At 47.7% G+C, this 230,686-nt stretch carries 174 protein-coding genes (2 of these 174 cut by a window edge); 81 read left to right on the top strand and 93 right to left on the bottom strand.

Going from position 1 to position 230,686, the window contains the following annotated elements:
• The 4 genes from NFI80_RS08325 to NFI80_RS08310 all read right to left on the bottom strand — a co-directional run.
• On the bottom strand, positions 1 to 761 hold the 5' portion of the coding sequence (locus NFI80_RS08325) for a SusD/RagB family nutrient-binding outer membrane lipoprotein (protein WP_235163466.1). The gene continues 718 nt to the left of window position 1, outside the view; only the first 761 of its 1,479 coding nucleotides appear in the window; its start codon is at positions 759 to 761; its stop codon lies off the left edge, out of view.
• A gap of 12 nt (positions 762 to 773) precedes the next feature.
• Positions 774 to 3,929, bottom strand: a complete 3,156-nt coding sequence (locus tag NFI80_RS08320; RefSeq protein ID WP_235163467.1) for a SusC/RagA family TonB-linked outer membrane protein — start codon at positions 3,927 to 3,929, stop codon at positions 774 to 776.
• Positions 3,930 to 4,119: 190 nt separating this feature from the next.
• The gene (locus tag NFI80_RS08315) at positions 4,120 to 5,193 is read right to left on the bottom strand and encodes a hypothetical protein (protein ID WP_235163468.1); all 1,074 of its coding nucleotides are present in this window, start codon (positions 5,191 to 5,193) and stop codon (positions 4,120 to 4,122) included.
• Positions 5,190 to 5,828 (bottom strand): ABC transporter ATP-binding protein, encoded by a 639-nt coding sequence (locus NFI80_RS08310; protein ID WP_233798730.1) that lies wholly within the window; start codon positions 5,826 to 5,828, stop codon positions 5,190 to 5,192. Before NFI80_RS08310 ends, NFI80_RS08315 begins: the two co-directional genes overlap by 4 nt.
• A 138-nt stretch (positions 5,829 to 5,966) precedes the next feature.
• Between NFI80_RS08310 and NFI80_RS08305 the strand changes: the two genes are divergently transcribed.
• The 4 genes from NFI80_RS08305 (at position 5,967) to kdpB (ending at position 11,519) form a co-directional block, all read left to right on the top strand.
• On the top strand, positions 5,967 to 7,316 hold the full coding sequence (locus tag NFI80_RS08305; RefSeq protein WP_235163469.1) for a sigma-54-dependent transcriptional regulator: 1,350 nt from the start codon (positions 5,967 to 5,969) through the stop codon (positions 7,314 to 7,316).
• A gap of 304 nt (positions 7,317 to 7,620) precedes the next feature.
• Entirely contained in the window at positions 7,621 to 7,698 is a 78-nt protein-coding gene (kdpF, locus tag NFI80_RS25685) for a K(+)-transporting ATPase subunit F (RefSeq protein ID WP_084439444.1), read from the top strand.
• 27 nt (positions 7,699 to 7,725) lie between these two features.
• A complete protein-coding gene (gene kdpA / locus NFI80_RS08300; RefSeq protein ID WP_235163470.1) occupies positions 7,726 to 9,411 on the top strand; it encodes a potassium-transporting ATPase subunit KdpA in 1,686 nt (561 codons plus the stop codon).
• A gap of 68 nt (positions 9,412 to 9,479) precedes the next feature.
• Complete coding sequence (kdpB, locus tag NFI80_RS08295) at positions 9,480 to 11,519, top strand: potassium-transporting ATPase subunit KdpB (RefSeq protein ID WP_235163471.1); 2,040 nt, start codon at positions 9,480 to 9,482, stop codon at positions 11,517 to 11,519.
• A 1-nt stretch (position 11,520) separates the two neighbouring features.
• On the opposite strand, the gene NFI80_RS08290 is transcribed toward kdpB, so the two are convergent.
• Both NFI80_RS08290 and NFI80_RS08285 read right to left on the bottom strand, forming a co-directional pair.
• Positions 11,521 to 11,787, bottom strand: a complete 267-nt coding sequence (locus tag NFI80_RS08290; protein ID WP_275978148.1) for a Txe/YoeB family addiction module toxin — start codon at positions 11,785 to 11,787, stop codon at positions 11,521 to 11,523.
• Complete coding sequence (locus NFI80_RS08285; RefSeq protein WP_233798725.1) at positions 11,784 to 12,047, bottom strand: hypothetical protein; 264 nt, start codon at positions 12,045 to 12,047, stop codon at positions 11,784 to 11,786. The genes NFI80_RS08290 and NFI80_RS08285 overlap by 4 nt, the downstream gene beginning before the upstream one ends.
• Positions 12,048 to 12,084: 37 nt before the next feature.
• On the opposite strand from NFI80_RS08285, the gene NFI80_RS08280 reads away from it, so the two are divergent.
• The 4 genes from NFI80_RS08280 (at position 12,085) to NFI80_RS08265 (ending at position 16,916) form a co-directional block, all read left to right on the top strand.
• Positions 12,085 to 12,642, top strand: coding sequence for a K(+)-transporting ATPase subunit C (locus tag NFI80_RS08280; protein ID WP_235163472.1), 558 nt, complete (start codon positions 12,085 to 12,087; stop codon positions 12,640 to 12,642).
• Between the two features lie 135 nt (positions 12,643 to 12,777).
• The gene (locus NFI80_RS08275; RefSeq protein WP_252172107.1) at positions 12,778 to 13,827 is read left to right on the top strand and encodes a porin; all 1,050 of its coding nucleotides are present in this window, start codon (positions 12,778 to 12,780) and stop codon (positions 13,825 to 13,827) included.
• 208 nt (positions 13,828 to 14,035) lie between these two features.
• Positions 14,036 to 15,160: a universal stress protein gene (locus NFI80_RS08270; protein ID WP_235163474.1), complete on the top strand. Its 1,125-nt coding sequence runs from the start codon at positions 14,036 to 14,038 to the stop codon at positions 15,158 to 15,160.
• Positions 15,161 to 15,182: 22 nt separating this feature from the next.
• Complete coding sequence (locus NFI80_RS08265; protein WP_235163475.1) at positions 15,183 to 16,916, top strand: HAMP domain-containing sensor histidine kinase; 1,734 nt, start codon at positions 15,183 to 15,185, stop codon at positions 16,914 to 16,916.
• Between the two features lie 18 nt (positions 16,917 to 16,934).
• On the opposite strand, the gene NFI80_RS08260 is transcribed toward NFI80_RS08265, so the two are convergent.
• Together NFI80_RS08260 and NFI80_RS08255 are read right to left on the bottom strand one after the other, a co-directional pair.
• Positions 16,935 to 17,615 carry a VTT domain-containing protein gene (locus tag NFI80_RS08260; RefSeq protein ID WP_235159045.1) on the bottom strand — a complete coding sequence of 227 codons (681 nt, stop codon included), beginning with the start codon at positions 17,613 to 17,615 and terminating at the stop codon, positions 16,935 to 16,937.
• Between the two features lie 158 nt (positions 17,616 to 17,773).
• Entirely contained in the window at positions 17,774 to 18,508 is a 735-nt protein-coding gene (locus NFI80_RS08255; RefSeq protein ID WP_235159044.1) for a FadR/GntR family transcriptional regulator, read from the bottom strand.
• Positions 18,509 to 18,662: 154 nt separating this feature from the next.
• Here NFI80_RS08255 and NFI80_RS08250 point away from each other — a divergent pair, with 154 nt between their 5' ends.
• The 7 genes from NFI80_RS08250 to NFI80_RS08220 are packed head-to-tail and all read left to right on the top strand — an operon-like array spanning position 18,663 to position 31,172.
• Positions 18,663 to 22,049, top strand: a complete 3,387-nt coding sequence (locus NFI80_RS08250) for a SusC/RagA family TonB-linked outer membrane protein (protein ID WP_235163476.1) — start codon at positions 18,663 to 18,665, stop codon at positions 22,047 to 22,049.
• A gap of 4 nt (positions 22,050 to 22,053) precedes the next feature.
• Positions 22,054 to 23,631: a RagB/SusD family nutrient uptake outer membrane protein gene (locus tag NFI80_RS08245; RefSeq protein WP_235163477.1), complete on the top strand. Its 1,578-nt coding sequence runs from the start codon at positions 22,054 to 22,056 to the stop codon at positions 23,629 to 23,631.
• A 24-nt stretch (positions 23,632 to 23,655) separates the two neighbouring features.
• Entirely contained in the window at positions 23,656 to 24,597 is a 942-nt protein-coding gene (locus NFI80_RS08240; RefSeq protein ID WP_235163478.1) for a dihydrodipicolinate synthase family protein, read from the top strand.
• A gap of 47 nt (positions 24,598 to 24,644) precedes the next feature.
• Positions 24,645 to 27,248, top strand: a complete 2,604-nt coding sequence (locus NFI80_RS08235) for a sodium:solute symporter family protein (RefSeq protein ID WP_235163479.1) — start codon at positions 24,645 to 24,647, stop codon at positions 27,246 to 27,248.
• Complete coding sequence (locus tag NFI80_RS08230; RefSeq protein ID WP_235163480.1) at positions 27,245 to 28,777, top strand: sialate O-acetylesterase; 1,533 nt, start codon at positions 27,245 to 27,247, stop codon at positions 28,775 to 28,777. The genes NFI80_RS08235 and NFI80_RS08230 overlap by 4 nt, the downstream gene beginning before the upstream one ends.
• A 6-nt stretch (positions 28,778 to 28,783) precedes the next feature.
• Positions 28,784 to 30,010 carry an AGE family epimerase/isomerase gene (locus tag NFI80_RS08225; RefSeq protein ID WP_235163481.1) on the top strand — a complete coding sequence of 409 codons (1,227 nt, stop codon included), beginning with the start codon at positions 28,784 to 28,786 and terminating at the stop codon, positions 30,008 to 30,010.
• A 1-nt stretch (position 30,011) separates the two neighbouring features.
• Positions 30,012 to 31,172, top strand: coding sequence for a sialidase family protein (locus tag NFI80_RS08220; RefSeq protein WP_235163482.1), 1,161 nt, complete (start codon positions 30,012 to 30,014; stop codon positions 31,170 to 31,172).
• Between the two features lie 126 nt (positions 31,173 to 31,298).
• Here the strand turns inward: NFI80_RS08220 and NFI80_RS08215 are convergent, their stop codons facing one another.
• Complete coding sequence (locus tag NFI80_RS08215) at positions 31,299 to 31,817, bottom strand: DUF4142 domain-containing protein (protein WP_233798711.1); 519 nt, start codon at positions 31,815 to 31,817, stop codon at positions 31,299 to 31,301.
• A 263-nt stretch (positions 31,818 to 32,080) separates the two neighbouring features.
• Between NFI80_RS08215 and NFI80_RS08210 the strand changes: the two genes are divergently transcribed.
• The 6 genes from NFI80_RS08210 (at position 32,081) to NFI80_RS08185 (ending at position 43,382) form a co-directional block, all read left to right on the top strand.
• Entirely contained in the window at positions 32,081 to 32,758 is a 678-nt protein-coding gene (locus tag NFI80_RS08210; protein ID WP_235163483.1) for a response regulator transcription factor, read from the top strand.
• Positions 32,758 to 34,110: a sensor histidine kinase gene (locus NFI80_RS08205; RefSeq protein WP_235163484.1), complete on the top strand. Its 1,353-nt coding sequence runs from the start codon at positions 32,758 to 32,760 to the stop codon at positions 34,108 to 34,110. Before NFI80_RS08210 ends, NFI80_RS08205 begins: the two co-directional genes overlap by 1 nt.
• A 109-nt stretch (positions 34,111 to 34,219) precedes the next feature.
• On the top strand, positions 34,220 to 35,518 hold the full coding sequence (locus NFI80_RS08200) for a TolC family protein (protein WP_235163485.1): 1,299 nt from the start codon (positions 34,220 to 34,222) through the stop codon (positions 35,516 to 35,518).
• 38 nt (positions 35,519 to 35,556) lie between these two features.
• Entirely contained in the window at positions 35,557 to 36,657 is a 1,101-nt protein-coding gene (locus tag NFI80_RS08195) for an efflux RND transporter periplasmic adaptor subunit (protein ID WP_235163486.1), read from the top strand.
• Positions 36,658 to 36,666: 9 nt separating this feature from the next.
• Positions 36,667 to 39,759 carry an efflux RND transporter permease subunit gene (locus NFI80_RS08190; protein ID WP_235163487.1) on the top strand — a complete coding sequence of 1,031 codons (3,093 nt, stop codon included), beginning with the start codon at positions 36,667 to 36,669 and terminating at the stop codon, positions 39,757 to 39,759.
• Between the two features lie 77 nt (positions 39,760 to 39,836).
• Positions 39,837 to 43,382, top strand: coding sequence for a carboxypeptidase-like regulatory domain-containing protein (locus tag NFI80_RS08185; protein WP_235163488.1), 3,546 nt, complete (start codon positions 39,837 to 39,839; stop codon positions 43,380 to 43,382).
• 48 nt (positions 43,383 to 43,430) lie between these two features.
• On the opposite strand, the gene NFI80_RS08180 is transcribed toward NFI80_RS08185, so the two are convergent.
• The 8 genes from NFI80_RS08180 to NFI80_RS08145 form a co-directional block, all read right to left on the bottom strand.
• Positions 43,431 to 45,779: a protein kinase domain-containing protein gene (locus tag NFI80_RS08180; protein ID WP_235163489.1), complete on the bottom strand. Its 2,349-nt coding sequence runs from the start codon at positions 45,777 to 45,779 to the stop codon at positions 43,431 to 43,433.
• Between the two features lie 12 nt (positions 45,780 to 45,791).
• Positions 45,792 to 46,949 carry a hypothetical protein gene (locus tag NFI80_RS08175; protein ID WP_235163490.1) on the bottom strand — a complete coding sequence of 386 codons (1,158 nt, stop codon included), beginning with the start codon at positions 46,947 to 46,949 and terminating at the stop codon, positions 45,792 to 45,794.
• A 12-nt stretch (positions 46,950 to 46,961) separates the two neighbouring features.
• Positions 46,962 to 47,393 carry a hypothetical protein gene (locus NFI80_RS08170; protein WP_235163491.1) on the bottom strand — a complete coding sequence of 144 codons (432 nt, stop codon included), beginning with the start codon at positions 47,391 to 47,393 and terminating at the stop codon, positions 46,962 to 46,964.
• 437 nt (positions 47,394 to 47,830) lie between these two features.
• On the bottom strand, positions 47,831 to 48,142 hold the full coding sequence (locus NFI80_RS08165; protein ID WP_235163492.1) for a helix-turn-helix domain-containing protein: 312 nt from the start codon (positions 48,140 to 48,142) through the stop codon (positions 47,831 to 47,833).
• Positions 48,120 to 48,476, bottom strand: a complete 357-nt coding sequence (locus tag NFI80_RS08160; protein ID WP_235163493.1) for a type II toxin-antitoxin system RelE/ParE family toxin — start codon at positions 48,474 to 48,476, stop codon at positions 48,120 to 48,122. Before NFI80_RS08160 ends, NFI80_RS08165 begins: the two co-directional genes overlap by 23 nt.
• Before the next feature lie 140 nt (positions 48,477 to 48,616).
• On the bottom strand, positions 48,617 to 49,564 hold the full coding sequence (locus NFI80_RS08155) for a helix-turn-helix domain-containing protein (protein ID WP_235163494.1): 948 nt from the start codon (positions 49,562 to 49,564) through the stop codon (positions 48,617 to 48,619).
• The gene (locus NFI80_RS08150) at positions 49,565 to 50,536 is read right to left on the bottom strand and encodes an aldo/keto reductase (RefSeq protein WP_235163495.1); all 972 of its coding nucleotides are present in this window, start codon (positions 50,534 to 50,536) and stop codon (positions 49,565 to 49,567) included.
• Positions 50,537 to 50,693: 157 nt separating this feature from the next.
• On the bottom strand, positions 50,694 to 52,184 hold the full coding sequence (locus tag NFI80_RS08145) for a choice-of-anchor I family protein (RefSeq protein ID WP_235163496.1): 1,491 nt from the start codon (positions 52,182 to 52,184) through the stop codon (positions 50,694 to 50,696).
• Positions 52,185 to 52,415: 231 nt separating this feature from the next.
• On the opposite strand from NFI80_RS08145, the gene NFI80_RS08140 reads away from it, so the two are divergent.
• From NFI80_RS08140 to NFI80_RS08125, 4 genes are all read left to right on the top strand, one after another.
• Positions 52,416 to 53,000, top strand: coding sequence for a DUF4142 domain-containing protein (locus NFI80_RS08140; protein ID WP_235163497.1), 585 nt, complete (start codon positions 52,416 to 52,418; stop codon positions 52,998 to 53,000).
• Between the two features lie 129 nt (positions 53,001 to 53,129).
• Positions 53,130 to 53,507, top strand: a complete 378-nt coding sequence (locus tag NFI80_RS08135) for an SPW repeat domain-containing protein (RefSeq protein WP_233798691.1) — start codon at positions 53,130 to 53,132, stop codon at positions 53,505 to 53,507.
• 18 nt (positions 53,508 to 53,525) lie between these two features.
• The gene (locus NFI80_RS08130; protein ID WP_235163498.1) at positions 53,526 to 53,933 is read left to right on the top strand and encodes a DUF4345 domain-containing protein; all 408 of its coding nucleotides are present in this window, start codon (positions 53,526 to 53,528) and stop codon (positions 53,931 to 53,933) included.
• A gap of 34 nt (positions 53,934 to 53,967) precedes the next feature.
• The gene (locus NFI80_RS08125) at positions 53,968 to 54,717 is read left to right on the top strand and encodes an OBAP family protein (protein ID WP_235163499.1); all 750 of its coding nucleotides are present in this window, start codon (positions 53,968 to 53,970) and stop codon (positions 54,715 to 54,717) included.
• 86 nt (positions 54,718 to 54,803) lie between these two features.
• Here the strand turns inward: NFI80_RS08125 and NFI80_RS08120 are convergent, their stop codons facing one another.
• From NFI80_RS08120 to NFI80_RS08080, 9 genes are all read right to left on the bottom strand, one after another.
• A complete protein-coding gene (locus NFI80_RS08120) occupies positions 54,804 to 55,160 on the bottom strand; it encodes a hypothetical protein (protein ID WP_233798688.1) in 357 nt (118 codons plus the stop codon).
• Positions 55,161 to 55,440: 280 nt separating this feature from the next.
• Positions 55,441 to 60,393 (bottom strand): Ig-like domain-containing protein, encoded by a 4,953-nt coding sequence (locus NFI80_RS08115; protein WP_235163500.1) that lies wholly within the window; start codon positions 60,391 to 60,393, stop codon positions 55,441 to 55,443.
• Between the two features lie 58 nt (positions 60,394 to 60,451).
• Positions 60,452 to 60,760 carry a DUF6916 family protein gene (locus NFI80_RS08110; protein ID WP_235163501.1) on the bottom strand — a complete coding sequence of 103 codons (309 nt, stop codon included), beginning with the start codon at positions 60,758 to 60,760 and terminating at the stop codon, positions 60,452 to 60,454.
• Positions 60,742 to 61,245 carry a GNAT family N-acetyltransferase gene (locus tag NFI80_RS08105; RefSeq protein WP_235163502.1) on the bottom strand — a complete coding sequence of 168 codons (504 nt, stop codon included), beginning with the start codon at positions 61,243 to 61,245 and terminating at the stop codon, positions 60,742 to 60,744. The genes NFI80_RS08110 and NFI80_RS08105 overlap by 19 nt, the downstream gene beginning before the upstream one ends.
• Positions 61,246 to 61,293: 48 nt before the next feature.
• Positions 61,294 to 61,812, bottom strand: coding sequence for a phage tail protein (locus NFI80_RS08100; protein WP_233798684.1), 519 nt, complete (start codon positions 61,810 to 61,812; stop codon positions 61,294 to 61,296).
• Between the two features lie 43 nt (positions 61,813 to 61,855).
• A complete protein-coding gene (locus NFI80_RS08095) occupies positions 61,856 to 62,362 on the bottom strand; it encodes a phage tail protein (protein ID WP_235163503.1) in 507 nt (168 codons plus the stop codon).
• A 43-nt stretch (positions 62,363 to 62,405) separates the two neighbouring features.
• Positions 62,406 to 62,921 (bottom strand): phage tail protein, encoded by a 516-nt coding sequence (locus tag NFI80_RS08090; RefSeq protein ID WP_235163504.1) that lies wholly within the window; start codon positions 62,919 to 62,921, stop codon positions 62,406 to 62,408.
• Between the two features lie 274 nt (positions 62,922 to 63,195).
• Complete coding sequence (locus tag NFI80_RS08085; protein WP_235163505.1) at positions 63,196 to 64,098, bottom strand: AraC family transcriptional regulator; 903 nt, start codon at positions 64,096 to 64,098, stop codon at positions 63,196 to 63,198.
• A 12-nt stretch (positions 64,099 to 64,110) separates the two neighbouring features.
• Positions 64,111 to 64,806, bottom strand: coding sequence for a ferredoxin reductase domain-containing protein (locus tag NFI80_RS08080; RefSeq protein ID WP_235163506.1), 696 nt, complete (start codon positions 64,804 to 64,806; stop codon positions 64,111 to 64,113).
• 274 nt (positions 64,807 to 65,080) lie between these two features.
• On the opposite strand from NFI80_RS08080, the gene NFI80_RS08075 reads away from it, so the two are divergent.
• The gene (locus NFI80_RS08075; protein ID WP_235163507.1) at positions 65,081 to 67,585 is read left to right on the top strand and encodes a phosphocholine-specific phospholipase C; all 2,505 of its coding nucleotides are present in this window, start codon (positions 65,081 to 65,083) and stop codon (positions 67,583 to 67,585) included.
• 31 nt (positions 67,586 to 67,616) lie between these two features.
• Here the strand turns inward: NFI80_RS08075 and NFI80_RS08070 are convergent, their stop codons facing one another.
• The gene (locus tag NFI80_RS08070; RefSeq protein ID WP_235163508.1) at positions 67,617 to 68,846 is read right to left on the bottom strand and encodes an exo-beta-N-acetylmuramidase NamZ family protein; all 1,230 of its coding nucleotides are present in this window, start codon (positions 68,844 to 68,846) and stop codon (positions 67,617 to 67,619) included.
• Between the two features lie 183 nt (positions 68,847 to 69,029).
• On the opposite strand from NFI80_RS08070, the gene NFI80_RS08065 reads away from it, so the two are divergent.
• From NFI80_RS08065 to NFI80_RS08050, 4 genes are all read left to right on the top strand, one after another.
• Positions 69,030 to 69,389, top strand: a complete 360-nt coding sequence (locus tag NFI80_RS08065; protein ID WP_235163509.1) for a DUF4174 domain-containing protein — start codon at positions 69,030 to 69,032, stop codon at positions 69,387 to 69,389.
• A 119-nt stretch (positions 69,390 to 69,508) separates the two neighbouring features.
• Positions 69,509 to 69,943 (top strand): Xre family toxin-antitoxin system antitoxin, encoded by a 435-nt coding sequence (locus tag NFI80_RS08060; protein WP_235163510.1) that lies wholly within the window; start codon positions 69,509 to 69,511, stop codon positions 69,941 to 69,943.
• Between the two features lie 2 nt (positions 69,944 to 69,945).
• Positions 69,946 to 70,413 carry an RES family NAD+ phosphorylase gene (locus NFI80_RS08055; RefSeq protein ID WP_235163511.1) on the top strand — a complete coding sequence of 156 codons (468 nt, stop codon included), beginning with the start codon at positions 69,946 to 69,948 and terminating at the stop codon, positions 70,411 to 70,413.
• Between the two features lie 13 nt (positions 70,414 to 70,426).
• On the top strand, positions 70,427 to 71,845 hold the full coding sequence (locus NFI80_RS08050) for a hypothetical protein (protein ID WP_235163512.1): 1,419 nt from the start codon (positions 70,427 to 70,429) through the stop codon (positions 71,843 to 71,845).
• 29 nt (positions 71,846 to 71,874) lie between these two features.
• Here the strand turns inward: NFI80_RS08050 and NFI80_RS08045 are convergent, their stop codons facing one another.
• The 3 genes from NFI80_RS08045 to NFI80_RS08035 form a co-directional block, all read right to left on the bottom strand.
• Positions 71,875 to 72,723, bottom strand: a complete 849-nt coding sequence (locus NFI80_RS08045; protein ID WP_233798673.1) for a helix-turn-helix domain-containing protein — start codon at positions 72,721 to 72,723, stop codon at positions 71,875 to 71,877.
• 97 nt (positions 72,724 to 72,820) lie between these two features.
• Positions 72,821 to 73,726, bottom strand: a complete 906-nt coding sequence (locus NFI80_RS08040; protein ID WP_235163513.1) for an alpha/beta fold hydrolase — start codon at positions 73,724 to 73,726, stop codon at positions 72,821 to 72,823.
• Positions 73,727 to 73,920: 194 nt separating this feature from the next.
• Complete coding sequence (locus NFI80_RS08035) at positions 73,921 to 75,165, bottom strand: phthiocerol/phthiodiolone dimycocerosyl transferase family protein (protein WP_235163514.1); 1,245 nt, start codon at positions 75,163 to 75,165, stop codon at positions 73,921 to 73,923.
• 263 nt (positions 75,166 to 75,428) lie between these two features.
• Here NFI80_RS08035 and NFI80_RS08030 point away from each other — a divergent pair, with 263 nt between their 5' ends.
• Positions 75,429 to 76,361: a D-2-hydroxyacid dehydrogenase gene (locus NFI80_RS08030; protein WP_235163515.1), complete on the top strand. Its 933-nt coding sequence runs from the start codon at positions 75,429 to 75,431 to the stop codon at positions 76,359 to 76,361.
• Positions 76,362 to 76,471: 110 nt separating this feature from the next.
• Positions 76,472 to 80,206 (top strand): DUF4347 domain-containing protein, encoded by a 3,735-nt coding sequence (locus NFI80_RS08025; RefSeq protein WP_235163516.1) that lies wholly within the window; start codon positions 76,472 to 76,474, stop codon positions 80,204 to 80,206.
• Positions 80,207 to 80,294: 88 nt separating this feature from the next.
• Here NFI80_RS08025 and NFI80_RS08020 read toward each other — a convergent pair whose 3' ends face one another.
• The 3 genes from NFI80_RS08020 to NFI80_RS08010 are packed head-to-tail and all read right to left on the bottom strand — an operon-like array spanning position 80,295 to position 88,099.
• The gene (locus tag NFI80_RS08020; RefSeq protein WP_235163517.1) at positions 80,295 to 83,324 is read right to left on the bottom strand and encodes a PA14 domain-containing protein; all 3,030 of its coding nucleotides are present in this window, start codon (positions 83,322 to 83,324) and stop codon (positions 80,295 to 80,297) included.
• A gap of 11 nt (positions 83,325 to 83,335) precedes the next feature.
• Entirely contained in the window at positions 83,336 to 85,063 is a 1,728-nt protein-coding gene (locus NFI80_RS08015) for a RagB/SusD family nutrient uptake outer membrane protein (protein ID WP_035360396.1), read from the bottom strand.
• A gap of 21 nt (positions 85,064 to 85,084) precedes the next feature.
• On the bottom strand, positions 85,085 to 88,099 hold the full coding sequence (locus NFI80_RS08010; RefSeq protein WP_235163518.1) for a SusC/RagA family TonB-linked outer membrane protein: 3,015 nt from the start codon (positions 88,097 to 88,099) through the stop codon (positions 85,085 to 85,087).
• A gap of 251 nt (positions 88,100 to 88,350) precedes the next feature.
• Here NFI80_RS08010 and NFI80_RS08005 point away from each other — a divergent pair, with 251 nt between their 5' ends.
• Positions 88,351 to 92,322, top strand: coding sequence for a hybrid sensor histidine kinase/response regulator transcription factor (locus tag NFI80_RS08005; RefSeq protein WP_235163519.1), 3,972 nt, complete (start codon positions 88,351 to 88,353; stop codon positions 92,320 to 92,322).
• Positions 92,323 to 92,350: 28 nt separating this feature from the next.
• Here the strand turns inward: NFI80_RS08005 and NFI80_RS08000 are convergent, their stop codons facing one another.
• The 3 genes from NFI80_RS08000 to NFI80_RS07990 are packed head-to-tail and all read right to left on the bottom strand — an operon-like array spanning position 92,351 to position 95,584.
• The gene (locus tag NFI80_RS08000; protein ID WP_235163520.1) at positions 92,351 to 92,941 is read right to left on the bottom strand and encodes an HD domain-containing protein; all 591 of its coding nucleotides are present in this window, start codon (positions 92,939 to 92,941) and stop codon (positions 92,351 to 92,353) included.
• A 41-nt stretch (positions 92,942 to 92,982) separates the two neighbouring features.
• Positions 92,983 to 94,224, bottom strand: coding sequence for a dipeptidase (locus NFI80_RS07995; RefSeq protein ID WP_235163521.1), 1,242 nt, complete (start codon positions 94,222 to 94,224; stop codon positions 92,983 to 92,985).
• Positions 94,225 to 94,279: 55 nt separating this feature from the next.
• On the bottom strand, positions 94,280 to 95,584 hold the full coding sequence (locus NFI80_RS07990; protein ID WP_235163522.1) for a hypothetical protein: 1,305 nt from the start codon (positions 95,582 to 95,584) through the stop codon (positions 94,280 to 94,282).
• 497 nt (positions 95,585 to 96,081) lie between these two features.
• Here NFI80_RS07990 and NFI80_RS07985 point away from each other — a divergent pair, with 497 nt between their 5' ends.
• The 6 genes from NFI80_RS07985 to soxC are packed head-to-tail and all read left to right on the top strand — an operon-like array spanning position 96,082 to position 105,343.
• The gene (locus NFI80_RS07985) at positions 96,082 to 99,060 is read left to right on the top strand and encodes a SusC/RagA family TonB-linked outer membrane protein (protein WP_374759645.1); all 2,979 of its coding nucleotides are present in this window, start codon (positions 96,082 to 96,084) and stop codon (positions 99,058 to 99,060) included.
• Between the two features lie 11 nt (positions 99,061 to 99,071).
• Positions 99,072 to 100,406, top strand: coding sequence for a RagB/SusD family nutrient uptake outer membrane protein (locus NFI80_RS07980; RefSeq protein WP_235158996.1), 1,335 nt, complete (start codon positions 99,072 to 99,074; stop codon positions 100,404 to 100,406).
• 17 nt (positions 100,407 to 100,423) lie between these two features.
• The gene (locus tag NFI80_RS07975; RefSeq protein ID WP_235163524.1) at positions 100,424 to 101,800 is read left to right on the top strand and encodes a DoxX family protein; all 1,377 of its coding nucleotides are present in this window, start codon (positions 100,424 to 100,426) and stop codon (positions 101,798 to 101,800) included.
• Positions 101,801 to 101,824: 24 nt separating this feature from the next.
• Positions 101,825 to 103,477 (top strand): hypothetical protein, encoded by a 1,653-nt coding sequence (locus NFI80_RS07970; RefSeq protein ID WP_235163525.1) that lies wholly within the window; start codon positions 101,825 to 101,827, stop codon positions 103,475 to 103,477.
• The gene (locus NFI80_RS07965) at positions 103,458 to 104,096 is read left to right on the top strand and encodes a c-type cytochrome (protein ID WP_235163526.1); all 639 of its coding nucleotides are present in this window, start codon (positions 103,458 to 103,460) and stop codon (positions 104,094 to 104,096) included. Before NFI80_RS07970 ends, NFI80_RS07965 begins: the two co-directional genes overlap by 20 nt.
• 2 nt (positions 104,097 to 104,098) lie before the next feature.
• The gene (gene soxC, locus NFI80_RS07960; RefSeq protein ID WP_235163527.1) at positions 104,099 to 105,343 is read left to right on the top strand and encodes a sulfite dehydrogenase; all 1,245 of its coding nucleotides are present in this window, start codon (positions 104,099 to 104,101) and stop codon (positions 105,341 to 105,343) included.
• Between the two features lie 50 nt (positions 105,344 to 105,393).
• Here the strand turns inward: soxC and NFI80_RS07955 are convergent, their stop codons facing one another.
• The gene (locus NFI80_RS07955; RefSeq protein ID WP_235163528.1) at positions 105,394 to 106,863 is read right to left on the bottom strand and encodes a serine hydrolase domain-containing protein; all 1,470 of its coding nucleotides are present in this window, start codon (positions 106,861 to 106,863) and stop codon (positions 105,394 to 105,396) included.
• Between the two features lie 126 nt (positions 106,864 to 106,989).
• Here NFI80_RS07955 and NFI80_RS07950 point away from each other — a divergent pair, with 126 nt between their 5' ends.
• Positions 106,990 to 107,385 (top strand): response regulator, encoded by a 396-nt coding sequence (locus NFI80_RS07950; protein WP_235158990.1) that lies wholly within the window; start codon positions 106,990 to 106,992, stop codon positions 107,383 to 107,385.
• Positions 107,386 to 107,441: 56 nt separating this feature from the next.
• On the opposite strand, the gene NFI80_RS07945 is transcribed toward NFI80_RS07950, so the two are convergent.
• Both NFI80_RS07945 and nhaA read right to left on the bottom strand, forming a co-directional pair.
• Complete coding sequence (locus NFI80_RS07945; protein WP_235163529.1) at positions 107,442 to 107,834, bottom strand: response regulator; 393 nt, start codon at positions 107,832 to 107,834, stop codon at positions 107,442 to 107,444.
• 75 nt (positions 107,835 to 107,909) lie between these two features.
• Positions 107,910 to 109,115: a Na+/H+ antiporter NhaA gene (nhaA, locus tag NFI80_RS07940; RefSeq protein WP_235163530.1), complete on the bottom strand. Its 1,206-nt coding sequence runs from the start codon at positions 109,113 to 109,115 to the stop codon at positions 107,910 to 107,912.
• Between the two features lie 267 nt (positions 109,116 to 109,382).
• Between nhaA and gdhA the strand changes: the two genes are divergently transcribed.
• Positions 109,383 to 110,720: an NADP-specific glutamate dehydrogenase gene (gene gdhA / locus NFI80_RS07935; RefSeq protein ID WP_256565288.1), complete on the top strand. Its 1,338-nt coding sequence runs from the start codon at positions 109,383 to 109,385 to the stop codon at positions 110,718 to 110,720.
• Between the two features lie 81 nt (positions 110,721 to 110,801).
• Here the strand turns inward: gdhA and NFI80_RS07930 are convergent, their stop codons facing one another.
• The gene (locus NFI80_RS07930) at positions 110,802 to 111,248 is read right to left on the bottom strand and encodes an SRPBCC family protein (RefSeq protein WP_235163531.1); all 447 of its coding nucleotides are present in this window, start codon (positions 111,246 to 111,248) and stop codon (positions 110,802 to 110,804) included.
• A gap of 150 nt (positions 111,249 to 111,398) precedes the next feature.
• Here NFI80_RS07930 and NFI80_RS07925 point away from each other — a divergent pair, with 150 nt between their 5' ends.
• From NFI80_RS07925 to NFI80_RS07915, 3 genes are all read left to right on the top strand, one after another.
• Complete coding sequence (locus NFI80_RS07925) at positions 111,399 to 112,406, top strand: GlxA family transcriptional regulator (protein WP_235163532.1); 1,008 nt, start codon at positions 111,399 to 111,401, stop codon at positions 112,404 to 112,406.
• A complete protein-coding gene (locus NFI80_RS07920; RefSeq protein ID WP_235163533.1) occupies positions 112,403 to 113,521 on the top strand; it encodes an AraC family transcriptional regulator in 1,119 nt (372 codons plus the stop codon). Before NFI80_RS07925 ends, NFI80_RS07920 begins: the two co-directional genes overlap by 4 nt.
• A gap of 121 nt (positions 113,522 to 113,642) precedes the next feature.
• Positions 113,643 to 115,511, top strand: a complete 1,869-nt coding sequence (locus NFI80_RS07915; RefSeq protein ID WP_235163534.1) for a serine hydrolase domain-containing protein — start codon at positions 113,643 to 113,645, stop codon at positions 115,509 to 115,511.
• 82 nt (positions 115,512 to 115,593) lie between these two features.
• Here NFI80_RS07915 and NFI80_RS07910 read toward each other — a convergent pair whose 3' ends face one another.
• Positions 115,594 to 116,283 carry a hypothetical protein gene (locus NFI80_RS07910; RefSeq protein ID WP_235163535.1) on the bottom strand — a complete coding sequence of 230 codons (690 nt, stop codon included), beginning with the start codon at positions 116,281 to 116,283 and terminating at the stop codon, positions 115,594 to 115,596.
• A 217-nt stretch (positions 116,284 to 116,500) separates the two neighbouring features.
• On the opposite strand from NFI80_RS07910, the gene NFI80_RS07905 reads away from it, so the two are divergent.
• From NFI80_RS07905 to NFI80_RS07895, 3 genes are all read left to right on the top strand, one after another.
• Positions 116,501 to 117,313 (top strand): class I SAM-dependent methyltransferase, encoded by an 813-nt coding sequence (locus NFI80_RS07905; RefSeq protein WP_235163536.1) that lies wholly within the window; start codon positions 116,501 to 116,503, stop codon positions 117,311 to 117,313.
• A 100-nt stretch (positions 117,314 to 117,413) separates the two neighbouring features.
• Positions 117,414 to 118,208, top strand: coding sequence for an alpha/beta fold hydrolase (locus tag NFI80_RS07900; RefSeq protein ID WP_235163537.1), 795 nt, complete (start codon positions 117,414 to 117,416; stop codon positions 118,206 to 118,208).
• Positions 118,209 to 118,218: 10 nt separating this feature from the next.
• Positions 118,219 to 119,436 carry a PAS domain-containing sensor histidine kinase gene (locus NFI80_RS07895; protein ID WP_235163538.1) on the top strand — a complete coding sequence of 406 codons (1,218 nt, stop codon included), beginning with the start codon at positions 118,219 to 118,221 and terminating at the stop codon, positions 119,434 to 119,436.
• 81 nt (positions 119,437 to 119,517) lie between these two features.
• On the opposite strand, the gene NFI80_RS07890 is transcribed toward NFI80_RS07895, so the two are convergent.
• From NFI80_RS07890 to NFI80_RS07865, 6 genes are all read right to left on the bottom strand, one after another.
• Positions 119,518 to 121,008: a PQQ-dependent sugar dehydrogenase gene (locus tag NFI80_RS07890; RefSeq protein ID WP_235163539.1), complete on the bottom strand. Its 1,491-nt coding sequence runs from the start codon at positions 121,006 to 121,008 to the stop codon at positions 119,518 to 119,520.
• 22 nt (positions 121,009 to 121,030) lie between these two features.
• The gene (locus NFI80_RS07885) at positions 121,031 to 122,266 is read right to left on the bottom strand and encodes a M14-type cytosolic carboxypeptidase (RefSeq protein WP_235163540.1); all 1,236 of its coding nucleotides are present in this window, start codon (positions 122,264 to 122,266) and stop codon (positions 121,031 to 121,033) included.
• Between the two features lie 12 nt (positions 122,267 to 122,278).
• Positions 122,279 to 123,721 carry a RagB/SusD family nutrient uptake outer membrane protein gene (locus tag NFI80_RS07880; RefSeq protein ID WP_235163541.1) on the bottom strand — a complete coding sequence of 481 codons (1,443 nt, stop codon included), beginning with the start codon at positions 123,719 to 123,721 and terminating at the stop codon, positions 122,279 to 122,281.
• Between the two features lie 26 nt (positions 123,722 to 123,747).
• Complete coding sequence (locus NFI80_RS07875) at positions 123,748 to 127,284, bottom strand: TonB-dependent receptor (protein ID WP_235163542.1); 3,537 nt, start codon at positions 127,282 to 127,284, stop codon at positions 123,748 to 123,750.
• Between the two features lie 198 nt (positions 127,285 to 127,482).
• Positions 127,483 to 128,667: a FecR family protein gene (locus NFI80_RS07870; protein ID WP_235163543.1), complete on the bottom strand. Its 1,185-nt coding sequence runs from the start codon at positions 128,665 to 128,667 to the stop codon at positions 127,483 to 127,485.
• A 78-nt stretch (positions 128,668 to 128,745) separates the two neighbouring features.
• Positions 128,746 to 129,315, bottom strand: a complete 570-nt coding sequence (locus NFI80_RS07865) for an RNA polymerase sigma factor (protein ID WP_235163544.1) — start codon at positions 129,313 to 129,315, stop codon at positions 128,746 to 128,748.
• Between the two features lie 285 nt (positions 129,316 to 129,600).
• Between NFI80_RS07865 and NFI80_RS07860 the strand changes: the two genes are divergently transcribed.
• From NFI80_RS07860 to NFI80_RS07830, 7 genes are all read left to right on the top strand, one after another.
• Positions 129,601 to 130,623 (top strand): hypothetical protein, encoded by a 1,023-nt coding sequence (locus NFI80_RS07860; RefSeq protein WP_233798640.1) that lies wholly within the window; start codon positions 129,601 to 129,603, stop codon positions 130,621 to 130,623.
• The gene (locus NFI80_RS07855) at positions 130,623 to 131,576 is read left to right on the top strand and encodes a hypothetical protein (RefSeq protein WP_235163545.1); all 954 of its coding nucleotides are present in this window, start codon (positions 130,623 to 130,625) and stop codon (positions 131,574 to 131,576) included. Before NFI80_RS07860 ends, NFI80_RS07855 begins: the two co-directional genes overlap by 1 nt.
• Before the next feature lie 23 nt (positions 131,577 to 131,599).
• On the top strand, positions 131,600 to 133,063 hold the full coding sequence (locus tag NFI80_RS07850; RefSeq protein ID WP_235163546.1) for an MBOAT family O-acyltransferase: 1,464 nt from the start codon (positions 131,600 to 131,602) through the stop codon (positions 133,061 to 133,063).
• A 10-nt stretch (positions 133,064 to 133,073) separates the two neighbouring features.
• On the top strand, positions 133,074 to 134,729 hold the full coding sequence (locus NFI80_RS07845) for a hypothetical protein (protein ID WP_235163547.1): 1,656 nt from the start codon (positions 133,074 to 133,076) through the stop codon (positions 134,727 to 134,729).
• Between the two features lie 55 nt (positions 134,730 to 134,784).
• Positions 134,785 to 136,554 (top strand): TrkH family potassium uptake protein, encoded by a 1,770-nt coding sequence (locus NFI80_RS07840; protein WP_235163548.1) that lies wholly within the window; start codon positions 134,785 to 134,787, stop codon positions 136,552 to 136,554.
• Positions 136,555 to 136,565: 11 nt separating this feature from the next.
• Complete coding sequence (locus NFI80_RS07835; RefSeq protein WP_233798635.1) at positions 136,566 to 137,243, top strand: potassium channel family protein; 678 nt, start codon at positions 136,566 to 136,568, stop codon at positions 137,241 to 137,243.
• 143 nt (positions 137,244 to 137,386) lie between these two features.
• Positions 137,387 to 137,941 (top strand): YceI family protein, encoded by a 555-nt coding sequence (locus NFI80_RS07830; RefSeq protein ID WP_235163549.1) that lies wholly within the window; start codon positions 137,387 to 137,389, stop codon positions 137,939 to 137,941.
• A gap of 175 nt (positions 137,942 to 138,116) precedes the next feature.
• Here the strand turns inward: NFI80_RS07830 and NFI80_RS07825 are convergent, their stop codons facing one another.
• The gene (locus NFI80_RS07825) at positions 138,117 to 138,428 is read right to left on the bottom strand and encodes a hypothetical protein (protein WP_233798633.1); all 312 of its coding nucleotides are present in this window, start codon (positions 138,426 to 138,428) and stop codon (positions 138,117 to 138,119) included.
• A 128-nt stretch (positions 138,429 to 138,556) separates the two neighbouring features.
• Between NFI80_RS07825 and NFI80_RS07820 the strand changes: the two genes are divergently transcribed.
• Positions 138,557 to 139,081 (top strand): DUF4142 domain-containing protein, encoded by a 525-nt coding sequence (locus NFI80_RS07820; RefSeq protein WP_235158968.1) that lies wholly within the window; start codon positions 138,557 to 138,559, stop codon positions 139,079 to 139,081.
• A gap of 88 nt (positions 139,082 to 139,169) precedes the next feature.
• Here NFI80_RS07820 and NFI80_RS07815 read toward each other — a convergent pair whose 3' ends face one another.
• Positions 139,170 to 139,958: a hypothetical protein gene (locus NFI80_RS07815; protein WP_235163550.1), complete on the bottom strand. Its 789-nt coding sequence runs from the start codon at positions 139,956 to 139,958 to the stop codon at positions 139,170 to 139,172.
• Between the two features lie 150 nt (positions 139,959 to 140,108).
• Between NFI80_RS07815 and NFI80_RS07810 the strand changes: the two genes are divergently transcribed.
• Both NFI80_RS07810 and NFI80_RS07805 read left to right on the top strand, forming a co-directional pair.
• On the top strand, positions 140,109 to 141,617 hold the full coding sequence (locus tag NFI80_RS07810) for a hypothetical protein (protein ID WP_235163551.1): 1,509 nt from the start codon (positions 140,109 to 140,111) through the stop codon (positions 141,615 to 141,617).
• Positions 141,614 to 142,996: a bifunctional class I SAM-dependent methyltransferase/glycosyltransferase family 2 protein gene (locus tag NFI80_RS07805; protein ID WP_235163552.1), complete on the top strand. Its 1,383-nt coding sequence runs from the start codon at positions 141,614 to 141,616 to the stop codon at positions 142,994 to 142,996. Before NFI80_RS07810 ends, NFI80_RS07805 begins: the two co-directional genes overlap by 4 nt.
• 14 nt (positions 142,997 to 143,010) lie before the next feature.
• Here NFI80_RS07805 and NFI80_RS07800 read toward each other — a convergent pair whose 3' ends face one another.
• Entirely contained in the window at positions 143,011 to 143,847 is an 837-nt protein-coding gene (locus NFI80_RS07800; RefSeq protein WP_235163553.1) for an AraC family transcriptional regulator, read from the bottom strand.
• 119 nt (positions 143,848 to 143,966) lie between these two features.
• On the opposite strand from NFI80_RS07800, the gene NFI80_RS07795 reads away from it, so the two are divergent.
• Positions 143,967 to 144,836: a 3-keto-disaccharide hydrolase gene (locus tag NFI80_RS07795; protein WP_235163554.1), complete on the top strand. Its 870-nt coding sequence runs from the start codon at positions 143,967 to 143,969 to the stop codon at positions 144,834 to 144,836.
• 74 nt (positions 144,837 to 144,910) lie between these two features.
• Here NFI80_RS07795 and NFI80_RS07790 read toward each other — a convergent pair whose 3' ends face one another.
• Genes NFI80_RS07790 through NFI80_RS07775 form a run of 4 tightly spaced genes read right to left on the bottom strand, consistent with a single transcriptional unit; the run spans position 144,911 to position 149,940 of the window.
• Complete coding sequence (locus tag NFI80_RS07790; protein WP_035360465.1) at positions 144,911 to 145,111, bottom strand: hypothetical protein; 201 nt, start codon at positions 145,109 to 145,111, stop codon at positions 144,911 to 144,913.
• An 18-nt stretch (positions 145,112 to 145,129) separates the two neighbouring features.
• A complete protein-coding gene (locus NFI80_RS07785; protein ID WP_235163555.1) occupies positions 145,130 to 146,305 on the bottom strand; it encodes a PepSY-associated TM helix domain-containing protein in 1,176 nt (391 codons plus the stop codon).
• Positions 146,306 to 146,333: 28 nt separating this feature from the next.
• Positions 146,334 to 147,572, bottom strand: coding sequence for a DUF4374 domain-containing protein (locus NFI80_RS07780; RefSeq protein ID WP_235163556.1), 1,239 nt, complete (start codon positions 147,570 to 147,572; stop codon positions 146,334 to 146,336).
• Positions 147,573 to 147,600: 28 nt separating this feature from the next.
• Positions 147,601 to 149,940, bottom strand: coding sequence for a TonB-dependent receptor (locus NFI80_RS07775; RefSeq protein ID WP_235163557.1), 2,340 nt, complete (start codon positions 149,938 to 149,940; stop codon positions 147,601 to 147,603).
• A gap of 168 nt (positions 149,941 to 150,108) precedes the next feature.
• Between NFI80_RS07775 and NFI80_RS07770 the strand changes: the two genes are divergently transcribed.
• On the top strand, positions 150,109 to 150,870 hold the full coding sequence (locus tag NFI80_RS07770; RefSeq protein WP_235163558.1) for a helix-turn-helix transcriptional regulator: 762 nt from the start codon (positions 150,109 to 150,111) through the stop codon (positions 150,868 to 150,870).
• A gap of 87 nt (positions 150,871 to 150,957) precedes the next feature.
• Entirely contained in the window at positions 150,958 to 151,119 is a 162-nt protein-coding gene (locus NFI80_RS07765) for a hypothetical protein (protein ID WP_235163559.1), read from the top strand.
• Between the two features lie 32 nt (positions 151,120 to 151,151).
• Here NFI80_RS07765 and NFI80_RS07760 read toward each other — a convergent pair whose 3' ends face one another.
• The 3 genes from NFI80_RS07760 to NFI80_RS07750 form a co-directional block, all read right to left on the bottom strand.
• Positions 151,152 to 151,613, bottom strand: a complete 462-nt coding sequence (locus NFI80_RS07760; protein WP_235163560.1) for a hypothetical protein — start codon at positions 151,611 to 151,613, stop codon at positions 151,152 to 151,154.
• Positions 151,614 to 151,697: 84 nt separating this feature from the next.
• A complete protein-coding gene (locus tag NFI80_RS07755) occupies positions 151,698 to 152,120 on the bottom strand; it encodes an SRPBCC family protein (RefSeq protein WP_235163561.1) in 423 nt (140 codons plus the stop codon).
• Between the two features lie 128 nt (positions 152,121 to 152,248).
• Complete coding sequence (locus NFI80_RS07750; RefSeq protein ID WP_235163562.1) at positions 152,249 to 153,079, bottom strand: carcinine hydrolase/isopenicillin-N N-acyltransferase family protein; 831 nt, start codon at positions 153,077 to 153,079, stop codon at positions 152,249 to 152,251.
• A gap of 37 nt (positions 153,080 to 153,116) precedes the next feature.
• On the opposite strand from NFI80_RS07750, the gene NFI80_RS07745 reads away from it, so the two are divergent.
• The 6 genes from NFI80_RS07745 to NFI80_RS07720 all read left to right on the top strand — a co-directional run bounded on the left by NFI80_RS07745 (position 153,117) and on the right by NFI80_RS07720 (position 159,884).
• The gene (locus tag NFI80_RS07745) at positions 153,117 to 154,085 is read left to right on the top strand and encodes a sensor histidine kinase (protein WP_235163563.1); all 969 of its coding nucleotides are present in this window, start codon (positions 153,117 to 153,119) and stop codon (positions 154,083 to 154,085) included.
• Between the two features lie 27 nt (positions 154,086 to 154,112).
• Positions 154,113 to 154,844, top strand: coding sequence for a LytR/AlgR family response regulator transcription factor (locus NFI80_RS07740; protein WP_235163564.1), 732 nt, complete (start codon positions 154,113 to 154,115; stop codon positions 154,842 to 154,844).
• 176 nt (positions 154,845 to 155,020) lie between these two features.
• Positions 155,021 to 155,359 carry a PadR family transcriptional regulator gene (locus tag NFI80_RS07735; RefSeq protein WP_235163565.1) on the top strand — a complete coding sequence of 113 codons (339 nt, stop codon included), beginning with the start codon at positions 155,021 to 155,023 and terminating at the stop codon, positions 155,357 to 155,359.
• Positions 155,356 to 157,974, top strand: a complete 2,619-nt coding sequence (locus NFI80_RS07730; protein WP_235163566.1) for an ABC transporter permease — start codon at positions 155,356 to 155,358, stop codon at positions 157,972 to 157,974. The genes NFI80_RS07735 and NFI80_RS07730 overlap by 4 nt, the downstream gene beginning before the upstream one ends.
• A 184-nt stretch (positions 157,975 to 158,158) precedes the next feature.
• Entirely contained in the window at positions 158,159 to 159,340 is a 1,182-nt protein-coding gene (locus NFI80_RS07725) for a PQQ-dependent sugar dehydrogenase (RefSeq protein ID WP_235163567.1), read from the top strand.
• 70 nt (positions 159,341 to 159,410) lie between these two features.
• A complete protein-coding gene (locus NFI80_RS07720) occupies positions 159,411 to 159,884 on the top strand; it encodes a hypothetical protein (RefSeq protein ID WP_235163568.1) in 474 nt (157 codons plus the stop codon).
• 79 nt (positions 159,885 to 159,963) lie between these two features.
• Here NFI80_RS07720 and msrA read toward each other — a convergent pair whose 3' ends face one another.
• The 3 genes from msrA to NFI80_RS07705 form a co-directional block, all read right to left on the bottom strand.
• Positions 159,964 to 160,455, bottom strand: a complete 492-nt coding sequence (gene msrA, locus NFI80_RS07715) for a peptide-methionine (S)-S-oxide reductase MsrA (protein WP_235163569.1) — start codon at positions 160,453 to 160,455, stop codon at positions 159,964 to 159,966.
• Between the two features lie 80 nt (positions 160,456 to 160,535).
• Positions 160,536 to 161,153 carry an SRPBCC family protein gene (locus NFI80_RS07710; RefSeq protein WP_235163570.1) on the bottom strand — a complete coding sequence of 206 codons (618 nt, stop codon included), beginning with the start codon at positions 161,151 to 161,153 and terminating at the stop codon, positions 160,536 to 160,538.
• Between the two features lie 89 nt (positions 161,154 to 161,242).
• Positions 161,243 to 163,690: a PAS domain-containing sensor histidine kinase gene (locus NFI80_RS07705; RefSeq protein ID WP_235163571.1), complete on the bottom strand. Its 2,448-nt coding sequence runs from the start codon at positions 163,688 to 163,690 to the stop codon at positions 161,243 to 161,245.
• Between the two features lie 232 nt (positions 163,691 to 163,922).
• Here NFI80_RS07705 and NFI80_RS07700 point away from each other — a divergent pair, with 232 nt between their 5' ends.
• Positions 163,923 to 165,167, top strand: coding sequence for a hypothetical protein (locus tag NFI80_RS07700; RefSeq protein WP_235163572.1), 1,245 nt, complete (start codon positions 163,923 to 163,925; stop codon positions 165,165 to 165,167).
• A 78-nt stretch (positions 165,168 to 165,245) separates the two neighbouring features.
• Here the strand turns inward: NFI80_RS07700 and NFI80_RS07695 are convergent, their stop codons facing one another.
• Both NFI80_RS07695 and NFI80_RS07690 read right to left on the bottom strand, forming a co-directional pair.
• Positions 165,246 to 165,836, bottom strand: a complete 591-nt coding sequence (locus NFI80_RS07695; protein WP_235163573.1) for a pentapeptide repeat-containing protein — start codon at positions 165,834 to 165,836, stop codon at positions 165,246 to 165,248.
• A 101-nt stretch (positions 165,837 to 165,937) separates the two neighbouring features.
• Positions 165,938 to 167,191: a cation:proton antiporter gene (locus tag NFI80_RS07690; protein WP_233798608.1), complete on the bottom strand. Its 1,254-nt coding sequence runs from the start codon at positions 167,189 to 167,191 to the stop codon at positions 165,938 to 165,940.
• 170 nt (positions 167,192 to 167,361) lie between these two features.
• On the opposite strand from NFI80_RS07690, the gene NFI80_RS07685 reads away from it, so the two are divergent.
• Positions 167,362 to 168,855 carry an FG-GAP repeat domain-containing protein gene (locus NFI80_RS07685; protein ID WP_235163574.1) on the top strand — a complete coding sequence of 498 codons (1,494 nt, stop codon included), beginning with the start codon at positions 167,362 to 167,364 and terminating at the stop codon, positions 168,853 to 168,855.
• A 31-nt stretch (positions 168,856 to 168,886) separates the two neighbouring features.
• Here the strand turns inward: NFI80_RS07685 and NFI80_RS07680 are convergent, their stop codons facing one another.
• From NFI80_RS07680 to NFI80_RS07670, 3 genes are all read right to left on the bottom strand, one after another.
• A complete protein-coding gene (locus tag NFI80_RS07680; RefSeq protein WP_235163879.1) occupies positions 168,887 to 170,263 on the bottom strand; it encodes a sulfatase family protein in 1,377 nt (458 codons plus the stop codon).
• 76 nt (positions 170,264 to 170,339) lie between these two features.
• Complete coding sequence (locus NFI80_RS07675; RefSeq protein WP_235163575.1) at positions 170,340 to 171,932, bottom strand: RagB/SusD family nutrient uptake outer membrane protein; 1,593 nt, start codon at positions 171,930 to 171,932, stop codon at positions 170,340 to 170,342.
• Positions 171,933 to 171,952: 20 nt separating this feature from the next.
• Positions 171,953 to 175,060: a SusC/RagA family TonB-linked outer membrane protein gene (locus tag NFI80_RS07670; RefSeq protein ID WP_235163576.1), complete on the bottom strand. Its 3,108-nt coding sequence runs from the start codon at positions 175,058 to 175,060 to the stop codon at positions 171,953 to 171,955.
• Positions 175,061 to 175,224: 164 nt separating this feature from the next.
• Between NFI80_RS07670 and NFI80_RS07665 the strand changes: the two genes are divergently transcribed.
• The 5 genes from NFI80_RS07665 to NFI80_RS07645 all read left to right on the top strand — a co-directional run bounded on the left by NFI80_RS07665 (position 175,225) and on the right by NFI80_RS07645 (position 181,508).
• Entirely contained in the window at positions 175,225 to 175,581 is a 357-nt protein-coding gene (locus NFI80_RS07665) for a VOC family protein (RefSeq protein WP_235163577.1), read from the top strand.
• 215 nt (positions 175,582 to 175,796) lie between these two features.
• Positions 175,797 to 178,166: a TonB-dependent receptor gene (locus NFI80_RS07660; RefSeq protein WP_235163578.1), complete on the top strand. Its 2,370-nt coding sequence runs from the start codon at positions 175,797 to 175,799 to the stop codon at positions 178,164 to 178,166.
• Positions 178,167 to 178,201: 35 nt separating this feature from the next.
• The gene (locus tag NFI80_RS07655) at positions 178,202 to 179,449 is read left to right on the top strand and encodes a DUF4374 domain-containing protein (RefSeq protein ID WP_235163579.1); all 1,248 of its coding nucleotides are present in this window, start codon (positions 178,202 to 178,204) and stop codon (positions 179,447 to 179,449) included.
• Positions 179,450 to 179,495: 46 nt separating this feature from the next.
• On the top strand, positions 179,496 to 180,758 hold the full coding sequence (locus tag NFI80_RS07650) for a PepSY-associated TM helix domain-containing protein (protein ID WP_235163580.1): 1,263 nt from the start codon (positions 179,496 to 179,498) through the stop codon (positions 180,756 to 180,758).
• 33 nt (positions 180,759 to 180,791) lie between these two features.
• Complete coding sequence (locus NFI80_RS07645) at positions 180,792 to 181,508, top strand: DUF4198 domain-containing protein (protein WP_235163581.1); 717 nt, start codon at positions 180,792 to 180,794, stop codon at positions 181,506 to 181,508.
• Between the two features lie 804 nt (positions 181,509 to 182,312).
• On the opposite strand, the gene NFI80_RS07640 is transcribed toward NFI80_RS07645, so the two are convergent.
• The 5 genes from NFI80_RS07640 to NFI80_RS07620 all read right to left on the bottom strand — a co-directional run bounded on the left by NFI80_RS07640 (position 182,313) and on the right by NFI80_RS07620 (position 190,916).
• Entirely contained in the window at positions 182,313 to 183,752 is a 1,440-nt protein-coding gene (locus NFI80_RS07640) for a TolC family protein (RefSeq protein WP_235163881.1), read from the bottom strand.
• Positions 183,742 to 186,948 (bottom strand): efflux RND transporter permease subunit, encoded by a 3,207-nt coding sequence (locus NFI80_RS07635; RefSeq protein WP_215232200.1) that lies wholly within the window; start codon positions 186,946 to 186,948, stop codon positions 183,742 to 183,744. The genes NFI80_RS07640 and NFI80_RS07635 overlap by 11 nt, the downstream gene beginning before the upstream one ends.
• 28 nt (positions 186,949 to 186,976) lie before the next feature.
• The gene (locus tag NFI80_RS07630) at positions 186,977 to 188,059 is read right to left on the bottom strand and encodes an efflux RND transporter periplasmic adaptor subunit (RefSeq protein WP_233798600.1); all 1,083 of its coding nucleotides are present in this window, start codon (positions 188,057 to 188,059) and stop codon (positions 186,977 to 186,979) included.
• 318 nt (positions 188,060 to 188,377) lie between these two features.
• Positions 188,378 to 189,505 carry an AI-2E family transporter gene (locus NFI80_RS07625; RefSeq protein ID WP_233798599.1) on the bottom strand — a complete coding sequence of 376 codons (1,128 nt, stop codon included), beginning with the start codon at positions 189,503 to 189,505 and terminating at the stop codon, positions 188,378 to 188,380.
• 169 nt (positions 189,506 to 189,674) lie between these two features.
• Positions 189,675 to 190,916, bottom strand: coding sequence for a PQQ-dependent sugar dehydrogenase (locus NFI80_RS07620; RefSeq protein WP_233798598.1), 1,242 nt, complete (start codon positions 190,914 to 190,916; stop codon positions 189,675 to 189,677).
• Positions 190,917 to 191,047: 131 nt separating this feature from the next.
• Here NFI80_RS07620 and NFI80_RS07615 point away from each other — a divergent pair, with 131 nt between their 5' ends.
• Together NFI80_RS07615 and NFI80_RS07610 are read left to right on the top strand one after the other, a co-directional pair.
• On the top strand, positions 191,048 to 192,016 hold the full coding sequence (locus NFI80_RS07615; RefSeq protein WP_235163582.1) for a tyrosine-protein phosphatase: 969 nt from the start codon (positions 191,048 to 191,050) through the stop codon (positions 192,014 to 192,016).
• Between the two features lie 111 nt (positions 192,017 to 192,127).
• Positions 192,128 to 192,751 (top strand): DUF4468 domain-containing protein, encoded by a 624-nt coding sequence (locus NFI80_RS07610; protein ID WP_235163583.1) that lies wholly within the window; start codon positions 192,128 to 192,130, stop codon positions 192,749 to 192,751.
• A gap of 383 nt (positions 192,752 to 193,134) precedes the next feature.
• Here the strand turns inward: NFI80_RS07610 and NFI80_RS07605 are convergent, their stop codons facing one another.
• Positions 193,135 to 194,214, bottom strand: coding sequence for a calcium:cation antiporter (locus NFI80_RS07605; protein WP_235163584.1), 1,080 nt, complete (start codon positions 194,212 to 194,214; stop codon positions 193,135 to 193,137).
• A gap of 331 nt (positions 194,215 to 194,545) precedes the next feature.
• Between NFI80_RS07605 and NFI80_RS07600 the strand changes: the two genes are divergently transcribed.
• A complete protein-coding gene (locus NFI80_RS07600) occupies positions 194,546 to 196,069 on the top strand; it encodes an FAD/NAD(P)-binding protein (protein WP_235163585.1) in 1,524 nt (507 codons plus the stop codon).
• Positions 196,053 to 196,967 carry an AEC family transporter gene (locus NFI80_RS07595; RefSeq protein WP_235163586.1) on the top strand — a complete coding sequence of 305 codons (915 nt, stop codon included), beginning with the start codon at positions 196,053 to 196,055 and terminating at the stop codon, positions 196,965 to 196,967. Before NFI80_RS07600 ends, NFI80_RS07595 begins: the two co-directional genes overlap by 17 nt.
• A gap of 127 nt (positions 196,968 to 197,094) precedes the next feature.
• On the opposite strand, the gene NFI80_RS07590 is transcribed toward NFI80_RS07595, so the two are convergent.
• From NFI80_RS07590 to NFI80_RS07580, 3 genes are all read right to left on the bottom strand, one after another.
• Entirely contained in the window at positions 197,095 to 198,375 is a 1,281-nt protein-coding gene (locus tag NFI80_RS07590) for a sensor histidine kinase (RefSeq protein ID WP_235163587.1), read from the bottom strand.
• 312 nt (positions 198,376 to 198,687) lie between these two features.
• Positions 198,688 to 199,074 (bottom strand): GreA/GreB family elongation factor, encoded by a 387-nt coding sequence (locus tag NFI80_RS07585; protein WP_235158935.1) that lies wholly within the window; start codon positions 199,072 to 199,074, stop codon positions 198,688 to 198,690.
• A 53-nt stretch (positions 199,075 to 199,127) separates the two neighbouring features.
• Entirely contained in the window at positions 199,128 to 200,078 is a 951-nt protein-coding gene (locus NFI80_RS07580) for a hypothetical protein (RefSeq protein WP_235163588.1), read from the bottom strand.
• A gap of 282 nt (positions 200,079 to 200,360) precedes the next feature.
• Between NFI80_RS07580 and NFI80_RS07575 the strand changes: the two genes are divergently transcribed.
• A complete protein-coding gene (locus NFI80_RS07575; RefSeq protein WP_235163589.1) occupies positions 200,361 to 201,848 on the top strand; it encodes an alpha-amylase in 1,488 nt (495 codons plus the stop codon).
• A 105-nt stretch (positions 201,849 to 201,953) separates the two neighbouring features.
• On the top strand, positions 201,954 to 204,314 hold the full coding sequence (locus NFI80_RS07570) for an ABC transporter permease (RefSeq protein ID WP_235163590.1): 2,361 nt from the start codon (positions 201,954 to 201,956) through the stop codon (positions 204,312 to 204,314).
• Between the two features lie 50 nt (positions 204,315 to 204,364).
• Here the strand turns inward: NFI80_RS07570 and NFI80_RS07565 are convergent, their stop codons facing one another.
• The 6 genes from NFI80_RS07565 to NFI80_RS07540 form a co-directional block, all read right to left on the bottom strand.
• The gene (locus tag NFI80_RS07565) at positions 204,365 to 204,619 is read right to left on the bottom strand and encodes a hypothetical protein (RefSeq protein ID WP_235163591.1); all 255 of its coding nucleotides are present in this window, start codon (positions 204,617 to 204,619) and stop codon (positions 204,365 to 204,367) included.
• 119 nt (positions 204,620 to 204,738) lie between these two features.
• Entirely contained in the window at positions 204,739 to 205,041 is a 303-nt protein-coding gene (locus tag NFI80_RS07560; protein ID WP_235163592.1) for a DUF1330 domain-containing protein, read from the bottom strand.
• Between the two features lie 26 nt (positions 205,042 to 205,067).
• Positions 205,068 to 205,955, bottom strand: coding sequence for a dienelactone hydrolase family protein (locus NFI80_RS07555; protein ID WP_233798584.1), 888 nt, complete (start codon positions 205,953 to 205,955; stop codon positions 205,068 to 205,070).
• Between the two features lie 153 nt (positions 205,956 to 206,108).
• Positions 206,109 to 206,600, bottom strand: coding sequence for an ankyrin repeat domain-containing protein (locus tag NFI80_RS07550; RefSeq protein WP_235163593.1), 492 nt, complete (start codon positions 206,598 to 206,600; stop codon positions 206,109 to 206,111).
• Positions 206,601 to 206,792, bottom strand: coding sequence for a hypothetical protein (locus tag NFI80_RS07545; RefSeq protein ID WP_233798582.1), 192 nt, complete (start codon positions 206,790 to 206,792; stop codon positions 206,601 to 206,603).
• Positions 206,793 to 206,864: 72 nt separating this feature from the next.
• Positions 206,865 to 209,270 (bottom strand): TonB-dependent receptor, encoded by a 2,406-nt coding sequence (locus tag NFI80_RS07540; RefSeq protein WP_235163594.1) that lies wholly within the window; start codon positions 209,268 to 209,270, stop codon positions 206,865 to 206,867.
• A 681-nt stretch (positions 209,271 to 209,951) separates the two neighbouring features.
• On the opposite strand from NFI80_RS07540, the gene dgoD reads away from it, so the two are divergent.
• Positions 209,952 to 211,100: a galactonate dehydratase gene (gene dgoD, locus NFI80_RS07535; RefSeq protein WP_026628953.1), complete on the top strand. Its 1,149-nt coding sequence runs from the start codon at positions 209,952 to 209,954 to the stop codon at positions 211,098 to 211,100.
• Positions 211,101 to 211,138: 38 nt separating this feature from the next.
• Here dgoD and NFI80_RS07530 read toward each other — a convergent pair whose 3' ends face one another.
• From NFI80_RS07530 to NFI80_RS07490, 9 genes are all read right to left on the bottom strand, one after another.
• Positions 211,139 to 212,986, bottom strand: coding sequence for an outer membrane protein assembly factor BamB family protein (locus NFI80_RS07530; protein WP_235163595.1), 1,848 nt, complete (start codon positions 212,984 to 212,986; stop codon positions 211,139 to 211,141).
• A gap of 10 nt (positions 212,987 to 212,996) precedes the next feature.
• Complete coding sequence (locus NFI80_RS07525) at positions 212,997 to 214,685, bottom strand: RagB/SusD family nutrient uptake outer membrane protein (RefSeq protein WP_235163596.1); 1,689 nt, start codon at positions 214,683 to 214,685, stop codon at positions 212,997 to 212,999.
• 18 nt (positions 214,686 to 214,703) lie between these two features.
• Positions 214,704 to 218,312 carry a TonB-dependent receptor gene (locus NFI80_RS07520; protein ID WP_235163597.1) on the bottom strand — a complete coding sequence of 1,203 codons (3,609 nt, stop codon included), beginning with the start codon at positions 218,310 to 218,312 and terminating at the stop codon, positions 214,704 to 214,706.
• Between the two features lie 127 nt (positions 218,313 to 218,439).
• Positions 218,440 to 219,327 carry a FecR family protein gene (locus NFI80_RS07515; RefSeq protein ID WP_235163598.1) on the bottom strand — a complete coding sequence of 296 codons (888 nt, stop codon included), beginning with the start codon at positions 219,325 to 219,327 and terminating at the stop codon, positions 218,440 to 218,442.
• A 314-nt stretch (positions 219,328 to 219,641) separates the two neighbouring features.
• Positions 219,642 to 220,160, bottom strand: a complete 519-nt coding sequence (locus NFI80_RS07510; RefSeq protein ID WP_235163599.1) for an RNA polymerase sigma factor — start codon at positions 220,158 to 220,160, stop codon at positions 219,642 to 219,644.
• A gap of 278 nt (positions 220,161 to 220,438) precedes the next feature.
• On the bottom strand, positions 220,439 to 221,014 hold the full coding sequence (locus tag NFI80_RS07505) for an alginate O-acetyltransferase AlgX-related protein (RefSeq protein WP_235163600.1): 576 nt from the start codon (positions 221,012 to 221,014) through the stop codon (positions 220,439 to 220,441).
• Positions 221,015 to 222,046, bottom strand: a complete 1,032-nt coding sequence (locus NFI80_RS07500; protein ID WP_235163601.1) for an MBOAT family O-acyltransferase — start codon at positions 222,044 to 222,046, stop codon at positions 221,015 to 221,017. It abuts the gene before it with no gap.
• The gene (locus NFI80_RS07495) at positions 221,938 to 222,846 is read right to left on the bottom strand and encodes a YdeI/OmpD-associated family protein (RefSeq protein ID WP_235163602.1); all 909 of its coding nucleotides are present in this window, start codon (positions 222,844 to 222,846) and stop codon (positions 221,938 to 221,940) included. The genes NFI80_RS07500 and NFI80_RS07495 overlap by 109 nt, the downstream gene beginning before the upstream one ends.
• A gap of 209 nt (positions 222,847 to 223,055) precedes the next feature.
• Complete coding sequence (locus NFI80_RS07490) at positions 223,056 to 223,823, bottom strand: phytanoyl-CoA dioxygenase family protein (RefSeq protein ID WP_235163603.1); 768 nt, start codon at positions 223,821 to 223,823, stop codon at positions 223,056 to 223,058.
• Between the two features lie 273 nt (positions 223,824 to 224,096).
• Between NFI80_RS07490 and NFI80_RS07485 the strand changes: the two genes are divergently transcribed.
• On the top strand, positions 224,097 to 224,768 hold the full coding sequence (locus NFI80_RS07485) for a Rossmann-fold NAD(P)-binding domain-containing protein (protein ID WP_235163604.1): 672 nt from the start codon (positions 224,097 to 224,099) through the stop codon (positions 224,766 to 224,768).
• Positions 224,769 to 225,579: 811 nt separating this feature from the next.
• Here the strand turns inward: NFI80_RS07485 and NFI80_RS07480 are convergent.
• From NFI80_RS07480 to NFI80_RS07465, 4 genes are all read right to left on the bottom strand, one after another.
• Positions 225,580 to 226,020: a nuclear transport factor 2 family protein gene (locus tag NFI80_RS07480; protein WP_235158914.1), complete on the bottom strand. Its 441-nt coding sequence runs from the start codon at positions 226,018 to 226,020 to the stop codon at positions 225,580 to 225,582.
• Positions 226,021 to 226,071: 51 nt separating this feature from the next.
• On the bottom strand, positions 226,072 to 226,623 hold the full coding sequence (locus NFI80_RS07475; RefSeq protein WP_235163882.1) for an HPP family protein: 552 nt from the start codon (positions 226,621 to 226,623) through the stop codon (positions 226,072 to 226,074).
• Between the two features lie 199 nt (positions 226,624 to 226,822).
• Positions 226,823 to 228,655, bottom strand: coding sequence for a RagB/SusD family nutrient uptake outer membrane protein (locus NFI80_RS07470; RefSeq protein ID WP_235163605.1), 1,833 nt, complete (start codon positions 228,653 to 228,655; stop codon positions 226,823 to 226,825).
• A gap of 24 nt (positions 228,656 to 228,679) precedes the next feature.
• Positions 228,680 to 230,686, bottom strand: the 3' portion of a protein-coding gene (locus NFI80_RS07465) for a SusC/RagA family TonB-linked outer membrane protein (RefSeq protein WP_235163606.1). It continues 1,179 nt past the right edge of the window; the window shows 2,007 of its 3,186 coding nt (coding positions 1,180-3,186); the start codon falls outside the window, past its right edge; it ends in the stop codon at positions 228,680 to 228,682.

Here is a 230,686-nt window from a genome sequence, read left to right as displayed (position 1 = left end):
GCTTCCTCCGAATTGGCCGTAAATACAGGGTTTGCAGTCGGATCAGCAAGAATAGCAGTAAGCTGTTCCTTTACATTCACTTCGCCCTCACGCTTGGAAATCCGGAGCAGTAACCTTAATCTGAGCGAGTTGCAGAACTTCTTCCATTTAACGATCCCCGGATTTTTTCCACCAGACAATGCATTGGTATTATAAAGCATGTCACCACCATAAGTAAGCGCTTTCGTGTCGTCCAGCAGCGTGTTAGCCGTTTCCAGGTTCTTTAATAGCTGAATGTAAATGTCCTTTTGCTTATCAAAGGTCGGCTTAAAATTGCCTTCAATGGCTTTGGTGGCCTGCGAATAAGGTACGTCCCCGTAAAGATCGGTCAGGATGGAATAGGCCCAGCTTTTGTAAATCAGCGAAATGGCCTTGTAATTATTTTCATTCAAACGATCCGCGATCAGGTAAATGTCTTCAATATCATTCAGATACGTGTAAAAGTTGTTCCAAACGCCGCTTCCGGGATTTACAATGTAGCGGTGCAAACCTCCGCCGCCGGCACTGGCCCGCGGCGCGTCTACCTGCATGAGCTCATGCGTAAAATTGCGGCTGGCATTCACCGTGCTGTTCACGATCTGGTATTGCAATTGTCCCAGCATCACGCCCGGGGTTATTTCTTTGGGGCGGTTGGGGTCCGTATTGAGCTCTTCGAAATTGTTGGTGCAGGATCCAAGTAGCGTTAGGACTAGCAAAAAGGGAATATATGCTTTTTTAAACATGATTTCTTTGGGTTAGAATTTCAGGGTAAGGTTCATTCCCATGGTCCGGGTGGAAGGGAATTGGGCCAGTTCTACGCCCGGCGTCAGGGTGCCGTTGTTCAGGTTTCCGCCCTCCGGGTCGAAGCCGGGAAATTTGGTAAAATTGAAAAGGTCCCTCCCGAAAACAGCCAGACTGGTCTGGCGTACGCCGATTTTAGAAAGAAGTGCCTGCGGCAGATTAAACTCAACCCTTAGCTCGCGGATTTTCAGGAAAGAAGCGTCGAAAATGTTGGTTTCGGCATTTGCGATCTGGTAATAGTTGTCGTAATAGGAGCTGGCGGGCACTTTTACGGTGTTAGGCGTAAAACTTCCGTCCGGCTGCTTCACCACACCCTGGCCAATGATCCCGTCTTCGCGGCCCGGTAATGTGACCTTTGTTTTGCCTAGTGTATTGTTTTTGTGGGAAGTTTGCGAGAACATGTCTCCGCCCATTTGTCCGTCGAGCAGCAGGCTTACACGCACGTTGCGGATCGTAAATTCATTGGAAAAACTCGCTTTCCAGTCTGCAAATGCATTCCCCCATTTTTTGGCCGTTGGGTCCAGGGCGGCGGGAAGCCCTACCGAAGAATAAATGATCTGGCCATCCGGTGCGCGCTGAAAGCCGCGGCCATACATATCGCCCATCAAACCGCCCACGCGCGCTTCAATGCTCACATTGGTGTTATGCGCGTAAATGACCTGATTGGTAATGCCCGATGCAAGTTCTTTTACATAACTTCTGTTTCTTGACCAAAGTAATGTCGTGTTCCAGCTGAAATTCCGGGATGTAACTGGTTTGCCCGTCAGCTTGATCTCCACGCCGCGGCTGTTGATAAGCCCTGCATTGATCAATGCATTGTTATATCCTGAAACCGGGTCCAACGGAATAGCCAGAATCTGGTTGCGGCTGTTGTTATTATAGTAAGCCACATCCAGGCCCACCAGGTTTTTAAGCAGGCGGATATCCAGGCCAAACTCATAACTGGCCGTGATCTCAGGTTTCAGGTCAGCGTTGAAAAGGGTGTTGGAATTGGTAAAGCTGTTTCCGTAGATCCGGTCGTAATAGCGGGCCGTCTGATACGGACGTGTATCATTTCCAACCTGTGCCCATGAAGCCCGGAACTTGGCAAACGAGATCGCACGCGGCAATGCAAAAAGCTCATTCAGCAAAAAGCTGGAACTCACGGAAGGATAAAAGAACGAGTTGTTGCCATAAGGCAATGTGCTCGACCAGTCATTGCGGCCCGTTACGTCCAAAAAGACTTTTTCGTCCCACGAAAACTGTGTCGCGGCGTAAATGCTGTTGATGGCTTTTTTGGTTTTCAAAGGATCGGCCACCGCCTGGTCCAGGCTGTTGGAAATCTGGTAAATGCCGGGCTGTGCAAGCTGGTCGGCATACATGCCGGCAAAGTCGTACGACTGCCGCATGGCGTTGCCTCCCGCCGAAGCCGTAACGTCGATAAGATTGGCTATTTTGTCTTTATAATTTAATAAAAAGTCCGTATTGGACTCGTAGGTAAATACATTCTGCTCGCGATACATGCCACGCGGGTAGCGCGTCATGCTGAACGGGCGCTGCTGTGAACGGAATTCAAAGGCCATATCCAGGCCCGTGCGCACCATAAGGTCCAGTTTTGGAGAGATCTCGTAATTGGCGGACACATTGCCGATGAACCCGTGTTTGTTCATCTTGTTCAGCATTTCATACATGCCCAGGTAAGGGTTATCAGGCGTAGGGTTGAACGGGCTTCTTTGTTTCACATTTTCCAAACCTGGCTCCCAGTAAGGCTTAAACCATTCGGGCTTAATGTTCGGCGTCGTTCCCAGGATCAGGAAATACATGAGCGACTGGTTGTTATAGCCGGCCATAGGCAGATTGCCGCTTTTCTTGTTGGTGTAGTTTGCCTTCCCGTTAATTTTCAGCCTGTTTGAAACTTTCTGGTTGACAGAAAGTGCCGCATTAATCCTCTCAAAGCCTGTGTTGGGGATAATCCATTTATTTTTCAAATGCGTCAAAGACAAGCGCGCAGAGCCGTTTTCTCCACCGCCTTCAACAGAAATACTGTTTGAAAATGTAGTCCCTGTCTGGAAAAATCCGGAAATGTAGTCTTTGTTGGCAACCCACGGCGTGCGGACCGTCGGGCGGCCGTCCGGTGCATCGGGGTTATACTGGTAATACATCTGGCCGTTGAACTTGGGGCCCCAGGCCCGGCCGGCTGCCACTGTGGTTGCGGTGTTAGGGCCGTCTTCGCTGTCGAGATAGGAAAAATAAGCGCCGCTTCTTCCTTCTCCATATTCAAACTGATAGTCGGGATAGCGATTGATTTGTTCAAAACTGAAATTGGAATTCACCGTTACCCCAATGCCCCTGTCCTGACGAACGCCGGACTTGGTAGTGATAATGATGGCCCCGCCCGCGGCGCGGCTTCCGTACAATGCCGTAGCGCCCGGACCTTTCAGCACGGTTACTTTTTCGATATCATCGGGATTAATGTCCGACAAGCTCGACCCGTAATCCACCGGACTGTCGGCAGAAAGGTGCGAATTAAAGCCTGTTCCTGTAATGCGGCTGCTGACCGGCACACCATCCACAACGATCAAAGCCTGGTTGTTGTCCAGGTTGAGCGAGGATTCTCCCCGCAATGTTATGCGTGCAGAGCCCATAGGTCCCGCGCCTGCACCCTGAATGTTCAGCCCGGCCACTTTTCCGGACAATGTATTGACCCAATTGTTGGATTTGGCATCTTTCACTGCGTTTTCATTGATAGTCTGCGCGGCAAAACCGAGTGATTTTTCTTCACGTTTGATGCCCAAAGCCGTAACAACCACCTCATTAAGCAGTTTGTTGTCCTCTTTCAATGTAATGTTCAGCACGCTGCGGTTGCCGATTGTATGTTCCTCCGAAAGAAAACCAATGGCAGAAAAAATAAAGGTGGCGCTGATCGAAGGCGCTGAGAGCGTATAGGCACCATTGCCATCAGTTGTCGTTCCCGAATTGCTGCCTTTGATAAGAATGCTTACACCTGGAAGAGCTTCACCCGTAGCGGCGGTTACCTTACCGGTGACGGTTACAGCCTGTGCGGATGTTTGCAGCGACATGCCGCAGCCGACCAGCAATGCAAAGATTGCGTGTAGTAAATGTTGTTTCATTCGTAATAGGGGTTAAGTGAGCGCCGGAAGCGGGGTTTGCGCCGGTCGTTTTTTAAAACCCCAAAGGTATTTCTGTCAGGTGCAGCAGGTTGTTAAGCGCAGGTTATGGATTTGTTATGAAAAAGTTGGCTGGTGATCTCGTTTCCAAACTTTTAAATCATGTCTCTGTATAACCCGGCATCGCAGAACGTCACATTTTACACCACTTGCGAAAAGCCAGGAGCGAGAACAGCAAACCGCAGGCGTAGATCAGCAGGAGAGGTATTTTGTATAAAACCAATAAGGTAAGCGCTATAAATCCAAAGAGAAACACCTGGAATGCGTTTTCAGGCAATCCGGATCTTTTGTAAATATATAAATGCGAAACGATGACGATAGCAGCACCCAGCATGTACAACTGCAACACCGCTGAAAAGCCAAGGCCTCCGTGGCGGAGCATGACGATCGTCTCCGGCAAGATCAGCACCAAATGCGGAATGACTATACTGACCCAGCGTTTTGAGAGCGAAGCGGGCAACGATCTTCCCCAAAGCCAGATTTCACTTTCCCATTTATACAATTCCAGCGAAATGCCCAGATTGAGCAGATAGGCAAGCGACATGCCCACAGCCGGCATTCTTATGTCGTATTCGCCAGAGCTGTAATAAAGCATCGTTCCCGCTGCTACCAGCATTGCTCCCAGCTTTCCCACCAGGAGGGTGATGCTGCGCTCCCGCAAAAGCCACTCCATGGACCAGTATAGCGCTGATGCAGGCCTTGGGAAAGGCCATTGTATGATTTGCTTTCCTTTGACCGGCACATATAAAACCGGCTTTCTGATGCGCCACTCCGCCGCGATAACCAGCATGACTATCAGAACAATGTAAAATGGAATCACCGGCCAAAGTCGGGTTGTCAGCTTGTCCTGAATGGCAATGACGAGCAGGTAAGTACCGTAGTAAAGAATGGGTTGCAGTAAGCCCAAAGCCTGTATGGTGAACCTCCGAGTGCGAACGAAGGCAGGCCACGTGCGGACGTGATAAATGAACTTGTACTCAGGTAATTTCCAGGTGCTGATCAAAAATTGAATGCATATCAGGCTATAAATGAGCCAGATCGTAAAAAGTGCAAGCATTCCGTATATGCCGCCTGTCAGGAAGAAAACGGCGAAAGCGTGGTGTTCATTGGCACTTAAAAAGCCAAATAGCAAGCCTAACAGTACCAGGAACGTTCCGGCGCGTTGCCTGAAAAATACTGAGACCGTGGAGACCAGCAGCATTTTCATAATGCAGTGGTCGCGATGAGTGTTTTGTCTTTTAACCGAAAACTTTGGGAAACATGCAAGCCTTCCTGCTCGAACAGCTGATGCGATGACAGCAGGAAAGTGACGCCGTTGCGATCATATTCCTTAATCAGTTCAAAAAGCACTTTCCGTGCTTCCCGGTCGATGGTGATCAGCGGCTCGTCGAGAATGATAACGGCGGGGTTTCCCAGAAATGCGAGCAGTAAGGACACCTTTTTCGCCATCCCGCTGGAACAGCTCCCGAATGGATTTTGCAGGTAATTAATCCCGAATGCTTCAATGAGCTTTTCACTTTGCCCCCGCGGAGCTCGCTGCGCTTCGGCAACGAAAGCGATCAGGTCTGCGGGTGTAAGAAACGAAGGATAAAGCGGCTCTGCTTCACCGAGATTCAGGCGGAGTCGGTATTCTACGGGATCTTTTTTTTGATCGTAAGTGCCGTCGAGTATGATGCTTCCGTCAAACGGCAACATACCGGCCAGCGTCCTGAAAAGCGTTGACTTTCCTGCGCCGTTCTCACCTTGTATCCAATAAATTCCCTTTTCAATTGAAAATGACGGGATCGAAAGAATTTCGCGCTCGCCATAACGCTGCCTGAGCTGCCTGATTTCTAAAACCATTGTAAAACAAATTTAAGGAATTCTAACTTTGCATTGCTCAAATGGTTGTTTTGGGCAGGCAAATTAAGAAAGGATCCTTTTGTAGTCCATCATCAGCGGAGCATCCGGCTGGAAATAAAGAATATTAAATTGACAAATGTGAAGACGGTACTGATTATTGATGATGAAGAAAAGCTCCGTTCACTGCTGGCCAGGATCATCCGGGCGGAAGGCTTTGAAGTGTTGGAAGCAGGCGATTGTAAATCAGGGCTGGCGAAGATAGATAACCCTTTGATTGATGCCGTGCTCTGCGACGTAAGGCTGCCCGATGGCAATGGCGTTGAACTCGTTCCCATTTTAAAAAGCCGTAACCCGCAGGCCGAGATTATTTTGCTGACCGCCAACGGCAACATTGCCGACGGAGTTCAGGCCATGAAAAACGGGGCGATGGATTACATTGTGAAAGGCGATGATAATGACAAGATCCTGCCGCTGCTGGACAAAGCAATTGAAAAGGCGCAGCTTAAAAAGAAAGTGAAAACGCTGGAAGCGATTGTTTCCAATAAATTTTCATTTGACAAAGTCATAGGAACGTCGCAGCCCATCAATGACGCGATCAGCCTGGCTAAAAAAGTGGCCGCAACCGACACGGCGGTGCTGCTCACCGGGGAGACGGGAACGGGAAAGGAAGTGTTCGCGCAAGCCATCCATTACAACAGCCCGCGTGCCGATAAAAACTTCGTTGCACTCAATTGCAGCGCTTTTGGAAGGGACATGATCGAAAGCGAGCTTTTCGGTTACAAGCAAGGCGCATTTACCGGCGCGCAAAAAGACAAACGCGGACTTTTGGAAGAAGCCCATAACGGGACGTTATTCCTGGATGAGATCGGGGAGCTGCCGCTTGAATTGCAGGCCAAATTATTGCGCGTGCTAGAAACGCACGAGTTCATTAAATTGGGTGATACTAAAACAATTAAATCAAATTTCAGATTGATCGCCGCCACCAACCGTGATTTGAAGACCGAGTCGGAGCAGCACAGGTTCAGGGCAGACCTTTATTTCAGATTAAATGTATTTCAGATCCAGCTGCCGCCACTCAGGGACCGGGTAAAGGATATCCCTTTGCTGCTGGATTTTTTTCTTGATTATTTCTGCAAACAGTCCAATAAGCCGAACCTGGGCTATTCGAAAGATTTTCTTAAACACCTGGAAAGCTACGAATGGAATGGCAATATCCGAGAACTGAAAAATGTGGTTGAAAGGGCAGTGATCATCAGCGACGGTGAACTGGAAATTGCCAGCCTGCCATCCAATGTCCAGGAGTCGGCGCCATTGAAGAGTCAGCAGCTCTCCGCTTTTTCGATGGCAAGCATTGAAAAATTACACATTCAGAAAGTACTCAATTACTGCAAAGGCAACAAGGCAGAAACGGCCCGTTTGCTCGAAATAGGAATAGCAACGCTGTATCGTAAAATCGAAGAGTACGGCCTTCAAAGTTCCGGTCAATAGCCGGCCCAACTGCTAAGGCACCCTATATTTTTGATAGGGTGCCCTATCAAAATGATAAGGTTCCAGAATATTAAAAATTCCCCCAAAAAGCATTAAATGGCTGATATATAGCTATTTAAATACGCAATGAAAAGTTTGGTATGCCTTTGGAATGTTTGGTATCAATGATCGCTCTTTTCGGGCATCAGCGAACAGGCATTCACTTAAACATTACATATCATGCTTACAATCCTCTTAGTTGCCGCAGGCTGTTTATGCTTCGCGCTTTTTTACCAATCCGTCCACTTTTTTGAAAAGATCTGACATGGCAGCACTACTTGTTGTATCCATCGGTGTGTTTGTCTACATGTGCTATGTGCTCATCAAACCAGAGAAATTTTAACGGGCCCGCTATCAATTTTTAAATAAAATGAACTCAGAAATTTTAGGCGTCATTGCCATGTATGGAGTTACTATCCTGTTGGCCATCCCATTCGGAAAGTACATTGCCAAAGTCTACGCAGGAGAAAAGACGCTGCTCGATCCCGTATTCAATCCCCTGGAAAATATTTTCTTCCGCATCAGCGGCATCGACCGCAAAGCAGAAATGAACTGGAAACAACACCTGGTGGCCATGCTGACCATTAATTTTGTGTGGTTCCTGCTCGGCATGTTTGTGTTGATGAACCAGGGCTGGCTGCCGCTGAACCCGGACGGAAATCCCGGACAAACGGCGGATCTGGCATTCAACACCAGCATATCCTTTGTGGTCAACTGCAACCTGCAGCATTATTCGGGCGAAAGCGGGGTAAGTTATCTTTCGCAGCTCTTCTTAATGTTTCTACAATTTGTAAGTGCAGCCACGGGGATGGCCGCAGCGGTTGTTTTATTTATTGCATTAAAACAAAAAGCGACCGACAAGCTCGGTAACTTTTACAATCTAATGCTGATCTCCTGCACGAGAATTTTATTGCCCGCGTCCATTGTCGTAGCCAGCATCCTCGCATTCAACGGCACGCCGATGACCTTTGAAGGAAAAGACAGCATGATCGGCATGCAGGGCGACACGGTGGCAGTCTCCACAGGTCCGGTGGCGGCTTTTGTGGCGATCAAACATTTGGGAACAAACGGCGGCGGGTTTTACGGGACCAACTCGGCCCACCCGCTCGAAAACCCGAATTACCTCACCAACATGGTTGAAATGTTCTCGCAAATGATTATTCCGCTGGCCATGATTTTTGCGCTGGGATTCTTTTTGAAAAGAAAGAAAATGGCCTGGATGATCTTCGGCGTCATGACCATTGGGTTCTTGCTGCTTTGCTTGCCAACGATCATGTGGGAAACAAAAGGTAACCCGGCCATTGCGCAAATGGGCATAGACATGAGCACCGGCGCGATGGAAGGTAAGGAATCCAGGATCGGCAGTGCGGCTTCGGGATTTTGGAGTATAGCCACCACCGTTATATCCACAGGCTCGGTAAACTCCATGCACGACAGTGCCACGCCGCTATCCGGAATGATGCAGCTCCTGGCGATGATGACCAATGCATTTTACGGCGGCTGCGGGGTCGGGATCCTGAATTTCTTCATCTTCATCATTCTGGCTGTATTTATCAGCGGACTTATGGTAGGGCGTACGCCTGAGTTTTTAGGTAAAAAAATTGAAGGACGTGAAATGAAGATCGCCATGATCGTAGCCCTTCTGCACCCATTATTGATATTGGCCGGGACGGCGCTGGCAGCAGCATTCCCCGCAATCACCTCTGCTAATCTGAACAATCCCGGTTTTCACGGATTCAGCGAGATGCTGTATGAATACACTTCTTCGGCAGCCAATAATGGGAGCGGGTTTGAAGGGTTGGGCGATAATAATCCGTGGTGGAACATTACAACAGGCTTTATACTAATCCTTTCGCGCTTCATCCCCATCATCGGGCCCGTCGCGATTGCAGGACTTTTAGCCAATAAAAAATATATCCCCGAAAGTGCCGGCACGCTGCGGACAGATTCAGCCACATTCGGGATGATGGTCATGGCCGTCATCGCAATCATCACGGCCCTTTCATTCTTCCCAGCATTAACCCTAGGCCCAATCGCCGAGTATTTCAGCCTGTAATCAGCACAAGTTAACTGACTAACAACATAAAACGGGCACCGGAATTGAAGCCGCGCTCCTAACATCCAATGAAAAATCAAAATGCATCCTTGTTCCAAAAGGATCTGGTGAATCAGGCTTTAAGACAGTCTTTTACCAAATTGAACCCCAAAATCATGTTTCGTAATCCGGTCATGTTTACCGTTGAAATAGGCACATTCGTCATGTTTGTGGTGTGTTTGTGGATCTTATCGGGAAACACTTCCCAGGGCAGTTTTGGCTATAATTTTGTGATCTTTCTGATCCTGCTGCTCACATTATTGTTTGCCAATTTCGCCGAAGCCATCGCCGAAGCACGGGGAAAAGCGCAAGCCGACAGCTTACGGAAGACACGCGAAGAAACACCCGCCAAACTGGTCGTCGACAACAAACCCGGCTTCTCAGTATCGACCCAAAGTGTGATGTCGGCCCGGATGAAAAAAGGGGATATTTTTATCTGTGAAGCCGGCGACAACATTGCCACCGACGGCGAGATCATCGAAGGGCTCGCCACCATCGACGAGAGCGCCATCACAGGTGAATCTGCGCCAGTGATCCGCGAAGCAGGCGGCGACAAAAGCAGCGTCACGGGTGGCACGAAAGTGCTTTCCGACAAGATAAAAGTCATGGTAACGACTGCGCCGGGCGAGAGTTTTCTGGATAAAATGATTGCCTTGGTAGAAGGAGCGAGCCGCCAGAAAACGCCCAATGAAATCGCATTGACTATCCTGCTGGCCGGGTTTACACTTGTGTTTGTGATCGTATGTGTGACGCTGAAACCCTTCGCCGATTATTCGAATACGCCCATTACCATTGCGGCATTCATCTCCCTCTTCGTATGCCTGATCCCGACTACGATCGGCGGCTTGCTTTCTGCAATAGGCATTGCGGGCATGGACCGTGCGTTGCGTGCCAATGTGATTACTAAGTCGGGCAAGGCTGTGGAAACAGCCGGCGACATAGATGTGCTTTTGCTGGACAAAACGGGAACGATCACCATTGGAAACAGAAAGGCCACGCGCTTTCACGCTGCCAAAGGCATTGCCGACAATCACTTCAGCAAAGCCGCCGTACTCAGCTCAATCGCCGATGAAACGCCGGAAGGAAAATCCATCCTGGAACTGGCCAATGCCACGCCGACATCTTATCAGATTTCCAATCCCACATTCATCAAGTTTACCGCAGAAACACGCAGCTCCGGCGTCGACTTCGAAGGCACGCGAATCCGCAAAGGCGCATTTGACTCGATCCGCACCCTGGTTACCAGCGCTGGAAATGCATTTCCCGCTGAGATTGAAGAAAGTGTAAAAGCCATTTCCAACAATGGCGGCACACCGCTCGTGGTTTCGGAAAATGAGCGTGTGCTGGGCGTGGTGGAGTTGCAGGACATTATAAAGCCCGGCATCAGCGAGCGCTTTGAAAGACTTCGTAAAATGGGTGTCAAAACGGTAATGGTTACCGGCGATAACCCGCTTACCGCCAAGTTTATTGCTGAAAAAGCCGGTGTGGACGATTTCATCGCCGAAGCCAAGCCCGAGGACAAGATGAACTACATCAAAAAAGAGCAGGAAGGCGGTAAGCTTGTGGCCATGATGGGGGACGGAACCAATGACGCACCCGCCCTCGCACAAGCTGATGTAGGCGTGGCTATGAACAGCGGCACGCAGGCAGCTAAGGAAGCCGGTAACATGGTGGATCTGGACAATGATCCGACGAAACTGATCGAAATCGTCGAAATTGGAAAGCAGCTGTTAATGACCCGCGGAACGCTGACCACATTCTCGATTGCGAATGACGTCGCTAAATATTTCGCCATCATTCCAGCCCTTTTCATCGCCAGCATACCAGCCTTGCAAGGCCTGAATATCATGCGCCTCAACAGTCCCGAAAGCGCCATCCTGTCCGCCGTGATCTTCAACGCCGTCATCATCCCGTTCCTCATCCCGCTGGCACTAAAAGGCGTGGCCTACAAACCCATAGGCGCCAGCGCCCTGCTAAGAAGAAACCTCTTCATCTACGGCCTGGGAGGCATATTGGTGCCATTTGCAGGGATAAAGGTCATTGACCTGGTAGTAAGTATCTGGATTTAAATTATTGATCGTAATGACCATAAACACTCAACACAAAAATGTCACCGTCGGAAAGGACCTTATAGATCAGCCGATGTTCATCCGTAATGCGCCTGCTCCAGCATCCCTTATACTGATGTTTAAGACCCTCGGGTTTTCCGATTCCGTCGAAGGGGTGCTTTTGAATGTCGGTGATGAGTTCGAAGACTTTTTTTACAAGTCGGGGTTCGCTTTTAGACCATTGGGTCAGGTCTTCAATGACGTTAATATCAAAGATAATCCGGCTCACGAATTTCCCAGATGTTTCGCAAACTGGTCAAACGCATCTCCGTTAAAGGTGATGACATTGCCCTTCTCGAAATTTTCAAGTGACTTATCCAGCCGTGAGAAATACTCTTCCCGGGTTTCAAGGCGAAGTGTGCCTGATGAAGGCTTCTCCGTAATGCTGATCGTGATTTCAGAGTCTTGAGAACCACTTAATAATGTTCTGATTTTGTCAATCAGTTCGTCCGTGAATTCAGAGGATCGAACGCGCAGCAATGCTTCCATAGATTCCAATTTTTTTTAAAGTTAAAAATTTAAGCAAATGAAAACGAACATATTTCCCGCAATCAGATTAACGATTGTAACGCTGCTGTTTTTCTGTGTGGTTTACCCGGCTGTGGTTTGGGCAATTGCGCAAATGACGCCCGACGGTGGTCGGGGTGAGACGGTTAGTGCTGATGGTAAACGTTACTATGCCAACATTGGTCAGAAATTTACAGCAGACCGGTTTTTCAATAGTCGCCCTTCCGCTGTGGAGTATAATGCGGCTGGAAGCGGCGGGAGCAATAAGGGACCTTCCAATCCGGAATATCTGGCTGTGGTGCAGGCCAGGATCGATACATTTTTGATGCATAATCCGGGCGTTGACAAGAAAGATATTCCCGTCGAGCTGGTGACTGCGAGCGGCTCCGGACTTGATCCGGATATTTCGCCTAAGGCTGCGTTGATCCAGGTAAAAAGGGTGGCTGCTGCGCGGAAAGTTTCCGAACAAAGAGTTGCACAGCTTGTCAGCGAGCATACGGAAAAACCATTATTAGGCATGTTCGGACCAGAAAAAGTGAATGTGCTGAGCCTGAATATAGCTTTGGAAAAATTATAAAAACATGCCCTGATCCTTACCGGCAGCGACGCGGGGAGCGAGGTTTTCAACAGCGCCGCTACATTCATTTACAGTACATTTTCAATGAAAAGTTTATTATTAGCTGCATTCGGTTTAGTGATTTTAAAACCGTCTATGGCACAGGATTCCACGAAAACTTCGAACCCTGTGACAATCAGCGGATATGCAGAGGCTTATTACAATTACGATTTCAACAGGCCGCTCAACAACACGGCTCCGGGCTTTCTTTACAATTTCAACCGCATTGGCGAAGTGAATCTGAACCTCGGCTTTATCAAAGCAAACTACACAACCGACCGCGTGAGAGGTAACCTGGCCCTGGCAGCCGGAACCTACGTGAATGCGAACTATGCGGCCGAGCCGGGCGTGCTCAAAAATGTCTTTGAAGCCAACATTGGGCTGAAAATTTCAAAAAATGCGAACCTATGGCTGGATGCCGGGATTATGCCGTCGCACATTGGTTTCGAGAGTGCTGTCGGCAAGGATAACTGGGCGATGACCAGGAGTTTGGTGGCTGAAAATACGCCTTACTTTGAGTCGGGCTTGAAGCTGGGTTTTACAACAAAAGATGAAAAGCTTTATGTGTCCGCCATGTATCTCAATGGTTGGCAACGCATGCAGCGCGTGGATGGAAACACTACGCCCGCCTTCGGGACGCAGGTTACCTACAAGCCGGCCGCTAATGTCACATTGAATTACAGCACATTCATAGGATCAGACAAGCCGGATAGTGCCAGGCTCATGCGTTATTATCACAACTTTTATGGTGTTTTTCAGCTTGCCGAAAAGTTCGGGATCACGGCCGGTTTGGACTACGGAACGGAGCAAAAAGCAAAGGGAAGCAGCGAATACAACAACTGGGTGGTGCCCACATTAATCGTACGCTATTCACCATCTTCAAAGGTTAACATTGCAGCGAGGGGTGAATATTTTCAGGATCAAAACGGCGTTATCATTGCGACGGGCACGGAGAATGGTTTCAAAACTTTCGGCCTGTCCGCCAACATTGACTATGCCGTTTTCCCGGGCGTGCTCTGGCGCATGGAAGCCAGAAACCTGAGCAGCAAAGACCGGATATTCCTTGAAAGAAATCAGGCAGGCGCGGAAGCAATGTCCAGGAAGGATAATTTTTTTCTGACTACTTCGATTTCAGTTGCTTTTTAATATTTAGTCAAGTCAGTTAGATAACATATTTATTGATATTGTCTCTCATAAGGACAGTTGTCAGCCTGAGCGGAGTCGAAGGCACGTTACCAAGAAGTAGCGCGCCTTCGACTGCCCGGCGGACCGGTCCGCTCAGGCTGACAATAACACTGGCATCATTCACTGAATATTCAATTTCAAAACAAAATCAACCCTACACCTAAACCCAATGTCCGAAACCAACCCCAGCGCGCAGCATTTTCTGGATCTGATCAAAAAATCGAGGCGTGGAAAATTCAAGATTTACATTGGCATGAGTGCTGGTGTTGGCAAGACATTCAGGATGTTGCAGGAAGCGCACGCCCTGCTGCGCAATGGCATCGATGTCAAAATCGGCTACATTGAAACGCATAACCGGAAAGAAACGCACGATCTGCTCGACGGACTGCCGGTGATCCCGCGCCGCAAACTTTTTTACAAAGGAAAAGAACTCGACGAGCTCGATGTGCAAGCCGTGATTAGCCTCAGGCCGGAGGTTGTGGTGGTGGACGAGCTGGCGCATACCAACATTGAAGGCAGCAAGAATGACAAGCGCTGGCAGGACGTGCTCGAAATCCTCGAAGCAGGCATCAATGTCATCAGCGCAGTGAACATTCAGCACATTGAATCGTTGAATGAAGAAGTAAAAGGCATTACGGGCGTGGAGGTGAAAGAGCGCATTCCGGACAGCGTGCTGGGCGCAGCGGACGAGGTTGTCAACATTGATTTAACTGCCGACGAGCTCATTACGCGACTGAAAGAGGGTAAAATTTACAAGCCTGAAAAAATCCAGACAGCACTTAATAACTTTTTCAAACCCGACCATATCCTGCAACTCCGCGAGCTTGCATTGAAAGAAGTGGCGAGCCAGGTGGAGCGTAAGGTGGAAACGGAAATTCCCAAGCTGGTTGCCTCGAAAAGGGAGAAATTTCTGGCCTGTATCAGCAGCAACGAAAGCACGGCCCGGCATGTGATCCGCAAAACGGCGCGGCTGGCCAGCTATTATAACAGCAAATGGTTTGTCCTTTACGTGCAGACCCCGAACGAAAGCCAGGACAAGATTGCATTGGACAAGCAGCGGCATTTGATCAATAATTTCAAACTGGCCACCGAAATGGGCGCAGAGATCATACGGGTCCAGGATACCAATGTGTCTGAGGCGATTATACAGGTGGCCGAGCAGCGTGAAATCACTACGATTTGTCTGGGTAAGCCGCATATAAACCTGCTGCGGGTGATCCTGGCAACCAACGTTTTTAATAATCTTTTGAAAAAACTTTCATCTTCTGATATCGACCTGGTTATCTTGTCTTAGCGTAACCACTTCGCCTTTTTCTATGAAAATAAAAACCAAACTGCGACTCGGACTGGGCGTGCTGTTTCTGATGATCCTGGCATTGTCCGTGATTGCCGCGGGCTACATTTATACGCTCAAAGAAGACACTGAAAACATCTTGCAGGACAACTATAAGACGCTGGATTACAGTCGCAGCATGTTCCTGGCCCTCGATCAGATCCACCAGGGCCCCGAAGCAGGAGCCAGATTTGAGCAAAACCTGAAAGAACAGCGGTCAAATGTGACCGAGCGGGGAGAAGGGGAGGTGACCAATAAAATTGCGGGTCATTATGATTCTCTGAAAAAAGATTTGAATAACCCACAAATGCCGGTCTTGATCAGAAATGATCTGGCTGAGCTGACGCGCATTAACATGGAAGCGATACGGGCGAAGAGTGACAAGGCGCTGGATACGGTGCATTCGGCGTTTATCTGGATCGCGCTGACGGGAACCGTTTGCTTTCTGATCGCTTTGACGCTGCTGGTCAATTTGCCGGGTAATGTTGGCAACCCGATCCGCGAGCTGACGGAAAGTATCCGCGCTATTGCAGAGAAGAATTATGCCGAGCGGCTGCATTTTTCGGGTAAGGATGAGTTTGGAGAGCTGGCGAGTTCATTTAATACGATGGCCGAGAAACTCGAAGAATATGATAACAGCAATCTTTCGCAGATCCTGGTGGAAAAGAAGCGCATTGAAGCCCTTATCAACAATATGCACGAGCCGGTTATCGGTCTGGATGAAAACAAAAAAGTGCTGTTTGCCAATGAAGAAGCCGTCAAGATTACCGGCATTGCCGTGAGTGATTTATTGGGAAAATCGGCCATTGAGCTGGCAGAGCAGAATGATCTGATCCGTGCGTTGATCGAGGAAAAAGAAGGGCTGCATGCCAATAGCGCGAACGCCGCAGTGCCGTCGCTGAAAATTTATGCAGACAACAAAGAAAGCTATTTTGAAAAAGAAATCGTCGATATCACGATTGTTCCGACGGGTGAGCGACTGAAAAAATTCATCGGTCAGGTGATCCTATTGAAGAACATTACGCCTTTCAAAGAGCTTGATTTTGCCAAAACCAATTTCATCGCCACCGTTTCCCACGAACTGAAAACACCCATCGCTTCCATCAAAATGAGCCTGCAACTGCTGGAAAGCCAGCATACCGGGGATCTGAACGAGGAGCAAAAACAATTGATGTCCAGCATTAAAGAAGACAGCGACCGGCTGCTGAAAATCACCGGCGAGCTGCTGAATATGTCGCAGGTTGAAACGGGGAATATTCAGTTGAACATTCAGTCGAGCAGCCCGTATGCAATCCTGAAATACGCCGTGGATGCTGTAAAAACACCGATTGAGCAAAAACGCATCGAGCTCGTGGTGCAGGCAGAAAATCAGCTCGCCGACGTAAAGGCGGATATGGAAAAAACGGCCTGGGTACTGATCAATTTCTTGACTAACGCAGTCCGTTATTCACAGGAAGACAGCAAAATTCACATTCAACTCACACCCACACAGCAAGGCGTCAAATTCCTGGTTCGGGATGAGGGTAAAGGCATCGACAGCCGTTACCGGACCAAAATTTTCGACCGCTATTTCCAAGTTCCCGGCAGCTCAAAAACCGGCACCGGCCTCGGGCTGGCGATCAGTAAAGAGTTCATCGAGGCGCAGGGCGGCAGCATTGGCGTAACAAGCGAAATCGGGATGGGCAGCAGTTTTTACTTTGAGCTTGCCAGCGCCTGATTGCTTGAATACATCCTGTTAAATAGATTCAGACGCTTTTGGCACCTCGGAGGAAACGAATTTTGCCTTAACGAACTGCCATACGATCGGCAACACCGATAATGCAATGATGGCTAAAACCACTTTTTCAAAATTGTCTCTCACCATCGGGATGTTTCCAAGAAAGTAGCCACCAATCGTCAGACTAACTACCCATAGGATGGCTCCGATAATGTTGAATTTGAAAAACACACTATAATTCATTGTTGCAATACCCGCTACAAACGGGGCCAGCGTCCTGACTATCGGCACAAACCGGGCAATAATGATCGTTGAAGGACCGTATTTCTCATAAAATCCCTGCGTCCGCGCAAGATGCTCGGGTTTGATCAGCGCGGTTCCCATGACTTTGATTCCCAATACTTTATGTCCAAAATATCTGCCAAACAGATAATTGCAGGTGTCTCCCAGTATTGCTGCTATCAGGAGCAAAATCACAACCAGCCATATATTCAGGGATTCCGGATACTTGGCCGCCATCATGCCAGCTGCAAAAAGCAATGAGTCACCCGGCAAAAAAGGCATGAAAACAACACCGGTTTCAATAAAAATAATCATAAAAAGAATGACATAGGCCCATGCCCCGTAGTCCTGAATGATTTGTCCGAGATGCTTGTCCAGGTGAACAAACAGGTCGATGAATTGGTCAAAAACCTCCACTGTGAATGTAATTTAAACTTGACTTCAAAAACCAAAATAGATGCTGGCGTCATTAAAACGCCGCATTTTTATTTTTGCAGTTGTAAAATTACAGGTATAATGGTGATTAACCTAATGTTGGATCAAATGATCAGCCATGTTCGTATTGTTAATGAGCCTTACTTCATAAAAAGCCGTGCAAAATGATTTTCCAAATGGCTCCGCATGGCATTGCGCAACTGCTCGGAATTCCCGTTTTCAATAATTTCCACCAGTCCTTTGTGCGAGACGAAATTTGCATTCGATGAATATTTGCGCAGCAAACCGCTTTTGTGCACATAATCGAACACGGGTAAAAGCAACCGCTGGAATTTTTTCATGGTCTCATTGCGCGTGATCTCATAGAGTTTTCCATGAAATGCGATCTCATGCTCGATCTGGAAAAGCATCCGGTCCGAGGATGAGGGCTCGGTTTCCACGAGAACTTTCAAAGCAACGATATCATCGGGCGTAACGCGCTCCATAATAAAGTCGGCCATCCCGATTTCCAGCGACAGGCGCATTTCAAAGATCTCTTTCAATGTATTGCCATCCAGGATCTTCGGGTTCATGCTTTTTTCCAAAATTGAAACCAGGTCGGGGCTGGTGATCACAGCGCCGCGGTGCTTTTTGGATTCCACCAATCCCATCAGCCGCAAGCGCAGCATGGCCTCCCGCACCACCGTCCGGCTTACCCCAAGCGACTGCGCCAATTCCAATTCTTTGGGGATGGAGTCGCCCACTTTGAAATTCTTTTCAATAAATAAAGCAATCAGGTTACTCTCAACTTTGTCTACCAGCGAGCTGGTGTCAATGCTCTTGATGTTGTGAAAAATGTCGTCCATTTGAAGCGTAAGGCGTATTATGTATGACAAATGTGCGGGTTTTCTTCCAATCCGCAAGTGGATTTTTTTATTATCAATTTACCATCATAAAAAATAATTTTCACAAGATGCTTGGAATCAACACCGTTAACCCTTTACCTTTATTATGTCATACATAATACAAATCCTAAAACTTAACCTTTTTATGAAATTCAACATTACGCGCCTGAAAGTGCTTTTGAGCCTTGCCGGGGTTTGCCTGGCAATGGCTCTGCAAGCGCAGTCGGGGAGGTTACTCACCGGCAAGGTGATTTCCGAGGACGACAAGCAACCGCTTCCGAACGTCACGGTTTTGCTCAAAGGAAAAAGCGTTGCCACAGAAACTTCGGTGGACGGCGATTATTCGATCCAGGTGAGCGGCGGCGATGTGGTGCAGTTCAGAATGGTGGGTTACGTGATCCAGGAAGTGCCTGCGGGCGCGGCTGCGACGCTGGATATAGTCCTTAAACCGGATGTTTCCTCGTTGAATGAAGTCGTGGTAACCGGTTATGGATCAGCCAGTCGGACCAAGATCACTTCGTCCATTGCCAAGCTGGACGCCAAGGTTTTGGAAACGGGTATGCGGTCCAATCCGGCCCAGGCGCTTGCCGGGACCATTGCCGGTGTGCGCGTATCGACGGCAACGGGCCGCCCCGGCTCAGTAGCAACCATCACGTTGCGCGGCGGGACCAATTTCGACGGCAGCGGAAGTCCGCTTATCGTAGTGGATGGACAGGTGCGCGGCTCGCTGAGCGACATTAACCCGGATGACATTGAGAGCATGGAAGTGTTAAAAGATGCTTCTGCCACAGCTATTTACGGAGCGCGCGCCAGCAACGGTGTGGTGCTGATCACTTCCAAAAGAGGGAAGGCCGGTTCTTCTTCTATTACATTTAAATCCAAAACCGGGATCAACTTCCTGAATGTGCCTTACGACTATCTCAACGCGGAAGATTACATCAAATGGACGCGGATGGGCGTGGTGGAAGCCATTAAGAACGGCGTTACCACTTCATCGCTGCTAAGCGGCGTTGGTCCGCGCGGCACAGGCAACTTATATAAAGATGCAAACGGCAACATTCTGGACGGAAACTACGATTCCCGCGCGATATGGAGCACGATGCGTCTCACCGACCAGAACCGCGAATTGCTGAGTGCTAACGACGGCTGGAAAACGATGAAAGATCCTATTAAAACCAATGAAGCAGGCGCTTACGATCCCAACGGGACGAATGCGGATCTGATCTACAAAGGCTTCAATTACGGAGATTATGCATTCAAATCGCCCGCTATTTCTCAGGATTATAACATTGGGATGAATGGCGGAAATGAAAAAGGCGGTTACTATGCTAATCTGGGCTATTACAATGAAGACGGACTGTCGCTTGGCACATTCTATCGCCGGTTAACCTTTACATTGAATGGTGATTACAAGATCAAAAGCTGGCTGAAATCAGAGAGTAGTCTGGCATTTGCACGTGCTAACTGGCGGGACCAGTCGCTGCAAAACGGCGAGGCAAACTACTGGGGCAGAATGCTTTCCGCGCCGCCTACGATGCGCGGGACGAATGCTAACGGAGAGCTGATCCTCGGCCGCGATGCCAACGACGGCAATCCCAGCCTGAACCTGGACAAGTACAAAAGAAGAAACCAGTCCGACAAATTCACGCTCGGGCAAGCATTTAAAGTTGATTTCAGGAATGACTTGTTTTTGCGCGTGGGCGGGATATTAATGTACGACGAAGCCGAAGCCGAATCCTTCAACCGCGACTTCCGGATCGGGATCATGAGCGCGACGAATCCGAACACAGGCTGGAACAGGGACAGGGCTTCATCCGCAGGCTTCGACCGCACCATCCGTCAGACTTACAATGCCATTTTGAACTATAAGAAATCATTCCTTGGCAAAAGCTACATCGACGCCATGGCCGGATTTGAATATTACGACGAAGCCACACGTGGTTTCTCCGCAGCCGGCAGACTGGCGCCCACAGACGATTTTCAGGATCTCGGCCTGACGATCAACGACGCCAACACGCGCAGCATCGATTCCTACCATACCCAGGAACGCATTATCTCGGGTTTTGCCAGATTGAATTATGACTACGACGGCAAATATCTGGCTTCGTTTACAGTTAGACGTGATGGTTATTCGAGGCTGATTGGCGATAATCAATTTGGCACTTTCCCGGCATTCTCCGCGGGGTGGCTTGTGCATAAGGAGGAATTTATGGCCTCTACCCAGCAATGGCTTTCTTTCCTGAAACTGCGTGCGAGTTATGGAAAAAATGGCAACATCGGCATTGGTACCAACAACGGAATCGGTGTTTATGAGTTGCAGGGCGCTTATAATTCGCAAATTCCCTACAATGGGAGCATTGGATTTTTGCAAACCGGCGTAGCCAATCCGAACCTGAAATGGGAGAAAAGCAATACGGTGGAAGCAGGCGTGGAAATGGGATTCTTTAATAACCGCATTACAACCAACATTGCCGTTTACAACCGCGTGACTACGGACAAAATTGCCAGCGTATTGCTGCCGACATCCGCAGGTGTGACGAGCATTCGTACCAATAACGGGAGCATGCGCAACCGCGGCGTGGAGCTGGAAGGAATTTTCAAGGCGGTCCAAAAACAGGATTTCACGGTGCAGATCGGAGCGAATGCGGCTTATAACAAGAATCTGGTGCTGAAATTGCCTTTCAATGGCAATGCCAATAACCGCCAGGGCGGGCAGCGCATTTACGATCCGCGGTCAGGCAATGTGATCTGGGCGGGCGGCTTGCAGGAAGGGCAGGAGCCGGGGGAAATTTTTGGTTACGTGAGCGATGGCATCATCCGCACGGGCGAAGATCTTGACAAATACAACAAAATAGACATCGCCGCCGGCGAAGTGCAATATGGCGCGTCGGCCGGAAAACGGGTGGCAAGCAATGCATTGATCAATTCTAAAAATCTGAACAGGGCCACTTACATTTCGACGCAATTGGGCGATATGATGTGGAAAGATCTGGATCAGAACGACACGATTGATACGCGGGACATGGTTTCACTGGGCCGGACGATTCCAAGATGGACGGGCGGTTTCAACACGACGATCCGCTGGAAAAACCTCTCGCTTTTCGCGCGGATGGACTTTGCACTGGGACACAAACAAATGGATTTCCAGCAAATGTGGTCGCTGGGCAGCTTCCAGGGTGAATTCAATGCAACCGAAATGGTAAAAGAAACCTGGACGCCCGACAACCCGGATGCAAAATATCCGCGCTACACCTGGGCCGATCAGCTGAATTCCAAGAATTTCGACCGCCCGAGCAGCATGTTCTGGGTGAACTCGTCTTACCTCGCATTCCGCGAAGTTTCCCTGAGCTACACTGTTCCCTCATCGCTGTTGCAGCGGGCTAAAATTGCCGGGTTAACATTCACCGCGACGGGCCAGAACCTGGGCTATGTGACCAACAAAATGCTGAGCCTGCCCGAGCGCACCGGCTCGCAAAACAGCGCTTATACTATTCCTACAACCCTTATTCTCGGAGCCAACTTCACTTTTTGACATGATGAAAAAAATCAGAATTTACATCTGCTGGGCACTGCTTTCGGTGCTGGGCAGCTCCTGCCAGGATGCGCTTGAACTCGTTCCGCAGGATTATTTCGGGGACAGCAACTTTTGGCAGAACGAGTCGCAGGTAAGCAATTTTATGGTGGGTTTGCACAAGCAATTCCGTGATAATCAGTTTCAGTTTCTGCGCCTGGGCGAAATGCGCGGTGGAAATTACAGCACGGTCGACCGCCAGGCGACGTCCCTGAACGAGTTGCCCGTGATCGAACAGCGGCTTGAAGAAACGTCCTCAGGCGTGAACAACTGGGCCGGATTCTACGGGCCTATTTTGCAGCTCAACTTATTTATACAAAAAGTAGAAGCCATCACATTCCTGTCCGAAACGCGCAAAAGTTACCTTTTGGCCCAGGCTTATGCCATGCGCGCTTACTATTATTTCCACTTGCTGAGAACTTACGGCGGCGTGCCGCTTGTGCTGGAAGCGGATGTTTTGAATGGGACCACCGATGCGGTGATTTTGCGGAAAGCACGTGCAGCCGAGGCGGATGTGCTGGCGGCGGTGAAGGCGGATGTGAACAAGTCGATCTCGCTTTTTGGCGTGCAGGCTGCGGTTACTGATAAAAGTCAATGGTCGCCCAATGCAGCTTTGATGCTGAAAGGAGAGGTTTTTCTGTGGTCTGCCAAAGTGTATGGCGCAACAGCCGATCTGGCGGAAGCTAAAAAAGCATTGAATGCAGTGACCGGCGCGGCATTACTTCCAAATTTTGCCAATGTATTCGCCTATAATCAAAAAAATAACAACGAGATCATCTTCGCGATCCGTTTCCGGGTGGGCGAGGCTGAAATGAGCGGCGTGGCGGCTTACACTTACTCGACTTTCAACTTCAACGGGCTGCATTATAAAGACTCGACGGTGAGCGCAGGCGTAGGAAATTTCCTCGTGGACCCGCTCGTACTGGCCGCGCCTAATTCGCAGCAGGTGATCCAGCGGTATGCTTATACGTTCGAGCTTTTCCAATCTTATGATGTGGCCGACAGCAGGCGCAACGCGACTTTTTACGATTATTACAAAGTAAATACAGACGTGAAACCCAATGTGACCACGATCAAGAATACAGCATTGGTCAAATTCCTGGGAACAATTGATGCCAACAAGCGCTATTTCTCCGACGACTGGCCCGTTTACCGCGAAGCAGATCGTCTCCTAATGCTGGCCGAAATCACGAATGCAGAGGGCGGCGATCCCACACAATTCATTCAGCCCGTGCGTGACCGCGCGTTTGCGCCTGCGAAAGATCCGAAGCCATTTAAGAATGCAGGGAAAGATGCCAACGAGCTGGCGATTTTCGAGGAGCGTACCAAAGAATTTGTACACGAAGGAAAGCGCTGGTACGACCTGCGCCGGATGAAGTATGCCGCTGAACCTCTTATATTTAAGAGTACAAACCATCCTTACGGAGTCCTGGACAAAACCACCCAGGCGTACCGGATTTTGTGGCCTATCGAGGCTGCCATCTGGACCAACGATCCGCTTGTGGCGCAGACGCCGGGTTACACCACTGCAAGACCTAATTAAGCATCAGATTTTCACTAATATATTATGAATTTACATTTGAAAGGCCTCATTGCCGCTCCGTTTACACCCATGCGCGCCGACGGCAGCCTTAACCTGGATTTGATCCCGGCTTATTATCAATTTTTAAAACAAAACGGCATCAAAGGCGCATTCATCTGCGGCTCCACGGGTGAAGGTGTTTCCATGACCGTTTCCGAGAAAAAGCAGGTGGCCGAAGCATGGGCAGATTGCGCCGGCGACGACATTGATTTTACCATTATGCCGCTGCTCGGCGGAACCTGCCTTGCCGATTGCATTGAGCTGGCCAAACATGCCCAGGAGATTGGATTGGACGCGGTTTCGTTCACGAGCCCGTTTTATTTCAAACCCGCCAATGTGGAAATGCTGGCGGAATGCATTATCGCCATTGCCGAACGGGTGCCGGACATGCCGTTCTACTATTATCACATTCCGGTGCTGACCGGCGTCGGTTTTGCCATGTTCGATTTGCTGAAAGCCATTGACGGGCGAATTCCCAATTTTGCGGGCATCAAGTATACGCATGAAGATTTTATGGATTTTCAATCTTGCCTGAATTTTCAGAACGGCAAATATGATATGCTCTGGGGACGTGATGAAAATATGCTTTCTGCGCTGGCTGTGGGCGCGAAAGGCGCAGTAGGAAGCACATTTAACTATGCCGCGCCACTGTATCATGCACTGATCGAGGCATTTGAACAAAATGATATGGCCAAAGCGGGCGCGTTGCAGCAGCAGTCGATTGATATGATCCGCCTTTTGGGCAAATACGGTGGAATTTCCGTTGGTAAGGCTTATATGAAGGTTGTTGGGATGGATTGTGGTACATTTCGCCTGCCGGTAAAAAACATGAGCGAGGCGCAGTTTGACGCATTCCAATCGGACGTTGCCGCGCTGGATTTTGATACATTTAAATCAGGCCAGGCGATGGCCAAAACCACTCATTGATGCAGCGCCAGATTCCTTTTCTCTGTTTTCTACTTTGCTTACATTTTATGTGGTCACCAACCCTGCATGCCCAGGATCAAAAGGCGAATGAGATCGTGTGGACGGAATTAACCAACCTGCCGCCCGCATCCGACGGCCAAAAACAGCTGGGCGTAGCCGGTGCATTCACTGGCGTGCACAATGGTGTGCTCATCGTGGGCGGCGGCGCTAATTTCCCCAATGGTATGCCCTGGGAAGGCGGCAAAAAGGTGTACCGTGATGAGATTTATGTCTTGCAGAAAAAGCAGGATGTATACGAATGGATCGCTGCCAACACAGCTCATTTGCCCGTTAAAACGGCTTACGGAGCCAGCGCGACTGTCGCGGACGGCATTGTTTGTCTCGGCGGAGAGCAGGAGAATGGCGTGAGCAACAAGGCATTTTTAATGCAGTGGAATGCTGCAAAAAAAGAAATAATTTCTAAACCCTTACCGGATATGCCGGTTGCGCTGGCCAATGCCGGCGCGACCAGCATTGGTAACGTCATTTATGTGGCAGGCGGGGAAAATAATGGCAAGCCGTCCAGCCAGTTTTTTGCATTAAACCTCTCGGATGCTGCGCCGAAGTGGGAAATCCTGCCCGCATTGCCGGTTGCCATGTCGCATTCGGTGGTGGTGACGCAGCACAATGGCAAGCAGCCGCAAGTGTATGTGCTGGGCGGAAGAAGCGCGACGGCGAGTGGGATCAGTGATTTGCATAGCAGCAATTTTACGTATGATCCGGCCAAAAAAACGTGGCGGAAACTGGCCGATATCAGTGATGGAAAGCAGGTTACCACCTGGTCGGCGGGGACGGGCGTGGCCAGCGGCGCCTCCTACATCCTGCTCATCGGCGGGGACAAAGGCAATGTGTTTCACCAGATCGAAACATTCAATGCGCAGATTGCAAAAGCAGAAACCGCAGCATTGAAACAAAAACTGCAAGCCGAAAAAGTAGCGCTGCTGACTTCCCATGCAGGTTTCAGCAAAGACATTTATTTATACAACACCATTACTAACGCCTGGACTACCCTCGACGCGCTGCCCGGCCCGGCGCAGGTCACGACCACTGCCGTGAAATGGGACAACGACATTTTCATCCCCAGCGGCGAAATCCGCCCCGGCACGCGCACACCCATCATTACCAAAGGCAGCATTCAGCACAAGCCATTCTTTTCCTGGATCGACTCGGCCGTTTTGGGCATTTGTTTCCTGTTGATGACGGCCGGACGATTCCTTTTTACCGGCAAGACCAGCAACACCGACGACTATTTCAAAGGTGGCGAGCGCATTCCGCAATGGGCTGCGGGCATCAGCATTTTCGGAGCGAAACTCAGCGCGATCACATTCATGGGCATTCCAGCGAAAACGTACGGGACCGACTGGACGTACTTTTTCCTGCTTATGACTATCATTATGGTGATGCCGCTGGTGGCCCGTTATTTCATCCCGTTTTACAGAAGGCTGCACGTGACGTCGGCATATGAATACCTGGGTAAGCGCTTCAATTACGGTTCGCGCGTGATGGCGTCCTCACTTTACGTGCTGCTCCAAATCGGCCGGATGGGCATCGTGGTGCTGCTTCCGAGCATTGCGCTCACGTTGGTAACGGGCATCGACATCAACATCTGCATCATTATGATCGGGGCGATCAGCATTTTCTTTACCGTCAAAGGCGGCATTGAAGCCGTGATCTGGGTGGAAGTGATCCAGGTTCTGATCCTGGCGACCGGTGCGTTGTTCTGTCTGTTTTACCTGCCGTTTCACATCACCGACTGGGATGCAGGCTTCAAGGCATTGGACAACGCCGATAAATTAAAGGTCTTTGATTTCCGTTTCGATTTCACCGAACCCACATTCTGGGTGGTGGTTATCGGCGGGCTGGCTATCAACTTACTGACTTACGGGACAGACCAAACCACCGTACAGCGTTACCTGACGACCAAATCCGAAAAAGAATCGATTAAAAGTCTGAAACTCGGCGCGTGGCTCACATTGCCTTCGACATTGGTTTTCTTCTCGATCGGGACTTTGCTGTTTTTGTTTTTCCGCGAGCATCCGCAGGAGGTTAATATGGCTTTGAATGATCAGGACAACATATTTCCGTGGTATATCGTGAGCCAGCTTCCGGCAGGATTGTCGGGGTTGCTTATTGCAGGCATTTTCGCCGCAGCGATGAGCAGCACAGAGGCGAGCATGAACTCCACGGCAACCTTGCTGACCACCGATTTTTACCAAAAATTCAAACCCGAAGTCACACCGAAACAAACGCTGTTCTTTGCCAGAACCACAACATTGTTACTCGGCATTTTCGTAACCTGCATCGCGCTCTACATGGCGCATAAGGGCGTTTCTTCGCTTTGGGATAAGTTTAACACCATTCTTGGCTTGTTCACAGGCTGTATCGGAGGCGCATTTATTCTCGGCATTTTCACCAAAAAAGCCAGCGGAAACGGTGTGATGATCGGTATGGCGATCAGCTGCTTCACGCAGATCCTGATCCAGCATTACACCAGCGTTCATTTGCTGATGTACGCCTTCACCGGCCTGGTAAGCTGCGTCGTTTTCGGTTATTTATTTAGTTTAATGATGCCCGCAGATCGTGATTTAAAGGGGTTAACAATGTACGAATGATGGTCAGATTCCTGTTTTTGCTGCTGCTGAATGTGCTCGCTTTTGATTTTTCCAAAGCCCAAAATGGCGTGGATAGCAAGCTTACATTGGCCCCGGTTTTCTCGGATCACATGGTTTTGCAAAGAAACAAGCCTGTTAAAATCTATGGAAAAGCGGCAAGCGGGAGCAATGTTACAGTTCAGTTTCTGGATCAGACAATGCGGGCAAAAGCGGATCAATCCGGGAAATGGGATGTGGTTTTTCCGGCTGCGAAAGAGGGTGGTCCGTATGTAATTTCCGTTGCGGCTAATGACCAGAAAATCAATGTTAATGATGTGCTGATCGGGGATGTGTGGCTTTGTTCGGGACAGTCGAACATGGATTTTGCATTGCGGGATGCGCAAACGGGCCCCGACGAATTGCAGGCGGGTCCGTTAGATCCGGATATGCGATTGCTGAAAATGGCGGGCGCTGTTTCGACGGGTGACGTAGCCTGGGATTCCGCATCATTGGAGAAGGTTAATAGATATGAATTTTTCTCAGGCAAATGGAAATCGCCCGATAAAGCATCCGTCGCCTCGTTTTCAGCGATCGCTTATTATTTTGGTAAACAAATAAAAAAGGAAACCAATGTGCCCATCGGCCTCATCCAGGTCGCATTGGGCGGCTCTCCGACGGAATCCTGGATCGACCGCGCACTTTTGGAAAAAGATCCGCAATTCGCCGGCATGCTCGGTGACTGGTCGCATTCCGACCTGGTTATGGACTGGTGCCGCGAACGCGCTGCCAAAAACATTACTAATGCCCGATCCAAAGATCAAAAGCACCCTTACCAGCCTGGTTACAGTTTCCAGGCAGGCATCGCGCCGCTCACCGGTTTCCCGATTACGGGCGTGATCTGGTATCAGGGCGAAAGCAATGTGTTCAATGTGCCGCTGCACGAGCAGCTTTTTACTATGCTGGTGAAAAGCTGGCGCGAAAAGTGGAATGATACATTTCCATTTTATTATGTCCAATTATCCAGCATAGAACGACCCTACTGGCCCGAATTCCGGGATTCGCAACGAAGGCTGCTGACTAAAATTCCAAATTCCGGCATGGCGGTCAGCTTCGACTTTGGTGACTCACTAAATGTGCATCCGACCCGTAAAAAGGAAGTAGGGGAGCGGCTGGCATTGCTGGCGCTCCGGGATCATTATCAAAAGTCAGTTATGGCCAATGGTCCGGTTCCTGAAAAAGCAACGTTAAAAAACGGAGCGATCCGGATTCAGTTTTTAAATAAAAAAACAACATTAGATCATAACAAGGCTTTGCCAAAACAAAAGCTTTTAACCAAAAACAATGCGCCGCTGACCGGCTTTGAATTGGTAACCGAGAGCGGCAAACGACTCGTGGCCAATGCCAGAATTGAAGGTGACGAAGTGATCATTCATGTTCCTGCTGGCGAGCGGATCAGGACTGTTTTATACGCCTATCAGCCATTTACACGTGCAAATCTTTATAATGAGGCGGGTTTGCCTGCTTCGACTTTTTCAATAGCAGTAAAATAAAAAGCAATGCATTACACAAAATCAGAACTGGAAAACCTGGGGGATTTTTACAAAAATCAGCTGCTGAACGACACGTTGCCGTTCTGGTTCCCGAGGTCGCTGGATGAGGAGTTTGGCGGATATCTCTTAATGCGTGATCACGACGGAACATTGATCGACGACGACAAGGCCGTCTGGATCCAGGGCCGCACGGCATGGCTGCTGGCGACTCTATATAACACCGTGGAGCCGAGGCAGGAATGGCTGGAAGGTGCTAAATCGGGCATTGAGTTTTTAAATAAACATTGTTTTGACACCGACGGGCGCATGTTTTTCCACATGGCGCGCAACGGTGAGCCCATCCGCAAACGCCGCTATTTCTTCTCCGAAACATTCGCCGTCATCGCCCATGCAGCCTACGCAAAAGCCAGCGGCGACCAGGAAGCGGCTGAAAAAGCGCGCAGTCTCTTTGGCAAATGCATTGAATATGCGACCACTCCGGGACTGCTCGAACCGAAGTTCACATCCACGCGCCCGGCCAAGGGAATCGGTGTGCCGATGATCCTTATGAACACCGCCCAGCAACTCCGCGAAACCATTGGCGATCCGCGTTGTGATGCCTTGATCGACCAGTTTATTGAAGAAATAGAAAGGGATTTTGTCAAAGACGACATTCAATGTGTGATGGAGCAAGTGGCGCCGGATGGCAGCATTATCGACCATATCGATGGCCGCACGCTCAATCCGGGGCACGCGATCGAAGGAGCATGGTTTATTTTACACGAAGCCAAACACCGCAATAATGATCCGCGTCTGATCGCGCTGGGCTGTAAAATGCTCGATTATATGTGGGAGCGGGGATGGGATAAGGAGTTTGGAGGCATCTATTATTTCAGGGATGTGTATGGCAGGCCGGTGCAGGAATACTGGCAGGATATGAAGTTCTGGTGGCCTCATAATGAAGTAATTATCGCCACGCTGCTGGCTTATACGCTTACACAGGATAAAAAATATGCGAAATGGCACACCTTGGTGCACGATTGGGCCTACACCCATTTCCACGACCAGGAGCAAGGCGAATGGTTTGGTTACCTGCACCGCGACGGAAGCGTAGCGCAGACGGCCAAAGGTAATTTGTTCAAAGGCCCGTTCCACCTGCCGCGACAGGAATGGTATTGTGCACAGCTAATGCAGCAACTTGTCGGAAATACAGCGGAGACAAACATTTTGGAAACAGAAAAACAGAACTTTTGAAATGAATATCATAAAATTCACCCTCATTGCATTATTGATTTGTCAACTTGTCGTTCACGCGCAGACGCCCGTTTTCATGTCGGGCGCAGAAGGTTACAAGTCATTCAGGATTCCCGCCATTGTACGTGCGCCGAATGGTGACTTGCTCGCATTTGCCGAAGGCCGCGTGGCCGGAAGCGGCGATTTTGGTGACATCGACATTGTGATGAAACGCAGCAAAGACAAAGGCAAAACCTGGTCACTATCACAAGTGGTGGCGGGTTATGACAAGCTGCAAGCCGGAAATCCAGCCCCGGTGTTCGATCTGAGCGATCCGGTTTTTCCGAAAGGGCGGCTGTTTTTATTTTTTAATACAGGCAATAACCACGAAGGCGAAGTCCGCAAGGGCAAAGGACTGCGTGAAGTCTGGTATATAACTTCCACAGACGCGGGCGCAACCTGGACCGAACCTGTGAATATTACTACGCAGGTTCACAAACCCAAAATGCCGGATTTGAATGCGGCTTATAATTTCAGTGAAAACTGGAGAAGCTACGCCAACACGCCCGGTCACGGCATGCAACTTACCGAAGGCCCATATAAGGGAAGGATTTACATTGCCGCCAACCATTCCGCGGGCGATCCAAAGCCAAAAAGTGCAGATTATCAGGCGCATGGCTTTTACAGCGATGATCACGGCAAGACATTCAAGCTCAGCGAAACCATTTCTTTTGAAGGCTCGAATGAAGCTACGGCGGCAGAAATTTCAGGTGGAAGGGTGATGTTCAATGCAAGAAATCAGCAGGGCGATGTGCGTGCGCGCATTGTGGCGATCAGCAGCGATGGCGGCGTGAAATGGGATACCACCTATTTTGACCATAACCTGCCCGATCCCGTTTGCGAAGGAAGCATTCTGACGATTGGCAAAAACAAAAAACAAAACATCCTCGCATTCTCCAACGCAGCCGACACCAAAAACCGTGACAATCTCACGTTAAGGATCAGTTTTGACGATGGGAAAACCTGGACGAAGCAATATCTGGTAGACAAAAGCAAAAACGGCGAAAGGGATTACACTGCCTATTCGGATCTGGTGCAGACGGGGAAGAAAAGTGTAGGGGTCCTATATGAACTCGATGGCTACAAGTCCATTGTATTCAAAGACATTAAACTGGAATATTAAAATCCTTGCAGTTCTGATAACCATCATTAATGCTGTTAACCCTGGCAGGAAATAACAGCATCAATGATGGTGAATTTTTTATTTTGCAAACAAATGGCTGTCAAGACTTTACATTAGCATTGATTTTTACCAAAGCCAGTCTTTAAGCTTTTCTGCTTTTTCAAGATGGTGGTGAAGCGTGGGCAGCTTGCCGCTCGCGAAGGATTTTGTCTCCTCATCCTGGCCTAAAATAATCTCTGTTTTGAAGAGATCGATTGTTTCTACGTGGGAAACAACCATCATCATCATGTAAGTGGAATCAAAAGCCATTCCGTTCAGGGAAGCCAGGCTATCCAATTTTTTCTGTTTTGCCTCTGAAAGCATCATTGGCAGATCCACCATTTTTTTGGCAGCAAGCGCTTTCAATTCGTCGCTGGCCTTACCGTGGTCCATGACCATATGATGACCATATTCTCTCACAGAATCGACAACTGCTTTCATTGAAGCCATTTCACCGGCTTTGATTTCAAACATATTCCCATCGGCAGCCTTGATCATGAACTGTCTGTCGGCTTCGGCAACCATACCAACCCCTTCGTGGTCTGTACAAGAAATGACTGCGGACCCAAGAGCCGCCATTAAACAAAAAAGTACGCGCTTTTTCATACGTAGTTTTGATGAATTGATAAATAATAAATGAACGTTAGTTAACATCGCATATGTAGTATTGCGATTTCGCGCCCCGGCTTTAAAAAACTGTTCCAGAAACGCGTATCCCAGCAACTTGCAGCCATTTATTTTTTCGCAGCGTGTAGTCCGCGCCGGATTAGAATCTTATTATAATGCGGCGTTTCGCGTTTGAATCAGAACCAAACCTTTTTTCCTGACATTCTTTTGTTGGGAATGCCCGTGGTTTTGAAAAAATAGCGATGAAAATACTCATAGTAGAAGACGATGTCAGGATTAGCCACTTCTTGCAAAAAGGTTTGCAGGAAGAAGGAAACCATGTGCAGGTTGCAAGCGATGGTTACGAGGCCCGGGACATGATCCAGGCTGATCCCTGGGATCTGTTTATTTTGGATGTAATGTTGCCCGATATCGATGGATTACAGCTTACCCAGTTCATTCGTTACAAAAAAATTGATACACCGGTTTTGATGCTCAGTGCACTTGGCCAAGCCGAGGATAAGATCAAGGCACTGGATATCGGCGCGGACGACTATCTCGTAAAGCCGCTGCACTTTCCCGAACTCTTATCCCGGATCAAAGCGCTCAGGCGACGTTATGAGCTGCACTATTCCAAAGACAAAGTGATCGAATGCGGTGGTTTGTCCGTCAATGTGGATGCTAACACGATTGAGCGTGAAAAACTGGAAATCGTGCTTTCGGCGAAGGAATTTAAGCTGCTCGTTTTTTTGCTTGAAAACAAAAACCGCATTGTGACGCGCACGCAGATATTGAATGTTTGTTGGAATACGAATACAGACACATTCACAAATGTTGTGGATGTTTACATTTCCTATTTGCGGACCAAAATCGATAATCCGTTTCCTGAAAAGCTCATTAAGACCGTGAAAGGCCGCGGCTACATGATTTCCTGCCATTAATGAAAATACAGCACAAGCTTACCCTCAATTCCTCACTCGTCTTCGGGCTCGTTTTCACGGTTGCCTCAGCGCTCATTTATATTAGTTTTAAAAAATCAGCAGAGAATATTTTCTTCGCTGAACTCGCGCGGACCGCGAATCTGACGGCTTCATTTTACCTTGAAGAAGACGAATTAAGCACGCGGGAATATCAGCGGATTGAAGAAAAATTCCTGAATGCAAGCGCCAATCAGGAGATCCGTCTGTACGACAAGACCGGCAAGATCCATTACGGCAAAGCCGATCCCGACACCAACATTACGATTAAAATCCTCAAAACGATCCGATCCAACAGCCGCTACAACTTCAAAGTGGGCGATGCTTTTTACTATGCCATTTACTACAGGGATAATCAGGGTTCATTCAGCATCATTATCAAGGCCCATAATCCCACATTGCAGGCGCAGGAATGGGAACTGATTAACATTCTCGGGATTGCATTAGTGATTGGTCTGGTGGTGATCGTTGCAGTGAGTTATACGCTTTCGAGGCTGGCATATGAGCCTGTTCGGCACATTATAGGACAGGTCAAAACGATTGATATGACCGGAAAACGGCATCAGCTTACCTATCCCGATACAAAAGATGAGCTCGAAGATCTTTTCAAGGAATTCAATTCCATGCTCGAAAAGGTTTACCAAAGTGTGCAGATTCAGAAGAATTTCATCAGCCATGCCTCCCATGAATTGAAAAGTCCGCTCGCTTCCATTGTCGGGAACCTGGAAGTGCTTTTGCATAAGGACAGAAAAATTATGGAGTATAAAGACGTGAACCAGCAAGTGCTGAAAGATGCCGAACGGCTCGAAAAAATCCTTCAAAATCTGCTCGTACTCGCTGGTTTGGAACAATCCGGACCGATGAAAAACAGCCGGGAACGTATGGACGAGATCCTATGGGAAGTCCTCGACCAGCTTGCGAAGGAATATCCATCCACCAGGATTAATCTGCAATGGAACCTTTCCGAGGACAAGCAAGAATTGCTCCTTTTTAACTGTGTCCACACGCAGCTTTACATTGCTTTGTATAACCTGATTGAAAATGCTGCCAAGTTTTCGGATGGCAAGCCGGTTGAGATAACTGTCAGTGAAAGAAAGGCAAAGCTGCATTTGCAAATCCGGGATAGGGGCATAGGGATCAGTAAGGAGGACCTTTTGCACATTGCCGAGCCATTTTTCCGGGGTCAGAATGTGAGTAAAACCAGTGGTAGCGGGCTTGGAATGGCCATCTCGAAGAAAATTCTGGACATTCATCACATTGATATGGATATCCGGTCGGAGCGAGAGGAGGGAACGGTTATCAGTCTGCTTTTCTAAGAAATTTTCTCATTTAGATTTAATGTTGGCCTCATGCAGGTTTAATGTTGCTCAAAGAAGCGTCTAATGTTGCGCGGGTAATTTTGTGCTTTTAACAAACCCGTTCGTAGTGAAGGCACACATTGCATTAGTAATCCTCCTTTTTATAACCATTATTTTTCCGAAAGCGTCCTATGCTGCCGAGGACACATTGCGCGTTTCGCAAAAGCAGGCAGAAGCCTTGTTTCTGAACAATAACCTGGATTTGGTTGCGCAAAAGCTTAGCATTCAGCAAGCCGAGGCGCAGATCATCCAGGCGAAACTCTGGCCTAATCCCGAATTCAGTCTGGATGAAGTTAATCTTTGGGCGACGCAGAACCAGCTTTCGTCAGGTGAGACGATCCCGCCGCTGATCGGGAATTTTGGCAAAAATCGCGAGTTCACTGCCGAGCTCAGCCAGCTTATCGAAACGGGTGGAAAACGTAGAAAACGCATCGCATTAGAAACCGTTTCGCGTGACATTTCAATCGAATATTTCAGCGAGCTGCTGCGGGAACTGCGAACGCAGCTGCGCAAAAACTTTTACGAGCTTTCATTCCAACAATCCTACTTATCCGTCCTGAATGGTCAGTTAAGTGCACTGGATCAGCTGCTGGCGTCATTTGAAAGACAATATGCGCAGGGAAATCTGGGCAAGCAGGAGCTGTTCCGGCTCAAAGCCTTGCGGCTTGAACTGAACCAGCAAATGCTCGAATCGCAGCGGGAAGTGCATGCCGCGCAAAAGGACCTGGGCATCCTGCTGAACATTCCTGCGAGCAAATATCTGGTCGCCGGTGAGGATCCGAATCCAACATTTGATTCGCTGAACAAATTATCACTCGAACAACTCATCACAACCGCACTTTCCAACCGTCCCGACGGCAAGATCAGCATTCTTGAACAGAAATGGTCTGAAAAAAAATATGATTATGAATACGCCCGGCGCAAGCCTGATCTCACATTGGGCTTGAATTATGACCGTGGCGGCAATTTTCTGCTCAATTTCTTCGGGTTTGGATTAAAAGTCGATGTGCCTGTTTTCAACCGGAACCAGGGAGCCATACTGGATAGCAAGATTGGCATCGACAAAGCCAGGATCGCAGCCGGGCAGAAGAACAAAATGATCGAGGCGGAAGTGACAGGCACATTCCGTGACCTGCAAAAAAGCCTGCAAGCATTCCGCAGCCTGGAAAGCTCCTACGACGCCGATCTCGATCAGGTTTTCCGGACTTATACCCAATATTTCCTCAAAAGACAGATCAATATGGTCGAATATCTCGACTTTTTCGACGCCTACATTGCCAATAAACGCACCATTCTGGTCACCCGGAAGCAGTTGCTCGACAAACGGGAAGAGCTCTCATTCATGACCGCCAGCGACATCGATTAGGCATTCCGCGAACATTCAATTTCAGAACAAACTTCCTCATGCTACACAATTCAAAAATCTTTCTGGTACTCACTATGCTTACTTTAACATTGGCCGGCTGCAACGAAAAGCAGGAAACGGTTTTGGAGAAAAATCCTAAAACAAATGCGGCTCCCGCGAGAGCTGTTGAAACTTACGCCGTGCAAATGGAACCCGTGACGCAATCGATCCGGCTTAATGGGCAGATCGAATACAATCCCAATCAGGTTGTGCACTATGCGAGCCTGGTGAACGGGATTGTGACCAAAACTTACTTTTCGCTGGGCGATAAAGTAGCAAAAGGACAAGTGCTTGCCGAGCTTCGCAGCAACGAACTGACCGGGCTGAGTGCGCAAAACAAAACGTTGAAATCACAACTGAATGTTGCGGAAAGAAAGCTCTCTGTTGTAGAATCCATGTTTTCGGATCGCATAGGTTCGGAAAAGGATTTACTGGAAGCGCAAAGCGAGGTCGCGATTTTAAAAGCGGAGATCGATAAGGTGCAGTCTAGTTTATCATTTTACAATGCGAGCTCAGAAAAAGGAATATTTCAGATCAAAGCCCCGATCGGCGGTTATGTCGTTGAAAATAACATTTCAGCAGGCACCCAGATCAGCGGTAATGACTCGGATCTGTTCACGATTTCTAATCTTGCTGATGTTTGGGTAACAACGAATGTGTATGCCGTCGATCTGCCTTTTGTACAAAAAGGAATGAAAGCCGTTATCAAGTCCAAAGCCTATCCCGACGAAGCTTTCGATGGCGTGGTTTCAGAAATTTCCCAGGTTTTTGATCCCAATGAAAGAGTGCTCAAAGCCCGCATTCTGATGCCTAATAAGGAAATGAAATTCAAGCCGGGACTGACGATAGAAGCCGTCATTAAGAAACAGCTCAATGATAAAGCCATCGGCCTGCCCGCCAATGCGCTCATTTTTCATAACAACGAAAATTACCTGCTGATCCAAAAGCCCGACCAGACATTGGAACCGCGTAAAGTGACCGTGGATGTGAAAGATAACGACCGCATATTCATCAAAAACGGAATTGCCGCCGGTGAAAAAGTGGTCATAGGCAACCAACTTCTCCTCTTTTCCGAAGCGATGAATGCTTCGAGAAAATAATCCGATATCATGCAAAAATTAACACAAAGCATCGTCGCATTTTCGCTGAAAAATACGATGATCATATTCTTTATGACAGCCGTTCTGGCCGTGGTGGGCGTGGTCAGTTACATCCACACACCCATCGAAGCATTTCCCGACGTCACCAACACGCGGGCCCGGATCATTGTGCAATGGCCCGGACGCAGCGCTGAGGAAATCGAAAAATTCGTGACGCTGCCCGTGATGAAAGAAATGAACACGATCCCGAAAAAAACGGACGTGCGTTCCATTTCGCTCTTCGGATTATCGGTGGTCACCGTGCTTTTTGAGGATAATGTGGAGGATTTTTACGCGCAGCAATATGCCTCTACGCGGCTGAGGAACATTAACTTGCCCACAGGCGCGGAGGCTGAAATTGAGCCGCCCTATGGTGCCACGGGCGAAATTTTCCGCTATGTTTTAAAAAGCGACCGTCCGATTAAGGAGCTTACGGCCTTGCAGGAATGGGTGATCGAGCGTGAAATGGTGGCCGTGCCGGGCGTGGCGACGGTTGCGAGTTTTGGAGGGGAAGAAAAAATCTATGAAGTGCGGGTGAACCCTGCATTGCTGGCGCAATACAACCTCACGCCACTGGACGTGTACGAGGGCGTCGAAAAAAGCAATATCAATGTAGGCGGCGATGTGATCCAGAAGGGGAACCAGGCTTATGTGGTGCGTGGAATGGGGCTGCTGGAAAGTACACAGGACATTGAGAACATTCTGATCAATGTGAAGGGCTCCACGCCGGTGCTCGTGAAGCAAGTTGCGGAAGTGGAAATCACGGCTAAGCCGCGGCTCGGGCAGGTGGCGCTCGGAGAGGACAAGGATCTGGTGGAAGGCATTGTGGTGATGCTGCGGGGCGAAAACCCGAGCGAGGTGATCGGCAAATTGCAGAAAACCATCGACGAGCTGAACAACCGCATTCTGCCATCGGACGTGCAGATCGTGCCCGTTATCGACCGGACCGCACTGGTGGATGCAACTGTAAACACGGTGACGCATAATCTCGCGGAAGGCATTGTGCTGGTGTCGCTGATTGTGTTTGTGTTCTTGTTCAACTGGCGCACCACCGTTACTGTGGCGCTTGTTATCCCGCTTTCTTTCCTTTTTGCGATCACGATGCTGCGCATTCAGGGCTTGCCTGCTAACCTGATCTCACTCGGTGCCATTGACTTTGGATTGCTGCTCGAAGGGACGATGGTGATTGTAGAGAAAATCTATGTGGATCTCGAAAAATCGTCGCTCAGGCTGGGGGTGGAGCGGTTTAATAAAATGTCCAAACTCGGGCTTATCAAGCGCAGCGTGAAGAACGTTGCGTCGCATATTTTCTTTGCCCAGATCATCCTCATCGTCGCATTGCTGCCGATTTTTTCATTCCAGAAAGTGGAAGGTAAAATGTTCACACCGCTCGCATTTACGCTCGGTTATGCCTTGATCGGCTCGCTGATTCTGAGTCTTACATTCGTTCCGGCCATGTGTAAAGTGTTGTTGAAGCGGAATGTGAAGGAAGTGAGCAACCCGGTTGTCAACTTTTTCAGAAACAACATTTTCCGCCTTTACCAATGGAGCGAGCGCAACAAGCGGCTGGTTATGGGTGCATTTGTGATTTTATTTATGGTTTGCGTAGGCCGTTTCATGACTTATGGGACGGAGTTTATTCCAAAATTAAATGAAGGCGCGATCTACGTACGAGCCACATTGCCCAACAGCATTAACCTCAAAGAATCCGTCAAAACCGGTCAGACGTTGCGCGACACATTGCGCTCATTTGATGAAGTAAAGTTTGTCATGAGCCAAACCGGCCGGCCCAACGACGGCACCGATCCGACTGGATTTTTTAACAATGAATTTCACATTCAGTTGAAGCCGGAAAGTGAATGGAAACGTGCTGTGAATAAGGAAGATCTGCTGCGTGAAATGAAGGAGGTGCTGGCATCATTCCCGGGCGTATCGCTCGGTTTCAGTCAGCCTATCCAGGATAATGTGGAGGAATATGTGGCGGGTGTTAAAAGCTCGCTGGTTGTTAAAATCTTCGGCGAGGATCTGGGTAACATGGAAAATCTGGCCGATCAGGTGGCTGAAAACCTGAACAAGGTGCAGGGTGTAACCGACGTGCTCGTTTACCGCAACATTGGCATTCCCGAGCTGGCCATCAAACTCGACGAAGCCCGCATGGCGCGTCATGGCGTGTCTATGGCCGACGCCCAGGCCGTGATCGAAATGACGATCGGAGGAAAAGCCGCGTCCGTTTTTTACGAAAGTGACCGCATGTTCGACATCACCATTCGTTACCAGGAAAAATACCGGAATACCGAGGAAGAAATCGGCAACATTCTCATCCCATCGCTCGATGATCATCAGGTTCCGCTCAAAGAAATCGCTAGCATTACAACCAAAACCGGCCCCGCATTCATTTACCGCGAAGGCAGCAGCCGTTACATTGGCATCGGTTTCAGCATCGACGGCCGCGACCTGGGCAGCACCATTGCAGAGGCGCAGCAGGTGGTGAAGGAAAATGTGAATTTTGCCAAGAACACAAAGGTCGTCTGGGCGGGTGAGTTTGAAAGTAAAGAACGCGCCACGCAGCAGCTTTCGGTCATCATTCCGGCCGCTTTGGTACTGATTGTCTTCTTGTTATATATGGATTTTGGCAATGTGAAGGACACCATGATCTCGCTCATTACCATTCCGTTTGCATTCGTAGGAGGTTTTCTGTCACTCTGGATGACCGGGACCATTTTCGGGATTTCGGCGGGCATTGGTTTCATCATTCTCTTCGGCGTCTGCACCATTGACGGCATTATCCTGGTGCATGTCATGAAGGAGAACCTGCTCCACCGGCTGCCATTGAAACAGGCCATTTCCGAAGGCATTTATGGAAGAATTCGCCCCGTGATCATGATCGCCTTAATGGGCTCACTCGGACTTTTGCCAGCAGCGTTATCCAACGGAATGGGCTCCGAAATTCAGAAACCTCTGGCGATTATGATTGTAGGTGGACTGCTGATCTGCATGTTCTTGTCTTTTACCGTTTTACCGCAAGTTTTCTACTGGGCTTATCGAAAAAGTGAGGAGGATTAGAAGAATCGTTAGCGCAATGCTCATGTCATAGGTATGAATGTATCAGCTTGTTCTTTTGAGAGGGTAAATTCATAACTATGCGCTGCTCATTCCTCACTGGCTGGATAACATTCATTTTACTCACAGGCTCCTGCCTGCTGGCTAACGGACAAGCCACAGCCCGACTAACCGGCTATGTGACAGATGCCACGACCGGAAAACCAATGCAGTTTGCCAATGTATATGTCAATGGCAGCACCCAGGGGGCCGTTACCGACGAAAAAGGAGCATATGCGCTTGCGGTAAGCCCACTTGGCACGGTTGAGATTGTGGCTTCTTTTGTGGGATATCAATCTGCTGCGCAAAAAATCCGGTTTGAAAATACATCTCCGCAAAAAGCCGATTTCCAGCTCAAAATAAGCGAACAAATGCTGGATGCGATTACAGTAAAAGGCAATACGAAGCGGTCGGAACGAAATTTGCGTCAGTTTAAAAAGCAACTTTTTGGTGAGCCGTTTGGTGGGCAATGCGTGCTTGTAAACGGTGAAGTTCTTAATTTTAAAGAGGAAAATAATCACTTATATGCCACAGCCGATGCGCCGCTAATCGTTGATAATCAAGCATTAGGTTATAGGTTGATCTATGATTTGCAGCATTTCGATGCTACGCCTTCCGGGAAGCTCTACTCGGCTGGAACGGCGCGGTTCGAAGAGCTGAAACCTGAGAACGAACGTCAGGCTGACCGGTTCCGGCGCAACCGGCTGACCGCATACGGGGGATCTATCCGGCATTTGATGGCCACCCTGGTAGATAGTACTTTTGAGCAAGCGGGCTTTCTTGTTTATCAGGAGGACGCCACCAAGCCAATCTCCGTTGAACGCAAAACCATTACGCTTACCGCTGCCATTGGCGAATACAAGCGTCTGGTGCCGATCCAGCGTTCCAAAGTGATCCGGCCCGGCCGTTTACCGACCGAGCGCAGGTTGGTTTTACCCATGAAGCTGATCGTGTTTTATACCAAAGCGGTCTCCAATTTCTCACCGTATCCCGATGCCCGTTACGCCTACACAGAACTGCAATTACCGACCGGACAGCTGCAAATGACCGTGGATGGGCTCATTACAATGCCCGAGGGCCTGGAAGTGGAAGGCTCCATGGGTGACGACAGGCTATCCACCATGTTGCCCGCGGACTGGAAGCCCAATGCAAGTGAAATGGAATCCGTTTCTACCGGCGCACTGGCCACCAAGGGGAAACTCGCGCCGTCTGACACCGCCCTGGGAAGTATCCGTGCAAATTTTGACAATCGATATAAGCTCCTGGCGCCCAGCTTGTTTGTGCACATAGATAAGCCGTTTTATGTCACCGGCGACCGCCTCTGGATGAGCGCATACTTACTCGACGCAACGAATTACCGTCGGGCCGGTGGTGAAACCGCCATGCACGTCGACCTGCTTACCTCTACAGGTAAACTGGTTGAGCATCAGTGGGTACGCATTGCAGACGGGCGCGGCCAGGGAAATCTCCGACTGTCCGATACGCTCACGACGGGAACGTATCGCCTGCGGGCCTATACCGATGAGGATGATGGCCAGCGGCGCCCTGCATTCGAGCGGTCTGTGTCGGTTTATAATTTGGTGAAAAACGGTCAGCCCGTTAAAAGTGATTCTGTTACTCAGCCATTGGATGTTCAGATTTTGCCGGAAGGCGGGCGCTGGGTTTCCGGTTTACCGGCGCGTTTGGGTATGAAAATCATACAGCCCAACGGTTATGGATTCCAGGCGGAAGGACGCATTGTGGACGATGCAGGCATTGAAGTGGTTCGGTTTAAAACCAATCGCGAGGGGATGACGAGCGTGCTGATGGAACCCAAGCCGCAGCTAACTTACTTCGCAGAAATAACTTATAATAAGGAGTTGCTGCGCATTGCTTTGCCCAAACCCGAAAATCAAGGATTATTGCTTTCCGCCGACGCACTGAGTGATTCAACCCGGCTGGCGTTGACCATCATGAGTTCCAATCGGGACGTTGCGGACTCGGTGTATGTGCTGATACAGCAACGCGGTGTGATAGTGGATCAGCGAAAAATCATTTTGCAAAACGGGTCAGCAAAAATAAGCCTGCCTATGCTGGAATGGTTGCCGGGCCTTGCCCAGGTTACCCTTTACGATGCCAAAGCCACGCCGCAATGCGAGCGCTTGTTTTTTGTGCCCGAATCCGTGCCGCCCGTTCTGGTAACATTGAAACTAAACAAGACGAACTATCAGCCGCGTGAACAAGTCGCGGTGAGCCTTAACCTGAAAGATAACGGAGCGCCCACGTCAGCAGCCTTGTCAGCATCGATCACCGATGCCAGCAAAGTGCCGGGCGACACCGCCGATGCGCATGTGCAAGCACACTTACTGCTGACCGGAGAACTGCGCGGGCGTGTTGAAAACCCCAATAAATACTTCGCTAATCCATCAGCGGAGATGCGTAAAGAGCTGGACGACATGCTATTAACACAGGGCTGGCGGCGGGTAAGCGGCACGCCAGAAGCTGATTCACTCGGTGGGGTGTCGTTCAGTGGCCGCATTCTGAATCCGAAACAGCAACCTATTCCCGGCGCACAGGTTACCGTGGCGTCCACAAAGCCCGGGCAATCGTTCGTAAGATCCGCAGGCACCGACGATCAGGGACGCTTTCGCCTACCCGGATTATCCGTTGCAGATACGGCAACATTGATGGTGCAGATTGCCGGGCGTAATTTCAGGAAAATGTCTTCCAAAGAAGCCGTTCTGGTTCAGGAATGGCCTGGTAAAAGTTGGGAATTTGGTAAAATAATTGCTCCGCCAAACTGGTCCGACCTCGAAGCAGAACTGAAAGCTGCCCGCGGCCGTCAGGAAGCAAATACTGAATTATACCGTGATAAAGCAGCTAAACAGCTAGACGAAGTAACAGTTCGTGCGCAAAAATACAATGAGAGGCCTGACGACATTCAAATGCGTAGTCTGCATAATAATGCGGACGCCACCGTCCTTTTTAGTGACAAATCACCAAATTATCCGAATTTGTATGAAATGATTCAAGGGCGCTTTGCGGGCGTGACTGTATTCCGCACTGTCGCAGCGGAGGGCATAACAGCGCCCCCTGGATACCTTGTGTCTGTCCGCAGCGGTGGACAGCCCTTGTTTTTAATAGACGGTTTACCGATCGACGACCCTGACGGAAATGCGCTGATGAACTTCAATCCGAGAGATATTGAACGTGTTGAACTGCTGAAAAATGCTGGCTCGACGGGTATTTACGGCGTTAGGGGTGGTAACGGGGTTATTGCATTCTACTCCAAAAGTGCGCGTTCCATGCAGGCAGGCACAAAACCGAAAGAGGGAATGACCCCGGTCCAGTTCATCGGCTACCCATCGGTGCAGCGGGAATTTTATGTGCCGCGCTACGATATAGAAACAACCGACACAACCATTTCCGGCCGCGTAGACGACCGGGACGTGCTATATTGGAAACCCATGATTCAAACCGATAGCCAGGGCAACAGCCAGCTGCGCTTTCCCCTCTCGGACACCGTGCGGACATTAAGGATTGTTATACAAGGCATTACGGCAAATGGCCGCCCGGTATACGGCGTTCAGCTGGTGCGGGTTCAATAAAGACGTCACCATAATATTTATCAATCCTGAGTGGAGCATGCAAATCCGTTATTCAAATAACGGCATGCGGGCGAACTCAGGGCGTTCGAGCTCCTCGAAAAGAACTGCTGCGCCGATGTTGCCTTTATACAGACTATGGTTTCTCATTTGCCCTGAATAAATGTGGGGAAGCATTTGTTTGGCGATGCGCTTGGCCTCAGTCAGGTAAAAATCGTTTTTTGTAGCATTATACACACTCAAAAGTGCATAACATTCGCCCGATTTGCCGCAGCATAAGCTGCCATTCATGCCGGGCTGGGCCGCATTCAAAAAGTGGTTGGCCGTTTTCGTCGCCAGATCCAGGTAATTTTCGTGGGAGGTGAAGTGGAATAAAGCTGTCCATAAAAAGGTGTATCCTGCCGATCCGTGACACCAGCCGGTCCATGAGACGGGTTCGGTATTGGAGATTTCCCAGCGTAAATGCCCGTCTTCTGCAATGCCCAGACTGACCAGTTGCTCAACTCTTTCGAAAAAGCGAACCGGTAAATGTTGCCCGGAAGTTTTACACCATTTCAAAGTAGCATAAAAAATTCCCGCCCAGCCGTGCGCAATTCCCCTATAATTAATCGGGTTTTTCTCGCCAATGGCAGCATAGGCATCGATAGCGGACCATATTTCTTCCATCGTATTTTTGCCAAAAGCCAGCAGATCATTTTTTGTGAACCTGTCATAGGAAGGCATATTTTCCAAAATAAGCGAACTACCAATCAACGCCGCTGACTTACCCAGCGTAAGATCCAGGTTCTCGCACGGCTGCGAGGCGTGCACTAAGAAATTGCGGACAGCATTATAGTAACTCCCGTAATCCCCCGCGGCCTGACTAATCAGCGCCTGAACCAGATCCACTCCGCTGGGTGTATGGTAAATAGAGGAAAGCCCGACAATGGATGGAGTGAGATCCATATCTTTTGAGTAAAATCCATTCTCGGGATCGTGCGTGTAACCGGCTGCCCGATCGCTCCACACGTCCGCAAGTGCCAGTGTTTCGGCGCCGGAATTGACCAACGCTTTTCGCAAAAGCATGTACGCAATGCCTGCCGCGCCAAAATTGACCGAGCTCTTCGGCGCCAGTTGCAGTCCGGTTTTTACGAGATTTCCAGTAAATCCATAATCTTTCAGAATTGAATCCCGGAAGACCTGCACCGACATTTTCTTGTCTTCGGCAAATCCATCCGGGAAACTTTCCTGCACTTTCATCATGGCTAAATAGAAATCTTCAATGCGTTCATAACGGTCCTCTTTACGCTTGGAAAGTGCTTTGAAGATCGTTTTCTCAATGTTATCGTTTATAATAATGTCCAGGCTGCTGAAAGGAACGGGGGTTTCGGTCACAATTTGCGTGAACAATGTTTTTTTGTCATAGGAAAAATTGAGATACTGCTTGCCCGTAAATATCTGGTATAGCAAGGCCCCCAAAGCATATTGCTCACCGGCAAATGTCGAAGGCGGGGCAGGTTTGGCGTCAAGAACAGCCTGTGCATATTCGGGTTCAAAAAAGAAACCCAGGCCGCCCCGAGCGGGAATTTGGTCGTTTGCAACCTTCCTGGAAAGCCCAAAATCAATAATTTTCAATTCACCCGATGCGGCAACGATAATGTTGGCCGGATGCACATCCGAATGGATAATGCCCTGACTGTGAAGATGTGTGTAAGCCTGGAGAATGCGGCAGCAAATGTCGAGCAATGCAAGCGCATTGGATTCGTCATGAAGATTATGATATTTCTCGGCAGCTTGCAAACATGTTTCGCCATCAACCCATTCCATGATCAGATAATGGTCAGTCCCATGTTCTCCGTGTTCCGCCAGAGCCGGATTGATAGCACCGTCAAGTGCGTTCAGTATGTCAATTTCATTGTAAAAATTGGCCAGTAACTGGGGTGTTTTCTTACTCGTTTTGAGCAGTTTAAGCGCATAATACTGACCATTTCTTTTGATCTTATAAATTTCAGTATCCGCCACGCCGTCCAGTTTTGATACGATTTCATAGTCTTTAAAGCGGTCGCCTGCATTTAAAAATTGGTTGCCTGCTCCGAATGTATCATCGTAAGAAACCAGAAAGCCTTCATTGCGGAGTTTCGCCAGGAAAGTATAGGAGCCTTCCAGGATCTTTTGCGCGTCCAGGTTATTCATCAGCGCATATGTGAGGACACCTTCCGGCAGGGATTTTGGCTTGCGAAATTCCTGCAAAAGAGAGGCAGAAGATGCATCGATGATTTTGCTTGTATTTCTGGCCTGTTTATAGGTGACGATAAAGTCGTCCGCTTCGTATTCGAATTTGGCCAGCGCCTGCTCCGGCAATGCTTCTACGGGTAGCACCTGGACATCCTCTGGTAATATGTATAGTTGATTGGAAGCCATAGTTTTGTGTTTTTAAGCTGCCGTCCAGGTCATCGTATCGACTCCTTCCAGCATCATTTTTTTTAGAACAAAATCAACACTTTCAGCGGGGGGCAGCCTTTCTGTTTTGGACAGGGTGATGGATGCCGACAATTTCTCTGTCACAATGGCCCGCCAGCTTCCTCCCTCACGATTCCTGGTAGTTTCGTCCGTTGTGCTGTCCATTCCCCAGGACAACATTTCCGTTTCATCCAGCGAAGCGGTAAAGGGAACGCCCTGGGCTTTGTGCTTTTTCAAAACAGGCGCGAGCATTTCGGCGGCTGCTAACAGGTGCCCCAGTTCCGTGAAGTAGGCCACAAATTTGTCGGGCCGGAGCAGCCCCTCGCGGTTCATGCCAATTTTGAAACTGAATGCCTGGGATTTGGTCAGGACAGAGATCGTTTTCTCAAAAACCTCCGGCAGCTCTTCTAAAACGGGACTAATGTAAATTTTATAGATGGAATGCGGCTTCGTATCGCGACGCCTGGAATGCTTGCGGCTCCATGAGATCCAGCGGTAATCGGGATTCGGTTCGTGCTTGTTCCAGTTTTCCAGCAGCTCCCTGTTCATCCGGTTATTTTTTCCAATTCTTAAAAATTCCTCTACTTCTTCCAATGTTCCCAGCGCATTGGCTGGCAGAAAGAAGAGGGGCATTGTGTTGTATGCGTAGAGTTTGCTTGCCAGCGAAGCCTGATCCGCTTCTTTCAGCAACACCGCATACTGGATCGCCGCAGTTGATATTTCCAGCAATGGATGCCGACGATCCAAACTTGCTTCCTGCGCTTCATATAGGAAGTCGTGCGCTGCAAAACCAGAATAAAAATGCCGACCAGCCTGGATTTCGAAGATCCCTTCCAGCACGAGTTTGGCCATTGTCAGGTTCACATCATCATCATACCCGGATTTAAAATAATGTGGCAATTCACCCGCATTTTGCAAAAAGTAAAACAGCAATGCCACTTCTTTATAGGCCAGCTTGGCACTGCCGGCGGCATCGATATGCTTCCGACGGAAGAGGCCGAAGAACTCAGGATCTGTGTTTAAATCCGCAAGAGCACGAAGCTCCTGCGGATTTAAATTTCCCTGCTCAACCAATTCAAATGCCGGATTTGACCGGAATGTTGCGTGCAAAAGAAATTTTACTTTGATCATCAGGCTGTTGTTTTATCGGTTTCCCCGCTGCGCACGCACTTCCTCAATGGCTTCCTGCAACTTCTTTTCAAGCATATCCAGCTGGTTCGGCGCATCCTGAATTTTTACATCGACATACCTTTGAAGCTCGGCCAGATTGGTCTTGAATTCGTTGAGTTCCGTTTCCTCCAATTCATCAACCACTTGCTGATAGGGGGTTCCGGTTTTCCAGAGCGTGAAGTCGGTAGGTATGAATGAAGGCAAATGGCTGCACGCAATAACGCTGCAACCGCCGCAGGTAAATGCAGGACAGATTGTAGGCCAGTGACAAAATGAGTGGCCGGGGCAGTTGAAGACCGTCGGATTCGGGCAGAGGAGGGAAGGACTTGTGATCCTGCAAAGGGTTATCTTATTGGGATCAAAATTTACTGTAACGGCAAGGTCTTTGAATTTGAAAGTTTTCATGTCTCTTATTTTTATGTATGGCTAAATAGTCATGGTCCCGACTTTTTATCCGGAAAATATCGGGTGAAAACGTTATCAGTAAATCATTAAACTAGCCCATAGCGCACCTCCTTTCATCAAAAAAATTGACGTATTTTCAACATTAAGCAGTCCAGGAAGAGGCAAAGCCGTGCGATTCTGATCCGCTGGTAATGTTCATTTTGTTATTTTTTATCTAACCAAAATTATATTCAAGCGCATCCGTTTTTAAGCGTCAGATTACCCTATTTACAAATCAGGTAATCTGGCGCAAGCAGGTAAAAACACGTTTTACGGAACGGGTATTTTGCAGTCGTGTGGGGGGAAAGCTGCGAGGGGGAGGGGTTGGAGGGGAGTAATGGGCAGTGTTGACAAAGGGAAGTGTTGATGGAAAGGAAGTCAGAGCTTTATCGCAGAAACTAACTTGTCACACTCAGTTTCAAGTTGCCCCCTAAGCCTTCTCTGACAATCCGCATCAAAGTTGAAAGTCGGATATCACTGGCGTTATTTTCAATGCGGGAAATATATGTTTTCGTTGTACCACACCTGTCAGCAAGTTGTTCCTGGGTTAAACCTTGTTTTTTTCGCAATTCCTGAATCATAGCGCCTAATTTGAAAGCCTCAAATTCTTCTTCATATTCCTCTCTTCCTGCCGTTCCACGCTGTCCGTACTGATCGTCCAGATGCTCGGAAAAAGATGTAAGTTTCTTATCTAGAGTCCCGTTTTTCATCGAAGTATTGTTTTTTTAGTTTTTCTGCCAAAGCGAGTTCATTCTTAGGTGTCTTTTGTGACTTCTTTTGAAAGCCGTTGAGCAGTATAATCAGGTTTCCTTTGTCAAAAAAGCTGAAAACACGGTAAATATCCGACCCGACCTCAACTCTGATTTCATAAATTCCAGTCGAGTTGGACATGTGCTTGAAATACTTGTCAGGCACTTTGTCAATGGTCGCAATGAGCTGCAATGTCCAGTTAAATTTTTTACGAACATCGGGTTTCAGCCCCTCAAAGAAGTCCAGATAATATCTTTCGTAATAGAAGATATCCCTAATAAAGTGTGTGCTCATTCAACAATGTTAAACAGGACACAAAGTTAGCTAATTAGGTAACATTTCTTGAAGTTGAATTTACTTTTTTTGATTAAGACGTGATTGCAGGATATTATGGATTAGAAAACGTGATTAGATAGGAATGGCAAAGATTGAATTTACTTTGGAGAAAAGCGATAATTCAGTGCGGTTGGTGCTATGCCGAACTTTTTCTTGAAGGAATGGGAGAAATGGGAAAGGCTTTCGAATCCCAGATCCAGGTAAATGGCTGAGGGCTTTTCGTGTTTGGTTTCGATCAAATGTTTGGCTTCGTTCAGCCTTTTGTCTTGCAGCCACTGACGAGGCGGAGCTCCGAATGTTTTCAGGAAATCTCGCTTGAATGCTGCCAGGCTACGGCCGGTCAGCTGTGCAAACTTTTCAACAGGGACATTGAAATGAAAGTTATTCAGCATGAACCGTTCCAGGTCGATCTTACCAGGGCTTGAAAAGTCAAATAAAAAGTTGCGGAGTGTGGGAACCGCAAGAAGTAGCAATTTGATTCCTTCCTTTATTTTCAGGATACCCATTTCGTCCGTCATAGCCGCTCCCGAGTTTCGGGCGTAGGGAACGATGGATTGAAAATATCCCTGCAGGAATTCATTTAACGGGATCAGCATATTGGGCGGACCCACATATTTCTGATCCGCCTCAATTTTTTCTTCCAGCACAATCCGCCGAAGCAGTTCTTCCTGCAGGGATATTACAATGGTTTCATAATGAGCGCCAGGCACTGAACCTTCGGGTCCGGGATATGCTTGCCCTGGACCTGCCAGCGCGGAACCTTCGGGTCCGGGACTTGCCAGTCTGGGACTTGCCAGTCCGGGACTTGCCAGTCCGGGACTTGCCAGTCCGGGAGTTTTGGTGAGCGTGCCCAGCTGGTTTCTGCCGATCAGTAGCAATTCTCCTCCGGTCATTGAGATCTTCTGGGAAGACGTTTCCAACACGAATTGTCCTGAAACCTGCAATACCAATGTATGGTGGTTCCAGAAACAGACCTTCTCTCTCCGTTCCGTAGAAAGGTAGGAGTAAAAGATAACACCGGGGAGAATTTCTGCTGGACTGGTCATTTAGCGTTGTAAGTAAGTGCCCCCAAGGATAGCACCGATTGCAAAAGTAGTGTTTAAGGTGTTCATTTCTTCCGACGAAAACACAATATCCATGGCAGCCATATTCTCCGGCAAACGCGACCTGCGGCTCATGCTTACCAATGGCATCATATGATCACCCTGCCCATTCACCCAGGCAATGGCAAGCTGTGTGGGTGTATAGCCTTTATCAGACGCCAGTTGCTTTAATACTTCGACTTTTTGCAGGTTATGGACGAGATTCTCGCCTTGAAAACGGGAGAAATGGTTGCGGTAATCGTCAGTCGCAAGCGGTGCTTTCAGTTCACCAGTCAGTAACCCTTCCGCAGTGCTGGCAAATGCCACAACGCCAATGCCCAGCTCTTTTGCAGTCGGGAGCAGCTCAGTCTCGATCTGACGTTCGGCCAGCGAATAGCCAATTTCCAGCGCGCTTATCGGGTGGGTGTTATTAGCTTTACGAAGTTGATCAGCAGAGATCTCCGACACGCCAATGTGACGAACCTTGCCTTCCTTAACCAGATCGGCGACTGTGCCGATAATGTCTTCCACAGGCACGCTGTCGTCCATCCGGCTTGGCTGGTAGAGGTCAATGGTCTCAATGCCCAGGCGGGTCAAAGAGTAATTGATGAAATTCTTGATCGCGATGGGACGCAGATCCATTCCCAGCCACTGGCCATTGTGAAAAATGGCACCGAATTTTACGCTGATAAAAGCGTCGTCCCGCCTTCCTTTGATGGCTTTGCCTATCAGCATTTCGTTATGCCCGGCGCCATAGAAGTCTCCGGTGTTCAGAAAATTAATGCCGCTATCCAAAGCTTCATGGATCGTTGCGATACTTTCTGTTTCGTCAGGTGTAGGTCCGCCCCACACGGAAGACATACGCATACAGCCCAAACCAAGTTTGGACACAAACGGGCCGTTCTGGCCCAACTGAATTTTTTTGATGTTTTTCATGATGCAAAGTTCAGCTTTCGCACCATATGACGAGTTGCCTGCACGGCTCAAATGTTTTGTCTGTACGGCTCATTCTGACAGAGCCGTACAGACAAAATCTTAGAAGGAATTTATCCAAAAAACAGGAGCATTGCGCAGAATAGAACCTTTGCGCCAATCAGATTTGATAGAACTTTACTGTTCCATCGCCTTCATTGCTTGTTACCAGCACGCCTTTGCCATTTGGGCTCTTTGCCGGTGCAATGTAGAGAACGCCTTCGGGAGCATCCCCGGTTTTGATCATCTGAAGGAATTTGGGAGCCATGGGATTGCTCAGGTCATAGGCCGCAACAGCATCCACACGTTCAAGTGCAATGAAAGCAACGGGCTTATTATCGATCATGCCTATTGTGACACCTTCCGGCTCAACGCCTTTGTCATCCGAGCGGTCATCATCATAAATACCAGCCTGAATTGCCTCCTGTTCCAGCATGCTTCCGGAGTCAAAAACCAATTGACCGCTGGCAGCATTAAAAATACTGAATCCACGACCGCCAAAGCCATATAGCACGTCGTAATCACCATCATTGTCGATATCACCACGCGTGCTGGTTACACGCAGACGCCCAAGATTTTCAGGTTTTTGCAGGTTAACCGCGTCCGGGAACGCAGTAGCGTCAAGTTTAAGTGCGCTAACGCGCTTCTGCTCGTCAAAGGCAGTGTACTCGCGGGCATCGCCCTCGTTGGCTGTAATCAGATAGTCCGAGCCGTTCACGCTGAATGGCGCGATCGCGTCTGGCAGGTAGAATGATCTTACAGGCCAGGTAGCCAATGCTACTTTGCTGTCTTTATCGCTGGCATCCATTGCGTTCACCAGTTTGCTGATGTCCTTTGTGCCGAGCGGGTGCAGCTTCAAAATTGTTCCGGAAGTCAGATCCAGTTCAGCGATACCGTTGTTTTCTTGTAGTGTTACAAAAGCTTTTTTAGAATCACCCGAAATCGCAACGTATTCGGGCTCAATGTCTTGTGCAAAGCTGGCACCCGGACCGAAAACACGGAAGCCGTCAGCAGCCAGCTGGTTGTAAGACGAAGCAAATGAGCCAAACGACAAAGTTTTTACGCTATAATTCTCATTAACATTAATAATAGAAACAGAGCCCTCAGGATCAACCGTGTAATCTGCATTTGGCTCACCTTCGTTGGCCGTTACAATGTATTTTCCGTCCGGACTAAAAGTAACCATATCAGGCAACGCGCCAACAGTAACTTGCTTGATCGTCGCCAGCGTAGCCGTATTTATCACAATTACGCTTCCGTTTGCCTGCTTATTGGTTGCTTCCAACGCAATCGCCAGTTTCCCGTCGGACACGGCAACGCTGTTGGCAACGCCACCCAGTGAGGAAATATCGATGGATTGCAACTTGGATACGACCGGAAATGCGGAAAGATCCATTACATCTACTTTTGCAGCAGACTCATTGTTCACCGTGAAAAGCCGGCGCGATGCAGGATCATATGCTGAGATTTCGGACGCAGCGGTTCCTCCAAGGTCAATAGAAGCCACTTCTTTAAATGCCACCGGCGTTTGCGGCTCCTGCGGAAAATGATCCGTACAACTATTCAGGGCTACCGACAGCATTGTCAGTGCGAGTAAAGGTTTGTTTTTCATCTTAATGTTTTGAGTGTTGAAAAACAAAAATAGATACCGGCAATCGAGGAGCAGATGGATTTGCAAAGCTTAACAATTTGATAATTGGCCCGATGCACAAATGGCTTTTTCAAGGATAATGTTGGCTTCATTGTGATTGTCACGTGGTAGGCATGCTTTTTTACATTGGGTTGTGACCTGTGCTGGTAAGTCCGGCACGCAGTTTTATCACCACTTAAACAATCATTACTAATGAAAATTGCATCAACATTTATGGCGCTGGCAACCGTAGCAATGCTATGGGGCTGCGGATCCAAATCTACCGACACCACGGACACTACCGAATTAGCAGACAGCACCAATGAGGCTGTTGCCGACACTGCTGCAAGCGACTCCGCATCGGCCGTTGCCGAAGATGACGCTGAATTTGCCGTAGAGGCAGCGAATGGAGGAATGGCGGAAGTTGCATTGAGCAAAATTGCAGCCGACAAAGCAACCGACCCAAAAGTGAAGGAATTTGCAAAACAAATGATCACAGACCATTCAAAAGCAAATGATGAGCTTAAAACGTTGGCCGGTAACAAGAATATCACGCTGCCTGCTGCGCCAAATGCAGAGAAACAAAAAGCAGCTGCTGACCTTGGCGGCAAAACCGGAAGCGATTTTGATAAAGCTTATATATCGCAAATGAAGAAGGATCACGATGCAACAGTGAAACTTTTCGAAGATGCGCAGAAAGAAGTGAAAGACGCAGAGCTGAAAGCTTTCATCGACAAAACTTTGCCGGTGATCAAAGCACATGCCGAGCATGTTAAAACGCTTGATAGGACAAAATAATTTTTGGTAAGCGTTTTTGAGGCTGGCGGTCACGGATGTGGCCGCCAGCTTTTTTTTGCAATTCTGCTGGCATAATTTTTAGTAAAGCACCGATCTATTCGATCTGTCACAGACTAAACACTTCATCCTATGAAAATGATCAGCACCAAATTACACAGCATCATCGATTATTCGACGAGCATTTTGTTCATAGCAATGCCCTGGATAGTTGGTTTCAACGAAGTTCCGGCTGCCACCTGGGTCCTGATTGCGGTAGGAGCGATGTCCATTACGATGTCACTCTTTACTGACTACGAAGGGGGCATGGTCCGCAGCCTACCCATGCATGTACACTTGAATGTGGACGTGGTTACAGGTCTGCTGCTGGCTGCATCGCCCTGGATTCTCGGGTTTGCAGACCAGGTTTACCTGCCACACGTTATTTTGGGCCTGTTTGAAACAACGGCTGGGCTGCTAACGTCCCGCTCGTCGCATGAAACCCAGGAGAGCCCGCTGGAACGCAGTTAACAATCTACAATTTAACTTATGTTCAAAAGCAAGAAAGCGCTTCAGGCCGTTATTGGAATTCTGGCTGTTGCCCCGCTGGTATCCGGGCTTATAGGGTTGTCGGGGATCCGCAATCCGCTTTTTTCTGAGGCGCTGCCTGCTGACCTGGTTTTGGATAGTAACCTTCGCTTCCTGAATGCCATGTCCGTTGCCGTGGCCGTTTCTTTCTATTGCGTTATACCGGTTATAGAAAAAGAAACATTCGCTTTCAGGGTAGTTTGCGGTGCAGTATGGCTGGGCGGGATCGGAAGATTAATATCGATCTACGATCTGGGTGTTCCGCCTCTTTTTATAACCGGCTTTCTGGCTTTGGAGCTCCTGTCGCCAATCCTGATTATTTACTGGCAGAAACAGATTGCCTTGCCGGTAAAACGAGACGTTATATAATGTAGAAAACTCTTTGATTCAAATTGGATAAACCATGAATAAACTCATTCCGTTATGTGCGTTAACACTGGCCCTGCTAAGCTGTGGTGGTAAAAACTCATCATCGAATGTGGAAGCGCCCGGCGATGAAAAGTCTGCGAAAGACAAGACTCTAAATGTAGGGGCGGATTTGATACAGGATAAAACCCCGCTGAAAGGGTTCAATGCTTACCTGGATGGGTTCCATTTTTACAATGGAAATATGAATTCACAAATGGAGGCTCACCATTACGTGAACCAGATTAATGAGGATGTTTACCAGGCCATTATTTTTGATGGCAACGGGAAGGATGCCAAGATCATGGGGGTCGAATATATCATTACCGCGAAAATGTTTGCTCGCCTGAGTCCGGAAGAGAAGAAATTATGGCACAGTCATCACTTTGAAGTCAGTTCCGGATCACTCATTGCACCGGGCATACCGGAAGTTGCAGAACACGAGCTCATGGAAAAACTGGTATCTACCTATGGCAAAACCATCCACACCTGGCATACCGATCTCGAAAAAGAACTGCCTGTTGGTTCCCCAATGATCATGATGGGGTTTACGAAAGAAGGGCAACTCAACGCGGGCATTTTGGCTGATCGCGATAAGCGATTCAATATCTCGTCACAGAAGAAAAAACAGAACAGAAAGGACATCCCCGTTCCTGCGGTTGATCCAGGCGCAAATGCCTGGGAGAAAGGTGAGATCAGGCAACTGGTTATCACAAATAAAAGTGATTCCCCGGCCCATAAACATTGACCGCCCCGACTATACTCAATGCAATATTAGTGTATTTAAAATATGGCGGGCCGCAAGAAATCCCTTGCGGCCCGCCATATTTTACTTTATCTATTTCCCGGCCGTTGACCAGATTTGCTGGAACCTTTGCCCGTTGTGTCCTTGCCACCCTGGACAGTTGATCCCGATTTTTTCCTGTTGGCTGAATTTACACCAGTATTTTGCGGATTGCTGGCAGCCGGGACGCTGTTCGTTTTGTCGATATGCGTGGGCGGGGTGCCGGTGGTTGCCTCACTGGTTACGCTTCCTCCCTTATTCTGCTGTGCCTGCTTACTGGTCTGGCTGCCCGTTGCGGCTTTCTGTTTCGATTCTGTTCCCTGTTTCTGCGTGGCCGTGGATTGTGCCATGAGCGATCCAGCCGAAATCAAAAGTGATAATGCCAGATACATTGTTTTCGTGTTCATAGTCTTATGGTTTTAGTGAAGATTAATCATTGTTTTTGTACTAAATTTTAAAAGAGCATGGCTACGTTGGCATAATTAATCAGAGGCGATCTTAGATAATTTTCGTGCCAAACAGCACCGACGCGGGACAATTTTTACTATGCAAATGCACAAAAGCAGACATGGAGGGAAGACTGCTAAAAACGAAAACCGCTGCAAGAATGTCCTGCAACGGTTTTTGTTTTTTTACATAAAATTTTGGATTGATCTGTACGGCCCAGTGGTCCGTTCCATCCAATGCTTATCTGCTGATCAGCACTTTCTGACGATCTATTTTTCCATTTTGATAATAAATTGACAAAACATAAATGCCAGCAGGCAAATTACCGACCGAAACGGTTTTCGCAGTTCCGATTTGTGACTTGTGAACCTGTACGCCTTTGACATTATGCAGTTCAACTGAGCTGATCTGAATCGTCGAATTGGTTTTGATAGATAACAGATCTGACACCGGGTTAGGGTAAATTTCAAGAAGATGCGCTCCTTCAATACCTACAAAGACGATATGGCTGTATGCAAAAGTCTGATCCGTATCGATCATTTTTAACCGGTAAAAATTATCCCCTGTATTAGGCCTATCATCTTTAAATGTATAATTCAAGGTCACCGAGCTTTCGCCCCCGGATTTTTTTGTCGCAATCGTTTCCCAATTTTTTCCCGTGACACTTCGCTCAATTTCAAACTTTTCGCTGTTTGTTTCCTCACTTGTCCGCCACTTTAACACCACAGCGTTTTCCTGGCGCGATGCCGAAAAATCGATGAGTGTGACAGGGAGCGTACAGTCACGGAATACGGACAATGTACTGGAACATCCGTCTTTTGTAACAGTAAGAACGGCCGTCTCGTTGCTCGGTATATCGATCACGCTATTTCCGGAAATCGTGCCCTTATCAGTTGTGACTGTGGCGCCTGCCGTAGCCGTGAAAACCACCGAATACGTATTTAGATTAAAGGAACAGCTGTATGCATCCGGACCTAATGTAATGGTTGGGGTTTCATTTACAACAACAGTAGCACTTTGTCCGGAAACAGCTGTCGTTGCGTCACCTGCACCACTGACATTGATCAGCTCATAGGTAAAACTTCCGGCTGCCGCGGTGGAAACTGCAACGCTGGCTGTTGTATTCGCTCCGGTTGTAGTCACTTGCAGGTCGGGACCGGCGTTTAACTTATAGGTAAATGTAAATGGCCCCACACCATCAACAGCCGTGAAGGTAACTTGTGGAGAAACAGCACCAACGCAAGCAGAACTTCCTGCTGATATAGAAGCTGTTAAGCTATTAGCAACTGTGATGACGGCTGTCTGTGCCGACGCAGGTGTCAATGTGCATCCCTGCGCGTCGGTGACGCTGACAAGTTCATAGGTGAACACACCAACGCTTGCGGTAGACTGAGTAACGCCAACCGTCGTTGCCGCACCGGCTGTGGCTATTGTCGTTGCAGTCCCATCATTGATTTTATAAGTAAAAGTATAGGGAAGCGTTCCACCGGTTACACCAAAGGTTACCACGGGAGCGGACGCACCCTGGTCAACAGTCGCAGTGCCTGAGATCGTAGAAGCGGTAATTTCGTTGACGGTTAATGTAGCTGCTGCTGAGGTGACGCTATTGCACGGATTGGAAACAATGCACTGATATTCCGAATTGTTATCAGTGACCGGCACATTTGTCAATGCCAATGTTGCTGTGTTTGCACTCGGATTCATGCTTGCATCAATATCTGAGAATGCGCCGCCAAAAGGCTTTTTCTGCCACCGGTAGTTTGTTACTACGCCCGTTGCGGCCACAGTAAATGAAGCGTCCTGGCCGGCACAAATCAGCTGATCCTGCGGATCCTGCGAGATTACCGGCGCGGGGGTTGGCGTAACCGTCACTGTAAATGAGCAAGTCGCATCCGTTCCAATTCCGTTAGAGGCGTTCACCTCCACGGTGGTCACGCCAGCGGGGAAAATATAGGGGAATGTGATCGGACTTCCCGAAACGCTGTATACAACTGTTGGCGCAGGACATCCTGCAACGGTCGCTGGAAGCGATAGGGTTGCAGTACAGGCGCCAGCGTCCGGGTCTACAACCTGGTTGGTAGGGCAGGCACTGATCACCGGTGCTGAAACGATGGCTGTAATAGTAGGATCGCTCGATCCTGGCGCGCCGGGATCGTCTGTCAGGACGGTGCTAAAATCATTTCCGCTCACAGATCCCTGGTTGGTGACCTCGCAGGTTGTTACGGGGATATCATTGTTTACCGTCACCTTGAATTTGACGATCACATTCGCACCGGCAGGCAGTGAAAAGCCACTTCCGGTGCCATTCACAGTAACAGTTTCGCCGGCCGTAGAAGCTGCTGTTCTGGTATTGGACTGAACCTCATTTGCCTGATTGGGTTCATTTGTATTCCCCTCAGGCTTTGTATCTGAAATTGCTGTTGCTGATTGAATTGAATCTGAAACATTGTCAGCATCCAGCGAACCTTGTCTTAATGCCGTTTCTTCTGCTGCGATTCTCAGTGCCGAAACATTAGGCACTGCGCAGGTCTGGCCTGTATTGTAACTGGTTGTACCTGAGCCGCCAGAGAGTAGAAATGCATTTTGCGGCGTATTCCCGTTCCCACTCCACACTGCTTGGAGCGTATTGCCCGCGCCCTGAAGAATGATCTGATTCCCGGGCGCACCCGGACGCAGGCGCAAGGCAACGCCCGTAGCCGCCGCTACATTGTTACTAGCAATGTAAGTGCAGAGTTTGCCCTGGTTATCCGAAAAACTTGAGATAAAATTGACATCAATGTCGTTAAAAGCGTTCGGTCCGGTTGTGATCGTATTTCCGATGATCGACAAGTCACTTTTGGTGTTGCTATTCGTAACGTAGCCCGAAAACCCAATGCCAAAATCATTCAGGATGCCAGACACCGTGTTGTTGCTGATCTTAACAATCCCTTTTGCAGTAGGGCCTTCCGTATCAAAGTAAATTCCGGATCCACCGCCACCATCACTTACCACGGTATTTCCGTCCACAGTTCCTTCATGCGTGGAATTGTTGCTCACCTTGAGGTTGATCCCCGTGCCATTTTTGCAACGGAAATTGTTTCCGATAATGTTGTATTTCAATGATGAGGTGCCCGTACTTTGCAAATCAATGCCAATTGAAGTGAGCCGGGTCACACCGTTGAGCGCCAGGTTATTCACAACTGCGCCCTGAATGTCACCCACCAACTGGGAATTATTATTGGAAATCATTTTTATGCCTTGTGTCTCGCATCTGAGAAACTGGCTGCCGCCTGTGATCTTCAAGTTCATCTGCGAATTGCCGTAACCCTCCATCAGGATTCCGCCGTTGTTGGGGGAATCCGTAAAATCGGAATTATCAACAGTCAGAAGCGATAAGTTGGAGTCTGTATTTCCAAAATACGCAACCCTCCCCGAAGGCGCATTAGCAATGGTGCTGTTTGCAAAAGTGGAGTTGGTAATAGAAGCCGTCCCGGTTGTATTTGTGGCGAAAATAGCACCTTCGGTAGCAGCGTTTCCTGCATTCTGCACAGAACTGTTGCTGATAGTCAGATTGTTGACGCCCCGCAGGTTAATGCCGTGTTGGTTTGTGGTGCCGGTAATAATGATTCTTTCTAATTTAAATCCATTCACAACATTGGCATAAACAGCCGCGTTGCATCCTGAATTATCGGATGTTCCGCATCCCCCGGAATCTGAACCATTGGCATTAATGAGGTTAATGTTGTTCAGCGTAACACCGGCCGCATTGGTGAATTCAATACCCCGTGCGGAAATGTTCTGGATCGTTCCGCCCGAGCCGGCTGTAGCGCCTGACCCTGTGATCTGAAAAGTCCCCGTAGTGCCGGAAACCGCGATGCCCTTGGCTGCATTGCTGCATGATACCGCCGCCAATGTAACATCAAGACCCAGCGAGCTTCCTGCTACGTCAATAGCAGCAACATTGGACGACGAAATTGTTCCGGAGCCGATTTTCAAATTTCCGCCGACGGATGAAATGTCAATCGGGCTAACCGGTCCTGAACCGACATTTGAAGATAGTTCCGAAAAATCTGCTGCCAGCGTAACGTTGGCTAGGTTAAGCGCACTGCCGTTGCCGGTTAAGGCTATCTCGCTGATGGTAAGCAGTCCTGCTGTTGATCCTGCAATTTTTGCTCCTCCCGAGTTACCGATGTTGAGGCCGCGGATTGTATTTGCAGCGGCAGTAGTAATCACATTGGCACCGCCCGAACTTGTTAATGCCGGGCGGTTCCCGCCGGTTGCGGGAAGAAGATTGTTTCCACTTGGCGTGCTGTATCCGGAGATCGCCAGCAAGGACGCGCCAGCGCCCTGACCAATTACTTTTTGCTGGTTGAGCAGCGAGACAGGTCCGGTATAATTTCCCTCGTATAGAAAAATGGAATGTCCCGCTTGCGGATGCAGCGCCGCGCCATCATTAATAGCTGCAAACCCTGCCAGAGAAGTAAAGGGCTTTGCCAGTGTTCCGTTTTCGCCGCTGGCGCTTGCAGCAGAATTTACGAACCATATCGCGCTGGTGGTTGCAATGGTGACCGTTGCTGTCGAGGTCAATCCCGATCCGTTTTGCAATGTGTAGGTAAATGTGTCGTTACCGGTGAACCCTGCGGCCGGTAAATAAGTGAAAGCACCCGTGCTATAATCGATGGTAACTGCGCCTCCCTGGCTTGTCGCAATTTCTCCGGATCCCACGATGCTGATGGAAGCACCGTTGGGGCTGCTGTCATTGACAAGCACGCCGCTTCCCGCAGGAATGTCCAGTCCTACATTTCCTATCGCATTGTAAACATCATTTTGAGCGATAGGACTCACTTTAAGGGATCCCGCAACGAGTGTTGTGTTGGCATCGATCTGATCTGTAAAAGTGACGCCGCTTGCGTCCGTGCCGCTATTGGTGATGGTCACTGTGTATTCCAGTTCGTCCCCCACAGAAGCGCCCGGCAAGCCCGTGTCGTTGGTAAGTGCATAGGTGTTAGTGGCAGAAATTGTCGGCGCAAAAAGCATTATTTTATCGGCCTTTTTTCTTTTGAACGGAACAATTGATTGTGATTTGCTTGCTGGTGTCGAAGTTACCAGAGCAGCCTTTTGAAGTTCTGAAATCGGTGGCTGACCAGAATCGTTGATGAAAAGTCCTGAGACGAGCATAGCAGCCCCAGCTAAAAAGAAGTATAAGTTTTTCATTATTAGATTTTTTGAGTAAAGAACAAGGGCATTGTCAAAAGAGACAATGCCCTGGAAATCAGGAGAAGACGGCCTCGTATTTTACGCCGCCCTTGTCCCTTGCGATCGGGACCAGAAACACTTCCAGCGGGCCTGACTGAGGATGTAAAAGCTTGTAAATTCCTTGCTGACGGGGATTTTGGTCGCCCGGGGTTTGCAGTACTACCGAAAAAGCGCCTCTTTCCAGCGGAGAGTAGGTTTCCAGTTCGGTTATTTTTTCCACATTGGCCGCAACAGCCTCACCATTCGCAAATTCAATGTTCAGCATCTGACCCAGATGATCCTTGAAGTCCTGGGCAGTTAATTTGCTTAAATCGTATGTTTCCATTCCATTAAATGATAGACTCCGTTTGTTTCGCTTATTTTATTGAACCCGAGCCGGTTATAAAGGTTTTTTGCGGGGTTGAAGCTTTCGACATGTATGCTCAGCGGTTTTTCGGATTGGGTCGAAAGCTGCATCAGATCTTTAAGTATACTACTTCCGATCCCGTAATTCCGAAACGCGGGAAGCAGGGTGATGTCAATGATCCGCATGCCCCGCCCTTGAAAATTTTCATGCACATACAGCCTGCCGACACTCGATTTATTTTTACAAATCACCCAAAAATCGGCTCCTGAATAGTTTTTCTGATAATGGCTGTGCTGCGCGTCAAACTGGCTTTTGATAAATTCACGCTTCATCGTCTCGCTCCATCCGGGCACTTTACTCATTTCTTCCTCGCGCGTACTCGCATACATGGCAAGCAATGAGGGCATATCTGACTGGTCGATGCGGCGTAGCGTTATCTCCGGGTGGCCTGGCGTAAACTCCATTAATCGGTAAAAATTTTCAGTTGATAAATTTGGGTGATGCGTGCAGCGCTACGGCCGCGGTGGAAACACTCCTTGCAGCGCTATGCAAAAATAGGTGGTCAGGTAAGGTTGCATATTGTTGTGCGGCTGACTGCCGCCTGCCTCGCCGATTGAGCTGGCAGACATATAGCCATTCGGACTTCCACCGAGAAACACAGCACCATTAACAGACCTTGCGATCGTATGTCCCGATGGGTCCGAAATTTCTCCCGGCTGCGGTGTAATGTTTACTGTGTGCCCATGCATAGGGATTTCCGATTCCAGGAGCGTGACCGTTTCCGAGCCCCCGCTTTCTCCCAGGTCGTGAAGCGATAGGCCAGGGCCCTGGCCGGGATGCATGGGCGCGCGTCCTTGCAGGTCGGGCAATGCAAAATTGGATTTACCATCACCGCCATACGTCGTACCCAATAGGGAGAATAATGCTGTATTTTGTGAAATGGGAAGATATTGTCCGTCGCACCACGCCCAGCCTTTGGGTGAAAAATTGAAAGGGACCATTCTTATTTCTGCTACAAATGGATCTGCCATTATTAAATATGTTTGAGGTTATAAAAAAGGGATAGGAGTATGCTTAGGTAGGAGAGGGGAATATGCCAAAAAGTGAAATGATAAAGCTTACACACAGATAAGGCTGGAAGTTTGTATGCGGTAATGAGCCTCCGGTAGGACGAATGCTAACCGGGCTCATTGAGGCAGCAGACGGTGGATCGCCCATAAACATCTTCACCGAAGATGAATTTCCGATAACAGCATTGAGAGGTTGCGCAGAATTTGCGCCATCCGCGGAAGCAAACATGGGGTGCTCATGTGCCGGGATTTGGTTGACTATCAGCGTAATTTCTTCCGCGCCCCCGGGTTCGGCCAGCATAAATCCGTTTCCCTGGTGCACCGGCAGGCGCCCACGCAGGTCCGGAAGACAAAATGTAGACTCTCCATCCCCACCATAGGTAGTTCCGATCAACTGAAAAAGGGTCTCGTTTTCGGAGATAGGCAGAAGTTGCCCGTCGCAAAAGGACCATCCGAGAGGGGCAAAATTCCCTGCGAACATCCTGATTTCTCCAATATAAGGCTGCGCCATTATTTTTTTTAATTTAAATGATGGAATAAAAGATCGCTAATGACTAATTCTGGCTTGGAAAAATGCCCTGTAAAGCGATACAAAAACTGATTGTGAGAAACGGCTGCATGTTTAAATGCGCCTGACTGCCACCGCCGCCGCCAATGGTATTTGGAGCAAGTTGGACCAGATTGGCTGCCGTATTCTGATAGAGGTCGTTGGGTTTGGAGTTGGAAAACAGGTTGTTGAGGGGATTGTTTACATTGTTGTCTACGCTCCCAGTATCCAGTTCGTTCAGCAAATGCGCGTGTTTGGGAAGCTCAGCGACGCTCAGGGTGTGGGCCTGTTCACCGCCCCGTTCTCCCAGATTATGTCCCGCGCCCACGTGAATCGGCGTGCGGCCGCGATAATCAGGCAGTGCAAAACTGACACGGCCATCGCCGCCGAATGTGGTTCCCAGAAGAGCAAAAAGGGCCTGGTTCTGGTTAATGGGCATTAACTGCCCGTTTGCCAGCGCCCAACCCTTGGGAGCAAATGAAAAACTGACCATTCTGATTTCTGATAAAAATGGTTCTGCCATAAGTAAAAAGGGGTTAAGGTGAAATTGGAAAAGAAGAAGCCCGATACAATCCGAGCCAAATATTTACGTCAGTAATATTGAAATATTCTGACAAAAAGTATAGAAATTCTTATTTTGCGGTAAATGGCAAAATCCTCCGGCAATCTAGTTAACTGACTGACGGAGGAACTAAGGTCGGGAGGCGCGTTTGCCTGTTGGGAAAGAAAGCAATGAGGAAACGGTCGTCTTATTGAGCGAACGGGAAAATGACTGCCGATAATTGGCAAGTGAACATTTATGCCTTTAAGGCGGCACTTGCGTGCTTTTGTTTTCCGGCACCACGTGTTTTACGGAAGCTGGCGGGCGATGTTCCGATTGTTTTGCTGAATAGCCGGATGAAGTATTTATGATCTTCAAACCCAAGTTGAAATGCAATTTCTTTCACACTCTTTGTAGTATAAAATAGCAGGCGCTGTGCTTCCCGCAGCACTTCCTGTTTGATCAGCCAGGTGGACGAAAACCCGGTTATAGACTTGACCGTATCGTTCAGGTAACTCACCGTAATGTTCATCTGTGCGGCATAATCTGCCGGTTTTTTCAAACTATGAAAATTCGCCTTAACCAGGAGATTGAAATTTTTGACTATATCAACACTCCGGGAGGACACGGCCTGGATACGCTCATTTTCCTGGTATTGAAAAATATTGACAACGCTGTAAAATAAGGAGTTAAGCAGAGACTGGATTAACTGTTGCCGGAACTGCGCTGGTTTCTCTTCATTTACTGCTGCCGACAGCAATTGGAAAATGCGCACAAACCATTCTTTGTCAGCATCATTCAGCAGGATGATAGCAATGTTTGCAAGAGAATTTTCGATCACCACGCGGGCGCTTTGATCAATATACTTTGCATCAAAAGCAGCCGCCCAGCCAGTGACTTTTTCTGCATGCCGGAAATCATGGACCTGCCCGGGACACGAAAGTAAAAGTGCGGGCTGGTTAATGTCCACGTCCTGGAAATCGATTGACCCGCCCATAGATCCTCCTTCCAGCAGGAAACAGAAATAGTGATCGTGACGGTGAGGGCCCCGGACTCTATCCGACATAGCATCAAAATAAGCTTCTTCGGAAATCTGGCCAATCTCAATGCCAGTCATGCGATGTTGCAGGTGACGGATTTCTATTTCTTGATTTGTCATTATTATCGGCTGTTAAGACCAAAAACCATAGCATTTGATCCGGGCACGTACATTTGGGTTTGCTTTCAGTTTGGCTCTCAGCGTTTTCATTAGGGTAACATTTCCTGCAATATATATTGAATTATAATCCGCCAGGTTTTTACCGAGAAACCATTGCTCCAAACGATCAAAGCCGATTTGTTCTGAACATTCAACAAAATGAAATTCAGGGTTTTCTTCTTTAAAAATCTCCGGAATTTCGTAGTCGCTATGCACGAGTACAGCAACGTCCAGCGGATGTTCACTGCGGTCTGTAAGCTGCTTCAATGCCAGGAAATGTCCGATCGCACTGGCATCGGCAAGGCACAATACCGGCCCGTTTTGGGATGGAAGCGATGCAGCGTGGGCGGCCCCAAAGAGAATTTGGTCGCCCGATTTGAGTGTCCTGACCCAGCGACTCCCTGCACCTCTATGTCCGCTATCAATGAACATTGTACAAATATTTGTTTCCGAGTTCCAGAGTGTGGGCGTGTAATCGCGGTATTCGAGCGTGTCCACCTTGCACTTCAAGCGTTTGATCGAGTCCCAGCTATCCAGGTCAATGTCTGGAAGATGCAAATCAATTTCAAATATATCTGCCCCGGGCCAGCTCCTGATCGCCACCACCATGGCCGTATCAAACATTCTTTCCAATAAACCCGATGCCGCTTTTTTAATGATATCAACCATTTTTTTACCTTTCTGTTTTTCAACAAAGATATTTGGGAAGGAGAAGCCATTTGTCCAACAAAAGGCATGAATAGGTGGACTAAAAACGGGTTAGTCAGCATTATATCGAGCACTAACAGCCACGAAACGGCATTTGATGAGCAAAAACACAACATAATGTTAATCCAGGGAGCTTTGTTTCAAGTTTGATTGAATCGTTTTTTGCAAAAAAATACATGAGCTGTTGTTCATGGTCACATTTTGATTAAAGCTTAAAAGCAGAGTGATAAATTCAATGGATTCCAGAAGAGATTTTCTAAAAAAAGCAACCATACTGACAGGCGCAGGCGCATTGTCGAACATGTTACCGCCTGTTATTCAAAAAGCACTGGCGATCGATCCTGCGCCGGGAAGCACTTTTTATGACGCCGAGCACGTCGTTTTCCTGATGCTCGAAAACCGTTCATTTGATCATCAATTAGGCACATTGCAGGGCGTTAGGGGTTATAATGATCCACGCGCGATTGACCTTCCTGATAAAAATAAGGTTTGGTTCCAGTCGAATGAAGCGGGCCAAACTTATGCCCCTTTCCATTTGAATGTCAAGGATACGAAGGTTGCCTGGATGGGTTCCATTCCGCACGGCTGGTCGGATCAGACGGATGCGATGAACGAGGGGAAATACGATAAATGGCTCGACGCCAAAAAGCCAGGCAAGAAGCAATACGCCGACATTCCGCTCACGATGGGTTATTGCAACCGCATCGATTTCCCATTCTATTATTCTATGGCCGATGCGTTCACCGTATGCGACCAGAACTTTTGTTCGAGCATTACGGGAACGCACCCAAACCGCTATTACTGGATGACAGGGACGGTGCGGGAGCAGAACGAACCCGATGCGAAGGCACATCTCTGGAATATCAGCAACTATGTTTATCCCGAACTCGAATGGAAAACATATCCCGAAAGGCTCGAAGAAAATGGCATTCCCTGGAAAATTTATCAGAATGAAATTACCATGGGTTACGGTCTGAAAAGTGAAGAAAGCGGCTGGCTGAGTAACTTTGGGACCAATGTATTGGAGTATTTCAAAGAATACAATGTGCGCTTCCACGAAGGCGGGATCGCAAATCTGCAAACAAAAAAAGAAGCGTTACTGGAAACAATTGCGGAGCTGGAAAAACAGCCTGCGGACGAGCAGTCGGGCAAAAAACTTGCAGCTGCCAGGAAGCTGCTTTCCAACATTGAAACGGCTCAGCAGAAGTTTAATCAGGACACATTCAACGCGCTTTCTGCAAAGCATAAGAATTTGAATACCAATGCATTTACCACCAACATTAACGACCCTGACTTTCATACGCTAACACCATTGCAGTACAACGATAACGGAACGGAGCGCACGCTTAATGTCCCGAAAGGCGACGTATTCCATCAGTTCCGGGCCGATGTCGAAAATGGAAAACTGCCTGCCGTTTCCTGGCTGATGCCTCCCGCACGTTTTTCCGATCACCCGGGCGAGCCCTGGTTCGGGCCTTGGTATGTGAGTGAAGTAATGGAGATTTTGCTCAAAAATCCCGAAGTCTGGAAGAAGACGATCTTTGTCCTGACTTACGACGAAAATGATGGTTATTTCGATCACGTTCCTCCTTTTACTGTTCCTAATCCCTACAAAGAAAACTCAGGCAAAGTATCCGCGGGTATCGATCCGAAAATGGATTTTGCAACAAAAAGTCAGCAAACGAATCCGTCGATGAACGAGAGCAAGCTCCGTGAAGGGCCTATCGGACTGGGTTACCGCGTGCCGATGATCGTTGCATCTCCCTGGTCCCGCGGCGGCTTTGTGAATTCGGAGGTTTTTGACCATACATCTTCTTTGCAGTTTCTTGAAAATTTTATTGAGAAAAAATTCAAGAAAAAAGTGAAAGAAGAGAACATTACGCAGTGGCGCCGAACTATCTGCGGCGACCTCACATCCGTTTTCCGGCCTTACCTGGGCGAGAAAATCGAGCAGCCTGCGTTTTTGAATAAAACCGAATTCATAGAAGGCATTCACCAGGCACAGTTCCGCCAGGCGCCCGATAATTTCAAATCCCTAAGCGCGAGCGAGATCCGGGAAATGAGCAAAGATCTGCGCAAATCCCAGGATTTTCCAGTGCAGGAAGAAGGTGTTCGCCCGGCCTGCGCATTGCCTTATGAGCTTTATTCAAACCTGCATTTTGACAAAACGAAAAACAGCATCCGGGTGTCCTTCAAGGCTGGTAATGCGGTGTTCGGGACCAGATCAAGCGGCGCGCCTTTCAGGGTTTACGCATTGAATCCTTATCAAAACGAAACGCTGCGTGCCTGGAATTACAGCTCGGCAGCAGGCGACGAACTGCATGACGACTGGAATATCGGCGATTTTGAAAATGGCAACTATCATCTCCGCGTTTACGGCCCGAACGGTTTCTATCGGGAATTTAAGGGTAACTCTGGCAACCCGTTGCTGAAAGTGACTTGTGATTATGAATCCAAAAACGCAAAATTGACCGGCCATGTAGTAGTCAACATTCAAAATCTCGATGCCAAATCTCACAGCATTACCGTAGCCGACAACAGTTACAAATCGGGCGCGCAAAGCAAAACCATTGCAGCCGGCGGAAAGGCCACAATGGTTTTAAACCTATCCAAAAACTTCAACTGGTACGATTTCAGCGTGATAGTTGCGGGCAGCGAAACATTCGAAGAGCGCTTCGCGGGACACGTAGAAACCGGCTCAGTAACCAAGACGGACCCATTGATGGGAGGTGTGGTTTAGGTTTATTTCAGGGGAAGCAGTTCTGTGCCGCCTACGGATACAGCAGATATTTTGCCCTTATGGCCTTAAATTTTTGCAATCCGGGCTCCCAGCTTTTCCGGATGTCCGCTTCCGACATCCCTGCGATGATCTGCTTCCTTAATGTATCGGTGCCGATGCGTAGGTCGAATGCCGAGATGTCCTGATTTGCCCGGCCAGGGGAGAAAAATCGTGCTTTATCCGGATATGCATTGTATAACTCTATGAGCCAGGCCAGGTTGATCTGGCGACTCGCCCGGAGCTTATTGATATCATAGGTGCGAAGGTCAAGACCATAACACACAGAATCCTTGTGATTCGGGCGCTCGCTCATGCCCGGAATGCTCACCGGCTTGTATGAAAACGCATATTGGCCTTTCAATGCTGGCGCACCCAAAATAGTAAATGGCATGAGCGTCCCCCGGCCTTCGTTGATAGCCGTGCCCTCGAACATACACAAGCTGGGAAACAGCATGACGGCCTGCTGCGTATTCAAATTGGGGGAAGGATTGATCGGAAGCGTATAGGGTTTATCATGATCATAGTTCGCAACTTTTATGATTTTGAGCCTGCATTTTTCGTTGAGATATCCCTCACCATTCAGATATTGGGCAAATTCACCGATCGTCATGCCGTGTGTCATGGGGATATAATGGATTCCAATGGCCGATTTGAATCTATCATCCGTCATCACCGGCCCGTCAACCACATATGCGTTGGGATTGGGCCTGTCGAGGATCAGCAGCTCTTTGTTGTTTTCCGCACAGGCTTCCATCACATATTCAAGCGTGTTAATGTTGGTATAGTAACGGCAGCCCACATCCTGAATGTCGAACACCATCAGGTCAACATCCGCCAGCTGTTCTTTCTTGGGTTTTTCATTTTTTCCGTATAAGGAGATGATCGGAATGCCCGTTTTCGCATCCACTTCATTATTTACCACCGCTCCGTTACTCGCATTGCCACGGAAACCATGCTCCGGCCCAAACACTTTTACAATGTTAACACCCAGGCTCAGCAAACTGTCCACGCTGCTTTTATTGCCGATCAAAGAACTCTGATTGGCAACCAGAGCGATTCGTTTTCCTTTCAGATATTGCAAGTATTTGTCCGTCTGGTCTGCGCCGGTGATAATTCCCCGCTTATCCGGTTTATTTTGTTTTGAAGATGCAGTTTGCGCGTTACATTCTATGCCGCGCATGGCCAGGAGCAATAAAAAGGATATAAAAACCGATCTGATCATTTGTGCAGGGTTGTTTTAAAGTCTTTAAATGTAGAATCTTTTCCTGTTAAATGTGAGATGATAATGATTTTACCTGTTTCAAAACCGGGACAATGCTAAAAAACAGACCGTTCTTTTGATTGGTCGGTAAATTGCTATTAAGTTGTTATCAACCTCACCGGCAACTTAATTACACACCTCAGTATGAAAACATTATTTGGATTAATATTCATCGCATCTATGATCACAGACCAGCCCCGCAAGGTTCTGCTTTTTTACAACGAAAGTGGAGAAGCGAAATGGAAGTCGCAGGTAGAAACGCTCAATGCTTCCAAAAAAGGGATTCAGGAGCGTGACATCGAAGTTAAGTCCATTGCTTACGCAAAAGAGAATTTCTCGGAATGGAAAAAGTGGAAAATCGACAGCACAGCCGCATTCACATTCCTCCTCATAGGTCGCGACGGCGGTGAAAAGTTAAGATCATCCGAAATCGTAAAACCTGAAAAGTTATTTGGCCAGATCGACGCCATGCCTATGCGTAGGCAGGAGATGAAGAGGGATTGATAAAGAAGGGGGATTGATAAAGCAGATGAAGGGTAACCGGTACTTGTTTTTGCCTGACGAAAATTTTCGTTTTGTATAAAGAAAAATTTCGTATATTCGTATATTAACGATCAGAATCGATGAAAGTATCCGGCAACCAGCCTTACCACAGCTTAAAAGCAAAATTCACTTACCTTGATCTGGGGAGTAACTTTGCGATTGTTATTTCGGCACGCAAAGGTCTTCAACCCAAAGTATTCTACGATTTTGCCGAAGCCATCAAAATGCCTGAAAAGAACCTGGCAGCATTGATTAATCTTTCTTCCAGGACGATCAGCAACTACAAAGAGTCTCAAAAAAAGCTTGATCCGTTGTATGGAGAGCATTTATTGAAGTTGATTGCTTTGTTTGAAAAGGGTGAACAGATTTTTGGCAATGTGGACGAGTTCAATTACTGGCTTCAGAAACCGTTTTGGAATTCAGATGAAAAGCCGGCGGATTGGTTGGGCACAGGAGGAGGTGTAGACTTTCTGGCCGAAGAACTGGACAAGCTGGCACAAGGATATCCGGTTTAGATATGCTGATTTACAGGATTGTCCATAAAATGTATAGCGGCACTTTGTTTGCATCCGGGATGCAGGGGCGCTGGAACAGTGCCGGGAATAAAGTCTTATATGCAGCAGAATCCATTCCATTGGCATTTCTTGAAAATATGGTAAGAAGGCAGGGAGTGGGGTTTAATGATGATTTTCAAATCATGTTTATCTCCGTTCCGGATCCGGTTTCAATCGAGGAAATCAGCGTAAATGACCTTGATCCTTCATGGAGAGATCCCAATGACTACACGGCATGCCTGCCAATAGGAGACAAGTGGTTTCATGAGGCAAAGTCCATTGCTTTAAAAGTGCCCTCCGCAGTAATGCCCGAAGCATTCAACTACGTAATCAACACCATGCACCCGGATTATAAGCACGTCACCCTCGCAGGCACTACCAACCTCGTTCCCGATCCCAGGATTGATGACATTTTAAAAAGATATCGCTAGCGGTTGGTTATATATGAAAAAATATCTAGTTGCAATGTTGTTTTCGCTGGTTGCTGTTTACGGGCAGGCTCAGCAGGATATGTCTAAATCCATAGCTAAAAAGGCACTTTTTAAAATGGCTGGCGGCAAGCATCTCAAAACATTCGAACGAACGTTCATCTATGATTTGCCAGGGGAGGTTCCACAGGAACTCCGAAAAGCGAGTGATATGGACAAGCTAATGGAGTCGATTATGGCTGGCTTGTCTGAATCTGATCGCAAGCTGATGAGCGCTCGTATAGATAGCCTGAAAAAGAAAAGCTTTGCGGATATGGGTAATATGTATGCAGGCTGGCAGGAAACAGTGGTGAGCGATCTGGTCGCCAAGAAGGTGGTAAGGGTAAGAACAAGCCCTAATCATTTGACCGGAGTTCAGGACACGAGCCGATCTGTTCATGAGGCAAGTCTGAATCCCATTTTTGATCTTTTGTACCAGGAGGTTCCTGTTGCCCTCCTGCAATACATGGTCAGCGATTCTGCGGAACTGCATTATACCGGGATGTCAAATTCCGGAGCTGATGAAAATCACATGCTTCAAGTCAGGGTCGGGCAGAAGTGGATTGATGTTTACATCGGAAAATCCAGCCTGCTGGTTAACCGGGTCTTGGAGCAGCAGGTGGACACAGATCCGCTTATCGGCCGTGGACCGGAACATTTTCAGCAGATCACAATTTTTTCAGATTATCAAAAGGTGGAGGGGTTTATACTGCCGGGCAAACTGGAAGAAGTTTCGTCCCGGGGGCAATTCACGACCAGAAAACGGATACAATGGAGCAATATCAACAAGCCGATCCCAAGTTCAACATTCAGGGCGGAGCCAACATTCGAAGAACGGATGCATTTTGACACTGTAAAGTTACAGGATAGTCTTTTTGTCATGCTAAGAAGCGGGAATGGAGTCGAATCGCGTTCGCTCATCCGCTTAACCTCCGACAACCGGATCGATTGCATCATGGAGCCCATTAACCATGATAATGTAGTCAATAGAATGGCATCTGCTTTGCAAAAGGATTTTCCGGGAAAGCTAATCCGGAACATCTATCTTATCGGTAGCGCTCCATTCGATAAGGATTTTCAAAAAAATGGAGTGCACGCCTTCGTTTTGAATCCCGAGAAAAGTCAAGAAGGCGAACAGCTCAATGTTTGTTATTATTTGCCAAAAAATAAACTCATGTTTTCTAACGGGAACCCGTACACAGCCTACCGAAACAACAGCAATGGTACTATCCACGAAAAATGGCTGTATGATTTTATTAAGGCCAGAAACCTGAATGTAGAGAAGATCCTTTTGGCAGAAGCTTACGTTTCCGGATCTCCGCTGGAAATGTCTTTTCGGGAGTTGGAGACAAGGGTTAAAAACACTGATTACTCCGAATACCATAAGCATAAATAGCTTGGTACACCTAATACCAGTACGCCAGCTTACCCCACAAAATTCGCCCGGAAATTGGACGGGGACTCACCGGTTTTGGTCATGAATAACCTGCTGAAATAGGCGGGGTCGTTGTAGCCGAGGTCGTATGCGATTTCTTTGGCAGTGAGGGATGTGTGGACTAGTAATCGCTTTGCTTCGAGGATTATGCGGTTTTTAATCACCTCATTGGGTTGAGGCAGACGCAGACGGTTGAATTTGTGCGTGATGGTTTTTGGCGCCATGCACAGGAAATCCGCATAGTCGGCGACGGTGTGTTTGGATTTATAATGTTCTTCTACCAACCTGGTGAATTTGCGGAAAAATTCCAGGTCGCTTTGCTGATCCGTCACGGCGTTGTCCAGATGCTGCCTTTTCCAGGAGCGTGTTGCACGGATGAGGAGTTGTTTGAGGTACGTCCGGACCATTTCTTCCAGCGAGCTGTCATTCAAATGGAATTCCTCGATCATGTCCTTGAATAAGGATCCTAAAAAAGCAATTTCGTTTGCGGAGGCCTCTACTTTCGGCATGTTCCTGATGTTGTTGAACAGAAGTCCGTCACAGGCAACTTCCTGATCGTGAATCTGAATGCAGTAGAAATCGCGGTTGTAAAATATGAAATAGCCGCTTTCGTCACCCGTTACTTCCATTTCAAGATATTGGTTTGGACTTATGAAGAAAAGCGTTGGCTGCTGGGTGTCGTAGCAGGCAAAATCCACCCTGAGCTTATAACCGGCTGGCAGATACAGGATCTTGATATACTGCTTATAGTCGGGGCCGTTGATGGCGTCCATTTGGCTTTGTGAGACTTGCAGCAGCCCTAATGTCTTTGAATTATTATTGAACACCGTTGTACTCATGGCTATATACGCAGATATCAGTTAATGTTGTATTGTTTAAATGTTACCGGCAAAAGCTGTGAAGCGGTCGTTCCGTTCACAGCATTTGCCAGGGGCATTATTTCCTTGCGAATTTTTCGAGTTCGGAGTTAAATTTATCCATTTCTTCCAGGAATAAACCGTGTCCGCTTTTCTCAAATCTTACAAGGTAAGAACCTTTGATGCTTTTGTGCAGCTGTTCTGACAAAGAGAAGTCACACAATTTGTCATTTACACCATGGAATAAGGCAACGGGGATTTTAATTTTACTTAGTTCAGGACGTAAATCCAGGTCACCTAATGCTTTGATAGCCTGCGTTGTAGCGTAAGGAGAGGCGTCCAGGTTAATGCTTTCCAACCATCTTAGCGATTCTTCTGACAAACTTCCTTCCTGTCCGGCGAAGCCTTTGCCAAAACCCGATACCAGTTGCTGACGATTCGTCTTGGTCTGCTTGATCAGGTCAGTTGCACCTTGTTCGGTGATGCCGTAAGGATAGCCTTCGCGTTGTTTCCATGATGGGCCTGTTGCTCCGAACAGGGCCAACTTGCTGATATGCGCTCCGTTATATTTCGTCACAAAGTGGAGTGTTACTGCGCTTCCAAGTGAGAAGCCTCCAAGCGTTGCATTTTCAATTTTCAATTTTTCCAACACCACCTTAATGTCGTCGGAGAATGTGTCGAAGTCATATTTTCCAAAAGGTCTGTCCGATTTACCGAAACCGCGGAGGGAAATGCCGATTACCCTGAACCCTTTTTCAACCAGATATTGGTATTGATACTCATACATCGCATTGTTGAGCGGCCATCCGTGAATGAGCACAACCGGCTGGCCTTCGCCGAGGTCGATCACGTGAAGCTTTACATTTTTCTCCACTTCAATGTATTCTTCCCTTCCTGCTGATGCCGGCTTGCGTGTTTGTGCGAATAAAAATTGACTTTGGATGAAAGTGAACAAGAATGCGATGGTCAAGGCAACAGTTTTCATTTGAGTAGTAAGTTTGAATTTGTTTTGATTTAATCAGCTAACCATTAGCTGATTGTCTTTGCGTTTCGACATGACAAAGGTGGCGGATTAAATCCCCTGGAAGAATGGATAAAAGGCAATGTGCCTTGTACATTTTTCCCGGAACAGGAAATCAGCGTATCTAAAAGGCCGCTAGTTGTGTCGCTTGAGAACACTTATCCGAAAGGACATGCAGTGTGCGATTTCAGCTGAGAAGCTTCCCTAAGCATGCGCTCTATTTCAGCGAGCAAGCCGGGGATAGGATTGTCGCTTGTGTTGGTCAGGCAAAGGGCGCCGTTGGTTGTTAATGCGCCGATGGTCTGTTCCATTCCTTTTCCGGAGCGCACCATCGGACCGTAAAGTGCTTCCAGCTTCAAAGGCCCGAAATCCGTTTGATAACGCACTTTTACCAGGTTGGTCACCATAATGTGGTGGTTGAATGCCGTTTTTAAAACATCAATCATTTGCTGCATATCATTGTGCCCAAATACAGTGTCGCGGAAAAAGGACAGATAGCCGTTTACATATTCCGGTGAATTGGTCCCATCAAGCCCGGCTTTTGCAAGTCTGGCCAGATCCCAGAATGTTAATTCCGGCTGTTTTTCAAAAAACACGGATTGCGTCGTGATATTCAGGCCAAAGTTATCGTCCAGATTCAGCGGCCCTCTTGTGCAAACGGGAGAGACCAGTTCCATTCTGGCATCATCCCATTCTTTGCGCATCTGCCTGGACGCCAATAGCACTGCTGCACAAATGGCACCGTGAACGGTTGTGTTTTCTTGCCTGGCTTTTTCCAGCAGGTTCCGGGTAATTTTTTCAGAAATACGGATGGATGAAACCAGCGGCTGCACAATGTCCGTTTTCATTTTCAGTTCCAGGACTTCGTCTGTGGTCTGGGCAGGAACGTCGTCCGGGAGGTTAAGCGTCTGGTCGTTGGACACTTGCGGTTCCATGGGTTCTGGCTGTTTTCCGGTGACGGCAAGCAATATATCCCGGGTCAAAAAGCTCAATGACGACCCATCGGCGACGGTGTGGTTCGCTACCAGAATCAGGACAGTACGCTCTGGTTTCTGCACCAGGACAACCCTTAATAGCGGAGCTTCTTCCGTATTAAACCGCACAGAAAGCTCCTTCTCAACTTCTTGTTCCCAGCGGTAATCCTGCTCCGCATGCACCACCCGGAGCGGAATAGTAATACCTTCTACATGCTGCAATACAGGCCTCGACAGCTCATCCAGGGTAACCTTCACAGAAAGGTTCGGGTGGCGCTTCTGTGCCATATCCAGTGCGTTGCGCCATTTTTCAATGGGTAATGTGCCCGAAATGTCTGCGGCGAGCGCGAAGTCCTTGGAATCGATCTGGTCCAGCAGCCAAAAGGCTTTTTCGAATGCACCCAGGGTGCGGTTCTGTTGTCTTTTCATGATGTATTATGAGTTATGATGTGGGCGCGGGACATTCCGCTACCCTTTACCGAATGCAAAATTGGCAGGTTGGGAAGCGGGATAGAATGGACAAAAGTCGAGCAGTCATGCACATTTCGCCATCCTATTGCATTCGCTGATTCGGTTTTCCAAAGTCCGTTACGAATACGAGTGACAACAGGCGCTGGCGCGGTTATTTAAGAGGGCAGCCACAAGCGGATGCCCGGCTCAGGAGGCAATTACTCTTATTTTAACCGAATTCTATGAAGATTGTTATTTATGCAGACCTGCAAGAAAAATATTTGGAAGAACTAAAAAAACAGCTTCCCGATGATGCTGACATCGTAACCAAAGGCGAGCTTTCCGATGAGGAAGTGATGCAGGAGATAGCGTCTGCTGAAATCCTGATTGGCAATCCACCTGCGGATTCTTTCCAGGACATTCCGGAAAGCCTTAAATTCTGGCAACTCGAAAATGTGGGTTTTGAGCAGTATAAGGAATTGCAATTCAAGGGTAAGGCTGCTAATGTAGGTGATATGTCCGCCGCAGCATGTGCAGAGACTATCGTTGCCGGCATCCTCGGTTTTTACAGGGGCGTGCATCTCATGGTCAGAAATCAGATCAACAGAAAATGGGAGGGGGAGGCGGTCGAGAACGAACTTTCCATTTTAGGAGAAAAAGAGGTAATTATCCTGGGATCCGGTGCCATCGGCGAAAATGTTGGCAAAATGCTGGAAGCATTCGGATGCAATGTGCAGATGACTGCGAAAAGCGATCCGGACGCAGACATTCATTCCTTTGATGACCTGCTTGCCCAGCTTCCGGATACTGATTTAGTAATCAATACATTACCTGGGAATTTGGATAAATATGCGGGCAAAGACTTCTTTGATGCCATGAAAGAAGGTGCGCTTTACGCAAGCATTGGCCGAGGCAACACCACCGATGAATCGGCTTTGATCGACGCTTTGGACAGCGGCAGATTGGCTGGTGCTGTTCTGGACGTAACGGAAAAGGAACCACTTCCGGAAGATTCCAGACTTTGGCCAATGACCAATGTAATACTCACCCAGCACACAGGGGCGGCGCACAAAATGCGGGATCGCGATAAGGTTGCCAAGTTTGTCGATAATGTTCAGAAATACCTGAAAAACGAGGAGATTGCCGATGAGGTCGATCTCTCGAAGGGTTATTAAATAAGTGGGAAGAGGAGAACGTACAATTAAATAAAGTTTACTTCATATATGGGTATGAAAGGTGTTGATTTCAGTTTTACCTTATAATCAACTATTTCTACTCCCTATATATGAAGAAACGAACTTTTACGCTCTCCTTTTTTTTACTTTCCTTGCTCGCTTTTTCGATAGTAACCTATCAAAAATTCAGCCGAAAAACAGTTTCCGACCTGGTCATCATTGACGAGTCGCTGAAAGACTTCCGCTCCCTGGCGGATGGGCTGAGTCCCGGATCAGAGGTGATTTATGTTTCGAACAGCCGGGAAGGTTTCCAAAGATTAACAAAACAGCTTGCTGCGCGGGGCAAGGCCGAACGCGTGCACATTATGACGCATGGTACGGACGGCAATTTTGTGCTTGGTCAGACCCAGCTTAATGATGCCAATATTGCGGAGCACAACAGCTTTTGGCAAAGTTTGGGTAATGTGCTTGAAGTGGGCAAATCAAGTTTGCTTATTTACAGCTGCGAGCTTACTGCGAGCCGCAGCGGAGAGGGTTTCGTACAGCGAATCCACCGTATGCTCGGTGTGCCCGTGGCCGCTTCCGACGACCAAACTGGCTCAGCTCGCCGTGGCGGAGACTGGGATCTCGAATATGTTGTTGGTAAAATAGTTAAAGAACACGTCTTTACGATCTTGAAATTCAATGGCTTACTTGTGCCTGCCTTCTCACAGCTGACTGGCGGGTCAAGCCCGTTCAGTGCCATTACAATTTCTGGTGACGATCAGCTGATCTACGGGGATTTTGATGCGGATGGTGATATTGACATTCATTCCTATCCGGGAGGAACCGTTAACGAATTTTGGCAAAACAACGGCAGCGGATCATTTGCAAAAGTAACCGGCTCCGCGGATCCATTTGAAAAGGTCAATGAGAACGCAGTTTTCTATTCTGCGTCGGGTGCGTTTGTGGCGGACTGGGACAATGATGGCGACGATGATATCTACGTCCCGATGCGTAACTCCAATCAGAACGAAAAGAACTTTTATTATCGCAACGACAATGGAAAATACGAGTTGCTGAGTGGCGCTTCGAGCCCGTTCAGCGGCATTAATGTGAGTGGTAACAACCAGCTGATCTTTGGCGATTTCGACAATGATGGAGATGTTGATTTGCATAACTATCCTGGAAATAATCTTGATAATCAGTTCTGGCGCAATAATGGCAGCGGCGCGTTCAGTAATGTGACGGGCTCGCAAAATCCTTTTGATGGTCTGCCTGGCAAAGCTGCTTTTTCAAGTGCGCAGTATGCCCACGTTGAAGACTGGGATAATGATGGCGACGTGGATATTTTTGTAAGCAGGGTCGGAGGAAATTCGGTGAGAGACTACTACCGCAATGACAATGGCGTATATTCATTAAAGACGGGAGGTGAAAATCCTTTCAACGGCATGACAATAGCCAGTGATAACCAGATTCTTTCCGGGGACTTCGACTCGGACGGTGACATCGATCTGCATACTTCTGACGGCTCGGTAACGCTTGTTTTCTGGCAGAACAATGGCAGCGGCGCTTTTACGCAGGTGACAGGCGCAGGCAACCCTTTCAATTCGCTTCCGAACTCGGGCGCTTTTTATAATAATGCAATGAAAGCCTTCGTAGCCGACTGGGATAATGATGGCGATGCGGATGTGTTTACGACCAACTACACCGGCGCAAACCAGAAGTATTTTTTCCAGCAGAACGGCACTCCACCCCGGATCACTGCTACCAGCCCGACCAACGCTGCAACGGGGATCTCTGTGAGCAGCAACATTTCGCTGACATTCAGCCAGGCAGTTACCGGTACAGCAGGCAAGTACATTCAGATCCGCCGCCTGTATGACGATGCCGTCTTTGCCACCATTGCCGCGAATAGTGCACAGGTAACCGGCAATGGCTCAAATACGATTACGATCGATCCGACAACAGACCTGGAGGGTGGAACAACTTACTATGTTATCATTGACAAAGCCGCATTTGCCGACACCGAAGGCCGCATTTTCGAGGGTGTTAGCGGTGCTACCTGGCTGAGATTTACTACCGGTATACCTTCCGTAGCGCCTACCGTTACCACGGCTTCCGCGAGTGAAATTGCGCTGACAACCGCCAAAGTCGGCGGTGAAGTGACAGCCAATGGCGGTGCTGCCGTCACGGATTATGGCATTGTGTGGAGTACATCAGCGGCGCCTACTATCGAGCTGTCCAATAAGGTTGGGATCGGTTCCGGCAATGGTGCTTTCAGTACAACAGTGACAGGGCTGCCCGCAGGAACGCGCATCTATCTGCGTGCTTATGCAACCAATTCAACAGGAACTTCCTATGGCAGCGAAATTGATTTTTATACGCAAACAAGTGTAACTTCGGTTACCCGGCTTTCCTCCAATCCGACGAATGAGGGCACTGTCAGTTATCAGGTTGTGTTTGCGCAAAGTGTAACGATCGATGACGCTTCTGTTTTTACACTGTCGACCAGTGGTGTTTCCGGCGCATCGGTTTCGGGTATTTCGGGATCGGGGACAACCTATGATGTTTCTATAAATACAGGAAACGGAAACGGGAGCATTAAGCTGGATGTCACGGGACTAACCGGTACGATACCCAACCTGAATGCCGCATTCACCTCGGCAGATGCCTACACAATCTATAAAGTTTCAAATGCAGGTGATTCTTACAGAACGGCGGTCACAGATGGCACCTGGAACACTCCGGGCAACTGGCAATCTTCTCAGGACAACAGCTTTTGGATCACGGCATCTTCTTTTCCCAACGCCAGTGCGGCGAGTACAGTCATTACCAGCGGGCATACCATGCGGATGCCGGACAACATTTCCTTTAACGTAAATAACTTTACCGTGAACGGGCTGTTGCAATCGGGCACTGGGGTGCATTCCGTTAGCGGCAGTTTCGACAACAATGGCGAGATCCGCGGTAATGCCACATTTTTACACAATTCATTTACCAATGCGGGTACGCTGGCCCCGGGTGAATCGCCTGGCACGCTGGCGTTTGCGAGCGAGTTTGCGAATACAGGAACGCTGCTGGTAGAAATCGGCGGAACCACCGCTATTACAGGTTATGACCAGTTCCAGTCAGGGCCATTTACGGCAGGAGGGACGATAACAGTATCATTTATCAATGGTTTCACGCCTGCACTGGGTGATGCATTTATTCTTCTGGATGCAGGAATCATTACCGGGACATTCGCAACGGTAAACCTACCGGATATCGCGCCATTGATCTGGGAAACCACCTATACTGACGGCAAATTCACGATCAGGGCCATCATCGATCCTATGCCGGTTACCCTTGTGGATTTCAAGGCTTCAAAAAATGAATCCGCCGTGGAGCTGGCTTGGACAACTTCAAGCGAGGTCAATAGCAGTCACTTCGAAATTCAGCGTAGTGCAGAAGGAAAGGTTTGGGAAAAAGTCGGTTCCGTTGCTACGCGTAACGAAAATTCAGAAATCCAGCGTTACCGCTTTATTGATCCGCTGCCGCTGCATGCCGACAACTTCTACCGGCTTCGTATGGTGGACACCGACGGCACGTTTGCATTCAGCAAGATAGAACATGTGCGCTTCGCAGATTCCAAGGGGCAGGTGAAGGGTTATCCTAACCCGGTGACAGACAGGGTTTTTCTTGATGCTCCTACTGCCGGGACCATACAGTCGGTGCAGATTTATTCGACATCCGGCTTGCTGCATTATGCGGGAGAATATACAAGTTCAGGCATCGATGTAAAACCGCTGCCAACAGGTATTTTTATATTGAAAGCGACCGGGGCCGACAACAGGGTTTCAACTTTTCATTTTGCAAAACACTGAGCTGACCTGATTTACATTTTGTATAAAACTAAAAACGCCCGGGAAGTAATTTCCGGGCGTTTTTAATGTATTGATCAGCAGCTGATCCCTAGTTCAGGTTTTTAGGGATTTCATTCATGTTGTACCAGGCTTCGGTGCTCCATAAATTGTTGCCACTCTGGCTGATGATGGTTTTTCTGTTCAAATGAATATAAACCATATGTTTGCTCTTCATGCCCGTCAGCTGTAATGTTGCCTTCTTGCGATCCGGGGAAACCTTTACCGATTTTACAGCCAGGTCTTCTTCGTCCAGCTTCGGGCCGCCGTAATCGCCGGTAGGTTTGAACCACCATTGGCGGATCTGGTAGTCGGCTGCGGTTTCGCCCACGCCTTCTTTCAATGGTTCAGTAAATTCAATTTCCACACCGTCCGATTTGGCTCTTACGGCCAGCATTTCAAAAGCAACTTTGTTATTGAATGTCAGCTTTTGGAGTCCGTAACCTAGTTTTCCAGCGTGTCCCCAGTTACCTGTGGAACCCACACCGCCAATATAAAGGGAGCCATCCGGGCTCCACACTAAGCGGTTTACGCCAGCTTCCAAGCCTTGCGTAAACCGGAACACAGCGCCCTGGTAAGCGCCGTTTACTTTTTCAGCAAATACGCGCTTGATCCCGCCGTGCGTAACGTCGCCATGGATCATTTGGTTTTGGTAAGGTCCCACATTCAGTCTGGCAGGCTGGCTTGGCGAGTTGCCGATTTCATCCTGCGTAAGCCATACCACCGGTGGCGTTTCTGTTTTGTTGGCGGTTCCTTCAAAGTCCACCGAGCGCGAGCCGTACCAGGCGCCTTCCTGCAAGTGAATGATCTTGTTGGCAGGCAGCCAGTCGCCCTGGTTATCGGCGATGAAAATTTCGTTGTCAACGCCCAGGCCAATGCCGTTTGGCGTCCTTAAACCAGATGCTGCAAATGTGAATGAGCCGTCTTTTTTAGAAATTTTCACGACTTTCCCCCGATCCGGGATCTGCGGCTTGGTGCTGGCACCGCCGGGATTGATGGCGGTTGCCAATGTTCCATAAAAATAACCATCCTTATAAACCAGCCCGAATGCGAATTCATGGAAATTAGCAGAAACTTTCCAGCCATTGCAAATGGTCTGGTATTCATCGATGAGCTCATCATTATTCAGGTCGACCAGCTTGGTCAGTTCCTGTTTTTGCATAATGTAAATCTCGTCATCCACTACTTTCAGACCCAGCGGCTCGGCGAGTCCGTAAGCAATGCGTTTTACTTTAATGTCGTTCGGTGCTGTTGCTTTGCGGCCATCAACAATGTAAACAGATCCTAATGAATCCCAGGTGCTGACCACCATTCTTCCATCAGCCAGAAAATCCATTCCGCCGACTCTTGGCTGGAAATTATCAGGGCGGGCCTGTGCCAATGTAAAGCTTGGGTGCACATCAACAAGTGGCGATCTGTCACCCGGAATGTCTTCTTTTTTGACGTCTACCGGTGTCTGTCCGGTTCTTTTGATGTCAGCTCCTTTATAGGTAAACACGCTTGGCGGCACCACCACAAATTCCTTGGTGCCATAAGGCCGCCATTGAAGCGAAAGCCCCTTGCCAAATGCGCCCTGGTAATATTCTACTTTAAAAGGATGCTTACCTGGTTTGAGGATAATCTCGCCGTCGGTGGGTTGCAGGGGGTGGTTAACGCCATTGTCGATCACCATTTTATCATCAATAAAAAGCTTTCCACCATCATCACAAACCAAGCGGAAAACAATGTTGGTCGTCTTTTTAATGTTGATATAACCGCTGGCAAAAATGGCAAAGTTGTCTTTCAGACCTCCAAAATCCTGCTCATCCAGATGCAATGCATTGATAGATCCTGATTTCACAGGCAACATTTCATCATTAATTTCAGGAACAGCTCCTATGCCGCTTGAAAACCGGTAAACATTGACAGCGATGCCTGGTTTTTCCGTCGCAGTGGCAACTTTGGCAGGAACGATGGATTTGAGGACGATCGGGTAGGCGGGCCTGGGCATTAGTTTGCTGGCCGCTTGCGCTCTTTCTTTGTCGGAATCCAGTTCAAGAATATAGGAGACCATTGTTTCGGCATCCTCCTTTTTCAGATCCGGGTGCGGAGACATGGCGATCTGTCCCCAGTTGCCCGCGCCTCCTTTGATCACTTTGGTAACCAGCGCATTTTTGTTGTTATCATTGTTTTCGTAACGTTCTGCAATGGCTTTGTAAGCCGGGCCAACGGTCTTAACTTCCTGATTATGGCAGGTGTTGCAGTCGCTTTTGGCAAACAAACCCGCCACCATTTCGGCTTTGCTTTCCTGCTGGGCCGTTTGTGGCTGCGCTGGTTTTTTGGTCAGGCTGACGGACAGCGTTGTTTTGCCATTGTTGTTTAGGATCAACTTTCCATTTATATAAAAGAACGACTTGCCTGCCACAGTTTCCTGACCAATGACGCCCAGAAATTTCCCGTCCGCCTTATAGTCGGTGTCGCTGGAAAGTGAATTCAAATGCACGTTCAGAAACAATTCGCTTCCAGCAGGAACATTGGCAACTGTAAACACCCGCTCGAAACCTGCTTTTCCATTTCCCGCCTCAAAAAACTCAGGTTTTTCTTCAACTGAAATCTTTTTGCCCTGGTAATCCAGGTCATATTTCAATGTTACCTGGTTGTTCAGAATGGCGTGGCCTTTGTAGCTGATCTCCGGCGTGACTTCCTTGCCATCAATGGTGAGTCGCCAGGGATTTTCATCGGGCTCTTCCATATATGTGGTTCCCTGCGACACGGGCTGCGGGCCGTGGGATGAGGTGTAAACCGGGCCGCCGAGGTTGATTTTTCCAGCCCATGCTTTGTATAAAGAAGCCGTTTTGGTGTTGTAGGCGAGCCATAGATTGTCGTGCAATGCAATGCTGAGAATCCGTGGTCGGGCGTCCAGAACGGAGCGCAGAACCCACGCTTCGCGGGGGCGTTTTACATCAGAAAAACCAGCAATAGTTGCTGGCTTTGGCGTGAAAGTAGTGGCAGGGCCACGGTAGGCGGAGCCAAGCACTGCAAGAAGAATTGCAGCGCTCAACCCAGCCAGGCGTGGTCCGACCGAAGGTTTTTGAAATTTCATTTAAATTTATTTTAGTAACCAGGATTCTGCTTCAATTGCGGCGAAGAGTTCAACACATTCTGACCAATCGGGAAAATTTCCGTGTGGTTGTCCGCATCGGGTTTTTTGTCCCACCAGCTTCCCGTGTTAAACACGCCCCAGCGAATCAGATCCGTTCTTCTGCGGCCTTCTGCCAGGAACTCGCGCATCCATTCGTCCAGCATTTCCTGGTCTGTAAGCTCGGCGCCGTTGGCTTTGTAAAGGCTTGGTGAGCCGGCTGGATAATTGCGTTTGCGGACTGCATTCAGCAATGTTGCAGCAGCAGCCTTGTTACCAGCGCGGTATTTACATTCGGCCAGAGAATAATAGATCTCGGCAAAACGGATCTCCGCATAGGCCGAGGAAATCTTGTTCTGGTCGTCGCTGGGGTAGTAAGGATATTTTACCGGATAAAGGCCCGAGTTGTTGTCTCCGTTATTCATGTTGGAAACCTTATCGGCGATCTTCGTTCCTGGTTTTGCATCCAAAAATTTACCCACCTGATCACGCAGGAACAGCGGGTAGGGGCCTTTGAAACCTTTCACTGTGTCCGCTTTTCCACTCGCATTTTTGTAAGGCAGGTAACCGTACAGGAACATGCCCTCGCGCTTGCTGTTGCCCAGGTTTTTGTATTTTTTTAAACGCAGGTCATCCTTGTATTTCTGGAATTTGATGAATGGTTTTCCCAATGTAAAGCTGTACTCCACGCTGTCCACATCGCGGCCTGGCTGCATGGCATATTTTGGGTTAGCATTTCCAAAATCGGTGAATCCGAAATAGCTCGGTGCCAAGTTAGGAAGCATCCAGAAATACATGCCGCCGTCATACTGCCAGTGCGTTTGTGCAAAGCTGCCCGGGAAACCGAACATGGTTTCTTTCGAAGTCGGGTTGGTGTAATCAAATGGAGCATCCCAGCGCGTTTCGAGTGCATAATCGCCATATTTGCCATCGATAATCTCCTGCGCCATCGTCTCGCAATCTTTGAAACGATCGGTTCCGGTGTAAACTTTGGCATTGAGATACAAACGAACCAGCAATGCAGCCGCGCCGCCTTTGGTCCAGCGTCCAGATACATTGTTACCCAATGTGGTGTTGGTCGAAAGCTTCGGAAGGGCCTCTTTCAATTCCTGCTCTATAAAAGCGAATGCTTCCTGCGGAGGAACCTGCAAGCCTCCTTCGGTCTGGCCTTTAACCTTGGTCACAATGACAATGTTCCGGTAAAAATCCAGCAGGCGAATGTTCAGCCAGGCACGAAGCACTTTCAGCTCGGCAATCATTCCATCCAGCTCTTCACGCGTCATGTCAAATTTCGAGGGGTCCGTAATGCCTTCCAAATCTTCCAGCGAGTTGGTCGCCAGGGTTACACCGCCGTAAAGCGCGTTCCAGGGATCGCTTGTGAAGCCGTCCTGCGCAGTCCAGGTGTGGTAATGTACACGCTGGAACTGACCGCCGTCGAACCAGTCGCCCTGGCGGTTGATGGTCATCATTTCGTCGGAACTGTTTTCCTGCAGCATGAATGTGCTGCCGCCCTGGATGCTCCAATAGCTGTGCTCGAAAGCTCTCAGAAAGTCACGGGTAACGTCGTCCCGCGTTTGCAGGAAGTTTTCGGAAGTGATCCGGTCGTATAATTCTTCGTCCAGATTGGTGCAGCCCGCCGTCACAGACAGCAGTGCGCAGGCAGCGAACCGGAGGATGTATTTTGATATGTTATGCCTTTTCATTTTTGGAATTTAATCGGCTAATTAAAATGTAAGTTGTAATCCCAGCAGCAACTGCGTGGTGGCAGGATAGTAGTTCAGCGTACCGCCATTATCGCGGTTGGTAGCCACACCCGGGTAAAGTCCGTTCACCTGGATCAGGTCAGGATCGCCGCCCTTGAACTTGGTAAATGTAGCCAGGTTCCTTGTCGTCGCATAAATGCGCGCCGACTTCATGAACTTGGCATTCAAAGGCTGGGTATAGCTCAGCGTAATGTTGTCCACTTTCAGGAATCCACCCTGTTCCAGGAAATAATCGGATAGGGAAGAATAAGTCGATGTGCTGGTCAGCTTGGAATATTTACCGCCATCGAATGCAGAGGTCAGGAGGTTCACGTTTTGCTGAGCGGCTGGTGTACCCAGGTAAAATGCATAAGTGTTGAACAGCTTGTAACCGAAAGCCCCGCGCAGGAATACAGTCAGGTCGAAGTTTTTATAACGGAATGAGTTGGTAATCCCGGTTGTGAACTTAGGAAGCCCGTTTCCTACAATTTGCTTGTCATCGTTATTGGCCTCGTTAGCAGGGATAATGTCACCGTTTTTATTGTACACCAACAGTGCACCGGCATCATTTACACCCGCCGATTTGAGCGCGTAGAAATTACCGATCCGCTGATCTTCCTGCAAGCGCTGGATCGTTCCCGGACTGCCCGGCGCAGGCATGCCTACCACATCCACGTAAGTTTGCCCTTTGTACAGGTCATTGGAGAAAGACACAAATTTATTGTCATTGAATGCACCCGTTGCACTGATGTTATAGCTGAAATCCGCTTTGTTCACCACCGCTGCACTCAACTGCAATTCCAGACCGCTGTTCCGCATCGTGCCCACGTTCGCAAAGGTTTGTCCCTGAATGTTGGGCGGGTTAGGCACATTGTAGTTACCCAAAAGATCTTTGTTCTGACGCACATAGTAATTTACGCTACCCGTGATCTTGCTGCTGAAAAGCTCAAAGTCAACGCCCGCATTGAAGTTGATCGCCTTTTCCCAGCGCAGGTTATAGTTGGTGTTCTGGCTTGGTCCCCACACCTGGTAAGAGTTTCCGTTGTAAGGATAGTAACCATAGCCGCCGTAAGTATCCAGCGACAGATAGTTGCCGAAATCCTGGTTACCCGTTTCGCCGTAGTCCGCACGCAGTTTCAGCTCGTTCAGCCACGGAAGGTCTTTCAGGAAGCCTTCCTGCGTGGCGCGCCACGCAAAGGATGCGGCCGGGAAATAACCCCATTTGTTATCATATCCGAACTTTGAAGATCCCTCGCGGCGAAGGCTGGCAGAGAAGTAATATTTCTGGTCAAAATCATAGTTCACACGTCCGAAGAAAGCGATTAGTTTGGAGCTGTTTTTGTATGAACCAACACCATTAACGCCCTTTTCCAGGTTCCATAACCCGGTGCCCAGGCCATTGTAAGTCAATACATTGGATGGGAATTTTTCGTTACCCGCGCTGAATCCGGATTCCATAAAATGCTGGAACGAATAACCTGCAAGGAGTTTCACAGAATGCTTTCCTTTGTCCAGGTAATAATTGCCCAGCCATTCGAAGCTTTTCTGGTCTTTTTCTTCCAGTCCCTGCGAAGCGGTATTGCGGCCGTTTCCGTTAATAACAGGCGTAATGTTGGAAGGCGTAAAGTTCATGATGCGCTGCGACAGGCTCACTTCCCCAAATGTCACGACCGTATTCAGGTTTTCCAAAATGTTCAGTTTCACAGAACCGTTCAGGTCGAGCGACTTATGCTCACGGTCTTGCAGCACGTTTTTAGCCCATTCCACAGGATTGTTGGCAAAAAAGCCGGAGTTAATGTAGCTGTATTTACCGGTGGAATCTCTCACGCCCTGCGTAGGATTGAGCGTCAGTGCATAATTGAATGCGCTGTAATCGGCTTCACTGATTTTCGCGTAACGCGGCGCCACGCTGAACGTCAGGGCAAGCAGGTTATTGGCAGTGGTGTGGTTAATGTTCACGCGGCCGCCGTATTCTCTCTTTCCGGAACGAAGGTCAATTCCGTTTGCATCGCGGTAATCCACGGATGAAAAGTAGTTGGTTTGCCCGTTACCGCCCGAAAACTGCAATGTATGCTTGTGCGAGAATGAGGGCTGACGGCTTACTTCTTTCAGCCAGTTGGTGTTTCCGCCAAAATCAAAGCCACGCTTGTTGGCCAGGAAATCGTCTTTCGAAAGCACCGAAAGCTGGTTGGTCAGGTAATCAAAAGTCGTGTAGCCATCATAGAAAAGGCGCGGTTCGGAAGAGCCTTTTTTGGTGGTGATCACAATCACCCCGTTGCTTCCCCTTGTTCCGTAAATCGCCGAGGCCGCACCGCCTTTCAGTACGTCGATGGATTCGATCTCGTTCTGGTTGATGTTGTCGATGTTACCACCCGGAATGCCGTTGATAACAAACAAAGGTCCAAGACCAGCGCTGCGGGACGAAGCACCGCGAAGCTGGATGCTTGGTGATGAGTTCGGATCGGCAGTGGATGTGTTGGTGATCGATAACCCGGCCACCTTACCCTGGATGGACATCAGCGGGTTGTTTCCGCCCACACGCAACAGGTCCTTGTCGGACAAGTGGGTAATGGCGCTGGAAACTTCTTTTTTATTCAAAGATCCGTAACCGATCACGACCACTTCATTCAGCGTTTTCTGGTCTTCCAGCAATGTGACATTCACAGTCGATTTGTTGGTAACATCCACGTCCTGAGCCAGGTAACCAACGCTTGATACGGTGATTGCTTTTGCTCCTGCCGAAAGTTGTAAGGTAAATTTTCCCTCAGCGTCCGTCGTAGTCCCGTTGGAAGTTCCTTTCTCAATCACTGAAACACCCGGCAGAGCGCCTTGTTTATCACTGATTTTACCCGAAATTGAGGTGCCGGTCTGAGCCTGTGCTACACCGGACATGGCACAGATAATGCCCATAAGCATCGCCATCGTGGTCCTCACAGACCAGCGCATGAGCGCCTGCTTTTTAGCAACCTGTGCCAGTTTGTACAAATTATTTTTCATTAAAATTGTTGGTTAAATTGGAATTTGAAACTCCCCGACTTGTTACTATCCAACTAAAATATTGGACTTATTTAAAGTGGTGCGAATTTCCTGCTTTGCTGATTAACGGAATGATCTGTGAGTCTCAATTTTAGATCAATTCGTCTCAACATGATGTTTTATTAATTACCAATGATTTTGCAGGGATATATTTATAAAAATGTTCAACAAGTAAGGGTCGGCAGCAAAGCTGACTTTGTACGGATGCCTGGGTGAAAAAGCTGCTCTCTACGTTCTGCTTCGTGTTTTTATGTCTGGCTTGTCTGGGTCAGGAAGCGCCGTATTATTTCAAAAGCTACAAAGTTTCGGACGGCCTTTCCGGCAATGCCACCGGAGACATTATCCAGGATAAAAAAGGCTTCATCTGGATCGCCAGCCGCAACGGACTGAACCGTTTTGACGGCAATTCTTTTAAGATTTTCAGGAGCAAAGAAGGCGATTCCACCAGCCTGGGCAGCAACTCGGTTTTCTCAATTTCCGAAGATTACGACGAGAAACTTTGGATCGGTACGCATAAGGGCGTTTATATCTATAATCCTGTTTCGGATCAATTTTCGGTCTTCAAATTAATCCCGACCGGAGAGGTGCGCATGATCCGCAGCGACCATGACGGCGGAGTCTGGATCATTTCCGATAATCAGCTTTACCGGTTCGATTCCAAAACACGAAAAGTAAAAGCACTTCCCGATGCGGCCAACACGGTGGCTATACACGTCTCAGCTGACGGAAAAGTCTGGGCAACATTCAGCAATGGCATTATCCGGCGTTATCACCCTGAACTGGGCACGGTTGCCAAATACGATCTTTCAGGCCGTGTGAATGAGATATTCTCCAACATGCGCGTGCACTCCGTTTCGGACTCCACCTTACTGGTTGGTAATATGAAGCGGTTGTTGCTCTTTAATTACAGGACAGGCAACATTACCGACATTTCGCAGGAGACCGGCCAGAAACAGGACATTTACATTCATACATTCTTCCAGAACGGCAAAGACGAATACTGGCTGGGTTCAGAATCCGGGCTCTTCATTCTTGATTTGAAAAAGAATAAAATGAAGCAGATCGTGAAGGAGAAATACAACCCTTACTCGATCACGGACAACATTATCAATGCTATTTTCAAAGACCGCGAGGGTGGGATCTGGGTGAGCACGCAGTTTGGCGGCGTCAATTATTACTCGTCTGAATTCAACCGTTTTCAAAAATATTTCCCGCAGCCCGGCAACAGCATCAGCGGAAACCTGATCCACGAAATGGTGAAGGACAAATACGGAAAACTATGGATAGGCACTGAGGATGCGGGTTTGAACCAGCTGGATTTGCAAACGGGAACATTCAGATCATTTTTGCCTGACGGCAAGCAGGGAAGCATTGCATACCGTAACCTGCACGGGCTGGTCGCCGACGGCGACGAACTGTGGATCGGCACTTACGAGCACGGCCTGGATGTGATGGATCTGAAAACCAATAAAGTAATCCGCCATTACACCACCAGCATGCCGAACACTTTCGGGAGCAATTTTGTGGTGACGCTTTATAAAACGAGGGCAAATGAAATCCTTGTCGGAACGTGGTCGGGCTTATTTATATACAATCGCAGCACAGATGATTTTGCACCGATGACCTTTGTCAATACGCAGGTCCAGAGCATTCACGAGGATAAAGAGGGAACATTATGGGTGGCCAGCTACGGCGGCGGGATTTTTTATTTTAATCCAAAAACAGGGAAAAAAGGCAGGATTCAATATGATGCCGGTAAAAAAGGCGGACTGCTGGACAACTACATCAACAGCCTTTATCAAAGCAAAAATGGCGACTTCTGGTTCTGCACCGAACATGGATTATCACGGTATAATGCTGTTACGCGGCAATTCAAAAATTACCGCATTGAAGATGGCTTACCCGATAATCAGGTTTTCAGGGTTTTGGAAGATGATATGGGCAATTTCTGGATCTCGACTTCGCGTGGTTTGTCGATGCTGAATGTCAAGACTGGGAAGTTTACCAATTACAATGAGGCGAACGGGCTGCTCAGCGAACAGTTTAACTACAATTCTTCTTTCAAAAATAACGACGGAACGCTGTTTTTCGGCACAGTTGCAGGGTTGATCAGCCTTAAACCGGCTTTATTTAATAAAAATACGTACGTGCCGCCGGTGTACATTACGGGCATCCAGGCCAATAATCAGGAGCTGCACATTGGCGGTAAAAATTCGCCGCTCACCGAATCACCGATTTATACGGGTGGGATCAAGCTGCCTTATGATCGTTCGAGCCTCAGTTTTGATGTAGCAGCGCTCAGTTATGTGATCCCGGAAATGAACCATTACAAATACAAAATGGAGGGGATTGAACCGCAGTGGATTACATTAAGCAACAGCAAAAAAATCTCATTTTCAAAACTCCCGCCGGGTCATTATGTGTTAAGGGTAATGGGGTCGAACAACGATCAGGTGTGGAATGGCCGGGAAGCCAGGCTTAACATTGATATTCTGCCGCCGTGGTGGGCTACGGGATGGGCTTACATGTTGTACGGCACCATTGTGGCCGCCATCGGCATCACGGTTTTCCGCTATTATCACCTGGCAATGGGCGAAAAGAACAAGCGCGAGATTGAAGCCATTGAAATTGGCAAAGAACGCGAGATTTATAATGCCAAAATTGACTTTTTTACCAACGTTGCCCACGAAATCAGAACGCCGCTGACGCTTATTAAAATGCCGCTGGACAAGTTGCTGGCCGACGAAAATGCCGGTGCAGAAACATTTGAGAACCTGAACATGATCAATAAAAATACCAATCGCCTCATTGACCTGACCAATCAGCTGCTTGATTTCAGGAAAGCGGAGGCGAATAATTTTAGCCTGAACTTTACCAAAACTGACATTAACGAGCTCCTGAGCGATGTTTTTTCGACGTTCCGGCCAGCAGCCGAACAGAAGAATCTGGCTTACAACATGGAGCTTCCCCGCATTACACTGAATGCCTTCGTCGACATTGAAGCCTGTAAAAAGATCATCAGTAACCTGATTAACAATGCGATAAAATATGCCGATAACTCAGTTAAGGTAAGGCTTTTGCCATTCAGCAGCGACGACTTGCTTTTCCATATTGAGTTCACGAACGATGGCCTGATCATTGGCGATGACGAGAAAGAGAAGATTTTCGAGCCGTTTTATAGAGTAGAGGCCAGCCAGAAACAGGAGGGCACAGGCATTGGTCTCCCATTGTCGCGTTCGCTTGCCGAGCTCCATAAAGGCAGTCTCGAACTGAAACACCGGGATACGCTTTCGAATACATTCCTGCTTTCGCTGCCGATCCATCAGGATTATGAAATGGACCTGAAAGGGGTGAATGAGGAAGTTTCAGCTGATTTTCTACTAACAAACGAGCAAAGCGAAGCCGCCGATCCGGCCCGGCCTGTGGTCCTGATCGTGGAGGACAATGTTGAAATCCTGGGTTATCTGAGCCGGGAGCTGAGCGGTTCCTATCATGTCATGCGCGCGCTGGACGGTCAGCAGGCGATCGAAATTTTGCAGCATGAGAACGTCCACCTGGTGATCAGCGACATTATGATGCCCGTTATGGACGGCATTGAGTTGTGTAAAAAGATCAAAAACGATGTACAGTTCAGCCACATTCCAATCATTCTCTTAACCGCCAAAAATTCGATCAATTCCAGGATCGAGGGGCTTGAAGTGGGCGCGGACGCCTACATTGAAAAGCCGTTCTCACTGGATCATCTAGCTGCGCAGATCACCAACCTGATCAACAACAGGAACATTATCAAGGAATATTTTGCGCGCTCGCCGCTCACCCATATCCGGGGCATTGCGTTCTCGACGGCTGATAAGCAGTTTTTGGAACAATTAAACACCATTATAGGCAAACGGATCGCGGACTCCAACCTGGACGTGGACCTGCTTTCATCCCTGATGAACATGAGCAGGCCTACATTATACCGTAAGATCAAAGGCATATCGGACATGACACCGAATGAGCTGATCAACCTGTCGAGGCTGAAAAGGGCTGCTGAGCTGCTCGCTGAAAACAAATACAAGATCAACGAAGTGGCCGATATGGTCGGATACAGCATTCCTACCAACTTTTCGAGGGACTTTCAGAAACAATTCGGTATCAGTCCGTCCACTTATGTTCACGAGCTGCGCGGTCGTCATGTTTGAGTTTAGCGACTAGGATCAGCTTACTGACCTATTTTTTCAAAATCCCTTTTTCAACGCTGTCATTGATCAGTTGCTCGGCATACTGCCAGATCGATTCGGAACCCTGCTGAATGACCTGCTTTTTGGCATACACCTTTTCATAACTGACGCCGAACTCAGCCCAGGTGCCGCCGTTATTGGAAGTATTCTGAAGCAGGGGTTCCAGGCGGTCCATAGCCCGTGCAAATTTTGCTTCATGGGTTTGCCCTTCCTCAAACTCTTCCCAGATTGCGATCAGCTCCGTCGCCTGCCCCTCCGGCAATAACCCGAAGATCCGGTTTGCAGCCAGTCTTTCTTCGTCGGTGTTGGTGTGGTTTTTCTGCGCATCATAAATAAAAGTATCACCCGCATCTATCTCAACAATGTCGTGGATCAGAAGCATCTTAACAACCCGGAGCAGATCAATGTCGGAGTTGGCATGCCCGGCCAGGATAATGGCCATCAGCGACAGGTGCCAGCTGTGTTCGGCGTCATTCTCATTCCGGTCGCTATTGAAAAGCTTCGTTTTGCGGAGGATGTATTTAAGCTTATCCACTTCCTTAATGAACTCGATTTGCTTTAACAGGCTGCTGGTTTCCATTTATGAACATTAAAAATTAGAATAAGTGATTGAATGTGTGCTTATTTCCCCTCCGTCACCTGCCGGATGACGCGCAGCCAGTTCAGGCCGAGGATCTTTTTGATCCGCTGGTCGGTGTAACCTAGTTTTTGCATAGCCATGGTGATCTGTGGGAAGTCGCTGATGTCTTTGATTTCACGGGGCAACTCGGGGCCGCCGTCCAGATCGGACCCCAGTGCTATGTGGTCTTCACCAACCAAATTAACTCCATAGTCAATGACCTTGGCGAGCTGGTCAACATGCATCCAGTATTCGTCTGGAATGGTCCCGTTGAAAGTGAACGGCAACTCACGCGCGAATTCCTTGTCGACGTCTTCAATGGTTTGATTCGTATTCCGGACGCTCAGGATGCGTGGTATTTTCGGCTGCGGACTTGGCTGCACTTTGACGGGATTGTTCGGTTTTTGCCAGGCCCAGTATTTCGGGTTATTGAAAAGGCTGCCGAAATGCACGCCGATAACGCCGCCTTTTGATGCGATTGCTTTTGCAGCTTCGTCTGTAATGCAGCGCGGATGATCAACGATCTTGTGAAAACCGCCGTGGCTGTAAATGACCGGATGCCGACTCGCCGCCGCCGACTGTATAATGGCATCATTAGATGCATGAGCCACATTAATGACCATGCCGAGATCGTTCATTTCCCTGATCACCGCTTTTCCATGTGCATTAATGCCGCCCCAGGTGTACACGTCATTGCAGGCATCAATAAAAGCATTTGTAGTGCTATGCGCAGTCAGCTGCATGGAGCGTAAGCCCAGTTTGTAAAGTGCGCGCAGCAGATCCAGGTCGCCGTGCAGGTCGTAACCGCCTTCCAGATCCAGGAATGCGGCTATTTTACCCTTTTTATTAATACGCTCGATGTCGGACGCATTAAGCGCGAGCTCGATCAATGCCTGGTTCTTTTTAATCTGGTCCAGCGCAAGGTTTACGACACGAAAAGTATTTTTGATCTCAAACCTTCCCGGATAATAGTTTTCAGGGGTATAAACCGAAAAAAACATCGCATCCACGCCGCCTTCTTTTGCCCGGGGAAGATCCACCGTACCATCCTTGTAACGCTGGCCGATGTCGGTTTTCAGGATCAGCTCCCGGCTCATTACATGCGTATGCCCATCCATTACAAACGCATCCCGGTGCAGATCGGGCAATGAAGTATGCTGTGAAGCAACAGCCGGCTGCTTTAATAAAATATCACCTGCCGCGGGTAAAAGGGTCAGGCTTTTGATAACGTCTCTACGATTCATTGTTATGTTGATTCGGTCATTCATTCACTCATTCACTCATTCACTCATTCAAAATTCACTCCGAAAACCCCCGCATATAAGGGACATCCGGCGGTCGCTGGCCTGTGCTGAACTGCGCTCCGTGTGTGGAGCGGTATCGCATGTTCATAAATGGCGTCTCAATGCGGCGTCCTATGGCTGAATATTTGCCGTTTTCCCAGTTGGATTCCATATTATAAGCAGTGATGCCGGTTGACAAAAGCAGCCGTTCGGCGTTGAATGGTTCTTTTCCGGTCACCATCATTTCGGTAATCCAATGCGGCTGTGCATTGGACGCATGATATTGAGAAAACGGGCCGGGCCAGTCTAGCATCGACATAATGGCTGGTTCGTTACGACCTTCAATGTCCCCGGCAAAAGTCCAGCCCACACCCTGGCCAGAATACACTGCTGCTTTTGTGCCATCATTGTATTCAATGATGCAGACATTCGGTTTCCCGATCTCCTGAAAGTGTCCCTGTTTCAGGTCAAAGCTTTTACGCACCGCTTCCAGCAATGCGGCCGCCCAGGGGTTTTGTTCGGTCCACTTCCACGTTTCCGGGCCGCGTATGCATTGTACTGACTTTACGCCAGTTTCGCCACCCTTTCGTCGCTCAACAAAAGCCTGCAATACATCTACACAATGAAAAAGGGCACCTTCATCGGGAGCACCGCCGATCACCACCGATGCTTTCAAAGGCGTGTCTATATCAAGTTCTATTTCAGGCTTGCGGAAGTAGACCGGTATGGAAGAGCCGCCGGTGAGCGGGAAGTTCAGTTCACGGGATTTATCGAACATCCATTTGGCTTCGTCCCAACTGTAAGAAAGGTGTTTGTCATTAAAAACCGGCACAGAGCGCTTGCTCTGCTCAAAAACCCGGATCACTTTTTCATAGATCCACCAGCGCGGCAGGAGCCATTGTCCTTTGAGATTGGTAGGATATTCCCCGTGCTCGCCCACGATCACCACGCCATCCACTGCCAGTTCCTTTCCGCCCAGTGTAACCGCTTCGCCGGCTGTTTTGAAAATAGGAATGTTCTTGGCCTTGCATATTTTTTGGCCGAGTAAACTTGTATCAAACTGGTGGATATAAACGGATACAACTTCTACCCGCGAGGGAGTGTGAGCACCTTGCCACCAGTAGCCGTCGAGCAGCTTGGTGATGATCCAGTCGGCGTGCGACCTGGTGGCGCCCCAGTATGTAACGAGGCAGGCAATGCGTGGCCGTTTTGGTGCAGCGTGCGTGGCCGCGCCGGCAGGAAAGCCCGTTAATGCGGTCAAACCGGCCATGCCGGTTATTCCAAGCATTTCACGCCGGGTCATGGATAAGTCTATTTTCATGGGTTTAGTGATTTCAGGATAATATACCTCCAAAGCGGCTTAAAATGCAAATAATGATCGAAAACTTAGGGCTACGACCAGTGGGCAAAATTTTTTTTACACTTTATTTCGTCCACATTTGCACGGATAAAATATTTACATAATATTTGTCTATTAAGTTAGTAGAGTAATCTTATTACCACCAGTAAGATCTCGCATTAGATATTCGCTTTTGAAGAAAAGTAAATATTTAAACCTGCATTCATGGAAGCCTCCTCGGCCTAAGTGGATGCTGAAAAGTAATTCCCATAAAAGTTGATAACAAGCTTTGAAGACCCATGCGGTCTGTTCAAAAGACAGCTATATCCGCTTTTATCGATTCTGATAGACTATTTAATCTATATACTAAGGCAAATATTTCATTACTTAAACGACTCGAATGTATGTTTTTTACAAAAAAGGAGCCATCGCCCGGTAAACAGGCAGGTCGCCTTATCAAAACTGCGACAACTGTGGCTATGCTGCTTTTTACCCTGGCCGGTTACAGCCAGCAGCAGGGTCAGGGGAAAGTTCAGGGCAATGTGACCGACGCTGGCGGAGAAGGGCTGCCGGGCGTTAATATTCATTTGAAAGGGACCAATATCGGGACCACCACCGATGCAAAAGGCGGATTTAACATTGATGCTGAGGCAGATGCAGTCCTTGTTGTCTCGTACATCGGCTATGCGACGCAGGAAATAAAACCGGGTAACAAAGGCAAATTGTCCATCACCCTGGCATCCGATCAGCGCCAGCTGAATGAGGTTGTGGTGGTGGGATACGGCACACAGGAACGTAAAAATGTGATTGGTTCCATCACAAAAGTAGATCCTACGGATGTGAAAAACATTCCGGCGGGGAGCTTTGATGCGCAGCTGCAAGGCAAAGTGCCGGGCGTGCAAATCACATCCAACACGGGCGTTCCCGGCGAAGCGGTTACCGTCCGCGTGCGCGGGGCCACTTCCATCAATGGTGATAATGACCCGTTGTATGTGATTGACGGCGTATTTATGAACAGCAACAGCATGCAGACCATAGGAACCGGTGGGAAAGCAACTTCACCGATTGCCGACATTAATCCGAATGACATTGAAAGCCTGGAAGTCCTGCGCGACGCCGAAGCCACGGCACTTTACGGCTCGCGCGGTGCGAACGGTGTAATCCTAATCACCACCAAACGAGGCAAATACAACCAAAAAGCAAAGGTCAGCGTGAATGCTTCCTATGGCCTTGCCAAAGCGGAAAAACTATGGGACCTGACCACCGGCCCGGAGCACGCACAACTCGTGAACGAGTGGTGGGTCAACATCGGAAAAGATACGCCATCCTTAAACCGGACAGAGGCGAACAGACCATTCCGCCCCGCTTCCGAAGGCGGCCGCGGCCTGCCCGAAGAGCAGAAAACGTATGACAGACTAGGCGAAATATTCCAGACGGCGCCCGTCCAGAACTACGATTTGTCCGTTTCGGGCGGGACGGCAACAACGAAATATTACATCGGCGGAGGCTACAACAGCCAGGAATCGATTTTGAAACCGATCAATTTCAACCGCGCCAGTTTCAAGGTTAACCTGGATCAGAAGATTTCGGACAAAGTGCAGATTGGGGTGAGCAACAGTTTTGCCCGCACATTCCGTAACCAGGCACGCGCCGGCGATGGCCCGGCGGGTGGGCTTCTGCAGGCTGCATTGCATACGCCTACTTATTTGTCGCCAACAAATGAAAACGGTGAGCTCGTGGGCCGGGCCGGATTTGACAATGTTAGCCTGCTTTTGCAGCATTACGATGTCAAGTCTGTGAGCCTGCGATACATTGGCAACCTGTATGCGGAGGCTGATATCCTTCCTAACCTCAAATTCCGCACAAGCTGGGGATTGGATTACAACAATTATGACGAAAATGAATACTGGAACACATTCCTCATTTCCGGAAGCCCGAACGGGCTGGCAACGGCAAACAATGGGCAGGCTACGACCTGGATTAACGAGCAAACGCTTACTTACCGACAGAAAATCGGCACCAAACACAGCTTCGGCATCCTGATCGGTAACACCATTCAAAGCGATCTGAACACCGGAACAACCTCAACGGGACGTGGTTTTGCGAGTAATTCTTTCAAACTGATCTCTTCCGCAGCTACAACTACGGGATCCAACAGCTGGTCTAAAAAGAACCTTGCATCCTTCTTTTCACGCATCGACTACAATTACGGCGGCAAATATCTGATCGATTTCAGCATTCGTGCGGATGGTTCTTCCAGTTTTGGTGCCGACAGGCGATGGGGTTATTTTCCTTCGGTGGGTGGAGCATGGCGGGTTAAGCAGGAGAATTTTCTCAAAAATGTGGCCGTGCTAAGCGATTTGAAAATCCGCGCAAGCTATGGCGTTACCGGAAATCAGAATGGTCTGGGCAGTTTTGCAGCATTAGGCCTTTGGGGCAGCGGCTCTCCTTACCAGGGCAATCCAGGCATTGCGCCGCAGCAACTTGCTAATCCGGATCTGCAATGGGAGCGGACCAGCCAGTTTAATGCGGGTGCAGACATTGCCTTCTTTGGCGACAGGCTTGGTATCGAAGTGAATGTTTACAGCAAATACACCAGCAACGGCCTGCTATCACTCACACTGCCTGCCACAACCGGTTTTGCCAATTATCGCAGCAACACGGCCGAGATCAGCAACAAAGGATTTGAGCTGGCGATCCGTTCGGTGAATTTCCAGAACAATACATTTTCCTGGACTACGAGCTTCAATGTTGCCCGAAACATCAACAAGATCGAAAAGCTGGAAAATCCGCTCGAATATGGCAGCCGCAGCCTGATCCTGTTACAACAGGGCCAGCCGCTTTATTCCTTCTGGGTTTACAAGCAGCTGTATGTTGATCCGCAGACAGGCAACACGGTTTATGAAGATGTTAATAAGGATGGCAAGATCACCGTTGCCGACCGCCAGATCAACGGCAGCATATGGCCTAAATTTTTCGGCGGACTTACCAATAGCATTACTTACAAAGGGTTCGATATCAATGCTTTCCTTGCGTTTCAATATGGGAATAAGGTTTATAACCATAACAAATTTTTCGGCGAGGGCGGCGGTGCGCGCGATGCGGCGCGGATCATTTTTGCCAGCAATAACGACCGCTGGCAAAAGCCCGGCGACATCACGGATGTGCCCCGCCCGGATGGTGTGAATGTCAATAACTATCGGGATGGCGGAAGTCGCTGGCTGGAAGACGGGTCATTTATCAGGCTGCGTTCGCTTGCCATTGGCTACACGATTCCGGTGCGCGGGATTTCTTCACTGCGCCTTTACGTAACCGGAAGCAACCTTTTCACGATCACAAAATACACTGGTCTGGATCCTGAATCGAGCTCTTCCAGCGCGCAAAATGAACAAGGCATCGACCTCGGCACACCGCCGCAGCCCAGAAGCATTCTGGTTGGCGTTAACCTGACATTCTAAAATTTACCCACATGAAAGCATTTAAACATACCACCGTACTCGCGTTTTTGCTGCTCCTGACATCCTGCGACCAGTTCCTGGATGTCCAACCCAAAGCATCCATTTCCGATCAGCAAACCATTGTCGACAAAGCGTCTTCGGAAACTGCTCTGAACGGAGCATATGACTCATTCAGAAGCTATTATAGCGTAAATCTGCAATCCATCGGCTATTTATCAGGTGATAACATTCAATGGACTGGCTCGCAATCACAGGTACAAGAGTTTATCAATCACCGGGTTAATGCCGAGAACCCGACTGTTTCTTCGGTTTGGACAGGCATTTACAGCATGCTCAACCGGGCGAACCACGTGCTGGATAAAGTCCCTGCGGTGCAAGATCCTTCATTGAGCGAAGCGCAACGTAACAAGATCATCGGAGAGGCTTATTTCCTCAGGGCGTTTGCCTATTTCGATCTGGCGAGGATATGGGGCGGCGCGCCGATCATTACCAAGCCTACCTTAACGCCACAGGACAACCGGGGCATTGCGCGCAGTTCGCAGGAAGAAGTTTATGCGCAGGCACTAGCTGACCTGAATGCCGCTGAACCGCTTCTTGCGGAAACAACGGACCGTTTCCGGGCCACGCGCAAAACGGTGTGGGCGCTGAAATCGCGGTTTTATTTATACCAAAAAGATTACGTAAAGGCAGCTGAATATGCCGACAAGATTATCGCCGATGCAGGTAACTATCAGCTTGTGAAGCCTTACAATGCATTTTTTGCCAATGATGCCAGGGGGACAACCGAATCGGTGTTTGAGATTTTTTACAATATCAATGAAACCAACAGCCATCGCGGACAATGGCAGCCTCAGGAAAAAGGAGGAACGCGGCAGTGGGCGCCTAATGACGCTTTTGTAGCATTGGCCAATGATCCGAAAGTCGGTGGAAACCGCAGCGCGCTGGTGGCCAAAGACAACCAGGGAAGATGGTACGGAAACTTGTATTACCGCAGCCCGGCCACGGACCCGACATTCGTGATCCGCATTGCAGAACTATACCTGATCCGCGCTGAGGCAAGGGCGCAGACGGGAAACCTCACGGGCGCTTTGGCCGATCTGAATGCAGTGCGTGAACGCGCCGGGATCGCAAAACTCACCGCCGCAAACAAGGCTGCATTGCTGCTGGCAATCGAAAATGAGCGTCGGATCGAATTTGCCCTGGAACCCGACCGCTGGTTCGACCTTGTGCGCACAGGCAGGGCCACACAGGTCCTGAACATCACCGACGAAAGTAAGTTACTGCTTCCGGTGCCCGCCGAACAGCTTCTGATCGACAAAGCATTGAAACAAAATCCAGGTTATTAATCCAAAATCAAAACCTTATGTCCAGCGCAGCTATTTATGAAGCCCAGGTCCGCTCCGGCGGGGCCGTGGCTTCTGCTCCCGGTGAATGGAAGCCGTTTGAAAAAGTGTTATTCCGCATTGCATTCATCTATTTTGTCATTCAATGCGTTCCGCTTGACTGGAAATTCTATCGCCAGGTTTTTCAGATAAACTGGCTCAACCTTACTTATGGGGATATTTTCGAGCTTTCGAGATATCAGCTGCGCTTTTTCTCCGGGCCGGACACTTGGGCCAACTGGGCGGTGATCTTACTGATCGCGATTGTGGGAGGCATTGTCTGGGGCAACAGGGATAAGGACAAGAAAGAATACAACCAGCTCTATTACTGGCTGCGCGTAATCGTCCGTTACCGGCTCGCGGCGGGGTTGATAGCTTACGGTTTTATCAAATTTTTCCCTTTACAGGCGCCGCCGCCTTCCCTGAGTAATCTGAACACGGCTTACGGCGATTTTAGCGCATGGAAATTATTTGCATTAAGCCTGGGCGTAGTGCCTGATTATCAGTCTTTTCTGGGTTTGGTTGAATTGGCCGGCGGTTTGCTCTTACTGCACCGTCGCACCACCACATTGGCCACGCTGATCATTATTCCGTTTACGGGCAATGTGTTTATTTCAAATCTCGCATATGAAGGCGGGGAGTACATTTATAGTTTTTACCTGATTGTATTGGCATTGTTCCTGTTTGCTTTTGATGCCAACCGGCTCAATAATCTGCTCACCCTCGGAAAGCCGACTTTTCCGAACCGTTTCAAACCTGTTTTTACGCAAAATAATATCAAACAGGCCCGCATTGCTTTTAAAGGGGCATTTGTCCTGTTTTTCGTGGTCATTTATGGTTATAAAAGTTATGCAGGATATCATAATTATTCCTATCAATACCCAACCAAGCCAGGGTTAGCCCAAGCCGCCGGACTTTATAATGTTGAGCAGTTTGTCCTAAACGGCGACACGCTTGCTTACTCGCCGCTCGATCCGGTAAGGTGGAAAGATGTTGTTTTTGAAAACTGGGCCACATTAAGCATCCGTTCATCGCCACCGGCAGTGATCGATTCAGCCAATGTGGAGCACATTGATTTCGATGACGCCAGGCGGAACTACGAGCAGGCAGGCTCGGGAGGCAGACATTATTACAGCTACGAGCATGATCCGGCATCAAAAACATTGAAGCTGACCAACAAAGTGGATGCTTCGGACCGATTGACACTGCATTACTCCCGGCCCGATTCAACAACGATCCTGCTTTCGGGGGTGGGTAAATCAAACGACTCGCTGTATGTGGCTTTGAAAAAAATCAATAAAAAATACTTGTTCCAGGAAGTTCAGAAAGTGGGACGCCGGGGAGAATTCAAACTTTAATCATTGGTCAAAACCGAATCGAATATGTTGTCAACGATCAAATTAAATACAGCAACAGAATTGCCCGTGGTTGAAGAGTCCAGGCCTGCGGACGTGCAACCCGACGAGCGTGGCGAATCAGCAAGATGGCCCGAGTGGCAGAAAACGCTGTTCCGCATCGCTTTTGTTTTCTTCATCGCCATGAGCATTCCGAACAGTGCAGAATGGTATACAGCGCTGTTCAATTTTGAATGGACGCGGCTGCATTACCGCGATGTGTACGACATTGCCAGGTTCGGCAGCGGTCTCGATATCTTCGGCCGCACCCTGTTCGGAAGTCCGCTTAACGGTTATGCCACCTGGATCATCACATTCTTTGCTGCAACGGTCGTCGGGCTGATCTGGACGGGGATAGACCGGTTGCGCAAGCCCCAGCCCGCCAATTACAATCAGCTTTATTACTGGCTCCGGGTGGTGGTGCGTTACCGGGCGGGGATCGGCATTATTGGCTTCGGTTTCACCAAATTGCTGCCTACACAGATGCCATACCCTTCGCTGGGGTTGCTGAATACGAATTTCGGTGATTTCACATTGCAGAAGATTTACTGGCTTTCGGTCGGCATTGTTCCCTGGTACCAGGTGTTTGCGGGCGTTGTAGAACTTGCCGCCGGGATCTTACTGTTTTTCAGGGGGACAACCACATTGGGCGCTATACTGCTGCTGGGCGCATTAGGGGATATTGTTTATGTAAACTTCGCATACGACGGCGGCGTGCATGTTTACAGTTCCTACTTCGTGCTGCTAGCCGCGTTTCTACTAATCAAAGACACCCCAAAACTCTGGAACCTCATCGTCCTAGAACGCTTCACAGCCCCAAACAACATTTACCCGTTCTTTTCAAAGACCGGAAAATACATACGATACGCGTTAAAATTTGGTGTATTCGGCCTATTCCTCGTGCATTTATTTTATTTACAATACGTCAATTTCAAATACGATCCTTATAAGCAGCCATCCACTGCCGGGGTGAAAACATTGCGTGGAAATTACAATGTCACAGAATTCAAAATCAATAATCAAACCATTCCGTATTCACCCACAGACACGCTTCGGTGGCAATGGGCTACTTTCGAGAACTGGACTACGCTGACTTTCAAGGTGAACAAGCCGCAACCGCTGGACCTTTCCAATGGCGGCGGCGCGCCGATGCGTGACATCGGACGCACATTTGAACTTACGGGCACGGCCGGAGGGCAGCGGGTTTATCATTATCTTGCAGATACCATTGCGCATACATTGTATTTAAGAGATAAATATGCGAAAGGCGGCGCCAGGGACGGAGTAGGGCAGGAGCAAAAACCGCAACCAAGCCGTGCTGAAAAAAGCAAAGAGGCGCGGGGCGAAGGCGATCGTGCGGATAAAAACTGGATCAGCAAAGCCGCGCTGGCGCGTATCGGGGATGAGAATAAAATGATCGATCCTATTGCTTACTCGGCCCGGCGCGATAAGGAGTTTGCAGCAAAGCCCCGCCGCGACAAGCGCAACCGAATGATTTTGAATTACACCACACAAGACGGCTCTCGCGTGATTTTAAGCGGGATTAATGAAAATAAAGATTCGATTTACGTAGTTCTGGACAGGGTTAAGAGGCCTTACGTTCTGGCAAAAAGTACATTAAATGCGGGAAAATACGATTAGATATGGCATATGGTCGATCCTGGCCATGCTATTGCTGGTAGCCGCTGTGAAGCGCGAAAATCATTTTGATAACACTAAAAAAAATGCCGGCGACACCCTCGACTGGCCTAAAAGCTTCGGCTTCGGCAGAAAAGCTTCTGCAATACAAATTGCAGCATGGGACATTGACATCTCGCCCGACGGAAAGGGATTGCCTGCGGGCGAGGGCAATGTGTTACAGGGCAGGGAAATCTATGCGTTAAAATGTGCAGCCTGCCACGGAGCAACCGGAACCGAAGGTCCTAATGACCGCCTAGTAGCAGCGCCGGATTCTACCGGCAAAAGCACAGGCGCCGCAAGTGATGCCAGGCGGACAGACGTAAGGCGGATCAAAGCGATTGGCACTTACTGGCCATACGCCACAACCGTTTTTGATTACATCCGCCGCGCTATGCCCTTCAACCAACCCGGTTCCCTGACGGATCAGGAAGTGTACAGCCTGACTGCTTTTTTGCTTAATGCCAATGGGTTATGGGATGAAAAAGTGACATTGAATGCTAAGAACCTGCCAAAAGTCAAAATGCCGGCAAGAAATAACTTCGTCCCCGACGACCGCACGGACGGGCCGGAAATCAGATAATAATGGATAAAAGAGACGATAAGAACGGTTCCGCAGGAATCAAGATCAGCCGCAGAAATCTCCTTGCCGGGGCGGCTGCGGCCACTGTTGTGCTGGTGCAAACTGCACAGGGGAAGGCGTTTCAGGCAGCGCTTACCCAAGCCGAAAGCATTACCGACGACCCTGCCAAAGTCCCCGGTGTGCCTCCCGGAACATTAGGGACGAGGTCGGCATTTGAAAAGCCGGTCAAGACGCCATCGGACACTTCTTCGCGCACACCTTTACAAGATTTATACGGCACTATAACACCGTCTGACCTGCATTATGAACGGCATCACGGCGGCGTTCCTGCCATTGATCCGTCCAAATACGAACTCGTCATTCACGGCATGGTCGATAAGCCAATGGTTTTCACCCTGGCTGATCTCAAACGTTTCCCGTCCGTGTCGCGGACTGCCTTCCTGGAATGTTCGGGCAATTATCGCGGCAGTAATGACGGCAAGCTCAGGCCGCAGGAGATTTGCGGGCTGGTAAGCCAGAGCGAATGGACGGGCGTGAAGCTCTCGACCTTGTTTCGGGAAGTAGGTGTGAACCCTAAAGCAAGCTGGTTTCTGGCCGAAGGAGGCGATGCCGCAGTGATGACACGCAGCGTTCCCGTCAGGAAAGGATTCGATGACGCCATCATTGCATATGCGCAGAACGGCGAGGCTGTGCGGCCCGAGCAAGGTTATCCGGCAAGGCTTTTCCTTCCGGGATGGGAAGGGAATGCAAGCGTTAAGTGGCTGCGCCGCATAGAGCTTTCGGACGCGCCATTTATGACCCGTGAAGAAACTTCCAAATACACAGAAACGGTTGGCGGCGGAAAAATAAGGCAATTCAGCTTCACCATGGATGCCCGGTCTGTGATCACTTACCCGAGCTATCCGGCAAAAGTAGAGGCAGGCTGGATCGAAATACGCGGCATTGCCTGGAGCGGTCGCGGCAAAATCGTGCGGGTGGAAGTAAGTACGGATGCAGGAAAAAGCTGGAAAACGGCTGCATTACAGGAACCCGTTCTCGACAAAGCTATAACGGCATTCAGGCATCTCTGGCAATGGGACGGCAGACCCACCGAGATCATGAGCCGCGCCGTAGACGAAACGGGCTACGTCCAGCCCTTTCTAAAACAATTATTAGCAGCAAGAGGCGGCAACATGGGTTACCATTTCAATCCCGTAACGGCCTGGTATGTGCAAAAGGACGGGCAGGTCTTGTTTAAAGCGACTTGATTATAGGACTGCTTTTGTTACTTGCGGGTGTTGGTTGGACTTAACGACAATCATTTGAATGCAGGGAGGATGTTGGTTTCCATTTCCTTCCATAAAATACTCCGTCTGCCGTTTCCTTCGGTTGCATTGTGGTGTAAGGTCAAAATCACCAGGTCCAGATCCGGAATGATACACAACACCTGGCCTCCATATCCTGCTGCATATATTGTTTTAAATACCTTGTTATCAGCCCGAAGCACGCCACGCCACCATTGATATCCATATCCCCACTCCTTGTTTGCCTTATTTACGGGTAAATTAAATGCCGTGGATTCTTTGATCCAGGATGCTGAAACAATCTGTTTGTCATTCCATTTTCCCTCGTCTAGCACCAGCTGGCCCAACTTCAATATATCCCGCGGCTTCATAAACAGTCCGCCGCCTGTATGGATCTGCCCGTTCATAGCGGTCCAGGTGAATTTGTTTATTCCCAGATCTTTGAAGAGTGTTTGCGTAGCGTATTGATCGGCTGGTTTTCCGGTTGTATTGGCAATAACACCTCCCAGCAAAATAGAGAGTCCGCTGTTGTATTCAAATACTTCGCCGGGTCGAACCTTCGGGTCAGGGTTTTTAGATAAAACATACTGAAACATATCTTTACTCTGGTTCATCAGAACTGCATCGTTGCGCGGATCTGAATATGGAATATCCTCACGCCAATCCAATGCTGCTGACATGGTTAATGCATTGCGCAGTGTAAATGGAGGCATTTTTCGTTTTGTGGAATCCCCGTAAGCCGGAAAAAAGGTGTTTACAGGCGCATCGAGATTCTTGATAAGGCCATCGTCGTGCGCAATACCAATTAAAAGGGAGGTCACACTTTTCGTGCACGACTGTATACTGTGAATCCTTTCCCGATCGCCAATATAGAAGTATTCCTCCAATAGCATTTTGCCATTCCGGGCAACCAGGATTGCATCGAGGCCATTAAAATGACCTTTCAGGATATTTTCAAAAAGATCCCTCAAAGGCTTTGAAGCCCCGGATGCTGCGTTGATCGTGCCCACTTTCCATCCGTCATGAATTTCAGGAGGGGACTGATATGCCCAGGTTTTTACAGGTTGATTATCCCTGTCGCTCCTTGCGGGCCGCTGCGATGACCATTTTTCTATTTTGGTAAAACGCAATGTCTGCTTCTCGATGCCGGGCACATTGAGTACACCCGTGATTTCCTGCTTATTAGTTGCAAGATTGCCTTTGAACATGGCGCCCTGGCCAAGATCAAGGGTTATCTTGGAGCCATCAACTTTTACACTGGATAAGTTTCCTTCGGTCATAGTCTCGGCAATTTCAAACCGCCCGCTCCATTTATCCCCGAAAAAATCGTGATTCAATTCCAAATCAAATGCGCTTTTGAGTTGGGGTATGGCTTCCAGTTCAGTATGCCAGATGCCGGTAAGTTTCGACTCGTCTGATGAACAGGACGCAGCCGAGAACAGCAAAGCCAGGCTTGTCACAAATTTGAAAACCACTTGCCGCATAATGATCGTTATTTATTTCGGTTCGATGTTGTTGTCCAGCGCAATCACGTGACCTGATCAGTCAGTATGCCGGAGAGCAAAACTAATCGTATATTTGCAGCGAATTACTATACTTTAAAACTGCTGATGGAAAAGTCCAAAAGGGTTTACTTAGTGGACGATGACCCCGACGACAGATATCTGGTCTGTGAAGCCTTCACACAAGTAAGTTCTGACATTACAATTATTGAAGCAATAGACGGCCAGCATTTTTTTGAAATTATCGATACAAGCAATCCTGATTTTCCTGCATTGATTTTGCTGGATGTAAATATGCCGCGGATGGATGGACTGGAAACACTCGGCAAGATCATGTCCAAGCCATTACTTGCTGCCATTCCAGTCGTCATGTTCTCCACCTCGGGTAACCAATCCCTGATTGACCAGGCGCATCAGGCGGGCGTCAGGGATTTTTTCGTAAAACCAACTTCATTTGAAGGTTACGTAGAATTTGCAGCCAAAATTGCCAGTTATTTACATTAATTGGCAACAATTACATTCAAATTGACTTATCTGCACTGAAACCAGCCCGGCCGTGTTTAATCCAACGCGGTCAATTGTTTCAGCTCACCAACCAGCTCCGAAATTGAACCGGTCTTCTCAATAAACTGGTCAACACCGATTTGCTTAAAACGCTCTCGCCACTCTTCCGGAACAGGGCCGGAATAAATGATGATGCGGGGGCTGTCGAATTCCTGCAACTTTTGCAGATGCACCAGACATTCGTCCCCAGGTATCCTGGGCAGGTTGAGGTCAATAAACACATATCCGGGCGCAGATGCCGACTGCTGGCTGAAATATGCGACGGCCGACTCGCAATCCTTGAAAAAAAGACATTTCAATGGCTTGACAAGCTCTGATAGCGCCATGCTGAATATTTCATGATCGTCTGTATCATCGTCAATCATGACAAACAGTTTTTTATCTCCCATAATCTTGTTCGTGTGTCCGTAAAGCAGATATCTAGCTTGCGGATGCACATTAATAGCGTGCCAACAAACGGGTGACTATTGATCCTCAGCGGGCGATAAGCCGTTTTTTTTAGTTTTTTTGTCAAGTCTGCTCAGCCAGATGTAACCGAATATTCCGGAAATGATGGAGGCGGTTAAAATGGAAAATTTGGCTTCTGAAAGGATCAGGTCCTTGCCGGCAAAGGAAAGCAGCGCAATAAAAATGGACATGGTAAAGCCAATTCCACCGAGCATCCCAACGCCTATAATATGAAGCCAGGAAGCGTTATTGGGCATTCTGGCAATCCCGAGCTTCACTGCAATCCAGGAGAAAATGGTAATCCCAACGGGCTTTCCTATGACAAGCCCGGCAATGATCCCGATGCCAAGTACGGTGGTCAATCCTTCCAGCATACCCGCTTCAAACTGAATATTGGTATTGGCCAGGGCAAAAATGGGCATAACCACAAAGTTGACCGGGTTGACGAGAAAATGTTCGAGTTTTTCCAGCGGAGACTCGGTTGCGTCCGGGGTTGTGGGAATTGCAAATGCGGTCAAAACACCCGCAATAGTGGCGTGCACGCCAGAGTGGTGAATAAAATACCAGATAAAAAGCCCCGGGATCAGATATGCCGCGAGGTTTTTTACCTTCAACTTATTTAGCAACAAAAGGAAAAGGAAGATCCCGAATGCGTATAAAAGGTAAGTGTAATGTATATCCGAAGAATAAAAAATGGCTATAACCAGGATCGCCATCAGGTCGTCGACAATGGCCAGCGCCGAGAGGAAGACTTTGAGGGACGATGGCGCACGCTTTCCGAGCATGGAAATGATCGCAATAGCAAAGGCAATGTCCGTAGCCATGGGTATGCCCCAGCCGCCAGCCGTTTCCGTGCCGGCATTGAATGCATAATAAATCAGTGCGGGCGCCAACACGCCGCCCATGGCTGCGAGGATCGGAAGAGAGGCTTTTTTAAATGATGAAAGTTCACCTTCAACCATCTCGCGCTTGATTTCCAGGCCTACCAACAGGAAGAAAATGGCCATTAACCCGTCATTGATCCATAGCAGAATAGGGTAACGTAAGTGAATGCCGCCCAGATCAGCTCCGATCCCCTTGGCCAGAAATGCTTCAAATCCCGGTCCCGCGCCGGAGTTGGCTATAACCAGTGAAATGATCACGCAAATGATCAGTATGAAACCGCCGATTGAGCTCGACCGGAAAAATTCCTTAAACGAATGGATGTTTATCAATTGTGCCATAGCCGTAAAACTAATGAGTATGGCTTAGAAATGCATCCAAATTGAACAGTGTTAAATTATTTTGTTTTGTTAAAAGCCGTAATAGGCAATATGGTGCGGCTGTCGGTTGGCCTGGCTCATCCGTTGATCGTAGACTTGCTAGTCAGCAGCCTGCAAAAAGTTTGTGCAATAATGTTGCAAGTGTTTAATTCAAATCATTCCTGCATTATATTGCCTTGGAATACATCGAAGAAGAAGACATATTTCCATTTACTAACCACTTTAACATTGACTTCCGTACAATCCTTCATGACCCGGATCATCGATCGGAATCCCGGCGAAAATGAATTCCATCAGGCCGTCCACGAGGTTGCCGAAAATATTATCCCTTTTATTCAGGACAAGCCACAATATCAGAAAGCCAAAATTCTTGAACGGATTGCAGAGCCGGAGCGTGTCATTATTTTTAGGGTCCCATGGATGAATGATCAGGGCGAAGTGGAGATCAACCGGGGTTACCGGGTTCAGATGAACAGTGCGATCGGGCCTTACAAAGGCGGTCTGCGTTTTCATCCTTCTGTCAACCTGGGAACATTAAAGTTTCTTGCTTTTGAACAAATATTTAAAAATAGCCTGACGCAGCTTCCGATGGGCGGAGGCAAGGGCGGATCGGACTTTGATCCGAAAGGCCGTTCCGACCGGGAAGTTATGTTCTTTTGCCAGAGCTTTATGACGGAGCTTTTCCGTCACATCAGCTCGGACAACGACGTGCCGGCGGGGGATATAGGTGTAGGCGCCAGGGAAATCGGCTTTTTATTTGGCCAATATAAGCGGCTCAAAAATGAGTTTACAGGTGTCCTCACGGGCAAAGGCGCCAGCTATGGCGGAAGCCTGATCCGCCCTGAGGCGACCGGTTATGGTGTCGTTTATTTCGTAGAACAAATGCTAAAGCAGCACCGCGACAGCATTAAAGGCAAACGTGTGGTCATTTCGGGCTCGGGTAATGTGGCGCAGTATACATTGGAAAAGTGTATCGAGCTGGGTGCCAAAGTTTTAACCCTTTCTGACTCGTCGGGATACATTTACGATGAAAAAGGGATTGATGCAGAGAAATTTGCCTATATCATGCATTTGAAAAACGAAACACGCGGAAGGATCAGCGCTTATGCAGACCGGTTTGGGTGTGAATTCATTGCCGGCAAAACACCCTGGGAAGTGCCCTGTGACATTGCATTACCCAATGCGACCCAAAACGAATTGAATGGCGATGACGCCCGCATGCTGATCAAAAACGGCTGTATGTGCGTAGCAGAAGGAGCAAATATGCCGTGCACGCCGGAAGCAATCTCTATATTCGAAGATAATGATATCCTGTACGCTCCCGGTAAGGCGGCCAATGCGGGTGGAGTGGCCGTTTCGGGCCTGGAAATGTCCCAGAATTCGCTGCGTTTGTCGTGGTCGCGCGAGGAAGTGGATAAAAAGTTGCAGGACATTATGTTCAATATCCATTCAACTTGCCTGCGATACGGACACAAGCCCGACGGGCGCATAAGCTATATGCAAGGCGCTAATATCGGCGGCTTTGTGCGTGTAGCCGATGCTATGCTGGCGCAAGGGCTGGTGTAGGAAACCATTATTTGTCATGGGCTTTGCATTGCAGTCGGTTACCCGGCACAAGGCAAAGCCCATGATTTTATTGAGGCCATATTAATTCCAGTTGTCGATTTTGATGTCCCTCGGATCCGGCTTGCCTTCACCTTCTTCGATCAGGGATTTTAAACTCAACAGAAAAACAGCCCATTTTGTACTGCAATGATGCATGAATTCAACCGGTTCACGCCAGTTGGCATGTTTGAAAAGCAGGATAGCATAATCATTTTCTTGCCTTATGTCGAAGCTGATGCTTGTGCCTACCCATTCGGCAGGGCCGTCCACGACTTCCCATGAAACATGCGCAGGCTCTTCCAGCGCCGTCACTTTCATATCAAAGCCTCCTGCTCCGAATCGGAATGCAATAATGTTACCCACCTGGTTGCCCTGTCCCTGCGTATTGCTGGTCCACCAGCCCGCCAGGCCAGCCTCTGTTGTCAATGCATCATAAATGTCCTGTAATGACTGCGATCTGATCCCGACCCTGTGCAAGATATCTGCCATAAGTGAAAGTGTTTGGTTTGAAGTAAAATGTTTGATCTGCTAAGTTTTTCCCAAAAGTATAGGCTTAGCAGGAAATTTGTGGCGTGTGAAATGGACATTATAACGGGTTGATTTGGACAAAGCCAGTTTATAACTTGCGGTTAAAAACAAATGAAAAATATCACGATCCTTGTTCCCGACGGAGAGAACAATCTCAGCAGCATTGTGGGCGCTTACAAGATTTTAAAGCGGGCGAATTCGTATTGGGAAGAAAAATATAAAAAAACATTATACCATATTCAGCTGGCCGGGCTGTCCGGGCAGGTGGACTTTCATGAAGGGTTGTTTTCGGTAAAGCCTCACGTCCATATTTCTGCTGTTTCAAAAACGAACCTGATTGTCATACCTTCCTTAAATCACCAATATGAACAGGCCATAGCAAAGAACCAACCCTTAATTGAATGGATCAGCGCCCAATATCGCGGCGGGGCAGAAGTGGCGAGCATCTGCACCGGTGCCTTTTTGTTGGCGTCTTCGGGCCTGATCAACGGAAAAACCTGTTCTACGCACTGGGCATTCGCGGATCGGTTTAAGACAATGTTCCCGGAAATCGATGTGCAGAAAGACAAATTGATTACGGATGAGAACGGCATCTACACCAATGGGGGCGCCTATTCATTTCTGAATCTGATTATTTACCTTGTTGAAAAATATTTTGACCGGCAAACGGCCATTTTCTGCTCCAAGGTTTTTCAGATCGATATAGACCGGGAAACGCAGTCGCCTTTTATCATTTTTGCCGGACAGAAATCACATGAAGACGAGGTCATCAGGCAAGCGCAGGCTTATATCGAAGAAAATGTCGAGAATAAGATATCCATCGTCGAACTGGCGTCTAAATTCGCAGTAGGAAGGAGAAACTTTGACCGGAGATTTATCAAGGCAACCGGTAACACGCCAACCGAATATGCACAGCGCGTGAAAATGGAAGCAGCCAAAAAATCCTTTGAAACCAATTCCAAAAACATCAAGGAGGTTATGTATGAAACCGGATATTCCGACATGAAGGCCTTCCGGGAAGTGTTCAGGAAAATCACCGGGATCTCTCCGCTCGAATACCGTTCAAAATACAACAGCCATGCGTATCAGGATAAACGGAAGCAACTCAATCTCGAATGAATAACACCTTAATCATTGGTCTGTCTGCCGGGGGATCATTTTTGCTGTCTTTTTTACTCGCTAACCATCCGAAACATAACAACATTTATGCAAACCGCTGGCTGGGCGTTTTCATGCTGGCATTTGCCATGTCCTTGCTGGAAATCTTTATTTATGATCTCGGATTGCAGAATCAATATCCGCTGACGATAAGCTTCCTGGAGTTAAGCCGCTTTGTAGCAGCACCGGCTCTATACCTGAGTGTCCGTTATTTTACTGCCCCGACGAAAACATTTACCTGGCGAACATTTGCACACTTTTTACTTTTTCTCGTTTTATTCCTTTTCCAATTGCCGCGCATGCTTACGGGCAACAATCTGGAGATCGCGGATAAAACGCTTGAAAGCATCATATTTACTTTTTTTGCAGCTGCTTTCCCGATCCAGATCATTATATACTGGACACTCAGTTATCGAAAGTTATACAGGCACAGACAAAACATCCGCCAGCTGGCTTCTTCCACCGAGTCTATCGACCTGTCCTGGCTCACCAATCTGCTCTATGTGGTTATTGTGATTGTCATAACCTGGCTTCATCTTGCCTTTTTCAATCCTTCGGGCGGGGCCAGCTATGCTTCCGTACTCTATTTTCTGAGTGTCTATTTTTTGTCCTATTATTCATTAAAACAAAAAGAAGTTTACGCTTACCCTGAGCAAACGCTGAAAGAACTGGATATAATCCTGAATAAGGATCCCGATAATAAGGCAGAGAAGCAAAAACGTCTCTCCGATACTCAGATAAATTATTTAAAAGTGAAGCTTGAAAATTTGATGGAAGAAGAGAAGGTCTATCTGAACAATGAGCTGAGCCTGCCTCTTTTGTCTCATAAAATGGGCATATCCATTCACGAATTATCGTTCCTGATCAATGATGAGTATGGTGAAAATTTCTTCTCGTTTGTGAACCGGTATCGTGTTGAAAAAGCGAAGTCCTTGCTACTGAACAATGCCGCCCGGCTTACGATGCTTGACATTGCTTTTCAAGCTGGCTTCAATTCGAAAACTTCGTTTAATACTTCCTTCAAAAAACTGACCGGCTTATCTCCGACGGAATTCCAGAGATCGGCACAGGCATAGTTGCGAGCGTGCTTTTGCCGATTAGGAGCCCAAAAAGGTTCTTTTGGATAAATCCGAACGCAGAATAAATACAAAACGCCAACATTGGGTCAGAAATGATCACTACAAAACCCAATGTAAAATGACCCGTTTTTTTCTGCCGTCTATTTGGCTATTGGCCACGCTTTCACTTGCCTGGATCCCTGCCCGCGCACAGCAACCAGCTGCTCCTGCTAACATTGAAGAGCTTAAAAACATACTCCATACTGAGATGGAAAAGCAGCATGTTGCAGGCATGATGCTGACCCTCGTCAAGCGCGATACTGTGCTGTTAGCTGCCGGCCTCGGAATGGCGGACTACGAAAAGAAGCGGGCTGTAACCGAAAATGTTCTTTTTCGCGGCTCTTCCATCACCAAATTATTCGTCGCCGCCGCTGTCCTGAATCTGGTAAAACAAGGAAAGCTCCGGCTCGATTCCAGGCTCAAAGACATTGCCCCGAACATTCGTTTTCAAAATAAGTGGGAAGAAGTCAGTCCGGTTACAATCGACAAATTATTAGAGCATTCCACGGGTTTCAGCGATAAATCGCCCTTTGAAGAATACAATTTTTCTTCCAGGCAATACACCGGTTTGGAAGCCCTGGCCGTATTTGAAAAATACATGTCCTCCAAATGGAGACCAGGTGAGCGGCATGCTTATTCAGGCGTCAATTATGCTGTTCTTGATTATGTGATCGAACGCGTTTCCGGCAAAACCACAAATGACTATGTAAAAGAAGAGGTTTTTGCCAAACTGGGGATGGCCCACACAAATCTGAATCTGACAGATGACGACGCAGGGTTATATAGCAGAGGATATATATGGGACGGTCGTGGTTTTTCTCTTGTGCGGCATCAGCCTGCTTTCAGCAGTGGTTACAGTTCGCTGAACATCAATGCTGCGGATGCAGCCCGCGGCTTGAAAATGTTTTTGAATGGATGGGAGCAGCCTTATGGGAAGTTTTTGAGCAGAGAGTTTCTGGAAGATTCGGAAACGCCCCATACTTATCTGTCTGCAAGGGCTGGTCTCAGGAATACATATGCGTATGGCAATGAAAGTCACGAATTGGACGGGACATTATTCAGAGGTCACCGGGGCGCAATCGGCGGGTTCCTCTCGGCATTTTTATACAATCGCCAGCTGGGAGTTGGTTACGCATTTGCGCTTAACACGCATAATGAGGAGTTTTACAGGTTTGCAGATAGGCTGATCAGCCAATATTTGCTTGGCAATGCTCCCAAGCCAGTGCCCGCGGAAGTCTATCCATTGCATCAGAAGGTCGTTGATAGGCATGCAGGATATTATCGTTACGCTAATCCCAGCCAGTTATATAGTGGTTTTTTTGAGCGTCTGACCAACACCATTCACGTCAGGCAGGTGGGACAATTTTTGGACGTAAGCATTATCGGCCGTGGACAAATGCGGTGGCAGGCAACGGATAGGGAAGGCAGGTTTTATAAGCATATGAATGCAATCCACCCCCACATTGTTTTTCTGAACGACGGTGCCGGGAATCCCGCGATTTCGGACGGCACGATGTATTTCGAGAAAATTTCCGTCTGGCAGGCATGGATACCCATTATCTTGTTTATTGTCAGCGCCGTGCTAATGATTTCTGCCATCGGCTTTGGTGTGGTGAATGCCATTGTTTTGATCTTGAAGAAAGCGGGAAGAGGGCAATGGGTTGTTCGATTGATGCCAGGGCTTGCCGCACTTTCAGTATTGCTGTCTTTGTATTCACTTTCTCAGCTTTTCGAACACATGAAAGAAGCTTTGCCGATGGACGGCCTTCACACTGCGTGGACGATCGGAAATTATGGTTTTGCTCTTTTCATGATGTTCACCTGCATTCAGCTTGGACTGAAATGGAAATATTTACGAAGCTGGCCGCTCAAAATTTACTTATGCTGCGCTTCCGGTGCCGGAGTATACTTCATATGGCTCCTGGCAAGTAATCACTGGTTTTTCTGATCTGTAAAACAGCACGAATGCGCCCAATGATCAGGGAAATTATTGAGAATTTATAATGTGGGTCATTCATATTTGAAATTGCTTACTCAGCTGATTTCGTGACAATTTTCACATATGCTTCTGCCACATTGCCAATGGCGCTTGGACGTCCGTCGAGTTCTTCGGCTGTAGCGTCGTTATAGATCAGGAATGCGGTTAACCCACTGAAAGTGACAGGTTTGATGCCGGAGCCGGAATTGTTAAGTCTGTAAAGATAAGATAGCTCAAATGGCTGTTCGATGGTTCCGCCGACCGGGACTGTAAGCGGGACCGACATACCGATCTGATAACTTTCGCCCGGCGTGGTCAGGGCCAGCACGCCTGAAGTATGCTGCGTGTAACGCAGCTGATATCCGGCAACAACCGGAAATGATGGCGTCGCAATCCGCCTGATGGTGGCCTTCACGTCATATTTTAATGAACCGATCTGATCCACAGCCACGGCCGAGGGATTGGAATCTTCCTTGGCAGCCGACCGGGGTAAAATGATTTCACTCGCAGCAGGCGTAACCTCACCGAGAACAGCGCCGTCTTTGGCATAAAATGTAAGTTTTTCAATCTTGAATTCGCACGGGTAGGCGCGTGGCACTGTCATGTTGGTTGCGAGCATGCATTCTGATTCCGGCATGTTCGGAATTTCCGGTAATTCATGGTCGGTACAGGCTAATACCAAGCCGAACACGCAGATGGTGCCCATAGAGATCGCCTTGCGAATGGTGGAATTGGTTTTCATAACATGATCTGTTTTGGTTTTTATTGAGATACGTTATGATAATGATAATCAAGTCTTTACATTTATTCAAGTGAATCGCGTTCGTATCATTGACATTCTTATTTTACGGCCTCCGCTGCGTTGCCGATAACTAAGTCGGGCATCCGATCCGGTGGTCAACAGTCGTTTATCGGGACAGAGAAAATTAAAAGTATCTATTAACCAAAACGAAAAGAAAATGAATGCAAACAAAGCACTTTGGGAAAAAGGGGATTTTACCCGCCTGGCAGCAACGATGCGTGAAAGCGGTTCGGCACTGGTAGCGAAGTTGGGAATTAAGGCCGGCGCCGATGTTCTGGATCTGGGCTGTGGCGACGGCACTACTGCCATACCCGCAGCACGGTTAGGCGCCAATGTTCAGGGCGTGGACATTGCGAGAAACCTCGTGGAAGCCGGCAATGCCCGGGCAAGGGCAGAGGGCCTGACCAATATTACGTTTCGGGAAGGCGATGCCATTGATCTGAACGAGATTGCGGATGAATCGTTTGATCTGGTGGTAAGCGTTTTCGGGGCGATGTTTGCGCCCAAGCCATTTGAAGTGGCAAGAGAAATGTTCCGGGTTACGCGTCCCGGCGGGAAAATAGTCATGGGAAACTGGATACCCGGCGATCCGACGCTGGTTGCGCAGATCCTGAAAGTGAGCTCCGCTTACACGCCGGCGCCGCCGGAGGGGTTCGTCAGCCCGATGCTCTGGGGTGTTGAAGGCAATGTTACGGAGCGTTTCGTCGCAGCAGGCGCATTGCCGGAGAACATTTCATTTGAAAGGGAAACATTTACATTTCAAGCGCCTTATTCACCAGCAGTTTTTCTTGAAACATTCAGAAAATACTACGGCCCGACGATGAACGCCTTCGAAGCTGCGGAAAAAAACGGACAGGAAGAAAATTTGCAGCAGGAGCTGGAAAGCTTGTTCGAAAGCCAGAACCAGAGCCCGGACCGCAACCAGACTTCCATTCCTGCTACTTTCCTGAAAGTCACAGTTCTGCGCTGATATTTGTTTCTTGGGTCTGCTTTACATCTTGTTTCGGCAATTTGGTAAGCAGACCTAATATTTTGAGCCTTAAAGCCTATATTTGGGTTTTAGGCTCAAAATGAATGTAAGAAAGAGGAATAACGTCAGGATATTTGGCCAGGGTAACCAAGCGATGGTGTTTGCACATGGCTTCGGATGTGGGCAGAACATGTGGCGCTACATCTGGCCCGCATTCGAAAGGGATTACAAAATTGTGCTGTTTGACTATGTTGGAAGCGGTAATTCGGATGTGACCGCGTATAACTACGAACGTTATAGTAACCTGAACGGCTATGCCCAGGATATCATCGATATTTGCCGGGAGCTTGGTTTGATCGACTGCATTTTTGTTGGCCATTCGGTGAGCAGTATGATCGGGGTGCTGGCCTCGATAAAAAAACCTGAATATTTTGACCGTTTGATTTTGATCGGCCCATCCGCCCGGTATATTGACGATCAGGAATATGCCGGTGGTTTTCAGCAGCAAGACATTGAGGAGCTTCTGGAAACGATGGAAAAAAATTACATTGGCTGGGCTAATTTCCTGGGGCCTGCCATCATGCAAAACGAGGGCCGTCCTGAACTAGGTGCCGAGCTAACCGAAAGCTTCTGCTCGACTGACCCGGTTATCGCAAAGCAATTTGCACAAGTCACTTTCTTATCCGACAACAGAAGAGATTTGCCCAATGTGACACACCCGACGCTGATTATGCAGTGTTCAGAAGATATTATTGCGCCTGTGGGGGTAGGAGAGTTTGTGCACTCGCAAATGGGTAACAGTGCTTACCGGCTCATGCAGGCAACAGGACATTGCCCGCACCTGAGCGCGCCGGAAGAGACCGTGAAGCTGATGGAGGAATTTCTGGATTTATAAACTATTTCTGTTGGGAGAGGCTGAGCACATTTTACAAGACCTACCCTGCGGCTGCGTCGTTTTCGATGGGGCCGGGATGATCACATTTGCTAACCGCACGCTGTGCTCAGTGCTCAATTACCAGTCTGATGCGATTCTGGGGCACAGCATTGAGAAAATCCTAACCATATCAAGCCGGATCTTTCACCAAACCCATTTTTTTCCATTACTTAAATTAAATGGCACGGTCAGTGAAATATTTCTTACGCTGAAACCGATGACTGGCAGCCCGATCCCGGTGATGGTCAATGCTAAAATACAGAATGAAAGCGATCCGATTCGTTACGTGTGCGTATTTGTGCCCGTATGGGAGCGGCGGAAGTATGAAGAGCAGCTTCTTGAAACCAACCGGGTGCAACAGAAAGCACTGGATGAAAATGCGATGTTGAACAGGCTCAAAGATGAGCTGGAATCGAACCAGTTTGCGCTTGACAGGAAAATTTCGATTTTGAGCGAGCGCAGTCAGGAGTATTTGCAAATGGGGAAGATATTCATGCATGATATGCAGGAGCCCGTGCGTAAAATAAGCCTCTTTTTCGACACCTTCATGCGCAATGCGCACATTGCCCCTAATACCGACGACGCCCGACATTTATCTGTCATTAAGAAATCAATCCTACGGCTGCGGTCCATGATGGGCTCGATGCTGGACTTCGTGCAGGTCAGTAACGCTTCCGATCCGATGACTTTGCTCAATCCGGCAGACCTCATCACGGAGGCGCGCAACCAGTTGATGAGGGAAAAAGATGCTATTGATTTTAACATTAAAATTGGGGAACTGCCTGAATTTGATGGAAGGCAGACGCAGATCAAACGCGTTTTTTATGAGTTACTGAAAAATGCCGTCGAGAACAAAGCTCCTGACCGAACATTGAGCATTGAAGTTACTGCAGTCATTTCCGAAGAAAATATTTACCGGAACCACTCCTCGAAATATAAATACACCGACCATATCAAGATCGAATTTGCTGACAACGGAGTTGGATTTGACAGTCAGTTTAATGATTATGTGTTTCGTTTGCTGAATAAGCTCAATACGGATTCACCGGGCCTGGGGGTAGGTCTTGCTTTGTGCAAACAGGTTATTTCAAGCCATTACGGAACAATGAAAGTCAAGTCCAGGGTAGGAGAAGGGACGACTTTTATTATTACTTTACCTCTTCGGCAAATCGCTGACTACACCAACTAACATTCATGTGCCTTATTGTGCGGCATCAGAGGCTGTTGAAATCGCCAGAACAGAAACCAGCTTGCCGGCCGTGACGGAATGTTATTTATTTGCACGTACGCGGCTGATTTCGTCGGGTTTAACCGTGTTTTTGTTGGTTGAAAAATTTGACCGGGCATAGGATAACAAGGTCGCCAGCTGGTCGTCGCTCAGGAATCCGAATGCCGGCATTGCTTCTCCGGAGGCTGATTGCGAACCTTTGAGTAAAAACGCGATAAGTGCTTCATTGTCGCCGGATAGCCGGGCAGATGTTACAAGCGAAGGAAATGATCCCACAACCCCGCGGCCATCGGTTTTATGGCACGACTGACAAAAGTTCTGATACAATTCAGAAGCGCCTGAATGCTTTGTTTCCTGCCTGGTTTTTACGGTACGCCTGCTTTTCGGAATAACGCCGCTTTTGCTGATCCGAATGATCCGGTCATCGGTTTTGAGCGGGAAATTCGCTGGCGGGTTCCAGTCGCGGTTGCTGGTGGAGATGTAAATGTCGCCCGAAGGAGAAACGCATACATCGCGGAGCCTGCCGAATTGCTTGCTGAATGCAATGTCTTCCGCAACCACTTCTTCCTGGTCCGCATCCAGTTTCAGGATGCGCAGACTCTGGTCCTTTAATGTACTGAGCAGCAATGCATTTCTCCATTCGGAAATGTTACCATTATAATATTCCATTCCGGCCGGCGCAATGGTCGGCGTCCAGGCTTTCACTGGAAATGTGCTTTTATGGGTTTTTGCATGTTCCTTTTCCTCCGGCAGATCACTGAATCCGGCCATGTAGGGCCAGCCATAATCGCCATTTTTTACGACCAGGTTAACCTCGTCATCCGTTGCGTCGCCATGCTCGGCGATGAAAAGGTTGCCGTTTTTGGTAAACGTCAATCCCTGCGGAACGCGAAATCCCATGGCCCAGGACGCACTTCCGGGATGTGGGTTATCATTGGGAATTGTGCCATCCAGATTGAGCCGGAGCACTTTGCCATGGGCGAATGCCGGATCGCGAATCGTTTCTTTTTGTTTTAAATCACCGGTTGCCCAAAGTAATTTCCTGTCCTTTGAGATCACAAGCCTGGAACCATTATGGCCCAGGTAGCCTGGAATTTGCTTCAGTAACACCGGATCGATCAGCACCTTACCATTATAAGTATACCTGACGAGTTTTGATACAATGACAGAATCGGGCTGGATATGGGTATAGTTGATAAAAGCCTGCGGATGCGTTTTCCAGTCCGGATGCAGGACCATGCTCATCAGTCCAAGGCGTTTTCTGTAATAATCTTTGATCTGCAAAAGCTCCGTGACGTGGCCGGTTTTAGGATTGAGCTTGCTGACCTTCCCGTCGTGGTCGGTAAACCAGATCATGTTGTCCGGTCCCCATATCATCTCCCACGGCACATTCAGGTTTTCAGCAATCGTCGTTACATCCAGAATGGTTGAATCCAATTCTAATTTTTCTGTCTTAAAGTCCGGCAACGGTTTTGGCCTGTAACCAAACGATGCCATTGCAAATGCAGCCACGCCCGAAAGCGCGGCTAACATATATATCGGTTTTCTCATCCGGTTACTTCTCAAAATAATGGTAAAAAACTTCCGGCAATTTGCCTCCCAGGGAAAGCCAGTCTGCGGCTAGCGGAGCCTTTTTGAGGCCTTCTACCCATTCGTAATTGAGCTCGTAAACGAGTGCTTCAATACCAAATCTTTCCATAAAACCCTCGCCTAATGTTCCCGGATTACGAAACCCCGGCTTGGTGGAGCCTTCGGTATACCAGGTGTATTTTCTTAACAGACTGTCCAGTCTAGCCATATTGGCCCGGTAGGCGGTGATATCACCGTCGGGGCGGCTGATGTGCAGGTTCCCGCCCGCATCGTTATGGACGTCAATGCCCAGGTCTGGTTTTTTGCCTGCGGCACCCATTTTGGTTAGCCATTTTTCCAGATAGTAATTTTCCGGCGCAATCAGGGAATCGGCTGCCTTGTCCCATTTTCTGTTCAGGTCGTAACCATTCGCATTGAAACGCGTTTTCCCGCGCGCAACGCCATCCTTATTCGTCATAGGCAAAATGTACACACAGTAACGTTTGAGATAAAGCTTCATATCGGCATCATCTTTCAACAATCGGTCGATGAGGCCTTCCAGTGTCCAGTTGCCACCGGCTTCAAATGCATGCGCGCGGCCGCGGAGGAATATCCTTTTGGGTGCCTTCTCGTTGCCAATTTTAATGATTTCCAGCGAACGGCCTTCGGCTGTCTTGCCAATAGGCGTGATCGTTACCAGTTTGTGGTTTTTGATTCGGGCCAGGAGTTTGTCCAGGTCGCTGATCCGGTATGGTTCAATGCTGGCAATGTAGGCGCTAGGGGCGGTCATTTTAAGTCTGATCAGCATCCGGTTTCCTTCGATGTATTCAGTAGGGCGGCTTTCCCAGGTTTTACCATCAAAGGAGATGACGGCCGGCGACTGTTTGGATATAGGGCTGGCGTGGATGTTATTCCAGATGTTGTCAAAGTTTTGCAGGATCAGAGTCACCTCTTTTCCAACCGGGGCCTCCACCTTGAAATGCCAGTGGTTGTTGGCCCGGTTGAGTGAAAACCGCTCATGGTCATAAACAAGACTGATAATGATCCTGCCTGCGGAATCGGCTTCCCAATTGAGCGGCGAGGCGTTTTCGAAACCCGTATGGATGAAAACGTCTGGCGCAGGTTTGTTATCCTGGGGTGTTTGCCCGATGGCAGCGCTAACGATTTTGAACAAACAAAAAATGAAAACGGCCAGCGACTTGAAAGCATTTTTTAAAAACATATCAGATCTTTTTTAGAAAGTATAACCAGGATTTTGCTTGATCCCCTGCGGGTTCACATCGATCTGCGTCTGAGGAATGGGGAAGACCGCATTGAATTCGGCCACGACGGGCGCTTTGAAATGCTGGTTCATGACCGCAACCTCGCGGCCCGTACGCACCAGGTCGAACCAGCGGTGGCCTTCGAAAGCCAGCTCCACCTGCCGCTCATGCTCAATGGCGAGCGCAAACGCGGCTTTCGACAAGCCTGCCGCCAGCGGCGCAAGCTTCGCCCGCTTCCTCACTGCATTAATGGCTTCGTAAGCTTCGGGAGTAGGGCCGCTGCCTGCCTGGCTGATCGCCTCCGCGTACATGAGCAGCACATCCGCATAGCGCAGCACGGTCCAGTTATTATCGGCGTCGCCTTCGGAAAAAGGTGTATCCTGGTATTTCAATGTGTAGGGATCGGCTACGAACTTTCCGGTCGCAGCGTCGGTATAGCCGGTAGCCAGCGATGCGGCTTTTCGGGCATCTCCTGGTTCATACGCGGCCACCAGATCGGCCGTGGGGTTGTTTCTGCCTCCTGCAAAACCGACTTTGATGATATTCGTTCCCGAGTTACGCGGCATAAAATTGTTGTAAAAACTGCTTCCGGTCCCCGTTCCGCCTTTTTTAAACTGAACCTCAAAAATAGATTCCTGGTGGTTGGCGTTGGCGACGGGCCAGAGTGCAGCGTAGTCGTCCAGCAACTTGTAATTTCCTTGGTCGATGACTTCTTTCAGCTTGTCTTTGGCTTTGGCAAATTCCCCCATGGTCAGGTAAACTTTGCCTAACAGTGCTTTTGCAGCTCCTTTTGTTGCTTTACCAATGTCAGCTCCGGTGTAAGCGACGGGAAGTTTTTGTTCCGCTTCCGCCAGATCGGCGATAATCTGGTTGTAAACCTCCGCCTTGGCTACTCTCGACTGACTGTAACCCTCAGAAACGGACTTGGTTTCGGACAAAACCAACGGAACGTCCCCGAATGTGCGCACGAGGTTGAAATATTTCAAAGCCCGCAAAAATTTCACTTCCCCGATAAAGCGCTCGCGCAGCGCATTGTCCATTGTGGCACCATTGATGTGATCCAGAACCGTGTTGCAAGCCAGGATCCCGCGATAAGTGTCGATCCACATGAGCCGGATAATTTCATTCGTGGACGCCATTTTGAACTGGTCCAGCTCAGCGTCGGGCAGGTTGCCGCCCACTTCGAAGTTCATTGTGTTGTCGGACCTCACTTCGGAAACATTATAATAGGCATAGCCATATTCTCCCGCCGAAGAGAGCATCCCATACGCCGCATTCACGGCAGCCTGCATGTCGGACGCGTTTCTGTAAAAATTGCTCACGTTGGTGGCATCCCTGGGTGCGAGTTCAAGGAAATCCGAACAGCCGGTGCCAAGCATGCTCAGCGCGCAAAGGATATATGCATTTAATTTCATGTTCGTGTCAGTTTAAGGGCTGGTGATTAAAAGGTCAGGTTTAATCCAAGTGTGAATGTCCGGGCGAGCGGATAGCCGTTGAAATCCACGCCGGGCGTCAGCGAACTGCTGCCGTTCAGGCTTTGTTCGGGGTTGTAACCCAGATATCTGGTAAATGTAAATGCGTTTTGAACAGACAGATTAATGCTCGCAGCACGTGCATAAGCCACTTTCCCGATCTTTTCCGGCAGCGCATAACGCAGATTAATGTTCCGTATCCTGAAAAACGAGGCGTCCTCCACCAGCAGGCTTGATACATAGCTCACATTACCGCCGGTAGCCACCGTGTTGGCGCGCGGCGTGCGTCCGTCACCGGGTTTGTCGGCAGATTGCCATCTGCCCAACACATCCCTGCGGCTGTAACTGCCATTCACAAGCCCCAGGTTTCTCCTCGAACCGTTCAAGAGTTCAAGCCCCTGTACACCGTCTGCCAGAATGCTCAGGTTTAGCCTTCCGAAGCTGAAATTGTTGGTAATGCCGTAAAAGAAGTCGGGATGGTTGTTTCCGATGATGGTAACGTCGTTGGGTGTAATGGTGCCGTCACCGTCCACGTCCTTATATTTCAAATCCCCCGGCCGAGAGCTGCCTTTTACCGACGGCAGGTTATCCACTTCTTCCTGGGACTGGTAAACGCCAATCGCCTCATATCCCCAGTAACTGCCAATCGGCTGGCCGATCTTTGTAATGTGCGTATTGGGACTAAATGAAGGGCTTTTTGAAATGATCGGGTTGCCCTCGGGCCCCAGCGCAACGACTTTGTTCCGGTTGAACGAAATGTTGAAATTGGTCGACCATTTAAATGCTTTCACAAAGTTTTTCGTGCTCACACTGAATTCCCAGCCCTTGTTATTGAGCTTGCCGATATTTTGCAGAGCCGTTTCGTAGCCCGTAGAGGCGGGGACGGGCACATTCAGCAGCAGGTCGGTGGTATTTTTATTGTAGTAATCAATCGTGAACATTAACCGGTTGCGAAGTATACCAAAATCGATTCCAATGTCCATTTGATGCATGACTTCCCAGCCAAGCTGCTCGTTTGTGATGGAAGAGGGGTAAAGACCGTACACGACGCTGCCGGTCCCCGCGCCAAAGCTGTATCGCCGGTTGGACAAAAGGCCTATCTGGCTGTAATTTCCAATCGTGTTATTGCCGGCGAGTCCGTAACTCGCCCGCAGTTTCAGGTCGGTAACAACGTGCTGACTGCTCAAAAAAGGCTCTTCTGATAAATACCAGCCCAACGAAGCGGAAGGGAATGTTCCCCATTTGTTTTTAGACCCGAAGCGCGACGACCCGTCCCGACGGACGGTGGCCGACAGCAGATATTTGCTCGCAAAAGTATAGTTAACCCTTCCCAGATAAGAGAGCAGCGACCATTCCGACATGCCTGTTCCTCCGCTTGTAACCTGTCCTGCATTCAATGTCGGCACCAGGTCCGTCGGGAAATTCGTGGCAGCAAGCGATGTATACTCGTATTTCGCTTTTTGGGAAGTAAACCCCGCGAGCACATCCAGCTCGTGTTTGCCGTTAAATGTCTTTTTGTAACTCAGCACGTTTTCGTTCAGCCAGTTGATGTCCCTGCCGTTGCTGGCGGATGCTCTGGCTTGCACCGGTGCGGGAACGCCATTGCTTCCAAGGTCAGAGGGATAAAAGGTGTTCTGGCGTGCGTCGGAGTAATCGATCCCGAAAGATGTCCTGAATTTCAGGTTTTCGAGAATGTTGATTTCTGCATAAATGTTTCCTAATGTCCTGAAAACGGTCTTTTTATCTTTGATCTTACTTGCAATCGCAACCGGGTTATCGATCACGCCCAGGTTGTAGGGGGATGTTCCCAACAATGTGGTGAAGGTGCCGTCGGGGTTGTAAACGGGGACGGTTGGCGGCATGGAAAGCGCTGACGCCAGGATGCCGCTTGTAAAAACCTGGTCTTCGACGGGTAGTAACTTGTTGGACGAAAATGAAGGGGCAATGTTAACACCCACTTTTACGGCCTTTGAAACCGAATGATCGAGGTTAATGCGCGCGGAATATCGGTCAAATCCGGTGTTCATGACCACACCGTCCTGTTTGAAATATGCCCCGGAAAGAAACAGCTGCGTTTTTTCGCTTCCCGCGGATACGGAGAGTTGGTGGTTCTGGATGGGTGCAGTCCTGAAAACTTCATCCTGCCAGTCTGTTCCTTTCCCGAGCGATTCCGGGTTTTTGAACATTTCCGGAATTTGGAGTGTGGCTGGTCGTAAATCGTTGGGGTCGGTGGCTTTGCCGCCGCGGTCCACCCATGCATTGTTCCTGGCCTCGGTGTTGAATTCGGCATATTCCCTGGCATTAAGCATATCGATTTTGTTGGCAACCTGCTGCACGCCGTAATACGTGTCGAGCTGAATCGTCGACTTGCCCATCTTGCCGTGTTTGGTTGTGACGAGCACCACACCATTGCTTCCGCGCGAGCCGTAAATGGCTGCTGCCGAGGCATCTTTCAGTATTTCAATGGACTCAATGTCATTAGGATTTATCGTCGAAAGGGGATTAAAGCTGCTGTTGAAATCCCCTGAAACCGGAAATCCGTCGATCACATACAAGGGCTCGTTGCCCGCGCCAATGGAACCTGTTCCGCGGACTCGGACCGAAACGCCGCCGCCCGGCGCACCCTTGGATTGAGAAACGCTCACGCCCGCAATCTGCCCGGCCATGGCTTGATCCAGACTTGTCAATGGTTGATTTTCAATGCTCTTCATCGGAACAGATGCCACGGAACCGGTAATGCTGCTTTTGTTTTGGGTTCCATAACCCACCACCACCACATCATTCAGCGATTTGGTATCGACCGTCATGCCGAAATTAATCTCCGTCCGGCTGCCCGCAATAACCTCCTGACTTTTGTAACCCACAAAACTGACGATCAATGTCACGTCACCGGCTTGCGTGGCCCCGTCGGGGATAATGAGCTGATATTCACCATTGCCGTCCGAAGTGGTGCCCATTTGTGAATTTTTAACCAAAACACTTACCCCCGGAAACGCATTGCCGTTTTCATCGGTGATCCTTCCTCTGATCCGCCGGTCGATGGGCTGGGGCACAGGTTCGATGCTTTTTAAATTAAGGTTGATATCCTGCCTGATAGCCGGAATTTTCAGCGGCTGCATGTTATCTCTGGCTGCGTTTTTTACCGCCCTTTTTACGACAATGTTCTGGTTGAAAATCTTGTAAGTCAGCGGCAGGTCCCTGAAAAGGGTCGTAAGCGCCTGGTCGATGCTTGCGTTTTTTACCCGGAGTGATACTTTCTGTGATTCCGGCAAATCGAGTTTGTCGTACAAAAACAGGTAACCGCTCTGTTTTTCAATGGTTTTTAAGACATTTTCAACAGGCAGGTTTCGGGCATGAAACGATATTTTCTGACTGTATCCGTCCGCAGTGACCTGGGTAAGGGTGACAATGAGCAAAAGGAAAATTCGAGTCATAATGGTTACTATTTTTGCAGGAAGGCTCGCCTGCTCGTACCCGCATAGGACGGACAACAAGTTTATTTTCATAAATTTGTAAAGTTTAGGAATAGCAAATTGACTTTTGAAGAGAAGCTCGGTGGTGCGCCTGAACATCCGGGGAAAATGTTAGCGCATTTTCCCTTTTTGTTTAAACGGCATCACGCTCACGGCGAATGATATGGAATGCGTGTCATGATGAAAAAAGGTTTGGGTTTATAAAGTATAAAACGTTTAACTATATACGCGTCAGGGATCAATGATCATCCTGGAACCTTCGATGCGGCAGTTCACGCCTGCATACCGAAGCATTCCCGACACTTCCGACAAGTTCACATGGCGGGAAACGCGTCCGGTAAACTGGCGCACCGGGATCTTTCCGGCATACAAAACCTCTACGTCATACCACCGAGAAAGCTGCCGCATGACCTCTTCAACACTGGCATCTTTGAAATAAAACATGCCATTTTTCCAGGCAACCGCCTCATCGAGTGCAATGTACCGGGTCTTGATCTTTCCGGTTGAAAGCACCGCTGCCTGCTGTCCGGGTTTGAGTTTTGTATTTTGGTTCACATTCCTGATAAATACCGAACCTTCCACCAGCGTCGTTTTGGACGGCCCTTCTTCCGGATAAGCCATAATGTTGAAACTCGTTCCCAAAACCTGCACCTCAGATTTATTGAATTTTACACGGAATGGGCGGCTCTTGTCTTTGGCGACCTCAAAATAAGCTTCGCCTGTGATCTCCACTTTTCGTTCCGAGGAAGGAAAAGTAGATGGGAAGCGAATGGATGACGAGGCATTGAGCCAGACCTTACTTCCGTCGGGCAGGAGCACTTCGTACTGTCCGCCCTTGGGTGTGGAAAGGGTGTTTATACTGACCTTCTCCGTTGCATTCCCTGGTTTTGCATTGTAAACCAATATTCCCTCCTGTGATTTGCTCACTTCCGCATCGCCCTGTCGTGTCAGGAAGCCGCTTTTTGCGCTGGCTAGTTCTATCGCTGAGCCGTCCGAGAGTGTCAGTAAGGCCTTGGCGCCGCCTGGTTTGACATCGCTGGTCTTAGGTTGAGCCGTATGAGCGATTTTCGTTGCCGGATCAGGAGCTAATTTCCACCAGGCTCCCAGACCAATCAAAACAAAAACAGCGGCGGCAGCGGCGTACCGAAGCCATCCTATGCGGATCACCTTTGTTTGTATTTCATCTTTTGGCGTTGCATCGAGGATGGAACTCAGCATGGCGTTGCTTGTCTCATTGGTAAGAATTCCATCGCTGGGGTTCAGTTCCTCCCAACCTTTTTTAAGAAATTTTTCCAGAACTGCATCGTCTTTGGATAAACGTATAAACGCCATTAATTCCTCTTTTTCCGAAGCTGTTGCCAACCCGTTGTAGTATCGGTTAAACAATTCCTCCAAACGCATCTCGGGATTCTCCATCAGCAGCAACATTACTTGTGGTATGTGCTTATAAGACAATCACCCCGACTGAAAAGGGGGTATGCTTTTTAGTAAAATTTAAAGATTATTTTGAATAAAAAATAAAATGCTGATAATGAGCTTTTTAGTAATGTATCCCGAAATGAATTCCGTAGCGATTTGCAGATATTTTTTGACAGTCTCCTTCGAAAGTCCCATTCTCATGGCCACTTCGGTGTACGTAAGCCGCTCGTGGCGGGCTAGGAGATAGGCCTGACGCTGCTGGGGCGGCAGCCGGTCAATCGCTTCATCTATCAGGATATAACGGTAATCTTCCTCGCTCGTCTCAGCTAACGGCAGCTGGTCCAGGGCCGGGTCGAGGTCGGTTGTCAGCGCTTTTTCGCGCGCCGTTCTTTTCAGACAATTTAATGCGGCGTTCTTTGAAATGACGTAGAGATACACGGGGAAGTTTCCGATTCCGGTCAGCGTTTCGCGGTTGAGCCATATTTTCAGGAACACATCATGCACGACTTCTTCGGCCAGCTCGGTGGATTTGGTGATCCGGTAAATGTGGATGGCAAGTCTTTGATGGTAACGATTGTATAATGCTGTGAAAGCCCTTTCATCTCCCTGAGCAACTGCCAGTAAAAGCGCAATGTCCTGATCCAAAGGAGGTAGATTGGGTTTTTGTAATACAAAATGACAGTCTCCGCTTCTTGCAAAAGCGCTTCAAGGTAAGCAAAGAATCCAATTTATAAATTCTAATTGAAACAGGGCATGGAATCGCAAATGCGCACCATAACTTCCGCTTTTGCCGCTGCCAACCGATCCCGGTAAGTCACTCGCTGTGGACAGGCATGAAGGCGGTAGCGTTTTTTTTTCTATTTTCGCTCAAAATTTGAGCTGTCCTTCAACGTGGCAACTCTTACTTACTACATTTCCAAAAACAGATTTATGAGACCCCAAGTTGATGTTGGCATTGCTTTCTACGGCAAACCCTATCAAACCATTGTGACAATCAAGTCGCTCATTCAGCATAGTGGACAATACATCGACAAGATCTATATTTCCCGTGAACGCAAGCAGCCGCACGAAGATTATGTCGGGATTTTCAAGGTGATTGATTACTTCCGGAATGACCCTGATGTGCGCCTCGTTATCCAATATCCCCACCATCATCTGGGCCTGGGTGTGATGGACCTGGAGCGTGCAAAAACCGATGCGCGGTGGAGACAAAGCATTATGTACCAGTATGCGCTGGAAACGACTGATAAGAAGTTTATGTGCATCATGCACAACGATATGCTCTTCCACGACGACATGATCGGCGTGATGCTGGAACAAATGATGAACGGGCCTGAGAATCTGATCGGTATGGGGTCGATCGGCCAATGCTGGAGTTGCCCGGCTGGAAGGGATTGGGGGAATAAATGCAACCCGTTCATATTCCAGGAATATGTGCCATCTTACGAGGAGGCGATGGAACTTACCGAGGCTTATGCCACGCCACGCCAGCAGATACAGAAGAACGTGATCAAAGGCGGCCGGGTACATATTTTGCCGGAATGCCGGTTGAACGAATACTGTGCGATGATCAATGTGGAAAGTTACCAGAAGGAAACGGTTCCGAATGGTAACATTGGCTGCTATGGAGGCAACTGGGGCGGGACTGATACGGCAACGCTGTGGTCACACGATGTTTACCAGAAAGGATACCGTTTCAAGCATATCACTTTGGAAGATTATACAAAGCATGCTCCGTTTGACAGCACAAGCAGCGGCACCCAGGCAAACAACAACCGGAACCTGTACCATCAGTCGGAGGAAGGAGCTAAGGAATATATTGAGAAAAATTACGGGCCGATCCGGTTTTCCAGCTATGTATCCCGGGCCAATTTCGTGGATTCCGTAAAAAGAAAAGCATGGCTGTCTGTTATCCATACATACGGCTATTTCAAAAACTTAGTTAAAAAATAATGCAGAGCACCTTGAACCGTGGCTTGAAATTGCTGTTCAGATCCGTCATACTAGCCCTGATTGTTCTCAGTGTTATTGAATTAACCTACCGTGTGATCACGGCCTATTATGCCAAAAATGCATTTACAGCTGCGCTGATAGACAAACATGCTTATGCAAAGTCAATTTCTTCTCCCAAAATAATCCTGGTAGGAGGCTCAAACCTGGCTTTTGGCATCAATTCCGCCAAGCTGAGCAAAATGACCGGAATGCCGGTGGTCAATATGGCCCTGCTGGCGCCGCTCGGCATCGACTTTATTTTGTCCGACGCGCTGGGCTACATCAACAAGGGAGACATTGTGATCATGTCGTTTGAATATGATGTTTTTCCCAAAGGGGATGTGGAGTCGCAACTGTCTGTCGTGGATTTTGTGCCGGAGGACAAGCATTTTGTTACTTATAAGGATGGCTTGGAAGAAAAATGGAAAGCGCAGTTTTTGCATCGTTTGCAGGCCCCGTTAAGTATCGAGATCATTCTGCAGAATCCCACGGTCGCAGATCCTTACGCTATTTATTTCCGCAAAGCATTTACCCCGCAGGGCGATATCGTCAGCCATCTCAACAACATTACCCGCACAGTGGATGCTGGCCCGAACACGACGAGCCTTTTCCTGTACGAAGGGCAGGCTGAGACAATGAACGCCTTTACGGAGCGGTTCAGACAGAAAGGGGCTAAGGCTTATTTTCTGTATCCCACGATAGCCGAAAGCTTTTATAAAAACTCAGCCGTGGCGGTGGAGAAGCTTAATGAGCGTTATAAAAAGCATTTGAAAGCACCCATCTTATCGGAACCCGGGCAGTCGGTATATGCGGATAGCCTGTGTTTTGACACGGTGTATCATTTGAAAGGGAAAGCCAGGGATGAGCATACGGAAAAGGTTGCGGGTGCTTTGCTCCGTCTCGGAAGTAATTAATTCAAGTCAATTAAAAGATTATAATGCTATTCAATTCTATTGAATTTTTAATTTTTTTTCCTGTCGTAACGATCCTGTATTTCCTGTTGGAACATCGGTATCGCTGGATGTTGCTGCTCGCGGCAAGCTGCTATTTTTACATGGCATTCAGGCCCATCTACATCCTCATCCTGGCCTTTACCATTGTAATCGATTACTATGCAGGCATCTTAATAGAGGAATCGACGGCGGAAAAAAAGAAGCGGTATCTGATTTTAAGCATTTTTGCAAACGTTGGTGTACTTGCTGTTTTTAAGTATTATAATTTCTTCGCCGCCGAACTTAACACAACATTCAATACTGACACCCCATTACTGAACATACTGCTGCCCGTAGGCTTGTCTTTTCACACTTTTCAGGCCATGAGTTATACGTTTGAAGTATACCGCGGGAACCAGAAAGCGGAACGTCATTTCGGGATTTACTCACTTTATGTGATGTTTTATCCGCAATTGGTAGCAGGGCCTATCGAGCGTCCCCAGAACATTCTGCACCAGTTTTATGTTAAGCACAAGTTTGACTATGAGCAGGTAAGAAGCGGATTGCTGCTGATGGCATGGGGGATGTTCAAGAAAGTCGTTATTGCGGATCGTCTGGCTATTTTCGTCAACCAGGTCTTTGATTATCCGACGCAGTATCCCGGCCCTTCGCTGGTGGTGGCAGCTGTCTTCTTTTCATTCCAGATCTTTTGCGATTTTTCGGGCTACTCCGACATTGCCATCGGATCCGCGCAGGTGATGGGCTTTACGCTGATGAAGAATTTTGACCGTCCTTATTCTTCCAAAAGCATTTCGGAATTCTGGCGCAGATGGCACATATCCCTGTCGACCTGGTTCCGTGATTATCTCTATATCCCTTTGGGCGGCAATCGTGTGGGGAGAAACCGGGCTTTACTGAATCTGTTTATCGTTTTCCTCGTAAGCGGGCTCTGGCATGGGGCAAACTGGAATTATATCATCTGGGGCGCGCTGCACGGCTTTTATCTCGTTTTTGCACTTGTTACCCAAAAGCCGAGAACCTACATCCAGTCGCTGGTAGGAATGGACCGGGTTCCCTGGCTTCATAACGGCATCCAGGTCCTGACCACCTTTGTGCTGGTTACATTTGCCTGGATCTTTTTCCGCGCCGACTATTATAATACGGATATAATGTGGAATCTTGTAAAAAGTTTAGGAAAGGGTTGGCCATCGGTTCAGGAGTTTTTCAGCACACAATATTTTATGGAAAACATTTGTCTGGGGCAAAAGCGCAGAACGTTCTTTACAGCCATTGCTCTCATTGTCTTTATGGAAATGGTCCATCATTTTCAGAAGAAGAACAGCCTCAGGCTTTCGCTTTCCTATCAGCCTCTGTGGGTGCGGTGGAGCTTCTATTCCATCTTCGTGCTAGCCATTTTATATCTGGGTGTTTTTGATAACACACCTCAATTTATATATTTCCAATTCTAGATCTTAGACCGTGATCCGGGTAAAACAGAAGCAATTCCTCATTTATCTGCTAATGGCTGCTCCGGTCATTGCGTTTGCTGTTTTTATCTTCAAACATGCGATTAATGTGCCTTTCATGGACGACATGGAACTTGTTGATTCCATTAATGTCCTGAAAAACGGAACGGCGGATGTCTTTACCACGCTTGTCCGGCAGCAGAACGACCACCGGTCTACGTTTCCGCGGTTGGGTATAATTCTCAGTTACTTGCTGAGCGGCACGCTGGATTTCAGGCTCACGATCCTGCTGGGTTACTTCAACCTGATGCTTTTGGGTTATGCTTTTTACCTGATTTACAGATCTGCCAATAAGGAGATTACGCTGTTTCTGCCCGTAATGCTGTTGCTGTTTTCGCCCCTGGTGTATTATGTTCACCTTTGGAGCCTAACGGCTTTCCAGCACACGCTTTCGATTGCGTTTTCCATTTTGTGCCTTTATTTTTTGCAGCCGGAGAAGAAATCCTCCTGGCTTTTTGCATTTCCAATCGCCGTTGCAGCCACGCTCACCAACCTCGACGGCATCAGCGTTATGCCGGTTTGTATATTCTGGCTGCTCACACAAAAGCGCTGGAAAGACAGCTTGATTTTCACAGGCCTGACGGTCGTATATCTCATCATTTATTTTACCGATTTCAAACTTTCTTCTGCCAGCCAGATAGGCTTTACCATGAACAGCCTGCCGCTTATGGCGCACGCTTTTATTGTTGTTACGGGGTCGTTCGCCAGATTTATTTCGGATACATATGGCATATTGTTGTCTACGATCCTGGGTTCCGGCATTCTGCTAACCTTTCTTGTATTCAAATTTTTCCCCCGCTCAGAAGGAGGCTATCGCTTCTCATTCCTTGAAATATGGAAGCTGGACCTGACGGATATCTGCTTTTTGAGAATGCTGGGCAGTATGGGGATGATCATGATCGGCCGCTATGCCGAAGGCGTGGGAACAATGATTGCGCCCAGGTTCCAGATTTACGCTGTCAGTGTTCTTATTCTCTTTTATTTGTTTCTGGTAAAAAGCGCACCCTTCCGTAAAGCCGCTTTTTTCAAGATTGCCGCCATAAGCATTGCATTGGTTTTAAGCGTTTACAGTTACAGAAAATACGACAAGGCTGTTAATTTTAACGACGCCGGACTGAAAGCGGATAGTTACAATTATACAAGGAACAAGTTCTTCCTGCACCAGTATTATAACCTGCCCGACCCGGAGCCCTCATTTTATGAAAACTATATCTTTCCTGAATATTTCGGCAAAAAGGTGATCGATACATGGAAAACCACTTCCGGGGCCAAAAGTGATCTGGGCATACAGGTGACCGAATATCCGGATCTGCCGCGATATAAAACTTACCTCTATCGGGTGAAAGCGATCAAAGTTTCCAATGTTGGGAGTGAAGTTCCTGGTAAGGATGTATATCTGGGCCTGACCGAAAATGCAGATCCCAGCCGGTTCTACCTGGTGGCGCTAAAAGACGACCGGCCGTCATGGAAGAGTGGAAAAGCAGGGGCAGGGGAATTTAATGTAGAAATTCCTGGCAAAATCAAGCCAGGAACTTATACTGCTACATTGTGCTGGCTGGACGATGATCAGCCCCGGTTCAAGATGATTTCCAAAAATGTTTCGCTTTGAGCTGCTTTAAACATGCGCTAAATAGCTTTATGTTTGTGCAAATCGGGCGCATTGGATGAATGAAAAAATAAGATATTTCCGGAAAACGCTGGACCACATATTGATAGCGATGAGTGTCGTTTGTGCAATGGTGGTCGTTTTTCATTTGGGCTACAACAGAGACCCGAAAATTGAGCAGCTAACCAATCGGATTTTGGAATGGTGCTTCTTATTTTTCACACTGGCGCTGGCTGCCAAGACTTTCACAGCGTTCAAAAGTAAATCTTCAATCATTTCCCGGGTAGGAGAGGCGCTGCTGCTCTTTTATTTTCTCGCGGTGATCATTGCCGACAGTTACCATTTTTCCGGAACGGACGGAACAGAACTTGTGAAACCGGAATGGATGTACGTAGGCATTTTCGCGATACTCATCATTGAAGTTTCCAAGCAGACGCTGTTCTTTGATAAGTTTTATTTCAATCCCACGCTGCTTTTCGTACTGAGCTTTCTGACATTGATCCTGATCGGCACGGCGCTGTTGCTGCTGCCCAAAACCACACACCATCAACAGCTTTCATTTGTAGATGCGCTTTTTATTGCGACGAGTGCGGTTTGCATTACCGGACTTTCTGTTGTGGACATTGCCTCGGAGTTCACGCGCTTTGGCCAGACCATTCTGCTTGTGCTCGTACAGATCGGCGGGCTGGGTATTATGACATTTACGGGGTTTTTTGGCTACTTTTTTTCAGGTGGATTTTCCTATAAAAACCAACTGATGTTTACCGAGCTGATCGGTGAGAACAAGGTGAGTTCCGTGATTTCTACTTTATATAAAATCATCCTGGTTACTTTCTTTTTTGAAATTGTAGGCGGTGTGCTCATCTATCTCAGCCTGGAACCGGACGATTTTGAAAGCCGCGCAGAGCAGCTTTATTTTACTGTTTTTCACGCCATAAGCGCCTTTTGTAATGCAGGATTTTCTACCGTTCCGGATGGCATGAACAATGCGGCGCTCCGGTTTAATTACGAGCTGCATCTTTCGCTCATTCTGCTGTATGTGATGGGAGGATTGGGCTTCGGGATCATTTTCAATTCATATGAATTTATCCGGCGCTGGGCCTACAACCTTTATCACCGGGTACGGCATGGGCGTCATTTCATTTACAGGGCGCGCGTCATTGCTTTCAACTCCAAAATCATCGCTTATACCAGCTTTTTTCTCATATTATTCGGGTTTACAGTGGTTTTCATTTTAGAGTATAACCACACGCTTCTGGCGCATGACACTTACTACGGCAAGATTGTGACGGCCTTGTTTATCGGCACCAGCCCGCGGTCAGCAGGATTTAATACAGTTGTAATGAGTCAGTTGGCTTTTCCGACCGTGATGCTCATTTTTCTGTTAATGTGGATTGGTGCTGCGCCTGGTTCTACCGGCGGGGGGATCAAGGTTACTACATTTGCATTGGCGATCCTCAATATTGCGACGTTATCAAGGGGAAAAGGAACGATTGAAGTATTTGGAAGGAAGGTTTTGCAGGAGTCGATCTCTAAGGCGCTGGGAATTATCTCGTTATCGCTGATCTTTCTTGGCATTGCCATCTTTTTATTGTCGGTCACAGATCCTGATAAACATCTCATTTCACTCGCATTTGAAACTTTCTCGGCATACAGCACCACCGGGCTCAGCCTGGGAGTGACGCCGGAACTGAGCAGCGCCGGCCGTCTGGTGATCATCGCAACCATGTTCATCGGCAGGGTAGGCTCGCTGACATTGCTTGTGGCCATTGTCCGGAATGCAAGACCAACAAATTATCAGCTCCCGGGCGAGCAGATGAACTTTTAAACCCGTAAAAAATGAAATACATCATATTTGGATTGGGAAGTTTCGGCAAATCCCTGGCAACCCGCCTGACAGAACTGGGGCACGAGACCATCGGCGTGGACAACAACATGCAAAAGGTGGAACAGCTGAAAGAGCGCATTACGCATACGGTGTGCATGGATTGTACCGATAAAAATGCAGTGAGTTCGCTGCCGCTCAAAGATGCGGATGCGGTAATTGTGGCCATCGGTGAGGACGAAGGCGCGTCGCTGCTGGCGACGGCATTGCTCAAACAACTGGGCGTGAAAAAGATCATCGGCCGGGTCGTGTCGGACCTTCAAAAGACTGTTCTGGAAGCGATGCAGATAGAAGAATACATTCTGCCCGAAGAGGAATCCGCGGAACGGCTCGCGATGCGGCTGGATAATTCGGGAATTGTCGATTCGTTTAAGGTATCTGAAAAATACAGCATCATTGAAACCCGCGTCCCTCCGCGTTATGTAGGTAAAACGCTCGCAGAAGCTGATCTCACAAACCGTTACAATGTAATTGTATTAACAGTGCTGACCTTGTCGAAAGGATCTGAAAACGGGCTGGCGAAAATATTCAAAAGGGCTTCGGGCATTGCTACGCCCGGCACCATTATGCATGAGGACGAAGTGCTGGTCCTTTTTGGGGAATTGAAAGACATTGAAAAGCTCATGCACTGACGTCATCCGGAACAACACAACTCTTCCTACTATCCCAAAGGTTACTGCTAACCTTTGGGATAGTACTATACTTTCCATAGCATAAGTAGCTAAGTTTGTACTGCCATATCAATCATGGATAGTATCAATTTAACTTTTATGCAATGTCAAAAATAACCTGGAATGTCGACCCGATGCACTCGGAAGTGCAGTTTAAAGTAAAACACCTTGTGATCTCAACCGTAACCGGATCATTCAAATCATTCAACGGCAGAGCTGTTACGGAAGGGGAGCAATTTGAAAATGCAGCCATTGATTTTACGATTGATGTAGATAGCGTGGACACCGGTCAGCCGGGACGTGACGAACATTTACGAAATACAGACTTTTTCGAAACAGCAACTCATCCGCAGTTTCATTTCAAATCGACAACTTTTACAAAAATCAAAGGAGATTTATATAAACTGACAGGTAACCTGACCATTAAAGGGATTACCAAAGAGGTGGAGCTGGAAGCAGAATATGGCGGAACGGAAAGGGATCCGTGGGGCAACACCAAGGTGGGATTCGAGGTGACAGGAACTATTGACCGGAAGGATTTCAATGTCACTTTTAATTCGCTGACGGAAACTGGTGGTCTGGCCTTGGGTGAGAATATTAAAATTATTGCGAATATTCAACTTGCGAAAGAAGTTGTGAATGAAGCGGTTGCAGCTTAATACATTACACTAGCATACCGATCAGCAGAAGTATAAAAATCAGCAGAAGTTTAAAACGCGCGACTTACTTGCTTCAACGGCTTAAATGTTGGAGCAAGTAACTCGGCGCGAATTTTTTTATTAATGGTCAGCGATTCCGTACTGCGTTGTCAGAGCAGTGTAAGGCTGGAAACTGCTAGTCAATTCTGCCCAGTTCTTTTCTCATGTCATACCACGCCTGAATGTCATTGTCTGCTGCATCAGTGTGATTGGCTTTCAGGTATTCCAGGAAGGTGAATTTTGCATCGTCTGATTGCAAATGCAAGTTATCTTCTACTCCCTCTGCATGAACGAGATATTCATAACCGTCGTTCGTGACTTCTTTTGACGTGTAGAATTTTCCGGATTTTTCAAAGTTGTTTACCGAACTATACAAATCATATACATCTTGATCGCCCCTCAAATCCACACTGGACAGCCAGGTTTCATAATCTGTCGTTTTTGCCATTTCAATTATAAGTTGTTTGCCATTCAAACGATAAAAATTGTACCAATGCTAAAAAGCGTTTGTATGTGCTGTTACTGGCATGGTTTTTAAATCCGCTGCTGATTTTCAAACTTGAACCAGATTTTCAGATGAAAGCGATTTTATTATTAGTGACTTGCGTATTGCTAAGCGCCGTGCTGGCATTTTCAGACCGCTTTGAAACAGACTCACCGGACGCGAAGTTCGTGCTGGCGGCCGCTGATGGCGGGATGCTTGAAGTGAAACTAGGTGAACTTGCTGTAAAGAAGGCCACTGCTGCGAAGTGCAAGGATTTTGGCAAATCGATGATTAAAGACCATACGAAGGTTAATAATGAGCTGAAAGCGCTCGCAGGCAAAAAGCAAGTGAGCATTCCAACGCAGCTCAGCACTGCCAAGCAGCAAATGTACGACAGCCTGAATGCGCAATCCGGCGAGCAGTTTGATATGCTTTACATGAATATGATGATTGCTTCTCACGAAGAAACGATCGGCTTGTTTCAATCAGAATCCAACGAAGGAAAAGATCCCGATTTTAAAAAGTGGGCGGATTCCAAAATCCCGGCTTTAAAGCACCATTTAGAAATGGCCAAAGCGCTTTTCCCGCAAAACCAGAAAGAATCATCTGTTAAGTAAACATCTGTTAAGTAAAAATGGTAATCCAAGCAAAAGCCGCCCGGTCCACAGACCTGACGGCTTTTTGCTTTCAATTATCGGTTTTCGGTTACTGCGCCAACGGCTCGCTGTAAAAGAAATCGTCCATGATCACCAGGTCATTTTCAGCATTGTCGGCATATTTGTTGCTGATCGCCGCTGAGCCGGTGGTAATGGTCACTCTTGTGATCTTGCTGTCGGGGAAAACGACGCCCAGGAACGAAAATCCGTTGGCATCCTTGCGGATAGGCGCTTTGAATTTGCCCAGACTTTTGTCTCCTTCAAAGAATTCAAGCGTAGTCGAATTGGCCTGGTCTACATCCGATAATACGACGCCGAAACCCTTCACAAACGCGTTGGTAGCTGTGCCCGGAACTTTGAAAGTCACGTCCATTTTGTTGCTTCCTACCGCTGCGAATGTGCGGGCAGGACTGAATGAGCTGAACTGCTCGCCGTAACTGGAAACCAGGTCGCTAAAATCCTTGTCGCTGATCCGTAATCCTTTGCCCGGAGTAGAGAAAATAGCGCCGCGCTTTCTGCCGGCGGCAACGGCGGGATCTGTGCTATTAAAAAAATCGCCAGGGAAATTGTCTGTATTGGTTTGATTATCAGGCACAGCATCCCAGTTAATCTCCCTGCGTCCGGCGTTCTGGTTTGGTGTGGTGTTCAGTTGGTCTCCGAGTAATGTTCTGAAAGCCGCAATCTGCGAGGTAATGTCCCCGCTGCCTTTCACTTCCGTAAAGTTGAGCGATGGCGAAGGTGTTTCCGGTTCGTCACTGTCGTTGCATGCGGACATGAGTGCGATGCAGGCAAATATGGCTGCATTTCTGATCTTTGTTTTCAATTGATAAGGTTTCATAACTAAAATGGTTGAACTTGTTTTAATTTTCTGTTGACAAAGGTATCGGGCACCCGGACGCTCAACTTGAAAGAAATGCTAAAAACTATTAAAAAGTATAAAAAGGATTGGGAGTATTAGTGCTTGATAATCGACCTTTTAAGCATACCTATGAGCCGATATACCAATGCGTTCCTCATTATGCTTCCCATTGCGGGCTGTATTTTGTGGTATTTACTCAAAGTGTTCCAATTTCAAACAAGCCCTGAGCAGTATCCCGACGGCATGGTGATCCTGCAATTGAGCAGGGGCTGGTTGGAAGGGCGGCCATTGCTGTTTGATACGATCTACGGAAACCATGCGCTGCAGCATAACTATTATCTTATTCCCCTTGCAGGCATTTTTACCAAACCGATGGGCGTTTATGGGCTTTTTATGGCTTATGTATGTCTGGTTGGCGTTTTTTTTTGGAAATATTATCGAAGCCTCCCGGACTTTAATGCGTTGGAAAGCCGTGCCTCCTGGCTCACGGTCCTGTGCTACGTTTTTGGGCCGATGGCGTATTTCATGTATCTGGATTATTTCGGCTGGCATCCCGAGCAATACCTGATTCCGCTGCTCGCTTTGCTTGCATTAAGTCTGGGACAACGGAAGTGGGGGATGAGCCTGGTGTGGCTGTCACTCGCATTTTTGGTCAAAGAGTCTGCTATTGTGCTCATTTGCTGTTTGTTATTGTTTTGCTCGGTGGTGGATCTGGTCCTTCGCAATCCGGGCAAACCGGTTTTGAGCTATCTATTAAACAGGAAAAATGTGACTATCACCGGCATCTCTCTTACATTGTTTGCGCTTGGATTATGGTGGCTTTCGCATTTAAACGGACCGCAAACGAGCCGTCTTGCCCAGGCGTTTGCAAAGGTTCAGTTTAACATGACGTTCGTTTATTATGTTCTGTTTTCGGGCATGGTCGGGTTATTGACTTTTGGTTTGGGACTGATTCCTTTTGTCCCTTGGCTTCGTACATTTTCGCGTAAGCGTCTCATTATCGGGTTGTTGGCAGGTTGTTATTTGGTTTTGTTTGTGATGTTTGCTGTGGAGTCGCTATATTACTTTCCAACCATTTATCCGGGGATCTCTTACCCGCCAAGGATAAGCGGTCTGTGGGCTTTCATGTTTGGCGCTTTCCTGTTTTTGAGTCACCGGTTCCCGCTGTCAGGCATGTTAAGAGGTCAAAATGCAATGTCCTGGACGCTGGCGGGCTGCGTGTTGCAGTTTGTTATGGCGCCGTTTTTGGTTGCGCATCATTTCACATTCGAATCCAGGCCTGCCCGGTTAAGTGCCAATGTATCTTACATGATGAAAACACGCCTCGGACTGAATCCCTACCCGGATGGCATTGCCAATGAACTCCATGATCTGGCAGGAAAGCTGCCGCCCGGCTCGGAGGTGATTGTTCCGTTTCAGCACATACGCTATTTCGAAAATGTTTATCCAAGCTTCTGGGATTACGGTGGAAAATACCCGCTCCATGTGCTTGGCAAGCCCCTTCTTTATGTCTACGAAAGGGATTTGGTCAAAAGCGGCTTTTACCGCACATTCCCTGGCAGTGATTACCGAATTATTCCCAATGAGCATCTTTTGATTCTGGCCGATCCCGGCTGGTATAAACTGCACTTCAAATGACAGGGGAGACAAGAGAAAAATGGATCAGAAAAAACGCGTATTACCATCGGACTTTGGTAAAGCATTTAAAATTCATTGTGCCGGAAGGATCCTCCGTGCTGGAAATTGGTTGCGGCACAGGCTATCTGCTGGAACAACTGCGGCCGGCAAGGGGCGTCGGCATTGACCTCTCGGACGAAATGATCCGTTTTGCCAGAATCCATCGCCCGGGCAACACCTATCTGGAAATGGGTGCGGAACATTTATCGTTGAACGAAACCTTCGATTACGTGATCATCAGTGATACAATAGGAGGTTTCAGGGACGTTCAAATGGTGTTTGAAGCAGTTCACAAAGTATTCACTCCGCAAACCCGCCTGGTGATCACCTCCACCAATTTCATATGGAGGCCATTGCTGAACCTTGCAGAAAAGCTTGGTCTGAAAATGCCCCAGAAACGTCAGAACTGGCTAGATATCAGCGACATTATCTCGCTCCTCAATCTCTCGGATTTCGATCTGATCAGCCACGACAAGAAGATGATCTTTCCCAGATACATTCCCTTTCTATCCGATTTCCTGAACCGGTATGTAGCAAATCTGCCCATCATTAATGCCCTGGGACTGATTACTTGCCTGGTAGCCAGGAGCGAGCGCGTGCCCGTAAAGCCTGCCGGTGCGATGAGCGTAAGCGTTATTATTCCTGCCCGCAACGAAAAAGGCAACATTGAAGCCCTCATGCAGCGCACACCGGAGATGGGCCGTCATACAGAACTGATTTTTATAGAAGGCAATTCCACGGACCAAACCTGGCCTGAGATCGAGCGGTTGGGCGCTCATTATAGCGGATTCAGGGACATTAAATGGGCGCAGCAAACGGGCAAAGGCAAGGGAGACGCAGTCAGGAAGGGTTATAGCGTGGCGAGCGGGGACATTCTGATGATCCTGGATGCCGATATGACCGTAGCGCCCGAGGAACTTCCCAAGTTTTTCAATGCCATTGCTTCGGGGAAAGGGGAATATATCAATGGTTCACGGCTGGTGTATCCTATGGAAAAGGAGGCAATGCGTTTCCTGAACCTCCTGGGTAACAAGTTTTTCAGCCTGGCATTTTCATGGCTTTTGGGCCAGAACTTGAAGGATACATTGTGTGGTACCAAAGTGATTTCAAGGGAAAATTACCTGAAACTAGCCGCTAACAGGGCTTATTTCGGGGATTTTGATCCGTTCGGCGATTTCGACCTGATTTTCGGTGCTGCCAAGTTAAACCTGAAATTTGTCGAGATCCCGATCCGTTACCGCGCCCGCACATATGGTGAAACGAACATTTCGCGCTTCAAGCATGGGTGGCTTTTGCTGCGAATGACTGCATTTGCCGTGAAAAAAATCAAGTTCACCTGAACGGCAGCATTATTTCACATCCGCATCCGGAAAGCAGTCGGCGTAGCGCCGGTGTATTTTCGGAACTGTTTACAAAGATGGCTTTCGTCCGTATAGCTGAACTCGTCAGCAATTTCACTCAGGGTAAGCTGGCTGTACAGCAGGCGCGCTTCTATGAGTTTGATCCTGTGCTTGATAATGTATTGTTTTAAAGATTCGCCGGTTTGCCTCTTGAAAAAGAGGCTGATATAAGCAGGCGCATAATGGAAAGTTTCGGCCAGATGTTCAATAGTGAGTTCTTCGGGCCGGTAAATGTGCTGCCGGATATACATTAAAATCGCTTCTATCGAGTCCTTCGTAACGGGCTTTCCGGGCGTCTGACTGAACAGGTTGCGTGCCAGGATAATGAGCATGCTGCGCATAAGACTATCGCGGATGATCTCAAAATACTGTGACTGGTCATTGGCTGATTCTGTTTCCAGGACCGCCAGCAAATGATGCAGCTTCTGTTTCTCCTGCTTATCCGTAACAATTGATCCGCGGCTCTGCGATGAGGTGTTCAGCAAATTCCGGATCACCGGCTGCCAGGGGCGCTCCTTATCGCCAGGCAGCTGCTTCTGAATAGACTCATTGAAACGGACAAAGCTGAATTCCGTCGGCTCCTGAATGTCGAAATGATGAAAATCCTCCGGGCCAAGCAGAAAAACATCTCCTTCGGCATATTGGAACGCATTGCCATTGATATGGTGGACACCATTTCCTTTCAGTATAAAAATAATCTCAAAATACGTATGCTTATGGACCGAGTGCGTCCAGGTTTCGGCCTCGAAATGATAAATGCTGAATGGTGAATGAAGGACGTAGCGTTTCATGGGGTTTTAAGAACACCATAAACATACCAATTAACAATGGATTTTTACAATAGGATCGGCGGAGTCGTTTCTAAATTTGTGTCCATAAAACCAATCAACCGACCAGACGAAATCAAATTATGAGACCTTTACTACTCACATTAACAGCGATAATCGCGATATGCACTCTGTTTTCCATGCGTAATGCAGACGAGTGGACCCCGATGCTTGATAAAGACCTTTCGCAGTGGGAAAATTATCTGAGCTACAATCACAAGCCCGGTTATAATGGAAAAGTACCAACTGATGCGAGCGGAAAACCCATTGCGCCCATTGGCTATAACAAAGATAACGGGAGGGTTTTCTCAGTAGATAATACGTCCGGATCCCCGGTATTACACGTAAGCGGCGAGACTTACGGCTGTTTGTTTACCAAAAAATCCTACAAAAATTACCATCTCAAACTCCAAATGAAGTGGGGCGAGAAAAAATATGAGCCGCGAAAAGACAAGCTCCGCGACTCGGGTATTTTATATCATTCCAATGGCGAAGCAGGTGCTGAATACTGGCGCTCATGGATGCTTTCCCAGGAATTCCAGATTATGGAAGGGCATATGGGAGATTTTTGGTGCCAGGCCAATTCGGCCATCGATATTCGATCTTTTCCCTCGGAAGGCGTAATGAACCGGGTTGCGGATCATAAACAACCCTTTGGTACATTCAAAACAGGAAGCGATTACTATTGCATGCGCTCTGAAAACCACGAAAGTCCCGCTGGCGAATGGACGACGCTTGAACTGATTTGCTTTGAAGGAAAAAGTTTGCATATCGTTAACGGCCACGTGGTTATGGTGCTCAATAATTCGCGTTACATTACACCGGACGGTAAGAATGTGCCAATGACCAGCGGGAAAATCCAGCTGCAAAGTGAAGCCGCAGAAGTATTCTATCGTGACATCCTGATCAAAGAACTTAAGACAATGCCCAAAGAGTACGCAAGCTTATTTTAAACACCTCATAAAGCAAATAGACCCCGCAAGGATATAGCGGAGTCTATTCGACTATTTTTCAGCCAGAACAACATTTATCTAGCCCGGCCTATGGTTGGGTTTTTCTTTGGTTTTACCAAATACCAAACTGCCAGAACCACCGGAATGCCCAGAGTAAGCCAGGACAGCAAGTCATAGAAACCGTCTCCCGTGAGCGCCGATAACAGTCCTATTGCAGATAAAATTCCGATAATGATGGGAAGTCCCCAGACTTTCCAGAAAACACTTTTTACCATAATCCGGTACATTTGAAGTTAAACATTTTCACTATGCGCCTGAACTGTCAGGATTTCAGTATCATTTTTGTCCAGCCTTTTGATGTGCGCTTTTGTGGCTTTATTTCGTGCAAACCACAAGTATAATCCGCTGCCCAGGATCACAATAGTGGCAATATCAAACAGCGCCCAGATGATTTTAAGCGGCAGTCCGCCATAATCCCCAAAATGCAATGGCTGGGAAATGAACAGGGCATTTACAAACCATGGCATATCGCGCAGGTCCGTCAGCACTCCCTTTTTAGCATCGATCAGAGCTGGTTTAATAATGCGCTTCGTCAAAGGTGTATTTCCTTTTACAAAAACTGCATAATGGTGTTTGCTTGAAAACGGAGTTCCGGGGTAAGCGATCAGGGACGGTTCCATGCCTGGGGCTGCTTGTTTGGTCAATGTAACAGCCTGATCTACTGAACTTAATTTTCCTGACAAGGGTGATGCAGTGATGTAAGGCGCCGTCATTTCTGCAAGCTGACCCTGCTGCCAGAGGCCCAGCACAATCTCCGAGGCCGTGTTAATAACACCCGTAAAGCCTACAACAACTCCCCATACGATGGTCACCACACCAAGTAAGTTATGCAGGTCAAGCCATTTGAGCCGGGTTGAGCGCGCCGTCCGGATCATACCGAAATCAAACCGTTTCATGATCGGGCCGTATAGCATGATGCCGGAGACAATGGCTGCTATAAATAACAACCCCATTACGCCGAGGAATAATTTGCCGCCGATTCCCATAAACATATCCACGTGCATCTGGAACATGATATACATGAAACCTTCCTGATAATTGGGTGTTTCCAAAACCTCAGCCGTATGGTCATCCACGATCACCGTTGTGTAATTATCCGGTGCCGCGTTGATGGAATCCGAAAGACTGAATGCGGTTGTGTTTGGCTCATGTTCATCCCAGTAGACGTAACGGATCACCTTTTTCGAATAAGTGGCCAATGCCGTTTCTGCCAGTTTGTCCAGGCTGGCCTTGGGCGTTCCTGCGGGCACTTGTTTCGCCATGTGCGGCTTGCCTTCCAGCTCTTCGATTTCTTCATGGAAGATCAGCGGAAGACCGGTAAGGCAAAGCATAAGCAAAAATGCCGTGCATATCAGGCTCGTCCATTTGTGGATCTGGAACCAGGTCTGGATTTTTTTGACAGAGCTCATATTGTTGAATGCTGTTTTGGTTGATTAATTATTCACTCAGTTTTGCAAATCCTTGAATGGATCCGTCATGAGCAACTTTGAACACAGAGGTTGCTTTGTTGCCGTCTACAACATAATATCCATCTTCATTCACGGTGGTTACGGTGGTGGTGCCGCTGGTTGTTACCGTGCCGTTCCGTACCCACAGGTAAACTTTACCATCAATTTCAGTGATGGCCTGCTCATTAGCATATGCATAATCATGCAGCGGCATTCCTTCAATTTTAGTAATCTGTTTTGAAGTCATATCGTAAGTATAGTATTCAAAAATACTCGCGGTAAGATTGGAATAGTCTGTTTTAAGCGGCACCGTAGCCATTTCAAAATATAATTTTCCGCCTTTTACCAATGCTGTTGCAATGGAGTTTCCCGCTTTCAGCGCTTTTGTAGAAAATACCCAGGTCTTGTCAAAATCGGTTTCGCCCTTTTTGATACGGATGATGGACGGATTCGAAAACGCAGAATTTCCCAGTCCCGTGCTGTAAAGATATAAAGCGCCATCATCTCCGATTGACCACATTTTGTTTCCCGATGATCCCCAGCCGATGCTCTTCAAACCATCATATTTGATCGTTTTCTCATATTTATCTGTCGCCAGATCCACCACCGCAAATTCGACTGCATTGAAAACGTCATCGCCATAACCGCCATCCTTCTTGGTGCCGTACGTGATCCCAACGAATAATTTCCCTTCTTTCGCAGCAATGGTATGCTGGCCTACTGCCTGATATTCAACGCCATCTTTCTTCACAACAGACAGATCCACTTCACCCGTCCGCAACATCGTGGTGGGATTGAACTTCTGTAATTTCAACGTTCCGCGCGTTACGTCCAGATAATAACCAGAAGTCTCGTTTACAACCAGATATTGAGAGGAACCAGCGATGAAGCCCTCATCTTTGAGGCTGCCGTCAGCGTTAACCGTATATTTTTGCAAACCCACATCGCCGGCGGCATTGGACCGGTTGAAAAGCCAGTTTTTGAAAGTGCGGAAACCAAAGGCACTTACAACCTGCAATGTTTTTGTGTTGTTGTTTTGAATACTTCCCGACGGAAATCCGCTAAGCGGCGTGATGAAACCTGCATCGAAACGCGATGTGGTGGTCATTAATATGAACTTGTCTTTTTCCTCGGGCGTCGGCCCGTCAATGTCGTCATCGGACGAGCATCCGATGAATGTGGAGGCAGCGAAAAAGTAGAACAGATACTTGAATAAAGGGGTTTTCATAACATTGGATTTAATAAAAAACTGGAATTTATTTGAGGGTATAATTAAGTTTCAAGTGTAAGCTGCGGCCCGCATTCTGAATGCGGAAGTTGTCATAGATGCGGGCATTCAGGAAGTTTTTGGCCTGAAAACCAATAGAAAAGTGCTCTCCGCCGGGATGATAAGTGAACCCTGCCGAGTGCAGGCCCTGGTTCGGGATAATGTTGGGCGCATCGAACTTCGCTTTGCCCCATAACCCCAGGAAACCGTCGGGTTCGAGGTTTTTGGGGACGTAATTCAGGTAATATTCCCGTACAAATGTGAAGAAGTAATACAGGTGGATTTTCCCGTTGTTCCCAATGTGGTTAAGCGTGCTGTTCAAACCCAGGTTAGCAAAGAAATAGGGCGTATTGCGCAGCCTGGCCTTTTCAGTCTGCCGGTTTTGCGTGTTAAACAGGCGGAAATCCTGGTAAGTGAAATTGCCGTTCGCCCGCAGCCAGCGATTCAGGGACACGGTTAAGTCAGCTTCAAGGCCAAGTCCTTTTACATTTTCAACATTTTGGTTTTGGGTAAACAAAAAATCAATCGGGACTTTCAGGATCAGATCTTTGGTAATGCGGTAAAAAGTGTTGACTTCCAGGCTGTAAGCATTTCTTTTTTCTGTCCGGAAGCCCAGATTGATATTGGTGCTTTTCTCGGGTGTGAGCAGGAAATTGGAGCGATGGAAATTCCCGTCCCCAAACATTTCATCCTGCTCAGGCAAGCGTGTAGCAGCCTCCGCCGAAAACCGCAAAAAAGTATTGCCTGTCAATGCAAACTTCACTGCTTCCGCAATGCCGAAGCTATTTTCCGAAGTAGACCTGTGTTCGCCAAGCGCAGTTCCGTACATGTCAACATTGATGGTTGACGTATTGTAATGAAAGAATTTCGCAATCAGGTTGTTGGTAAGTTTCCCGTTCAGGAAAACGGATTGAACGCCCGCAGCGCCGATAATTTTGTAGTATTTGGCAGGAAGTGATAAAATATCCTGGCCGGTCCCAGGCAATGTTAACCCCATCGGGTCGGTTCCGGTGCGACCAATGTTCGTAGAAACCACATTAAATTCCACAAGATGATTTTCCGCAGCTTGATAGCTCAAATGGGTCCGTGAAGTGAAATAGGAGAATTTTATGTCGGACAAGCTTCCCTGCATTGAAATTTCGCCCAGGCGGGAAGGACTGGGAATAAACCTGCCATACCAGTCGTAAGTGCCTCTTGCTGTGTCGACTTGCGCAGTATGAATGTTGCTGGCGGTGAGGAACTGATCAATCCCAAGCCGGCCAAACTTCTTGCGATAGCGAAGCGTGGGAATCACCGAATGCTGCCTGCTAACCGACGCGCCAAATGGCTGCGACATGCTTGCGCCATATTGATTCTGCCTGTTAATGTGAAACCAGGTCACGCCCACGCGAAGCTCATCAACCCAGCTTAAATTGGTCAATCCTGCATAACCTTCTGTATAATAGTTGGTAAACTGATTGTGGAACAAACGCACTGTGGCCGGCGTACGTGCAGCTGTTTCCTGGTCTGTAACAGTCACATCCACTTTGTAATTGTTATCGGAGCGGTTTAGAAATGCGTCTGCGCCCACGAAAAAGTGGCGGGTCGTGTCGCTGTATAATGCGTTTAATGATGCCCGGTGGGTGTTAAAGGAGGCAATTTCATAAGATGCTTCCGCATAACGGTAAAGCGACTTTTTGGTAACCATATTCACCGCCCCGCCCAACGCGTCTGCGCCTAACGCAGTCGGTAGTACACCTTTATACACTTCCACGCGTTCGAGCATATTCACCGGCACGAGCGAAATGTTGTATCCAGCGCCCAGATAATCAAGCGGAATGCCGTCACGGAAATTTTTGATGGCGCGATCCTGAAAACCATTCATCATGAGTCCGGAATTGGAACCTAGTCCACCTGTTTGTCGGATGCGGATCCCCGCCGAGCGGTTCATGAGTTCAACCAATGATGAAGGTTGCTGCTGAACTGCTTTGGTATTGATCACCTCGGCCTTGATCGGTTGCAGTTTTGCTTGCTGGGTTTCGGATTGCCCCATCACCTGCACCTCCGAAAGCTGGGTTTGGTCGTCGAGCAATGTGAAAGTAATACTGCCTTTTCTGATGTCTTTCTGGGCAATAGTGCGCGTTAGTTTTTTAAAGCCAATGTGTTGTATGTCAATTTTATACGACTCCATAGCAGGCACTGTAATCCGGAATGCGCCAAGGCTGTCAGTTAGCGTGCCGTTAACTGTGTTCATCACAGTTACAGAGGCGCCGGGTAAAGGATTTCCCTGACCATCCTGTACAATTCCGGAAATAACAGTTGTTTCCTGACCAGCCGCTGGCAACCGCATAAAAAGCAGCATTATAAATAAAAGTGGAAGGACTGGGAGAGATTTTGTCAACTGTGTATAAATTTGTTAATTAAGACTGTTTAAAAATAAGTGCAAAGCTACGGGTGGGTTGACTCGGGCGGTTAACGCCATATGCACTTTTAATGACGCTAAAAGCAGGAGTTTCGGATGAAAATTTTTTTAGATAATGATCTTACACACACATCGGAAAGCGATTTCCCCTATCTGCGAATGCATTTCGAAAGCGGCGGCTCACATTCCCTGCTATTTTACCCCGGATCACACAGCAAGGCGAATCTTCTGAAACAGTCTGGTCCGGACAGCATTGAGATTGAGCTTTCGCTCGATTTCCTGAAACGCGTTCTTCATAATGATCTTGAAATCCTACGCGATTTTGGCAAAAACATTGAAATAAATCTGCCTGCGATCATGGGTAACCGGAGCTTTCCGATTACACGTCCTATGAAGCAAATCCTCGCACAAATCGAGGAATGCAGCCTCTCAGGCACATTGCGAAGACTGTTTATTGAAGCAAAGGTCGTTGAGCTGCTCACCTTGCAGATCAGTCAGATCAACGCGTTGCCGGCGGGAAAGAAGGTCTTAAAGAAAATGGACATTGATAAATTGAACGAGGTAAGGGCGCTTTTGCTTGCAAATATTCACAATCCTCATTCCATTGAAGAGCTTTCCAAAACCGCAGGCATTAATCGCACCAAATTGCAGGAAGGTTTTAAAGAATTATTTGGAACGACCATTTTTGGGTTTATCACAGATATCCGTCTCGAAGAAGCCCGGCAAAGAATCCAGGACAGAAGCGATGCAGCTTCTATTGCTGAAATAGCCGCATTGGCAGGATATAAAAATCCGCAGCATTTCACAGCCGCATTCAAGCGTAAATTCGGATTTTTGCCAAAAGACTTAAAAGGATAGCCGGCCCGATGCGGAAAACGAATTCAGACTTACCTTTATAAGCCACCTATACAAAGAAAATTAGCCTAAATCCATATTGTAATCGAAGTGAAATGGCGGACAAGCAATGGGAAGACCATTACCATTAAAAAGCCGGGCAGCGGGCGGGCGATCACGGCTATTAGTGTTAACGGAAAGGAAAATAAAGGTTATTTGATTCCCCACGACCTCTTCAAAAACGGGGGAGAGGTTGAGATCGTTACAAAATAGGAAGGTGTATAAATGGAAAAAGACCATGCTGCTTAAAGCAACATGGTCTCTTCTCCTGCCGGCGCACCATTCGACTGGGCTTCTATTTCGTCGATCATAAAAGCCATCTGCTTCCGGTGCTGCTTCAATGGTGACGTATTAAGGTCTGAATTTTCTGCCAGTTCCAGCAGAACATCGTACTCGGCTATGATTTTTTGATGCACGGCAATGATCTCGGCCAGTGCCAGATCAAAGTTACCGTGCCGGTTGTCGATCGTGATCGGTTTGCTGTCTGAATCCAGGATACAGGCATCCCGCATGTGGCATTTGAGCGCATCGTAGAAGTTGGCCATTTCCTTTTTGAACAAGGAACAAACCATATAATCCTGGCTTAGTAACTTTCTTAGCGAAAACGGAATTTCCTGCCCCATGGTCACGGTCAACATTTTCTGCTGCGTTTTGTAAAGACGCCAGATTTTGATCACCTGCTTAACAATCGCTTTCACGTTTTCCATAATGAATGAATGTTTTGCAGAAGTCTACAATAATTGTTCCAAAATCTTTGATTCTGAATACATTATTGGGCTGGCAGAATAAATTCAATTCGCTTCCACGTGTTTCTTGAAATTATTGAGGATCGCCTGCCAGCCATCCCGCTGCATATCTGCCGGGTTGGTCTGTTCAGCATCAAAAATTTCCGTTACTGTGGTGCTGTCGCCATTTTCTGTGAATGTTACCTGCACTGTTCTACCATCTTCCATACCATATTCGATCACACTTTGCGGAACAACATTGGAATAAACCCCACCAAAGTCGAAGCTGAAACTGCCGTCTTTTGCAGCCATTGTGGTCCTGAATTTGCCGCCGGTGCGGACATCGTTTTCTGCCGACGGCGCATGCCAGTCGTCCGATGCAAAACACCATTGCGTAATGTGTTCAGGTGCATTAAAATGTTCCCAGACTTTCGCAACAGGCGCATTAATAGTTGTTTCGACGGTGATTTTTTGAGCTGCGGTTTCCATAATCGTTTTTGGTTTTTTTTAGTGAATTAGTATGTTGCAAAGTTGAAAGAAATCCGGGAAACAAGCAGGTGCCGATTATGACAAATATGCGGGTGCGTTGCGTCAATTGGCAAAAGGGTTTTAAAAAGTCAGGACCGGGTGCCGGAGATTTTCCTGTCAGCCTTGAAGAGCTTTTTGATCTCCGTTTGATGCTTCCCTTTTTTTAGCTCATACGCCAGGGAAATGACAAGTTCTTCTTCGAAATCGTGATGCTGATAAAGATAAAACCGACCATTTTTTAAATCGGCAATTTGCGAATAGATCGTTGCATTGTCAATCGCACGTTGCGCAGTCTTGGACAAGATTTCTTTAAAAAGCGGAACCGAAACCAAATTTTTCCCTAGCAACATTTCGGCCGTATTGTAACGTTGGCAGGGCTCCTGGTTGGCCGTTCCATAATGTAAACTGAAATTGGTAACGGCCTGGTAATTCCTGCGCTGATCCGATTTGCGGATGATGTAGTTAGCGTGAATCAGGGCGTAGTCGCCACTTGCATCTGCCACCAAAACCTGTGCGCGCTCCTGCCAAACCAGATTGAACCGCTTCACCAGACGGATCACTTCGTCCACTGTGGCACATTCTGCCAGTGCTTTATTGACAAAATATCCTTCAAAATCGGGCTTAGCAGCATCACGCTTGATCGGGATTTCCTGCATAAGCGCGGCTGCATCCCAAAATAATCCTTTGTCATTCATGCCGCCTTCCGGGAGCTTTTCCTTTACACCCCAGGTTACAAACCCGTTCTTTTGCTTTTTGCCAGGGTAAAACCATAAAAATGTTTTCAGGGAAGGACTGGAATCTTCATTGTTACCGACCAGTGTGGTTCTGCCATCGGATGCTGTGAACACTGTGCAGGCAAATGTTGGTGTACAAAGGAAAAAGGCAAGGGCTAGCAGCCTGAGTAATTTGAAATTATACATATGATTAGCTTTTTTGTTTACACAAAAGTGATGTCGTTTGTGGGATGCGGCAGAAGGAAATCTGCGAATGCCGCTTTTTCTGGCAGATCTTACCGATCCTTTCACGCCGGTAGGTTATGGACGAACCATTTTGATGTGCTATTTCAGTCTCTGGGTTTTTGATCGTCTTTTCCAGCACCATCAATATGGCTTGGCCGTGTTGGCGCTCATGATACTTATTGCAATGGATGTGCTGGTCCGCTACATTGTTGAGCAGCTTTTTCTCGGACCTGTTTTCGATATCTGGCAATATCCCAGAGGGATTGGAATCTGGGATTATTTTGGAGAGAATGTATTTTTCAGTGCGTTGGGGATCTTTTTGTGTTTTTTGCTTAAAACCGTCAATGATTATTTTCGCCACGAATCCATGCGACGTGAGAAACTGGTTATGGAGCTGGCTTATTTGAAAGCCCAGCTTAACCCGCACTTTCTTTTCAACACGATGAACAATCTGTACGGTTTGTCGCTCTCCGAACCAGAACGGACACCGGATGTTATTTTGCGGCTGGGCGAGATGATGCGTTATATGCTGTATGAATCGAATGAAACTCTTGTTCCGGTCGATCGCGAGATCGAATATCTGACTGGCTTTATTGAACTGGAAAAATTGCGCTATCCCGCTGAAACGTACGTTAACTTTACGTTGGAAGGAAATGTAAACGGGATTATGATAGCGCCCTTGCTCTCTATAACCTTTGTAGAAAACGCTTTTAAGCACGGCCAGTTACGGGACCCGGCATTTCCAGTGCATATCAGCCTCTCAATATCAGGCCAAGCGTTACGTTTCGAAACAAGCAATCAGATCACATTTCAAAATCGTGATACAGCTGGCGGAATAGGATTGAAAAATGTGGAAAGGAGGTTGGCATTGCTCTATCCCGGCAAACATATGCTCCGGGTCTGGCAGGAAGCAGATCAATTTCATACTTTGCTGGAAATCAATGTAAACGCGGTAAAGGCAGATTAAATTTAACCCGGATTAACGCTCAGAACAGTGAACGGACAGGTAATAAGAGCCATCGCGATTGATGACGAACCCATGGCATTGCGGGTGATCGAAAGCCATGCGCATAAGATGAAGCAACTGGATCTTATCATGACCACAACCGACGCAGTCGAAGGGCTCGTTTTCGCGCAGAACCATGATATTGACCTCATTTTCCTGGATATTCAAATGCCCGATTTGACCGGGATCCAGTTTTTGAAACAATTGGCGGGACAGTCAAAAGTGGTTTTAACCACGGCCTACACGCAATATGCGTTGGAAGGATACGACTATGATGTGATCGATTATCTGCTGAAACCCATATCGTTTGACCGTTTCCTGCGCTCGGTTCAAAAAATGCAAAGGTTATTTATAACAAATGAAGCAGCCGGTGCTTCCAACATTGCATTGGAAAATCCCACGAAAACTGATTTTGGAGTCATTTTTATAAAAACTGAGCATAAGCTTGTCAAGGTGGATCATCAGGATCTGCTTTACCTGCAAGGCGGCAAAGATTACACGACCGTCGTCACGCGTTCCGAAAAATTACTTACGCTGACGACCCTGGCTAAATTTGAAGAGAGCCTCCCCGAAGCCTATTTCATGCGCGTGCACAAATCCTACCTCGTGGCCCTCACCAAGATTCAGTTTATCGAACGCCAGCGGATTTTTATTGATCATGCTGTCATTCCAATAGGAGATTCTTATAAGGAACATGTATTTAAAAAGATAGGAGGCTAGATTACCACTGGCAAACCCCCGCACTTTCCACTGTTCATAATCGGACACGATCCGTTCTTCTGCGGACAAAAAAATGATTTGAAATAATTAAAAAGGGCTCTCTACGAAGTGCTAAGGCCGTTTTCGGTCACTGGCACGTATTTGTACTATAAAATGTAAACTAATGATGCGGGTGTATGCGCCGAACGTATTTGGGAGAGTTTGAAGAACTGGTGTTGCTTATGATCGTGATTCTGGATGGCCAGGCTTATGGCGTGACGGTCAGCCAGGAAATTGAAGAGCATACCGGCCGCGTCGTTACGTTCGGCGCGGTCCATAACACGCTGATCCGGCTGGAAGAAAAGGGGTTCGTAACCTCCGAACTGGGTGGTGCAACTACGGAGCGGGGCGGGAGGAGGAAACGGCTGTTCAAAGTTACTACACTGGGAAGCCGCGCGCTGCAGGACATTCAGCAGCTGCGCAACAAGCTCTGGCATCTGATGCCGGACGGCGCGTTAAAAACAATCGGCTTATGAATGCACCACAGCCTCCGCGTTGGGCGAAAATATTGCTTCGCTGGCTGCACCCGCACAACACACTCGAAGAAGTGGAAGGAGATCTCGACGAGCTTTACGCGTACTGGGTCCTTCGCAGCGGAAAAACGCAGGCGATACTGCGCTATGTCCTGAATGTAGTTTCCGTCCTGCCGCCATTTGTTCGCCGCCGCCAAAGTAAAACCAACTATGAACAATCATTTTTCCTGAACCCTGCCATGTTAAAAAATTACTTTAAAATCGCCTGGCGCAACATTATCCGCCAAAAAGCTTACTCCATCCTAAACATTGCCGGACTTTCCATCGGAATGGCATGCAGCATTCTCATCCTGCTTTGGGTACAAAATGAGCTTAGCTATGATCGTTTTCATGCACACGCCAACCGTCTCGTCAGGCTTACCTGCGCGGCAGGTGATTTCAAAGCGGCGGTTAGTCCTGCCGGAATGGCGGGAGGGTTGCGGGCGCAAATGCCTCAGATTGAGACTGCTGTAAGGGTCAGCAAGCCGGTTACCAACCTGATGGAAGCAGGTGACAAGAAATTTCAGGAAAAACGTGTCTTTTTCGCGGATTCTAATTTCCTGCAAGTATTTTCTTTCCCCTTGTTAAAAGGAAATGCCGCAACCGCATTGAAAGACCCGGGTGCGCTGCTGATCACGGAGGAGATGGCTAAAAAATATTACGGAAACGGGGAGGCCTTGGGTCAGATCATCCGCATCAACAATAAGGAAAATTTTACCATTGCAGGCATTCTGGCCAATGCACCTGCGAATTCACATTTGCAATTCGACTTCATTATCCCAATGGCAACCCTGGCCAAAACCGACTGGGATTTGCAGAACGACGTTTGGGGGAATTTCAACTTTTATACCTATTTCAGACTGACTGAAAATACCGACATTACGCCTTCCGGTTTGCAAAAATTAGGTGTACAGATCAGCAAGATCCATTTTGCGCACGGTAAGGACAGCGGCCAAACATTGAAAGTTGATTTCCAGTTGCAGCCATTACAGGATATCCATTTACACTCCAATTTACAGATTGATTTGCCCGGACATGGTAATGTGCAGTATGTCAATATATTTTTCGTTGTCGCCCTATTTATCCTGGCTGTGGCCTGCATCAACTTCATGAATCTGGCAACGGCACGTTCCGAACGCAGATCGAAGGAAGTCGGATTGCGGAAGGTTGTAGGCGCAGGTCGTTATCAGCTGATTATTCAGTTTTTAGGAGAGTCTCTTATCTTCTCGTTTCTCTCTCTTTTTATCGCCATCGGCATTGTTTTCATTATTCTACCTGTTTTCAAAAATCTTACCGGAAAGGAATTGGGAATTCATTTAACGGATGGGAAATTGTTGGTGAGCCTGGCGGGTATCGCCATTCTTACCGGTCTGATTGCCGGAAGTTATCCTGCGCTTTTCCTGTCGGGATTTGCGCCTGTAAAAGTGCTGAAAGGGAAAATGAGGGTTGCCGGGGGGAATTTGCTGTTCAGGAATGGGCTTGTCGTGACGCAGTTCGTCGTGGCGATTGTGCTGCTGGTCGGCACCGCCGTGGTTTACAAACAATTGAATTTTATCAAAAACCGTAATCTTGGTTTTGACAAATCAAGTCTCCTTTACATGCCGATGACGGGCGACATCTGGGCAAAGCAACAAGCATTAAAAACCACATTAGCCCAGAATCCGATGACAGAAAATTTTTCAATTATTTCGGACCTCCCAACGGCGCTTATTTCGGGCTCGACAGATGTTGTGTGGGATGGGCAGACTGCGAACAACCAGATCGTCATTCCATCATTGAATGTTGATGAAAATTTCACATCGGTTTTTAAAACCAAAATCCTGGCAGGACGTAGTTTTTCCAGCGAATTCAAAAGTGACAGTGCCAATTATGTGATCAATGAAAAAGCCATGCAGATCATGGGCATGAACATTCAGAACGCTGTCGGGAAGAATCTTACGATGTCAGATGAGAAGGGAACGATTATCGGGGTTGTGAAAGATTTTCATTTCAAATCGCTTCAATACGCGATGGAACCGCTGATACTGCGGCTGAATAAATGGGGAGGCGTAGTTGTGGTCCGTACAAAGCCGGGCAGTACGGAAGCGGCCATCAGCGAGCTGGGAAAGATCAGTCAGCAACTCAATCCGGCCTATCCCTTCACATATGGTTTTCTGGATAAAGACCTCGACAACCTGTATCAGAGCGAGAAGCAAATGGGCAGCATTTTCAATCTTTTCGCCGGACTGGCCATTTTCATCTCGTGCCTTGGTCTTTACGGCTTATCTGCATTCATGGCCGAACAGCGGAAAAAAGAAATCGGCGTACGAAAAGTGCTTGGAGCAACTGTAACCGGCGTAGTGGCATTGCTCTCACAGGATTTTCTTAAATTAATACTTATTGCCATCGTTGTGGCGTCTCCCATTGCCTGGTATGCAATGGACAGCTGGTTACAGGATTTTGCTTATCAAACGACCATGGATTGGTGGGTGTTTGTACTAGCCGGGTTAATCGCCGCCTCCATTGCATTGCTGACCGTCAGTTTCCAGAGCATTAAGGCAGCATTGATGAACCCGGTCAAAAGTTTGCGGAGTGAATAAGATGGTGCTGTGATATTCTTTTTTTCAGGATAAAAGTTTTGGATTGATAGCTGGTGCGGTTTCGTCGGGTACGATAATTGTTAACCCCACCGCAGAAAACCGGTCATCAATTCAAAACTAAAAGATCAGGAAGAAAGATTATCCATTTTTAAAAGCATTCAGGCTCGGGACAGTCCTGACAATAATGCTGGCATCGCTGGTTGTCAGCTGCAAAGACGGCGATAGCTTATGGGATTCGATCATCCCGGAAACAGACGAAGAACCGACGTCAACACAAATTGAAGGTTACGTATTTTATCCAGCCGTACAAGGCGCGACCGATGCGAACATTGCCCAGCTTCGTGTTCCCGCAGGGTTTAAGATCAACAAATTTGCTGACGGCGTTGGCAAACCAAGGATTTTGGTTGCTGATGCGAACGGGCACATTTATGCATCCGATCGCGAAGCCGGAATTGTGATGTTGCTGACAGATGCCAACAATGACGGTGTTTCGGACGGTGTAAAAACAGTCGCTACCATTAAGCAGGCACACGGACTCTCATTGCACAAGGGCAAAATGTACATTGTGGCAGTTAGAGAAGTATATGTTGCTGATGTGAATGGCGACGGAACACTGGGAGTTCCCAAAATCCTGATTGACGATCTGCCTGACGGAGGCCAGCATCCCAACCGGACGATTGCGTTTGGTCCTGATAACAAAATGTACATTTCAGTCGGCAGCACCTGCAACTCCTGTCCTGAACCAAATCCCGAAAACGCAACCATGTTGAGAGCGGAGGAAGATGGCTCGAACAGGAAAATATTTGCAAAAGGACTTCGTAATACAATCGGTTATGCCTGGCATCCCGAAACCAACGCGCTTTGGGGAATGGACCACGGCATCGACTGGCTTGGAGACGATGAGCAAAAGGAAGAGGTGAACCAGATCGCGCAGGGAGCGGATTACGGCTGGCCGTACATTTACGGTGAAGGCAAATACAACCCCGGCGATCGCCCGAAGGGGGATACAACTTACAAGCAATATCTTCAAAAGACCACGCTTCCCGCACTGACTTATCAGGCACATTCAGCGCCGATGGCCATGGCCTTTTATTCAGGTGCAATGTTCCCGGGTGAATATAAAAATGATGCGTTTGTTGCCATGCGCGGCTCCTGGAACAGAAGTGAGCCAGTAGGGTATAAGATCGTAAGGATGCATTTCGAAAATGGGAAACCCGTAAGATTTGACGACTTCGTGACAGGCTTTATCATGAACAACAACAAAGCGCATTTTGGTCGCTTGGTGGGAGTTACGGTTCATAAAGACGGCTCGCTGCTGTTTTCTGATGATACCAATGGCGTGATCTACCGGGTTTCTTACCAGTAAATAATGGCCTGCTTGACTCGCTGGAACGGTTTTTAGATAAATCATTTATTGATCAACAACGATAAGTAATATGAAACCTGAAATCAAAAGTCTTGCTGGTGGACTGGCCGGTGCCCTGGTCCTTAATATCATTCATGAAGTAGCCAAGACAATGTCACCAAAAGCACCCAGGATTGATAAGGTAGGGGAGGAAGCATTAACCAAATCTTTGCATGCGGTGGGAGCACCTGCTCCGACCGGAAAGGCGCTGTTTGGGACGACATTGGCGGCAGACCTGGCGAGCAATGCCATGTATTATGCCATGATTGGAAAAGGATCCAAAGAACATTTGATGCTTCGCGGCGCGGGTTATGGTCTTTTTGCAGGCTTGGGTGCTGTGGGTCTTACACAAAAACTTGGCTTGAGCGACAAGCCTGTTACCAAAACAACTGAAACGAAAGTAATGACGGTTGCCTGGTATTTGCTAGGAGGCCTTGTAGCGGCATTTGTAATTCAGAAAGTGGGAGAAATGGAAGATTCAAAAGGCGATCTTCTGCCGATTTGAAATACGTAATACCAAAAAAGAATGGCCTTGAATATTTACATTCAAGGCCATTCTTTTTTGGCTATCATTGGTTTTGAAATTAACTCAGTTTCCAACTGGGTCTTTCAAAATGGCAGGTATATCCTCCCGGATGTTTTTGCAGGTAATCCTGATGTTCTTCTTCTGCATTCCAAAAATCACCCGCAGGAACAACTTCCGTAACAATTTTTCCAGGCCAGATGCCCGATGCCTCCATTTCAGCGATCAACGTTTCTGCAACTTCCCGTTGCGTTTCGTCCAGGTAAAAAATAGCTGATCGATAAGAAGTCCCTATGTCATTGCCCTGCCGATTCCTTGTGGTCGGATCATGGATCAGGAAAAAATATTCAAGAAGCGCGCGATAACTTAGTTTTTCAGGATCATATACGATCTCGATTCCTTCCGCATGTGTTCCATGATTCCGGTAAGTCGCATTAGGAACGTCGCCGCCCGTATATCCTACCACTGTTGAAATAACGCCTGGTTGTTGTCTGAAAAGTTCTTCTACTCCCCAGAAGCAACCTCCTGCCAAAATGGCTTTTTCAGTACTCATATATTCCGATTTTGATGTTGCAAATGCACAGCAACAATTCTGTGCCGTTTATTGCAGAACAGTTTTTTGACAGGATTCGATCACCCACCGCCTACTTTTACCTGGTCGGGATCTTCGTTATAGCCTCCGGAACGGTCGGTCATGTTTTCTGCACTTTTTAAATTATCCTGGGCAGTTGCATCCTGACCAGCATTATCAGACTGAGCGTTAACATTCACCTCGCCGGAGTTTTGTGCGTCCGAGTCCGTTTTGCCGGTGCCGGAAGAAAGATACGATTCCAGATCGTCCAGGCCCTTTTCCCAGCCTTCTTCATGGGGTTTCAGAAATTCAGGACCGGAAAATCCTTCCTGCACAACTTTCAATTTGCTGCCTTCACCATCAGGGGAAAATGTGATATCCAGTTTATAACCACTTTCAGATCCTTCATCACTCATATTCCAGACCCATGAGTAGGCCAGCTTCTCGTTTGGAACAACTTCACTGTAAGTCCCTGTAATTTCCAAACCTGAATCGCCCACGTAATATTCTACTGCGCCGCCTTCTTTCAGCTCATTTTTGACATCCGTAAGCGAAGCGCCCATCGGGTGCCACCATTGTTTCAAATGTTCCGCCTCAGTCCAGGCTTTGAAAAGTTCTTCCACACTTACATTAAATTGTCGCTCAATTTCAATCACCTGTGTTTTTTGCTCCGAATCCATAATCTTTCATTTTTTAGTTTGTTGTAACCGGCAAAAGCGCGGCAAGTAGTCGTAGTTTATAATAACTGTGCCGGTAAGGCAAGCATTTGTCAGGCAGGCAGGAAAATAGTGAATGTTGCTCCCGCGCCTTCTTCACTGGTAACGGTAATGCTTCCGCCGTGATTGGCTGCCACCCGTTCGCAAATGGCCAGCCCAATCCCCGTGCCTGAATACTGGCTTCTGCCGTGCAGGCGCTGGAATAATTGGAATATCCGGTCTGCATATTGTTGTTCAAAACCGATCCCATTATCCGAAACTTCTATCTGATAGTACAAATTAGAGGTGCGCAACACCTTCGCAGAAGCGGGCAACTGAGCATTATTAAGGATCTTTCCGGTAATCTGGATTACCGGCGGCACATCCGGCTTCCTGAATTTCAGCGCGTTACTGATAAGGTTAAGGAACAGCTGGTTCAACTGCATCCGGTCGCCTTCGATCACAGGCAGGTCCTGCACGAAAATTTGTGCGGATGTTTCCGTGATGACCAATTCCAGATCATTCAGCACATCATTGATAACCTTATTGAGGAATACTTTTTCAATGACCTCATTATGAGCTGTAATTCGCGAAAAGGATAGCAAGTCTTCGATCAGATCGGACATGCGTTTGGCAGAACTCTGCATACGCTGCAGGTAAGTCAGGCCATCGCCCAGGTTTTCTGAATATCGCTTTGCCAGCAGATCGGAAAAGGATTGGATCTTGCGGAGCGGTTCCTGTAAATCATGGGAAGCCACGTAAGCGAATTGCTGGAGATTCACATTGGATTGCTGCAACAACAGATTCGAGTCCGCAAGCTCATCATTGGTTGCACGGTATTCCTCATTCAGAGATGCAAGCTCTTCGTTCATCACTTCAAGCTGCTGCGTACGCTGTTGCACCTGCGCTTCGAGCGTATTCTTAATTTCCCGCTGGATCGTCACATCCTGCGCAGTGCCGATCATACTAACCGGCTTTCCGTTCTCGTCATAAAGCACTTTGCCTTGCGCATGAAGAATCCTGGCAAAACCTGTTTGCTCAGCATCCATGGTATATTCCATGTCGAAATGCCCGTCTGATCCCGGAGCGAAGGCGCGGTTTACGGCTTCTACAACAGCCGGCAGATCCTCCTTGGAAATGGCAGCGTATACTTTTTCAAATGTAATGGTATCCTCCTTTTCAACACCGAACCAAAATTTCAATCGGTCGGAATAGTCAAAAATGCCGGTCGCCAGGTCGATGGAGTAGGTGCCCAGCTCAGCCAGTTCAATGGCGCCACGCAAAAATGTTTCGGTTTCTTCAATCTGCTTCCGGCTTAACACCTGTTTAGTCATGTCCGTCGCAACTACGAATACGCCGTTAATGTTACCGGCTTGGTCGCGCTGCGGCTGATACGCCAGATCCACATAAATGGTTTGAATCACGCCATCGATGGCAAGATCCACAGGCTGCTCTTTTGAAATATAGGGAACACCGGTGTCAATCACACCTTGCAGCAGGGCGTCAAACCCTTGTCCCTCAATTTCAGGAATGGCTTCCATCAGCGGTTTGCCGATAATGTCTTCCGGTTTCCGGCCCACCAGCCTTCCGTAGAAAGGGTTAGCCATTGTAAAAGTCAGATTTTCCTTACCTATAATAGCGATGCCAACCGGCGACTGCTCAAACAATTCCAGCAGCTGCATCTGGCTTTCTTTAATGCGTTCTTCGAGGTTAACCCGGTTGGTGACGTCAATGGCGATGTCCAGAACTGCGTATACATTGCCATCTCGGTCGTATACCGGGGAGTAGGTAATGTCGTATTTATTAAAAGTCATCACGCCCTGCTGAACTATATTGACCTGGGTGCCAAAGCTTTGAAATGTTACACCAGTCGTGTACACATCGTCCAGTATTTTAAGGAAAGCCTGGTTTTCCAGTTCCGGCATTACGTCCCGCAGCGGCCGTCCAACAATATCCGGTCCTTTTCCAACTATATCAATAAATGCCTGGTTGGGCATTTCCACAATGAGGTCACGCCCCACAAACAAGCCTATTGCGGCCGGGGCGGATTCAATTACAGTTCTCAGTTTCGCCTCACTTTCTTCATATGCTTTCTGGGCTTCTGTCTTTGCGGTTGAATCCTCAACATTATTCGTAATGTCGATGAAACTGCCCAGCAGCCGGGTCACACCATTAGCGGTGGCGTGCGATTGCGCTTTACAAAGCACCCAGCGACGGCCTTGCCAACCAGTCGTGCGAAGTTTTACGGAAAATGAATGTGGTGCAGGCTGCTGCAATGCATTGGAAATTTCGTTATGAAATGCAACGACGTCTTCCGTATATATTTGATCCAGAAGTAGTTGTAGGTCAATGATATCGCTGCCGGCAAGCTGGAAAAGATTTTTGGTCCGTTGGCATACACGAATATTATTACTCAGGAAATCCAGTTCCCAAGTACCTATGCCAGCGGATTCAAGGGCGAGATTGAGACGTTGTATTTCTAAGTTATTATCAGTATCAAATGAATTAGCCTGGCCTGCCATGAATTACGCGTTTTAGAGCAAGATAGTGAGTGCTCAGCTCCTGGCCTCGTTGCCTGGGAAACAGAGTATGAATGCTGGTGCCAAAAACACTATGCCAAGATTATGTGCCCGTAGTAATCTTAAATTTTTAATCATAAAAAAATCTGCTAACGGTTTGGAAAATATCTTCTTAAATGATTTACTTTGTAGTGCAAAGTACTTTTAGATTATTAAATCAATCCTGCCATTGTTTATGAAAGATCAAATCCTGTTAAATCTCGACAACCCTGGTCAGCTGGAAAGGTTGTACCGGGCAGACAAGCCAACATTCAAGCGCGCATTCAAAACATTGTATCCCGAATTGCAGGAAAACGCCCTGGCTGGTTTCTGGCATGAGCGGCTCAGCTTCGCCAATGATGAAATCTCCTGGGGCAGCCGCAACGACCTGGTTTTTATCGTTATAGCATCGTTAGTTGCAGGCCTCATTGCAAAAATCCCTGCCATATTCGGTGTTAACGAAGAGTTCTTTTATTCAAGAAATATCGGATTTGTGGTTTTCCCGGCATTGATGGTATTTTTTGCCAGGAAAAATAAAATGCAGGCTGGAAACATTGCGGTGCTGGCGGGATCAATGGCAGCGGGATTGGTCTATATCAACCTTTTACCAGATGTTAAGACGAGCGATACATTGATCCTTTCCTGCATTCACCTGGTGCTGTTTCAATGGTCTGTTTTGGGCTTTGCATTCGTCGGTGACCGGAGCGATGTGAGCGAGAAGCGGCTTGGATTCCTGAAATATAATGGGGATCTCGTCGTCATGACCGCATTAATCCTCATTTCCGGTGGGATCCTGACAGCCATTACGATCAACCTGTTTGCATTGATCGGGTTTCGGATTGAAGAATTTTACTTTCAGAACATTGGTGTTTTTGGCCTGGCAGCGGCACCGATTGTCGGCACTTATCTTACGCAGACCAATCCTCAACTGGTAGGCAAAGTCTCGCCGGTGATCGCGAAGATTTTTAGCCCGCTCGTGCTGGTCATGCTGATTGTTTACCTCATTGCCATGGTGTATTCTGGCAAAGATCCCTATAATGACAGGGAATTTCTATTGATTTTCAATGCATTGCTGATTGGTGTAATGGCGATTATTTTCTTTTCTGTTGCCGAAACGACCCGGATATCCAGGAGTAAGGCGGAGGTTTGGGTGCTCTTTGCACTTTCGGTGGTGACGATTATGGTCAATGGCATTGCGTTGTCGGCCATATTATTCCGGATTTCGGAGTGGGGGATTACGCCGAACCGCGCGGCAGTGCTTGGCAGTAACGCGCTGATCCTGATAAATTTATTGCTGGTAACTGCCCAGATATACAAAGTGGTAATCGGCAAAACTGATATAAAAGAAGTAGGAAAAACAATCGGTTACTTTCTGCCCATTTACTTTATATGGACCATAATCGTAACCTTCGTTTTCCCACTGGTGTTTGGGTTTAAATAAAAAAAACCTGCCAATAAAAAAGGCCATCCCAAAATTAAAATGGGATGGCCTTGAACATTAATTACCAGGGAGGATTTACTAATTATATTCAACATCCAGCTTATATCTCTGCAAAAGTCCTATGAGGTTAGAGCCGGAGAATTTAGATCTTTTTAATCTGTTCAATGTGGGGTCTATGTTGAAATTATGCGCAGTTCGGAAATCCGTTTTTTCTAAAATTGAATCGATAAATCTGGCCCCATCCAGGTCGCAATTTTCGAAAATTGCTTCGGTTAAATCTGTTTCTTCAAAATTGGTGCCTATTAATGAGCATTTTTTAAAGCTTGTTTTATTCAGATTGGTCTCATGAAAATCGGCATGATCCAATACACATTCATTGAATGAAAAGGAGAAAATAAATGGATTGCAAACGGAGAAATTGACGTCATTTATTTTGCAATTTGAAAATACAACTTCACGAAAACCTGTGCCATTTAGCTTGGTTTGAGTGAAATCGCAATCCGTAAAGTGACACTCAATAAAGTTGTTGCCGCTCAGGTCACTGCCTTGAAAATTACACCTGATAAATTCGCAGTTAATCCAGGTCCGGTCCTGTAAATCTTCTTCGGCAATAAATACATTTTCAAAATGGTTGTTCTGGCGAGTGGACGGTTCAATGGATAGGTTCATGTTGTAATAATTAAATATGACATGGCTTTTGAAATCATGACATTTAACTGAGGATTTACCCTAATTTTATCTTTGTTTTAATGTATATTTTGCCCGGTATATCAGGCAATTTCCTCTTCTTCCGGAAATCTTTTCGCTAATTTTCCAACCGTAAGTCCCTGAACGATAATCGAGAACAAAACGACGAAGTAAGTGATGGCCAGGAAGATATCCTTATTCAGATCCTTATCGATCGATAGCGCCAGAGCAATAGAAACACCCCCTCGCAGGCCACCCCAAACGAGGATTGCAATTGATTTTTTTCCAAACTTATTTCTGAACGGAATAAATTTCACCGGAAGATAAATGGAAATAAAACGTGCGAGCAACACCACCACAATGGCGATCATTCCGGCTGTCATAAACCTTTTCAGATCAGGAATCAGCAATAATTCAAAGCCGATAATAAGGAAAAGAATGGCGTTCAGGATTTCATCAATCAATTCCCAGAACTTATCAATGTAATCGCGTTCCATGTCGGAAACCGCGCCGGGGTTTTTACCATAGTTACCCACAACAAGTCCCGCTGCAACCATCGCAAGCGGGCCTGACATATGCAATGCCTGCGCCGCTAAATGTCCACCCATGACGATTGCCAGCGTGATCAGAACATGTACATTATAGCCATCGACTTTGTAAATCATTTTAGATCCCACAAATCCGAGCGCGAGTCCCAGCGCAATCCCACCCAATGCTTCCTTTACAAAAAGCATCGTAATGCCGCCAAAAGTAGTGTTCACTTCTTCGCCTCTCGCAAGGGCGAGCATCAGGATAAAGATCACAACGGCCATCCCATCATTAAAAAGCGATTCACCCGCAATTTTGGTCTCTATGGATTTGGGTACGCCAGCCTGTTTCAAAATCCCTAAAACCGCGATCGGATCCGTAGGGGAGATCAATGCACCGAAGACGAGACATTGGATCAGTGGCACGTGCAGGCCGGTCAGTGGCAACAGATAATAGATTAGAAAACCGATGATAAAGGTTGACATCAGCACGCTGAGCGTGGAAAAGATAATGATCGGGAGCCGCTGCTCGCGCAGGTCTTCAAGGTGAATGTGGATTGCACCTGCAAATAGCAGAAAATTCAACATGGCGCCCATGAGAATTTCCGTTAGGTCCACACTGCCGATGAGGGTTGTAATGCGCAGAAACGTTCGCGGGAAAATGGTGTCCGTAGCGATCAGACCAAGCGAAACGAGCAAGGCAATGACCATAACGCCGATGGAAGGCGGCAGTTTGAGAAACCGTGAATTGATGTACGAAAATATGGCCGAGAGGACAATTAAGGCCGAAAAGGAATAGTATAACTCCATGCAATAATTTTTAGATCAATCTAAAATAACAAATTCCTTACCGCAAAATCAATCTAAAAACGGGTTTCCGGCAAACTCTAATGGTATTCTAATATCGACGGCGGTGGTTTGCGTAACGACTTTTTGGCCAATGTTTACTAGGTTTACACCCCCGAAACCTGACCTCGTTCATGACCCGTATGAGACGATTTTTGCCTGTCTTTATTCTGTTGTTTTTTCTCATGGCGTGCCATGCTAAAAAGGAAAATAATGCGGCTGAATTGAAGGAGCCGCCCGTTTCCACGCAGTCGGGCAGGGAATTGGCGGCGACGCATTGCAGCCGGTGCCATGCATTTGTGCCGCCGGAAATATTGGGAAAATCAAACTGGAAAAAAGTGCTTCCCGACATGCACGAGCGCATGGGCCCAATCCTGGCCAAAGCCGACTGGCAAAAGATCGAGCAATATTTTATCTCTCAGTCGCCGGACTCTGTTGCGCCGCCGATCCGGGCAAGTAAGATCCGAATGGGTTTGGGCCATTTCAAATACAGGGAAACAACATTTTCCCACCGGCCGGCCATGACTTCCCTGGTGAAGATCCTGCCTAATAACCGCGGCGTCGTATATAGTGATGCGAAAGGCAAAAACAATGTGCTCACTTTCCTGAAACCCGACCTGAGTGAAAATTACAGCATGCGCCTGGAATCGACGCCAATTGACTTTTATGAAAAAGGAGAGGAGCTGTATCTGACCATGATCGGCAACGGGATCTTTCCTACCAACGCCCGCGACGGTGCAGTGCAAAGGCTCGTTAAGAATGGCTCTGAAAAAGGCTTCAAATCAGGCAATGTTGCCATTTCCAATTTACAGCGGCCTGTTTCGATGGCTTATGGTGATCTTAATAAAGACGGTTTTGAAGATGTTGTGGCGTGTGAATTTGGCAATGAGAACGGGCAGCTGGCCTGGTTTGAAAACAATGGCCGCGGCGGTTATGACAAACATGTGCTCCGGGAAAAACCCGGCGCGGTCTCGGCGGTGATGAAAGATGCCAATCGGGATGGCTTAATGGACATTTACGTCCTCATGGCGCAGGCGGATGAAGGCGTTTTCCTTTACATGAATAAGGGTTCGGGGAAGTTTGAGGAAAGGCGGTTGCTGTCCTTCATGCCCCTCAACGGCTCGCAGCATATGGAACTCGCCGATTTTAATAAAGATGGTTTTGACGACATTATCTATGTGTGCGGAGACAATGCGGACAAAACACCCATTTTGAAAAACTACCATGGCATTTACATTTTCCTTAACGACGGAAAATCCAATTTCCGCCAGTCCTATTTTTACCAGATGAATGGCGCTTACAAAGCACTGGCGCGGGATTATGACCTCGATGGCGATCTCGACATTGCTGCCATTTCGTTCTTCCCGGATTATGCGCGTTACCCCGAAGAGAGTTTTATTTATCTGAAAAATAAAGGAAACCTGAAATTTGAAGATTACTCATTTCCCGAAGCGACTAAAGGCAGATGGATGACTATGGACGCCGGTGATATGGATGCGGATGGCGATGTGGATCTCGTTTTGGGATCATTCGTCCATTTCCTGCCGCTGGGGGATCAGACAGGTCTGGGGCAAAAATGGTTGCAGGAAGGGCCTTCTGTAATTGTCCTGGAAAACAAAATCCGGTAAGCCAAGGCAGCTTACCGGATTGCTTAGTCAGTTATTTTTCGACCTTTCCGAGCGGTCGTGCATGTTTTCCTGCACGTTTTTGTAAGTCATCACCAAGATCCTCCCGCGCTGCTTCGGCGATCTTTTCCAGCTCTGCTACAACTTCCGGATATTGCGAATACACGTCATAGCGCTCTCCCGGGTCACGCGTAAGATCGTAAAGTGCCTGGGGAATGGCGTGATCTTCGGGTGCGGGTCCCGGCTGGCCATCTTTGCCGGGCAATGATCCTTCATAAGTCCGTCCGGGATGCGCGAAGACCAGTTTCCAGTTGTCCTTCCGAACGGCTTCCAGGTTATTTTTACGATAATAGTAAAGGAAATTCTCGCGCGGTTTTTTGGATTCATCACCTTTCAGCAGATCGGCGAATTCAATGCCGTCGATCTTTTCCTTGGGCAACTTTGCACCGGTTAATTTTACCAAGGTGGGCAGGATATCGATATTTGACAAAAGCTTGTTGGAAATCCTTCCGGCAGGCACCACGCCCGGCCAGCGGATCATGGCCGCCACACGCTGACCACCTTCGTAGGATGTTCCTTTTCCTTCCCGGAAACCACCGGACGAACCTGCATGGTCGCCATAATTGAGCCAGGGACCATTATCACTTGTAAAAATCACAATGGTGTTATCGTCCAGACCCTGATCCTTCAATTCCTTCATAATCTGCCCCACCGACCAGTCCAGTTCCGAAAGCACATCGCCAAAAATCCCGCGCTCGCTTTTTCCTTTGAAATTAGCGCTCGCAGCCAGCGGAACGTGAGGCATCGGATGCGGCACATAGAGGAAAAAAGGCTTTTTCTTATTGCGTTTGATGAATGAAACGGCTTTTTCCGTGATCGTCGGCGTCAAAGCACTGGCGTCATTCAGGTCTTTGATCTCCTTCACTGGCTTGTTTCCGTCGATCCAGTAAAGCGGCGGATATTGTGCCTGCTTTTGCCATGGATGCAGCGGCCACATATCATGCGAGTAAGGGACGCCGTAATATTCGTCAAAACCCTGCTGTTTCGGCAAAAATATCGAATCGCTTCCCAAATGCCATTTGCCAAAAATTCCGGTTGCATAACCATTCGCTTTCAGCAATTCGGCAATGGTTTCTTCCTGCGGATGCAGTCCCAGACCTTGCTTTGGCCCGAATGCACCGTAAACGCCGACGCGGTTTGGATAGCAGCCTGTGAGCAAAGCGGCGCGGGAAGCACTGCAAACGGCCTGTGCCGCCATAAAATTGGTGAAGCGCGTTCCTTCTGCTGCGAGCTTGTCAATGTTCGGTGTTTTATAACCCAATGCGCCTGTGACGGTCAGGTCGCCATAACCGAGATCGTCGATGAAGAACAGGACAATGTTGGGCGTTTTGGCCGCCGGTTTCGGAGCCATTGCCGCAAGGAATGCGGCAGCGCATAAGGCAACCGCAGGGAAAACTATAAACTTTAAACTTTTACTAAAACGCATATTACCAGCCAGGGTTTTGGGTTAATGTTGGATTTAAATCTCGCTCTTTTTGCGGAATCGGCCACAAATAATGACGGCTTGCATCAAATGTTTTGTTGACAGCAACGACTTCGACCGTTTTCAAAGCACCGCTGGCATCCTTATAAGTGATTCCGTAAACCGGCCCCGGCATAACTTTCTCAGCGGTTTTCCAGCGGCGTATATCAAACAAATGTTGTCCTTCAAATGCCAGTTCAACCGTTCTTTCGCGGCGAACAATGTTCCTCATTTCGGCCTGCGAAGCTGTTTTAACAGCAGGCTGTTTCACATCGCTTCTGCCGTTCCTTACCAGATTGATCGCTGCCAGAACGCTCGCATCAATTTGTCCCAATTCAATTTTAGCCTCTGCATAGGTCAGCAAAACTTCTGCATAACGGAGCAGGATAATGTTGATGCCGCTGTTCACAGGATTCGCAAAGTCATCGGCCAGAACGTATTTTTTAATGTTAAATCCAGTCGTGGAAGCAATGTAAGTGCTGCCGATCGCATCGGCCGTTCCGCTGTTGGGAGCTGGTTTGAAAGCAATGCCGCTTGGTAAAATATCGCCTTCAAGGAAAATGGAGAATTTCAAACGCGGATCTCGGTTCACATAAGGCGTTGCGGGATTATAGCCGCTCGCATTTTCGGTAATGAGCTTTCCGGCAGTGGTTTCATATGTGTCCACAAGTGCTTTGGTAGGCACATACGTGCTCTGGCTGTTTTTCTGGCTGTAAGGTGCGAGCAGCGGGAACACATTAATCGGATAGTTGTCTTTGATAAATTGCCTGTCAAATAAAACCTCCTTATTGTTCTCAGCCGCGTAAGTGAAAAGCTTTTCATAAGAACTATACAATTCATAAACGCCCGACTTAATGACCAGATCCGCTTCGGCAGCCGCTTTTTCATAGCGGCCTGCATATAAACTGGCCCGCGCCGCAAGCCCCAGCGCCGCTCCTTTCGTAACCCTGCCATTATCCGAAGCCGGGTAAGTCGCTGGCAATAATGCAGCCGCTTCGTTGAGTTCTTTGTCAATAAAATCCCAGATTTCAGCAACGGGTTTGTTTTGTAAAGTCCTGGATTCGTCGATGGTTATGGATGTTGTTACAAGGGGAACACTCCCGTATAAGCCAGCCAGTTTAATGTATTGGTAAGCGCGCAAAACCTTCGCTTCGCCTTTCAGCTGATTAATCAGTGCCGTGTTGCCGGAAGGCACTTTGTCCACGTTTTCGAGGAAATAGGAGGTGGCGCGGATGCCCCGGTATGCTCGTTTCCACTCATTATAGATCTTTGAGCTCGTTCCATCGTAAGTGCCGAGCTCTACATAAGCCTGCACATCGAAGTTCTGGTTCGTATGTGCGATCTCAGTAAGTGCGTCCCAGCTGATGATGTTGGTGCTGTCGAGGTCTGTGTATAAAGCATTAACAGCAAGTTTTGCATCCGTTTCGGTGGTCCAGAAAACGTCTACGGAAAGCCGGTCATTCGGGAATGTTTCGAGCAGATTATTGTCGCAGGAAATCAGCAGGCCAGAGGAGACAGCAATGCTGGCAATGATATGTTTTAATGTAATTGATTTCATGATTTTCAGGTCAATAAGGATCAGAATTGCAGATTTAAACCGGCTGTATACAAGGCAGTTTGCGGGAAGTAAACCGCACGTCCGGAAGGCGCTTCGGGATCCAGGTTCCACTCATTGAGTTTGGAAATGGTAAACACATTGGTCGCCGAAACATACACGCGCACTTTGTTCAAATGTATTTTTTGGGACAAAACAGAAGGCACATTGTAAGCCAGCTGCACGTTTTTCAAACGCAGGTAAGAACCATTCAAAACCAGCCGGTCGGAAGTGGCCACATTGCGCAGGTCAAACTTTACCGGGCGGGGGAAACGGGCGTCGGTGCGCTCGGGCGTCCAGTAATTGTCGGTGTAAATTTCATGCGTAAAACCTTCCTGGTTGCCCATTTCGGCCAGCGCACCCGCCAAGCGTGAATCTACTTTTGCGGCTCCCTGGACGAGAATGTTCAGGTCGAAATTCTTGTAAGAAAAGTCCGCATTCAATCCAAAAGTGTATTTTGGAAATGAGTTGCCGATGGCCGTCATATCATTCGCATCAATTTTCCCGTCGCCGTTCAAATCTACGTATTTGACATCTCCTGGCTTGGTATTAGCTGCATAAGTGGCTTTATACTCAGTAATTTCCTGCTGTGTCTGGAACAGGCCGTCTGTTTTATATCCCCAGAGCGTGTTGATAGGAAGGCCTTTTTTAATGATATAGCGCGGGTCAATGTCCGAGCCGCTGAGATATGGGCCGGTTCCTTTCAAATCCGTCACCAGATTTTCATTAATGCTCAGATTACCTCCAACATTATAGCGGAAACCACTTGCCGTAGGCGTGCCGCGGTAATTCAAACTGAACTCCCAGCCCTTGTTCTGCACCGAACCTGCATTTTGAGGCGGCGCCGTCAACCCAATGGTCGCCGGAATGTCGAGGTTAAGCAGGATGTCGTCCGTTTCCTTGTTGTAATAATCAACCGTCAGGTTTAGCTTGTTTTGGAAAAAAGCGGCGTCCAGCCCCAGGTCCAGCTGCGTCGTCGATTCCCATCCCAGGTTAGTATTGGCCAATGTATTCTGGCGATAACCCTGCACGGGCAACCCGCCAAAACTGTAACCATTGGCAGTCAGCGCAGCATAATAGCTGTATAAATCCACCGACTGATTGCCCGTAATCCCCCAGGATCCTCTGAATTTGAGATCATTCACTGCGCTTTCCAGTCCTTGCCAGAACTTCTCCTTTGAAATCCGCCATCCCGCCGAGAACGAAGGGAAAAAGCTGTATTGTTTGGCACCGGTAAACTTCGAAGATCCGTCGTAACGACCATTTACTTCCAGCAAATATTTGCCTTCATAATCGTAGTTAACCCGGCCAAAGAAGGAGCGTAAGCCATATTCTGCGTCGCGTCCGGTGTTTGTTTTTGTCCCGTCATTCGCACCCTGGCCGATGGAACCGATGCCATTGTTATAAAAGCGCTCGCGGTAAGCCGAAAGGAATGTCTGCGTGTTGCCGATCTGCGAATAACCCACCAGCGCTTTCAGGTTGTGGTTCCCGAAACCTTTCTCGTAGGTCAGCAAATTGTTGATCGTGTATTCACGCAGCGTGTTGCGGATCTCGTACAGGCTGTTGTTGGCAATCGTCTTGGTAATGTTGGTGTTTTTATCCGTGTTAACGTACGAATTCGTGTAGTTTTTCTGCTGTGTATAAAGCCCGCGACCGGCGATCTGTGTGGAGAAAACAAGTCCATCCGCAATCTCAAAATCGCCTTTGATATAGCCCGCCAGATAATCTGTTTTCTGCCTGGATTGTCCGCCTATCTCAATGAACATCAGTGGGTTATTTCCCTGCGTGCTGAGCCCGTAAGTGCCATCGGGATATTTGGGAACTGCCCAGAGCGAGCCGTGAAAGAAGTTGTTAAGAGGCGCAGTCACCTGGCCGGTTGAGGCGTCTGTGTTTGTAGTCGGGTTTTCGGTGCTTGTCGAGCGATAGTTAATGTCCGCACTCACCCGGATCCTTTTGGAAACATCATAATCCGTATTCAGCCTGAATTCGCCGATCTTGTTACCAAAATTTTTGATCACACCCTGCTGATCCTGGTAACGAACGCTCAGGCGCGTACGCAATGCCTCTGTTCCACCCGCAATGGACAAAGCGTGATTATGCTGCGGCGCTGTGCGCAGCAATGTCTCAAACCAAGTGTTGGGAAGCGGATATTTTTCACGGTCCGTCGCATTCACATAGGCCTGTATGGATTCTTCCGTGAATCGGGCCGGAACTGCTGAGCCTGCATTGGTGTAAGCGGCCACCTGCTCGCGCATGTAAGCCTCCAAACCCATCATTTTAGGCACATTATTTGATTTTTGAAGGGCATAGTAACCATGATAATCCACCTGCACTTTGCTGCCTTTCGCCCTTTTTGTGGTGATCAAGACAACGCCATTGGTGGCACGTGAACCGTAAATCGCCGTTGAAGCCGCATCTTTCAGGATAGAAACCGATTCAATGTCGTCCGGGCTGATATCGCTCAGTTGCTGTTCAATGCCGTCCACAATGACAAGCGCATCGTTTTTTCCCAGATCATAACCGCTGGTGCTGCTGCCGTTAATGTTGAATGTGGTGATCCCACGCACTCGGATGGTCGCATTAGACTTTCCCGGCGAGCCGCCCAGGTCCGTGACAGCCACGCCGGGCATCAACCCCTGAAACGATTGCTGAATGTTGGAAACCGGCCTGCGCGCCACGTCTTCGCCCTTAATCGTGGAAACGGAATTGGTCAGGCTGTTCCTTTTCTGCGTGCCGTAACCCACGACCACAAGTTCGTCGAGCTGCTTCGTATCGGCCGCAAGTTGCAGGTCAATGACCGCCCGGCCGTTCACCACCGACTCCTGAGTAACGTACCCGATGCCTGAGAAAACAAGGATTGCATCCGACGGAGCGCTAAGCTCATACTTTCCTTCCGCATCGGTGGTGGTTCCGGTAACGGTATTTTTTACAACAATGTTGACGCCCGGCAAACCGGTTTTGTCAGCGCTGGATGTAACGGTCCCTTTCACAGTAACATTCTGGGCAACAGCATGTAAGCTGATCAGAATGAATGAAGAAAAGAAAACCCATCCCCGAGTATTCAGGACAGATTTTGATAAATTTTTTAACATTTTAAACAGTGGATTTAATGAAAAGGATGTTGGTGGTTGTAAAATTCTATTTTTACAAGGGCAAATGTAATGGACAGAATATTTAATCTATAAGTTTAATAGACAAAAATAAGTGACTGTTCCGCCTTTTACCATAAAATCACATTATAAATTAAAATAGAACAATGGGACAAACACAAAGCCGCGAGCGGCATGAGCAAATTCAGTACATTGAATTCCTTTCAAAGGATCTGGAAAAGGTGAAACAGTTCTACTCCGAGAGTTTTGACTGGACATTCACTGACTATGGTCCGGAATACACGGCTTTTTCGGGAGATTATGTGGATGGCGGCTTCACCATCGGCACGCCGGTCCGGGGAAGCATCCTGGTGATTCTTTATTCAGATGATATCGAATCCACGAAAAAGAAGGTGCTGAAAGCGGGCGGTGTCCTCACCCATGATATCTTCGAATTCCCTGGCGGAAAGCGTTTTCAGTTCACAGATCCGGACGATAACGAGCTGGCGGTTTGGTCTGAGTAAGGCAATGATGCAAAAATATTTTGTCTGAATGATTGCTTTTATGCAATTCACGGTTACTTTTGAGGCATAAATTATAATTAGTCTAAATAGCCATATGCATATACATTTCCCATAACCTAGCCGAGTAACCACAAAAAAAGGCCGTACGGCGCCAACCGTACGGCCAAAACATGCCGAAGCATGTTCACTTTTAAAGTCGTCAAAAATTAAAAGTAATGCAAGTTATAAAAATCTTGTTGACAGGCATATTATGCGCCTGTTCCTGCGCATCTTTTGCGCAAACGGCCAGTCTTAGAGGGACGGTCCGGTCGGATGACGGCGAGCTGCTGCCCGGCGCATCCATCACCATTTCCGGTGTAACCAAGGGAACATTTTCAGATGCGAAAGCGAGATATGCATTGGAAAATTTACCCGCCGGGCCATGCACACTCGTGATTTCTTTCCTTGGTTTTGAGCCTGAAACCAAACAAATGAACCTGAAAGACGGAGAAAATGCGCAGGCAAACTTCCGCCTCAAAGCCATTTCCCAGGAACTTGAATCGGTTTCGGTGATCGGCCGTTCGGAGGCAAAGGAGGTTAACAGGCAGGCCTACAATGTTACAGCCATTGATGCCAAAAAACTCCAAAACTCAACGCTCGACCTATCCCATGCGCTCGACCGTGTTTCGGGCGTCCGCGTTCGGGAAAGTGGTGGGGTAGGGTCAAATATGAATTTTTCGCTCAATGGTTTCACAGGCCGTCAGGTGAAATTTTTTCTGGACGGCGTTCCTATGGATAATTTCGGCTCATCATTCCAGCTCAACAACATTCCCATTAACCTAGCCGAAAGGGTGGAGGTTTATAAAGGCGTGGTGCCGATCTGGCTGGGCTCGGATGCACTCGGCGGTGCGGTGAACATTGTGACGGGCTCGCGGCAGAACACTTATCTCGATGCATCTTATTCCTATGGATCATTCAACACGCACCGCACGGGCATTAATGCGGGTTTTACGGGGAAATCGGGTTTTACATTTCAGCTGAATGCTTTCCAGAATTATTCGGACAACAATTACTGGATCAATGTAGATGTGGCTGATGTGAACACGGGCGAATACTTCAAGAACCAGCGTTTGCGCCGTTTTCATGATAATTACCATAATGAAACAATCATCGCAAATGTGGGTGTGGTCGGCAAAAAATTTGCAGATAAACTGCTTTTCGGCATAACGCTGGGCCAGAACCGTGCTGAAATTCAGACCGGCGCGCGCATGGTGAGTGTCTTCGGCGCCTGGCACCGCAAGGGCAACATTGTTATGCCGAGTTTGAAATATCAAAAAAAGGATCTTTTTGTTAAGGGGTTGAATGTAAGTCTTTCCGCTAATTATAACCTGGGGCAGGAACAGAATGTGGATACGGTTTACCGGCGGTATAACTGGTTTCAGCAATTCAAACAATACGAAGGACTGGGCAGCGAGCGCGAGCGTTCCCTTTACAAATTCCGCAACAACAATGGTCTGGTCACCGCAAATGCCACTTACCAGCTCAGTGACAAGCATTCCATCACGATCAACAACGTTTATAACACTTTTAACAGGAAGGGCCGCGACGAACTTTACCCGGATGCCGACCGTTACGAGCAGCCTCGCTTTAACACCAAGAATGTGCTGGGGCTAGGCTACAAGTTCGATTACAGTGAGCGCTGGAACACATCACTTTTCTTCAAACAGTTTTCACAATTCAACAAATTCTCGGTTACGTATAATCCTACCGGTGTATATGGTGACGTGGCGTATAAAATCCAGAAAAACCGTTTTGATAAGTTTGGCTACGGCATCGCGTCGACATTCTTTTTACTGAAAAATTTGCAGTTGAAAGGTTCGTATGAAAAAAGCTATCGCCTCCCCGAAACCGATGAGCTTTACGGTGATTTACTCAACCTGGAAGGCAACATTGACCTCGATCCGGAAAGCAGCGACAACTATAACCTGGGTTTCAGTTACCAGACGCAGTTCAACAAAATTCACCGCGTGAATGTGGATGCAAATGTGCTTTACCGCAACGCACAAGGCTTTATCCGCCCCAAACTGAATGCCAACCAGACCAAGCAGGTGATGGACAACCTGGCCGATGTGACCAACTTTGGCGTCGATGGCGAAGTGCGTTATTCGTTCAAGCAACTTTTCACGGCAGGCGTGAACCTCACTTACCAGGACCTGCGGAACAACACGCGTTTTGAAGATGGCTACACCACCGAAAGTCCGCTTTACCGCGACCGGATTCCCAATATGCCGTTCCTTTTCGGCAATGCGGATGCTTCTGTTTTTCTCAAAGATTTTGGTGCAAAAGGGAACACATTGACTTTTGGTTACAACCTGCTTTACGTGCATGCTTACTATCTCTACTGGCCGAGCCTGGGCAGTGACAAACTCGACATTCCTCGCCAGCTGAGCCACGATGTGAACATTGTATATGCCATGGCAAACGGGAAATACAATGTTTCACTGGAATGCAAAAACCTGCTCGATGCCAGGCTTTACGACAATTTCAGCTTGCAAAAACCGAGTCGCGGCTTCTATGCGAAGCTCAGGTATTTTATCAGTAAATAATTTTCTACTACATATATTTTATTCTAATCCAAAAAATGAAAAGCGCAATCAAAAGCATTACGCTGGGCCTTGGCCTCGGCATATTCCTGGCAGCCTGCACCAGCGACGACAACAATGTTAATCCTACACCAGGCGGTGGTGAAGGAGGCAAAACCAAATACGTGATCTCGGCACTTCCAGTGGGGTCGACGGGCATCGCCGACTATCTGCTGACAGCCGAAAGCCTGACTTCGGGCACTGTCTCCACAGTTGGAAATGGCAAAGAACAGGACGGCACTTACCGCTATTATGTCACGCACAAAAACCGATTTTTCAGTCTGCTTTACGGACAGGGAAACCCCGGCGCAGTGACCACTTACAACCTTGACGGCAAGGGAGAACTTAACAAAGTTTCTGATTTTCAGGCTGAGACTGTTCAGGTTTTTGCACCGGTTGCCGATGACGTGCTGACCATTAAAGTGCCGCGTTCAGGCAATGAAAGCGCTTCTTTTTACCGCATTGATGCAGCACAGTCCAAAATCGTAGGCGAGGCGCAGGTTAATATTGTAAAACTGGCTGGTAATGGCGAACGCGCACATTTTACGTGGGCTACGCAAGTGGGCGACAAGGTTTATGCGCCCTATATGAGCATCAAAGGCGTTGCACCGGACGCTTTCGGGACGGCTTATCCGGACAGCGCCTGGATCGCGGTGCTTTCCTATCCTGCACTGACCGTTGAAAAAGTGATCAAAGACAACCGCATCGGTTTTATCGGCCGCTACTTCAACAACGGACTGGCTGTGGATGAGCAGGGCGATGTGTATGCTTATTCGGCCTCCGTTGGGACAAACAATGGCAAGATCACTTCCACAAAACCTTCTGCGATCGTGCGTATCAAGGCCGGAACAACTGAGTTTGACAAGAGTTATTTATTCAATGTTGAGCAGGCAGCAGGTGGTTACAATATTAGCTCGCAGCTTTATGTAGGCAAAGGAAATTTCATTCTAACCATGACAAGCCCGGCTGAAAAAGGCGCGTATGCCATTGGAAAACGCTTTGCAGCGGTGAATGTTTACGACCAAACATTCAAGTGGATCGAAGGCATGCCCGACGCGGCCAACATTGCCAACGTTACCACAACCAATTATACACCGAAAGACGGAAAGGCTGGTTACATCGGCATCACGCAAACGGACGGCGCGAGCTATGTATATGAAGTTGACGCAGTGGCAGCGAAAGGCACGCGCGGCCTGAAAGTAGAAGGCGGCGTGATCACGGCGATCAATGTGCTGAACTACGAATAGCCGCTCGGCAACCCACAATCCTATCACATTCAAACCAGGGCTTTTCATGTCTACCTTCAAAAAAATCAACAACTGGCTGCATCTCTGGCTCGGCTTAATCTCGGGGATCATTGTTTTCATTGTTTGTATAACCGGCTGCGTGTGGGTTTTCAACGACGAGATCACAGGCTTGCTAGAGCCTGAAACCCGGATCGAAAAGCTGGATAAGGCCGTGCTCATGCCTTCGCAGCTGATGAAGATCGGGGCAGAGAAATACCCTGGTTTGAAAATGAGTTATGCCACTTATCAGCAGGGCCGGGCGATTTACCTGGGACTGGGCGAGCGTCGCGGACCTAATGTAACCTTGCGCGTGGATCCCTACACAGGAAAAGTGATCAGTGAGCAGGTGCACAAAAAAGGGGAGGCCGATTTCTTCCGCTGGGTGCTGAATGGTCACCGTTTTTTATGGCTTCCTTTTGAGATCGGCCGCCCGGTTGTGAATTACGGCACATTGGTTTTTGTCATTTTGCTGATTACGGGCCTCATTTGGTGGTATCCCAAAAAATGGACCAAAAGCACGACCGACAAGAGTTTCAAGATCAAATGGAACGGCACCTGGAAGCGCATCAACCTGGATCTGCACAATGTGCTGGGATTTTATTCACTCCTTTTCCTGCTGGCCATTGCGCTTACCGGAATGGTTTATGGCATTGAATGGTATAGCAAAGGGCTTTACTGGGTTACGTCCGGCGGACAGGCGCTTGAAGGCCGCGACCGCACAAAATCCGATTCAACGAATGCGCACAAATTCTTTACGCCAGAGCAGGCGATAGATAAAGCCTGGCAAACCACAATCGCCAGACATCCGGAATCGAACGGCTTTTATTACAGCTTTCCGGACACCGCAAAAGCGTCATCTGCGATATTTGTAACCGTTTATCCGAGCTCAGGCCAGTTTTACAACGCGCTCAGCTACACATTTGACCAGCACACGGCCAAACAATTGCCCCCGAATGCGATATATGGAAAGCCATTTGAGGAGGCTGCTTTCGGGGCGAAACTACGGCGTATGAATTACGACATTCACGTAGGAAGCATCCTTGGTTTTCCAGGCAAAGTGCTTGCATTCCTGGCTTCGCTCATCGGCGCATCCTTGCCGGTAACAGGGTTTATAGTTTGGTGGAACCGTAAAGGATTTGGCAGCAAAAAGGGCAAAAAAACCAAAGCCAAAAACCTCAAAATGGCCGAAAGCACATTGGTAACCGAAGTGATTTCGGAAAAAAGAACATTCAAGCCCAGGATCCAAAAGCCCGCTGACAAGGTTTCCTGACCCATTTATTTATCTATTTCAAAATCAATGATCATGTTAAAAAAAGTCATATTCTTCGCGGCGCTCATGCTTTGCAGTGCTGCCAACTTGTTTGCGCACGCACTCTGGATCGAAACAAGCACAACGGGTAAAGCAGGACAAAAGCAAAGTGTAAAAATCGTTTACGCCGAGCCGGACGACAAGCCCGAAAAGCTCGCTGACTGGTATTCCGATGTAAAGGAATTCGAACTATGGCTCACTACTCCAGACAAGCAAAAAGTGAAACTTCCTGTCACAGCCGGTGAAGATCACTTTATGTCAGAATTTACGCCGGAAAAAGACGGCGTTTACACCTTATCCATCAGCAAAGCAGCCAAGGACCTGGGCGGATCGACCGTTTACCAGTTCAATGCCGGTGCTATTGTGAAAGTAGGAAAGTCGCTGGCAGGCAACGAAGCGGCTGCAAACGGCAACGAAATCAGCGTTTTCACGGATGCCGCAAAAACATTCAAAGTAAATCAGCCGGCCCAGCTGACCACGATTTTGAAAGGAAAACCCGCTGAAAAATTACATGTAAGCGTTTCCTCACCCAGCGGCTGGAACCGCAATGTAAACTCAGGCGCCAATGGTGTCGCAGAATTCACCCCAGTCTGGCCCGGCATTTACAAATTGGAAGCATCAACCACAGAAAAAACCGAAGGAGACCATTTCGGCAAGCCCTATAAAGCAATCTGGCGCTGCGCTACTTTGTTGGTAGGGGTGGAGAAGTAGGGGTTTAGGAGGGAAAAGGGGCACTGGACTGGCGGGTTTTTTGCTGCGGGTTGAAACCCGCAGTTAGGATATGGTTCGAGCCTCTGGCTCTTGTTTGGACAGAGGAAGGGCATTGGACTGGCGGGTTTTTTGCTGCGGGTTGAAACCCGCAGTTAGGATATGGTTCGAGCCTCTGGCTCTTGTTGGGCAGAGATAAAGGGCCATCGGCCCGGCGGGTTTCTTGGTGTGGGTTTAAACCCGCAGTTAGGATATGGTTCGAGCCTCTGGCTCTTGTTGGGCAGAGAAAAGGGCCATCGGCCCGGCGGGTTTCTTGCTGCGGGTTTAAACCCGCAGTTAGGATATGGTTCGAGCCTGTGGCTCTTGTTGGGCAGAGATAAAGGGCCATCGGCCCGGCGGATTTCTTGCTGCGGGTTTAAACCCGCAGTTAGGATATGGTTCGAGCCTCTGGCTCTTGTTTGGGCAGAGGAAGGGGCATTGGACTGGCGGGTTTTTTGCTGCGGGTTTAAACCCGCAGTTAGGATATGGTTCGAGCCTCTGGCTCTTGTTGTGCAGAGAAAAGGGCCATCGGCCCGGCGGGTTTCTTGCTGCGGGTTTAAACCCGCAGTTAGGATATGGTTCGAGCCTTTGGCTCTTGTTGGGCAGAGAAAAAAGGGCCATCGGCCCGGTGGGTTTCTTGCTGTGGGTTTCAACCCACAGGTAGGATATAGGTCGAGCCTCTGGCTCTTTCAGGACAAAAAAAAGGGCCAGAGGCCCGATCTATTTTTACCGGCGGATTTAATCCGCCGGTATCTGATAAGCATTAAATCAATTCCACCCCCCACCAAGCGCCCGGTAAATATTCACTGTCGCATTGATCTGCTGCATCTTCGTTTCGATAAGATCAAACCTGGATTCCAATGCCTCGCGTTGGGTTAATAACACTTCCACATAATCCGCTCTCGCGGAAGTGAAGAGGCGGTTTGCAATGTTCGTTGACTCGGTTAAAGCAGCTACTTCCTGGGATTTGGTTGCGTAGCTTTGTTCCAGATTGCTGATGTTGGAAAGCTGATTCACCACTTCAATATAAGCATTCAAAACCGTGCGCTCGTAATTGTAAATCGCCTGAATCTGACGTGCGTTGGCGCTTTTATACGTGGCCTGAATCGCGTTTTTATTGATCAGCGGGCCAGCCAGATCCGCTACCAATGTCGACATCAGTGATTTGGGAACATTACCCAGATAAATCGGATTGAATGCCTGTAAACCTACCGCTGCATTTAATCCCAAAGAAGGATAAAAATTCGCCCTCGCGACCAATACATCCAGTTTTGAAGCTTCCAAATCCTGTTCCGCTTGTCTGACATCGGGACGGTTTTCCATCAACTGGGAAGGGATTCCGGCATGGATGACAGCTGGCAGGCTATTCTCAAAATTCTGTGCATTTCTCAAAACAGGCTGCGGATATCGTCCTAAAAGAAAATTGATCCGGTTTTCTGTTTCAACAATGCGCTGACGGATTGCATACTGACGGTTCTGCGTGTTTAAAACTTGTGCTTCAAACCTCCGCACAGCCAGCTCGGTAACCCGCGTTGCTTCTTTCTGCATCTTCACAATCCGCAATGCATTGGTTTGAATCTCAATGTTCTGCGTGACAATGTTCAGCTGCGTGTCCAGTGCCAGAAGCTCGTAATAGGAGTTAGCGATTTCAGAGACAATGTTGGTCATCATGAAGTTTTTACCTTCCACCGAAGACAGATAACGGTTCACAGCAGCCTTTTTTGCATTGCGCAGTTTGTGCCAGATATCCACTTCCCAGCGCGCATAGGCGGCCACAACAAAGTCGGGTAATGGCTCGGGCGTTTCCCTGCCCGGCTTGATTTCCGTAGTTGCTTCGCTGGAACCCACTTGCGTGTAACGGCCTGCTTTCTCAATGCCGGCTCCGCCTCTCAAACCTACGAAAGGCAGATATTCCCCTTTCCGGGCGCGGATCTCATTGCGGGAGATCTCGATTTCCTGCAATGTAATGTTCAGCTCCTGGTTGTTGTTTAACGCTGTATCAATCAGGGCGGCCAGTTGCGGATCGGTGAAATAATCCTTCCATTTCATTTTGCCCACATTGTTTGTGGAATCAGCTGCCTGACCATTGTAGGCAGCTGATAATGTTTTGTTAGGAGATCGCTGGACCTGAGAAGGGGCGTTGCAGGCGGTGTAGGCGAGGGCACCTAAAGTGATCCCCACCCACGTCAATATTCTTTTATTGCTCATCATTTTGAGTTTCTTGAGTGTGAGGGAAAATGTCGACTGCATGAACGAATTGTTCGGTAAGCGAGCCGTCTTCCTCGTCTTTAATCATTTTTCTGCCGTCGGCCAGGGTGCCAAAGATGTAGTACAATCCAGGGATAATGATCACCCCGAAGATGGTTCCGAAAAGCATCCCGCCCATCGCTGACGCACCGATTGTACGGTTACCGATCGCACCGGCACCTGTGGCAATGATCAATGGGATCAAGCCGGCAACGAATGCAAACGACGTCATCAAAATAGGACGGAAACGAACCCGGGCACCTTCGATAGCAGCATTCAGGATAGTTTCCCCCTGCGACCGCTTCTGGACGGCAAACTCGACGATCAGTACGGCATTTTTACCAAGCAACCCGACGAGCATGATCAAACCGATCTGCGCATAAATGTTGTTTTCCAACCCCATTAATTTGAGCAAAAGGAATGAACCAAACACCCCAACTGGCAGTGACAACACAACCGCAAACGGAATAATAAAGCTCTCATACTGCGCTGCCAACACGAAATAAACGAAGGCCAACACAATCGCAAACACAACGAGCGACTCATTTCCACGGATCGATTCGTCATAGGAAAGACCTTCAAATGCGATGTCATAACCCTGCGGCAAAGTTTTGGCAGCCACTTCGCGGATCGCCTGAATGGCATCGGCTGTGGTGTAACCTTTGGCCGGAAGACCCTGGATCGCAGCTGAATTATAGAGGTTGAAACGCGTGATCTCGTTCGGGCCCTGACCTTTTTTCAATGTCATGAATGAGGAGTAAGGCACCATTTCGCCTGCGTCGTTTTTCACAAACAATTTCAAAAGATCGGAAGGGAGCCTTCTGAAACTCGGGTCAGACTGCACGTACACTTTAAAGAACTGGTTGAATCTGGTGAAACCCTGTTCGTATGTACTACCGATCATAATGTTCAGGTTGTCCATCGCTTTTCCAATCGACACACCTTTTTGCATAGCCAGCTGATTGTCAATCTGCAATTCGTACTGCGGATAGTTCGCTGCGAAGAATGTGAACAAGCCCGTAAGCTCAGGACGTTTCGCAAGGTCATCCATGAATTTCTTGTTGATCTTGTCAAACTCCGCGTAATCGGTGTCAGAAGTTTTATCCAAAAGACGCATAGAGAAACCGCCGGATGTACCAAAACCCGGGATCGCTGGGGGTTCGAAGAATTCGACTACGGCACCAAGACCGCGCGTTTCTTTTTCCAGTTCTTCCATGATCTCTTTCACATTCTGCTTACGGTCGTGCCAAGGTTTCAAGTTGATCAAACACGTTCCCGCATTGGAACCGCGGCCTTCTGTCATGATCTCATAACCTGCCAGTGACGAAACCGATTCGATTCCTTCCACTTCTTCGCATATCTTTTGAAGACGGCGGGAAACTTCATTCGTTTTTTCCAAAGTGGATCCCGGAGGCGTCTGAATGATCGCGTAGATCGTGCTTTGATCTTCATTTGGAATAAAACCTGCGGGCAGAATTTTATTTACAAAAACAATCCCTGCGCAGAAGCCGAGTAACACAACCCAGGTTACAACCCTGCGGCTCACAATGCGTTTCAGCAGGCTTACATATCTTCCTGTCAGCTTGTCAAATGTTCTGTTAAAAGCATCAAGGCCTTTGGTAAGTAAGTTTTTCTTTTTCTGGTGACCGTGGTGATTTTGAAGCAGCATTGCACACAAAACCGGCGTCAAGGTCAAGGCGATAAGGGCCGAAATAACGATTGAACTCGCCATGGTAATAGAGAACTGCCGGTAGAATGTGCCGACCGGACCGGACATGAACGAGATCGGAAGGAACACCGAAACCATAACAGCCGTGATCGCAATAATGGCACCGCTGATCTCACCAAGCACTTTTTTCACCGCATTAAAAGGGGAAATCCCCGGCTCTTCCTCAAACTTCGCATGGACGGCCTCGACGACGACGATCGCATCATCGACCACAATACCAATCGCAAGTACAAGCGCAAAAAGCGTAATCAAATTGATCGAAAGCCCGAAAGCCTGTATGACAAAGAATGCCCCGATCAGCGAAACCGGCACGGCCAGGATCGGAATCAAAGTAGAGCGCCAGTCGCCAAGAAATATGAATACGACGAGCGCAACAAGGATAAATGCATCCCTTAATGTGTCAATAACCTGCTCAATAGACGCGTCCAAAAACTGAGAAACGTCATAACTGATCTTGTAATCCACGCCCGGAGGGAAGGATTCTTTCATCACATCCAGCTTCTTTTTCACCTCTTCAATTACATCGCTCGCGTTACTTCCATAGTTTTGGCGCAACACGATCGCTGCCGAAGGATGGCCGTCGAGGTTGGAGTAAATGTCAAAGAATTCAGATCCAAGTTCCACTTTCGCAATGTCACGCAAGTGAACGCTTTCACCCTGAGCATTAGCGCGGACAATGATGTTCTCGTATTCTTCGGGTTTGTCGTAACGACCTTTGTAAGTAAGCACATATTCCAGCGACTGGGCTGCGATACCGGAGCTTTGCCCGATACGACCCGGGCGACCTACGATACTTTGTTCGCCCACCGCCTTCATGACTTCTTCCGTAGAAATGTTGTAAGCACGCATACGCTCCGGATTCAACCAGAGACGCATTGCATATCTCCTTGATCCTAAAATCTGCGCTCTTGCAATCCCTTTGGTCCGCTGGATTTCGGGGATCATTTTCACCGTTGCGTAGTTAAACAGGAATTTCTCGTCAATGCTCTTATCTTTTGAATAAAGATTGACATACATCAGCATACTAGGCTGAACGGGCGAGATAATAACCCCTTCGCGCTGAACCAGTTCCGGCAAAAGCGGCATAACCTGGTCGACCCTGGTTTTTACCCGGATAACAGCCACGTTCGGGTCGGTGCCGGGCTCGAAGATGATCCTGAGCGTCGCCTCCCCCGCACTCGTTGCATCGGTAGCAATGTACCGCATATCCTGAACTCCGTTAATGGCCTGTTCAAGGGTGATCAAAGTTGATTTTACCAACACATCGGCACTCGCGCCAGGGTAGGCGATAAAGATATTGACGGTTGTAGGGGCAATGTCCGGGAACTGGGAAATGGGTAATTTCTCAATTGCCAGGATGCCTATAAATACGATCATGATCGAGATCACGATTGCAAATACAGGTCTTCTTATGAATTGATTAAACATGTCGTTTTGTGCTTGTTAAGATAGCGGACTATTCAGCGTACAGACTCAGATTGGAAATCACAGAATCAGGTTTTACGAAAGTAGAGTGGATCTTTTCGTTCTCTTTCACCTGGCGCAAACCTTCCAGAAGGATTTTCTCATCGGCTTTCAGACCGGATTTTACGACGAAGATGTGCGGAAGTTCTGCTTCGATTTCAATTTCCCTCGAACGGATCTTGTTGTCTTTATCCACCACATACACGTATTTCTTTTCCAAAACCTCGAAAGTGGCTTTTTGGGGGATCAGCAAGGCATTTTTCATCGGAACGGTTACCAATACATTTCCTGTCTCACCGTGTCTCAGCAATCTTTTTGGATTTGGGAATGTGGCCCTGAAAGCGATGTTACCAGTCTCGTTGTTGAAATCAGCTTCAATCGTTTTTACGGATCCCGAATGCGGGAACATTTGATTGTTCGCCATGCGCAGGTTCACATTAAGCATGCCTGCTGTGGCTTCGTTGGCTTTGTAATCCAAATATTCAGCTTCGGGGACATTGAAATAAACCCACATTTCACTGTTGTCAGACAATGTTGTCAGCAAATCCCCTTCGTCCAACAAACTTCCCAATCTCACCTGAAAATGGTCCATGATGCCGTTGAATGGCGCGCGGATTTCGGTGAAGCCCAGGTGCGTTGTGGCTAATCCCAGTTCTGCTTTGGCTTTGTCCAATTTGGCTTTGGCAAGTGCCAGCTCGTTTTTGGAAACCACATTGCTGTCGGCCAGCGACTTGGTGTTTTTGAATTCGATCTCTGCAAAATTGGCTTCTGCCTGTGCTTTTTGTTGTTCGGCCTGATAAAGCATCGGCATGATCTTGAACATCAGCTGGCCTTTTTTAACGGTCTGACCTTCGTCCACATAGATGTTTTGTAAATAACCTCTTTCCAAAGCACGCAGCTCAATGTGGCTGATCGCCCGGATCTGGCTTACATATTCCTTGGTAACCAATGTGTCTCTTTGCAAGGGGCTTGTCACCAGGAACTTAACTTCTTCTTCTTTTTCTTCTTTTTTGGATTCACAACTTGTGTGGAACAGGGTTGCACACAAACTGAGGACCATGAGAATTCTCTTCATGATGGTAATTTGCTATTTGATAAAATGTGGTTTACTACGCATAGTTTTGTCTGATATTGAATCAAATCGCAACCCCTGAATTATAAAATTTCTGTGAGACAAGATGTAAACCATCGCTAATAGGATCACATTGTTCATTGAAATGAGGGTTTCTCTTTTTGCAGAATTGGATTTAACTAATACCGATACAAAAACCGCACATTACCGTTAATAGCAAGTTAAAAGCAAGTTAAAAAGGCATTAAAATAAAAAATGCCGCAGGTTAGTGCGGCATTTTTTAATGTATAGGATTTTAACTCTGACCCGGATCAGGATCATCTATTCCTGGTTCGGGACCTGGTTGATTTTCCAGCGCTTCATGATGATCTTGTTGGAAAAGCGCTTGAGGTGATATTTTTCGGGTTCTCCGATCAGGAATCCGTAGGCTTTCATGGACGGAATGGCATCAAAAACCACTTTCAAAACAGCGGTAATCGGGATAGCGAGGATCAAACCGGCCAGACCGAAAAGCATACCGCCTAAAAGCAATCCTACAAGCGCCATTAGCGGGTTAATGCTTACTTTTCCACCTACAATGTTGGGCGTAAGGAAGTTGCCTTCCAAAAACTGCACAACCTGAAACCAGGCAACCACACCCACTGCATACCATGCGCTATCTTTGGTAGCCAAAGCAAACAAAGCCGGAAGCACCGAGCCGATCGCAATGCCAATATAGGGAAGCAACATCAACAGCGAAGCCAGGATACCGAAGAACCATGCATAGGGAATGCCCAAAACCAGCAGACCAACCGTATTCAGGATCGCGACGATGCCCATAACCGTTACAAGTCCGACCAGGTAACTTTGTACAACATAATAAATCTTGTCAAGCACGTCACTGACCACTTCTTTGGATGCGGATGCAAATGCGTGAAAGAAAAACTCACGGAAGAAATCGCGGTAGTACAAAAGGAAAAAGGTGAACAACGGCACAATGATCACCCCCGCCAGAATGCCGCCTACTGAGCCAAAAGCAGTGCTGAGAATGGTTCCGGCATTGCTCACAACCCTATTGGAGAATCCTGTGATCTGCTTCGTGATTTCGCCTTCTTCAATGCCGAAACGCATGGTTACCCATTTCTGGATCGTTTCCAGGATGTGCATAAAACGCAGTTGCAGGTCGTTCCCGTTAGCGCCGATCACGATCACCTGATGCACAATAAACCAGATCAGGAATGAAATGAGCACAATAGCCACGAGTACGGAGAGGATGGAAGCCGTTGCGCGGCTTAATTTATATTTTTCGAAAAAGCGGGTGATCGGAAATAGTGAAATGGCTAGCAGAATGGAAAATAAGAGCGGGATTAAAACGCTTTGCAACACATATAGCAGGGCAATGATTAAAACAAGGCTCAATAAAGAGGCAGCCAGACTTACGCTTTTGAGGTGATTGGAAAATCGGATCATGATGGTGTATGAGTACTTCGGAAATTTATTCAAACCAAAAGATATAAATACCATGCCCGACGACATGCCGTCTAATGCGCTCAGAATGTAACCACTGAGCACTTCAATTATAAAAAAAACGGCGCCGGATGATTGCTCACCGGCGCCGTGTTATTTTACAAATGCTTTGTTATTTTTTGAAAATGCGATACAGTTTCCCCTGATCGGTCACGGCGTATAATGCGCCGTCTTTCCCTTCGGTAATGTCACGGAAACGCTGTCCTTCGGAGGCCAGCAACCTTTCTTCTCCCACGACTTTGTTGTTTTCGATTACCAGTCTCACAATGTGCATGCTGCTCAATCCGCCGATGAAAAGGTTATTTTTCCATTCCGGAATGCTGTCGCTGCTGTAAAATGTGATGCCGCTCGGCGAAACCACAGGATCCCAGTAGTAAACCGGTTGCTCCATGCCTTCTTTCACCTGGATCGAATCACCGATTTTCTTGCCGCTGTATTCGATCCCGTAAGTAATGGTCGGCCAGCCGTAGTTTTTTCCAGCTTCAACGCGGTTCAGCTCGTCACCGCCTCTTGGGCCAAACTCAACTTCCCAAAGATCACCCGAAACAGGGTGGAACGCCAATCCCTGGACATTGCGGTGGCCATAAGAATACAGCTCTGGTTTCGCGCCCGCTTTGCCTTCAAACGGATTGCCTTTCACCGGTTTGCCATCCTTGGTAATGCGGATCACTTTGCCCAGGCTGGAATTTAAATGTTGCGCCTGCGGTCTCGAAACAGTGTCTGAGCGCTCGCCTGTGCTGATGACAAGGTCGCCTTGTTTGTCAAATAAAATCCTTCCGCCGTAATGCAGGTTGCTTGGAAAGGCGGGTGTAGCGCGGTAAATAACCGTTGCGCCTTCGATTTTTTTCTCGTCTGCTGACAGTTTTCCTTTCGCTACGGAAGTCAGGTTGCCGCCAGGTTGTTTTTCTGCAAAGACCCAGTAAACCATTCTGTTTTTATCGAATTCAGGGTCAACACGGATGCCCAGCAAACCGCCTTGTCCTTCTGCATTCACAGCGGGAATGCCCGTAATTGGTGCGCTTACCTTTCCATCGGTGGTGGCGATGCGCATTGTTCCAGCTTTTTCTGTAATGATTAAACGTCCGTCCGGCAAGGTGGTAACACCCCAAGGATTTTTTAGGTCGCTGGTGAGAACTTTACCTTCATATGCCGTTGTTGATTTTACACTTCCAATTCTTGTCTGTCCCTCGAAAGAAGGTTTGTAATCTGAATTGGCTTTTTGGGTTTCGACGGGAGCGCCGGCCGTAGCCGTGGTATCTTTTTCAGCAGCATCCGAATTTTCGGACGATTTGTTTTGGCATGAAGCGATAACAAAAGCTGCTCCCGCCAGGGTTAACAGAATACTTTTAGACATTTGTTCTAAGTTAGAGGTTTATAAATGAGATTTTAGACCGACGGATTTGACACATCCATTTCAAAGCATAACGGCAAATATCGATTTTAGGATCAAAATAAAAGAATATCTTTCAAAAAAACAGGATGCCAATGGCAAATGAAGCAGGCGGGAAAAGTGGTTTCATTTTTCCAAAATTGTTATTTCTCAGCGCAAGGGGAACATTGTATATTTTTCTGGCCGGGATTGCGCTTACAGCTTGCAAAGTCAGTGTTTCGGAGAATCATGACGGGAAATCGGCTTATCGTCAGGTTGTTCACGGGGAAGATTCGTTACTGTTAGCTAAACGATACATTCCTTTCGGAAACACACTGAATTTCAGAGACATAGGCGGTCTTAAAACCAAAGATGGAAGGATAGTCCGCTTAGGCAAGATCTACCGCTCGGGAAATCTGGCCAGCCTGGATGAAGGCGAATTTGACAAGTTGAATTCACTGCACATTGCCAGCGTATACGACCTGCGCACCGATCATGAGATTAAAGGTAAAGAGGATCGCTTGCCACCGAATGTCAAATATTTCCATACGCCAACGGTCGAAGACAAAGAGGGGGAAATTGCGCAGTTAAAAACAAAAGTGATCAACGGCCAGATTTCGGAACAGCAGGCATTTGACAAAACAATCCAGTTTTATGAAGATGCTGTATCCTTGAATGTGAATGCATTGCGGGAAATTATGCAGGATATTCTGGATTCTAATACGCCGGTCGTATATCATTGTTCGGCAGGAAAAGACCGTACAGGCATTATTTCCGCATTGATATTATCTATCCTGAAAGTCGACCGTGAGACAATAGTGAATGAATATTTACTGTCCAATTATTATCGCCAGGAGCACACAGAGAGCACATTGCGGAAAGCTAAATTGGGGAAAATCATCAAACGCAAAATGGATCTGAAAGCAGTAGAAGTGTTTATCACCGTGGACGAGCGATTTATCAATGCTACTTTCGAAACTATTGATAAAAAGTATGGCGGGATAGAGCAGTTTATCAAAAATCAGCTTGGTATAGACCAAAAACGCAGAGAACTGCTCATTGAAAGGCTTACTTATCAGGAATAAATGTAAAAAGTGCCTTCCGGTAACAAAAACATCCAAGTTTCTCTACATAAATTTTGAAAGATTTTCTATAATTCTTATCATTACCGATAAATATATACTCTCTAGTCTGTAATGAAATACCCTCTATTCTCAACGCTCTTCATTGTTGCCCTGAATCTGTCCACGCCAAGCTTCGCGCAGAAGTCAGGCTTGCCCTACGACCGGTTCACCGGCGAAATCACCCAGACCAAATCGGTACAAACCGGCCAGTCACGCGATAAGGCTTTTAGCGCTGCGAGAGCCTGGATACGCAGGACCTATCCCAACTATCGTGAGGTGATAAGGGTTGAGGATGCGGGTTTGGGCAGGATCGTTTTCCAGGATCAGGAACCGATCGTTTCCGAAAGTTTCAAATCATTCAGTTACCGCGTCCAGGTTGATATCAAGGATGGATTTTACAACTGCACCATTAACAATGTAAAGACGCGCAATGCAGTTTCGGCTGACTACACATCGGCAGATGCAGATTTTTCAAACATCGGCATGTACGGTAAACATATCGACGACATTGGTCGCGAGATTTCCATTACTAAAAGCAAAAAGGCCAAGGCTAAGCTGTACCAGCAGCGCCGCAACATCAAGTCCGTCCTGCAAGACTATCACAAATCCCACTACCTGATGGACCTCCAATTCACCATGATCCAAAACGGCCTCCGCGAAGCAGTGCTGGGTCCCGGCTCGCTGGCTGCGAAGTGAGGTTGAGTAAAATTCTTTCCTTTTGATAAATGCTTTTCCGAAGAATAAATAGAATTCATTTTGTTTAAAAGGTTCGTTAATCTTACCTGCTGGAAAGCTTGTAATAAGCTTTGCTAGTTACCTTGTTGTAGATTAAAAGCAGGACGGCGTTAATGAAGAACATTTTACTCATTTGATAACTTTACTTATTGGTCAATCAAACATTAATACATTGCTTTAAAGCTTTTGTTAAACTAACCACATAATACTATGACTACATCGCACAAAGACATTATTGTTGAATAATCGCTTAGGTTAATCGAAACAAAACGGGGAAGCTTGCTTCCCCGTTTTGTTTTGTATGATGATAAATGTGAGATCGCCGCTTTAAGGACGAGCCTTTTTCAAGGCACAATCGTAGTGAACAAATATACCGCGAAAATGACCAGGAGGACTACGCCTTGCATGACGGTGGTTTTTCCGGTCCCGAAGGATAGGGCTACGGTGAAAAGGGACAGAATGAGCAGGAGCGTGGATTTCGTGTCGATGCCCAGGGTGATAGTCAGGCCGGTGAATATGGATACTACTGCTACAACGGGAATGGTAAGGCCGATACTCGCGAGTGCAGAGCCCAGCGCGAGGTTCAAACTGATCTGCAGCCGGTTTTTCTTTGCGGCCCTTAACGCCGCTAAACCTTCCGGCAGCAGAATGACAGCAGCAACAATGACCCCCACAAGCGACTTGGGAGCACCCATTTCTACAACGAAAGTTTCAATAGTAGGTGCCAGCATTTTCGCCAGAAGCACCACCGCAGCGAGGCATACCAGCAGCAAAACCGTGCTGATTAAGGTCACCTGATTCGAGGGCGGATCGGCAGGCGTTTCCTTGTTTGCATCGATTTCCGGGAGAAAGTAGGCGCGGTGACGGACAGTCTGCACCATTACAAATGTGCCGTAAAGCACCAGCGAGATGATCGCCACGAAAATAAGCTGGCTATTGTTGTAAACAGGCCCGATAACGCTGGTTGTGTAATTAGGTAAAACCAGTGTGAGTACGGAAATCGCGGTAAGCGTCACCAGGGCAGCACTTACGCCGAACTTCCCAAATTGCTGCTCCTGATAGCGGTAACCGCCCACAAGCAGGCATAGCCCGATAATACCCGTAAGAATAATCATAATCGCAGCAAAAACCGTGTCCCTGGCAAGCGCAGCCGTTTCGGCGCCGCCTGCCAGCATGAGCGAAACAATTAAAGCCACTTCAATAATTGTAATAGCAATGGCAAGGACGAGTGTTCCGGCTGGTTCGCCTACGCGGTGCGCAATTACTTCGGCATGGTGCACTGCTGCCAGCACTACACCTATTAGTCCAAATGCGAGGAACACGTCATATACACTACCGAACTCGAAAGATTTACCATAATAAAGAAGCCACGCCAGAACAGGGGTTATGATAGACCAGCGTGGCAGCGAGAGTTTAGACTTCATGAAAACAAATTTTAGTGAAGACAAGCCTTAGGACTTGTTGTAAAGTCGTACTGAAGGCAATAAAGACGTTAGTTTGTCTGCAATCGGCACAACCGGGAAACTGAAAGATAAAAAAAGTAATCCGCAAGGAAGGCGTCTGGCAGTTAAAAATTATGGGATTTTTTAAATTTTATTAGTCATTCTGAATGCAAGGAAACGCTGGTTCGAAGGGCTACGCGGAGGAGAGAAACTGTTTTTCAGCCAGTTCCGGATGTGTAATTAGCATGATTCTTTTGAGTGTCCGGTTCGTCCTGCTTCAGATGGGAGCGGATAGCAAATAGGAACCTTAAAAATGAATTTAACAAATATTACGATTATCGGTGGCGGCGCTTGCGGAATATCAGCATTCATAGAGCTCTTTCTTCAATTACGCATCGCAAAAAGCCACCGGGAAGTTAGCATTACCATCATTGAAGAGAACAAAGAAGTCGGCAAGGGACTTGCTTTTGGGACCAAACAACCGGGTCATATTCTCAACACCCAGGCCGATCTGATGGGAATCCATTTTACAGAGCCACAGCATTTCAGCGATTGGCTGATCGAGCATGATGCGCGGATCGGCAGCGAAGTCGTTGATAACCAAGGTGAAAACAGAGCTTTTACCACCCGCAGACTGTATGGTGATTATCTGAAAGAACAATTCGAGCATTACTTTGCCCTGGCCAGGAACGAAGGCATGGATGTGCAGGTGATCCATGCGAGCGCAAAAAGCGTTGCCCGTGAAGAACCCCGTTTCACCATTCACTTGTCCGGAAACATGCAGCATTCGTGTGATTTTCTGGTGCTTTCCCCTGGCACGCCGGTTGCCGATAACTATCCGGATTTGAATGATAAAGAGAATTATTTCGGCTCTCCCTGGCCATCAGAGCCTATTTTGGAAAGAATCCCAAAGGATGCGGATGTAGCGATCTTAGGGTCGAGCCTTAGTGCTGTGGACGCATTGATGACGCTTACGGATAATGATTATAAAGGACAAATTACTTGTTACTCGCCGGACGGGCTAATGCCCAGGGTGCAACCGGCGGATCAGGCTGCAATGGTCGATTGCAAGTTTTTGACGCTCAGAAATCTTCATGAGATCCAGCGGAAGGAACTGAGAAACCCTACAGTGAAAGAAATATTCAGGCTTTTCAGAAAAGAAGCAGAAGCATATGCAGGCGGAAAAATCGATTGGAAAGCCACTGCCAGAACAGATAAGCCAGCCGAAAAACTGCTGGCAGAGGACATTGAAATTGCTAAAAACGGCGGTGATGCACTCAGTAACATTCCCTATTCGCTTCGGTATGAGAGTTCTGAAATGTGGAAATGGCTGGATGAATCTGAAAAACTCAAATTTAAAAAATGGTTTGGCGCTTACTGGGCGGTGAATCGTCACTGCATGCCGCTTGTGAATGCTGAGCGGGTTAATAAGTTGTTCACATCAAATCAGTTACAGGTTGTTCCGGGCTTGAAAGAAGTGGTTTTTGACGACAGTAAAAATAGCTTTGTGCTAACCCACGGCGACGGAAATGAGTCGGTTGAGAAGTTTGTGATCAACGCCACAGGGCCTGCGTCTGCTGTTAAATTGATGAAATCGGAGCTGATGCAGAATCTCGCGAAGGATGGTTTGATTGAGCCGGAGGATGCGGGCGGGATCAAGATCAATACGGAAACGATGCAGGTCATCACCGGCAAAAGCGCTTATCCAAACTTTTACGCGGTTGGTCATATTACAAATGGCTTGCTTCTGGATGTAAACGCGGTTTGGTTCAACGTCAAAACGATCGGCAATTTATCACGTCACCTTATCAGTCAGATTATTGGAAACCCTTCTTAAACTTTACGGCGAGCTATTTCCTGTTATGGCATTTATCCCAGCCGGATATCTGATCAGCAAGAAATTTGACTTCAATTCAGATTACATCAGCAAGCCGCTGATCAATGTGCTATTGCCGTTGCTTGTATTTACAAACATGCTTGAAGCTGAGGCTTCCAAGCTGATCGTTTTGCCCATTCTGACGTTTTTGCTGGCATTAGGGATGAATTTTGTTGCGAAACTGGCTCAAAACAAGCTAGCATCTGAAACTGATCCTTTGCTGCTGCGAAGCTCATTTTCGTTTTTCAACATTGCTTTTTTCGGCATCCCCACGGTGACCGCGCTATTTGGAGAAGACAAAGTCAGTGTGCTGATCTGCATTTACCTAGGTTCGGCATTATATGGCGACACAATCGGTTATTACCAGGTAGCCAAGACTAAATATCCGGCTAAGAAAGCCTTCAAGGAAATGCTTAGTATTCCGTTCCTGTATGTGTTTGTTGCGGGAATAATATGTAAAATAGCCGGGCTGGAAACGCCTGAGTTTGTTAAACCGGCCCTTGGTGTGGTCAGTTTTGCTGTTTCCGCAGCCGGTATGATGATCGTAGGGTTTCAACTGGCAAGTGTTGATTTCAAGAACATTAAAATTCCTTACTTTTCAAAACTGCTTGGTTTTCGTACGCTTGCTGCGATCATCATACTTGGCGTTATCGCTTTCGCAGCCTCCTTTATAGCCAAAGACCTGGAAGAGGAGGATTACAAAATGCTCGCCCTGGTTCCGTTATTTCCTATCGCAGCGAATGTTACGGTATTTGCCGCATTTTTGAAAGCGGATGAAGAACAATCTTCGATCCTGGTATTTCTATCGATGTTGCTGTCTGTTGTGCTCGTTTCGGTCGCAACATTTTTCATGCAGTAGGAGGGTTTTGCCAGTCTTGATCCTTAGTATTTCAAAAAAGTGCAGGCGATCGATATGGCATATACGACGATGTCTTGTCAACATAAAACACATCAATTCTTGAAATGTTATTCTAAAAACAAGCGCTTTATGGTGCAGCATTAAGCTCTTGTTTTGACTGAAAACGAACCCTTACCAATGTGCCTTTACCCGGCGCACTTTCAATGTCCATCGTCGCCTTCATCAGTTCGCATATTTTCTTCACAATAAATAAACCAAGTCCTTCACTTTCTTTGAACGAACCGTTATCACTGTCATCCGATATCAGGGGAACGCGCTCAATGGGAGGCACATGATTGTGGATGCCGGTCGTGTGTGTGGCTGGCTTTAATTGTTCTGCGAAGACGGCCGCGGGCGAATTTTCCCGGAAACCAGGCCCGGTATCCTGTACGCTAAGCACCCACCGTCTTTCATTCTCATTGGACCAGGTTATATAGACGCCTCCCGATTCTGTATATTTTAATGCATTATAAAGGAGGTTTTGTAAAACACGCTGGATCTGAACTTTGTCGCTCGATATTTTTAGTGTGTCAGGACCTTCGGCAGTGATTTTCAGTTTGCGTAGTTCTGCTACCGGCTGCGCGTTTTCAACAATTTCTTTTATCAAATTAGCCACATTAAAATCTTTGATGTCCAGCGTCTCCTGACCGGCTTCGATACGCGCATAGTCGGTGAGTTGCAGTAACATATCCCGCAACGAGGTCAGATTTTTATTCAAAATGTTCATCAATTCCGCTCGCTCTGTGTCAGAAGATTGCGTTTGTGAAAGTTGGGATGCCATTAATATCACGCTGAAACTCGATCGCAAATCGTGCGAACTGTGTCTCAAATGCTCGTTTCTCTTTTTTCCCAGTTGGAGCAGCTGATCCAGTGCCTTTTGCAGACTGGACGCTTGCTCTGCCGCAGCCGTCTGCCCTAAATCATTGTAGGATACGACACTGCCGCGGTTTGCCTCTGCATAGATCCGGCTTAGCTCCCGGTAAACGTAGGATGCGTTAGCTGCATCGAGTTTGGAAAAATCCAAATTATACCGGTCAACCTCATCAATCAGGATCGCGATAAGGTGTTCCAGCTCAATGACCAGCTCACGAAGCGAGTAACCGTTTTGCCAGCGGTGAATGCCATGCTCGTTGGCAATTACAATCGGGTCGTGTGTGGGTTCTATTTGTTGCAGGCGCTGATCGAGCACATCGAGTAACAACGGGACCTGGTCATTGAATTCCTCTCTGGAAAAGCTGCTCTTACTGCTTAGCGAAGGATCATCAGCACATCTTTCGCGCCATCTGTTTAAAATTATTTCCCTGCGTGCACGGAGGTGTAAAGCCAGATCCTTCGCTTTATCGAGTTTTCCTGATTCTTTCTTTGCCATAACGGACGTCGTTGATCGGTATTTTTCTTTCAGGAACAACTACAAATATTATACCTTGCTGCAATGCTTTGCTCGCATGGACATTAGTTTGGGGCTATCTGCAAATCCTCAAGACAAAAAAAGCCAGGTTATTGACCTGGCCTATGCCTTAAAGTTGCTTGATAGAGTCCGGTTGACTTCGTAAAGTGGAGCCACTAACGGCCGGGGATAAATTGGGTTACATATTAAATGTAATCAGACAGAATGCAATGTAAAAAGTCATCAGCACAAACGCGCACAACATCGCATAGATGAGCGGATGCCGCGGCGCCTTCATAGCATTTGCCTTACGTCCAACACCTGGAACTTCTTCATGCCTGCGGGCATTTTCCATTCCACTGTCTCGCCTTTGCAAAGCCCGATCAAAGCGGCGCCCATTGGGGTTAGTACGGAGATTTTCTTTTGTTTAATATCAGCCAAAGCAGGCATTACAATGGAGAATTCCATCTCCTTATTTGTCGTTAATTCCCTCACTTTCACCTCCGAATTCAGTCTGATGCTATCCGGTGGCAACTCGTCGTTTTCCACCACGATCGCGCGGTTGAGTTCATAGGACAGGGACATTTCGTTCGCATTGCTGCTGCTGAAATTTTCGGCGAATTGTTTTAACATACGAAAATCATCTTCACCCAATATCACATGGTTTCTTTGCGTATTCATAATTATAGAATTAAAGTAAATGTCGTGACACCGGAAGGCGTCACGGATTGCCGCTATGCAAATGAGCTGGCAGCCAGTTGATGAAAAACACGCTCATCCAACTTGTAACGGTCGTTTAGCGTGAGGCTGCTGCGCGCGTTGAAAAGCGCATGATTAACTGCGTTGTACATCAGCCAGTAGGAGGGGCTGGCGTCCAGAATCCGCTCTTCCAGCCGCAGCCGTTCCTGTGCTTGCTTCGCCAGCTGGACCGGGATCGGCAGTTTTCTAAGCAGATCCTCTTCTGCTTTCGACACTTTCCGCTGCTGCAAATGCTCATACACCGTGGCAGTTAATGTTGGCCTCGGCTTTTTGTGCCCCACGAGCATGGCATACAATTGTGCCTGAAAAATCTCCTGCGTAAGACGGCTATGATGAATTTTACGCAATTCCTGCGTGCTTTTGACGGGTTGTTTTTTATCCTTTGTTTTTGGTTTTTCTTCCAGCCAATGCTGATAATCAGTCAGCTTGCCAAACGAATCGGCCCAACCCATAAGACCATTCTTGCAGACTTCACGATACATGCTGCTGCCCGGCTTGTTTCCTTCGTTGGTCATGGTCGTAAAGGTCTGACCCTGAATTGTTAAAGGTGTTTTGCCGTTATAACTGTTCGTAAGGATCATACTGCGTTGCAAGCTCTCATTGCCGATGGCGAACCCGTCGGAAAGGATAATGCTGATGCTGAATTCTCCCGTGCTTGTGTATTTGATCTGGACCTCATAATTTTTCCCAAACACCTTATCGATCACTTCCCGGATCCAGCTGTTTGGAATAATCGTATAGTCCGCGCTTTGAATCCCAAATATCGTCTTTCTGCCACGCAGCGGTTCACCCACCACAAGCTGCTGACGATCCGTTGCGATAATGTCATAATCCGGCAAGAGGTCCGCCAGCCAAACGGGGCTCACAGGAAAACAAATGTCATCCCACTCATTCGTCAGAACTGGTTGCGCACTAATGTAAGTCATTGCTGATTTTTATTTTTACAGTTGTAAATTTACAGGCATATTTCGTTAAAACAAAATCTTTTTTAACTATTTTCATATTAAATGTTAATGCTTGACGGACTTTCGTCGGGACGGCCGTATGGCACGTTCCAGGCTTGGGAGCATAGGACGTGGAAGGGCGTTTTGTTTAGATAAGCCAATGTCTGAACGATAAGAATAGCAAACTAAACTTTTTGGGCCGGTATGGTTATTTATAGTAATGTTTCAGCTGCATCAAACCCCGTAGCGCTTCATTAACAGTTTATGGAAAATTTTACAATGCTTCAATTCTTTGAATGGTACTATCCTGCGGACGGATCGCTTTGGAATCATTTCAAGAATGAAGCTGCCCGTCTCAAAAATCTGGGCATCGACTCAGTATGGCTGCCGCCAGCACAAAAAGGAATGGAAGGAGCGAATTCCTCCGGTTATGATTCTTATGATCTGTACGACCTTGGGGAATTTGATCAAAAAGGATCAGTAAGGACTAAATATGGCACAAAACAAGAGTTGATCGACGCAATTGCAGCTGGTCAGGAAGCCGGTTTACAAGTTTATTGTGACATCGTTTTGAACCATATGGGCGGTGCCGATGAAAAAGAAGTGGTGCCCGTTAAGGAAGTTACGCCCGAAAATCGCAATGAATTTGTGAGCGATACTTTTGAAATAGAGGCCTATACCAAGTTTACATTTCCCGGCAGGGCCGGGCAATACTCTCAGTTTGTGTGGGATTATCAATGCTTTTCGGGTGTGGATTATAATGCCTCAACTGAGCAAAATGCAATTTATAGTATTCAAAATCAGTATGGTGATGGCTGGCAGGATGTGCTCGATCTGGAAAACGGAAACTATGATTATCTGATGCTTTCGGATATCGAATTCCGTAATCCGCATGTGCGCCAGGAATTGAAAAACTGGGGAGAATGGTTTGTGGAAACAGTGCATTGCGACGGTTTCAGACTGGATGCGATCAAACACATGGATCCTGCATTTTTTAATGAATGGCTGGACCATTTGCGCGGAAAATATCAGAAAGAGTTCTATACTGTCGGCGAATATTGGGCACCGTATGACCTGGGGTCTATGCTGGCTTACATTGAAGCGACGGACAAGCGCGTTTCGCTTTTCGATGCGCCGTTGCAAGCCAACTTTTTCAGGGCTTCAAAAGAAAACGAACATTATGATCTGAGGACGATCCTGAATGAAACGCTGGTAGAAACAATGCCTGAGCTTGCGGTGACATTGGTAGAAAATCATGACACGCAGCCGCTGCAATCCTTGGAACAGACTGTGGAAGGCTGGTTCAGGCCGTTGGCTTATGCGATCATTCTCTTACGCCAGGCCGGTTACCCATGTATTTTTTACAGTGATTTGTATGGCTCCAAATACACCGATACAGGCAACGATGAACAGGAACATGAAATCACACTGGAAAAACTGAATGTGCTGGAAGCATTGCTTTACGTAAGAAAAAAGCTGGCATATGGCACACAAAACGATTATTTCGATGACATTAACTGCATTGGCTGGACGCGCGAAGGTGATGAGCATGAAAACTCAGGTTGTGCAGTTTTGATTTCCAATCACGAAAATGCGGCAAAAACAATGTTCATAGGCCAGCAACATGCCGGAAAAACTTTTGTGGATTACTTGAATTTCGTTCAGGAGCCGGTGGTAGTAGGGGAGGATGGGCACGCAGAATTTCGCGTAAACGGGCGCTCAGTGAGTGTCTGGGGAGTTCAGAACGGGTAATTGAAATATAATGAAAACGTAGGGGATGATTAAATGCTGCTTCCCTGCCACACAACGTCAGCCGATCTGGTAATGGTTTAAAAACCTGTTAACCAGATCGGCTTTATGATTCGTAACCATTTCAAAATTGCATGGCGTAATGTGCGCTCGGGCGGTTGGTATTCAGCGCTTAACATTGGCGGTTTGGCTGTCGTGCTGGCTGTGAGTTTGCTGCTTTTTTGGTGGGTCCGGGATGAGCTGAGTTTTGACCGGTTCCACGCCGATGCGGACCGTATTTATCAGGTTAATGCACGTTTTGGAAAAGGAACAGACGAAAATATATTCACCTCAACGCCGGGCCCCGTGGCCGTCGAGTCCAGAAAGCAAATCCCGGAAGTGGAAAGTGCAGTACGGATGGGATATTATCCTTCCGCAACTTTCAAGGCCAATGGAAAAACATTCAACCAAAAGGATAACCTCGCCTTTACGGAAGCAAATTTTCTGACATTTTTCAATGGCTTTAAAATGCTGTATGGCGACCGCAACGCACCGTTTCCGGAACCTAACTCGGTTGTGCTTACAGAAAAGTTGGCCCGGAAATTCTTCGGCACTGCAGATGCAATTGGCAAAACCTTCATGAATGTTGAAAACAATGTTACGCTCATTGTCAGCGGTGTGCTTGCAGATGCGCCCGACAATTCTTCTATTAAGGATCATTTGTATGTCAATTTTGAAGTATTAAAAAATTCCGGTCCTGAAAATGGCGGCGCTAAACTGGCTGACGAGAATTGGGATGATTTCGGATTTGCAACGTATGTGAAGCTGCGTTCGGAAGCCTCACCGGAAAGTGTAGGAAGGAAACTAACGGCAATACAAGCGTCCATACTGAAAGGCAAGCCCAACATTCCGGATTATCTTTTACAACCATTTACCGAGATTCATTTATATCCGGTAGAAGGGGGTTGGTTCGCTATGAAGCAAGTAAGCATTTTGGGAATTGTTGCGGTGCTTTTATTAGGCATCGGTTGTATCAATTATGTAAACCTGACTACCGCACGCGCCACAAGACGGGCCAAGGAAATTGGCGTCCGCAAGGTCGTTGGAGCAGGTTCTGCACAGCTGGCGAGGCAGTTACTGGTAGAATCCTTGCTGACATTGACCCTGGCACTAATCCTTTCTATTGCCTTACTGCAAGCGCTTTTGCCGCTTTACAAAAGCCTAACGGGCAAAACGGGCCATTTCTCACTCTTCGATCCAAGGGCTTGGCAAGTGCTGATCGGAAGTCTGACATTCTGTTTCTTGCTGGCGGGAATTTATCCGGCTATAATGGTTGCTAACTTTAATCCCATTCAGGCATTAAAGGGTCATTCCAGCCAGGCAAGCGGGGCTGGGTTGCGGAAATTGTTGGTTGTCACGCAATTTTCGCTGGCAACGATTCTCATTGTCGGCACTTTTATCATTGGCAGTCAGCTTCGGTTCATTCGCCAGCGCGATCCTGGCTTTAAGCGGGCGCATGTTTTTACTTTCGACGGGCGCAAATTTACACCTCAATTCAAGCAGGCATTAAGCGGCCAATCGAGCATACTGGGCATCAGCACATCCACGGATACACCCGTTAATATTCAGACCGGGACCGCATCGGTTGATTGGGACGGAAAGGAAAAAGACCGGACGCTGATCATGGTCCAGATGGGCATTGATAAGGATTTTATCGAAAATTTTGGAATAAAATTACTGTCTGGACGCAATTTCAGCGGTTCAAAATCCGATTCCGCCTATTTTATATTAAATGAAACCGCTGTGAAAGAAACGGGTTGGAAAGATCCGGTGGGCAAACGTTTCAAGCACGAGGGCACGGAAGGAACGATCATTGGCATTGTTAAGGATTTCAATATGACCTCTATCCGCGAGCCTGTCTGGCCTTTGGTCCTGTTCAGTAAACCGGAAAGTAATTTCATGGTGAATGTCCGCACCACTGGCGAGCTGGCACCAGATGCCTTGGCGGCAGCCGAAAAACTTTGGAAGCAATATTTGCCTGCCTATCCATTTGAATACACATTCTTGGACGCGAATTACAACGATTTGTACCGAACCGATCAACAAACGGGGCAATTGTTCAATTTTTTTGCAGGCGTAGCCATCGTCATTTCGTGCCTTGGTTTGCTGGGCCTCGCCTCTTTCACCACGGAACAGCGCACCAAAGAAATCGGGATCCGCAAAGTGCTGGGCGCTACTGTTTTGAACATTACAACATTGTTGTCCAAAGATTTTATGAAACTCGTTATTATCGCCATCGTTATCGCAACGCCTGTTGCCTGGTTTTTGATGGAGGAATGGCTGAAAGATTTTGCCTATAAAATAAATATTCAATGGTGGATGTTCCTGCTCGGCGGGTTGCTCGCGATCATTACTGCGCTTATTACAATAAGTTTCCAAAGTGTTAAGGCCGCATTGGCAAACCCGGTAAAGTCCATCAAATCGGAATAATTATCTAAGTATTTAAATCAAGAGGTCTGACTTAACAAGCATTCATTTTTTTATTGTTTGGTCAAAGCATCATCATCATCTTCGTCATCTTCAACTCCTTCAAAATAATTCACTACGGTCATTAAGGGCAGGGTGGTGCGGTCGGCGGCATTTGACATTTGTATAACGGCGCGGTCAATATTTGCTTTATCAAAACCAATAAAATGGCCTTCGATCATTTCACCCGGCCTGACCTGGTATGCAATCGCCTTATCAATGTATTTTGAAGCCCGCTTTTGCAAGCCCGTAAGTTGTGGTTCCGACATTCTATTTCTCGTTGTTTCTCTTATTTTACTCTCCTGCAAATATCATAAACCAATTGGTTTCTATTTCATTCCATTTCATCCGCCTTTTTATTCGCAATCCAAATGTCGTTAAACGCTCCTTAAAGTGCGTTGCCCTCAATGAGCATTATGCGTTCCACTGATTCATCTTTCAAATGCATGTGTTTCAAGCGCTCTGGATCATCGCGATATCCCTCGAAGCTTTTCCGGTCCGCAAAAGTGACAAGGTGGATCTCATATGGATGCCCCAATGTGGTGGTTACGACCGAAGAAATGCTGGGCCTGATGCGATAAACGAGTTCGCCATTATGGTGGCTGAGCAAAGGCAAAACCTGGTCTTCAAAAAAATGGAAAGAGCTTTCTTTGCCTGGCTTAATGAAAATAAGCTGGGTATAATAAATCATGGCTAATGTAGGGTAAAGATGAAAACTTAAATCAACTTCTGCTTAAAGAAGTCAATCGTGCGCGTCCAGGCCAGCTCCGCGGCGGCTTTGTCGTAGCGTGGCGTGCTGTCGTTGTGGAAGCCGTGGTTTGTGTCGGGGTACATATAGGCCGTATATTCTTTGTTATTTTCTTTCAGCGCTTTTTCGTAAGCAGGCCATCCCTCGTTCACGCGCGTGTCCAGGCTCGCATAATGCAAAAGCAACGGCGCCTTTATTTTCGGAACGTCCTCAGCAGCAGGCTGACCGCCGTAAAAAGGCACGGAAGCGGCAAGTTCAGGGACCCTCACGGCCATCATATTCGCCATGGCACCTCCAAAACAAAAGCCTACCACACCAATTTTTCCATTGCAATCTTTATGATTTTTCAGATAATCAAATGCGGCAATAAAGTCTTCCGACATTTCATTTTTGTCTCTTTTGCTCTGCATTTCTCGCCCTTTGTCATCATTTCCGGGATAGCCGCCCAATGGCGTTAACGCATCGGGCGCGATGGATAGAAATCCGGCAAGGGCCGCTCTCCTGCCCACATCTTCGATATACGGGTTAAGGCCACGGTTTTCATGCACGACAATGACGCCGCCTAGCTTTCCGGTTGCACCTTCGGGCTTTGATAACAACGCCTTAATGGTTTTCCCACCCTTTGGCGAATCGTAGTTGATATAATCCGATTTGAGTCGGGGATCATTGGGATTAACTTGAATGGTGCCTTGATAATCAGGCATCAAAAAACTCATAAGCGACGCCACAGTAACACCGCCAACTGCATATGCCGATAAATTTTGCATAAAGTTCCGTCGGTCGATACGGTCGTGGGCGTAGTCGTCGTACAGGTCAAAAACTTCCTGCTTAATGTCTTCTTTTCTGATCTCGCTCATATTCGGTTGTCGTAAAAGGTGTTTAATAATGCTAATAGGGAAAGCATTTTACCTTTAAAAGTTACCATCATTTCACGAAAAGACAAGCGGTCGTTGACATTTGCTGAGGTGCAAGCAGGGAAGGTTTACGGGCATTAGGTTTACAAGCGATTTTTATTCAGACTCCAAAAGCGCAACCGCTTCATGGTTACCCTGTTGCAAAGCCAGATCTGTAACCGATAGGCCCCGGGCATCCAGAATATTTTTGTCCGCACCTCTCGTGAGAAGCAGCTTAACCAGGTCGTTTCTGCCAAACATCGCTGCGAACATCAAGGCAGTTCCACCGTTTCCGTGCTGCATGTTCAGATCGGCACCATTGTTAATAAGCAATTCAGCAATCTCGGGATAACCCTTGAATGAAACGCCCATTAATGCAGTATTTCCGCCATAATCGAAGCCATTGACGTCAGCGCCAGCTTCCAGCAGCAGTTTAGCGGTCTCGTAGCGATTGTTGTAACATGCGATAATCAGCGGCGTATATCCTTTTTCATCCTGGACATTTACGTTAATCCCTCTTGACAGGATTTCTTCAACGACAGCATTGTCGCCCACGCGTGCAGCATGGATAAGTACATAATCCAGATTTACATTTTCGATAGTTCCCATTTATGATGCGTTTGCTTCCAGTTTGTTTTCAATTTCTTCTTTTGTGCCTGCTACAAAATGTTTTTCACCATTTTTCAGGACCAGAAGGCTGAACCGAAAATCGGCATCCGGAACAATTTCCTCAATGTCGGTGCTGTTAATCACAATTTCGCTGGAATCTTCTTTTAAAGTAAAACTAGCCTTACCCATCATAATCAGGTTTATTTTAGAATGTCAAAGTTGGGTAAGGCAGGTCAAAAAGCATGCCACTAAGGGCGATCCTGGTCAGTTGTTGCCTTCGCCACCTTTTTTGTCATCGTTACTGATCCGCTTCTTCTGACGTGGACCGCTGCTCATTTGTCCGAATTCATATTTCAAATTGATGCGCCAGCCGCGTCTGTACATGGCCACATCCTGAATTTGTACAAAATTTGGCCCCACGAAATCGTTTCTCCATTTGATCTTTCTGTTGAATGGATTGTCGTAACCAAAGCCAATAGTGCCCTTCTTTTTAAGGACTTCTTTTTGCAAAACCATATTATAAAAGCCGAATCCGCCATATTTCCCTTGCAGGTTAACCCGCGCAGAATTATAGAATCCAAAAAGCTGCGCCTTAATGCCTTTGCCAAAATCAATGCTCGAATTCAGGTTGATCCGATACATCCAATCCGCATTGCGCGCTTTAAGCTCTTCGCTTTCCAATACATTATAAAATACATTCAATGAGCCGTTTACGCTCCATTGCTTCAATATTTTCGTGTTGGCGCTCAGATTCAAACCGTAAGCTGAGTTCTGAGCCACATTCTGGAAAATTTGGGTTAAAACGCCGCTTGTGTCCACCGAGCTGATGTTTTCAATAGCATTGTTAGTCTGGCGCAAAAAGAATGACGCGTTAAAGCTGGTTTGTTTAATGGAAACGCTGTAATTAGCTTCAATTGAATGAGTTAGCTCAGGTTTAAGGTAAGGGTTTCCTCCATATTGATTTTTAGAATCAGCCTGATTCACATATGGATTCAGATAAAAAAATTGTGGTCGCTGAATGCGTTGCGTATAGCTTAGCCTTAGCTGCTGGTCTTTCCTAACACTGCGAGATAAACTTACACTGGGAATCAAATTGCCGTAATTGTTTGAAAACGAGGCTGTACCATTTAAAAAGTTGGCCTGGATAAAAGTATGTTCATAGCGCGCCCCCAGATTAATGCCCCAGCGCTTTTTCGGCGTCCGTGTGTACACAACGTAGGCGGATGTCACCTGCTGGGCATAGTCAAAAATATTCGCGAGCTGCGGCATGTCCCTGAAATCGGTCGAACCGTCGGATGCGCTGGAAATTCGGTAATCGCTCAGGATTTTGCGGAAAATTGTTTTAGAGCCCAACTCCAAGGTGCTGATGCTATCGATCGGGTTAGTGAAATCCAATTGAACGGTCCCTTCTTTGTTGTTGCTGATGTTATAACTTTTTTCGCGGTAATATACTGTTTGCTCGCGGTTCAGGAGGTTGGAATAATAATCACTGTCTTCACCTTCAAAGGAATACATCATGAGCAGCGTTATTTCCTTTTTAGGTTTTTTGAACAAACGCGTGTAATCCAGGTTCACTGTTGCCCCCGCCCAGTCGTAAGTGCGGCTCATATCCCGCTTGAAATATTGCCTGACCGCACCCAGGCCGCTCTCCGTAAACTCGATATCAAAATTGTTTGTATTTATACCATTGTAATAATTGAGACCCGCGCCAATCCTGTTCAGCGAATCCACGTCCCAATCGACATTGACCGTTGCATACGAATTCTTACCTTTTCCCATGATCCGCTGGGGTTGATTTTGGTCGATAAGTGTGTCGCCATTGGTAAATGAGCGTCGCAGTTGCATGAAGCGCTTGTTTTTCCAATCATTGAAACCACCATTTGCCGAAATATTAACGGCCTTCATGCGGTGATTAATGCTCGCATTCTGCCAGTTGTTCCACTGTCCGAAGTTCGGGCTGATCGAACCGTTCGTGCCGCGCAGCGTATTTTTCTTGGTAATGATATTGATAATCCCCGCCGTGCCTTCCGCATCATACTTGGCTGATGGTGAAGTAATTACTTCAACCTGTTTAATGATATCCGCCGGGATTTGCTTCAATGCGTCCGAAACACTGCGCGCCACAATGCTCGACGGCTTGTTGTTGATCAGCACCTTAATGTTGGAACTGCCGCGCAACTGCACATTGCCTTCAATGTCCACCGCCACCGAAGGGATCTTTTTAAGCACATCCGTCGCATCACCACCTTTGATGCTAATGTCTTTTTCAGCATTGTAAACCATGCGGTCCGCCTTTTCCTCAAAAAGCGCTTTCTGCTCGGTAACAGTCACTTCGTTCAGGTTCTGGACAGTTGGGGCCAGCTTAATGATGCCCATTTCAATGTCCTCGTCTTTCGCGATAATTTTTTCAACCGTTTTTGAAACATAACCCATCAGCGAAGCCTGAACAGCATATTCGCCTTTTTCTACTTTCAGAAAAACAAAGCGTCCTTTCGCATCAGCATTCACGCCCTGGACAATTTTGCCGTCTTTGAGGAGCGCGATGGTAGCAAATTCAATGGGTTTCGAAGCAATTGAGTCCAGAAGCAATCCGAAGATCTCAATGTGCTGGGCAAATGTGAAGCAGATGCTGGCTGTAAACGCAGCAATAGTCAATAAAACTTTTCTCATGGCTAAGGTTTGGTCTCGTAGTACCGCAATGACGAGCCAACCCGGGAAACGTTGCAGATGTTTGTTTAAATTTTTGCGAGAGTGAACGCTAAACTATCCTCGGATTACTCGGAAGAATCCAGAAAGGAATTTTTGAAATGGAGCTTGTTGAAAGCGGGGATTCGATAATTTTACTTCATGCGCTGAGTAAGAGCGCCTAATACTCCAATCCCGGAGGGATGCGATATTGGTAGAAAAGTGATAGTCCAGGTGGCTTCCAAATCCCGGAGGGATGTAACAACCTGCATGACGTTACATCCCTCCGGGATTTACACCAATTACGATCATGTTGTTGCTACCGATATGATATCCCTCCGGGATTTACTTTGTCTACGATAATGTTATTGCTGCCGAAATTACATCCCTCCGGGATTTACACCAACTACGATCATATTGTTGCTACCGATATGATATCCCTCCGGGATTACATTGATTGCGATCATGTTATGGCTACTGAAGTTACATCCCTCCGGGATTTGTTATTGTCCATTCATTTTTATCGTTGGCAGCTGGCATTCCGATGGTCTCTGATGTTTTAGGTAATCCATTCTTCTAAGACAACCCATTATAAAATTCCCAACCAACGCTTTAATCAACCAATGGAATATGTTTCCTTTAATGTGTCATTAATTATTTGTTAAAATGAAAATTAGAAGTTACGAGCTTTTTCAGGTTCCGCCGCGGTGGTTATTTCTTAAAATAGAGACGGATGAAGGCATTATTGGCTGGGGTGAGCCGGTGATCGAAGGGAAAGCGGCGACGGTGAAGGCGGCGGTGATTGAGCTGATGGATACGCTCATCGGAAAAGATCCGATGGACATTGAAGGGCATTGGAATACAATGTACAGAGGTGGTTTTTACCGGGGCGGACCCATATTGATGAGTGCAATTGCGGGTATCGACCAGGCACTTTGGGACATTAAAGGGAAATTTTACAATGCGCCTGTGCACCAGCTGCTTGGCGGGAAATGTAGGGATAAAATCAAGGTGTATTCATGGATCGGTGGCGACCGGCCTTCGGACGTAGCGATTGCGGCAAAGTTGTCACTCGATAGCGGTTTCAAGGCCATTAAAATGAATGCAACCGACGAAATGCAATACATTGATTCTTACGAAAAGATCGACCTCGTTTTGCTTCGCGTTGCATCGATCCGGGAAGCGGTGGGTTACGCTTTGGATATTGGTGTGGATTTTCACGGTCGTCTGCACAAGCCGATGGCAAAGGTTCTGGCCAAAGAATTGGAGCAATTCCGGCCGATGTTTATTGAAGAACCTGTGCTCCCGGAAAATAATGAGGCGCTGCGCGAAATTGCAAATCATACCTGCATTCCGATCGCAACCGGCGAGCGCATGTTCAGTCGCTGGCAGTTTAAAGAGTTGCTCACTCAGGGTTATGCGGACATTATCCAGCCGGATTTGTCACACGCGGGAGGCATTACGGAATGTAAAAAGATTCTTTCCATGGCCGAGGCTTTTGATGTTGCCGCCGCACCGCATTGCCCACTCGGACCCATCGCGCTGGCTGCCTGTCTGCAAGTGGATGCAACCTGCCACAATGCCTTTATCCAGGAACAAAGCCTGGGAATCCACTACAACCAGGGCAATGACCTGATGGATTACCTGGAAGACAAAACCGTTTTTACTTATGAAAATGGCTTCGTAAAAATTCCTTCCGGCCCGGGCTTAGGCATTGAGATCAATGAAGAACAGGTGCGGAGAATGGCAGCAGTAGGCCACAACTGGAAAAACCCGCTTTGGACCCACGAGGATGGCAGCGCTGCGGAGTGGTAAGAGCTAAAAGTTGCTTTTAACATGTTCCCAAAAGATTATCAGCGCGTCTGCAACATGACAATCTTCCCGTCCATCGTTGTCACCAGCACCGTCCGCTTGTCCACAGGTGTGATGCCGCTGATCAGTGCGTTGGAAATTTTGTGTTTCCAGATCGTTTCGCCGCTGCTCCGGTCAATGGCGCACACCATTCCGGAGTTGCTCGGGACGTATAGGATGTTGTTGGTTTCGACCAATGCGGTGGGGGAGATTTCGTAGGGTAATTTCAATTTCGCTTTCCAGCTCAGTTCCATGGAATCGGCTTTGGTGGAGACGCCGTAAATGTCGCCGTCCATGGTTTTGACAAACACGAGACTGCTGTCCGAGGAAAGTCCGATGGACTCCCGCACGCGAACGGTTGGAATTTGCTTGCGCCAGACTACTTCGCCGGTAGCTACATTAAGTGCGGTCATGTAACGGTCGGGGGCGACGATAAAGACGCGGTTGCCGGAAGCGACGGGGTAAACGGCTGCTGGTGAGAACATTCGGTTAGCAGCGCCATTGTTCCACTTCCAGGCCAAAGCGCCTGTTTTCAGGTCGAGGGCATAAAAATCATTGGCCCAGCAGCCGAAAAAGATCTTTCCCTGATAAATCAATGGCTTGGTAACCACGAATCCTTTTACATCTTTAAAATCCCAGACCAACTCACCGGTTTCGAGGTCTAATGCGCGGAAATGACCGTCCGAACCGCCTGTAAACACCTTACCGTCAGCAATCACGGGATTGGCGACGATTGGTTTTTCGGTAGTAAATTTCCATTTCAACTTGCCGTTTTTTACATCGACACAATAGACATTCTTATCACTGGAAGTCACGACTACACTCGAACCGGACGCGGCAGGCGTGGCGTAAATCTTGCCATTGGTTTTGTATTCCCAAATCTTCTTTCCCTTTTTATTTAAAGCAAACAGCACACCTTTTGTATCAGAGCATAAAATGACTTTGTTATGCAAGGTCACACCGGAGCCTATATCGCTGTTGTCCTGGTAATACCATAGCATTTCGACATTCTTAAACTGATCGTTCACCGCGTAAGTTGGCCTTGGGAATGTTTCAGTGCTTTTTGAAAATTGGTGATCCGTTAATGTTACTTCATTCCATGCTGTCAGACTGTCGGAGAATGGCTTTTTGATTTCAAAAGATGCTTTTCCATTGCTTATGGTCACAATGTTGTAGCCGCCAATCTCTTCCTTTGCCCTGAGATTGGAACGGCCCATCACGCCCGGGATCTTTTCAAAATCCAACGCTTTATTACTATGCCCGTGGCCGCAGAGGATAAGCTGAACATTATTCTTTTTCAACCTGTCCAATGCATCGTACCAGTTGTTGAGCGCGGAGTCCTGCGGGTAATGGTTGAGGTAAATAACCGGCATTTTCGGATCGGGCAGCTTGCTTAATGTGCTGTCGAGCCACACCAGATGTTCCCTTGGAACCTGGCCGGGACCCATACGCATGTTAGGCCCCGACGCTGTTCCGAGAAATGCATAACCTTTGTGCTGAAAGTAAAAAGCCTCAGCACCGAAAATGGTTTTAAAGCTATTACTCCCGCTTTCCGACCAGTTTGAATCGTGATTGCCGGGTATGACATGCCAGGGTTTTTGCAGACTATCCAATATCGCCTTGGCCAGTGTCAGCTCGTCATCAGAGCCGAACTCCGTAATGTCTCCGGTCACCACTACGAAATCGAGCGATGGATTGGCATTAATGTCCTTCACCGTGCGCATGAGATCGTCAGCACCTGTGGAGCCGCCCACGTGTGTATCGCTGACGAAAGCGAATTTGAAATTTTCATTTTGTCCAAAACAAAACTGGGCAATGCAAAGCAACAGGCAAAGTGCGAAGTATCTCATAATGCGATGATTATTCCCAGCCCGGATTCTGTGTCAGTTCAGAACCGGCATCCTGGTAAAGCTTGATCTGATCCAATGGGATAGGGGTCAGGTAAACTTTCGGGCTTTCAAATAAGCGTTGTGATTCGGGTTTAGAAGCGGGGATAATGTAGCCTTCCGCCGCACCGCCTTCGATGATGGCATCCGTGTTGGGATAGTCAGCTTTTTTGATCCAAGCACCGCGGTTAATGTCTGCATTGACTTTTGTGTCAGTATATTCCATCTTTTTCCAGCGGGTAAGGTCATTTAATCTGAAACCTTCCATCATCAGCTCCACACGACGCTCACGACGGATTTCCCATAATAGCGATGCGACTGTTTTGTCCCGTTTCGGGTCGTCATACACCTTTCCGTTGACAGCTGGTAAGCCTCCCAAAACTTGCAATGGCGGCAAAGCAACGCCTGGGCGGGCGCGCAGCGGATTTACCGATTGGTCCAGATCAGCCTGCACCATCGCGCCCAGTTCCGCAGCGGCTTCCGCATAATTTAGCAAAACCTCTCCATAGCGGATCACAGGGCCGTCTGTCTGGTTCAGCGAACCACTTCCTTCGGGCAACTCTTTGGTTTCTTCATTGAGAAATTTCCATGTTGCATAGCCGCTAGACGAAGCATTAGGCGCATATTTGCTTACGCGCAAGGCATCCACAAATGTTGATGTAAAGCGTGGATCACGATTTGTCATCACATTTTTAATGTTTTTGTCCCCTAAATACAAAGGCGAAACAGCGATAGGCAAACCATCCTTAGACAAATAACTTTCCACGGCACTTTTAGACGCGCCGGATTGCGGTTCTTTGTTGTTATAACTGTTCAAACTATGCGTAAGCTGCCCGGTCTCATATTTTCGATACAGGATCATTTCCTTCGAACCGGCCAGCGAAATGGATGTAAACAGGGATCGGTAATTCTCCGAAATGGCATAGCGACCGGATTGCATCACTTCATTAGCAGCCCATTTGGCCGCTTCCAGATACGTTTTTGCCCGTGCCTGATCAATGTTGTGATATTTCAGATAAGTCCCTTCAAACAAGAACACGCGGGACATGAAAGCCAGAACGACCGACTTATTAACCGTCAGACCTTTTTCGCCGTCATCGGCACGAACGTTGGCAGCGGCAAACTGAAAATCTTCCAAAACCTTGTCCATCACTTCGGTACGCGGCTGGCGTTTCTTGTAAAGTCCCGCAGCATCCTTTTCGTCCAGGGCCTTATCGTAAAATGGCACATCACCGTAAGTCCGCACGAGCTCGTGGTATTCCATCGCCCTGAAAAACCGTGCAATCCCCGACCAGTGCGCGATGGCCTCCTCCTCCATGGGAACGGTCTGGATGCGGTCCAGGAAAAGATTCGCTTTTCTGACCCAGGTAAAAGTCCAGGTTGTGGAAGTAGCGGGGACGTTTTTGATAAATTGCGTTGGACTCAATGGGGCAAAATCATCATTTAATGTTTGTCCTGTAAAATATCTGCCGAATGTAAAGCCAGACCCATAAGCAGGAAAATAGTTGGGATAAAAGCCCCAGGCAAAGGTTCTTACATTCTTTTCATTGGTCCAGTAACTGTCATCCGTGAGCGCGTCCTGCGGCTCGCGGGTGAGAAAATCCTCCTTACACCCCGTTATAACAAGCAGTGAAATGGAAAGGATGAGCAATATCTTTTTCATAATAACTGTGTTTTTGAATTAGAATGTAAGTTGAAGACCCATTGAAACGCTCCGGCGATAAGGATAAACCCGTCCGAATGTTGCGCGATCGATCGTAGAATTGCGAAAATCCACCTCGGGATCGATCGGGATATTGAGGTTATCAAACTCAAACAGGTTCTCGCCATTCACATAAACGCGCAGGTTTTGCATCTTGATTTTTTGCGTCAGACGTGCGGGCAACCGGTAACCAAAATTCACACTCTTCATTCTCAGGTAGGACATATCCAGCAGATATTTATCCTGGATGAGGAAGTTCTGCGTGTTATTGGACTGCCCGGTGTTGGTAGGTCTTGGATAAAAAGCATCTTGCCGTTCCGGCGTCCAGTAGTCCATCTGGTGCGCGTACATGGCATCATTAGGGTTATTTCCTGGAATAAAAATGGAGCCGGAAGCCCAGAGATCGCGCTTACCGACACCTTGCGTGAAGACATTCAGGTCAAAACCTTTCCAATCAGCGCCCAAGCGGATCCCGTATTGATAGCGTGGCGTGGAATTGCCGATCACTTTCAAATCACCATGGTCGTCGAGGCTGCTGCTGCCGGTGAAAATTGTTCCGTCGCCGTTCAGGTCCTTGTATTTTACGTCACCCGGGCCATAGAAGAATGTGCCAGCTTCGTGCTTGGTCTGGTTGGGGATGCCATCTTTAAGAATGTAGTGACCGGCTGCGTCGGTGATCAATGTACCGTCGGTATTTTGCTGGAAATCGTCGTTGCGGAAAAAGCGGTCTGTTTCATAACCCCAGATCTCACCCAGAATTTTGCCTCTGTAATTTCCGTTGACCAGATTCCCGTCGAACTTGGTAATTTTTTCTTTGAAATCAGACAATGATAAACCTACGCTGAAATTGAAACCGCTGGCCAGGCTTTGCCGCCAGTCGAGAGCGATTTCCCAGCCGGTTGTCTGCATTTGGCCATAATTTCTTCTCGGCGGTGTTGCCCCGAAGCTGCTGGGGAGCACGATGCCGCCCGTGATCATATCACTTGTGGTGCGCTGATACCAGTCGTAAGTAACGGCAAGTCTGTTATTAAATAGGCTCGCGTCGAGACCGAGATCCAGCGTGCTGATTTTCTCCCAGGTGAGCGATGGCGGCACAAGCGAGGGCGTTGCTACGGTCACCATATTGCTCGTCCCGATCCACCAGTTGGAAGCGGAAGAGGCCATAGTCGGCCGGAATGTGGTGCTACCCACGTCCGTATTGCCCAGCGATCCCCACGATCCGCGGATTTTCAGATTGTCGAGAACAGGCTTGCTGAATGACATAAATGGCTCGGCAGTAAGCACATAGCCAGCTGAAACAGAGGGGAAAAATGCCCACTGGCTGTTGTTTGGGAAAAATGACGAACCGTCATACCGACCGTTTACTTCCAAGAGAATTTTATCATTGAATGTATAGTTGACCCGGCCAAAATAACCTTGCGTAGCCCAATGTCCCCTGAAACCATCCACATATTGGTCGCCCGTCGCAAGCGGCAGTTCTCCATGCGTTTGATCCAGTAACCCGCGTCTTTCGGAAGATTGGCCCCATCTCTTGAACAAATCGAGATCCATCCCCGCCAGGAATTTGAGCGAATGCTTTTCTACATCTTTCGAATAAGTTGCAAATGCCTTGAAGGTGTGCATCTCATTCCAGTTTGAATTGTATTTAACACGGTCGTAAGTGGCGCTCGTATAATTTTCATATTTCAAAGGCACACCGTTCCACTGGTTCCAGGCCGTAACGCTTCCTCCGACTTCGCGCACGTGATCGTTGGTGTTAGAATAAGTGTAATTGGCGTCAACAGTCAGGTCTTTTGCCAGCTTAAACTGACCACCCACCGTTGCCCGGATGAAATTGGACGAATAATTAAGCATATTAGCCTGCTGAACCTCCGTAACCACATTCCTGAACGGCTTGCCTTCGTAAGTCCCATACGGGTAGACCGAATGCCACCGATACAGATAGTAAAGCGGGTCATAAGTCGTTCCGCCAAAAGAAAATGGACTTTCCGCAACATTCTTTGAGAGTAATAGCTTGGCATTCAGGCTAAACCATTTGTTCAGATCAGAATTAATGCTGAATGTGCCGCTGTAACGCTTGAAAAGGTCTGTTTTTTCTTTCAAAACACCTTCCTGGCCCATATAACCTAAGCTGACGTTATAGCTGGTTTTGTCATTTCCGCCTGTAAAGCCCAGATTATGATTGCTTTGCGGCGCCCACTTACGCATATACATATCGCCCGCGTCCCACGGCCTGTAAAAGTAAAGGCGACCATCCTTAATGTCGAAATCGCGGCCCAGGACCATTTCATTACCCAAATCCTGACCGCCGTATTGCGCTTCCCAATCCCGGATTTTCTGGATGCTTTCGTCTGTGAAATACATGCCCACCGTCCCGAATGTGGTGGCGGAAGGGTTGTTGCGTTTCGCAGCCAGCAATGCATATTCCGGCCCATCAGCTGCGGGAGCGAGTTTGGGCGTGTTTGTAGGTGTGCTTTGTGAAAAATTGGCGGAGTAGGAGATTTGATTGCGTGTATTTTTCTTTCCGGATTTTGAAGTGATCAAAACTACACCCCAGGCTGCGCGGCTTCCGTAAATAGAGGTCGATGCAGCATCTTTAAGCACAGAAATGGATTGAATGTCGTCTGGATTGACAAGCAGCAAGCTTTGTATCTCAACATTATCCAGCAAAATAAGCGGTTGCGCGCCGTTGCCCGCATTCAGCGAGCCAACCATTCCCCGTAGGCGGATCTGCGGGCTGCTGCCCAGATCACCGGTCGTTGTCGTGATCGTCAGGCCCGGAACGGCACCCTGCAAGGCCCGGCCCACGTCTGTTACCGGTCTGGATTGCATGGTTTTATCCACGTCTACAGTGCTCACGGCGCCGGTTAAGTTGGCTTTTTTCTGCGTTCCATATCCCACCACGACGACCTCACTCAGACTTTTTGTATCTTCTTTTAATGCAATGGTCAGACTTGTGTTATTGCCGACGGGCACTTCCCTGGTTTGAAAACCAATGTAAGAAAAAATCAAAACGTCTGATTCTGAGTCTACACTGATCTTGAAATTACCATTTTCATCCGTCAAAGAACCTTCCGACGTTCCTTTCACGAGCACGCTAACACCGGGTAACGGACTGTTTTCTGAATCCGTAACCTGCCCTTTAATGACAATGTCCTTTTTTATATTTAAAGAAGACGCCTGACCTGTTATAAGTGGACGGTTTGACAGGCTTTCCATTGCTGCCGGCTGGTCTTTGGTTTTGAAAACCACAATGCTTTCATCCGTTTCCCTGAAAGAGTAGGGGGTTTCCGCCAAAACCGATTCCAGCACTTCTTTTACACTGGTTTCCTGGAAGTTACTGCTATGGACCTTTATCTTTCTGGCTTCTTTATTGTTGTAGGAAAAGTCGATCTGACTTGCCTTACTGATTTTTTCAATGGCTTTTTCGAGCGAAACGTCACTGAAACTGACCGTGACCTTCTTGCCCATGAGACGCTGGCTGTAACCATTTTCCGCCAGCAAAGTCCCCGCCGTAGTAATCAACACTCCAAACACGATCAATCCGGCCCTCATGACTCTGATTAGTTTAGTAGTTCTTCTTTTCATAAATTACCTAGGTTTAGTAAACACTTGTTAAACACGGCAAAAGCCGGGGAGTGGATCCGTCAAAATCAGCCCCCGGAATTGTATTTATTCTTTGCTGGGCCTGTTGGCGCAGGTCCAGCATTTCATGTTACTGACAGCCCTCTCCGCTTACGATCACCTTTTTTCCTTTTATTTCGTAGCGGATCCCCTGGATGTCACGCACAAGGTCCATCACACTTTCGAGGCTCTGATGGGTACTAAACCGAATGCTGTTCTCACATTCTTTAAATTTTTGCCTATCAAAGTGAATGCTCACCTGATAGGCATTTTCCACAGCTAATATCAAATCTTCAAAGCGCACTGACTTTAATATCACATTCCCCGATTTCCAGTCGACCGATTCGGCCGCTTCCACCAGCATTTCTTTTTCATTTCCACTGTTTTTGTCAAAAATCACTTCCTGGTCTTTTTCCAGAAGCGCCAGCGGTTCGGCACCCCGTGAAACGGCCACTTTTCCGCTCACCACAGTTACGATTTCGTGGGATAATTCTTTGTACGCCTTCACCCGGAATGATGTCCCGAGCACTCTTGTATCGAGGTGGGAGCTGTGAACTGTGAATGGCGCCGTTGTGTCCCTTTTAACCTGAAAAAAGCCTTCGCCTTCTTCAAGAAAGACTTCCCGTGTTTTGCCAAAGCTGGCCGGATATCGTAAAACGCTTGCTGCATTCAGCCACACCCGGGAGCCATCAGGCAGGATCACTTCACGGGTTCCGCCGGACGGTGCTGTGATGGTGATCATATTCCCGGACCCAGAATTGTGAACAGTATAATTATAAATGCCTGCTGCTGATATGATCAGGAAAGCCAGCGACGCCGCAATCGCATACCATTTGCGCCAAAATATATTGCGGGTTTTGTCAAAATTTAATGTCTGGTCAATCCTGGCTTTAATGTGGTCTCCATCGGGTTGATGCTTATTTTCACCATCCGAAGGTCGTTCCAGTCCAAGGCTTTTATAGAGGTCGTCGATATCCATTGAGTACGATTTTTTGATGACCCTTTAATTTGGATCCCAATTGGTGCTTACAATGACATGACGAATGGGAAATGCAGTGGTACTATGCCAAAAAGAAAATGTTAAAAAAATTTTTGCAATGTTGCTTTTTGCGCGTCGATACATCCCTCGCGGGATTTCAAAAATTGAAATTAACCTGATGCTATCTACAAAGATGTCATGCCTCCGGCATTTGCAGTCCTAAGTCGCAGCGCGACGTTACATTATTAGAAATGATTAGCAGCCACGGTGTTGAAAATGCCGGAGGCATGCAACAACATGCAATCCGCCAAAATTCAGAGATGCAGCTCTTTCAACCGGAGGCGCCGGATCGCATTACTGATCTGATTTTTGACAGTTTGCGGAGATAGGGAGAGTTTTTGCGCTATTTCAATCGTAGATAAATGCTCCTGACGGCTTAGTAAAAAGATCTTTTTCATATCCGAAGGCAGGTTTTCCACTTCGGCCATCAACTGCTTTTCAATGTCGTCGGATGCAACGGCATCGAAAAACTGGTTTTCGTTCGCCGAAGTTCGTTCTAAAATGTCTTGCTGCACTTGAAGTTGAAAAGCATTTTTCCGGCTCTGGTCAATGAGCCGGTTTTTCAGCATTGTATGGAAATAGCCTATGAATGTGCTGTGAATGGTAATCTCCTGCCTCTTGTTCCAGATATCTACAAACAAGTCGTGAACAAGATCTTCTGCAAGTGGTGCATTGTGCAGTTTTTTGAAACCTATATCATAAATAACCTTCCAATAGCGGACATAAAGCTCATTGAAGGCATTCCTGTCATCCCCATCCTTCAACAGATTCATTAACGCTATGTCTGATAAATCCTTCAAGTTATTGTGGCAGATGATGACGAAGTAAGTATTCAGGAAAAGAGGCCTCTAACTTATACAAAATGATCGCATGTTACAAACTGTCTTTTACCGAAAATATGTATTTTTATCGCATTCACTCACCTTAAACATTGGCTGTACGCCTGTTGGTACATTGCCTTGCAAAATCTTAGTTCAAGCAATTGCCTGAGCATGGCATAAGCAAGCGTGTCAGAAACACGCCCGTTATCCGTCAATAAGAAGCAACGTTTTTATTCTGGAATTATCAGTTCCTGCAGATATGAAGCGATTTGATCTGCTGCCTGATTGTGTCCATAACAGGTCCAGTGGTGGTCATAAACGAAAGTCCAGTTGTCCTGTCCGTCGGAGTCGAGGGAGATTGTTTTAAACCCGGCAGCCTTCACCTCATTTTTTATTGCATCGGGAAGTTTTGGATGGAAGACTATAATTTCCATGGCCTCAATAAAGGAGACACCAGACCGGCCAGCTTCAACGAAATTCATTTTAGGGACCTTGGATTTAAGAAGCACATCCTGGTGGCAGTCACTGGGATTCATGAAATTCTCAATGAATGAATCCCCGATAATTGTCACAAGGCTATCATAGCTTACTGGTAATGTGCCTGTCCAGCCGAGTTCGTTCGTTGCCCAGCTATGATTTCCTCCTTTCCAACTGCCTTGTTGATCCGGATTATATCGCTGGATACCGTTGTCGTCTAAATATCTTTTAGGCACCTCACTTGTTAAATGGTAAGCCCTGACAATCGCTTCTCCTATGACAAACCCGCCCAGAAGGAAAATAAAAAATTTCAATAGTAATTTACCCATCTAAAACTGGAAATAAATGAATTGTTGCTGTTTTCCTGTGTAAACGAAGAGTGCAATAACCAAGCAATAATAGAATCCCCACTTAACCGTTTTTGGCCAGTTAAAACCAATTCGTGCGATGGCATAAGGATGCTCACGACCTATCCATTCCACGATAATGAATGCTGCGATGAGAAGCAAAAGCTCTTTCCTGAGCAAGTCAGGAACTGTAAAAAGACTTTTGGAGAAAATCTTACCAATGTATTCAGCAGCATGGCGAATGTTCTCTGCCCGGAATAAAATCCACGCAAAGACGGTCAGGGAAAATGTAGCCAGCATACGGAGCAGATCGCTAACTGTGGGAAATAAACGTCCCTTCGCGACGATCTCAATATGCTCCCGATTGCTTTTTGAAATTAACAATGGAAGAAAATAAATGGCATTGAGTGCGCCCCAGGCCAGGAACGTCCAGTTGGCTCCATGCCAGAATCCACTGAGTAAAAATATGATAAAGGTGTTCCTGATCTTCAATAACAAGCTTCCCCGGCTTCCACCCAGAGGAAAATATACATAGTCCCTGAACCAGGAAGAAAGGGATATGTGCCACCGCCGCCAGAATTCTGCAATGTCCCTTGAAAAATAGGGATACGAGAAATTGCGCAGCAGTTCAATGCCCATAATCCGGGCGACGCCCAGAGCAATGTCGGAATAGCCTGAGAAATCGCCATAAATCTGCATGGTGAAGAAGAATGCGCCTAAAAGTAATGTGCTTCCGGAGTGGTCTTCATGGTTATTGAAGGCCAGGTTGGCCAGCTCGGCGCAATTGTCGGCTATGACGATCTTTTTGAAAAGGCCCCAGAGAATCTGTCTTAGCCCATCGGTGGCCTGGGCATAGCTAAACACTCTTTTTCGCTGAATTTGGGGCAAAAGGTGGGTAGCCCTTTCTATGGGACCAGCAACAGGAAGCGGAAAGAAACTGACGAAAACGGCATAATCAATGAGGTCTTTTTCCGGCTTGATCTGATTTTTGTAGATATCAATGACATACGACAAACCAGGACGAGCCAGAGTTTCCTCACACGCGGATCTGTCGCATTCCCCATTTTCAGGCCCGTGAAATAGTCGAGCGCGATCGAGAAAATTAGCAGGAATACGAATCGATAATCCCAGCAAGCATAAAAAAATAAGCTAAAAACTAATATAATAATGTTCTGCAGTCTTAGACTATTTCGCGCAAGGATCTCAAACCTAAACCTTCGCCCGAACATTCTCGCTGCTTTTTCTGCGGTCAGTTTCACGCGTTGCTGCCGTGTTTCTGGCCTTTTGGCATCTGAGATCCAGGTTAAAATAAGGCGCTTGGCTGATGGTGGGAAAGCAAGGAAGTTTTTAAGCGCGACCTCATTTTGATCGAGTAATTCCTGCAAATCAGCGGGAATAACGTTGTTTTCCGCGTCCACGAGGGCGTCCCAGGTTCCTGTTTTTTTCGCGAGGTCAATGAGTGCCTGCCCTTTTGGTGTCATCAGCCCGGCTGCTGTTAACTGCTCGACACGTTCCTTGTTCACAGCGCTCCATTTGCCCGCTGCTTTTCGCGGCGTGTACATTTGGTATGTGCTCTCTTTGTCGCGCTTCACGGATTTGGAGTCGATCCAGCCGAAACACAATGCTTCTTCAACAGACTCTGCATAGTATACGCTTGGCGTTTTGCTCGATTTGTGATAAATGATAAGCCAAACGGATTGCGCCGTTTGACCATTTTTTTGCAGCCATTCACGCCACTCCTCTCTCGTAGGTGCGTAGAAGGCATTGATGTCATTTTTCGTTTCCATGATAGGCAAATGGGCTTGATCAGACATTTTTCTTCTCGTTTGAGGTTAACTATTATTTCCTTACAAAAATAAGAGCGGCCTGTGACAGCCTTATGTCAGGGGTGTTATGTTATTTCAAGAATTCTGTAAATATTCTTGCGAACAACACGTTCCGACTTTCTATTATGATCATCCAATGCCTAAGACGACTAAGTTAATGACTGTCAGCCAAACTTAGCCGTCTTAGTGATCAGGAATTAGGAGATTGCCATGCGAATCGCTCTTTGCACCGGACTGTTTCCGCTGATATGCAGCTCATTTCGGGTCAGTAACGGCGGCTGCGCCATAAACTTCGGGTTTTGACCGCGATGCGGTTGAGCCGCATGGGCGATAAATGGATGGCAGAGGTAAACTGTTCCCGCCTTACCCGTTGCCAGCACCTCGTCGCGGACCGGAAATTTATCCAACTCATTTGCCAGATCCATAAACCCAAGGCCTTCTTCGCCTTTTGTGGCCAGTAACCGGGCAACATCCATATGCGAACCAACACGGATGCGTGTAGGCGCATCATTCTGACCAACATCTGAATACAGGAAAAGCATCAGCAACGCGCGGCCTCTTGAATTCACATTGACCCGCCATTCGAAAAAGTTAGCCGGATCGCTGCCCGGAAAACTGGCGTCCACGTGCCAACCCGTGTCGCCCGGATCTTCATCAGATGGAAAACGAACCGGAAAAGTGCCCATACTCATGCACGGGAGCCAATTACCGGCACCAACCAATTGATCAAAAGCGCTATGTAACACCGGCGTGTTGGCGGATTGGACAAAGGGCTCCTGCGAATACATGCCCAGCCGCACCACCGGCTTCGTCCAGCTCGCCGGATCCTGCCGGTTAAAGCCCAAATCGGCCCACAAAACATCCCTGGCAGCCTTGGCTAACTCGTCAGAAAAAGCATTGTTTATGCGGACAAAGCCTTTATTTATAAAATCATAAATTTGATTATCATCTAATATCTCTCCCATAACATTGTTTAAAATTGGATCAAAAAGCAGGACAAGCCGCCCGCATTCAGATCCGGTTTTTGGAAATTGTAAATGCACAATGAAATATTCCCTTCAAAAAAGGGAGCGCGCCGGGGTTGACGCTTGGAGAAATATCAGAGTGTTGGAGTCATCCTCATAGTGACAAATCTAAAAATCTACCCGAAATTTCACAAGAAAAAAGGGGTTGAAATTCAGGCATGATTTGTTTGACATTTCTATTAATCGACCAAATTAGATTTTAATAAAACATTTATGGAAGCTGATACGCAAGGGAAAAAGGCCATTAAATTCGGAGCAAGCGGCTTCGTCGGCAATTATATATTGGAAGGACTTTTGAATGATCCCGACTACGACCAGGTAACCGTTGTAGTACGCAAAAATTTAAATCTGTCCCATCCAAAGCTCGTAACATTGATAGGAGATTATCATTCTCTTCCCAGTCTGAAAGACCAGATCGTTGCAGACGAAGTATTTATTTCGCTCGGAACCACGAAAAAGAATACACCTGACCAGAAAATCTATTATGAGGTCGATCACGATTACCCGGTCCTGGCAACACAGATTGCGAAAGGAAAAGGAGCGAAATCTGTTTTTCTGGTATCAGCTGTCGGGCCGGATGCAGGTTCGAGCATTTTTTACGTCCGGACGAAAGGAGAGACAGAACGTGACGTCGTTGCCCAGGATCTGCTCCATACCCACATCTTCCGCCCGTCCATGATCATGGGAGACCGTCAGGAAAGTCGCCCAATGGAAAAAATATTCATCAAATTATTCTCCCTGCTCAACCCCCTCCTTATCGGCCCTGCCCAGAAATACAGAGGAATCAAAGCAAAAGACATCTCCAAAGCAATGCTATTAGCCGCCAAAAAGCCTGCGGGAAAAGTGAAGGTTTACGAATGGAAAGAGATGAATGAATTGCTGTAATTTTTGCTGAGAAGAAGGTGGAGAGGTCGTCCGTATAACAGCATTCGTGATCACTTTGGCAAACAAGGAATCCATGCTGGAAGATGCGGTCAGCCACAAACATGCCAAATCCGCCTGTCTCTTCGTACAGGATTTTTTTCAATCCCAGCGGGATAAAATATTGGTAGCATAGCATTACGACCCGCAATGAACTAATCCCGGAGGGATGCAACGACTTGTAAGACGTTGCATCCCTCCGGGATTAACAAAAGGATTTGTATTCTTTTTGCTACCAATATGGTATCCCTCCGGGATTTTCAGGTAACCAACATCGCATCTCGCCAAGATCATTCAATCCCAGCGGGATAAAATATTGGTAGCATGGCATTACAACCCACAATGAATTAATCCCGGAGGGATGTAACGTCTTGCAAGTCGTTGCATCCCTCCGGGATTAACAAAAGGATCTGTATTCTTTTCGCTACCAATATGGTATCCCTCCGGGATTATAACAGGCTCTGGATTTTTTTTGCTACCGATATGGTATCCCGCTGGGATTTTCAGTTAACCAGCATCGCATTTCGCCAAGATCATTCAATCCCAGCGGGATAAAATATTGGTAGCATGGCATTTCAACCCACAATGAATAAATCCCGGCGGGATGCAACGACGGGTAAGACGTTACATCCCTCCGGGATTAACAAAAAGGTTTGTATTCTTTTTTGCTACCGATATGGTATCCCTCCGGGATTAATAAAGGCTCTGGATTTTTTGCTACCGATATAATATCCCTCCGGGATTTTCAGGTAACCAACATTGCATCTTGCTAGCATCATTTCAGTTCCAGCAGCGTTTCGTGGCCGTTGATGGCTACCCAGGTGCCTTTTCTTTTGATGTAGACATCTGAATAGACGTTTTTTCCTTTGAGGATTTTTTCTTTGTCCCTTAATACGAAGCTGGTGTAGGCGGTTAGTAGGCCAACATTGTTGACGATTTGTAGATCCATGCTGTCGATGGCGACGTTGATGATCTGGCGGTCTGGTGTCAGGAGGTCTTTGATGACGTCGTTTTTAGAGAGCTTTTTGCCGGTTTGTGAGATCATGATGAAATCGTCGGCTAAAATTTTGCTTACTGCGGCGGTGTCGCGTTTTGGGTATGATTGCAGCCATTGGGTGTTCAGCTGCTTGATGAGCGCGCTGTCGTCGCCCTGCGCAAAAACAGTTGTTGCGGAAAGCAGCGAAAGGCACAGGATGATGTTCAGGGATTTTTTCATTGTGGTTTTAAGTTGGTTTTAGCGAATGTAGCACATCTAAATGTAGCACATCTATCTGTATCTGCGCTGCCAAATTTTATACCAGTTCTTATTCTTGGGATAATGCCGGTGCGCGGCGCGGTTGTTAACGAAGAGTGCAACCAGAAGCAAAACCAACACGCCGGTCAAAACGGGACTGAAAACGTATTTATATCCCAGACTCGTAATCTTTTCAGAACCAATGTTTGCGATCAACGCCGTAGCACCTCCCGGCGGGTGCAGAGTTTTGGTGATTTGCATAAAAACAATGGATAGCGAAACGGCAAATGCAGAGGCGAGCCATATCTGGCCAGGCATGATCTTGTGGACTGTGACGCCAACGATGGCGCAGATTAAATGTCCGCCGATCAGATTTCGCGGCTGTGCTAGCGGGCTATTAATAATGCCATAAATTAACACAGAAGATGCGCCGAAGGAACCGATCAGGAACACATTGTCGGCTTGGGTGAACTGGCTGTTGTTGATATAACCAATGAGTGCAATGCCTAAGAACGACCCGACAAATGTCCAGAAATGATCATTGAAATCAATGAGGGTTTCCTTGTAAATCACATATCGCGCCATGCGGACATGCTTTCTGAATCGCTTTCTCAAATTTTACTGATTAATTGCTCCCTTAAAAATGCAAATATAACGCCTGGTTGCGCATTCGTTTATGCTTTACCTGGTTGTATGTAGTGAATATTTGGTTAAAAAAGCAAAGGGTCCCGAAGCCGGAACCCTTTGAAAGCACTATTTATGTTTAACTATTGAGATTTTATCCTTATTCCGGAATGGAAGTTAATGCAGGAACATTGTTCTGAAAACCATTGTAACCTTTGTTCTGGTTGATCCGTCCCTGGACATTACCATCGATAGCAGACTGAGGCACAGGCCATAGCACGTGATATGGGCTCATGGTGTATTCATCTGCGTGGCGCGTTTTCACGCCTTTGTTGTAAAAATCGCTTTTCTCCATGACGCGGTCATAGTAATAGTTGTTGTCAGAGAAGCTTTCCATGTTGTAGGTCTTGCCGTTCGGTGCGGGTTTCCCGGTCATGGCGAAAATGTAGGCTACGCGGGTCAGTTCGGTTTTACGCGGTTCTTCGAAATACAGTTCACGCGCACGCTCGTCCAGGATCGTGCCAATGTTGATTTTCGTGGGTGCAAGCGGGCTGCAATTGGCACGCGTGCGTACGGCATTCACATCTGCTGCTGCTTTTACCAAATCACCTTTCCAAGCATAGGCTTCTGCCCTTAGCAAGTAAGTTTCGGCCAGGCGGAAAACGTACCAATCGGTGTTTCCGCCTTGTGGCTGAATGCGTTGCGGATCTTCGACGAACAATTTGTAATTCGGCCAGTCGAACCAGCAGCGGATCGTGTCAATGGTTAGTACTGCACCAGATGCATTGCGGAATTGCAGGTTTTTGCCATAAAAAGGATCATTAGCCTTGATAGCCGGGTTATTGTAAATGATGTCTTCCATACGCGTCCAGTTTCCCGGCGCGTGGCGCAAATCTTTTTTATCATCCCAAACACCGTCCTGCGAATAATAAGTAGGACGCACACGTCCGATCCCGCGACCAATTGTCGTGATCTGGTCGATTTCGATGCCATACGTGTCAATGGTGCCCCGGTTACCAGCCGGTGTATTAATGTTATTATGCCAAAACGGAACGGTGTTGCGCATGATCTGAATGCCCTCCGGAACATTTCCATCCATGTTAATGCGGTCAATCACAAGCATTAAGCCTTCGGTATTGGCGCCTAAGGCCTTGTTCGCGGGGCGGTGCAAATCCCAGATCACATTGCGGTTTGCTTTGCTCGCGTCCACTCCAAAACGGCTGGTCATCAGCTTGTGCGTGCCCCCGTCGATCACGTTACTGGCGGACTTGATGGCATCATCAAACAAGCCCAATGCCAGGTTGATCTTGGTCAGCAAATGGCTTACGGAACCTCTGTTAACCGATCCTTTGTCGGTCACGACCGGAACCCATTTTTCGGCAAATTCCAGATCTTCCTTCATTTTCTTCAAAATCACTTCCCGCTTCGTCGATTGGAAGTCGAGCTTAGGACCAATGACTTCGTCCAGAATCAATGGTACATCACCAAACTGCTGGGTAAGCCGGTAATAGCGTGCGGCGCGGTGGAAATATGCGGCACCAAGAATCTCATTTTTCTCCTGTTCGCTCTTGTAAGTGGGCTGATCAATGCGGGATATGGCCACATTTGCATATTTGATCCCCTTAAAGCCTTCAATCCAGTACCAGCCGATACGGTTGTAGTCGATATGGTTGAGCTGCGCATCGGGGGTAATCAGCAGGTTCAGGTTTTGAGCCGGGCCCGATTTGTCTGTTGTTCCTTCTACGGCAATGTCCGAAAACACAGCTTCGGTCACCATCGGGGGTGCATCGCCATACCATTCAAGTCGCATATTCCGCTCGCAGGCAACCAATGTTGCGCGTAAGCCAGCCGGATCATTAAATGTAATGTCGGGATTGTAAAAAGAGAGCGGCTCGGGTGCAAGCCAGTCTTTTTGGCAGGCGACCATTGTCATGCAGCTGGCAATCAGCGCAGGTGCAAATATTTGTTTTGATCTGTTATATATCGTTTTCATTTCGTCAATTTTTGTAAGAGAATATTACAGGGTTATATCCAGACCCAATGTGAAAATGCGCGGACTCGGCACGGAAATGTCGAGGTTCGTGTTCTTGTCGTTATCCGTTCCGTTTTCCGGATCCCAGAAACTCCAGCTCGATAAGTAACCCAGGTTACGCACGTTGCCATAGATGCGCAGGTTCTGAATGTTAACCTTCTGCACAATATTCTTCGGGATCGTATAAGCCAGTGCTAAGCTTTCAAAACGGAGGAATGATTTGCTGCGGTAAACGGCGTAACCGGTTGCCGATCCTTCGCTTGAATACAGGCGTGCCCATTCGTTATTGCGGTTTTCAGCGGTCCAGTAAGGGAATACATACGAGCTCGAACGGTCAGGAAATCCGGGACGGTTCTTCATTTGGTTGAACTCACCTTTTTGTCCCAGATATGAATACATCATAAATGACGCATCGAAGTTTTTGAAGAGTTTGAACTCGTTACGGAATGTTAGCCTTACCCTTGGGGATTTGTAACCCTGGAAAACCTTGTCATCATTGGTATATTTTCCATCATTATTTACATCCAGGATCTTATGGTCTCCGGGTTTAACTCCGTATTTGGCAGCCGCATCCGCTTCTTCGGTTTGCCATACACCCAGCACTTTGTAGTTCCAAAGCTCGTCCACCGCATGGCCGATAAACCATTTGTTAGTGATATCGTCGGCTTCTTTTTGTCCCGTTACATTTCCTGAGGCATCTTTCACATCAACCATATTTCCATACAGCTTGGCGATCTTGTTGCGGTTCATCTGAACATTCAGTGTGGAGCGCCATGAGAAGTTTTCGCGCTTCATATTGTTCGAATTCAAGCTCAGTTCCAATCCTTTATTATCCACTTGCCCTAAGTTGTCCAATACAAAATCGAAACCCAGCACATTGGGAAGCGCTCTTTTTACGAGCAGATCTTTGGTTGAGGATTTGTAAAGTTCCAGGCTACCGTCAATGATGGTGTTAAACAGCGCAAAATCGAGACCCAAATTGAGTGAGTTGGTGCGCTCCCATTTCAGGTTAGGGTTTTGCATCCGGTCTACATACAGCTGGCTCACCTGAACCACCGTCCCGCCTGAATTTACGTGCAGATATTTGCCTGTCGCCAGGTTGGATAATGCATCGTAACGTCCGATGTCCCTGTTCCCGTTGCTTCCGTAGGAGACACGTAACTTACCATAATTCAGCCAGCTCACTTTAAAGAAGGGCTCATCCGTAAACACCCATCCCAATGCGGCTGAGGAGAAAAGTGCTCTCGGATTTTTTTGTCCGAATGCTGAGTAACCGTCCCTTCTGGTTGAAAGCGTCACCATGTAACGGTCTTTAAACGAATAGAATAAACGCGCCATTAACGCATCCGCAGTGCTGGTTTCATCATTGCTCCACATGATAGGCGCACTACCGCCGCCAATGTTGTGGTAACCCAAAATGTCCGTTGGTGCAAAGCCCTTGTTCGATGTGCTGTCGTCCCACCTTCTGAAACGTTCAGCATTAGCGAGCAGCGTTACATCGATGTTGTGCTTTTCGGCAATGGTCTTGTTCCACTTCAGGATGTTGTCGATTTGCCAGTTGATGGTTTTCGTGTTCCGGCGTGAAGCGCGGCCACCCTCTGCTGCCCATTCCGCGTGCTTGGAAGACTCCGCATTATAGCGGTGATAAAATTCAAATCTCGGCGTAAAATTCGCCTGATAAGTAATGCCGAATGGCAGGCCGACTTTCGCAAAAATTACATTGTTAATGGTCGTAGAACCTTTGTCGCGGTCGGTGAAGCTCGGGGCGTAGTAGGGGTGGTTTCCTCCGCTGGCCTCCTCATTGGGCCGCCATTTGTAAGTCCCGTCCGGATTAAACTCCGATCCCCAAGGTGAGAGGTTGGGAGCGAGGTTATAGTCAACAGGAACCTGGCTTTCGTCACGGTCTGCAAACTGAGTATTGATCCCGACGGTCAGAAATTTGTTCACTTTTCCTTCCAGGTTGATCCGGGCGCGGATCGTGCTGTACTTATC

The organism is Dyadobacter chenhuakuii (assembly GCF_023821985.2).
Lineage (GTDB): Bacteria > Bacteroidota > Bacteroidia > Cytophagales > Spirosomataceae > Dyadobacter > Dyadobacter chenhuakuii.
This window is presented reverse-complemented; position numbering and strand designations above follow the sequence as displayed.

Bases quoted from the DNA above. Each gene is read 5' to 3' on its own strand.
- NFI80_RS08320 (WP_235163467.1), bottom strand. From the start codon at position 3,929: ATGAAACAACATTTACTACACGCAATCTTTGCATTGCTGGTCGGCTGC.
- NFI80_RS08315 (WP_235163468.1), bottom strand. From the start codon at position 5,193: ATGAAAATGCTGCTGGTCTCCACGGTCTCAGTATTTTTCAGGCAACGC.
- NFI80_RS08310 (WP_233798730.1), bottom strand. From the start codon at position 5,828: ATGGTTTTAGAAATCAGGCAGCTCAGGCAGCGTTATGGCGAGCGCGAA.
- kdpF (WP_084439444.1), top strand. From the start codon at position 7,621: ATGGCAGCACTACTTGTTGTATCCATCGGTGTGTTTGTCTACATGTGC.
- kdpA (WP_235163470.1), top strand. From the start codon at position 7,726: ATGAACTCAGAAATTTTAGGCGTCATTGCCATGTATGGAGTTACTATC.
- kdpB (WP_235163471.1), top strand. From the start codon at position 9,480: ATGAAAAATCAAAATGCATCCTTGTTCCAAAAGGATCTGGTGAATCAG.
- NFI80_RS08285 (WP_233798725.1), bottom strand. From the start codon at position 12,047: ATGGAAGCATTGCTGCGCGTTCGATCCTCTGAATTCACGGACGAACTG.
- NFI80_RS08280 (WP_235163472.1), top strand. From the start codon at position 12,085: ATGAAAACGAACATATTTCCCGCAATCAGATTAACGATTGTAACGCTG.
- NFI80_RS08275 (WP_252172107.1), top strand. From the start codon at position 12,778: ATGGCACAGGATTCCACGAAAACTTCGAACCCTGTGACAATCAGCGGA.
- NFI80_RS08270 (WP_235163474.1), top strand. From the start codon at position 14,036: ATGTCCGAAACCAACCCCAGCGCGCAGCATTTTCTGGATCTGATCAAA.
- NFI80_RS08265 (WP_235163475.1), top strand. From the start codon at position 15,183: ATGAAAATAAAAACCAAACTGCGACTCGGACTGGGCGTGCTGTTTCTG.
- NFI80_RS08250 (WP_235163476.1), top strand. From the start codon at position 18,663: ATGAAATTCAACATTACGCGCCTGAAAGTGCTTTTGAGCCTTGCCGGG.
- NFI80_RS08245 (WP_235163477.1), top strand. From the start codon at position 22,054: ATGAAAAAAATCAGAATTTACATCTGCTGGGCACTGCTTTCGGTGCTG.
- NFI80_RS08240 (WP_235163478.1), top strand. From the start codon at position 23,656: ATGAATTTACATTTGAAAGGCCTCATTGCCGCTCCGTTTACACCCATG.
- NFI80_RS08235 (WP_235163479.1), top strand. From the start codon at position 24,645: ATGTGGTCACCAACCCTGCATGCCCAGGATCAAAAGGCGAATGAGATC.
- NFI80_RS08230 (WP_235163480.1), top strand. From the start codon at position 27,245: ATGATGGTCAGATTCCTGTTTTTGCTGCTGCTGAATGTGCTCGCTTTT.
- NFI80_RS08225 (WP_235163481.1), top strand. From the start codon at position 28,784: ATGCATTACACAAAATCAGAACTGGAAAACCTGGGGGATTTTTACAAA.
- NFI80_RS08220 (WP_235163482.1), top strand. From the start codon at position 30,012: ATGAATATCATAAAATTCACCCTCATTGCATTATTGATTTGTCAACTT.
- NFI80_RS08215 (WP_233798711.1), bottom strand. From the start codon at position 31,817: ATGAAAAAGCGCGTACTTTTTTGTTTAATGGCGGCTCTTGGGTCCGCA.
- NFI80_RS08210 (WP_235163483.1), top strand. From the start codon at position 32,081: ATGAAAATACTCATAGTAGAAGACGATGTCAGGATTAGCCACTTCTTG.
- NFI80_RS08205 (WP_235163484.1), top strand. From the start codon at position 32,758: ATGAAAATACAGCACAAGCTTACCCTCAATTCCTCACTCGTCTTCGGG.
- NFI80_RS08195 (WP_235163486.1), top strand. From the start codon at position 35,557: ATGCTACACAATTCAAAAATCTTTCTGGTACTCACTATGCTTACTTTA.
- NFI80_RS08190 (WP_235163487.1), top strand. From the start codon at position 36,667: ATGCAAAAATTAACACAAAGCATCGTCGCATTTTCGCTGAAAAATACG.
- NFI80_RS08185 (WP_235163488.1), top strand. From the start codon at position 39,837: ATGCGCTGCTCATTCCTCACTGGCTGGATAACATTCATTTTACTCACA.
- NFI80_RS08180 (WP_235163489.1), bottom strand. From the start codon at position 45,779: ATGGCTTCCAATCAACTATACATATTACCAGAGGATGTCCAGGTGCTA.
- NFI80_RS08175 (WP_235163490.1), bottom strand. From the start codon at position 46,949: ATGATCAAAGTAAAATTTCTTTTGCACGCAACATTCCGGTCAAATCCG.
- NFI80_RS08170 (WP_235163491.1), bottom strand. From the start codon at position 47,393: ATGAAAACTTTCAAATTCAAAGACCTTGCCGTTACAGTAAATTTTGAT.
- NFI80_RS08165 (WP_235163492.1), bottom strand. From the start codon at position 48,142: ATGAAAAACGGGACTCTAGATAAGAAACTTACATCTTTTTCCGAGCAT.
- NFI80_RS08160 (WP_235163493.1), bottom strand. From the start codon at position 48,476: ATGAGCACACACTTTATTAGGGATATCTTCTATTACGAAAGATATTAT.
- NFI80_RS08155 (WP_235163494.1), bottom strand. From the start codon at position 49,564: ATGACCAGTCCAGCAGAAATTCTCCCCGGTGTTATCTTTTACTCCTAC.
- NFI80_RS08150 (WP_235163495.1), bottom strand. From the start codon at position 50,536: ATGAAAAACATCAAAAAAATTCAGTTGGGCCAGAACGGCCCGTTTGTG.
- NFI80_RS08145 (WP_235163496.1), bottom strand. From the start codon at position 52,184: ATGAAAAACAAACCTTTACTCGCACTGACAATGCTGTCGGTAGCCCTG.
- NFI80_RS08140 (WP_235163497.1), top strand. From the start codon at position 52,416: ATGAAAATTGCATCAACATTTATGGCGCTGGCAACCGTAGCAATGCTA.
- NFI80_RS08135 (WP_233798691.1), top strand. From the start codon at position 53,130: ATGAAAATGATCAGCACCAAATTACACAGCATCATCGATTATTCGACG.
- NFI80_RS08130 (WP_235163498.1), top strand. From the start codon at position 53,526: ATGTTCAAAAGCAAGAAAGCGCTTCAGGCCGTTATTGGAATTCTGGCT.
- NFI80_RS08125 (WP_235163499.1), top strand. From the start codon at position 53,968: ATGAATAAACTCATTCCGTTATGTGCGTTAACACTGGCCCTGCTAAGC.
- NFI80_RS08120 (WP_233798688.1), bottom strand. From the start codon at position 55,160: ATGAACACGAAAACAATGTATCTGGCATTATCACTTTTGATTTCGGCT.
- NFI80_RS08115 (WP_235163500.1), bottom strand. From the start codon at position 60,393: ATGAAAAACTTATACTTCTTTTTAGCTGGGGCTGCTATGCTCGTCTCA.
- NFI80_RS08110 (WP_235163501.1), bottom strand. From the start codon at position 60,760: ATGGAAACATACGATTTAAGCAAATTAACTGCCCAGGACTTCAAGGAT.
- NFI80_RS08105 (WP_235163502.1), bottom strand. From the start codon at position 61,245: ATGGAGTTTACGCCAGGCCACCCGGAGATAACGCTACGCCGCATCGAC.
- NFI80_RS08100 (WP_233798684.1), bottom strand. From the start codon at position 61,812: ATGGCAGATCCATTTGTAGCAGAAATAAGAATGGTCCCTTTCAATTTT.
- NFI80_RS08095 (WP_235163503.1), bottom strand. From the start codon at position 62,362: ATGGCGCAGCCTTATATTGGAGAAATCAGGATGTTCGCAGGGAATTTT.
- NFI80_RS08090 (WP_235163504.1), bottom strand. From the start codon at position 62,921: ATGGCAGAACCATTTTTATCAGAAATCAGAATGGTCAGTTTTTCATTT.
- NFI80_RS08085 (WP_235163505.1), bottom strand. From the start codon at position 64,098: ATGACAAATCAAGAAATAGAAATCCGTCACCTGCAACATCGCATGACT.
- NFI80_RS08080 (WP_235163506.1), bottom strand. From the start codon at position 64,806: ATGGTTGATATCATTAAAAAAGCGGCATCGGGTTTATTGGAAAGAATG.
- NFI80_RS08075 (WP_235163507.1), top strand. From the start codon at position 65,081: ATGGATTCCAGAAGAGATTTTCTAAAAAAAGCAACCATACTGACAGGC.
- NFI80_RS08070 (WP_235163508.1), bottom strand. From the start codon at position 68,846: ATGATCAGATCGGTTTTTATATCCTTTTTATTGCTCCTGGCCATGCGC.
- NFI80_RS08065 (WP_235163509.1), top strand. From the start codon at position 69,030: ATGAAAACATTATTTGGATTAATATTCATCGCATCTATGATCACAGAC.
- NFI80_RS08060 (WP_235163510.1), top strand. From the start codon at position 69,509: ATGAAAGTATCCGGCAACCAGCCTTACCACAGCTTAAAAGCAAAATTC.
- NFI80_RS08055 (WP_235163511.1), top strand. From the start codon at position 69,946: ATGCTGATTTACAGGATTGTCCATAAAATGTATAGCGGCACTTTGTTT.
- NFI80_RS08050 (WP_235163512.1), top strand. From the start codon at position 70,427: ATGAAAAAATATCTAGTTGCAATGTTGTTTTCGCTGGTTGCTGTTTAC.
- NFI80_RS08045 (WP_233798673.1), bottom strand. From the start codon at position 72,723: ATGAGTACAACGGTGTTCAATAATAATTCAAAGACATTAGGGCTGCTG.
- NFI80_RS08040 (WP_235163513.1), bottom strand. From the start codon at position 73,726: ATGAAAACTGTTGCCTTGACCATCGCATTCTTGTTCACTTTCATCCAA.
- NFI80_RS08035 (WP_235163514.1), bottom strand. From the start codon at position 75,165: ATGAAAAGACAACAGAACCGCACCCTGGGTGCATTCGAAAAAGCCTTT.
- NFI80_RS08030 (WP_235163515.1), top strand. From the start codon at position 75,429: ATGAAGATTGTTATTTATGCAGACCTGCAAGAAAAATATTTGGAAGAA.
- NFI80_RS08025 (WP_235163516.1), top strand. From the start codon at position 76,472: ATGAAGAAACGAACTTTTACGCTCTCCTTTTTTTTACTTTCCTTGCTC.
- NFI80_RS08020 (WP_235163517.1), bottom strand. From the start codon at position 83,324: ATGAAATTTCAAAAACCTTCGGTCGGACCACGCCTGGCTGGGTTGAGC.
- NFI80_RS08015 (WP_035360396.1), bottom strand. From the start codon at position 85,063: ATGAAAAGGCATAACATATCAAAATACATCCTCCGGTTCGCTGCCTGC.
- NFI80_RS08010 (WP_235163518.1), bottom strand. From the start codon at position 88,099: ATGAAAAATAATTTGTACAAACTGGCACAGGTTGCTAAAAAGCAGGCG.
- NFI80_RS08000 (WP_235163520.1), bottom strand. From the start codon at position 92,941: ATGGAAACCAGCAGCCTGTTAAAGCAAATCGAGTTCATTAAGGAAGTG.
- NFI80_RS07995 (WP_235163521.1), bottom strand. From the start codon at position 94,224: ATGAATCGTAGAGACGTTATCAAAAGCCTGACCCTTTTACCCGCGGCA.
- NFI80_RS07990 (WP_235163522.1), bottom strand. From the start codon at position 95,584: ATGAAAATAGACTTATCCATGACCCGGCGTGAAATGCTTGGAATAACC.
- NFI80_RS07985 (WP_374759645.1), top strand. From the start codon at position 96,082: ATGCTGCTTTTTACCCTGGCCGGTTACAGCCAGCAGCAGGGTCAGGGG.
- NFI80_RS07980 (WP_235158996.1), top strand. From the start codon at position 99,072: ATGAAAGCATTTAAACATACCACCGTACTCGCGTTTTTGCTGCTCCTG.
- NFI80_RS07975 (WP_235163524.1), top strand. From the start codon at position 100,424: ATGTCCAGCGCAGCTATTTATGAAGCCCAGGTCCGCTCCGGCGGGGCC.
- NFI80_RS07970 (WP_235163525.1), top strand. From the start codon at position 101,825: ATGTTGTCAACGATCAAATTAAATACAGCAACAGAATTGCCCGTGGTT.
- NFI80_RS07965 (WP_235163526.1), top strand. From the start codon at position 103,458: ATGCGGGAAAATACGATTAGATATGGCATATGGTCGATCCTGGCCATG.
- soxC (WP_235163527.1), top strand. From the start codon at position 104,099: ATGGATAAAAGAGACGATAAGAACGGTTCCGCAGGAATCAAGATCAGC.
- NFI80_RS07955 (WP_235163528.1), bottom strand. From the start codon at position 106,863: ATGCGGCAAGTGGTTTTCAAATTTGTGACAAGCCTGGCTTTGCTGTTC.
- NFI80_RS07950 (WP_235158990.1), top strand. From the start codon at position 106,990: ATGGAAAAGTCCAAAAGGGTTTACTTAGTGGACGATGACCCCGACGAC.
- NFI80_RS07945 (WP_235163529.1), bottom strand. From the start codon at position 107,834: ATGGGAGATAAAAAACTGTTTGTCATGATTGACGATGATACAGACGAT.
- nhaA (WP_235163530.1), bottom strand. From the start codon at position 109,115: ATGGCACAATTGATAAACATCCATTCGTTTAAGGAATTTTTCCGGTCG.
- NFI80_RS07930 (WP_235163531.1), bottom strand. From the start codon at position 111,248: ATGGCAGATATCTTGCACAGGGTCGGGATCAGATCGCAGTCATTACAG.
- NFI80_RS07925 (WP_235163532.1), top strand. From the start codon at position 111,399: ATGAAAAATATCACGATCCTTGTTCCCGACGGAGAGAACAATCTCAGC.
- NFI80_RS07920 (WP_235163533.1), top strand. From the start codon at position 112,403: ATGAATAACACCTTAATCATTGGTCTGTCTGCCGGGGGATCATTTTTG.
- NFI80_RS07915 (WP_235163534.1), top strand. From the start codon at position 113,643: ATGACCCGTTTTTTTCTGCCGTCTATTTGGCTATTGGCCACGCTTTCA.
- NFI80_RS07910 (WP_235163535.1), bottom strand. From the start codon at position 116,283: ATGAAAACCAATTCCACCATTCGCAAGGCGATCTCTATGGGCACCATC.
- NFI80_RS07905 (WP_235163536.1), top strand. From the start codon at position 116,501: ATGAATGCAAACAAAGCACTTTGGGAAAAAGGGGATTTTACCCGCCTG.
- NFI80_RS07900 (WP_235163537.1), top strand. From the start codon at position 117,414: ATGAATGTAAGAAAGAGGAATAACGTCAGGATATTTGGCCAGGGTAAC.
- NFI80_RS07890 (WP_235163539.1), bottom strand. From the start codon at position 121,008: ATGTTAGCCGCGCTTTCGGGCGTGGCTGCATTTGCAATGGCATCGTTT.
- NFI80_RS07885 (WP_235163540.1), bottom strand. From the start codon at position 122,266: ATGTTTTTAAAAAATGCTTTCAAGTCGCTGGCCGTTTTCATTTTTTGT.
- NFI80_RS07880 (WP_235163541.1), bottom strand. From the start codon at position 123,721: ATGAAATTAAATGCATATATCCTTTGCGCGCTGAGCATGCTTGGCACC.
- NFI80_RS07875 (WP_235163542.1), bottom strand. From the start codon at position 127,284: ATGAAAATAAACTTGTTGTCCGTCCTATGCGGGTACGAGCAGGCGAGC.
- NFI80_RS07870 (WP_235163543.1), bottom strand. From the start codon at position 128,667: ATGGAGAATCCCGAGATGCGTTTGGAGGAATTGTTTAACCGATACTAC.
- NFI80_RS07860 (WP_233798640.1), top strand. From the start codon at position 129,601: ATGAGACCCCAAGTTGATGTTGGCATTGCTTTCTACGGCAAACCCTAT.
- NFI80_RS07855 (WP_235163545.1), top strand. From the start codon at position 130,623: ATGCAGAGCACCTTGAACCGTGGCTTGAAATTGCTGTTCAGATCCGTC.
- NFI80_RS07850 (WP_235163546.1), top strand. From the start codon at position 131,600: ATGCTATTCAATTCTATTGAATTTTTAATTTTTTTTCCTGTCGTAACG.
- NFI80_RS07840 (WP_235163548.1), top strand. From the start codon at position 134,785: ATGAATGAAAAAATAAGATATTTCCGGAAAACGCTGGACCACATATTG.
- NFI80_RS07835 (WP_233798635.1), top strand. From the start codon at position 136,566: ATGAAATACATCATATTTGGATTGGGAAGTTTCGGCAAATCCCTGGCA.
- NFI80_RS07830 (WP_235163549.1), top strand. From the start codon at position 137,387: ATGTCAAAAATAACCTGGAATGTCGACCCGATGCACTCGGAAGTGCAG.
- NFI80_RS07825 (WP_233798633.1), bottom strand. From the start codon at position 138,428: ATGGCAAAAACGACAGATTATGAAACCTGGCTGTCCAGTGTGGATTTG.
- NFI80_RS07820 (WP_235158968.1), top strand. From the start codon at position 138,557: ATGAAAGCGATTTTATTATTAGTGACTTGCGTATTGCTAAGCGCCGTG.
- NFI80_RS07815 (WP_235163550.1), bottom strand. From the start codon at position 139,958: ATGAAACCTTATCAATTGAAAACAAAGATCAGAAATGCAGCCATATTT.
- NFI80_RS07810 (WP_235163551.1), top strand. From the start codon at position 140,109: ATGAGCCGATATACCAATGCGTTCCTCATTATGCTTCCCATTGCGGGC.
- NFI80_RS07805 (WP_235163552.1), top strand. From the start codon at position 141,614: ATGACAGGGGAGACAAGAGAAAAATGGATCAGAAAAAACGCGTATTAC.
- NFI80_RS07800 (WP_235163553.1), bottom strand. From the start codon at position 143,847: ATGAAACGCTACGTCCTTCATTCACCATTCAGCATTTATCATTTCGAG.
- NFI80_RS07795 (WP_235163554.1), top strand. From the start codon at position 143,967: ATGAGACCTTTACTACTCACATTAACAGCGATAATCGCGATATGCACT.
- NFI80_RS07790 (WP_035360465.1), bottom strand. From the start codon at position 145,111: ATGGTAAAAAGTGTTTTCTGGAAAGTCTGGGGACTTCCCATCATTATC.
- NFI80_RS07785 (WP_235163555.1), bottom strand. From the start codon at position 146,305: ATGAGCTCTGTCAAAAAAATCCAGACCTGGTTCCAGATCCACAAATGG.
- NFI80_RS07780 (WP_235163556.1), bottom strand. From the start codon at position 147,572: ATGAAAACCCCTTTATTCAAGTATCTGTTCTACTTTTTCGCTGCCTCC.
- NFI80_RS07775 (WP_235163557.1), bottom strand. From the start codon at position 149,940: ATGCGGTTGCCAGCGGCTGGTCAGGAAACAACTGTTATTTCCGGAATT.
- NFI80_RS07770 (WP_235163558.1), top strand. From the start codon at position 150,109: ATGAAAATTTTTTTAGATAATGATCTTACACACACATCGGAAAGCGAT.
- NFI80_RS07760 (WP_235163560.1), bottom strand. From the start codon at position 151,613: ATGGAAAACGTGAAAGCGATTGTTAAGCAGGTGATCAAAATCTGGCGT.
- NFI80_RS07755 (WP_235163561.1), bottom strand. From the start codon at position 152,120: ATGGAAACCGCAGCTCAAAAAATCACCGTCGAAACAACTATTAATGCG.
- NFI80_RS07750 (WP_235163562.1), bottom strand. From the start codon at position 153,079: ATGTATAATTTCAAATTACTCAGGCTGCTAGCCCTTGCCTTTTTCCTT.
- NFI80_RS07735 (WP_235163565.1), top strand. From the start codon at position 155,021: ATGCGCCGAACGTATTTGGGAGAGTTTGAAGAACTGGTGTTGCTTATG.
- NFI80_RS07730 (WP_235163566.1), top strand. From the start codon at position 155,356: ATGAATGCACCACAGCCTCCGCGTTGGGCGAAAATATTGCTTCGCTGG.
- NFI80_RS07725 (WP_235163567.1), top strand. From the start codon at position 158,159: ATGCTGGCATCGCTGGTTGTCAGCTGCAAAGACGGCGATAGCTTATGG.
- NFI80_RS07720 (WP_235163568.1), top strand. From the start codon at position 159,411: ATGAAACCTGAAATCAAAAGTCTTGCTGGTGGACTGGCCGGTGCCCTG.
- msrA (WP_235163569.1), bottom strand. From the start codon at position 160,455: ATGAGTACTGAAAAAGCCATTTTGGCAGGAGGTTGCTTCTGGGGAGTA.
- NFI80_RS07710 (WP_235163570.1), bottom strand. From the start codon at position 161,153: ATGGATTCGGAGCAAAAAACACAGGTGATTGAAATTGAGCGACAATTT.
- NFI80_RS07705 (WP_235163571.1), bottom strand. From the start codon at position 163,690: ATGGCAGGCCAGGCTAATTCATTTGATACTGATAATAACTTAGAAATA.
- NFI80_RS07700 (WP_235163572.1), top strand. From the start codon at position 163,923: ATGAAAGATCAAATCCTGTTAAATCTCGACAACCCTGGTCAGCTGGAA.
- NFI80_RS07695 (WP_235163573.1), bottom strand. From the start codon at position 165,836: ATGAACCTATCCATTGAACCGTCCACTCGCCAGAACAACCATTTTGAA.
- NFI80_RS07690 (WP_233798608.1), bottom strand. From the start codon at position 167,191: ATGGAGTTATACTATTCCTTTTCGGCCTTAATTGTCCTCTCGGCCATA.
- NFI80_RS07685 (WP_235163574.1), top strand. From the start codon at position 167,362: ATGACCCGTATGAGACGATTTTTGCCTGTCTTTATTCTGTTGTTTTTT.
- NFI80_RS07680 (WP_235163879.1), bottom strand. From the start codon at position 170,263: ATGGCTCCGAAACCGGCGGCCAAAACGCCCAACATTGTCCTGTTCTTC.
- NFI80_RS07675 (WP_235163575.1), bottom strand. From the start codon at position 171,932: ATGAAATCAATTACATTAAAACATATCATTGCCAGCATTGCTGTCTCC.
- NFI80_RS07670 (WP_235163576.1), bottom strand. From the start codon at position 175,060: ATGTTAAAAAATTTATCAAAATCTGTCCTGAATACTCGGGGATGGGTT.
- NFI80_RS07665 (WP_235163577.1), top strand. From the start codon at position 175,225: ATGGGACAAACACAAAGCCGCGAGCGGCATGAGCAAATTCAGTACATT.
- NFI80_RS07660 (WP_235163578.1), top strand. From the start codon at position 175,797: ATGCAAGTTATAAAAATCTTGTTGACAGGCATATTATGCGCCTGTTCC.
- NFI80_RS07655 (WP_235163579.1), top strand. From the start codon at position 178,202: ATGAAAAGCGCAATCAAAAGCATTACGCTGGGCCTTGGCCTCGGCATA.
- NFI80_RS07650 (WP_235163580.1), top strand. From the start codon at position 179,496: ATGTCTACCTTCAAAAAAATCAACAACTGGCTGCATCTCTGGCTCGGC.
- NFI80_RS07645 (WP_235163581.1), top strand. From the start codon at position 180,792: ATGTTAAAAAAAGTCATATTCTTCGCGGCGCTCATGCTTTGCAGTGCT.
- NFI80_RS07640 (WP_235163881.1), bottom strand. From the start codon at position 183,752: ATGAGCAATAAAAGAATATTGACGTGGGTGGGGATCACTTTAGGTGCC.
- NFI80_RS07635 (WP_215232200.1), bottom strand. From the start codon at position 186,948: ATGTTTAATCAATTCATAAGAAGACCTGTATTTGCAATCGTGATCTCG.
- NFI80_RS07630 (WP_233798600.1), bottom strand. From the start codon at position 188,059: ATGAAGAGAATTCTCATGGTCCTCAGTTTGTGTGCAACCCTGTTCCAC.
- NFI80_RS07625 (WP_233798599.1), bottom strand. From the start codon at position 189,505: ATGATCCGATTTTCCAATCACCTCAAAAGCGTAAGTCTGGCTGCCTCT.
- NFI80_RS07620 (WP_233798598.1), bottom strand. From the start codon at position 190,916: ATGTCTAAAAGTATTCTGTTAACCCTGGCGGGAGCAGCTTTTGTTATC.
- NFI80_RS07615 (WP_235163582.1), top strand. From the start codon at position 191,048: ATGGCAAATGAAGCAGGCGGGAAAAGTGGTTTCATTTTTCCAAAATTG.
- NFI80_RS07610 (WP_235163583.1), top strand. From the start codon at position 192,128: ATGAAATACCCTCTATTCTCAACGCTCTTCATTGTTGCCCTGAATCTG.
- NFI80_RS07605 (WP_235163584.1), bottom strand. From the start codon at position 194,214: ATGAAGTCTAAACTCTCGCTGCCACGCTGGTCTATCATAACCCCTGTT.
- NFI80_RS07600 (WP_235163585.1), top strand. From the start codon at position 194,546: ATGAATTTAACAAATATTACGATTATCGGTGGCGGCGCTTGCGGAATA.
- NFI80_RS07590 (WP_235163587.1), bottom strand. From the start codon at position 198,375: ATGGCAAAGAAAGAATCAGGAAAACTCGATAAAGCGAAGGATCTGGCT.
- NFI80_RS07585 (WP_235158935.1), bottom strand. From the start codon at position 199,074: ATGAATACGCAAAGAAACCATGTGATATTGGGTGAAGATGATTTTCGT.
- NFI80_RS07580 (WP_235163588.1), bottom strand. From the start codon at position 200,078: ATGACTTACATTAGTGCGCAACCAGTTCTGACGAATGAGTGGGATGAC.
- NFI80_RS07575 (WP_235163589.1), top strand. From the start codon at position 200,361: ATGGAAAATTTTACAATGCTTCAATTCTTTGAATGGTACTATCCTGCG.
- NFI80_RS07570 (WP_235163590.1), top strand. From the start codon at position 201,954: ATGATTCGTAACCATTTCAAAATTGCATGGCGTAATGTGCGCTCGGGC.
- NFI80_RS07565 (WP_235163591.1), bottom strand. From the start codon at position 204,619: ATGTCGGAACCACAACTTACGGGCTTGCAAAAGCGGGCTTCAAAATAC.
- NFI80_RS07560 (WP_235163592.1), bottom strand. From the start codon at position 205,041: ATGATTTATTATACCCAGCTTATTTTCATTAAGCCAGGCAAAGAAAGC.
- NFI80_RS07555 (WP_233798584.1), bottom strand. From the start codon at position 205,955: ATGAGCGAGATCAGAAAAGAAGACATTAAGCAGGAAGTTTTTGACCTG.
- NFI80_RS07550 (WP_235163593.1), bottom strand. From the start codon at position 206,600: ATGGGAACTATCGAAAATGTAAATCTGGATTATGTACTTATCCATGCT.
- NFI80_RS07545 (WP_233798582.1), bottom strand. From the start codon at position 206,792: ATGATGGGTAAGGCTAGTTTTACTTTAAAAGAAGATTCCAGCGAAATT.
- NFI80_RS07540 (WP_235163594.1), bottom strand. From the start codon at position 209,270: ATGAGAAAAGTTTTATTGACTATTGCTGCGTTTACAGCCAGCATCTGC.
- dgoD (WP_026628953.1), top strand. From the start codon at position 209,952: ATGAAAATTAGAAGTTACGAGCTTTTTCAGGTTCCGCCGCGGTGGTTA.
- NFI80_RS07530 (WP_235163595.1), bottom strand. From the start codon at position 212,986: ATGAGATACTTCGCACTTTGCCTGTTGCTTTGCATTGCCCAGTTTTGT.
- NFI80_RS07525 (WP_235163596.1), bottom strand. From the start codon at position 214,685: ATGAAAAAGATATTGCTCATCCTTTCCATTTCACTGCTTGTTATAACG.
- NFI80_RS07520 (WP_235163597.1), bottom strand. From the start codon at position 218,312: ATGAAAAGAAGAACTACTAAACTAATCAGAGTCATGAGGGCCGGATTG.
- NFI80_RS07515 (WP_235163598.1), bottom strand. From the start codon at position 219,327: ATGGATATCGACGACCTCTATAAAAGCCTTGGACTGGAACGACCTTCG.
- NFI80_RS07510 (WP_235163599.1), bottom strand. From the start codon at position 220,160: ATGAATCTGTTGAAGGATGGGGATGACAGGAATGCCTTCAATGAGCTT.
- NFI80_RS07505 (WP_235163600.1), bottom strand. From the start codon at position 221,014: ATGGGTAAATTACTATTGAAATTTTTTATTTTCCTTCTGGGCGGGTTT.
- NFI80_RS07495 (WP_235163602.1), bottom strand. From the start codon at position 222,846: ATGTCTGATCAAGCCCATTTGCCTATCATGGAAACGAAAAATGACATC.
- NFI80_RS07490 (WP_235163603.1), bottom strand. From the start codon at position 223,823: ATGGGAGAGATATTAGATGATAATCAAATTTATGATTTTATAAATAAA.
- NFI80_RS07485 (WP_235163604.1), top strand. From the start codon at position 224,097: ATGGAAGCTGATACGCAAGGGAAAAAGGCCATTAAATTCGGAGCAAGC.
- NFI80_RS07480 (WP_235158914.1), bottom strand. From the start codon at position 226,020: ATGAAAAAATCCCTGAACATCATCCTGTGCCTTTCGCTGCTTTCCGCA.
- NFI80_RS07475 (WP_235163882.1), bottom strand. From the start codon at position 226,623: ATGGCGCGATATGTGATTTACAAGGAAACCCTCATTGATTTCAATGAT.
- NFI80_RS07470 (WP_235163605.1), bottom strand. From the start codon at position 228,655: ATGAAAACGATATATAACAGATCAAAACAAATATTTGCACCTGCGCTG.